Here is a 179755-nt window from a genome sequence, read left to right on the forward strand (position 1 = left end):
TTTTATACTTGTTGCAGCTCCACTTTCATTTATTTTTGGTTTAGGCCTAGGTATTGCAGCTTACAAAAGTAAACGTGTTGAAAAAGCATTGTACCCAATTCTTCTAGTAATGCAGACTATGCCACAATACGCTGTATTAGTTCCTGCACTTGTTTTATTTGGAGTAGGAGATCATGCTGCTGTAATTATTACTATGGTTGTTGCGGTTCCACCAATGATATTATTAACAATATTAGGTTTAAGAGCCATACCTCCAGAAGTTATTGAAGCAGGAAGAATGAGCGGGTGTACTAATTGGCAACTAATGTTTAAGGTATTAATTCCTACAGCAAGACGAGATATTTTAATAGGTGTTAACCAAGTAATCATGGTTTGTTTTTCAATGGCAGTTATATCTGCATTTATTGGAGCAAAAGGTTTGGGATTTAATTTGTTACTAGCATTGAACCAACTTAATATTGGTTTAGCATTAGAAGCAGGATTGTGTATTAGTTTAATTGCAATTCTTCTTGATAAAATGTCTTTAGCTTGGGCAAATAAACAAACAGATTATTTTGGCAACCTGACATTTTTTCAAAGAAATAAAAACGTAATATTTTTTGTAGCTTCATTCGTAATTGGAATAATTCTTGCATATATTGGGACTTTTATTTTCAAAGGTAGTTTTAATTACTTGTTTGAAATTCCTCATAATAAAGGAATATCAACAGCAGATTTTTGGAATAAAGGAGTTGATTGGATTTTTGATACTTTCTTCGTGTATATTAAAGCATTCAATACATGGTTAATTCAAGATGTGCTTCAACCAATGAGAGCTTTATATTTAAGAATGCCTGCAGTTGCTACATTGGTACTAGCAGTTGGTGCAGGATATTTAATTGGGGGAATTCGATCAGCATTAGTTGTTGCTGCTTTGACTTTGTTTATTGCTTTAAGTCCATGGTGGGATAGAGCGCTAGTAACATTATATATGGCAACTTTTGGTGTAGTTATTTCTTGTTTAATAGGATTTACAGTTGGAACATTATGCTTTCAAAACAAAAAATCTGCAGCATTTATGCTAGGTGTTTGTGATATATTTCAAACATTTCCATCATTTGTATATCTAATTCCTGTAATGATGCTTTTTGGGATAACAGATACATCTGTTTTAATTGCTGTAATTGTCTATGCAACAATTCCCGCAACAAGGTACACAATTGAAGGTTTAAGAAGTGTTCCTGTTGGCTTACATGAAGCCGCAACAATGTCTGGTGTAAATAAATTTCAGAGATTAACAAAAATTGAGTTTCCATTAGCATTTCCACACATGATGCTTGGTCTAAATCAAACAATCGTCTTTGCTTTATTTATGGTTATAATAGGAGCATTTATTGGAACAGAGGATCTGGGTCAGTATATCTTAAAAGCACTTTCAGATAAAAATGGAGCAGGAATCGGTTTAACTTTAGGTATCTGTGTTGCATTTATAGGTTTAATTTTTGATAACTTAATAAGAACTTGGGTTGGAAAAAGAAAAAAACATCTTGGTATAGATTAGTATTTTGAAAAAATTTATTATCTCAATAGACCAGGGGACAACTTCCTCGAGGGTAGTGCTTTTTGATACCAAAGGATTTATTCAATTTATATCTCAATATGAATTTAAACAATACTTTCCAAGAAACGGTTGGGTAGAGCACAATCCAAATGAAATTTGGTTGACAACACTTAAAGCTTTAAAACATGTAATCAAAAAAGCTAAAAGTTTAAAAGGTCATATACTTACAATTGGAATTACAAATCAAAGAGAAACTACAATTTTGTGGAATAAAAAAACTGGAAAACCCATTTATAATGCAATTGTTTGGCAAGATAGAAGAACACAAGAATTTTGTAAATCTCTAAAGAATAAAAATTACGAAAATATTTTTAGAAAAAAAACGGGATTATTTATAGATCCTTATTTTTCTGCTACTAAAATAAAATGGATTTTAGATAATGTAAAAGTTTCAAAAAAATTACTAAAAACAAATAATTTATTATTTGGTACAGTAGACACCTTTTTAATTTGGAAACTAACTAAAGGTAAACAGCATTTAACCGAAGCTACTAATGCAAGTAGAACCATGTTGTTTAATATTAATAACAACAAATGGGATAATGAAATTTTACAGAAATTAAAAATTCCAAAGAATATTTTGCCAGAGGTAAAAAATTCTGCAGATAATTTCGGAAAAACAGATAAGAGATTTACCGGAAAAGAAATACCCATTTCAGCTGTTTTAGGAGATCAACAAGCTGCAGCTGTAGGACAAACTTGTTTTGAAAAAGGATCAATTAAAAGCACTTATGGTACAGGTGCTTTTATAATAATGAATACTGGATCAAAAAAAATTAATTCAAAAAATAAGTTATTAACCACAATTTGTTATCGATTGAACAATAAAACTACGTATGCTCTTGAAGGATCTATTTTCATAGCAGGAGCAGGGGTGCAATGGTTGAGAGATAAAATTAAACTAATAAACAATGCTTACGAAACTGAAAAAATAGCCAAATCAACAAAAACTAACAATGAAGTTTATGTTGTCCCAGCTTTTAGTGGAATAGGTGCACCTTATTGGAGGCCCGATGCAAGAGGTTTAATAACAGGACTTACAAGAGATAGTGATTGGAAAACTTTAGTGAGAGCAACCGTTGAGTCAGTTGCTTATCAAAGTAATGACTTATTTTATTCAATGAATAAAGATGGTTTAAAACCTAGAATAGTTAAAATTGATGGTGGTATGGTTTCTAATAATTGGTTCTCACAATTTTTGGCAAATATAATTAATTTAAAAGTAGTTCGACCTAAAATTTTAGAAACAACTGCTCTCGGAGCCGCAATGTTAGCAGGTTACCAAATTGGAGAATTTAAATCATTAAATCATATTAAAAATACATGGAGAAAAGATAAGGAATTTATACCAAAAATTGATAAAAAATTGAGAAATCACTTATTGCAAGGTTGGCAGCAAGCAATTAAAAAAACTTTAGCATAATATTTATGAAAAAAGTTTTAATAATTGGAGCAGGAGCAATGGGTGCAGCTTTTTCTGTTCCTTTAATTGATAATAATCAAAAAGTAACTTTGACTGAACCATATAACCTAAATTTACTAAAAAAATTAAAAAATAAAAAAAAATTTCATCCAGCTCTAAAAATTAACTTATCAAATAAACTCAATCTTAAGAAATTTAGTCCTGAACTTTTGAATGATAAATGGGATTTAATAGTTGTTGCTGTAAGCTCAGTAGGTATAGACATGATAAAAAATTATCTAAAAGATCTCAAACAAAAAACTTTAATACTTGTTTTAACAAAAGGTTTAAAATTTCAAAAAAAAAGTAAAAAATTAATTAGTATGTCTGAGCAATTAAATCAAAATAAACAGAATTTAAACATTTCAATATTAAAAGGGCCTTGTTTAGCAAAAGAATTAGCAAGGAAGGTAAAAAGTTATACTGTAATAGCAAATAAAAATATAAGTATTGCTAAAAAAATTGGAAAAATCATTTCAACTCATTATTACAAAACAGAATATTCATCAGATGTAAAAGGTGTTGAGTTTTCCTCTGCTATTAAGAATATTTACTCGATGATAATTGGATCGGGTCAAGGAAATAATACTTCATCCGCTTTATTCAGAAAATCAATAGATGAAATGAAATACTTAATTAAATTTTTTAGAGGAAGAGAAGAAACTGTATATGGTTTAGCTGGTATTGGAGATCTTTATGTGAGTGCAGTAGGTGGCAGAAATAGCAAAATGGGAGAATACTTAGGTAAAGGATTTTCTTTTAAAAATGCAAAAAAGAAATTTATGAGAAATGATACCATTGAAGGAGCTGATTTAGCCAATGAAATTGCACCCTACATTTTAAGAAAAATTAATAAGAAAAAAATTCCACTAATGATTGCATTATTAAATACAATTACTAAAAATAAAAAATTAAAAATAAATTATTAAACTTTTATTTGTTTAAAAAAGTTTCCATTGAATCATCCATCGCTTTTTCCCAAGGTGTGTGATGGATCGGTGCAACAGATCCAGTTACAGGTGATGAAAACGATTTATTTCTATAAGTTAGAATGTCTTCTACTTTATGGTGTTCCCATTCTTTAAAATGTTTTCTAATTAATTCAAAATCTATTTTAGGATAATCAGACATATCATGAAGCTCCTTGGTATATTCTGTTTGAAAATCAATCATTTGATCAGGATTTTCCAGTTTTTCTTCCATTGAAACCCATTTATTAATGTCTTTATCTATTTCTTCATTACTAGGCATTTTTATTTTGCCCATGATCACATCCCTTGCATACCAAGCTTGACAATCAAACATATTAAAGGTGTGAAACTGATCCTGCATTCCTAAGTATAAAAGTTTATGATTATCTTGCCACACAACTCCTTTATAAAGCTTTGGTGGATACAATCTGTTATGAGTTTTTAATTTTAAATTTTCATCTAAAAACGGGAAATGATGAAGATATCCAGTGCACAAGATCACTACATCAGCATTTTGTTCTGTTCCGTCTTTAAATACAGCTTTTTTTCCTTCTAGCCTATCCAAATAATGAACTTCTTTCATACCTTTTGGCCATTTAAACCCCATTGGGTTATGCCTATAACCAATGGTTACACTTTTAGCTCCATACTTATTGCATTGTAGAGCAACGTCCTCAGCAGAATAACTGCTTCCTAAAACAATCACATCTTTTCCTCTAAACTCTTCTGCATCTCTAAAATCATGAGAGTGCATAATTCTTCCTGGAAAAGAACTCATTCCGTCATATTCAGGAATAAATGGTACAGAAAAATGACCTGTAGATACTACCAAATAATCAAACGTATCATTTAAAATTTTATTATTAACTTTGTCTTGGTAGCTAATTTCGAACTTATCATTTTTATAAACAGTATTTGTAACTCTTGTATTAAATTTAATCTTACTTTTTATATTTCCTTTGCTCACTCTTCCTAAAATATAATCTTGCAACACTTCTCTTGGTGGGAAAGAGGGAATTGGTTTTCCAAAATGTTCATCAAAAGAATAATCAGCAAATTCTAAACACTCTTTAGGTCCATTAGACCATAAGTATCTGTACATACTGTTAGGCACAGGATCTCCATATTGATCTGAACCAGTTCTCCAGTTGTAGTTCCATAAACCACCCCAACTTTCTTGTTTTTCAAAGCAAACTATTTCAGGAATTTTTTCTCCTTTTTTTTCTAAATGCTCAAATGCTCTTAAAATTGAAAGTCCACATGGACCAGCGCCTATGATTGCAACTTTTGACATAGAATTTTTCCTATCATTAATAAATTTATAAATATATCTTAATACCAATTTAAAAAAAAATAAAATTATATTTTGCTATGGGTTTTATTTGGAATTATCCAACCACTATGTGGATAGGAGAAAATAGAATTGAAGATTTATCCTCAGCTTGTAAAGAGTTAAATATTTCAAATCCATTATTTGTAACAGACAAGGATTTAGTTAACTTAGATTTAATAAAAAATATAATATTAAGATTAAAAAAAAGTTTTGAAAATTTAGCTATCTTTTCTAATTTTACGGGAAATCCAATTGGAGAAAATGTGGAGGAAGGTGTTAAAGTTTATAATAACTCGGACTGTGATGGTGTAATAGCCTTAGGAGGCGGAAGTGGTTTAGATGTTGGAAAAGCCATAGCATTTATGTGTAATCAATCTCGACCTTTATGGGATTTCGAAGATATTAGTGATTACTGGACAAGAGCAGATAGTTCTAAAATTTCAAAAATTATTGCAGTTCCAACCACTGCTGGAACAGGATCTGAAACAGGTAGAGCATCTGCAATTATAAATAAAAAAACAGATGCAAAAAAAATTATTTTTCACCCAAAAATGTTACCTTCGATTGTTATTTTAGATCCTTTACTTACATTAGACTTATCTCCAAGATTAACAGCAGCAACAGGAATGGATGCACTTGCACATAATTTAGAAGCGTTTTGTGCACCAGGATATCATCCTATGGCCGATGGTATTGCAATAGAAGGAATGAAACTAATTAAAAATTCATTAATTAAAGCATTCATAAATGGAAAAGATGTTAAGGCTAGAATGGATTTACTCTCTGCAGCTTCAATGGGCTCGACTGCATTTCAGAAGGGACTGGGAGCAATTCACTCATTGAGTCACCCTATAAATGGAAAATTTAATGTTCACCATGGTTTATCTAACGCGATATTTATGCCTTATGTTTTAACATTTAATAAACCTTCAATCGAAAATAAAATAATATCGATTTGTGATTATCTTAATTTAAATAAAAATTTTGATAGTTTTTTAAATTGGATTTTAGAATTAAGAAAAAATTTAAATATTCCACATAAATTGTCAGATGTAATGGATTGTAATAATATTGATTTAGATGAACTTTCTTTAATGGCATTTAAAGACCCATCAACAGGAGGAAATCCCAAAAAATTAAGTCAAAGTGATCTAAAAGAAATATATATAAAAAGCATTTCTGGAGAATTATTTTAATGAAAAAAATATTGATAGTAGAAGGAAACTTACGAGAAGAAAATCAAAGTTTTTCTGCAGCTGGTATTCAAACGCATACGGAAAGCCTTAAAGATAGTTTGGCGTATTTTACAGACAAAATAGAAATTCACGTAGTTAATCCTTCTTCAGATGAAAATATCGATAAAAATATTGATGCACTTGAAAACTACGATGGCCTTATTTGGGGCGGAAGTAGTTTAAATATTTATAACAACACCCCAGAAATAAAAAGACAAATTGATTTCATGAAAGCGTGTCAGAAAAAAATTAAAAAAATTCTAGCAATTTGTTGGGGTATGCAAGTAGCTGTGACTGCAGCAGGAGGTGAGGTAAAAAAAGCGACAAAAGGATCTCATAGAGGGATTGCCTCAAATATAGAAATTAATGAAATTGGTTTAAATCATCCACTCTATAAAAATAAAAATCAAAAATTTAATACACCTGCATTTAATTTTGATGAAGTAGTTACAATGCCAGAAAATTCAATTTTATTAGCCTCAAACTCAATAAACAACGTTCAAGGAATAAATTTCAAAGTTGGAAACTGCAATATATGGGGACTTCAATATCATCCTGAAATTACTTTTAATAAAATGATCAATTTGATTATTTTCAGAAAAAAGAGACTTTTAGAAAAAGGTGCATTTAAAGATGAGAATGAGATAGATAAACACATTAAACATATAGAAACTGAGAATAATAAATTAGATAAAGTTTCTAGAATGAGAGAATTAGAGAACTGGTTAAACTACTTAAATTTAGAATAAACCTTCTATTTCACCCTTGTCATTTAATTTTATCGAGTCAGCTGCAGGAACTCTTGGAAGTCCTGGCATTGTCATAATTTCTCCACACACAACAACTATAAATTCAGCACCAGAAGAAAGTCTTACCTCTCTTACAGGCAAAACATGACCTGTGGGAGCACCTTTTAAATTTGGATCTGTTGAAAAACTATATTGAGTTTTTGCAATACAAACAGGTAATTTACCGTAACCTTTTTCTTCAAAATCTTTTAATTGTTGTCTAACTTTTGTATCAGCCACCACTTCAGAGGCGCTATAAATTTCTTGTGCAATTTTTTCTATTTTTTTGAATAACGGAAGATCATCCTCATATAAAAATTTAAATGTATCTTTTTTATCTTCACAAATTTCTGTAACATTTGTAGCCAGTTCAATAGTTCCTTCACTTCCATTTGACCAATGAGTACATTTAGAAGCTTTTACTCCTTGCGTTTCACAAAAATCTAACAAAGTTCTCATTTCATCTTCTGTATCAGTTATAAAATGATTAACTGCTACAGTAACAGGTAATCCAAATTTTCTAATATTATTAATATGTCTACGTAAATTTACCATTCCCTCTTTAAGTGCTGATACATTTTCTTTTTTTAAATCTTCTTTAGCAACTCCCCCATGCATTTTCAGTGCTCTTATAGTTGCAACAATTACAACGCAATCTGGTTTTAGACCAGATTTTCTACACTTAATATCCAAAAATTTTTCAGCTCCCAAATCAGCTCCGAACCCTGCCTCTGTTACAACGTAGTCAGCTAATTTGAGTCCAGCTTTAGTTGCAATAACCGAATTACATCCGTGTGCAATATTTGCAAAAGGTCCACCATGAATTATTGCAGGATTGTTTTCTAGAGTTTGAGTTACATTGGGTCTTATTGCTTCCTTAAGCAAAACAGTCATCGGGCCTTGTGCATTTAAATCTTTTGCATAAATTGCTTGCCTATCTCTAGTATAACCAATTGTAATATTTCCAATTCTGTTTTCTAAATCTTTCAAGTCTGTTGCTAAACAAAAAATAGCCATAAGCTCAGATGCAACTGTAATATCGAAACTATCTTGCCTTGGGTAACCATTAGCTACCCCTCCTAGATCAACAATAATAGATCTTAACGATCTATCATTCATATCCATTACTCTTCTCCAAACAATTCTTCTAACATCAATGTTAAGTTTGTTGCCCCAATAAATATGATTATCAATTAATGCAGATAGTAAATTATGTGCAGATGTAATTGCATGAAAGTCACCTGTAAAATGAAGATTAATTTGTTCCATTGGTACTACTTGGGCATAGCCACCACCAGCAGCTCCACCCTTCATTCCAAATGATGGACCAAGACTTGGTTCTCTTAAACAAACAATAGATTTTTTTCCAATTTTATTTAAACCGTCATTTAAACCAACCGAAGTTGTTGTTTTACCCTCCCCAGCAGGAGTGGGAGTGATTGCTGTAACTAAAATTAATTTACCATTTTCTTTTTTAAGAGTATTTAAATATTCCAGATTTATTTTGGCTATGTGTCTTCCCATAGGACTAAAAGCAAAATTTTCATCGGGGACACCCACCTTAGAAAGAATATCTTTTATTGGTTGCATCTGAGCTTCTCGAGCTATTTCAATGTCAGATTTTACTTCAGCCATAAATAATCCAAATAAATTAAAAGTTTTTTATCTGTGACTTCTTATCCTTTTTTGAGATATTTGGAAACTTCTAAAAAATATATATAAAAAAAATAAGCACTATTTAAATTGATTGTTATAAAATTATCTGATGCAAAAGTATTCTATATTTAATCTTGTTAAAAACGCTTTTTCAAACCATGAAAATTGGGATTTGGCTTGGAAAGATCCAACACCAAAGGAAGAATATGATGTTGTAATTATAGGTGGTGGAGGCCATGGTTTAGCTACAGCGTATTATCTTGCTAAAGAACATAACATTACAAAAGTTGCAATCATCGAAAAAGGATGGATTGGAGGAGGAAATGTAGGACGTAATACTACAATTATTAGATCTAATTATATGCATGACGAAAATGGTTTATTCAGTGAGTTTGGAATGGATTTATGGAGAAAGATGAGTCAAGACCTAAACTACAATGTGATGTTTTCTCCAAGGGGAATTATTAATCTTGCTCATTCGGATGCTCAAATGAATGCTTATGCAAGAAGAGGAAATTCTATGAGATTAAACGGAATAGATGCAGTTCTTTTAAATAGAGAGCAAGTTAAAGAAATTATTCCAATGGCAGATTTTTCTGACAACGTAAGATTTCCAATTTTTGGTGGTTTGATGCAACCAAGTGCAGGCACAGCAAGACATGATGCTGTTGCATGGGGTTATGCTCGTCAGGCAGACTCAATGGGGGTAGATATTATTCAGAATTGTGAAGTAATTGGATTTGATGTCTCAGCTGGAAAAATAAATGGCATTAGAACTTCACGTGGAAATATCAAAGCAAAAAAAGTTGGTTTATGTGTTGCAGGAAGCACAAATATATTAGCTGAAAAATTAAATATGACTTTACCAATTGAAACTCATTTGCTTCAAGCATGTGTTTCTGAACCAATTAAACCAGTTCTGGATAATGTAGTTACATTTGGTGCTGGTCATTTTTATGTGAGTCAGTCAGATAAAGGTGAAATGGTAATGGGTGGAGATTTAGATGGATACAATAGTTATGCACAAAGAGGAAACTTACCAACTCTACAACATGTATTGACAGAAGGGATTGCAATGATGCCATTTTTAAGCAAATTAAAAATGTTGAGAACCTGGGGTGGTATAATGGATATGTCAATGGACGGTTCTCCAATTATTGACAAAACTCATATTGAAGGATTGTATTTAAATTGTGGATGGTGTTATGGAGGATTTAAAGCTACACCTGCATCAGGTTGGACGTTTGCACACACAATTGCACAAGATAGAGTTCACGAATTAAACGCTGGTTATAGTTTAAATCGATTTAATACAGGCCATCTAATTGATGAAAAGGGACTAGGAACAAAAACCTGGATATCTTAAATGCTCTACATAAATTGCCCACACTGTGGAATGAGATCTCAAAATGAATTTTCATATGGTGGTGATGCAAGTGTTAAAAGACCAGAACTTAATAAAGAAGTTTCTGATCAAGAATGGGATAATTTTGTTTATAATAGAAAAAGTTTAAGAGGTAAGCATTTAGAGCTATGGCAACATATTTCTGGATGTAGGCAATGGATTAAAGTTGAGAGAGATACAGCAACCCATGAAATTTTCAGAACTTTTAAAGCTGATGAGGAAGTTGCTTAATGATTCAAGCTTTTAGAATTGAAAATAGCGGGTTAATAAATAGAGATAAAAAATTATCTTTTAAGTTTAATGGTAAAACTTACTTTGGTTATGAGGGTGACACATTAGCTTCAGCTTTATTAGCAAATGGAGTTCATTTAGTAGGAAGAAGTTTTAAATATCACAGACCCAGAGGTTTCTTTGGAGTTGGGGTAGATGAACCCTATGCAGTTGTACAACTTTATAGAAATGGTGAAACAGAACCTAATATTAAAGCTACTGAGCAGGAGCTATTTGATGGTTTAGAGGCAAAAAGTGTTAATTGTTGGCCAAGTGTTAATTTTGATATAGGTGCAATCAATAATTTTTTGAGAATTTTTTTACCAGCAGGTTTTTATTACAAAACTTTTATGTGGCCTAAAAGTTTTTGGTATCGAATTTATGAGCCATTTATTAGAAAAGCAGCTGGTTTAGGTGTAGCTTCAATTAAACATGATAAAGAACGATATGAACATAAATATGAATATTGTGATTTATTAATTGCAGGCTCAGGACCTTCAGGATTAGCTAGTGCATATGCTGCAGCAAAAAATGGAGCCAAAGTTATTCTGGCTGAAGATAAACCAAGATTTGGCGGATCTTTACTAACCAGTGATGTCAATATTGGCAATCAATCAGGAAAAGATTGGGCTGAGGGGATAATTGCAGAACTAAAAACAATGCCAAATGTTGTTGTTAAAAATAGATCTCAAATTTTTGGATATTATGATCACAACATGCTTGTTATGTCGGAAAAAGTTAGCGATCATTTACCTACAACTAAAAATTATCACCCTAATAAAAGACTATGGTACATTCGTGCAAAAGAAGTTTTGATTTCTTCAGGATCAATTGAAAGACCAATAGTTTTTGGAAATAATGATACACCAGGAGTTATGCTCTCCTCAGCCGCTAAAGAATATTTAAAAGTATATGGTGTTTTAGTTGGAAGAAAACCACTAGTGTTTACAAATAATGACAGTGGATACGAAACAGCAATTGAATTTAAAAAGCATGGAGTAGATCCAGTTGTTTTAGACTCAAGAAAAAATCCTGAGTCAGAAATAATTGACGAAGCAAAAAATTTAGGAATTAATATTAAAAATTCATATGTTGTTGTTGCAGCACAAGGATATAAAAAAGTAAAATCCGCAGATATTGCATCTATTTCTGAAGACAAAAAAAAACTTGGTAAAATAGAAAATATAGAGTGTGATTGTATTTGTGTTTCAGGTTTTTGGACACCAACCATTCATTTGGCCTCACAATCAGGAAATAAAACGAAGTTTAAAGAGGAAATTGATGCATTTGTCCCAGGGCAATCAAAACAAAATGAAATTACTCTAGGTGCAGCCAATGGAGTATTTACACTGGAGGAAACTTTAAAAACTTCATTTAAAGCAGGAAGTGAATTATCAAAAAAAATTACTGAAAATGATAATGAGATAGCTATTCCAAATGTTGTTGAAAAGAAATCTTCTCAACATGATAAGTTCTGGTGCGTTCCATTGCCGAAAGGTAAAAATTATAAAAGGTTTTTAGATTTCCAAAATGATGTAGCAGTATCTGATATAGAAATAGCTTTAAGAGAAGGGTATCGATCAATTGAACACGTTAAAAGATATACCACTTTAGGAATGGCAACAGATCAAGGAAAAACAAGTAATTTAAATGGATTGCAATTGGTATCCGAAATTGAAAATAAAGTTGTTCCTGCAGTAGGTCATACAACTTTTAGACCCCCATATACTCCAGTTTCTATTGGAGCAATAGTAGGAAGGGAAGTTGGAAAACACTCAAAACCAACAAGAAAATCTCCAATGCATTCATGGCATGAAAAAAATAATGCAGTTTTTGTTGATGCGGGTGTTTGGTTAAGACCAAGGTATTATAAAAGAGGGAATGAAAATTTATTTGAGGGATCAAAAAGAGAAGCAAAAAATGTAAGAACAAACGTGGGTGTTTGTGATGTAACTACATTAGGTAAAATAGATATTAAGGGACCAGATGCAGCGGAGTTATTAAATAGGGTCTATACAAATGCATGGTTGAAGCTACCAGTCGGTAAAGCTAGATATGGCGTAATGTTGAGAGAAGATGGAATTGTAATGGATGACGGAACAACTACAAGAATTTCTGAAAATCATTATCATATGACGACAACAACAGCTCAAGCAGCAAACGTTCTTTCGCATTTAGAATATTATTTGCAACTAGTTTGGCCTGAATTAAATGTGAATGTAGTTTCAACTACAGAACAGTGGGCAGGAGCAGCTATCGCTGGACCTAAATCTAGACATTTATTACAAAAATTATTTCCAAATTCAGATGTATCAAATGAAGGTTTGCCTTTCATGGGATACATGGAAGGAGATTTATCTGGTGTTAAAGCAAGAATTTTTAGAATTTCGTTCTCAGGCGAGCTTGCTTATGAAGTAAATGTTGAGTCTGATTATGGAAATTTCATGTGGGAAAAAATAATGGAAGTTGGTGAGGAATTTAACATTCAACCGTATGGAACAGAAGCATTATCAACTCTTAGAATTGAAATGGGACATGTTGCTGGATCAGAACTTGATGGTAGAACAATTCCATTCGACAACGCCTTAGAAGGTCTTGTTAGCAAAAAGAAAGATTTTATTGGAAAAAGATCATTACAAAGATCTGCATTTATAGCTGAAGATAGACAAAGAATAGTGGGCGTAGTTCCATTAGATAAACAAACAAGTATACCAGAAGGATCTCACTTAGTTAAAGATGATAAAGCACCGTTACCAAATCCAAAATTAGGTCATATCTCTGCATCTTGCTGGAGTGTTGAATATGATAATCCTTTTTCTTTGGCAATTTTGAAAGATGGAAAAAATATGATCGGTCAAAAGCTTTTTGCGATGTCGCCACTTAAAAACAAAGTAATACCAGTTGAAATAGTTTCATCACATTATGTAGACCCAAAAGGTGAAAGAGTTAGATCATGATATTAATTTCAGCTTTATCAAATGTTCATACAAAAGGTCAATTCGGAGATTATGAAGGTAAAAATAAAAATGAAATACTTAAAATATCTGAAATCAAAAATTTATTAATTGTTCAAATAGTTCAGTACAAAAATTCTTCAGTTTCATTTGAGGGTATTGATATTGATGGTTTAAAATTAAAAAACGAACCTTTAACTGTAGCATTTAATGACACTACAAGGATTATGTGGAATGGACCAAAAAACTGGTTTTTAGTTTCAACTAAAAAAGATTTAATAAAAGATATAGCAGATAAATTTAAATATACAGACTTTGCTGTAACAGATTTATCACATTCAAGAGCTATTATTGAAATTGAGGGTAATGATACGTTAGAAGTTTTAAAAAAAGGATGCCCTTTTAATTTTGATACATTAGATAAAAATAATTCAATTAACTCAACTTATAATGGAATAGCTTTTACTGTTGATAGGTTGGGTGAAAATCCAAATAAAGTGAGGTTATTTACTCTAAGAAGTTATGGAGAATCTTTATATCATTCTATTACAGATGCATCTCTAGAGTTTGGTTTTGAATCTTTATAAGGTTAATTTTCAATCTCTTGTTGTAATATAAACACCTATAGAAGTTATTAGAAATCCAATTAAGTCTAAGCTAGATAAACTTTCATTTAAGAAAAGCCATGCCATAAAAGCAGATGTAGCAGGGATTAAAAAAAATATGGAAACAGTTTTGCTAGCTGAATTGTGTTTTATTAAATACATTAAGATAGTAAATGCACCGAATGATACTAAAAATATTTGATGACTCATTGCAATAATAAATGTTTGTGAGAAATCAATATATGGATCAACAAAAAAGATTATTATTAACAAATGAAATAAACAGCCACCAAGAGCTTGATTCATATTACTAGTAGACAAAGGCAAGTTGTTACTCAATTTTTTTTGCCATAAAGTTGAAAATGTAATTGCTAATAACGCTATTATTGTTGCGATCAATCCTGCTGTAGGTATTTTAGAACCAATATCAAAACCTAATACAAGCCCTGCACCAGTAAATCCTAATAAGACACCTATCCACTGTTTGGTAGATACTTTTTCATTCAAGATTGGACCACTTAATGCATTTGTAAGAACTGGTTGGAGAGTTACTATTAATGCCGCAATCCCTGTAGGCATACCTATTGAAATGGAATAAAAGACACCTCCTAGATAAAAACCATGAAAAAGAACTCCACTAAAAAAAGATTCAAAAAAGTTTTTTTTACTAATTAATATTTTTTGTTTTGAATAAATAGAAAATAAAAAAAAACCAAAAGCAACTAAAGCAAATCTAAAAGTTAGCGCAGCAAATGGATCACTATTATCTATAATAGGTTTTGTTGTTATAAATGCAGAAGACCACAGAAGTACAAATATAAAAGGAAATATTCTAAGCATAATATTTAATAAGCAAATAAATTTAATAAAATCAAATAAATCAACGCCTAAAATGAACTAATTAACTATAGATATATTTTACCAAATCACTTAGGTTTTGTTTATGAATTTTAGATTGTTTAAGATTTTTACTATTTTAGTATCATTTCTGTTTTTAACTGGTTTTACACCTTTTATATCAATTCTTGGTCCAGGTGTTACAGTTCTTACTTCTGGTAATATTTATAAAGCAACCGCCCAATTAATAATTGATCAAAGCATTAAAAAGAAAACTGGTAAAAATTCTTTAACTTTAGTTAAAGAAGAATTAGATAAGAAAAAAAATAAAAATGAATTTAATGAAGAATTAAGAAATCTTGTTGAAGAAAGAATAAACATGACTCGAAAAAAACTTGAGGAACAAGAATTGAGAAAGTTAATAAAAAAGAGAATAAATATTACTAGATCAATTATTAATTTAAATAATACTACTCAATAATATTAAGGTATATCAGATTTTCCTGTTTAGTTTCTTTGCACCACATTTCATAGCTTTCACAAACCCTCCACAAATGGTCAAAAGCTCTTTGTGAAATTTCTAGTGGAAAATGACTTTTGGTATAATAAAGTTTAGGTATTTTCATTAAAAATTTAACCATAGAATCTTTTTGAAGTTCTAAAAGTCTTAAAGTTTCCTTATTAATTTTTTTCTTAGTTATCTTATCAATGAATTTATTATTCTTAATTTCTGAAAACCATTTATTATGAAATTCTCCAGAACTTAAAATGTCATATTCTTTAGTAGTCATAAAAATTTCAAATGCTTGTATATTGTTAATTTCTGGATTTTGTTTTTTAATTTCAATTATATTCGAATAAACAAATTCTGCAGCTCTCAAGACATATGGCTTTTCAGTCTTATTAGTCATTAGTTAATTTTTATTTTTAACCATAGCTGAATGAGCCAAAATTAAGTTAGGATCAAAAAAAAGTTTTGAGGATTTAACATTTTTAAATGATTTGAATGCAAAAATTGCAATAGGTAGCTCTGTACAACCTAAAATAATTTTTTTGCATTTCATTTTAATTAAGGAATTTATTGCAGGTTTAATTGCTTTTGCTGCTAACTTTACATTACCCATTTTAACTAATTTAATTGCTTTATTAACTGACAATTTTTGTATTTTTTGAGATGGCTCTATTAATTGATAATCTTTTTCAAAAAATTTTTTATAAACTCCAGTTTTAAGAGTACCTTCAGTTGCTAAGAGACCGACTTTGGAGTTTTTTTTACATTTTTTTTTTGTAAATTTGAAAACTTCTTTTGGCATATTGATTATTGGAATATTGATTTTTTTTTGTAAGTCATCAAACCAATAATGAGCAGTGTTACAAGGGATAACTATAAATTTACATTTATTTTTTTCTAGTAGCTTACAACCTTTTAGCAAGCTCTTTAAAACTTTATCATATTTTGCTCTACTTATTTTATTTGTAGATTTGTTAGAAAGATTTTTAGTTTGAGAGCCAATAGATTCAGGTCTGCCAGGAATATTTGATTTATTATAAAGTATAAATAATGGATACTCTTGATCAATCTTTCCTCTATTCAGAACAGCAAGCTTATTACAAAAATCAAGACCTGCTTGAGTTCCCATTCCACCTAAAATTCCAATCATAATTTTGATTAATTTATTAATTTTTTAATTTAAATCTATAATTAAAAATTGTGTTTAAAGATTGTTATTGAATAAGGTATTGGCTGAATAATAAATTTTTAAATTTAGATATATTTTTCAGCCAATAGGAAGTGTGAAATTATGCAGTTTTTAAGTTAACTGCTGAAGGACCTTTAGGACCATCTTCAACATCGAAAGTCAAAGCTTGACCCTCATCTAAACCGTTCATACCAGCATCTCTTACCGCTGAAACATGTACAAACACATCTTTTTCTTTATCTTCTCTTTCAATAAAACCAAAACCTTTGGTTGGATTGAACCACTTTACTTTACCTTGTAGACTCATATTTATCTTCTTACTTTTTGTTATGTTTAATTATTACTTATAATTAAGTAATATTGGCTTTGTTTAGATTTTATTGGGTTTTGTCAACAAAATAGATCAACTTATAAAATAATCTTTTAAATATCATCTATAAGCATAGTTAAATAAACAGAATTAATGTCCTCTTTATAGTGCGCAAAAGGTTCGCACACCGTGAAACCAGTTTTTTTGAAAAGTTTTCTTGCTGGTATAAAAAAATCACCTGCTCCTGTTTCTATACTCAATCTTTTTATTTTAAGCTTTTTAGCTTCTTTAATTAAATGATTGATTACATTAATCCCTTGGCCTTGCATTCTAAAATTATCGTGAATCCTAATCGATTTAAATTCTCCATGTTCTTTATCTAAAAATTTTAAAGCACCACAACCGATTAATTTTCTATCATCCCACAAACTCCAAAATTTTATTGATGGTACTTTTAAACCAGGAATATCTAGGACGTGAGCACTTCCTTCTGGGGAGGCGGCTCTTAGCTCAACAAAATGTTTAGTTAGAAGTTCATTAACTTCTGGATTATCAAAATTACCTTCAATTGATTTTAACATTTATACTAAAGTTGTGATATGACCCATTTTTCTTTTTTCTTTTATATCTTTTTTTAAATAATCAAAGAAAAATTCATTATCATTAAACTTTTGCATGTTTCTGTAATGAGTAATTTGATTACCAAGTAAATTCATCATTTTAGCATTAGATATTTTTTTTAAAGGGATTTGTTCTAAACCACACACAGCTCTTACATGATTTTCAAATTGACTCACATTAAAAGCATTTATTGTTAGATGTCCTGAATTGTGTACTCTTGGAGCAATTTCATTAACATAAAGATTATCATTTCTATCAATAAAAAATTCTACACACAAAGTTCCGACATATTTAAGTTCTTCAGCTATTAACATTGCCCAATCTTTAGATTGATTAAAAATTTTTTCATTAATTTCAGCAGGTATTTTTGAATATTTTAAAATTTGATCCTCATGTGTATTTTCAATTGGTTCATAAATTTCGTATTTATTATTACTAAACCTTGTGATTATAATTGAAATCTCTTTTTTTAATTTCACAAGTTTTTCAAGTATATATCCTTTTGAAAAATCAATATTCAATGAATTAAGGTCTTCACCTGATTTAATTGGATACTGACCTTTGCCATCATAACCAAGTGTTGTGGTTTTTAATATTCCTGGTAAAAAATCTTCTAAAGCATCTATGTCAGATTTTTTTTCAATCGAAACATATCTTGTTGTTCTAATATTTAATTTATTAACAAAATCTTTTTCAGCTAATCGATGTTGAATTAATCTGTTAACAGAAGGCTTTGGCAAAACAGGTTTAAATTTGTTTATTTCATTTAATGTTTCAAATGGAATATTTTCAAATTCATAAGTTACTAAATCAACTTGATTTATAAATTCTGATATTTTTTCTTTATTATTATAACTTCCTGTAACAAATTTATTACAAAAATTTTGTGCTGGCGCATCTATATCATCACAAAAAACAACAGTTTTAACATTTAATTTTTTAGCTGCTATTGCAAGCATACTTCCAAGTTGACCACCCCCAATGATACCAAGAGTAATTTCTGACATTTTATTTTGGAGATTTTTTTACAGATTTAGTTTGTGATGTTCTAAAATTTTTAAGTTTTTTTCGAACATCTGAATTATTATTAGCAATTATTGCTGCAGCTAATAAAGCAGCATTAATGGCGCCATCCTCTCCTATAGCAAGCGTTCCCACAGGTATTCCTTTAGGCATTTGAGCGATTGATAACAAACTATCCAACCCTTTAAGTTTTTTACTTTCAACAGGAACACCAAGTACTGGCACATGTGTAAGCGCTGATATCATACCTGGAAGATGAGCAGATCCTCCAGCACCTGCAATTATTACTGCTATATTATTTTGCTCAACTTTTGCGGCATATTCATACATTCTTTGTGGTGTTCTGTGAGCAGATATAATTTTTGTTTCAAATGAAACTCCAATTTTTTTTAGGGTTTTTTCGGCTAGTTTCATTACTTTATAGTCAGATTGACTCCCCATTATGATTGAAACTTTTAATTTACTATTTTTTTTCATGAAAATTGATCAATCTGTTTATTTCAAAATTAACTTAAAATTTCAATAAAATTAATAGTATTTAAAATACATATTGATTAGACTTAAGCTTACTATGAATTATAAAATCGATAATCTTCAATACTGTAATTGGTCTAGAAAAATCTTTGAGATCAACAGATCTGCCGGATTAGATGCTGTTCATGTTACCATTGTCTACCATGAAGATTTTGATGAATTGCAACTCGAAATAAAAAAATGGGAAAAATTATTTCATGAAAACCCTGATTTAATTTTTCCTGGTAAGAATTATCAAGACATTGATAAAGCTAATAAAGAAAACAAAACCGCAATATTCTTTGGTTTTCAAAATTGTTCGCCAATTGAAGATGATATAAAGTTAGTTGAAAAGGTTCATGAATTAGGATGTAGATTTATGCAACTTACTTATAATAACCAATCTTTGCTAGCAACAGGATGTTATGAAAAAATAGACAGCGGAGTTACAAATTTTGGACGCGAGGTTATAAGAGAAATGAATAGAATTGGCCTTGTAGTCGACATGTCACATTCTGCAGAAAAAAGCACTATAGATGCAATTGAATTCAGTGAAAAACCAATCGCAATTACTCATGCTAATCCTTCTTTTTGGCACCCGGCTAAAAGAAACAAATCCTCAGATTTATTAAAAATTTTAAGTGATAGCGGTGGTATGTTGGGTTTATCATTATACCCTCATCATTTAAAAGATAATACAAATTGTACTTTGGATAGTTTTTGTGAAATGGTCGCTAAAACAGCTGAAATAATGGATGTAAAAAAAATAGGAATAGGATCAGATCTTTGTTTAGATCATCCAGATACTGTTGTTGAATGGATGAGAAATGGCTCTTGGTCTAAAAGTAAAAATTATGGTGAAGGTTCAAAAAATAAACCAGGTTTTCCAAAACAACCTGATTGGTTTCATGATGCAAGAGGGTTCTCAAATATTGAAAAAGGTTTAAAAAAAGTAGGTTTTTCAGATACCGAGACACATGGAATACTTGGAAATAACTGGTACAATTTTTATAAATCAATTTAATTATGAAAGTTGAATTAAGAGACCCAAACAAGATAATGAAATTATCAAGGCTTGGATCTTTTCATCAATCAAAATTATCTTTTTTAAGAAGTTTTCTTAATGAATTTAAAGAGTGGGAATATAAAAGAGATTTATTTAATTTAAATGAAAATGGTTTTGGAGAAGCTGTTTATTCATTTAAAAAAAATAAAAGAGTTTATTCTTTAGTTTGTTTTGCAAATGAAATCAAAGATGAAGAAAGATCAGACAGAGTTATTGCAACAAAATGGGATGCAGCTTTTACATTACATGATGGAGTTCCTACAAAAAAAGACATCGAAAGGTTAAAAAATGAAGTTCCAAAACAAGAAGTTGGTAGACTTTCATATAAAGAGTTAACTTTATCGAGAGCAAATAAATCAGTAAGAATATATAATCATGTAGTTGAAAGTTTGAGCAAAGGCCAGCAACCAGATTTAAACTTATTATCAAAAGTAGGTTATTTATATAGAACTACGGCAGTATATGGCTCGGGTAAATTTGGTCTTGCAGATCGATTTAGAATTAAAAATCGTGAAGAAATTAATGGTCCATTCAGATTAGAAATGATGTTGGTTTATTTGGTAAGACAATTTACTTTTGATCAAGTTAATCATGTTGCTTATTATAAAAATCCAAAAACAGCAGTTAAGCTAGATGATAATATTTGTAAAAACTTGGGAATAGGTAATTCCACAGGTTTGGGCATGGCTCCTTTCATAGTTAATCACCCAACTCTACTAAATAATTGGATTTTAAGTAGAGAAAAGGCACTTAAAAAAATTAGAGAAATCAAAGACGCAAAAAGTCAAGATAGTGATTTATTTATAGATTGTGTAAAAAAATCATTAAGAAATATTACAAGCTGGAATTCAGATAGCGAATATCAACAAAAAAAAATTTCTTCATTATTAAAGGATGTTGAAAAATTCTTAAATTTTATAGATAAAGATTTTAATTTTGAGAGCGAATATCCTTTTAACAAGATCTATGAATGGTTAGAAGAAAATACTTGTGAGGAATGTATTGAATACGTAGTTTCAATAATGATGGAACCTTATAACAATATTGTAAATCCTTTGGTAAAAGAAATGAGTTCAGACGAAGAAAAATATTTTAATATTCCAACGTATAGAAAAGTTGATGAATTGAGGAATATAATTGAAGCAAAGTATCCAAACATTTTAGATATTAATTTTGAAGAAAAAGAAAATAATAAAAACTTTTGGTTTATTTCAAAAAATAAAGAAGAACCTAGATTGGCAGATCGTTTTGAAGAACATGGATCAGAATTAGAACAACCTTTAGCAATAGCAAGAGATATAAAAAAACTTTATGACAAATTATTAGTCTCAAAAAGTAGTTTAACTATTGCTGAATTTTTAACATCAAATTCTGAATTAAGACATGTCGTGAGGAGAGCATTCATAGTAGAAAAATTTCCTTATTCAGAAATACAAGATAATACAATTGGTAAAGATTTAATGCCAATTGATATGCTAAGATTAAAATTATCTTTTTTTGGGGCATTAAAGTTTGATCCACGATCTGACAAATGGTTAAGAATTTGTATGTTCCAAGGTGCTCCACTTCCAAATGAGCTAAAAAGTTATGATGAGCAGTGGGTATATAAAACCAATATTTAATAATGAAATCTCTGAGTGAAATTGAAACTACTGTTAAAAGAGCTTCAAAGGCGGCAGGATATTCTTGGGGAGTTTCCGAGGAAACAGGAAAAAGTATAAGATTGTTAGAGCTATTTAGTTTACCGGGTATTAAGCACCTTAATGAATATTTAAATCAAAAAAATAAAAGTAAATTTGAAAGTTTAAATTTAATTAGTAAAAATAATTCTTCATCGAATAATCCTTACTGTCCAATTACTTTAGGTGTTAGTTTTTTAGATCAAATAAATGTTTTAGAAAATTTAAAAAAAATTGAGTTTAAAAATGTTGCTTATCCACTAATTTTTATTTCCTTTATAAGTCGTTCATCAGAAATTATTGGAAAAAAAATTAATGTAAAAATAGATGAAAAAAAAATGTTACTAAATCTAAATGTAAATATTTTTTCAAATTTTATTGATCAAGAATTTCCAAAGATAGCGAATATGATTGAGGTCAATCTACTTGAAAATGAAGATAACTTTACAGACGATGAATGGAATAATTTATACAAGTTATCCGAAGAAACTTTTGTTGAAGAGAGTGACAGTTTAAAAGAGGGTGCGGCAGGTGCTGGTTTGACAGATAATGATTGATAAAATTGATGAAAAAAATCTAAAGGTAGATACTGAAGAATTAAACAATATTTGTGATGAATGCAAAGAGGAAGATGAGAGTGTCACTCAAAATTTAATTCTTACTGGGTTTAAATTATGTAAATCTTGTAGAGTCTCTAAGACTATATTTCCACTTTAACTGATTTGACTTACTGGAAGCATATTCATTCTACTCATCACAAATGAGATAGATAAAAATGCAATAATTAAAAAGGATAAAAGTACAATCCCAAAAGATTTAAAATTAGATTTTAAACTCAATATTTGTTTAGTTGAAATTATTAAACCTGCAAAAATCCAAAACTGTGTAAGAAAAATTATTGGTATCATTAAATCTGGTGTGACCGCAAAAAATCTTAATAAACCAGGGGCATGTGCAAATCCAACAGCTGTTAAAACTTTTTTGAATGAAACTTTGGTTTGCTTATCAGGAAATAATTTAACTCCAATTACAAAAATAAAAATCGCCCATATTAGCCAAGTAACTATTGCAGTTAGACCCGACATTGCAATAGCTGTTTTAATAATGGTATTAGCTGCTACTGCTCCAGCGATACCATCTAGGATCATTATAATACCAGCAAAGTATATTGATGCTTCTCCAAAATTTTTATTATCCGAATAAAGAGTTTTGTCTAATTTAATTGACTTAAAAATTATATTTAAAAATTCAGCAAACATTAATTTTTTTTATTTTTATTTTTTTGAGCTTTATAAGAAACAATTAATGGAAATATTATTAAAGCAATAGCAATGATAATGCAAACTGCTATTAAAAAACTTTTGGTCATTAGAATTGAAAAGGGGAGCTGAAATTAGCTCCCCCATAGTAAATTTTAGCCTTTTACAACTTCTCTTGTATTTGCATTGAAAGACTCTTTGAATGGAATATCCACAACTACAGCATCTACAGGTGTTCCTGGAGTGTCCGAGTATTTTTCTGGAAGATGAACTTTAAACTTAGTTCCAACTTTACCTTTTGGAAATCCATTAGGGTTTAAAGTTCCATCAAATGGAACGTAACCCATAGCAATATTAGTTTTCTTTTCCGGATGCCACCATGGAGAAGTAATAAATCCGACTGGATCTCCACCACTTTCTGGTGATACTAACCAAAAGTCTGGCGCATAATCGTCAATAGGCTTACCACCTAATTCCATCCCAACTAATTGAAGTTTGTATGGTTTTTGACCAGCTTTTATGTCTGCTTTCATTTTTTCTAAAGCAGCTTTACCAACATAGTCAGCTTTTTTATTCCATTCACCTTTACCAGATAATGAAACTTGATAACCTAAATTGCATTGAAACGGATTATGTTGTTGATCCATGTCTTGCCCCCAAGAAAGAATACCAGCTTGTATTCTTCTGTGGTGCGCAGGCGCAATAACCATTAAGTTATGTTTTTTTCCTGCATCCAATACTGCATTCCACATATCTTCAGCATATAAAGTTGCATTTCTTAAATATATTTCATAACCAGCTTCTCCTGAAAAACCAGATTGAGAAATTACACAACTTCTTCCACCAATTTTTGCTTCTGCTAATCCATAGAAAGGCATATTATCAAAATCAACTTGATCTCCACAAAGATCTTTCATTAAAGCTTTTGATTTAGGACCTTGAATTTGTACTGGACATGCATCAATTTCTTCAATTGTACAGTTAAATCTTCCATCTGCATTTACACCTTGTAAATACATTCCTATATCAGAGTCTGATAATGAAAACCAAAATTCATCTTTTGAAATTCTTAAAAGAATAGGATCATTTAAAACTCCTCCATAAGCATTACACAAGATTACATATCTAGCTCTCATAGGTGAAATTTTTGTTGCATCTCTAGTTATAACGTAGTCAGTAAACTTTTCTGCATCAGGACCTTTAACTCTTATTTGTCTTTCAACAGCAACGTTCCACATTGTTACATGGTTTACGATAGCATCGTATTCAACCATTGCTCCACCATCTTCAGGTTTTACATAGCCTCTTGGGTGATAAATTCGATTGTATACAGTTGCTCTCCAACAACCTGCCTGCATTGATAAATGCCAATAAGGTGACTTTCTTACCCTTGTTGAAATTAATAATTCAACTTTAGTTGGCCCACTTTGTCTTAAATTGTATGGTACTTCTCTATCAGATTGATCAACAGAAGTAACATGTTGTACTTTAGTATAGTCAAATTCTTTAGACATAACTATTCTCCTTCAACCACTTGTTAGTTTCCTTCAAGCCGCCGAATGTATAAATGTGGAAGTTATCAGTGTGCGATTTAACTTTCCCAATTAAATCATTAGGGTCTTTAGGTTTCAATAAATCCAATGCCTTACTAAAATTAGATTTAAGAAAGTTTAAGGAATTTTTTGCCCCAACAATATTAGCAAATTTAATTAGGCTAGATATTTTTAATGGCCCAGTAATTCCCACATGCACTGGTACGCTTTGCTTAGAAATAAAATCTATAATAGGCTGAGGATCAAGTAACCACTGTGTAACAATATAATCAGCGTAAGGCTTTTTATCTATCATAGCTTTTTCTAAATCTGAGTCGGATATATCAGGACTCCCCTCGGGATGTCCAGCAATTCCTATTTTCATTTTTTCAAAATAACCTGTCTCTAAAAGTTGAAAGGAACTATCAAACTTACCTGTCGGTTCTCTTCCACCTCCAATAATTAAGGCTTGCTTTACTCCTCCATCTTTGCATCTAGAAACATAATCTTTAAGTTCTTTTTCATCATGCATTGATCTAGCAGGAAAATGAGGCACAGGGTTAAATCCTTTCTTTACAAGCTCTACTGCTTTATCAGCAGTTTCTCTGTAATCACCTCCAGGTAGCATTGTAATGTAAACATCAGACAATGCTGGAACTGTATCAACCTCTGTTTTAGGTCCTATTTCCAATGAAAAATTCATAAGGGAGATCTTTATTTATTTTGAAATATGAGTCTAGAAAATTCGATGCAACAAATAATCAATTATTTTATCTGGCCTCTATGCTTTTGGATCCTTCTTCCATATTCTTGAGTGACTCTATCAAAGACAATTGCGAGAGCAACTATTGCTAATCCATTCATCATACCAAGAGCCAAATATTGGTTAGAAACAGCTCTTAATATTGGCACACCTAGACCTTTTACACCTATCATAGAAGCAATAACCACCATAGCTAAAGCCATCATTATGGTTTGGTTTACACCAGCAAAAACAGTGGGTAAAGCTAGAGGAATTTGAACAGATTTTAATTTTTGAGTTGTAGTTGCTCCAAAAGCTTCACTAGCCTCTAAAGTCTCTTTATCTACTTCTCTAATACCTAAATTAGTTAATCTAATAATTGGAGGAACTGCATAAACACAAACAGCAATTAATCCTGGGACTTTTCCAATTCCTAACAACATCAAGATTGGGATCAAATAAACAAAACTAGGAATTGTTTGCATCATATCCAATACAGGAAGTATTGCCTTTTCAGCTCTAGATGATCTAGCCATTACAATTCCTATTGGGATACCAATAACAATACAAATTATTGTGCATACAGTAATAATAGCCACTGTTGCCATGCAATCTTCCCACATTCCAAAATAACCAATTAATAAAAAAGCAATTGCACTTCCTGTAACTAATTTCCAACTTTTTGAACCTAACCAGGCTAATCCACAAATTATTCCAATAATAATTATCCATGGAGTGGATAATAATAATTTTTCTAATGATACTAAAAAAAATAATAATGGATCAAAAAATGCCTCTATGCTGTCTCCATATTCTTTTGAAAAATTTCTAAAAGCTAAGTCGATACCTTTTCTTAGCTCCATTTGGGATCTTCTTCCCATTTCTGGAAATTCAGTAAAAAATTCCATAAATATTAAATTTTACGAGCCTATATTAAATAGGCTCGTAATTAAAAGTTAATTATAAACTTTTTTTGATTTTTTTTGCAGCATCTGAAGATACCCACTTAGTCCAAATATCTTCATGCTTTATTAAAAACTCAACAGCAGCATCAGAACCTTTTGCTTGGTTGTCAGCCATGTAAACTAACATTCCATTCATCACTGTGCCTGGAAAAGTTCTGCTTTCAACATATTTAAGTACATCTTTTCCACCAGTTTTTGCAAAGTTAGCACTTACAATTGAGTTTACTTCAGATTTTGTCCAAGCTGTTGGCTTTGGATTTGCACAATCTTGTTCTGCAAGAGTGATACAATTGTCCCAATTATCTCTGCCTGCAAAAGGAACACCAAAATCAACTGGCTGTAAATTATATTTTCCAACCATTGATGTAGGGTTCCAATAATATCCAAACCACGGTTCACCAGAATCTGACGCTTTAGCAATTGAACCATCTAAACCTGCAGCTGACCCCGGATCAATAAGTTTCCAACCTTTTTTTTCCATTTCAAATGCTCTGTACAAATTTGCATTAGCTAATTGACATCCCCAACCTGCTGGACATCCCATAAATGCACCTTTTGATGGGTCTTCTTTATCAGGAAATAAATCTGGACGTTCTAAAATTTGAACAGCTGTCATTCCTTTAAGTTCTGGATGTTTTTCTAAAGCTGCTGGATTTAACCACCAACCTTCTCCTAGACCTGTAATTGGAGCTTTATTAGCAATAATTAATCTTTTTTCGCTTACCGCTTTTTTTAGAGGAGTGTAAACTGCATTCGCCCATTGTTCAGGGTTCATGTCAGGTGTTCCTTTATCATTCATAGATGTAAATGTTGGCATAGTAGCACCAGGTACTAATTCTACGTCACATCCATATCCTTCTTCGAGAATGATTTTATCAACGTTTGCCATTAACTCGGCAGATGCCCAGTTTTGTTCGGCTATAACTAATTTTCCACAAGCATTTGCAAAAGAAGTCATGCCGAATGCTAAAAGCGCGGAAAATAGAATTGTTTTTAATTTTTTCATTATATCTCCGTTAGTTAATTTTTGATTTAATACTACAACATATCAATGAAAAGATTGCAAATATCTTTCAACCTTTAGTTGAAGTCAAATTGTCTTTAAATACCATTTATTACCAGATAAAGTTTGAGAATGAAATTTTCTGCAAATTTTTTTTTCAAAGAATTTGTTTATATTTTAAATTGTAAAACTGTATTTCAACAAATCATAATAAGAGAATCGTAAAAATTTAGCTTTAATTAATTCCAACTTAAACAAGGAGGTTTAATAAAAGTTGAAATGAAAAAATTATCTCAAATACTCGATTTAAAAAAATTAAAAGTAGTAAATAAAAATATAGATAAAGCTCATGGCTTACCAAATGAGTGTTACACTGATCAAGATTACTTATCTATTGAGAGAAAAAAAATTTTTGAAAATAAATGGGTGGTAATTGGCGTTGGTAGTTCCTTACCAAATATTGGAGACGCGAAACCATTTGATCTGCTAGGAATTCCATTAATTATTTTACGAGATAAAAATAATAAAATTAAAGTTTTCCATAATGTTTGTAGTCATCGAGGTTTTAAGATCCTTCAAGAAAAATGTAAAATTAAGAATGTAATAAGATGCCCGTATCACTCTTGGTCCTATGATTTGAGTGGCAAGTTAATTGCCACACCGCATATTGGTGGAATGAATAAACATAATTGTAATAAATTTAGCAAATCAAAAAGTGGACTTAAGGAAGTTAGATCTCATGTTTGGTTAGATTTAATTTTTGTTAATTTAAATAATAATGAAATTGATTTTGAAAAATTTATTAAACCTTTAAGTGATAGATGGAAAAAATTCTGGCCAATTAAAGATAGAGATTTAATCGTTTATTCAAAAGATTATGGTTATTTTAATTTAAATGCTAAGTGTAACTGGAAATTTGCAATAGAAAATTATTGCGAAAGTTATCATCTACCCTGGGTTCATCCTGGATTAAACTCTTACTCAAAAATTGATGATCATTATCATATTCAAGGATTACCTAATCGTTTTGCTGGGCAAGGCACTATGGTTTATAATCCAAGGTTTAAAAGTAACTTAAAATTTACAACATTTCCAAACTGGCCTAAAGATCAAGAGCATATCGCTGAATACGTTGCTCTTTTCCCAAATGTAATGCTTGGGATTCATAAAGACCATTTTTACGCCTACTGGTTAGAACCAGTAAATAATGAATATACAAAAGAACATATGGAAATTTTTTATGTTGGTAACGAAGCGGCGAATTCGAAAAAATTTAAATCACTTAGAAAACAAAACTTTGAACTTTGGAAAGGAGTTCAAAGTGAAGATTTAAATATAATTGAGGGAATGCAGGATGGCAGAAAGTCACCATCTTATAACGGGGGAAATTTTTCACCTGTGATGGATAATCCTACCCATCATTTCCACAAATGGGTTGCAAACAATATAATGAAATGAAAGGATAAATTATGAAAAAAGATCTTATTACTAGATTAAATGAAGGCCCAATAATGTGTGCTGAAGGATATCTTTTTGCAATGGAAAGAAGAGGATATTTATCAGCAGGTCCATTTGTTCCAGAAGTAGTTTTAGAACATCCCGAGGTAGTAACTCAGTTACATAGAGAATTTATTAGAGCGGGATCTGATGTTGTTCAAGCATTTACTTATTACGGTCACAGAGAAAAGCTCAGAATAATTGGTAAAGAACATTTGTTAGAACCAATGCAAAAAGGTGCTCTTAAAATTGCAAAAGATGCTGCTGCTGAGTTTAAAGATTTAGATCTTATGGTTTGCGGAGACGTGGCTAATACAAATGTATTTGATCCAGGGGATCCTAATACTCACAAACAATGCCAACAAATGTATGAAGAACAAGTAGCTTGGGCAAAAGAGGCTGGTGTTGATTTTGTAATAGCAGAAACAATAAATTGGACAGAAGAAATGAAAATAGCATTAAAAGCAATTAAGTATGCAGGACTTATTGCAGTTTGTAATTTTGCAATTCCTAGAGGGGATAAAACTAGAGAAGGTCATACTGCTGAAGATGCTTGCAAAATGATGGAAGATTTAGGTGCAGATGTAGTTGGTTTAAATTGTTATCGAGGACCTGAAATGACAATGAAATTATTAAAAAAGGTTAGAGAAAAAGTTTCATGTCATGTTGCTGGACTTCCAGTACCTTATAGAACAACAGAGGAAGAACCTGGTTTCTTAAATATCACTGATCATGGTTGCGACTGTATTCCAGGTGGAAATGCATTCCCAGTAGCTTTAGATAATTTGTTTTGTAACAGATTTGAAATGGCAGAGTTCGCAAAAGATTGTGTAAAAAATAAAATAAATTTTATTGGTATATGTTGTGGAGCAGAAGCACATCACGTAAGAGAAATGTCAGTTGCAATTGGAAAGAAACCAATTTCAATGAAATATATGCCAGACATGAGCAAACATTTCCATCATGGCACAGATAAATCTCTAAAAAAAGTGAATAAGGAAATTAAATACTAATGGAAAAGCATGCGAAGGTAGTAATCATAGGAGGTGGTGTAGTAGGGTGCTCTATTCTTTATCATTTATCTAAATTTGGATTAAAGGATTGTATCTTGCTTGAAAGAAATGAGCTTACTTCCGGTTCATCTTGGCATGCAGCAGGAAATGTTCATGTAATTTCATCTGATCCAAATATTTCTAGGATGATGGCTTACACGATTGGCCTCTATAAAGAGATAGAAAAAGAGTCTGGTCATTCTGTTGGGTTTAAACCCAGTGGAGGATTTTATTTAGCATCAAATGAAGTGTGGGCTGATTACTTAAAAAGAGAAAGATCAAAAGCAAGATATATGGGGCTTGATCAAGAATTTATTTCTCCAGAGGAAGTAAAAAAGAAACATCCTTTAATTGACCCATCTAGATATTTGTTAGCTCTGTGGGATCCTATTGATGGAGAGGTTGATCCGTCAGGTGTAACCTATGCTTTTGCAAAAGCTGCAAAAGTTCATGGAGGTAAGTATTATACTCACACAGTAGTTAAAGATACTAAACAAAAAAAAGATGGGTCATGGGAAGTATTTACAGATAAAGGAAATATAAATGCTGAAATAGTAATTAATGCAGGTGGTTTGTGGGCTAGAGAAGTCGGTCAATTAGCGGGATTAAATCTTCCAGTTCAACCAATGGAGCATCATTATCTAATTACTGAACCTATTCCAGAAATTGAAGCAATGGGTGATCAAAGATTACCTATTGGTACAGATTTTGAGGGAAATATTTACTTTAGACAAGAAGGAAAAGGAATGTTGCTTGGAACCTATGAACCAAAATCAACTCCTTGGAAGGTAGAGGGAACTCCAATGAATTTTGGACATGAGTTACTTGAGCCAAAATTAGATAATATCGAAGACAGATTAGCAATTGGGTTTGAAAGAATGCCAGCCTTAGAGCGTGCAGGAATAAAAAATATAGTTAATGGACCTTTTACTTTTGGTCCAGACGGAAGTCCTCTTATAGGTCCAGTACCTAGAATGAAAAATTATTGGGTTGCAGTTGGTGTTATGGCTGGATTTTGTCAAGGCGGTGGTGTTGGAAAATGTATTGCTGAATGGATTATTGACGGAGAACCTTCCATTGATGTTTGGGCAATGGATGTTGCTCGTTTTGGGGATTATGCATCCCCTCAATATGGAACGATAAAATCTTCAGAAAACTATGAACGAAGATTTATTATGACATTTCCTAATGAAACTTTACCAAAAGGAAGAAAACAAAAAACAACAGCACTTTATGATCGTTTTGTAAATCAAGGTGCTGTTATGGGAGATAGCTTTGGATTGGAAAATGTTTTGTGGTTTGCAAATAATAAAGAAGATGCTCATGAGGAACCAACAATAAAAAGATCAAGATCTCATGATTATGTGTCAAAAGAAGTTATTAATGTAAGAGAAAATGTTGGTTTAATCGAGGTTGCGAATTTTTCAAAGCATGAGTTCAAAGGACCAGATGCTAGAAAATTTTTAGATCACATAATGGCTGGAAGACTTCCAAAACCAGGAAGAATATCTTTATCTCCAATGTTGTCGTATAGAGGAAAATTATGTGGAGATCTAACTGTGGCATGTTTAGATGAAAATGAATTCATGGTATTTGGTTCTGGAGCTGCTCAAGAAATGCACAGACGTTGGTTTGAAAGTCATATAGATAAATTTAATTTAAGTTATAAAAATAGATCTGATGAGTTTCATGGATTATCAATTGCGGGACCTAACTCAAGAAAGGTTTTAGAAAAAATAGTAAGAGATGATGTTTCAAATGAAAAATTTAAATTTAGAGATTCTAGAAGAATGTTTGTTGGTGGAGTTCCTGCATTAGTAAATAGAATTTCATTTACAGGAGAGCTTGGTTACGAAATTTATGTAGCACCTCATTATCAATTAAAATTATACGAAGAACTTATTGAAGCTGGAAAAGAATTTAATATCAAACCTTTTGGTGGAAGAGCATTAATGTCGATGAGGCTTGAGAAAAATTGGGGAGCCTGGACATTAGATTATAGACCAGATTTTACTGCTAAAGAAACAGGATTAGATGCTTTTATCAATTGGGATAAAGAATTTATAGGTAAAGAGACTGCACAAAAGGAAAATTCTTCAAACAAACTTATACCTCTAATTGTTGAAACCAATGATATTGATGTAACAAATAACGAGGCTGTTATGAATGGAGATCAAAGTATAGGTTACGTTACTTCAGGTGGTTTTGCGCATTTTGTAAACAAGAGTGTTGCTTTTACTTTTGTTGATCAGGAAAAAATTAAATCTGAAAATAAAGTTCAAGTAGAGATAAATGGAGATTTATTTAATTGCTCAATAATTAAAGAACCACTTTATGATCCAAGTGGCCAAAAAATGAGAAGCTAATGGCACAAAAAGACGTAGGAAACAAAATTCCAATTTATAAACTTAAAACCACTGATGAAGTCATGAAGTACTACGACGAGTGGGGAGATAAAGATAAGTATAATAAAGATATGGTTGATTGGAACTATACAGGCCCAAAGGAAACCGTAGCAACTTTCAATAAGCACGAAAATAATAAAGATACGCTAATCTTTGATGCAGGCTGTGGAACAGGTCTAGTTGGAGTTGAGTTAAAAAAATATGGTTTTAAAGATTTTCATGGAGCTGATTTATCTCAAACTTTATTAGATACAGTTCCAAAAAATCTTTATCAAAAATTAGTTAAAGTTGATTTAAACCAACCAATAGGAGCTGAGGATAATTTTTATGGTGGAGTGATGTGTGTTGGTACGTTTACATTTGGGCATGTAAAACCAAATGCTTTAGATGAGTTTATAAGAATAACAAAACCAGGTGGATTAATTTGTTTTACTATAAATGAAGGTATTCACGAAGAGTATGGTTTTGATAAAAAAATTGATATACTAATAGATAATAAGAAATGGGAAGAAGTAGAATTTTTTAAATCTGATTATATTGCAAGCAAAGATGTTAATGCATGGTTAGGATTATATAGGGTAATATGAGGTTTAGTAGAAAAATAGCTCCAGAATTTAAACCTAGACAAAGTTTTATAACCAAAAAAAGATTAAGAGAAGATGAAATTGATTTTGATAAATTAAGATCATACCGATTAGATAGAGTAAGAAAAGAATTAGAAAAAAATAATTTAGAAGCTTGTATTTTATTTGATCCAGTAAATGTTCGATATGCTTTAGATACTTTAAACATGAGTGTTTATAATATGCATAATCTTACCAGATATTGTTTTGTACCAGTTAATGGCCCAATAATTCTTTACGAATATTTTAATTGTGAAAAATTATCTGAAGGATTAAATCTTATAGATGAAATAAGGCCAGCAATAACCTGGGATTATTTTAGTAACGGTGATCAATCAGAAGCACAATTACAAAATTGGGTTAATGAGGTTAAAGATTTATCTAAATCATATTTTAAATCAAGAAAAATTGCTATTGATGTTTTAAATGGTCCTTCAGTTGCAGCTTTAAACAAAGAAGGTATTGAAGTAGCAGATGCAAAATTAATTTTAGAACAAGCAAGAGTCATAAAATCATCTGATGAAATTAAATGTATGAGATCAGCGATAGATGTTGCTGAAATGGGCATTGTTAAAATGAGAGAACAACTAAAACCAGGAATGACTGAAAACGAATTATGGTCAATTCTTCATCAAACAAACATAGAAAATTATGGTGAATGGATTGAGTGTAGATTGTTAGCATCAGGAGAAAGAACAAATCCTTGGATGCAAGAATGTGGAAACAAAGTTATTCAAGATGGTGAATTAGTTGCTTTTGACACAGACATGGTAGGACCCTATGGATACTGTGCTGATATTTCTAGAGCATTTGTTGTTGGAAACAAATTTAATGATGAACAAAAGAAACTTTATTCAATGGCTGTTGAACAAATAGATTACAATTCAAGACTAATTAAAGATGGTTTATCTTTTAAAGAATTCACAGAAAAATCTTGGGTTTTGCCAGAGGATTATTATCCAAATAGATATTCTGTAATGGTGCATGGAATAGGTCTTTGTGATGAGTGGCCAGCGATTAGATATCCAACAGATGGCGGGGAACGTAGTGGAACGTTTCAAAAAAATATGACAATAACAGTTGAGAGCTATATAGGTAAAGTAGGCGGCAAAGAAGGTGTTAAGCTTGAGCAACAATACCTGATTGGTGAAAATGGACTTGAATTAATGTCCCATCATCCGTTAGAAGATATTTAATGAAAATTATTTTAGTAATGGGTTTGCCTGGAGCTGGTAAAACAACTCTAGCAAATGAAATGGCTCCACTATTAAATGCTAAAAGACTGAATGCAGACGAGGTAAGAAAAGCTGCAAACGATTGGGATTTTTCTGAAGAAGGAAGGGTAAGACAAGCAAAAAGAATGGCTGAAGCAGCTCTAAAATTAAAAGCAGAAGGTCATTATGTAATTGCTGATTTTATTGCACCAACCCCTGAAGCAAGAAAGTTATTTCCAGCAGATTTTAGAGTATGGGTCGATACAATTAAAAAAGGAAGATTTGAAGATACTAATCAGATGTTTGTTAATCCTAAGAATTTTGATTTTCATGTAACAACTCAGGATGCAAAAAATTGGGCACCAAAAATAATAGAGGAGATAAAAAAATGACACACCAATGGGATAACAAGAAACCAACAGCTCAAATGCTAGGAAGATGGCAACCTTTTCACGATGGACATTATACTTTGTTTAAAGAAATTATTAAAAAAACTGGACAAGTTTGTATTCAAATTAGAGATGTACAAGGTGTTGATGATAATCCTTTTGAATTTGAAACAGTAAAAAAAAACATTGAAGACAAATTAAATCCTGAATTTGAAGGACAATTTAAAATTATGTTAGTACCTAATATTACAAATATTTGTTATGGTAGGGGAGTTGGATATAAGATTGAGGAAATAGTTTTGGATGAAGAAACTCAAAAAATATCAGCAACCAAGATAAGAGCAAAAATGAGAGAAGAGGGAAAGTTAAAATAAAATTAAATGAACGATAGACTCAAAACTATTGTAGATTTAGAAAAATATCCAATACACGATTTAAATTCACCTATAATTAAAAATCTAGTTAAAAAATACAAGGAAGAACTTGATCAATATAGTTGCTCAACAATTCCAAATTTTATTTTGCCTAACTCACTTAAAGTAATGAACTCTGAGTTAGAAAAACAATTAGACGAAGTTTATATGTCTAAAGAGAGTATAAATGCCTACTTATATGCAAAGGATGACCCTTCATTACCAAAAGATCATCCAAAAAGAACTTTTATGAATAGATACAATGGATATTTGAATTCAGATTGTTTTTCAAAAGATTCTGAAATGAAATATCTATACGAAACTGAGGAACTTTTAAAATTTGTATCTGCTTGTTTAGGTATTTCTCCTATTTACAGATGGGCAGACCCTTTAGCATGTCATGCGTATAATGTTATGAAACCAGATGGAGTGCTCCCGTGGCATTTTGATAGCTGTGAATTTACACTTAGTTTAATGATACAAAAACCCGAGAAGGGCGGTGTGTTTGAGTACTGTCCAAATATAAGAGAACCTGGAAAAGAAAATTTTGAAGAAGTTCAAAAAGTTATATCAGGAGATAGAACTAGAGTAAGACAATTGAAATTAGAGCCAGGAGATTTACAAATATTTAAAGGTAGATTTACTTTGCACAGAGTAACAAAAGTTGAAGGCCAAAAATCAAGATATATGTGTATTCCTGCTTATGTTTTAGATCCATGGAGAGTAAACACTCCAGAACATTCTAAAGCTATTTATGGCAAAGTTTTACCAATTCATATAGAAAGAAATCAGGCCAGATCCGATGGATTAACTGATTAAATGACTATTAATATTAAGATTAAAAAAATAAACAACGAAGTTTCATCAATTATCATTGATGAACCTAAAACTTATAATTCTTTATCATTCAAGAATCTTTCAGATTTATTAAAGGCATTAAAAAAATTAGATACTGATAAAAAAGTTAAAGTAATAATATTAGAGGGAGCTGGTAAAGGGTTTAGTGCAGGACACAATTTAAAAGAAGTGAGAGGTTTAAAAAAGAGAGATAAATATTTAAAATTATTTAATCTTTGTTCAAAAGTAATGCTCCAAATTGTTGAAGGTAGAAAACCTGTAATAGCTAAAGTTCATGGAGCAGCATTTGCAGCTGGTTGCCAACTAGTTGCAAGTTGCGATTTAGCTTATAGTACTAAGGATGCGTTGTTTGCTACTCCTGGTGTAAATATTGGTTTGTTTTGTAGTACACCTATGGTTGCTGTTAGTAGAAAGATAAATCGAAAACCTATGATGAAAATGTTGCTAACTGGAGAACCTATTAAGGCAAATTATGCAAAAGAAATAGGATTGATAAATGATAATTTTTCAAAAGCCAAATTAAACAACGAAGTGTTAAAAGTAGCAAATAAAATTGCTTCTAAATCTAATTTAACAATAAAAATTGGGAAGCAAGCTTTTTACAAACAATTAGAAATGCCATTAAGTAAAGCTTACGCTTATACAAGTAAAATGATGACCCTTAATATGATGGCAATGGATGCAAAAGAAGGAATTTCTGCTTTCCTCGAAAAACGAAAACCTAAATGGAAAAATAAATAATGATAAAGAATATTTTAACAGTTGTTTTTCTTATTGTTGCAATGTTTGTAATTTATAATTTTAAAGATCATAATCAAAAAAGAGCAATAGATGCATGTATTGCTGGTAGCCAAAAACTAGAAAAACCAATGACAGTTCCTGAAGCTAAAATATTTTGTGAAGAACAAATTAAAAATAATAAATGAGTGATATTAAAGAAGTTCTTTCTAAATATAAATCAATTGCAATGGTAGGAGTTAGTAACGATCCAACAAAAGCATCAACTATAGTTATGAAATATATGCAAAAATATGGATTTAAAGTTTATCCTGTCAATCCTAGAGCTGAGGGTCAAAAAATTTTAGGAGAAGAAGTTTTTGCTAAAATATCTGATATTAATGATCAGGTTGATATTGTAGATGTTTTTAGACCATCAAAAGAAGTTTATGCTATTGCAGAAGATACAGTTAAAATTGGAGCTAAAGTTTTATGGTTACAGCTCGGTATACGAGACGAAAAGGCAAAAGAATTGATGGAAAAAAATGATATTAAGTATATTGAAAACAAATGTACTAAAATGGAATATCAAAAATACTTTTTAAAAGTTAGACAAGCTTTTCCAGTTTTAAGTGACTAATGAGCAAAATAATTAAATTTTTGGACAGCACATTTTTAGATTTGGGTCGTCAATTTAAATGGACTTATCTACCCCCATTAATGGTTTATATGGCTGCAGGTATATCTGGTTTAACGGGTATAGTTGGCACGTTTTTTGTAAAAGATTATTTAAATTTGTCTGCTGCATTTCTTGCAGGCCTAGGTTTTTGGGCAGGAATTCCTTGGGCATTAAAAATGCCATTAGGACATTTAGTAGATCTAATCTGGGAGAGAAAAAATTACATGGTCTATTTCGGAGCTTCATTGATAGCTCTTAGTTTACTAATTATGTATGGATTGATTATTCATACTGAAGATATGTCCCAGGTATTTTCGGTAGAAACATGGTTTGTGATAAGTGTGATTTTAGCTCCAGTTGGTTATGTGGTTCAGGACGTTGTAGCCGATGCTATGACAGTTGAGGCAGTTCCTTTGGTTGATGAAACAGGAAATGATTATTCTAAAGATCAAATAAAAATAATGCATACAACAATGCAGACACTTGGAAGGTTTGCTATTATTGGTGGTACAGTACTTGTTGCATTAGTTAATGTAATTTTGTTTAGAGATGTGGAAGGCCTTGAGCAGGCTGATAAAATAAATTTATACGGAACTATTTATATTTATGCTCTTGTAATACCTTTGGTTTCTATACTTGGTGTTATTTTAGCCAATTATTTAAGACACAAAAAAATACAAACTTTAAAATTTAAAGGTCTAGAATTTAAAGAGGAAAGAGGTAACGAGAAAACAAAAATTAATTGGTGGATATTAGGAGGGAGTCTAGTTTTTGTTATTTTCACACTATCTATTGGTTCATTTAAAGTACCGTTTGCACAAGAAATTGTTTTTATAGGTTCTGTAATAATTATTTTGTTTTTAATGTTTAAGCTTATTAAGGAATTACCTCAGGAATTAAGATTAACTATTGTAGGTACAGCAGTTATTATTTTTATATTTAGAGCTATGCCTGGACCTGGACCAGGATTGACATGGTTTGAAATTGATGAGCTTGGATTTAATGAACAGTTTTTTTCTGTTCTATCATTATTGGCATCAATTTTAACATTAGCTGGTATTGTTTTATTAAGACCTTTTATGGCAAATAATTCAATTGCTAAAATAATTGTTGTTTTAAGTATTGCAGGAGCAATTTTGTTTTTACCAAGTGTTGGAATGTATTATGGTTTTCATAACTGGACAGCTTCGTTAACAGGTGGAGTTGTTGATGCTAAGTTTATTGCATTAATTAATACTGCGTTGGAGTCTCCGCTTGGCCAAGTATCAATGATACCTCTATTAGCTTGGATAGCAAAAAATGCTCCAGCACATTTAAAGGCAACCTTTTTTGCAGTTTTTGCATCGTTTACAAATTTAGCATTATCAGCAAGTGCGTTAGGAACAAAATATTTAAATGAAATATTTACTGTAACAAGAGAAGTTAAGGATAAGGTTTCTGGTGAAATACAAACTACAGCAGATTATTCTGAACTTGGAATTTTATTAATTGTTGTGACACTTTTGACATTAATTCTTCCAATTTTATTTGTAATTATTATCAATAACAGTAAATACAAAACATCTGAGTAATTATTTTTAAATGAAAACTATTTTTAAAGTATTAATTTTATTATTGATAACTTCGACTTTTTCAAACGCTGAATTATTAAATCCAAATAGCAATATTAAACCGAAAGAAGTTATAAAGATCCAACTTAATGGGCTTCAACAAAATGACTCTAAATTTAAAGATAGTGGAATTGAGCAAACATGGAAATTTGCTCACCCAAATAACAAGAGAGTTACAGGACCATTAAGCAACTTTAAGATGATGATTAAAAGCGATTCTTATGGGATGATGATTAATCACTTAAGTCATACAATTACTGAGCTTGGAAGTAGTGACAAATGGGCACAATTTGAGGTAATCATTCTTGATAAAAATAAGATTTATCATAAGTTTAATTGGCAAGTTGAAAAGTATACTTTGGATGGAAATTTAAAAGACTGTTGGTTAACTACAATGGTATCTAGCCCGATCCCTCTAGGAAGCTCAATTTGATTTTAAACATACATTTTTGTTTCGTAACAATTAAAAATTTAGTAGGAATCCTTGAATGAAAACAAAAACTAAAGTTGTAGTAGTTGGTGGAGGTGTCGTAGGTGTTAGTGCTCTTTATCACTTAGCAAAAAAAGGTTGGTCCGACGTTGTTCTCGTTGAGAGAAAAGAGTTAACTTCAGGATCAACTTGGCACGCCGCTGGTTTATTGCCTTTGTTTAATATGAGTTATTCTGTAGGACAACTACACAAATATGCAGTTAATCTTTATAAAACCTTAGAGGAAGAAACTGGAAAAAATGTTGGCTTTAGCGTTGTTTCAAATATTCGTTTAGCTAGTACAAAAGATAGAATGGATGAGTATCATCAATATGCAGGTGTTGCTCGAACTATTGGAGTAGATGTAAAATTCTTGAAACCGGAACAAGTAAAAGAAATCTGGCCTTTATGTCATACAGATGATTTAGTTGGTGCAATACAACACCCTGAAGATGGATATATTCAACCAGCAGATTTAACGCAAGCATTAGCGACAGGTGCAAGAAATAGAGGAGCAGAAATTTATAGAAACACAACTGTACTATCAATGAGGCAAACTAAAGATGGATGGATTGTGGAAACAGATAAGGGATCAATTGAGTGCGAACATGTTATTTCTTGTTCTGGAAATTTTGCAAGACAAACAGGTGAAATGGTTGGATTAGATATTCCAGTAATACCTGTTGAACATCAATACATTGTTACAGAACCACATCCTGCAATTCAAAAAAGAAAAAAAGATGGATTACCAGAAATGGGAGTCTTAAGAGATAGTGATAGCAGATGGTATATGAGAGAAGAAGCTGGAGGATTAATTTTAGGCCCTTATGAAGATGGTGCACCAGCTTGTTATGTAGAGGGGCCATCAAAAAATTCTGAATATGAATTATTTCAAGAAGACTTAGACAGATTAGCTCCACATATAGAAGGAGCAATTCATAGAGTTCCTGCATTTGGAGAAGTTGGAGTAAAGAAAGTTTATAATGGAGCAATCTGTTATACTCCAGATGGAAATCCAATAGTTGGTCCTGCATGGGGACTTAAGAATTTTTGGATTAATGAAGGACATAGTTTTGGAATAACAGCAGCAGGTGGCGCAGGTTGGCAACTAGCAGAGTGGATTGTTGATGGCGAACCTACAATTGACATGTTAGGAGTTGAACCAAGACGTTACGGTAACTATGCAACTAAATCTTATTTGAAAGCAAAAAATGAAGAAGCATATAGTCATGTATTTATTGTCCATTATCCAGATGAAGAAAGACCAGCAGCAAGACCTTTAAGAACGGCTCCTTGTTATGAACGAATGAAAAATTTAGGCGCTGTGTTTGGTCAGAAGTTCGGATGGGAAAGACCTAATTTTTTTGCAACAGACGGAATGGAACAAAAAGATGATTGGTCATTTAGAAGATCGAAATGGTTTGATGCTATTAAAAAAGAATGTCAAAATGTAAAAGAAAACGTGGGTCTTTTAGATATGACTGCGTTTGCAAAATGTAGAATTAGGGGACCTAAAGCTGAGGAATTTTTAGATTATTTGGTAGCTAATAAACTTCCAAAAAAAATTGGAAGGATAAATTTATGTCATGCATTGAACACTAAAGGTGGAGTGCATTCTGAATTTACGATAATGAAAGAAGCAGAAAATAGTTATTATCTAGTTTCTGCTGGAGCAAATTTAAGATTAGATCATGATTGGATACAAAAATGGATGCCAGATGATGGATCTGTAATTTTTGAGGATCTAACTAACAGTACGGGAGTTTTAGTTGTAGCTGGTCCAAAAGCTAGACAATTAATGCAAAAGGTTTCAACAGATGATTTTTCTAATGAGAATTTCAAATGGCTTACTGCAAAAAATGTTAATGTTGGATACGCTCCAGTAAATGCAATGAGAGTAAATTTTGTTGGTGAGCTTGGTTGGGAACTGCATCATCCAATTGAATATCAAAACCATATTTTTGATAAATTAATGGAAGCAGGAAAAGATTTAGGAATTAAACCCTTTGGAATTAGAGCAATGAATAGTTTAAGAGTTGAAAAATCTTATAAACTAGTTGGCACAGAATTATCAATTGAATATTCACCATACGAGTCTGGTCTTGATAGATTTGTTCATCCAAATAAAGGAAACTTTATTGGTTTAGAGGCACTTAATAAATGGAGAGAAAAAGGTTTTGATAATAAATTAGTTACTTTAGAGGTTCATAATACTAAAGACGCAGATGTGCTTGGAAATAACCCAATTTTTAAAGATGGAAAAGTTGTTGGAAGAGCAACTGGAGGTGAATTTGGTTTTAGATTAGATAAATCAATAGCACTCGCGATGGTTAAACCAGATTGTTCAAGTGTGGGCGACAAATTACAAGTTGATATATTAGGTGAAATGTACGACGCTACTGTCTTAGATGAGAGTCCTTACGATTCAGAAAATAATTTATTGAGAGCTTAATGAAAATTTTAGTAGCTGTAAAAAGGGTTATTGATTACAACGTTCAAATAAGAGTTAAAGAAGACGGAACGGGTGTAGTTACTGACAACGTTAAAATGTCAACCAATCCCCCTGATGACAATGCAATAGAAGAGGCTGTAAAAATTAAAGAGGCAGGCAAAGCTACAGAAGTAGTTGCAGTAACTGTAGGTGAAGAAAAAGCTCAAGAAACTGTTAGGAAAGCTTTAGCAGTTGGTGCGGACAGAGGTATTCATGTGAAAGTCGATGGAATTTTAGAACCACTCGCTGTTTCAAAAATTTTACAAAAAATAGTAGATAAAGAAAAACCAGATTTAGTATTTATGGGTAAACAAGCAATTGATGATGATTGTAATCAAACAGGCCAAATGTTGAGTGCTTTATTAAATTGGCCACAAGCAACATTTGCCTCTAAGATTGATGTTAAAGATAATAAATTAGAAGTAACTAGAGAAATAGATGAAGGTCTTGAAACGATTGAAATAAATGTTCCAGCTATTGTAACTTGTGATCTTAGGCTGAATGAACCAAGATATGCATCACTACCAAATATAATGAAGGCTAAGAAAAAACCTATAGAGGAAATTGCTGCTTCTGATTTAGGCGTAGATGTATCACCAAGATTAGAGCAATTAAAAGTAGAGGAACCTCCAAAAAGAAAAGCAGGTATAAAAGTAGCAAATGTTGCTGAATTAGTTCAAAAGTTAAAAAATGAGGCGAAGGTAATTTAATGGCAGTTTTACTTATAGCAGAACACAATAATAAAGAATTAAGACCATTTACTCTTAATGCAGCTACAGCAGCATCTCAAATCGATTCAGATGTTCATGCTGTAATTATTGGTCAAAATTCTGCAGATGCTGCAAAACAATTATCTGAACTTCCAGTAGTAAAAAAAGTATTGAGTGCAGAAGGAGCTCACTATGAAAACTTCACAGCAGAAAATTTTGCTCCAGTGATTGTTAAACTAGCAGAAAATTATTCTCATATCGTTTGTTCAGCAAATACATTTGGAAAAAATTTGATGCCACGAATTGCAGCTCATCTTGACACATCGCAAGTAAGTGACATCATTAAAGTAATATCATCAGATACTTTTTTAAGACCAATTTATGCCGGTAACGCTTTTGCAACAATTAAGAGTAATGATGCTAAAAAGTGCGTTACAATCAGACCCACTTCTTTCGATCCATGTGAGAGTACAGGTGGATCAGCCCCAATTGAAAAAGTAGATGCTAGTGAAGAGTTTTCAAATACAAAATTTATCAAAAGAGAAGAAATTAAATCTGATCGACCTGAACTTGGAACAGCAAGAATTGTTGTATCAGGTGGCAGAGGAATGCAAAGTGGAGATAATTTTAAATTAATTACAGAAATTGCTGACAAACTAGGTGCAGCAATTGGAGCATCAAGAGCGGCAGTAGATGCTGGATATATAAGTAATGATCATCAAGTGGGTCAAACAGGAAAAGTGGTAGTACCAGATCTATATATCGCTGTTGGAATTTCAGGCGCTATTCAGCATTTAGCAGGAATGAAAGAAAGTAAAGTTATAGTTGCAATTAATAAAGATGGTGAAGCTCCAATCTTTAGTGTTGCAGATTATGGACTTGAAGCTGATTTATTTGAGGCACTGCCTCAGTTCATGGAAGAGCTGAACAAATTAAACACTATACAAAAATAATCCTTACAGTTAAAAACTAGAGTATGTCTAGAGAATCAATGGAATATGATGTTGTAATCATTGGTGGAGGACCATCAGGATTATCAGCTGCAATAAAGTTAAAACAATTAGATCCAAATCTAAATGTTTGTTTATTAGAAAAAGCATCAGAGATTGGAGCTCATATTTTAAGTGGAAATGTATTTGAAACGCGTGCTCTAGATGAATTACTACCAAATTGGAGAGAATTAAATTCTCCAATCAAAACAAAAGTAACTAAAGAAAAATTTTTATTTTTAGGAAAAACTAAATCTTTAAGTTGGCCAACTTGGCTCCTACCTGCGGTGCAACAAAATCATAAAAATTATATTATTAGTCTTGCAAATTTATGTAGATGGCTTGCAGAACAAGCAGAAAATTTAGGTGTAGAAATCTTTCCAGGATTTCCAGCAAGTGAAATTTTATATAACGAAGATGGATCTGTTAAAGGTGTTGCAACTCAAGATATGGGTATAGATAAAGATGGTAATAAAAAAGATAGTTTTGAACCAGGTATTGAGCTTTTAGGTAAAGTAACTGTTTTTGCCGAAGGGTGCAGAGGTCATTTAGGAAAACAATTGATTGAAAAATTTGAATTAAATAAAGGTAAAGATCCTCAACAATATGGAATTGGTTTTAAAGAAATATGGGAAATAGAGGATAAAAATCACGAAGAAGGCTTAGTTATGCATACAGCTGGATGGCCATTAGATAACAATACATATGGTGGTAGTTTTATGTATCATGCAGAAAATAAACAAGTTTTTCTGGGCTATGTAATTGGTCTAGATTACAAAAATCCACACTTATCACCTTATGATGAATTTCAGAGGTTTAAAACACATCCAGCAATAAAAAAAATTATAGAAGGTGGAAAAAGAATTTCTTACGGTGCAAGGGCTTTAATTGAAGGTGGATTTCAAAGTTTGCCAAAAATGTTTATGCCCGGAGCTTTGTTAGTTGGTTGTGATGCTGGAACTTTAAATATGCCAAAAATTAAAGGTTCTCATACAGCGATGAAAAGTGGGATTATTGCAGCCGAAACTATTAATGAGCACTTAAAAAAAAACAAAGATTTATCTATTTATGAAGATAAATTTAAAAATAGCTGGTTACATAAAGAGCTTTATGAAGCTCGGAATGTGAAACCTAGTTTTAGCTGGGGATTAATTTTAGGAATAATTTTCACAGGTATCGATCAAATTTTATTTAGAGGAAAACTTCCTTTTACTCTTAAACACAAACATGCTGATCATGAAACATTAAAACCTGCAAACCAAATGCCTAAAATAGATTATCCAAAATATGACAATGTAATTACTTTTGACAAAACAAGTTCTGTATATTTAACAGGAACTAATCATTCAGATAATCAGCCGGTTCATTTAAAACTTAAAGATCCTGATTTACCAATCAAGTATACTTTAGAAAAATTTGATGAACCTGCTCAAAGATATTGTCCTGCAGGTGTGTATGAAGTTCAAAAAGAAAATGATGTAAATAAATTTGTTATCAATTCTCAAAATTGTATTCATTGTAAAACTTGTGATATTAAAGAACCTTCTCAAAATATAACTTGGGTTACACCAGAAGGAAGTGGTGGTCCAAGATATGGAAATATGTAATTAAGATAAGTCTATTGCAAACTTTTTTAAAGTTTCAATAGGTAAATATTTAAGAGTGTTTTCATGGGTTCTTTTCAAAAATATTGGACATCCTTTACCGGCTTCAACTGCTTTTGCATACCAACTAGCACACAAACACCATCCATCTCCATCTTTTAAACCTGGAAACCCAAATTCAGGATGTGGAGTAATTAAATCGTTACCTGCTTCTTTCATCCACTCTAGGCATTCGGTAGTAACTTTGGCACAAACTGTATGAAGTCCATGATCATTCTCGTCAGTGTTACAACAACCATCACGAAACCAACCTGTTAAAGGATCATTTGAACATTCCTCTAAGTCTTCACCTAAGACATTTTTTTGTTTTTCATTCATTTAAATTTTTGTTGGGTTTGGTTGTCCTTTATAAACTTCTTCTGGATCAAATTTTTTTTCTTTTTCAAGAAATTTCATTACAACTTTTCTTCCGTTATCAATTGGTCCCATTGGAATTGATCTATAAAAACATGATCTATATCCTACATGACAGCTAGCCCCATCACCTATATCAACTGTTAACCATAAAGAGTCTTGATCATCATCAATTCTAATTTCTGTTACTTTTTGAGTAAAGCCACTTGTTTTACCTTTGTGCCAAATAGCTTTTCTTGATCTGCTAAAATAGTGTGCTTCTTTTGTTTCAATTGTCTTTTTTAGAGCCTCTACATTCATATATCCATGCATTAAAATATCCTTTGTTTTTGAACACATAGTTATGACAGGAATCAATCCATCATTATCAAATTTGGGTGATAGAAGATTTCCTTCTTCAATATCATAGATATTTTCTCTTTTTTTGAACATACGGGGTGATTATTTAGCACATATCTAAATATATTAAATATTTTTAAATTGAGGTATTTACTGTATAAAAAGGCGCTATGAAATTAGTAAAAGACACAGACAATAATAATTTAGAAAAAAAAAAGGTTTCAGATAAAGAGGCGGAAGAGGCTATTAGAACAATTTTGTCCTGGATGGGAGAAGATCCCAAAAGAGAAGGATTGCTGGAAACCCCTAAAAGAGTTGTAAAAGCATTTAAAGAATATTTTCAAGGCTATAACGAGGACGCAAATAAAGTGTTAGATAAAACTTTTGGTGATGTAGAAGGTTATAGCGATATGGTGGTTCAAAAAAATATTTCGGTGCAAAGTCACTGCGAACATCATATGGCTCCAATTATTGGGAAAGCACATGTTGCCTATATACCAAATGAGAGAGTTGTGGGATTAAGTAAAATTGCAAGAGTAGTTGAAATATTTTCAAAAAGATTACAAACGCAAGAAAGATTAACTGTTCAGATTGCAAATTCTCTTATGGAAGCGTTAGATGCAAAAGGTGTAGCTGTTACAATAGATTCAACTCATCAGTGTATGACTATGAGGGGTATTAAAAAAGAACAAGCAACAACTGTAACTAATTTTTACTTAGGTCAATTTAAAGAAGATCTGAGTTATCAAAATAGATATTTACGATTTATCAGCACTGAGTTAAAAGACTAGTGTGTCTGACCAATTTAAAGCACTAATTCTTAATCAAGAGGGTGAAAACTTCTTACGTGAAGTTAAATCTATTGATAAAAGTTTTCTAAAGCATGGAGATGTAACTGTAAAAGTAGATTATTCTGACCTTAATTTTAAAGATGGAATGATTTTAAAAAACGGTGGACGATTAGTAAAAGAATTTCCACATATTCCAGGAATAGATTTATCAGGAAAAGTAATTGAAAGTGAAAATTCAAAATTTAAAGAAGGAGATGAGGTAATTTTAACCGGATTTAGAGTTGGAGAAATATTCTTTGGCGGATATTCACAAATTGCAAAAGTAAATGCAGAATTTTTAGTAAAAAAACCAGATAGCTTAACAACTAAACAAGCCATGATTTTAGGTACTGCAGGTTTTACCTCCTTAATGAGCGCTTTTGCAATTCAAGCAAGAGAAAGTATTTTATTAGGTGAAAAAGTTAATGATGTTTTAGTTACAGGTGCAACAGGAGGAGTTGGTAGTGTAGCAATCATGGCATTAACTAAATTAGGTTACAACGTTACTGCAGTAACTGGAAAAGATTCTAAGTCAGATTATTTAAAATCATTAGGTGCTAAAAACATTATAAATAGGGCAGAATTTGATAAAGATCCAAGACCAATAGATAAAGGTTTATGGGATGGAGTAGTTGATACTGTAGGTGGAAAAATTTTAGCTAACGCAATAGCTCAAACAAAATCAAATGGAATTATAGCAGTTTGTGGAAATGCAAACAGTAATGAGCTTAACACAAATTTACTTCCTTTTATGTTAAGAGGTATTAAAGTTTGGGGAATGGACTCTGCTAATTGCAGTATCAAAAGAAGAGAATTTATTTGGGGTGAGGCATCAAAATTAATTGATTTTGATTTAATTGAAAAATCAGTTTTAACTGTTAGTTTGGAGGAATTAGTTGAAACTTATCCAAAAATTTTAAAAGGTGAAATTGCTGGAAGAGTGTTAGTTGATTTAAATAAATAATGGATTGGGATAAATTAAAAATTTTTCATGCTGTAGCAGAAGCAGGTAGTTTTACGAATGCTACTGTTAATTTAAATCTTAGCCAATCAGCAATTAGCAGACAAATACAATCATTAGAGCAAGATTTAAAAGTGCAGTTGTTTGAAAGACATGCAAGAGGCTTAACCCTCACGCAAAATGGTGAATATGTTTTTAAAACTGCTCATGAGGTGATTAGCAAACTTAAAGAAGTTGAAACATCATTAGGTGATCAAAAGAGCAAACCAACAGGAAAATTAACAATCACAACTGTAAGAAGTTTTGGAACACACTGGTTAACACCAAGAATTCAAGAATTTATGACACTTAATCCAGAAATTGAGATTGAACTAGTTTTTGATGATAAAGAATTAGATTTGAGTACTCGTCAAGCTGATATTGGGATTTTTATGAGAAGACCAAAACAGCTTAACTATATTCAGAAAAAATTAGTTGATATTAAGTATTATATTTATGGATCAAATAAATACTTAGAAAAAAATGGGATGCCAAAAACAGTTAATGATTTAAACAAACATAAATTTATTTCATTTGGAAAAGGTGCTCCTTCGCCAGTTTATAATCCTGATTGGGCACTTAAAATAGGAATGCACGATGGGAAAAAAAGAAAATCTATTATGAAGGTTAATAGTGTAAGTGGTTTATTATATGGTGTTGAATCTGGAGTAGGGTTGGCAGCATTGCCAGAATATTTAGTTTCAAATACTAGTAATATAATTAAAGTACTTCCAAAAGTAGAAGGACCAATAACAGAAGCACACTTTGTATACCCACAATCCTTGAAAAACACAGCTAGAGTTCAAGCTTTCAGAAATTTCTTATTCAGTAAAATTGGCGACTGGAAATAGAAAATAGGCAAAAACCCCTTAAATTATTAATAAATCTAAATCTGCGACACTATTGCGATTGATAATCATTCTCATTGAGAATAGTTCTCATTCTCAATAATAACGTAATAATTTAAGGAGTTTAATGAGAAAATTATCAACTTTGGCGTTAATTACATCTTTATTCTTATCAACTTTTGCGATTGCGAATGAAGTAAATGTATTTAATGCAAGACATTATAAGGCTGATGCTGAAATGTATGGAAAATTTACAGCAGCTACAGGAATTAAAGTAAATTTAATTAATGGTAAATCAGGAGCTTTAGAAAAAAGAATAGCCGAAGAAGGAGCAGATTCTTCAGCTGATTTATATATTACTGCCGATGCTGGAAGATGTGGTGCTATGGATGCAAAAGGTTTGCTTCAAGGTGGTTTATCATCTGAAACAATTAAAGCGTCTGTTCCAAAAAACTTTAGAACTAACAAATGGGTTGGAGTAGCAAAAAGAGCAAGAATTATTTATTACTCACCTGAAAGAGTTAGTGGTGCTGAGTTGTCAGGTTTAACTTATGAAGGTTTAGCTGATCCAAAATGGAAAGGTAGATTGGTAATAAGAAAATCAAGTAACATTTATAATAAATCACTTGTAGCTTCATTAATTGCAAATAATGGAAAAAAAGCTACAGCCGAATGGGCAAAAGGTGTTGTTTCTAATATGGCAAGAGAGCCAAAAGGAAACGATAGAGCTCAAATCATGGCTGTTGCAGCAGGAGAAGCTGATATTGCTGTAGCTAATACTTATTATTTAGCACTTATGCTTTCAGGTAAAAAAGGTGCTGAACAACAAGAAGCTGCGAAAAAAGTAAAAGCGTTTTTCCCCAATCAAAATGATAGAGGAACACATATGAATATTAGCTGTGCTGCTTTAGTTAAAGGTGCGCCTAACAAAGCAAATGCGATTGCACTTGTTGACTTTTTGTTATCACCAGAATCTCAGGAACACTTTACGAACAATACGTTTGAGTTTCCTATGATTGGTGGTGTCTCTCCAAGTCCATTAGTAGTAAATAATTTAGGGCTAGATTTTAAACAAGATTTAGTAACTAAAGTTTCAACTTATGGAAAAAATCAAGCTGCTGCGTTAGAAGTTATGACAGCTGCTGGTTGGAAGTAACATATGGTGAAAAAGAATTTATTTAATTTTGATTTAAGTAATTCTTCTGTCATGAGCGGTTCACTTGAGGGTCAGATAACATGTGAACCATGCTCATCAGAATGTGAAAAGATTAAAAGAAAAATAAATAATAGAAAATTATCAGAGATTGAAAAAGACGAGGCTCTAGACATCCTCACTCCTTTTAAATGATGATATATTTCTTTTTAGACGTTGCCCACGTCACTCCTTTAGGATCTTTACCCTTTCCTAAAAATAATTGTCGTGGGCATTAAAAAAATATGATTGAAGGATTTAAAATACCCCAAGTAACTTTTAGAATCAGAGAAGGTGATACTTCGGATAATGAAATTGCATGTGCAATTGGTGGGAAGTGGACAAATAAATCTACTGATGATTTTTTTAAAAATAAAAGAGTAATTTTATTTAGTTTACCTGGTGCATTTACACCAACATGCTCCTCTCAACAATTACCTGGATTTGAAAAAAATGCTGATGAATTAAAAAAACTTGGCATTGACGAAATTTATTGTTGTTCAGTAAATGATTCATACGTCATGAATGCTTGGGCAAAAAAAATGGGTATTTCTAATGTTAAAGTAATACCAGATGGATCAGGACTTTTTACAAAATATATGGGAATGTTAATCTCCAAAGACCATGATGGATTTGGCCAAAGAAGTTGGAGATATATGGCAGTTATTAATGACGGTATTGTTGAAAAATGGTGGCAAGAGCCTGGAATTAATAATTCAGGCTCAGATGATGACCCGTATATAGAAACAACACCAGAAAATACAATAAAATACCTTTCTGCATCAAAGTAAAATCATATTAAAAAAATTTTTTTATATTATAAGACCCTTAATGTTAAAGAATTTAAACATCTGGTTTCTATCCTCTTTATTGGTGTCTATAGGCGTATTAATTCCAATAGTTACAGTTTTTTTTAGTTTTTTTGAAGAGACTTCAAATTATTATCAAGTATTAAAAGATACGTTTTTATTTGAATATATTTTTAATTCTTTCACACTACTATTCTGTGTCTTAATCTTAACATTTATAATAGGTACTACATCTGCATACTTGGTTTCATTTTATAAATTTCCTTTTAGTGATTTCTTTAAATGGGTCCTTATACTTTCTTTCGCTGTTCCACCTTACATTTATGCATATTCTTTGACGGCCTTTTTTGAAAATTATGGTACAGCTTTTACAATATTGACAAATTTATTTGGAGAAGGGGAATACAACAAACATATCCCAAAGTTCGATGGTCTTCTTGGAGCAGTACTTTCCCTTTCATTTTCATTATACGCTTATGTATATATTCTTTCTAGAGCCTCATTTTTATATCAATCTCAAAACTTAATTGATTTAGGAAGAAGTTTAGGTTTTTCAAAATTTAAATCTTTATATTCATTAATACTTCCAGCTGCTAGACCAGCTATAGTCGCTGGATTATCTCTTGTTGCAATGGAAACATTAGCAGAATTTGGTGCAGTTGATTTTTTTTCAATAAACACCTTAACCACTGGAATTTATAATTCATGGATTGCATTTGATGACTTGGCTTTTTCAAATAGATTGTCCTTTTTCTTACTAATATTTATATTTGCATGTTTTATAATTGAGAATTTTTCTAGAAAAAAAGCTAAATACCATTTTAATTCAAGAGGTGGATTTAAACAAAAAGAAAAAATTACATTGTCTGGAAAAAAATCTTTATTTGCATTTTTGTTTTGTTTTATTATTTTCTTTTTAAGTTTTTTATTTCCTTTAAGCCAAATGTTATATTGGACAATTAAATTTCCAGAAAATCTTTTTGATATCGATGTAATTTCACTTACTTTAAATACAATTTATTTGGTGATTTTATCTAGCATAGTTTTGATTTTGTTTTCTTTAATTTCAAATTATGGAAACAGAGTATCTAGAAATAAGGTTTTAAATTTTTTATCAACTATATCCATATCGGGTTATGCTATTCCAGGTGTTATTTTAGCTGTAGCATTTATTACTTTTATTGCTTGGTTTGATGAAAACATTGTTAAAACTCTAGGATTTTTGTCTATTAAAAAAATCTTTATTGGTTCTGTGCTTGGTCTTGTTTTAGTTTATTTTATAAGATTTTATTCATTAGCATTTAATGGAATTAAGTCAGGCTATGAAAAAATAAATATTTCAGTTGATGAAAGTTCATATCTGCTTGGTTATTCCAAAAAGAAAACCTTCATGAATATTCACGTTCCTTTCTTAAGAAATTCTCTTTTATTTGTAGCTATTTTGATTTCTTTAGAAATAATAAGAGAGTTACCAATAACCCTTATTTTAAGACCATTTAATTTTGAAACTTTTGCTACAACAGCTTATATATCTGCATCTGAGGATCTGTTAGAAGCTGCAGCAGTTCCATCATTATTTTTAATTTTAATTGCATCTATATTTATTATGTTTACATCTAAATATATTCTAAGAGAAAAATGAAAAATAATTTTTTAGAGATTAAAGGTGTTGATTTTATAATTGGTGGAAAAACCAAAGTTAAAAACGCTTCATTTGCAATTGAAAATGAAGGAGAAACTTTGTGTATTTTAGGTCCCTCAGGAATTGGAAAAACAACAATCCTTAGAACAATAGCTGGTTTGGAGAATATTGAGAAAGGCTCAATTAAATTAAATGGAAAATTGATGTCTTCTAAAGATAAACATGTTGAGCCTGAAGATAGAAATGTATCTTTAGCTTTTCAAGATAATAGCTTATTTCCACATTACACTGTTGAAAAGAATATATTGTTAGGTACTGAGAGAAATAAAATAAAAAAGAAAAAAAAACTAACTTTTAAAGAGATTATTGATTTACTAGATATTTCAAAAATACTTAAAAAATATCCTCATGAAATAAGTGCTGGGGAGGCCCAAAGAGCTTCTCTTGCAAGATCTTTACTAACACAACCTGATCTTTTGTTATTAGATGAACCGTTATCAAATGTTGATCAAAGTTTTAAAGAAGAAATTCAAGTAAGATTAAAAAAAATTTTAAGTAAATTAAAAATTACAACAATAATCGTTACTCATGATTCTTATGAAGCTTTTTATTTAGGTCATAAATGCGCAATTATATTAGATAGTCAAATAAAACAGTTTGACGATCCTTATAATGTCTATCATTTTCCAAACTCAGTCGAAGTTGTAAATTTTTTAAATCGTGGAATTTTAATTCCAGCAAAAGTAACAGGAGAAAATTCATTAGAAAATAAAGATCTTGGAACAATTAATGGGAATTTCATTAAGCATTATCCAAAAGGTTCAAATGTGCAATTATTATTACAGCCAGAGGATCTTGAGCACGACGATAAAAGCAATCTAAAATTAGAGGTAGTTGATAGAAAATTTAGAGGAACAAACTTTATCTACACTTTAAAAACCAATAGCAATTTATTGATACCTGTTTTTGTTCATTCTCATCACGAACATCAACATGAAGCTGACGAAAAGTTTGGAATTAAAAGACCGATTAATATTGATCACATAGTTTGTTTTTAATAAAACAATCAAATGCTAACCAAAAAACAATTATTTACTCGTGGGATGTTGGATATTTCTCCACACATGCTTTCAGTAATTCCATTTGGAATAATTTGTGGAGCAATTGGAGTTGAGCTTGGATTTAATCCATATTTGGTCTACGCAATGTCTTTCATTATTTTTGGAGGTGTTTCACAAATAGTATTTTTGCAGTTGTTATCAGGAGGTGCATCTAGTTTAGTTGCGGTTGCTTCTGTTGGTATTATAAATTCTCGTCATTTATTATATGGTGCAGTTTTATCTGAATATTTAGAAAAATTATCTTTTATAAAAAAATTATTTATTTCTTATGTTGTTGTAGATCAAGGCTTTGCAGAATCTAATAAGTTTTTCAAAAAAAATAGAAGTGAGGAGTTTTTACATTATCATTTGATCGGAACAGGTTGTACAATGTGGGTTTGTTGGCAGATTGCAACTTTATCTGGTATTATTTTAGGTTCATTTGTTCCAGAAGAACTTGGATTAAAATTTGCAATCCCTTTGACATTTATAGCAGTTGTTGTTCAGGATTTAAAAAAAATAGATCATTTAATTGTTATGATTACTTGTGGTTTGAGTTCACTTTTATTCTTTGATGCTCCATTTAGATCTTACATAATTATTTCACCAATAATCGCTTTATTTGTTGCAGCGCTGCTATTGAGGTTAAAAAAATGACACTTACTGCAATAATTTTTGCCGGAATATTAACTTACCTTACCAGAATGACTATGATTGCTTTAATAAGTAGAGATATGCTGGGAGAAAAAATTAAAGCAGTTTTGGAATACGTTCCTTCTGCAGTATTCCCAGCAATAATATTTCCAGGAATATTTATAAATGATTTTGGAACTTTTATAGAAATGAATGATCCTAAAATTTTTGGAGCATTAGTTGCTATAATTGTAGGTTATTTTTCAAAAAATATAATTGCAACAATATCAGCTGGATTAGTTTCTTATTGGTTTTTAATATTTGTTGTCTTTAGTTAGCACCTAACTTAATATTTCTACTTACATTGATATCAATTAATTGTGGTTTTGCTAAGTTAAGATTTGACATAAGCTCTACATATTCATCAACATTTCTAACCTGCAATCTTGGATTAAATTTTTTTTCATTACCAATTGTGCTAGATACTTTGCCGTTATAATCATGACCAGGATACAAAGTGGTATCCTCAGGTAATTTTAACAACCTATTAAAGATTGAATTATAAGCATCTTTTGAACTTCCATTTTGAAAATCAGTTCGACCAGTGCCATTAATTAAAAGAGTATCCCCTGAAAATAAATAGTTATCCATTAAGAAACTATAACTGTCAGAAGTATGACCAGGTGTATACATCGCTTTGATTTCTATTTGATCAATTTTTATTATTTCATCATCTTTTACCTTAATTTCTACAGCATCAGCAGGGGTGTGTTCCCCCATTAGCGTATAACAATTTGTTGCTTGCTTAAGTTTACTTGCACCAGTTACATGGTCAGCATGAATATGGGTATCTATTACCTTAACTAGTTTTAAATCTAATTCTTGAAGTAGCTTGATGTAGCTTTCAACATTCTCAATTACTGGATCAATAATGACTGCCTCGCGACCTTTTGCCGAGGCAATTAAATAAGTATAAGTTGATGATTTATTATCGAAAACTTGTCTAAAAATCATTTATCATTAATATCAAATTATAATGAGTTCCTCTACATTTCATTGGTCTTGTAGACATACCTGGAAAAGAAGCGCAAAAAATACTGCTTGGTGTGTACTTGGTTGTGCAATTGGAGATTTTGGAACAATATTGTTTTTTCAATTAACTCAAATTCCTTTTCCAATTTTAGGAATAATGATTTTAGCAATCATCAACGGATTGATTACAAGTATTATTTTAGAAACAATAATTTTAATGACACAAAATTTTAATTTTGTTAACGCATTCAAAACTGCTTGTGGAATGAGTTTAATTTCAATGATTAGCATGGAAATTATGATGAATTTAACTGACTATGTTTTAACTGGCGGTGCAATTTTAACATGGTGGGTGGTGCCAATAATGCTGATTGTAGGTTTTTTAACTCCTTGGCCTTATAATTATTGGAGATTAAAAAAATTTGGAATTGCTTGTCATTAAGATTAAAGAATTCTTTTTAATAAATTGTCTCCAAAAAATAGTTTGTGAATAATAACAGCAGTTATATGAAGTACTATTAAACCGATAAGGGTATAATTTGAAAGAATATGAATTTCATAAAACTGATCTGCTAAATCAAAATTTTCATTTATTTGAATTTCTCTAAACAATATTGTTAATGTTTCCCCATTAAATAATTTTTTTAATATTCCTGAAATTGTTATTAATAAAATAGCAACATATAAAAGAACATGGTTCATCTTTGCAAGAAATCTTTGTCCTTTAAAAATACTTGGATCTAATTTTGGAGTTGGATTAAGTATATTATTTATTAATCTAATTATTATAATATAAAACACAGTTAAACCTAACGTAACGTGTATATCTTCAATAGTTATTCTTTGATCACCAAAATCTAAATCAACTAGATAAAAACCCAAAGGTATTTGTATGACTAGAATAGCTGCGCTGAGCCAATGTAACACCTTTGAGACAATTCCATACTCTGCTAAGGTATTTGTTACATGCATAATTTATTTAATCATATAAAAAAATATATTAAAATAATTTTATTCTCAATTTTAAGCGTATTTTTCGTCTCATCTTCTAATGCTGAGTTAACAGTTGAAGATATTATTAAAAGTAGACAAGCATTGTTTAGTAAAAACTATAGTACAGCTAAAAGGGTTCAGGCTTTCTCTTCAAAAGGAGACTTTGAAAAAGCAAAAAAACTTATGATTGAAATGAGTGAAAATTATAAAGTTTTAATAGATCTCTTTCCTGAAAATACTCAAGAGGGTTTTGATACTGAAGCTTTACTGACAATTTGGGATGAAAAAGATGATTTTAATGCATTAATGCAAAAAGCCTCTGATGATATGATAAAACTTACATCTGTAATTGAAGATGCTGAAGATATAAGAGGTACTCTGAAACAATTTATGTGGAGTAACTGTAAGGCTTGTCACAGCAGGTACAGAGAAGAACATTAGTTATTAAGTAAGAATAATGATACCTCAAAAGGTTAAAGATCATATTGAAGAATATATTAGTCAGGAAGTTTACGTTCAAATTGCTATAATTAAAGGTAAAGAAAAGGTTTCAACAGAAACAGCTATTGATAAATATTTTAACACAAATCACTTTAAAGATTTTTCAGAAGGTAAACCTTATTTTCATTTCATTGATGGATTAAGAGATAAATGCCTTGGAAAACTTAAGAATTCACCCATGAGAGACAAGAAAACTGAGGATGAGACTATAAAATTATTACAAAAAAAATTAAACGATTTAAATGATGATGAGCTTGATGACACTTATTGGGAAATAGAAACAGGAGAATTTTTTTCAGGAGAACAAATAAAAGAATTGGAAATAAATTGCAGTGAATTAATTAAAGAGCTTAATTTTTCTAATAAAAATAAAAAAGAAATTCAAAAAACCATCATGAGTTTTTGTGAAAACTATGAAAAACTGTGTAAAAAAAAATACCCAGAAGCTCCACTTCCACTAGAAATATTAGATTCTGTAAATTAGGTTTTAAAGGGTTCGCTCTTTAAGTGTATACCTAAAGAGCTCCCTTGTATCGCCTCTTTGGCATTATAATTCCGAGAGGAATTTATTTTTTGTTATATTTTTGAAATATGAGCTGTTCAGCTAAGTATCAGGTGGTGAAAGTATTAACATAAACCTCCTTCTATAAAAAAGGTAATTATAATTTATACAATTTCAATTAATTTATTTTAATTTTGAGCAAATATATTTATTGAATACAACTTAGTGCTTTAGTAGATTCCCGGTAACTTAAGTTGCTTATTAAATTATTTTTTATTTATTAATTCACTAATAAAATTTTCACCGTAACCATCATCAATAGCTTTTTGAAAATAATTTTTATTTACTTCTGCAACTTTTTCAGCTTCTGGAAAATCTTTTAATAAATCTTGAATATAAGTTAAATCTTTTACTGAATTACTTGCGGTAAACTTAAAGCCAGTAAAGTCTCCTTTTAATAAATTGTCAAAAACTCTATTCAAAGCCGCAGAGTTTCCTGAACCAAGTTTTGCAACATCAAATACTTTTTTTAAGTCTAAACCCATCTCTGTAGCACTTTTAGCTAAATGATTTACTAAAGCGGCATTTCCAAGGGATAAAAAATTATTTAAAAGCTTTGATTTTGCACCCATGCCAACAGGTCCAAAATGAAAATATTCTTTACAGAAAAAATTAAAGTATGGCTCAGCAATTTTAAAGTTGTTATCTGATGCTCCAACAATTCCTCCCAAAATACCTTCCTCAGCTTGAACAGGACCTCCCATTACTGGACACTCAACATAATTTATTTTTTTTGCATTGAAAATTGCCTCTGTTTCTATTGAGCCAGTCTTATTGTGAGTAGTGATATCAATAATTAGAGTTTTACTATTTAAAATATTAGAAATTTTTTCTGATATTGATTTTGCTATAGGAGTGTTGGTAACGCACATAAACATCGCATCTAAATTTTTACTAGAAAAATCTTCAAAAGATTTTACTTCTTCAGCTCCATCACTAACAATTTTCTCAATTGGTTTTCTATTTTTATTAGCAATAACAAAGAGTTTATTTTTATGTTTTAAAATATTTTTAGCTATTCCATATCCCATATATCCAACACCAATAAAGCCTATATTTTTCATTCAAACCTCACTATTTAACTTTTCTTTTTACCTTCTGTTCTTATGAACATAATACCAAAAACAATAATTCCTATCACCCCAACAATTTTATTATAATCAAACGGCACACCGAAAATTAAGAAATTAATTATTGTAGACCAAACTAATTGAGAATATTGAAAATTAGTTACAAATGACAAGTTAGAAAGCTGTATTGCGTATATAATCAAAGAATGACTTACAAAACCTGCCACACCAAGAATTACTAAATAAAGCCAAAAGATATTTTTCTCTAATGGCACCCAATTAAAAAATATAAAAATACTAAAAATTATTGCACCTAAAATTGAAGTATAAAATATAGCAGCAAATGGATCGTTATCGCCTGATACAACTTTGGTAAAAAATTGATAAAGAGCCCAGCAAATTGGAGGAACAATAGGGAATATTAAATCTAAACTAAATATTCTCATACTTGGACCTAGTGAATAAACAATCGAGCCAAAGCTCAATAACATTAAAAATATACCTTTTTTGCTTAAGATATCTTTTAGGAAGTATGCTGAAAGAAGTGAAACGATTAGAGGAGCTGTAAAGAAAACAACATAAATATCTACCAAGTCAAATTTCTGCAAAGAATAAAACATAAACGAGGTGGCAGTTACCATTAATATTGATCTAATTATTTGAACTTTAAAATTTTTTTTCAAATTAACTTTTGGCTTAAAAATTAAAAAAAATATAATTAAAGATACCAAGTGAAAAAAAAATCTCCCCCAAATTGCTTGAGTAACTGGCATTACTGTTCCAAGATATTTTGCTGTCGAGTCCATACAAACAAACATAAAAAATCCACCAGCAGCTAATAAAATTACGTTAATTAAGGATGTTTTTTGAGGCACAGGAAAAATAAATTACATTACAACGCCAACTTGCCAAGGATTAAACTCCTCGTCACCGTAGCCGTTGATTTCACTTTTTGATTTATTCCCTGAGGCAGTATTTACAACTAATTCAAATATTTTTTGACCAACTTCTTCAACTTTTTCTTTTCCTTCAGCAATTGTACCACAATTAATATCCATATCTTCTGACATTCTTTCAAACATCGCAGAGTTTGTTGAAAGTTTTAAACTTGGAACTGGTTTACAGCCAAAGCAAGATCCACGTCCTGTTGTAAAACAAATAACATTAGCACCTGATGCAACTTGACCAGTTACAGATACAGGATCATAACCAGGAGAATCCATAAAATTAAAACCTTTATTTTTTAAAGGTTCAGCATAATGTAATACATCTTGAAGGATTGAGTTTCCTCCTTTTGCTACAGCGCCTAAGGATTTTTCTAATATGGTTGTTAGACCGCCTTTTTTATTTCCTGGCGCAGGATTGTTGTCCATAGAACTATTATTAATTGAAGTATAATGTTTCCACCATTCAATTCTTTTAATAAGTTTATCAGCAGTTTCTTGTGAGCTCGCTCTATTAATTAATAAATGTTCGGCTCCATAAATCTCTGGAGTTTCGGATAAAATTGAACTTCCACCTTTTTTAACCAAGAGATCTGCTGCAACTCCTAGTGCAGGATTTGCGGTTATTCCTGAATATCCATCTGAACCACCACATTGAAGAGCTAAAGTTAGATGACTTACTGGTTGTGAAGTTCTTTGAATATTATTAGCTTCTGAAAGCAAATTTTTAATTTGAGATAACACTTTTTCGACAACTTTTTTAGTTCCACCTTCATCTTGGATTGTTAGAAAATGAATTCGGTTATGTTTTTTTAATGATTCATCAAACAAACTGACTTGAGCACATTCGCATCCTAAACCTATAACAAAAACATGAGAAAAATTGGGATGATTTTTAAATCCATCTATAGTTCTTTGAAAAATTTGCATTCCTTCACTTTCAGTATTCATTCCACATCCTGTTGAGTGAGTAATTGGAACTATGCCATCAATATTTGGGTAATCTTTTAAAATGTCAGAATATTTAATCTTCTCAACTATCATTTTAGTGACTGTAGCTGAGCAATTTACAGTACTTACAATTCCAATGTAATTTCTGGTAGCAACCTGTCCATTATCTCTTAAAATTCCATTAAAGAAGGTGTCTGCTTTTTCATCAATAACATGTTTTTTATCTATAACTTTAAAATCTCTTTTAAATTCTCTAAATTCTAAATTATGAGAATGAACATGTTGTCCTGGTTTAATATCATCTAAAGCAAATCCAATAATTTGATCATATTTTATGATTGGATCACCTTTTTTAATAGTTTTTAAACAAACTTTGTGTCCAAAAGGGATTGGATCAATAGTGCTGATCTCATGACCTTCAATTTTAGTTTTTTCAGGAATAATAAATTGGCTAACGCCCACATTGTCATTCTTGTTTAAAACTATTAGATTATTCATAAATTTATTATATAACCAATAACTTAAACAAACCATTATTTAAATTATGCCTAAAAAAAGAAAAAAGAGTTTCCGAAGTCAACAGTGGTTCAATAATCCAAAAAACCCTGACATGACGGCCTTATATTTAGAAAGGTATTTAAATTATGGTCTTACAAGAAAAGAATTACAATCTGGTAATCCAATTATCGGAATAGCACAATCTGGCAGTGATCTATCTCCATGCAATAGACATTTCATGTCTTTGAGTAAAAGAATCAAAGATGGAATTAGAAGAGCAGGTGGTATACCAATGGAATTTCCTACTCACCCAATCCAAGAAACTGGAAAAAGACCGACAGCAATGTTGGATAGAAATCTTTCTTACTTGTCACTAGTTGAAGTTTTGTATGGATACCCAATTGATGGAGTTATCTTAACAACAGGATGTGATAAAACTACTCCAGCAGCTTTAATGGCAGCTGCTACAGTTAACATTCCTGCAATAGTTTTATCAGGTGGTCCAATGTTAGATGGAGTTTATAAAGGAAAATTAGCTGGTTCAGGAATGGTAGTTTGGGAAGCGAGAAAAATGTTAGCTAAAGGAGAAATTAAATACGAAGAATTTATGGATATGGTTGCATCTTCTGCACCGAGTGCTGGACATTGTAATACAATGGGAACAGCTTCTTCAATGAACTCTGTTGCTGAAGCATTAGGTATGTCTTTACCAGGGGGCGCTGTTATTCCAGCTCCCTATAGAGAAAGAGAACAAATTTCTTACGAAACAGGAAAAAGAATTGTTGGAATGGTTTATGAAGATTTAACACCATCAAAAATTATGACACGAAAAGCTTTTGAAAACGCAGTAGTAGTTGCAAGTGCTATTGGTGGATCTAGCAATTGTACAGCTCATCTAAGTGCTATTGCAAAACACATGGGAATTAAATTTGATCTTTCAGATTGGCAAAAACTTGGACATAACATTCCTCTATTGGTTAATTGCCAACCTGCTGGAGAATACTTAATGGAAAGTTTTCACAGAGCTGGAGCAATACCTGCAGTAATGAAAGAATTAATTAAAAACAAAAAAATTCATACAAAAATAAAGACAGTTACAGGAAAAACTGTAGGAGAAAATTTAAGAAAGAAAGTAGATGTAGACAATAAAGTAATTAAAACATTTAAGAATGCATTGACTGAAAAAGCTGGTTTTTTAGTTATGAAAAGCAACTTTTTCTCATCTGCTATTATGAAAACATCTGTAATCAGTAAAGAATTTAGAGATCAATATTTATCAAATTCTCAACACCCAAATGTTTTTGAATGTAAAGCTATAGTTTTTGAAGGTCCTGAGGATTATCACAAAAGACTTAATGATAAGAAATTAAAAATAGATGAAAACTCTCTATTAATTATTAGAGGCTGTGGACCTGTTGGTTATCCTGGATCAGCCGAAGTAGTTAACATGCAACCACCAGACAGATTATTAAAAAAAGGAATAAAACATCTACCAACTTTGGGTGATGGAAGACAAAGCGGAACATCAGAAAGTCCATCAATTTTACATGTTTCACCAGAGTCTGCAGTAGGTGGAGATCTTGGAATTGTTAAAACTTACGATAAAATAAAAATAGACTTAAATAAAAGAAGAGTTGATTTATTGATTTCTCAAGCTGAGTTTAAAAAACGAAGAAAAAATAAAAAAGTATTTAAACCAAATAATCAAACTCCTTGGCAGGAAATATTTAGAAATACTGTTGGTCAATTGGATGATGGTGCATGTATTAACTCTCGAGGTAAATATTTAGACGTATCACATACCAAAGGTTTACCAAGAGATTCTCACTAATATGAGGCCAAAAATATTAGTTTCTAGAAAAATCTCAGATTTAGCAGAAGTAAAACTTCAAAAAGAATTTGAAGTAACGCTTAATCCAAATGACGAACCTATTCCAGAAAGCGAATTAATTAAAATTGTTAATAATTATGATGGTATGATATCAACAGGTTTTGATAAAATTAGTGATAATTTTTTTAAAAATTTAAATGGCAAATTAAAAATTATAGCTCAAGTTGGAGTTGGTTATGATAATATTTCAATCAAATCTGCTGAAGAAAAAAAAATTAAAGTAACAAATACTCCTAATGTATTAAATGAAGCAGTAGCAGAAACTACAATACTTTTAATATTAGCTGCATCCAGAAGAATTGGTGAAGCTTATAATTTAGTTAGAGCAGATGATTGGAAAAACCAAAAACCAGATTTAACTAAATTTATGATTGGAAATTCTGTTACAGGCAAAACTTTAGGTATCATTGGTATGGGTCGTATTGGAAGAATGGCTGCAAAATCTGCTAAGGCATTTGGTATGAAGATTATTTATTATAATAGAAACAAACTTTCTGATGATCTAGAAGATGGTGCAAAGTATTATTCTGATATAAATACAATGCTACCAGAGTGTGATTTTTTAAGTATTCACACACCTGCAACAGCTGAGACCAAACATATTCTCAATTCATCAACAATTAGCTTGTTACCAAAGCATGCCGTAGTTATTAATACCTCAAGAGGATCCACTATTGATGATGATGCATTGATAGATGCATTAGAAAATAAAAAAATATATGCAGCAGGTTTAGATGTTTTCAATAATGAACCAAATTTAGATAAAAGGTACTTAAAATTAGATAACTGTTTCGTTTTACCACATATTGGAAGTGCAACACATGAAACTAGATTGGCAATGAGTATGATGGCAGTGGATAATATTTATTGTTATTTCAATAAAAAACCTCTTATTTCAGAAGTAGTTTAGAACAACTATAAGTTGTCTGTTCAATTAATATATATAATTTCTATATATAAAAGCTAAACGAAATTATTGATCTCAAAAATCATTTATGGTTAACTTTCATAAAAAACATAAACGAGAGGAAGATAATGTTTAAACTTATATCTAAAACTATAGCAGCTGTAGCTATTGTTTCAGTTGCTTTATTTGGCTCTGCAAATGCAAAGACTTTAAAGATTGAAACTCACTTTACAGCTAGTTCACCTAATGGTGAAGTTGCTGCTCAATTCGCTAAAAACGTAGAGAAGTTTTCTGGCGGAAGCTTAAAAGTAGAAATGTTCTACTCATCATCAGTAACAGGTAAATCTGCTGAGGTGTTTAACTCTGCACAAACTGGAATTATCGATTGTGATATGACTGGTGCTGGTTACCAAACTGGTAAAAATGCAGCGTTTCAATTCGCAGGTGATGTAATGGGTGGATACGATAATCCATATCAACAATATGAATTCTTGAATTTCCCAGGAGCTCAAGAAGCTGTTGATGCACTTTATAACAAATATGGAATGACATTAATTGGTTGGTGGATACCAGGACATGAGTCTTTAATATCTAGCAGACCAATCCCAGATGTTGCTTCATTGAAAGACTTCAAATTTAGATCACCTCCAGGAATGGAAAGTATGATCTTTACAGCATTAGGTGCTAAGCCAATCGTAATGGACTTTGGTGAAGTTCCAACTGCTTTACAAACTGGTCTAATCGATGGTGCTGACTACTCATCTTTAGCTACTAACTATGCTGGTGGACACTATGAGCAAAATAAATATGCTACATACCCAGGTTTCCACTCTATGCCAGCTGACCACTTAGCTTGTAATACGAAAGTATGGAAGAAGTTAAAGAAACATGAGCAAGGTGCTATGTTAGCAGCAATAGAAATTGCTGGAAGAACTATCACTAGCTTAGTTGAAAGAAAAAACGCTGAAGCTGTTAAAGCTTTAAATGAAATGGGTGTTACTCTTCACGACTGGTCTAGAGAAGATAGACTTAAATTCAGACAAGCTGCTCTAGCTGCTTGGGAAGAATGGAAGACTAAATCTCCAGAAGCTGCGGCACTTATCGAGATACACAAAGCTTATATGAAAGCTAACGGTATCATGTAATAAAAAAAATTTTGAAGGGCCTTAAAAGGCCCTTCGAATTACTTAAATTTTTACGCAATGATCGATAAAGAATTACAAGAACAAAATGAAAAAGTTGCGAGTAAAGATGATTTTCCAATAAATTGGATAGATAGAGTTTCCTTATTTTTAAGTCACACAATTAAATATTTAATTCCTGTAATTGTAATTGTGATGATGTACGAAATTTTTATGAGATATATATTGTTTAAACCAACTTTGTGGGCAAATGAACTATGTCTATGGCTTGCTGGTGTTTGTTATTTAGTTGGTGGAATATATGCAACAAGATTAAGAAGCCATATTAGAATAGTGTTATTGTATGATTGGGTTAGTAGACCAACACAGAGAATTTTTGATCTAATCAGTACTATAATTATCGTTCTTTTCGCAGCAGCTGTAATTTATGGGGGTATGGAAGATGCATACAGATCATTTATAAATTGGGAAAGATTTGCAACTTATTGGGATCCACCAATTCCTGCTACTATGAAGCCACTAACACTTTTATGTGTTTTTCTTATTGCTGTTCAATCTGTAAATAATTTAATTATTGATTGGAGAAATCCTAAGGAAAAACAATACGACCCTTCTAAAGAATTAAAATAATATGGATATAGGATCACTTTCGATAATACTTATAGTAGGATTGTTATTGCTTATATCTATAGGTGTTCCAATGGGATTTGCATCTGGTTTTATGGGTGCAGTACTAGTTTTTTTATACATAGGTGAGCATGCATTAGGCATATTACTTTCAAGATACTATTCTCTTGTTGTCACTTATTCCTTTTTATCTGTTCCATTATTTATATTTATGGCCTCCTTGCTCGAACGTTCGAACATCGCAAGAGATTTATATGATGCCTTGAATGCGTGGCTAAGAAAAACTAGAGGAGGAGTAGGTGTCGTTACAGCCATCATGGCAACCATTATGGCGGCGATGAGTGGAATTATTGGTGGAGAAATAGTCTTATTAGGTTTGATTGCACTGCCTCAAATGTTGAGATTAAAATACGATCAGGATATGTCGATCGGTATTATTTGTGCATCAGGATCTTTGGGAACAATGATACCACCTTCAATTGTTTTAATTATTTATGGATTAACGACAGAGACTTCTATTACGATGTTATTCCAAGAAGCTATTGTTCCTGGTTTAATGATTTCAGGTTTGATTATTACATACATTTTAATTCGAACAAGATTACAACCACATTTGGCACCTTTAAGTGATGAGCCTGCTTTAACTTTAAAAGAAAAAATGTCATACCTACCAGGTCTTTTACCTCCAATCGGTATAGTAATCATTGTATTAGGTTCAATTTATTCTGGAATAACTGGAATTACTGAAGCAGCTGGTATGGGAGTGGTTGCTACATTAATTATTATTTTTGCAAGAAAAGAACTTACATGGTTTTTATTTAAAGATGCATTAACCAGAACTTTCAAAGCATCAGGAACTATTTTAACTATTACTTTTGGTGCTACGGTTTTAGCAGGAGCTTATTCTCTTGCTGGAGGTCCTAAATATGTAGCAGAAACTATTTTGGCTTATGATTTAAAACCAATGTACTTAATTTTCATGATGCAGATAATGTTTTTGATAATGGGAGCCTTTATGGATTGGGTTGGAATTGTATTATTAGCAATGCCAGTATTTTTACCAATAGTTATTGCTCTTGGTTTTGATCCAATCTGGTTCGGAATATTATTTTGTGTAAACATGCAAGTTTCATTTTTAAGTCCACCATTTGGACCCGCCGCGTTTTATTTAAAATCCGTTGCACCTCCACACATTTCATTAACAGATATATTTAGAGGTTTTGCTCCATTTATAGTAATTCAGTTAATTGTTTTAGCATGTGTTATGTTCTTCCCTGAAGCAATGACGCAAAACTTCCACGAGTTTAAACCGAAACCATGATGAAAATAGGCTTTATTGGAACAGGTCTTATGGGCCTGCCAATGGCTAAAAATTTATTAAAATCAGATTTTAAATTAAAAGTGTTCAATCGTTCAATTAATAAAGCAGAACCTTTGAAAGAGTTTGGCGCTGAAATATCAAAAACATTAGGTGAAGTTGTTAAAGATAATGACTTTATTATTACAATGTTAACAGATGATAGTGCTGTTGATGCAATAATGAGTAATTCAGATTTATTAGAGAATTTAAAATCTGGATCAACTGTTATTGATATGAGTTCGGTTAAACCAACGACAGCAACAAAATATGGAAATAGTCTAAAATCAAAAAATATAAATTATTTAGATGCACCAGTTTCAGGAGGAACAATTGGAGCTGAGGAAGCCTCTTTAGCTATAATGGCTGGAGGAGAGCAAAGTGTCTTTGATAATTCTATAAATATTTTAAAAGCTATGGGAAATCCAACTTTAGTTGGACCTATTGGAAGTGGACAAGTTTCAAAGTTAGCAAATCAAATTGTGGTAGGAGTTACAATAGGAGCGGTTGCGGAGGCAATAACTTTATGTGAAAAAGCTGGAGCTGACCCAGTAAAATTAATTAAAGCTCTTTCTGGAGGTTGGGCAGACAGTAAAATTTTACAAACTCATGGAAAAAGAATGATTGATAAAGATTTTAGTCCAAAAGGTAAAACTTCTACTCATTTAAAAGATATGAATAACATTTTAGAGTGTGCAAATTCATATAATACACATTTACCTATTTCAAATTTGGTGAAAGAAATGTATAAAACCTTAGTCGATAATGGTCATGGAAACACTGATCATAGTTCACTTTATAATGAAATCGAAAGGATAAATAAAAAATGAGTGGAAGATTAGAAGGTAAAAAAATTCTCGTGACAGCAGCAGGCCAAGGGATTGGAAAAGCAACAGCAATTGCATTCCATAAAGAAGGGGCTCATGTCACTGCGACGGATTTAAATGATAAAACTTTAGCTGATTTAAATAAAGAATATCCTGAGATAAAAGTTCAAAAACTTGACTCAACTGATAACACTGCAATTTTAGAATTTACTAAAACATTAGATAAAGTTGATGTTTTATTTAATGCAGTTGGTTTTGTTCATCACGGTACAATTTTAGAGTGTGAGGAAAAAGATTGGGATTTTTCTTCAACTGTGAATGTAAAGTCAATGTACTTTATGTGTAAAGCTATTTTACCTTTAATGGTTAAACAAAATGGTGGAAGCATAATTAATGTATCATCATGTGCATCAAGTTTAAAAGGTTTTCCAAATAGGTTTGTTTATGGAGCAACAAAAGGTGCAGTAATTGGTTTAACCAAAGCAATAGCTGCTGACTTTGTTAAAAAAAATATCAGATGTAATTCAATTGCACCTGGAACAGTTTTTTCTCCATCTTGGCAAGATAGAGTAAATCAAAGTCCAGATCCTGTTCAGGCAAAAAAAGATTTCATCGCTAGACAACCCATGGGAAGATTAGGAACTGCTGAAGAAATAGCAGCTGTGGCTGTATACTTAGCAAGCGAAGATGCAACATTTACAACAGGTACAACAATTTCAGTGGATGGTGGAATTTCAATATAATTAAATAACAAAAGGACAAATATGAAATTATTAAGAGTAGGACAAAAAGGAAGTGAAAAACCAGCTATTATGGATAAGGATGGTAAAATTAGGGATATAAGTTCTCATATTAAAGATTTAAATCCTGATTTTTTAAACTTCGAGACTTTCGCAAAGTTACAAAATGCTGATTTATCGAATTTACCTGAATTATCCTCAAATGAAAGAATAGGCTCTTGTATAACAAGCCCACGTAAGTTTATAGCTATAGGCCTTAATTATTCAGATCATGCTGCGGAAGTTGGGGCTGATATTCCAAAAGAACCTATAGTTTTTATGAAGGCAACTAGCTGTATAGTTGGACCCAACGATGATGTTGAAATAGTTTCAGGATCAAAAAAATTAGACTGGGAAGTAGAGCTTGGTATTGTAATCGGCAAAGAAGCCAAACATATTTCAGAAAATCAATCACAAGATCACATTTTAGGTTATTGTTTAGTAAATGATGTAAGTGAACGTGAATGGCAACTTGAAAAAATGGGCCAATGGGTTAAAGGAAAATCTCATGACACTTACGGTCCTGTTGGTCCACATTTAGTTACAAAAGATGAAATTGCAGACGTTAATAATTTAAAAATGAGCTTAGATGTAAATGGAAAAAGAATGCAAACAGGCAATACAAGCACAATGATATTTAATGTTGATGTGATAGTATCTTATTTGAGTAAGTATATGACTCTATTACCAGGAGATATTATTACTACTGGGACACCTCCAGGAGTAGGCATGGGAATGAAGCCACAGCAGTTCTTAAACGCTGGTGATATGATGAAATTATCAGTTGAAAACTTAGGAGAGCAAAACTCAAAGGTAGTTGCTTTATAATTTTGTTGTGAAAATAACTTCTATTAAAAGTCATGTACTTAAATATGAGTTAGAAAAAGAACTTGGTTACTCACAACAATATTACAAACATCGTACAGCCCACCTAGTTGAAGTCCAAACAGATGAAGGAATAACGGGTTGGGGAGAATGTTTTGGCCCTGGAAACATAGCTTTAGCAAACAAGTATATTGTTGAAAAGGTAATACAGCCTTTAGTAATCGGTGAAGACCCTTTAAACAAAGAGTACATTTGGCAAAAGATATATAATCTTTTAAGAGATAGTGGTCAAAAGGGTATGCCAATTCAAGCATTATCAGGAGTAGATATTGCCTTGTGGGACATACTAGGAAAAAAAACGAAAGCTCCACTTTATCAACTCGTTGGAGGAAAATGTAACAACAAAGTTCCAGTGTATGGTTATGGAATGATGTTACAAAAAAAATCAGTTGATGAATTAATCTCCTTATTCAAAGAGGAGTCCAAGCAAATAAAATCAAAAAATTTTAAAGCCATGAAAATGAAAGTTGGATTAGGTCCAAAAGATGATTTAAAGTTAGTTCAAGCTGTAAGAGATTCAATTGGAAAAGATTTTAAGTTAATGGTTGATGCAAATCATGCATATAATTTAAAAGATGCTCTTTATGTTGGAAAAGGATTAGATGAATTAGATGTTTATTGGTTTGAAGAACCTATTGCTCCTGAAGATTATGAGGGTTACAGAGAATTAAAGCAAAAAATCTCTACCAGCATTGCAGGAGGAGAGGCTGAATTTACCAAATATGGTTGGAATAAATTAATATCAAATGAATGTATTGATATAGCTCAACCAGAGGTTTGTGGACTTGGGGGTATTACAGAATATTTAAAAATTGCAGCATTGGCACAAGCAAACTTTATACCAGTAATTAATCATGTATGGGGCTCAGCAATAAGTATTGCAGTTAACCTTCATTTATTGACAGCTCAACCAGATATGCCTGGTGGTTTGTTTCCATCTAAATCTATGCTTGAGTTTGATACAACGGAAAAAAATATTTTTATTACTGATTTACCTAAAGAAAAATTTTCAATTTTAGACCAAGTTAAAAACAAAAACGGTTTTGCATCAGTAAATGATAATATAGGTATTGGTATTAATCCAGATGTGGATTTTATAAAGGAGTTTGAAGTAAATGAATAAAATAAAAACCTCAGATCCAAAACCTATTTGGAAATTAAAATGTACTTTAGGAGAGGGCACTCTATGGGTTAAAGAGCATAATTCAATTTACTTTGTCGATATTAAAAAAAAGAGAATTTGTTCTTTGAATACTAAAAATAATAAAAAAAAAATACTTAAGGTAAATAAAGAAATTGGTTTCATTGCTCATATAAAAAAAAATGTTTTTATATTAGGGCTCCAAGGTGAATTAAGAATTCAAAATCTTAAATCAAAAAAAATTCTAAAATCAATTTTTATAGAACCAGAAATTAGATTAAACAGAATTAACGATGGTAAAACTGACTCAGAAGGAAATCTATGGTTTGGAACAATGGATAATTTAGAGAGAAAAATTGAAAAAGGATCTTTATATAAATTAGACAAGAATTTGAAATTATCAAAGATAGATAAAAATTATAGAATTACTAATGGACCAGCTTTTATTGATAGATTTAATTTTTATCACACCGACAGTGCTAAAAAAATCATTTATAAAATAAAGATTAATAAAGATAATAAAATAATAAATAAAAAAATATTCAAAAAATTTTCTTTAAATGAAGGGGTTCCAGATGGAATGACTTTAGACAAAAATAAAAATTTATGGGTAGCTCATTTTCATGGAGCCTGTGTTTCTGTGTTTAACAACAAAGCAAAATTAATTCATAGAATACGATTTCCTGCAAAAAATATTACTAATTGTGCTTTTGGTGGCAAAAATACTAATGAGCTTTATGTTTCAACAGCAACTAAAGGCATGAACAAAGCAGATTTGCAAAAATTTAGATATTCTGGGTTCTTTTTTAGTGTAAAAACAAACGTAAAAGGAATTTTACAAAAAAAATTTATTTTAAATAATGAAGAAAAGAGATCTTTACTATGAGAGAATACCCACTAAGCTTTTAAGAGAGGATTTTAGATTATTAGGTACTTTTCTAGGTAGAGTTATTAAAGATCAAGAAGGTCTAGCATTTTTTAAAATTGTCGAAAAATTTAGAGTGCTATCAAAAAATACTCTCTCTGATAAAAATAAAAGAAAAGTATTATCAAGAATTTCAAAAGAAGTTAAAAAACTAACTCCTGAGAACACATTTAAATTAAGTAGAGCATTTTCACACATTTTAAATTTACTGAATCTAGTAGAGTCCCTTGATGCATCAAGAAAGTTAAATGAGTACGAAAATCCTTATTTTAAAAGTAAAAATCAAAATTTATTTATAGAAGATATAATTGAAGGCTTATTTAAAAACAAAAAAATTTCTGACAAAAATATTTATGAGCAGGCAAAAAAACTTGATATTGGGATTGTTCTTACTGCTCATCCAACAGAAGTAAAAAGAAGAACCTTAATACAAAAATATGCAAATTTGATTTATATTATGGAGCAGAGACATCTATATAAAAAATATCCATCAAAGATAATCGAACTAGATAGACAATTATATTCAGAAATAGCAATTATATGGAAAACAGATGAGTTAAAACGAACAAAGCCCTCTCCATTAGATGAGGCTAGATGGGGTTTAGCCGTTATTGAGGATAGTTTGTGGGACACCATTCCTAAAGTTTACAAAAGACTAAACGATATATTTAGAAAAAATTTAAAAATGGATTTACCAAGAGATTTTAACCCTATTCAGTTTGGATCATGGATGGGCGGTGATAGAGATGGAAACCCTAATGTGACAGCTGAAGTAACTAAGAAAGTAATATTATTTTCAAGGTGGCAAGCTGCAAAATTATATGAAAAAGAACTTACTAAGTTAATTCAAGATTTATCCATGGAAGAATGTTCTGCAAAAATTAAAAAAGCAACTGGAAATAGTTTTGAACCATATAGAGTGTATTTAAGGCCAATAAGAGATAAAGTAAGACTAACCCATCAATTAATTGAAAATCATTTGAATAATAATTCAAACTTAAATGAAAAAAAGTTAATTCAAAACAAACATGAAATTACTATTCCATTAAGAGAAGTAAGAAACTCCTTAAAACTAAATAAAGGAGATCATATTGCCAATGCAGATCTATTAGATTTAATGAGGAGAGTTAGGTGTTTTGGCATTAATCTTGCAAGATTAGATATCAGACAAGAAGCTAATAGACATGAAAAACTCTTAAATGAAATTTTCAAAAAGAAAAGTAAAATTACATATTCTAATTTAAGTGAGATAGATAAAATTAAATTATTGAATAAATCAATTAGAGAGAAGAAATTTTTTGTAGATAAAATAAAAATACAAAATAAAGAAAATAGAGAAGTGTGGAATACTTTTAAGCTGATTTCATCTACACCAAATGAGTGTTTAGGTGCATATGTAATATCAATGACATCTAATGCTTCTGACATTTTGTCTGTATATTTTTTACAAAAACAAGCAAAAATTAAAAATTTATTAAGAGTTGTTCCACTGTTTGAAACTTTGGATGATTTAATAAACGCCAAAGATGTTATGAAAAATTTATTCAAACTTTCTTGGTATAGAAAATTGATTAATTCTAAACAGGAAGTAATGATTGGATACTCAGACTCAAGTAAAGATGCAGGAAAATTGTCAGCAAGTTGGCATCAATACAAACTTCAAGAAGAGTTAAGGGCTATATCAAAAAAATACAAAATTGACTTAGTATTTTTTCATGGAAGAGGAGGATCTCCAGGAAGAGGAGGCGGACCAATTCAAGCAACATTAAAATCTCAACCAGCTGGAACTGTAAATGGGAAAATCAGAATTACTGATCAGGGTGAGGTAATTCAACAGAAATATGGATATAAACCTTTAGCTGAATACAATCTTTGTAGTTATATCGGAGCGGTTATGGATGCTTCTTTAAATCCACCACCAAAATCAAAAACTAATTGGAGAGATTTAATTCAGAATATGTCTGAAATTTCTACATCTGCTTATAGGAAATATTTAAATCAAAGCGAAGACTTTATCAGATACTTTAAAACTGTTACACCTCACAAGTCTCTAGGAAAGCTAGCTATAGGTTCTAGACCAACAAAAAGAAAAAATGTTGATAACATTCAAAGTCTAAGAGCTATACCTTGGGTATTTGCTTGGACACAAATTAGATTAATGTTACCAGCTTGGTTAGGAACAACTGAGGCTTTGAGATATGGATCAATTAAAAAGTTTAAAAAAACTATGATGGATATGGAAAAGAACTGGCCATATTTTATTTCGACTATGGATATTTTAGATATGGTAATTTCAAAGGTTGATCCAGAAATCTCAGTTATATACGAAAATAATTTGGCTGATGCTTCATTAAGGAGAATTGGTAGAAAATTAAGATATCAATTTGATGCACTGGTCAAATTGCATAATAAAATAACTCCAAGGGAAGTGGTACAAGAAAGAAAAAAATTTAGAAAAGCACTGTTTATTAGAAGCAATTATACAGAGATGTTGAATATTTTACAGGCAAATATAATGAATAAATTAACAAATAAAAAATACAAAAAATTAGATAAAAAATTTCTTGATGACGCTTTGATGACATCTATCGCAGGCATATCTGCTGCAATGAAAAATACTGGATAAATGTTTGAATATTTAATTGCTTTTGGAGCAGGACTTATAAGTTTTTTATCTCCATGTGTTCTACCTTTAATACCTGGATATGTTTCTTATATTTCTGGTCAATCCTTACAAGAGATATTAAATAAAAAAGAAATAAACTTTTTTTCGTTAATTTTATTTTGTTTTGGGTTCTCAACTGTATTTGTTATTTTAGGAGCATCCGCATCATTTTTAGGTCAGACACTTTTACAAAATTCAGAAATTTTAAGAATTGCAGCCGGAATAATTATTATAATTTTTTCTCTTCAATTAATTGGAATAATTAATATCCCCTACCTAAATTTTGAAAAAAGATTTGATGCTAAAGAATCAAGAAATATTCTTTTTCCATATGTAATTGGTGTTGCTTTTGGTTTTGGATGGACACCCTGTATTGGTCCAATTTTAGGTTCAATTTTAGCTTTAGCATCTATTGAAGAAACCTTATCAAGAGCAGTAATATTATTAATTTTATATTCATTAGGTCTTGCAATTCCTTTTGTTTTATCAGGATATTTAATTCAAAAATTTTTATTATTTTCAAAGAACTTTAGAAAAAATATTGATTTAATTTCAAAAATTGGTGGAATTATTCTTTTAATAACAGGTATTTTAATATTAACCAATCAATTACAAGCAATTGGATTTTATATAATTGAAACCTTTCCTTTTATGCAAAAATTCGGATAAAAGGTATTAATGAAGATTTATCAAATAGACTCAAGCGCTAGAAAAAAAGGATCAACTTCGCGCGCACTTGCTAAAAAACTTTTAGAGAAAATTAAAAAACCTGGAGATGAGGTGATTTATCGTGATTTAGACGATGAGATGTTTTTTATTAGTGGGCTTACAGAGTCGGGAATGAAAATTGATGAAAAAGATCAGACAGAGCATCACAAAAAAATGTTCGAACTTTCTGATAAATTAGTAAAGGAGTTAAAAGAAAGTGATGTGATCATAATTTCAGCTCCTATTTACAATTATGGTCCTCCCGCAACACTTAAAGCCTGGTCAGATTTAGCAGCTAGAATAGGGGAAACATTTAGATTTAAACCTAATGGGAGACGGGAAGGGTTATTAAAAAATAAACATGCCTATTTAGTAATAACCTCTGGAGGAACAAAATTAAATAGCGCTGAGGATTTTCTAACTCCTTGGTTAAAATTTATTCTTAATTTTTTTGGGATTGAAAAAGTAGATATTATTAGTGCAGATCAAATGGCATTAGATTATGAGAAATCAATAAGTAATGCAGAAACACAAATTGAAAAATTATTTAAAGATTAAACTTTCTTTTTAAATGTCTTAGTTTTCCTTCTGTACTATCAAAATCTATATAGCAACCTTGTAAAAATCTTTCGCCTTCTTTAGTTTCATAAGATGTTCTTCCATGGAGCAATCTATGATTATCCATCATTATTAAGTCTTTTGGTTCAAGTTTAAATTCAATTCTATATTTATCTGAATTATACATTTCAGATATTTTTTTCCTTGCTTTATAGTAAAGATCTAATTTTTCTTTTTCTAATATCGGAACATAGTCTAATCTTGGACTAAATCTTACCTGTTTAAAACTTTTATCCTCATTTAATTCAATCAAAGGTGAAATAGTCTCTAAAATAACTTCTTTATCAATAAATCTAAATCTTACTTTTACCTCTGTTAATATTTTGTAAAATTCAGGGTAGTCATTTTTCAAATCTTCGGTAACTGTATAACCATCCACTAATGTTGATAATCCACCTGAAACGTTACTTTCAATACAGTGTAAAAGTTGAATACATGGCACAGGATTTCTATAAGGATTATCCGTATGAGGCGCCAAAGCTAATGATGTATAAGCTAGATCGTTTGGATCAGGTTTAGATTTTACGTCAAAATATTCACCAAAATTTGTTCTTCGAACACTGCCTATAGAATTTGCAAATTCAACAATATAATTTTTAGATGTTGGAATATTTTTTACTATTACAAAACCATATTTGTAGAACGAAACAAGCAGATCATGCATCTCTTTACTTTCATAAAAATTTTCTTGGTATTCAAAATTTTTTATATTTTTTAAAGTTGAGTCCCATTTATTTTTTTCAATAGATCTAATTACAATATCTTCTTTAGAAAATTCAGAAGCAATTTTATCAATTTCAAGTTTTGAATTTACGCCATCATTAAAATTAACCTCTAGATATTTTTCATCAAGGTTTACTTTATTTATTGAGACATCATTACTTAAGAAAGTAGGATCAAAAAGTCTTTGCTGAGTTCCTTTATCTAAATATTCTTCACCATTTACTCTTTCTCTTAGCCAGAATGGGTGAATTTCTTTTTTCTCAGACCCATTATTAAAATAAACCTTATTTTCAATTAGCTCGATTTTCATATTAGTAAGCTAAGGATTATTTAAAATTTAACTTTAATCAACATAAATTAAATAGTAAGAGTTCAATGTGAAAAAATTTGATACAAAAAAATATCCTATATATGCAAGCTTTTTAAATCAATTGGCTAAAGATTTAACAAAGTTTTATTACAGCAAATTAGATAAACCATTTAAAATAACTAACAAGCTCAAAGGGAAAGGTTATGACCCAGTAACCACGTCTGACAAAGCATTTGAAAAATTTATAAGATCTAAAATTTCAAAAAAATTTCCAAATCATCAAATTATAGGTGAGGAATATGGTCATAAAAATACGAGAAGCGAATATTCGTGGATAATTGATCCAATTGATGGAACTAGATCATACGTTGTAGGTAATCCTAGTTGGAGCAATCTCATTTCATTAAATTATAATGGAGAACCAATTTTAGGATTAGCAAATTTTCCTAAAATGAGAAAATATTATTTAAATGTAAATAAAAATTCTGCATTTGTATTTGAAAAAAATAAAAAAAGAAAATTAAAAGTTAATTCAAAATTAAATTTTAAAAATGCAAAATTAGCAGCTGCATTTCACAATCAATTATCTTTAAAACAGCAATATAAAATTAAAAAATTTATAAAAAGAATGCAGTTTCCTTGTTTTGATGCATTGACTTATTGTCAATTAGCAGAAGGTAGACTTGAAATCGTTGCACAATGTGCAAATAAGATTTGGGATATTCATCCTATAATGCCAATTGTGAGAGCAGCAGGAGCAATAGTAACGACATGGGGCAACAAAAACCCTGTCGTTGGAGGAAATATTATTGTTTCAAATAATAAAGCCAATCATAAAAAGATTTTAAAATTATTAAAACCATTAGCTGAATGATACCAGAAAGAGCACAAGCAATTATTGATTTCTGGTTTAAAGAAACCCCTTCTGAGATGCGTTTCAAAAAAGATGAAAATTTAGATAAAAAAATTAAAGATAATTTTTTAAAAGATTATGAACTTGCTTGTCAAAATGAATATGATGATTGGCAAGATAATCCTATGAGTTGTCTGGCGTTAGTAATTTTATTTGATCAGTTTTCAAGAAATATGTTTAGAAATGACAAAAAAGCTTTTGTTCAAGATCATAAAACTAGATTGATTGTAAACGACGCAGTTTATTCAGGTTATTTAGAAGTTATGAATGTAAATCAAAGATTATTTATGTTGTTACCTTTAATTCATAGTGAGGAAATTAGTGATCATGAAATGGCTTATTACTTACTAAACAAATATTTAAGAGAACACGAAGGATACAATGAAATAAAGAAATTTTGGCAGGATCATACAAAAGTAATTAGACAATTTCATAGATATCCTCATAGAAATGAAATATTAGGAAGAGAACCTACTGAAGAGGAAATAGAATTCTTAAAAGGTCCAAATTCTTCTTGGTGAAATGAATTTAGAATTTATTTTCAAAGTTATAGACAAAGATGAGTGGCAAAAGGCCAAACAATCTGGAACCTATGGTGGGTCAGAAAAAGATCTTAAAGATGGATATATTCACTTTTCAGAAGAGGATCAGGTAGAGGAAACTTTAAATAAACATTACCCCAAAAAAGAAAATCTAGTCTTATTAAGAGTAAATGCTTTTAAGCTTGAACATTTGTTATGGGAACAAGCATCGAATGGTGATATGTATCCTCATTTATATTCACCTTTAGACACTAGCACAGTTGTTAATGAATATGAGTTACCGTTAAATGAAGATGGAAGTCATGTACTTCCAGAGATTTTAAAAAAATATCAGTTTAGCCGTCCAAGATAATTAACCATTATTACACCAATAATAATTAAGACAATGCCAACTATTCCATATAGATTGGGTACTTGATTTAATTTTAATATAGCAAAAAGCACAACTCCAGTTACTGTAAGTCCGCTATATGTTGCGTACGCAAAACCTACAGGGAGAGCATGCATTGCTTTTGCAATTGAAAACATAGTAATACACATGAATAAAATACATAAAACAGAGGGGGTTAGTTTTGTAAATCCCTCAGAAATTTTGGCTAAGCTATTAGAAGCAATTCCAAAAGAAATACCTAAAGCTAAAAATAAATATCCAAAAAGTGGTTTCATAATTAATCTTTAGATGCAATTTTGTCCGCAAAAGGTCTTAAAATGGGAGCCATTGTAAAAGCTGCTATCAAAGCGACAGGAAATGCAAAAATCCATGAATAAAACCATCTACCCAGAAACCCTTCACCAACGCCTGTATTAACAGCAACCACAACTCCACACATAATTACACTCATACTAAAAGACATTAAAATAACAAACAGAGGTTGAGCATATTTTTTTTTAAGCATATTTAGTTATTCCCAAGTAAGTTAACCATTAGTACACCAATTATAATGAACGCTAAACCAATTAATGAATATAAGTTAGGTACTTGATTAAATCTTATTACTCCAACAACCACTGTTGCAACTATTGTTAGTCCTGCAAATGAAGCATAAGTAATTCCCATAGGAATATTTTTCATTACTAATGAAAGTGCATACATACACAATACAATTGTAATTGCTGTAATTATACTTGGAACAAGAAGTGTAAAACCATCAGCACTTTTTGCAAAACTGTTTGAAGTTACACCAAAAAAAACTGCAACGCCTAAAAATAAATATGAACTAACAAGACTCATAAAATGATTTTAAATGAATTTTAAGAAAATATATAGAATTATTTAAGAGACCATTTAATAGCATCTTCCATTCGGTCATCTCCCCAGAAGACTTCATTTTTCACTATAAAAGATGGACTACCAAAAATTTTATTTTCACGAGCTGAATTTGTGTTCTCCTTATATTTTGTCTCTATATTTTCAGAATTTGCTTCGTATATGATTTCATTTTTATTCAAATTTAATTCAGCACAAACCTCAGAAATGCTAGGTTCAATGGCAGGTTCTTTGCCTTCTTGGAACCATTTTTTATAAGTTAGCATCACAAATTTTTCTCCCCAACCTTTGTCAAAACCTAAGATTGCTATTTGATTTGCTAAATCGAATTCAGATAAAGGGTAGGGAACTGGTGTTTTAGCGAAAAAACCATATCCCTCTGCACGTCTTTCAATATCCCTCCACATGTAATTGACTTTATTAATTTTATCTTTTGGAAATGGAATATTATTCATTTCCTTCATAATTGCTCTAACTGAAAAGGGTTTCCAATTAAATTTTACTTGATGTTGTTTTTCAACATCAAGTATTCTAGTTACAGACAGATAGGTGTAAGTACTCCCTATCGAAAAATAAAAATCAATACCACTCACTTACTTTGGCATAGGTGTAGCACCAGTTTCCAAACTAACAATTTTTCCATTATCATATTTATAAACTGCCATTACCGCCTCAACGTTGCCATCATTAAATGTTACAAACGCATGATGAATACCGACTTCGTCATTTTCATAAACAATTCTAACCTTATCTTGATTAATATCACCACTCATCGCCCATTTGATAACATCACTTTTGGTTAAAACATTTCCTGACTTGTGCATTGTGAATTTAAAATCGTCATGCAAAAGTTCATTCATGGCAGCTTCATCTTTATTTTTTAATGCAGCACTATATTTCTCTAATATAGACATGTTATTCCTTTCTATTTAACCTTAGTTAAATCATATATTGAGTAACTGTCTAACACTTCATCCATTATTGGTTTTGATACCTCTGTACCTTCTATAAACTTATGAAGTGCAGCTTCATCAGTACAAAATATTTTAAACATTACAGTACTTTTGTCTGGAGTTACAGTTCCAATTGTTTTTTCAACCACTGCAACTTTAGCTCTTTCAGCAAGTCCTTCAGGAGATTGCATAAATCCCATGAATTTTTCAAAAGTACCTTCTTTTAACTTTGCTACTACTAACATTTCTTTTTCCATTTTTTCCTCCTATTTTATTATCCCGAAAAATTTTCCATAAAGTCTCCATCCATGGGAGTAATTTTTGCAGAATTTAAATCAACTCCAGCTGCAGCTCTTGCAGTGTGAAGTTCTTTATCATTTTTAAATGCTTCAAACCCCTCCATAGTTGCATATTTTACAATTACTGTAAATTTTGAAGCATCTTCTTTTGATACACCAGCAAAAATAATGGTTGCACCAAATCCTTTAATTTTTTCAGCATTTTCTTTAACCATATCCCTCCATGCTGAAAACGATTTTATATTCTCCTCTATTTTTATAATCATATGTTTCCTTTAATAAGTATATTCACCACTCATTTGATTCATAGAGTGAGCCATACCAGCTTTACCTCTTATATTTTGTCGACTAGAATTACCACTTCCTGAAATATTTTCATATTTTCCTGTTCCACCAACAATAACAAAAGTACCTGTTCCACCTTGGCCACCAGTTCCTTTACCTTTGTAATTAATGTAAACCTTTTCACCATCCATTAGATAAAAAGTACACATACCTGTTTCATCGTCAAATTTTCCAGCTACCAGTGTTAATCCACCAATACAATGCATAGTAGATTTATCAAAAATACTTCCAGGCTCTTTATCCATCAGTCCAGCATTACCATCGTAAGTAATACTCATGTTTCCATTTCCAGCATCCATCGCATTTAATGACCATGATCCTGCTCCAGCAGCATTAAATTTTCCTGATTCTGCTAATGAGTAATTTGAGATCGTTAAAAAAATTATTAAAAATAAAATTTTCTTCATTTTTACCTCCTTAAAGTTATTTAATTTTACAGAACACTGTTACATAATTGTAAAGGAGTCACTTGTGTTTATAGCGCGCGACAGTTATGCAATTTCAGAGCATAAAAAATGTTGATTATGCTGTTTTATTTAATTGAAATATTTGATAATAATCATTTATGATCGAAAAATTTAATGGAATTGTTTATCTAATAATTTTTATTGTTCATTTCCTTGTTTACGCTGTTTATGCTTTTAGAGCCATAGTTGGAACAAAGAGTTTTATGGATCAATATAACATCGATCATTCGGCAGCAGTGATTACAAGATTTTTTGGAGCTCCTTTTGTTGGGTCTTTCCTAATGGCTCTTTATATTATGTTCGTTAGAGACGGTGGAGTAAATGGAACTTGGGCGTTCTTTAATTTAGTATTTGTTCAAAATTTAATGTACTTAATATTTGGTATTTATACCATTTACATAAATAAACTTGGACACACTGAAAAGACTAACAGTGAAGGTGTAATAGCTGCTGGAGTACTTACAATTTTAAGTGCTATTCTTACTTACGGATTAGCTGATAAAATTTATATTTAAAACCAATTAGGTATTGGCAGACCTTTTTCTTCTAAAAATTTTTTATTAAACATTTTAGTTGCGTATTTGTCACTTCTATCACAAAGAATGGTAACAATAGTTTTTCCTGGCCCTAACTCTTTTCCCATTCTAATTGCTCCTGCAATATTTATTCCACAGCTTGTACCTAAACTTAATCCTTCGTTTTGAATTAAATCATAAAGAATAGGTAGTGCCTCATGATCATCTATTGAATAAGCATCATCAATCTTAGCTTCACTAAAGTTAGCTGTTACTCTACTTGAACCTATTCCCTCTGTAATTGATCCACCTTCTGACTTAAGTTCACCATTTTTTATGTAATTATAAAGAGCTGAACCTTTTGGATCTGATAAATAAATTTTTATATCTTTATTCTTTTCTTTAAGAGCATTGCTGACACCTGAAATTGTACCTCCAGTCCCTGAAGAACAAACAAAACCATCTACTTTACCATCAGTTTGTTCCCAGATTTCTTGACCTGTGCCTTCATAATGTCCTTTGGCATTTGCAGTATTATCGAATTGGTTAGCCCAAATCACTCCACTATTATTTGTAGGTCTTAGTTCATCTGCAAGTCTAGCTGCTACTTTTACAAAGTTGTTGTCATCTTTATAAGGCTTAGGTGGAACTAATCTTAATTCAGCTCCAAGGTTTCTAAGTAAATCTTTTTTCTCTTGTGTTTGATTATCATTCATTACAATAATTGTTTTATAACCAAGAGAGTTTCCTAATAAACCTAAACCAATTCCAGTGTTACCAGCTGTTCCTTCAACGACAGTTCCACCTCTGGCAATTAATTTTTTTTCTTGAGCATCTTTAATTAAAGCAAGTGCAGCTCTATCTTTAACTGATCCACCTGGATTTAAAAATTCTGCTTTTCCATAAATATTGCATCCAGTGATTTCTGATGCTGCTCTCAATTTAATTAATGGAGTGTTTCCTATTCCTGAGATAAAATCGTTTTGAGTATTATTCATTATCTGATTTTTTATCACTGTCAGGTGTAATACCATAAGGTTTAAATTCACTATCAGCTGTTCCAACGTTTCTTGCCGGTATTCCAACCATTACAGAATTTTCTGCAACATCTTTAGTTATAACTGCATTAGCTCCAATTCTTGCACCTTTCCCGACTACTACCGGACCTAATACTTGTGCACCCGAACCAATTACAACATCCTCTTTTATTGTAGGATGTCTTTTCATATTACGTTGATCAATTGAATTTATACTAGGCGCAATTCCACCTAATGTAACCATATGGTAAATAGTTACATTATCACCAATCTCAGACGTTTCTCCAATCACAACACCCATCCCATGATCTATAAATAAATTTTTTCCAATTTTTGCATTTGGATGAATTTCAATTCCTGTCATGAATCTTGAAAACTGAGAAATGATTCTTGCAATCAAATGGAATTTTGCAGTATTAAAAAAATTTGCTAATCGATGAAAAAAAACTGCTTTAACACCAGGATAAGTTAATATTAAACTTAACTTAGACTTTGCAGCTGGGTCTCTATCAATTATGGATTGTAAAAAATCACTCATATTTCTTAAGTTTAGTTGCTGTTGATTAAAAAATTATATGCCTTATATAGTACTTAATAGCTCAATTTAAAGAAGTTTATATGTATAAAAACACAAATTGTTTTCATCTAGCCATCCCTTGTGGAGACTTAGAGATTGCAAAAAAATTTTATAGTGAAACTTTAGGATGTAGATTAGATAACTCAGCACAAGAGTGGGCAGATGTTGATTTTTGGGGCAATGAATTAACTTTGCATAAGAGCGAACATAAATTAGACAGTGAAAGACATGATGTAGACATGGGAAATGTTTCAGTTCCACATTTCGGTGTACATTTATCCAGAAAAGATTTTGATGCACTTAAACAAAGATTGAAAGATAGTGGAACCAAGTATTACGATGAACCTTATTTGAGATTTAAAGGAACAAAATATGAGCAAGAAACTTTCTTCGTTAAAGACCCAAACGAAAATATTCTAGAAATCAAAACATTAACAGCAAATCCAGAGTAAACTTAAAGCCTAATGGAATACCTGGTATTAGGCTTCTTTACTGGGATTAGCTTAATCTTAGCTATAGGTGCCCAGAATATTTTTGTTATTGAGCAAGGTTTAAAAAAACAACACATATTTATTGTTTGCTTAATATGCTCAATATCAGATTTGATATTAATTTTTTTGGGTATTTTTCTTTTCCATTATTTTAATCAATATTTTAACTCTTTAATTGAATTAATTTTAAATTTATTTTTAATTTTATTTTTACTTCACTTTATTTTTAAAAAAATAAAATCTCATTATTCTGATATTAATTTTAGCACTGAGCCAAATAATATTTCAAAATTAAATATTGTAGTTAAAACTTTAGGATTTACATATTTAAATCCACATGTTTATTCTGATACAGTTTTTTTTCTTGGAAATTTTTCAAAAAATTATTTACTTAACCAAAAAATTTTATTTGGGGTAGGTGCGTCTATAGCATCATTTTTATTTTTTTTTATATTAGGATATTTATCTAATTATTTATCGAAGTATGCTAATAGTAAAAAAATTTGGAAAGTAATTAATATTTTTATTATATGTTTTATGTCTATTTTAACTTTATTCATTATTAAGGAAATATTATGAGTGATATTTACGTAGATGATTTAGGCCAAGGGTATCCTTTTGTTTTAGTTCATGGTTATCTAGGTTCATCTGAAATGTGGACTTTTCAAAAAGAATTTTTTTCAAAAGATTATCGTGTGATTACCCCAGCTCTCCCAGGATTTGGAGAAAGTCATAATGTAAAATCTTTAGATTCTATTAATAAAATGGCTAAAGAAATTATAAATGTGTTAGATCAAAAAAAGATAGATAAATTGAATTTAATTGGTCATTCAATGGGAGGAATGATTGTTCAAGAAATTACAAAATTGATCGGGGATAGAGTTAATAAATTAATTTGTTTTGCAACAGGATCTATTGGAGATATCCCAGGAAGATTTGAGACCATGGATGAAACAAGAAAAAAGCTTAAGAAAGAAGGTGCACAACACTCTTTTTCTAGAGTACCTCCTAAGTGGTTTGTAAAAGGTGATAAGGACAAAAATTATTTTCTTTGTGAAAATGCTGTTAAAAACGTTTCATTAGAAACTGCTGATAACGCATTACTAGCAATGAAAAATTGGAGAGGTAAAGAAAATTTAAAAAATATAAATTGTGACACTCTTATAATATGGGGTGATAAAGATACTTCATATAATTTTGATCAAGTTGATACTCTAAATAAAAATATTAAAAATAGTCGTTTAGAAATATTTAAAGATTGTGCTCATAATGTTCACTTAGAACAGCCTGATCAATTTAATAATTTAGTTAAAGAATTTATTTCAAAATAATATTTTTATTAAGCCGATAAACTTTTTTATAAGCTCCAATAAATTTTTTTGAAGAATGAAATTTTCCAGGAAAAATTATACATTTTATTCTAGCTTGCCTAGCTGAATTTAAACTTTCTTGAGAATCTTCAATGGCTACACAATCATTAGCTTTAAGCTTAAGTTTTTTAAGTGCTAATAAGTATATATCTGGGTTGGGTTTGAATTTTTTTACTAATTTTGCATTCCCTATAAAGTTAAAATCTCTTTTTTTAATTGAATTTCTTAAACAATATATGATTGCATTTATATTATTTGAAGATGTAGATGAAACCAATGCAATTTTTATATTTTCTTTTTTGCATAAAGAAATTAAATTTTTAACACCTGGCCTTAATTTAAGCTGATGTTTTTTAAGATAATTATTAAAAATTTTAGTCTTTAAATTTCTTAAATATACTGAATTAACTTCAATTTTTTTCTTTTTGGCATATCTTGATATTCTATCTTTACCACCAGATTTACCTAATAAACTTAGATACTCTCGTTTGGTCCAATACCAATCTAGTCCATATTTTTTAAATGCTTTATTGAATGATTTTCTCTGAATTTCTGAAGTTTCAACAATAGATCCAATCGAACCAAAAAGTAATGCTTTATAATATTTCAACCTTTTACAGCTCCAGCAGTTAAACCACTAATGACCTGTCTTTGGAAAAACATAACAAGCATAAATAAAGGTGCAGTAGCAGATACAACTGCAGAAACTGCCCACATTAAATTTCCTTCATGTTGATTGGTACCTAAATAACTTTGTATTTTTGGAACCATAGTGTGATTTTCTTGATTAAGAAGTAATGCTGTTACTGTAAAATCATTATAAGCTAACATTAAACTAAATAACCCTGCTGTAATTACTCCAGGCCACATCACAGGCATAATTATATGTCTAAAAGCTTGAAAATAAGAACAACCATCTATTAAAGCACTTTCGTCAAGCTCTTTAGGAACTGTTTTAAAAAAGGAGTAGAGTAACCATAGTGTAAAAGGTTGATTTATAGCAACCAAAACAACAATTGTAGTTGGAAGAATTCCCCAAATCTGTAATTCAAAGAAAGGAAAAAGATATCCTGATACTAAAGTTATATGTGGCATAGCTCTAAAAATTAAAGCTGCCATTAAAATCCAAAAAGCATATTTCTCAGTTGATCTTGAAAGAGCGTACGCTCCTAAAGTTCCTAAAAACAAAGAAATACTAACAACAAATACTGTAACTATAATTGTATTTTTTGATGCTTTCCAAAATTCACCTTCAGTCCAAGCCTGAGTATAAGCATTAGTTGTAAATTGTCCGCCTGTTTCAATTAAGGTATTAAATGCTGATATAGCATACCACCAATCAGATCTTGAAAAGAAATCAGCTCTTACTTTAAATGATCCCCAAAAAGTCCAAACAAAAGGGAAACATGCAATTAACAACCAAGTGATAATAAAAATAGTATTAAAAGTTTTTAAACGAGTTGATTTTGTATCTAGTCCATAATCCATAATTATCTCGCTGTTTTAAATTCTTTCCAAGTTCTAATTAATACTGGTGCTAGCAGAATAGCTATACCAATAATAGTCATCATTGAAGTAGCTGCAGCAGAACCAAACAATATCACTTCCTCATTAACTAAATTGTCATAGATTAACCAAGATAAAGACTGTGCACTTCCTTCAGCACTAAACCCTATAATAGGTTCAAATACTCTAAAGTTATCCATTAAAGAAATCAAAGCTACAAATGTAACTACAGGATAAATATGTGGTAAGACTATATGTTTAATTCTTTGAAATCTTGAGGCTCCATCTATAATTGCAGCTTCAATTGGTTCTTGAGGGACTGTTTGAAGTGCTGCATAAAAAACTACAAAGGCAAAAGGGGAGTGATGCCATATTCCGTAAATAATTATTGTTATCCATGTTAATGTTTTTGATGATTTAAGTGATAAATAAGGATCATTCATTAAATTTTGAATATTTGCTCCAATTATTCCCTGAGAATCTATCATCCAAAATAATACTAATGATCCAACTAGTGGTGTGACAATCATTGGTAAAATCGTGCCAAAGATTAAAGGTCCTCTAATTTTTCTAGCAACAGCATTTAAACTTAATGCAATAATAAATCCTAAGAGGAGTACATTTGGTGTAACAAACAAACAATAAGTTAAAGTAAATATCAGAGCTTTATAAAAGGGCAGATTGGTTACCTGGTCTACAAAAGCACCAAAACTCTCAGTTTCATTCCAAAATTTTTTTATTTCATCAACTGCTAAATGATTTCGATCAGTATAAGTTCCAAATCCATTAAATTTACCAAGTGGCTTTGCTTCCCTTATTTTAGAAGTTTCCTCGTTATCAACTACAATTGAAACAGTACATCCAAAAGGATCACATTTTTTAACTTCTTTTACTACTTGATCATGCTGAGCATAGAATGATTGAATTCCAGTAGATATAATTGGTAGCCCAATAAACAGGATCATTGCTAAACCTGTAGGTAAGAAAAACCAGAAAAAAGTTTTATTAGGCATTTAAATATTGATTAAGTGGGGAGAAAATCCCCACTTATAAGTTTTAGATTTTATAGAAAGCCTTGTTCTTTAGCTTTACTAATGTAAGCAGCTTCAACATCTTTCAATGCTTGTTCAGCTGACTCTTTACCTTGTAAAAACTCAACAATCTCACTTCCTAATGCACCATGCATTAAACCCATTTGCGGTAACATTGGATATGGTTTTGCTCCCATTTTTACAGCTTCGATAACACCAATAGATTTTGGTCCTGGTACAAACCCTTCTACTAACCAAACGGCTTGATCAGCAGCATCAGCAACCATCTTCTTATTTGATGCTGCATGCGCTAAAGATCTAAATGTTGCCTCAGCATCTGCATCAGATCTGTTTTTTGCAAGTGTGAAACCATCCCACCATAATGTAGCAGCTGGAATATTTCCTCCACCTACAGTAGCAGGTCCAGTTAATTTAGTTGCCTTAGTAATGTTAGGATCACCTTCATCATCTAATAGGGTTCCTGATCTAGATGCCCATAATGTCATCAATGCAACATTACCAGATTCCCATTCCACTTTAATTGCTTCACTATCATGAGTTAAGTAATCAGGGTTACTCAATTCAGACAATTTTTTTAACATATTTAAAGTAGCAACGCCTTTAGCATTATTAATATTAGGCTCTGCGCTTCCAGATTTAAAGAATTCACCACCGTGACCAATAAACATGTTCACAAATTCTTCTGCTAAATTCCAACCAGCTTTGTATGCAGCTGCGTAAGGATATTGCATTTTACCTGAAGCTCTAATTTTTTCAGATGCTGCAACTACTTCCTCATAAGTTTTTGGAATAGCTATACCAAGGTCTTTCAAAACATCTTCTCTGTAATACAAATGTTGAGTATTAGCCATAAACGCTACAGCCATTACTTTTCCATCGATTGTAATTAATTGAGAATCTTGAATTCCTTTTCCATATTTTTTAACAAGATCATCTAATGGTCTAATTAAATCTTGGTTCATCAAAGGAACAATTGAACTATTAGCTGCAATTCTTGCTGAAAACTCAGATGGATTTGCAGTCAAAGCTGGCACAGCGATTTTATTATGCTCAGATGAGTGAGTCACTTTAAAATCAGCACTTCCTTTACATTGTTTAGAAGTTTCAACGAAAGTTCTTAATGCAGGAAAATCATTAGCCAAAATATTTATCGAACCACTTTTTATGTTACAATCTGCAAATGCAGAAGTTCCAAAAAATAGAAACAATAAAGTAACTAGTATTTTTCTCATATGTTTTCTCTCTATATTTATTTGTTAAACTATTACTTAAGTATAAAAATTATATCTATTCTAGAAGATGAATAAAAGTGATAATTTAAATCACTTTTGACGCAAGTTCCGCTCCACTCACTAACGACTCCAGCTTTTTATAAACAATATTTTCATCTACATTGCCAAAGCCAGCAAAGGTGCTAAATCCACAGTCAGTCCCAGCTAATAATTGTTCAGCATCAATGACCTTAGAAAAGGTTAAAATTCTATTCTTTACAACTTCGGGATGTTCTACAAAATTTGTTGTAGAATCTATTACACCTGGGGCAATTATTTTGTCTTTTGGAATTTTTAAATTTTGAAAAATTTGCCACTCATGAGAATGTCTTGGATTAGATGACTCAATTAGATAAGTCTGTACATTAGCTTTAAACGCAATTGGCATTATCTTTTCTAACGGAATATCATGTAGATGAGGTCCTTCATAATTTCCCCAACAGATATGCAGTCTTATACTAGAGCTGTTGATATTTTTAATAGCATTATTTAGACATTCTATTTGTTTTTCAGCTCTGATTAGAAATTCAGATTCTGATAAATCTTTAAAAGTCATATGTCTAGCAAGAGCTAAATCTGGACAATCTAACTGAAGTTTTAATCCATTTGAGGTAATTTCTTCATATTCATCTTTCATAAGGTTAGATAAGTTTTCTAAATACTCATCATCATTTTTATAAAATTTATTTGGTAAAAAAGCTGAAATAACTCCTGGCGAAGCTGAGTTCATAAATCCATCTTTATGATTATTTTTTTCTAATGCTTGCTTAAAATTATTAATATCTTTTGTTAGGGAAGTTTTATCTTTAATTTTTAATTCACTAGTACAACATGGTCTTGTGTAAGTTGGAGTGCCACCTGTTCTTGCAATTCTTTCTTTAAAAGAAGGAAAGTCATCTAAATCTTTTGGTGCTTTTCTCTCACTCTCTCCAGAAAATCCATCAATTCTATCCTTAACATAAGTAGCATAACTAATTTTAGACATCTCACCATCGCTAATATAATCAATTCCAACCTCGATTTGTTTTTTAACAATTTTGTTAACATCTTTTTGAACGACCTTATCAAATCGATTAAAATCTATTTGTTCTTTTTGATCTTTCTTAAACAAGAGTTCAGATAATTCATTTGATCTAGGCAAACTACCCACATGTGTTGTTTTAATTTTTGTCATAATTTATTTAATTAAAATTTGTTTCCAAATTGCAACTTCATCAAACAAAACCCACTCTCTTATAACATTTCCATCAACAATTTCTGCATGGTTTATCCCCATTATAAAAATATTTTTATTTGATTTTTCTCCAAAATCTAAACTGTCTTCAGAATGATTACCTTCTAAAAACCATCTTATTGACGCTTTGGGATTTTTATCTGGTTCTTCCAAATAACCAACATGCTCTATTGAAAACTTTATATTACTCAAAGTATTTTTTAAATTATTCCAAAATTTTTCAATATCTTCTCTTCCATGTCCAACTTTATTTCCAGGCCAATAAATATTCGCAGCTCTTGCATAATCAGAAAAATCATAGTTATTTTTAAAGATATTTTTCAATATTTTTGAGTATTTACCCCCAGCTGAGTCATCAGGCACAACGCTTTGTTTATAATCTGATTTCATCTCAGAGTTTGAATTGAATAATTGTTGTGCTTTGTCGGCACCTCCTTCTTTATCAATAATCATTTGGGCAAATTCTTTTGGTTTAAATCCTAGTTGTCTTACCATTGCACCTTGATCACGGACAATCCATTCATCATAGACTTGATTATTTTTACAAGCACAATCAGCAATTACTCTATAGTAAATATCTTTACCGGTTGGTTTACCATATGAACCATCACCAAGATGTGTTCCTTTACTTAGAATTCTGTGAGATGAATGATAACCCACATCATCATTTCCATTCCAGATCACATCTTCACCAAGCAACTGTCTGTTAGGAAATTCTTTTAAGGTTGCATAAGTTGCATCAATTACAGGTTTGTTTCCATAAGTAACTCCAAATGGAGATCTAACAGGAATATTATCAGTGTAAAATTGAGCAATAGACTCAACATCTTTGTTTTCCCAAATTTGTTTAGTTATTTTAAGTATGTAATCAGGAAAATTTTTATACTTTGGATCAAACCCTTTCATTAGATTTGTGTTACACAATTTAAGTAACAATCCTCTTGTTCATTTATCTTTATATTAACATTTGAATTGATTGGGATTGAAATTGTATCTTTGGGATTTAAAATACATTGAAAATCATCAATCATAATTTCCCACTTACCAGTTCTGGAAAACAATATTGTAGGTTTTTCAAACTTTAAATTAGTTATTTGTCCCTTGTTACATTTTAAAATTGAAAGGTTAAATCCAGTATCTTGATTTATTAATGGAGCATATTCTTTATTTTCAAATTTATTTCCAAGAATTTGAATTAAATCAAAATTATCGTTTATTTTATTAACTTGTTTAGAATTTTCATTATTTTTACATATGAATTTTTCTAGCTGATCTAGTTTGTAATTATCAAATTTTTTTATTTCTTCTTCAGAAATAGGTTCAAGAATACTTTTCCCTTTTGGAATTTCATTTAAAGATAAATCAATTAATGAATTATCATTTAAAAGTGCCATACCTGTTTTTTTTGCTTTTTCTAAGACGCTTGGAACCCAAGTTATTATTCCAGGATCGTCTCCACCTAAAACTACAAAAATTAAACCTTCTTCATCACCCGCATTTTCAAATGCTCTAAACATATTTGTAGGCATAGAGATAATGTCCCCAGCACTTAATATTGTTTCATCCTTGCCTTCAGCTCCCCAATAAAATTTCCATTTACCAGAATAAATAATGAAAACTTCTGCAGTTGTATGGCTATGTAAACCAGAACCATTTTTAGGCATGGCAGATACAGCACCTAGATTAAAACTATGAGGCATTGCTATTTTAACAAATTGTTTACTATCCTCTGCGACACCTGGGCCTACAATAGAATAATTTTTTCTTTCTTTGTGTCCATCCATCTTGCCCTCAACAAATGGCAAAGTACTTGGAACAAGATCTTTAAATTTAGCTAATCGATTATTCATATTTTTTTAAACTATATTTTGTGATAGTAAAATTATCTAACAAAAAATATATGCAAATAGAACAATTTGATACAGGTCTTAAGGGTCAAGAGAAAGTAGAAAAAATAGTCATATCACCCGAGGAAAATTATAAATACAAACAAGTTGTCAGAAAATATTTAAATTCAATAGTAAATGACGGCATCTCTAAACTAGATCAAAATCTTAAAAATGCTTTCTCACACAATATTAATGTTAATTGTTTTTACCCATTAAATGAATTTGTAGGAGTTGATGATTTTAAAGAAAAATTTTGGAAACCTCTTTTTAAATCATTTCCTGATCTTGAAAGAAGAGAGCAAATAGTAATTAGTGGCGCTTTTAGAGACAAAATTCAAGTAGGTTCAATTTCTTCATTATCAGGAATATTTAAAAATTCATGGTTAGGCATTCAACCTAATAACAAAATGGTAAATTTAAAGTGTTGTGAAATTCATCAGCTTAAAGATGATAAAATTATTGAGAGTTATATTTTAATCGATTTAATAGATCTATTAATACAAACTGGATCAAATCCAATTAATCTTTCAAAAGGATCTGAAGGAAATTGGTTAAATCCAATTAACACAGATGGTGTAAATTTTTTTGAAAAAGATATGGAAATTTCTAAAGCAAGTTTAGAGCAATCACTTACCATGCAGAGAAGTTTAAATATAAAACCTGAATTAGAGGTTTCTTCTGATAAAGATCTTAAGGAAAGATTAATAAACCATCCACAAAAAGATTATTGGCATGAAAAGATGATTTGGTATGGACCAAGTGGTATTGGAACCGCAAGATCTTTAGAGGGATTTGTAGACAATCACCAATTACCTTTTAGAAAAACTTTTAAGGAAAGAAATTATTGGAAACTTGGCCATTATTGTGAGTTAGGGGATGGAAAATTTTCTTTAACAGCAGGATGGAATAGTATTCAGGCAATATATGGAACTGAGGATTGGTTAGGATATAAATCTGAAAACCAAAAAGTAACTATGAGAGTTATGGATTTTTATCACCATGATGAAGGAAAAATTCGTGAAAACTGGGTTCCAATTGATATAATCCACATATTAAAACAAATTGGAGTTGATGTTTTAGAAAGTATAAAAAAATAAAATGGCTAACATAAAATTTACTGGAGTACACAAATCATTTGGATCTAATAAAATAATCACAGATTTTAATCTTTTAGGTAAAGAAGATGAGTTTCTTGTATTAGTTGGACCATCTGGATGTGGAAAATCAACTCTTCTAAGAATGATTGCTGGATTAGAAAAAATAGATGAAGGTGAAATATTTATTAATGATCAAAAAATTAATGAACTTCATCCTTCGAAACGTCAAACTGCAATGGTTTTTCAATCTTACGCTCTTTATCCTCATATGAATGTTTATGAAAACATGTCTTTTGGTCTAAAAATTGAAAAAAGGCCAAAGGAAGAAATCAACACAAAAGTAATGCAAGCTGCAAAAATTTTAAAAATTGAAGAACTATTAGAGCGAAAACCAAAACAATTATCTGGAGGTCAAAGACAAAGAGTGGCGATAGGAAGAGCTATTACAAGAAATCCAAAGATATTTTTATTTGATGAACCTTTATCTAACTTAGATGCAGCATTAAGAGCTGAAATGAGGGTTGAAATATCTAAATTACACAATCAAATTAAAACAAATATGATTTATGTAACCCATGACCAAGTTGAAGCTATGACCTTAGCAGACCGAATTGTTATTTTAAATCAAGGAAACATCGAGCAGGTTGGCACTCCTGAGGAAATTTACAATGATCCAGCAAATATTTTTGTTGCACAATTTATAGGGACTCCAAAAATGAATATTTTAGAAGTAAAAGAGGAAAATGTTGTTTCAGAAAATACAATTAAATTGTTAGGTAACGACATTCAATTTAACGAATTAAAAATTAAAAAATCAAAACATTTTGTGGGTATTAGGCCTGAACATTTAAAAGCAAATCAAAATACAAAATTTACATTTAATCCTGAAATAGAATTAATTGAAAACCTTGGTAATGAAAAAATTGTATATATGAAAAAAGATGAATACCAATTAAGTGCAAAAATTCCAAGCAATGTTAAAATAGGAAGCTCCATAGGTTTTGATTTAAATGACATTTTTATTTTTGATGAAAATGGAAAAAGAGTAAAATCATAACACAACCTATAATTGACTAATTTCAAATTTTTACCATTTTTTTGAATAAATAACATGTATGAATCACATACCTGATATGTGTCAGTCTTATCTTTGCTAAATAGAATCATTTTAATATAGTTTTAAATATTAATAGGAGGGGAAATGAAAAATATAATAAAGATGTTTTGCGTAATTTCGTTTTTTATCTCGAATATTGTTTACGCAGACATAAAGTTTTGGACTACAGAAGTTCAGCCTGCCCGAATGGCTAAGCAAGAGGAAATGGCAAAAGCTTTTGAAGCTAAAACAGGTATTAAAGTAGATGTGATCCCGGTAGAAGAAAAAGATTTGGGAACTAGAGCTACAGCTGCAGCGGCAGCAGGTGACTTACCAGATGTAATCTATCATACTTTACAATATGTATTGCCATGGGCTGAAGCAGGAATATTAGATGTAGATGCTAACAACGCTGTTGTTAAAGAACTTGGAAAAGATACATTTGCGCCAGGTGCACTTAACATGGCAAAAAAAGGTTCAAAAATTGCAGCCGTTCCAGTTGATGGATGGACACAAATGGTTGTTTATAGAAAAGACCTTTTTGAAAATGCAGATTTAGCACCACCAACAAGCTACGCAAACATTGTAGCTGCTGTTGAGAAGTTATCAAAAATTAACGGAATGTTTGGTTTTGTTGCTGCAACTAAAACTGATGAAAATTTCATGAGTCAGGTTTTAGAACATGTTCTATTAGCAAATGGGGTTAATATTGTTAAAAAGGGTGGTATCAAAAAACAAGGTAAGAAACTTAAAGAAGCATTAGAGTTTTACAAAGTAATTGCTAAAGCAAGTCCTCCAGGAGAATTATACTGGAAACAATCTAGAGCACTTTACTTTGCAGGAAAAACTCCAATGATTATTTGGTCTCCATTCATTATGGATGAGCTTGCAGGTTTAAGAGACTCAGCTCCACCAACAATTAACAGTGATCCAACATCACCTGAACTAGCTTCTAAAACTGGTTTCATTACTAATTTTAGTGGACCTAGTAATAAGAAAGGTGCTGCATGGGCAGATGTTAGATATTTTGGTATAACAGCTGATGCTGATACAGATGAAGCTAAACAATTTATTATGTACTCAATGGATGAAGGTTACACAAGTACATTATCGATAGCTCCAGAAGGTAAATTTCCAGTAAGAAGAGGAAATTCTAGTGACCCTGAGGCTTTCACAAAAGCTTGGAGTAAACTACCTGTTGGAGTTGATAGAAAAGCACCTTTGTCAGATCTTTATGACCCAGATGTTATTAATAACATTGTAGCTGGTTTAGATACTGCAAACAGATGGGGTGTTAAAGAAGGAGAACTATCAAGAGCGTCAAAAGTCATAAATTCTCAATTTATAAATAGAATTACTAGACTTTATATTGATGATCAAATTGATGTTGATGAAGCTGTTGATATGATTAACAAATCATTAGCTAAATTCAAATAATTTTAATTTTATTAAAAAAGCGGATAATATAAATTATCCGCTTTTTTTATGAATGACACTCTAGCAAATACAGAAAAAAAAACTGCATACATACTAACTTTACCTGCAGTTCTTTTAGTTTTTTCAATAATTTTATTTCCAATTTTTGCAAATATTTGGATTAGTTTTAAAGAAGTTGAATTAAAAGATATTCGAATTCCAGAACCAAGAGCAAAAAAAATTGTTAAATCTATTTTTGATGAACCTACTAAAATAAAAATATTATATAAGTTAAGAAATAGTTCATTAATTCAGGAAATTAGAGATGTTTCGTTTCAAGATAATTTTCCAAAAAATTTTGAAATAGAAAAGCTAGATCCAAGATGCTCTTATAAAAAGCAAAAACTAAAATGTGAATTTGGAAATTGGCCAGCTAAATATAGGGAAAATTTCCAAGTAATATTTGCAACAAATGATGGATCAAAAATAGACAAAAAAAATCTTAAATCAATTAAACCAAAATTAGAGGGAAAATCTGATAATATATTACTTAATACTAACTTTACTCTCAAAAACTTTAAAAAGGTTTTATTCGAAAATGAATTTGTAGACTTATTACTTACAACTTTTTATTACACTTTTTTTGGAACTGTTGGCTCAATAATATTTGGTATTTTAACTGCTCAAATGGTTAATCAAAAATTTTATGGAAGAACATTTATGAGAAGTGTTCTACTTTTCCCATATGTTGCTCCAGTTGTTGCATTAGCTTATACCTGGGAACTTTTACTAGATCCGAATAGTGGTACATTAAATAGTTTACTATTAAATTATCAAATTATTGAAACTCCAATAAATCTGCTTGGACAAAAGTATATTGAAATTAGTATTTTGGGATTTGATTTTAAATTAAGGTTAGCGCTTACAACGGTTATAATGTTTGAAATTTGGAGGTATTTTCCTTTAGCCTTTTTATTTATTCTTGCGAGACTTCAAGCAATTCCTAAAGAATTATATGAGGCAGCTGATGTTGATGGGGCTAGTCCCTTTCAAAAATTTTTTAATATTACACTTCCCCAAATTACTGCAGTAATTTCGATTTTATTCATGATTAGATTTATTTGGAATTTTAATAAATTTGAGGACGTCTTTTTATTAACTGGAGGTGCATCAGGAACAAGAACTTTACCAATAAATGTTTATCAACAAGGTTTTGCAATATCAGACATTGGAATGGGCTCAGCTGTTTCAATAGTAATCGTAGTATTACTTTTAATGTTTATGTTTTTTTATTTTAAACTTTTAGGAAAAAGAGTAGATGAGAACTAAAAATACAATACTATTTTCGTTGATATCTACTTTTTTCTTAATTTTTTTAATTTCGATTTGGAAGATATTAGCAACATTGCAAGGTTTAAGTATTAATAGTTTTAATATAGAAATAATTTTTATATTTGGTCTTTTAATATCATTAGCTAACTTAGGAATAGGTGACAGAATTAAATCAATTTATAAATCAATAATTTTTTCTGCCATATTCGTCTTTTGTGATGGTTACTTAATACAAAAATTACCAATTTGGTATAATGTGGGCGTATTTTTAATATTATATTTTTTCACCAATAAAATTAGCAAATATACTTTTATAAGTTTAAAAGAAGAACACTCTACTCAAGTAATTTTATTTGATTTTTTAACTTTATTTGGAATTTTATTTTTTTCATTTGTAATACTTTTTCCATTTTACATGATGTTGGTCACAAGTTTTAAAACACAAATAGCATTATTAGTAAATCCTTTAGATTTTAGTATAAATTTTGGCCAAGATATAAAAGATTTATTTAAATCTTATTTTGTAATTTTTAAATCTTATAAATTTGGAAAATATATTGTGATTAGTACAATTGTTTCTGTTGGTACTGTTATTATCACTCTTCTTTTTGCAATACCTGCTGCTTATGCAGTTGCAAGATTAAATTTCTTTGGAAAAACATTTTTATCTACATCTATACTTATAATATATATGTTTCCTGCAATCGTTCTTGTTATTCCGTTGTATACAATATTTAGTCAATTAGGTTTACGTAATTCAATAGAGGGTTTATTAATTGTTTATACGGCAACAACACTCCCAGTAGCTATTTATATGTTACAAGGATACTTCAAAAGCATACCAAAAGAGTTGGAGGAAGCAGCAATTTTAGACAAATTAAGTTGGTTTGGAATTATAACAAAAATTATAATTCCTTTAAGCATTCCTGCCATTTCGTCTGTTGCTTTGTATGTTTTTATGATTGCTTGGAATGAGTTTTTATTTTCTTTAATGTTTTTGGATAACCCTAATTCCTTTACATTATCAAGAGCTATTCAATATCTAAGTGGTGATGCTGAAACACCAAGGCAATACCTAATGGCAGGGTCAGTTGTTGTTACATTGCCTGTCTTATTTATATTTGTTTATTTTGAAAAATATTTAGTAAGTGGACTAACAGCTGGAAGTGTGAAAGGTTGATGAAAATTTCAATTAATAAAGCAAAAAAAACCTTATTAGGTAACAGAAGAAGAGGGTATACTTTACCAACTAATAATAAACTTTATCCGGCCCAGTGGAATTGGGATTCTGGCTTTATAGCTTTGGGCTATTCGTATTTTAATTTAAACTTTGCATTAAAAGAAATAAACACATTGCTAGATGGACAATGGAGGGATGGAATGGTTCCACATATTTTATTTCATAACACAAAAACAAATTATTATCCAAATTATACAGCATGGAATTGTGGTAATAAAATCCACTCATCTGGAATAACTCAACCACCAATATTAGCAACAATTTTAAAAGAAATTTTAAATAAAAATAAAATCAATAAAAAACAATTGTTAAATATAAAAAAAATAATTAAAAAAATTAAAAAATTTCATGAATGGTTTATTAAATTTAGAGATCCAAAAAAAACAGGTTTAGTATCTATTTTACATCCTTGGGAAAGTGGATATGATAATTCTCCTATATGGGATGAACCTATGAATAAAGTAAAAATTGAAAAAAATATAAAATATAAAAGAGCTGATAATAAAGTTGTAAATCCAGAATTTAGACCACTAGATATTGATTATGATAGGTATGTAACAATCAAAAACAATTTAAGAAAATTGAAATATAATCCAAAAAAAGTTTATAAATCCTCATTTTTTAATGTTATAGATGTTGGTTTTAATTCAATTTTTTTAAAGGCAAACAAAGATCTCGTTGAGTTATTGGATACATTTGGATTAAACAAAAAAAAAATTGATAATTATATCAGAGTGACAGAAAAAAATTTTCTTAAATTATATGATAAAAAAAGAAAAACTTTTTTTTCAAAAGATATAAAAAATAATAAAAAGATCTATATTCCATCAATAACAAATTATTTTTTATTATTTGCTGATTTAAATAATGAAAAAATTAATAAAAGACTAATTCAAAATCTTAAAAAACATAACTTAAAAGAAAAATATTTTTTTTCGTCAATCAAATCAAACCATAAAAGTTTTGAGGAGAAAAGATATTGGCGTGGCCCTATTTGGGTTAATTGCAATTGGTTTATTTATAAAGGATTAAAAAATAAAGATAGATTATTTTCTGACAAAATAAAAAACAAAACTATCCAAATGCTTGAAAAAAAAGGATTTTTTGAATATTTTAGCTGTAAGAGTGGTCAACCAATGGGGGCAAAAAATTTTTCTTGGTCAGCAGCTCTTTACTTAGACTTAAAACTTAATAAAAATTAGTTTGAAAAACCGTACTTTCTTAATCTAACATCACCTGTTCGAGCATGCGCTTCCATGCCTTCGTATCTAGAAATTCTAGCACAAGCTGCTCCCACTTCTTTAGTTGCCTCTTTACTCATTCTTTGGAAGCTAAGTGTTTTGATAAATTTTCCTACAAACAAACCACCCGTATATTTTCCAGCACCTTTAGTTGGCAAAATATGATTTGTACCTGAACATTTATCCCCGTAAGCTACAGTTGTTTCTTCTCCAATAAATAAAGAACCATAATTTTTAAGTCTATCATGATACCACTGTAAATTTTTTGTCTGCACTTCTAAATGCTCTGGTGCATAATCGTCACTTACTTTTGCGATTTCTTCATCAGTATCACATAATATTACCTCACCATAATCTCTCCATGCTGCCCCAGAATTTTCTCTAGGCAAGTCTGGTAGATCCTCAATTAATTCTGGAACCCTTTGCAATACATAATCAGCAATTTTTTTACTTTTTGTAAATAACCATGCTGGAGAATTGTAACCATGCTCAGCTTGTCCAACTAAATCGTAGGCAACCATTTCAGGATCAGCTGTTTCATCTGCAATTACTGCAATTTCTGTAGGTCCAGCAAATAAATCAATACCAACTTTTCCAAATAAAAGTCTTTTTGCTTCTGCAACAAATTGATTTCCAGGACCGACTAAAATATCAGCTGGTGCATTTCCAAATAATCCATTAGTCATTGCTGCAATAGCTTGAACACCACCTAAATTCATAATTACATCTGCACCACATAAATCAGCTGTATAAACAATTGATGGATGTACACCAACACCAGGTTTAGGAGAACTGCAGACTATTATATTTTTAACCCCTGCTACTTTTGCTGTTGTCACACTCATAACGGCTGAAGCTATATGGGCATACCTTCCTGCAGGAACATAACAACCTGCTGTATTTACTGGAATTAGTTTTTGACCTGCGAACAAACCATCAGATAACTCAACCTCAAAATCTTGCCCATAATTTTTTAGTTGTGCTTCTGCAAATTTTCTCACTCTTTCATGGGAAAATTGAATATCATCTTTTGTTTTTTGATCTAAATTTTTTTTAATTTCCTCTATTTTTTCTTTAGAGACAATTACATCACCTTCATATTTATCAAATTTCTTAGAAAGCTCTTTACATCCTTCTTCTTTAGTTTTCTCAATGTCTTTTAAAATATTTTCAACTATTTCTCTTGTTTTAGTATCATCTGTAGATGAGGTTTTAGGTGATCTTTTAAGATATGTTATTGCCATTTCTCTCCTTTAAAATTTCATTTATTTAAATGAATTTTTTTTGAAATTCAATGAATCATTTAGTCCAAAGCGACTACTGCTGCAGCAATAGAGGCCAATCGTGCCTGAGCCTCGTCAGATCTACTGGTAATTACCACAGGTACTTTTCCACCTACAACAACCCCTGCGGCACATGCACCACTAAAATATATAAGCATTTTTACCAAAGCATTTCCAGCTTCTACATTGGGAACTAATAATACATCTGCCTCACCAGCAACTAAGTTTTTAATACCTTTTATTCCAGCTGACTTTTTTGAAATACTATTGTCAAATGCTAATGGACCGAAAACATCAGCATTTAAATTTTCTTCTTTCGCTAATTTAGTAATTTCTGCAGCTTCAATAGAACTTGGTACACTTTCTAAAACTTCTTCTGTTGCAGATAATACGGAAACTTTTGGTCTTTCTATTCCTATTCTATTTGAAAAATTTACTACATTCTTTAGAATATGCATTTTTGTTTTAACATTTGGTAAAACATTTAATGCTCCATCAGTAATTATTAGTGGATTATCATCTTTATCAATAGTCATATGCCAGATATGACTTAATCTTGTTTTTCCCAACAAATTATATTCACGTTTAAGCACTTCTTTCATAAGTACATCAGTATGAATATGGCCTTTCACTATTATTTGTACCTTGCCTTCACTTGCTAATTTAGCTGCAATTTTAGCAGTATCATTTTCCACAGGCTCATGAATAAGTTCAAATTTGGAAATATCCCATTTTATATCTTCGGCACATTTTTGTATTTCTACTTCATGACCTATAAATATTGGTTCAATTAAATTTTCGTTAACCGCGTCTTGAACTGATAACATTGGTAGTGGTTTACCAGCATTGACAACTGCAACTTTAACTCCCTTTTTTTTATGAGCTAAATCTAATAAGTTGTTTGGACAGACAATTTCTTTGTTTGAAAGCATTTTCTTTAAATAAGTCAAAAAACTCAACATGTATATAGAAAAAAATCATCTAAACAAATTATGTAAAAAGTTATAATCTAGATATTAAGAGGGGGAACACTTTGGAGATTGTAACAAAAATAGCGCCAATAATTTTGGCTTTGATAATGTTAGGCTTAGGCCTAGGATTAAAGCTAGAAGATTTTGGAAGAGTATTCAAATCACCAAAAGATTTTATTGTTGGTTTTATTTCCCAATTAATAATTCTTCCAATTGTAGCATACATATTAATTTTAATTTTAAAAACACCACCTGAAATAGCAATAGGGGTTATGATCATAGCTGCAGCACCAGGAGGTGTAACATCTAATGTAATGACAAAGTTTGCTGATGGTGATGTTGCATTATCAATATCTTTAACTGCTGTAATTAGTCTATTAAGTATAATTACAGTTCCTTTAATAATCTTTACATCTGCAGACATGTTAGGGATAACAGAAGTTTCTCAAAACATTTCAATGACGGGAATAGCACTAAAAATGTTTTTAGTTGTAACAGTACCTGTAATATTAGGAATGATTATCAGAAAATTTGCTGAAAATTTCATATCTTCTAAAGTTGAAATATTTAATAAACTCAACATAATTTTGTTTATTGTTTTTTTTGTAGCAGCGTTTTATGAAGAAAGAGAAAATATTCTTAGCTTTATCAAACAAGCAGGTTTAATTGCTTTAATTTTAAATATTTCAATGATGGTTATCGCATATTACATTGCAAAAGCTCTTGCTTCAGGTGTTAAACAAATGAAGTGTATTGCTCTAGAATGTGGATTACAAAATGGTACGTTAGCCTTATTTGTCTCTACGCAAATATTTGGTACAGATATATTGTATGCATTACCAACAGGTGCTTATGCACTAATCATGTATATAACAGGATTTATTTTTATTTATTTTTTAAGAAAGTCTAATTAATTATTGATTATTCTTATTTGATTAAAAACTTTATAAATAAAATGGCTTAAGCTAAGAACATTTTTATTCACCATTCCCTTTGTTGTTACAAAAGCACTATCTTTAGCATTGAAAGAGATTAATTTTTTTTCATTTATTTGAAGATATTTTTTATCAATTAAATATTTTAGTTTTCTAACAACTGTAGGTCTTGGAATACCGGTTATCTCAGAAATTGACATAGCATTTACACCTCTTACATCAGAACCCATAACTGATTCATGGTATGAACGCATATTTTTTTTTGGAACAAAATCTTTATTCTTGACTGCATTTATTATTACTACCATGCCAATAGCTAAAACTTCTAAATCTTTAATTTCAGCTCTCCATCTATTTATATAAATAAACCAGAATTTATTAAACTGATACCAGCAATAAGAGAAATTTTCTTTCATTGCTGAAATTATTTCATTAACTGAATAAACTTCAGTTACTAGTTTTTCTTTTTTTAAAATTTTATTAAATTCATGTAATATAGTTGCAAGCTCTGTTAAAGTGTTAGTTGCTCTAGCTGAGTAGAGTGTACTTCTTACAATAAATATCTTTTTACCAGACCTTTTAATTGTTCCTTCATTTTCTAATTCTAAAACTTTTCTTCTGATACTTTCTTTTGGTACTCCTAGATCTTTTGAGATATCTGAAATATTAATTTTGTTAATTTCGATTGATTTATCCTTATAAAAAGTGTCGTAATCTATTTTTACACCATTTTGCCTGAAATATATAAGATTGAGATTTATCAGATATATAATGATAACGAATTTATCTATATCTTTGTAATGATCATATGCTCTGACAAACCAATTACTAGTTAAAGTAAAATAAGAGGGTGCCAGTGCGGCAAAATTATCTTGAATTACTTTATTTATTACTTTCTCATCAATATGATCAGAAATACTTGGTATAGCGTTCATATTTTAAAAAAAACCCAATATGAACAAAATTGAAAATAGAGTCAACCCATTTTGGACAACCCTAGTATGTAAAAATTAAACTAATAATGATTAAAATTAACCTTATAAAACAAATATGAGTACAGAAAGCTTAAATAGAACATCCGAGATTGTAGAGACCCCCTCTCAATATGTCGAAACTCCGAAAAGGGTTAACGTGGATGTTCTAAAGCAAAGACTTCTGGAAGAAAAGAAGAAGGAAAAAGTTAAACGAACAATAATTTTATCATCTGTTATCGTTTCTTTGGGTGCTCTAACGATGTTAACTTATTAAGGTTTCCAAATCTTTCTTTATTATATCCGGTATAGAAATTTCTTTTTTTGAGTTATTTTTATACCGGGCATATTTATTTTGTCCTGGATACATTATTTCCTTAACACCTTTTATCTTTGGAAGTTTTTTTATTGTTTTAATATTATCTTTAATTCGTTGGTTATAATTTTTTTGAAATAAATTTGCTTTAAAAGTAATAAATAAATGTCCAATATTTTGTGGACCTGAAAAATCATCAAATGGATCTTTAACTCTTCCCCCATGATTTCCTCCAGTTAAAACTCCACTTAATATATCTACCATCCAAGCAAGTCCTGAGCCTCTGAAACTTGCAATTGGTAATTGAACTCCCGCTAAAGCTTTTTTAGCATCTGTGGTTGGTTTACCAAACTTATCTAAAGCAACTCCCGCGGGAATTGATTTATTGTTTCTTGCTGCAACTCTTATTTTTCCTCTATTAATCATTGAGATAGATGTATCTAAAATAAATGGAATTTTAGAACCAGTAGGGGATCCAAAACAAATTGGATTTGTTCCAAATAAAGTTTTTAACGCACCATGTGGAGCAACTGCTGGAGGAGCATTTGTATATATCATTGTGATTAAATTTTTTTTTACTGCTTGTTCAGCGTAATAACCAGATAAACCATAGTGACCACTATTTTTAACTGCTACCATTCCTATCCCAGCTTTTTGCGCATGTTTAATTGCAGTTTTAATTCCCAAATCAGCTGCAACAAAACCAATACTATTATTAGCATCTATATGAGAAATAGAAGGAGAAATTTTTTTAATTTTAATTTTTGGTTTTGGATTAATTGCTTTTTTAGAAATTCGATCACAATACATTTTCAGTCTTGATAAACCATGACCATAAGCACCAACTAATTCAGCATTTATTAAAGCATTAGTTGATATTTTAGAATGTTCAGCACTTAAATTATATTTTTTAAAAATTCTATATACAAGATTATAAATTTTTTTATTTTTGATGTTCAATTAATTCCTCTATAATTTTTTTAGTATTGTATTTTTGCCTCCAATTAGGATAGTGTTTTTTAAATTTTGAAGTGTCTGAAATATACCATATATGATCTCCAACTCTTGGTATTTTAATATACTTCTTCTTTATCTTTAAATTGCATGATTTTTCAACTATATCTAGGGCTTCGATAACTGAACAATTTGAAAACCTTCCACCTCCAATATTGTAGACTTCTCCACATTTAGGTTTTTTATAAAATTCCCAAAAACAATTAACTAAATCATTGCTATGTAAATTGTCTCTTACTTGTTTTCCTTTATATCCAATAAGATTGTATTCTTTTTTTAAAATACTAGCTTTAACTAAATAAGATAAAAATCCGTGTAATTTAGCACCACTATGATTTGGTCCAGTTATACATCCACCTCTAAAACAAACAGTTTTTAAACCAACATTTTTTCCATATTCTTGTACAATTAAATCAGCATAAGTTTTTGATACTCCAAAAAAACTATGTGTAGAATTATCTATAGAAAAATTTTCTTTTATACCCTTATAATTTTTGTCTTTGATTTTTAATTCCCACCTGGTTTTTTTTTCCATGATATTTAATTTATTTGGGCTGTCACCATAAACTTTATTAGTAGACATAAAAATAAATGGCGCATTAGAGCAGTATTTTTTTGTCAACTCTAAAAGATTTAATGTTCCAGTTGCATTTACATGAAAATCTAAAAATGGAAATTTTTTACCATAATCATGAGAGGGTTGAGCTGCACAATGTATTATAACTGATATTCTTTTTGAGTATTTTTTAAATATTTTATTTAGTTTATCAAAATTTCTAATATCGATGTTTAAGTGTTTAAAATTCTTATTTTTTTTTAATAATTGTCCTTTAATCCAGTCTGTAGAACCATTTTTACCAAAAAAAAACTCTCTAAGATTATTGTCTATTCCGATAACATCAAATCCTTTTTCACAAAAAAAATTTACAGTTTCTGAACCAACTAATCCTGATGAACCGGTTATTATAGCTATTGACATTAGAAGTATTTTTTTAAAGTTTTTTTATTTTTTGTTAACCAAATAAAAACATCTTTTACTATTTTATTAATATTTTTTTTAGGTCTCCAGTTATATGTCTTTGTCGCCAGATTATTGTTTGTTACATAATAAGGAATATCATATATTGAAGTTTTTGAAATCTTTGAAAATTTTATTTTGTTTTTGGTGATTTTCTCACAAATTTTAGTCAATTCCACAAGAGATGTATAACTACTTTTGGATCCACCGACAGTAAATAATTTATTATATATTTTGTTAAATTTTTTAATTTGCATAAATATTAATTCACATAAATCATCTATATGAAGAACATCTCTTAGCTGGTGCCCGTTACCACCGTATCCAATATATTTCATTTTATCTTTAATTATATGTTTCCAAACCCATAGGCTTAAAAAACCTTGATCTTGTTTACCAAATTGTAAAGGACCAGATATTACTCCACATCTATTTATTATATATTTCAAATTAAACGCATAAGAAAATTCCTCAATCAACATTTCTGAGGAAAGTTTTGTTAGTCCATATATTGTTTTTGGTCCTTCAATTATATCTTTTTCACTGAATAATTTTTTTATTTGCAGTTTGGATATTATTTTTTTTGATTTCAAAACTTTGTTTGTTTCAGAAATTGGAAACACTCTGCTTGTGGAAAGAAAAATTATTTTTGAATTATCTTTTTGTATTTTTTTTAAAATATTTAATGTTCCAATAAAATTAGTATTTATGACTTTATCTATATCTTTCCTAGATACTTCTACCGCAGCTTCTGCACAACAATCAATTATTAAATCATATTTTGGAAGTTTTTTAATTTTTTTATAATCATAAATATCTATTTTGTAATTTTTAATATTATTTTTTTTTAATAATTCTAGATTGTATTTTGATCCTATTCTTGAAAGATTGTCTATAGATTGAATTTCAAAACCTCTTGAATTTAAGTATAGAGATATATTAGTACCTACAAAACCACAACCACCTGTAACTAGTATTTTCATTTTTTATAATTTTTATAATACTTATGTTCTAATAATATAAATTTTATAAAAACTAAAAAATTTATATACATAAACTTAAAGTCGAGTTTTATTAAATCTTTTATAGATCTATTTAAAAAGAATTTAAATTGTTTAATTGATATTTTAATTGTCTTATATACTGATGGTTCTTTAATTTTGTATCCAAAAGAATGGTATCTCCAAATTCGTTTTGACAATGTGTTCAAATCATCATCTTGCAAATGTTCTGATAGAGCTTTTGAGCAATATTTTATTTTAAATTTTTGACTTTTCTGAATTCTTTTTGAATAATCTATATCTTCACCATTAGTCAGCAATTTTTCGTTATAACCATTAAGGTATTTCCATATAGATTTATGTTGTATAGTATTACATCCATACAAAAATGGCGGGTTATCGACATCTTTATCACCCCAATTTTGACTATAGTATTTTGCTCTCCATTTGTTAAATCTATTAAATAAAAGTTTTTCTGTCATTTTACCGCCAAACATAGTTTCATTATTCTTTTCAAAATTTTTCATCATAATTTCTAACCATTTAGAATCTAACACTACATCTGCATCTATAGATGCAACTATATCGTTTTGGCTAAGTTTAATTCCTAGATTTCTATTATAACCCAATCCTTTATTAGTTTCATTTTTTATAATTTTTATATCTTTGAATTCTTTTAATATTTTATTAGTTGTATCATTCGAATTATCATCAATTATAATTATTTCATCAAATTGGTAAGATTGGTTCTGTACAGAAATTATAGTTTTCTTAATTGTTTTTTCTGCATTAAATACTGGAATATATATTGATACTTTGACTGAACTCACTTTAAACTTAATTATTTTGCAAATCTTTTACTAAGCTTTGCCATTTCTTTCCACCATCCTTCTGTCTATCATATGTAGAATTAATATTGGCTCCAGGGTAGTTTTTTAATTCCTTTTTAGTTAGAGTGTGAAGAGGTGTGCCTTCAATTTCAGCCGTTCCAGACTCTTGAACAGTATTAAAATTTGTATTACTTATAAAATTTTTTGTCTCTATCATTTGATCTTTGGTTTCCCCTGGTAGACCATATGTAAATGTACCATGGACTGACATGTTAAGCTTTCTTAAATGGTTAACAATTTCTTTTGTGTAATTTAAATCTAGATGTTTGTTTACAATTTGATCTACAACATACTGGCTTCCAGACTCAATACCTATTTTTACACCTTTGCAGCCATTGTCTCTCATAATTTTCCACGTATCTTTTTTACAAGTGTCAGCTCTACACATAGCAAACCATGGAATATTATATTTACCAGCCAGTTTACTTATTTCTACAGTATGTCTGTTTCCTATATTGAAAGTATCATCATCAAAATATATTGCTTCAAATTTATAATCTGTTGTTAACTTATCTAAAAATCCCCTCATATAATCTGGAGTGTATTGTCTTACTGATCTTTTATTTTCTCCATCAGGATCATTTCCTGTCATTGCTGCAGGCCAAACACAAAAAATACATTTAAAAGGACATCCTCTACTTGTTAAAATATGAGCTTGTGGAGATAATTGGTTCATTGGAATAGGGTTGCCATCAAAATATTTATCATAAATAAATTTATCATAATATGGAAAAGGTGCTTTATTCATTTCTTCTAGAGTAAGCAAGTCATGTTCCAATAACCCATCTTTTCCATTTATAACTTTCATAACATTTTTTTCATATTCACCTTTTAAGACTGCATAAACTATTTCACTATCCCAATTTTGATCAGATGTAGATATTGGACCGGCTACAATTACTTTTAATTTAGGATATTTATTTTTAATTTCCTTAATAAGTTTGTAGTCATGTTCCCAAGAAGGTGTGGCACTTTCAATTAAATAATATTCAATCTTGTCATGAATAGAGTCTAAATATTTAAAAAAACTTTTATAAGATTCAGACAACGCTATGCTATCTCTAAAATAAACTTTTTTTTCACCAATTAATTTTGAGGTATAAGTAGTTGCATAACCTAAAAAATAAGGATACGGAATGTAATCTTTGGCACGTGAATTATCTGGATAGCATCTCCCCAAGTAGGTAAATGGCCACCTTGAGCCTGCTCTAACTCCACGTCTCCATCTTTTTTTCCTTAAAAATCCTCTACTTTCCTTTTTTTCCCACCAAGGAGGGTTGCTAAATAAAATTGACATATTATTTCTTAATTATAGTTTGTTTTTAACTTAATCAACACAAGAATCCAAAGATATGAAAATAATTGACTGCTTTATGTACTTTAATGAGGATATTATTTTAGAAATTAGACTAAATGAATTAGATAAGTATGTTGATAACTTTGTTATTATAGAAAATAATTTTACTCATAGTGGCGAGGAAAAAGGTTTTAATTTTGATATAAATAAATTTCAAAATTTCAAAGATAAAATAATTTATTTAAAAATTTTTGAAAAACCGTCTGGATTAATTGATTTTTATAAATCAGATAATCAGGATCAGATTAAAAATAAACAAATTTTAAATGCATTAGTTATAGAAAATTATCAAAGAAATTTTATTAAAAAAGGAATTGAAAAATTTTCAGATGATGATTTGATTTTAATATCAGATCTTGATGAAATACCTGATTTAAGTAAAATTAATCCAGAAGATACAAAAAACTCAATTTTGCTTTTTAAACAATATTTTTTTCATTATAAATTAAATTTGTATTTAAAAGATTTTTACTTTTTTGGAACTAAAGGGTGTTTAAAAAAAAATTTAATTTCTCCTCAATGGATAAGAAACATTAAAAATAAAAAGTATTCAATTTTTAGAATAGATACAATTTTTTCAGAAAAAAAATATAATAACATCTCAATTATAGAAAAAGGTGGATGGCATTTCACCAATGTAATGGATGAGGAAAAAATTTTATATAAGTTAAAATCTTATTTACATCATGCTGATTTTCCAGAAGAATTATTGAAAAAAGAAATTTTTTTAAAATTAATTAATGAAAAAAAAATCATGTATGACCATAATGCTGACAAAAAGTCTAACAGATTTGAAAATAGCAAACAACTACATGAGTTTGATAAAAATTTGTTGCCTGAGTATTTAAAAAATAATTTAATTAAATATAGTGATTGGTTAATTTAACCTTTTCCTCGCCAAGGAATAGTTTTATCGATTATTTTTCTTAATGTAATATCAAATAAAAGACCTAGTAGACCCATAATAATTATTGTAATCCAAATAACCTCCCACTGGAAGTATTTTTTCGCAACATTTTCAACAAAACCTATACCTGTTGTACCTGCTAAAAACTCTGCAGCAACAAGTGTTCCCCAACACATACCAACAGCCACTCTAATTCCCGTAAGAATTTCAGGAAGTGAATTTGGGAAAATTACATGTCTTAAAATTTGTTTTTTTGTTGCCCCTAATGAGTGAGCCGCATGTATTTTTGAGAGCTGTGTTCCCGAAGCACCAGCTCTTGCAGAAATAATCATAATAGATAACGAGACCATAAATAATAAAAATACTTTTCCAGAGTTATCAATTCCAAGTACAGAAATAATTAAAGGTGCCCATGCAAGAGGGGGGACTGGTCTATAAAGTTCAATTAACGGATCAAAAAAACCTTTGGCAAATCTGTTTAGACCCATAAATAATCCCAATGGAACACCAATAATAATTCCAAAAACTAATCCTAAAAACACCCTCATAAAGGAGTCCCAGATATGTCCGTACGGAACGGGAACTTTCAGTAACTTAAAGTCTCCTGTTGCAACTTTTAAAACATTACTTTTAAAGTTTTCTTTTACAATTCCATCTTTTGTATGAACCGGATAATCACCAGGCAATATATCAGCTATCCAATCTGGTAAAATGAAGCCTATCATTTTACTGACATCAACCATTTCAATCCATAAAAGAGGAACATTTTTGTATCCAACACTTGGTTTTGATAATTCCACAAATTTATTTAATGTATCAGACGGTTTAGGTAGCCATCTACCTGAACCTTGTTCAGAACAAGTTGCTCCACTTGCTACAATTGTCCCTGAAGGAAACAAAAGGATATCAATTAATCTTAATCCACCTTGTTCTTTGTTTTGCAAGTCATCAAACTCTAAGATGGCTTCTTGCATTTCATTTAAAGCATTAGGAGGATAAATGCTTGCAAATTCTATTCTTCTTGCAATTTTAATGATATTTTTTGAATAGTCAGATGCTATCTCACCACTATTATCTAAACTTTTTCTGTAAGCTTTAATATCATCTTTTAATTGTTTTATTGCGCTTTTGAATAATGGATTATGATTTCTTAATTTAAAAAAATTGTCATTTATTAGACTTAGTTCTTTTGCCGCTGCATGAAATTTTAAGCCTTTTTTAGTCTGAGGAGCAGTTGGTATCTCGATAGTATTTTCTATTGACCCACTACCAGAATCTATAGTGACAATTCCCCAATCACCCTGTTCATCAATAAGTTTTTGTCTTTCAATTTTTTGAGCACCTGTCTCAAAAGGATAATCTTCCTTTTGAAAATCAATACTCAGTTGTTTTATTTGCTCAGTCATTTCTTGAATTTTTATTTTGGTATCAATTTCTATTAATTCTTCACTTGTTAACAATGGAATTAATTTAGAGGTTCTATCAATGTAACTTACAAGGATTGTTTTTTGTTGATCGTTTAGATCTGTGGATCCTTTTATTTCATTTGCAATCTTTATAAGATTTTTATTTTCAATTTTTATAATTGAAGTACTTTTGAACTCTCTCTCTTCAATAGGAAATTGATATTTTAAACCTAGTAAAGATTCATTTATTTTAGCAACTTGACACAATTCGTTTGCAGATTTTGGATAAAAACCTCTAGCTATATCCCACGAATAATAAAGCCACAGCATTAATATTACACTACTACCAACAATTACCCAGTGCGTTCCACCTTTAGATCTTTCTGGATTACCAAATACAGCATCAACTTTTTCAGTTTTAATTAATCTTCTTCCATAAAGAATGCATCCAATAATTGATACGATAATTAATATTGTCACAATTTGGGTTAGCATTAATTATCTTTTCCCATTATTTCTTCTTCCATGTTCCAGATCATGGATAAAATTTCTTCTCTAGTAGATGAAAATTCTTTATTTTTTTTAATTTCTCTTAGATCTTGTGTAAGACCCATTTCTGCAAATGGAAGATTGTATTCTTTATGTATTCTTCCTGGTCTCGGTGCCATAACATATAATCTTTCACCAAGTAAGAGAGCTTCCTCGACGGAGTGAGTAATTAAAATAATAGTTTTTCCGGTTTCTTTCCAAATTTTTAAAACTAATGACTGCATCTTTTCTCTTGTTAATGCATCTAAAGCCCCTAATGGCTCGTCCATTAAAATTAGATCAGGATCATTTATTAAACATCTTGCAAGAGCAACTCTTTGCTGCATACCACCTGACAATTGATAAGTAGGAGTGTTACCAAATCCTTTCAAACCAACTATATCTAACCATTCCTCAACTTTATTAGCTGTAACTTCAGGATCTTCTTTTTTCATCCTAAGTCCAAAATTTACATTTTCAGCTACTGTTAACCATTCAAACAAAGCACCTTGTTGAAATACCATTCCTCTTTCAACACCAGGCCCATCAATTTCATTATTATTTAATGTAATTTTTCCTGAAGTAGGTCTTAAAAATCCAGCAGTAATGTTTAGTAAAGTTGTTTTTCCGCAACCAGAAGGACCAAGAACCGTAAGCAATTCTCCTTTTTTTAAAGTAAAACTTACATCCTTAAGCGCATGAACTGTTTCTCCTTTTGGAGTTTTAAAAATCATATTTAGATTTTGAGAAACAAGATCACTCATAGTGCCCTTATATTTGAAATTTTTTAAAAAAAATAGGCACTAATTATTAAATCAGTGCCTATTTAAAAAGTTTTAAACCTTTAAGATTATAAAGGTAAGAAACTTGTATCTACGTTTCCTTTTGGAGTTCCCATTCCATCCAAGAAACCAGCTAGATTACCACTCTCCATAGATTTTTTAGTTTCTTCAGGAGTTAAGAATTTAAATCCATCTAAAGTACCTTTCATTTTTGATACTTCCATCGCAGATGCTTTAGACATAGAATTCATGTCGCTTTTACCTGAATTATATCTTGCATTAGCTTCATGAGTAACTTCAACAAAAGTCCTTACCATACCTGGATTTTCATTCATAAACTTATTAGTTACAGAAGTAATATCTATACCTAGAATACCTCCAGCTCTAGCTTCCTCAACTGAAATTAATCTAGAACCAACTTCTGTAGCTGCTGCAATTGAATTACCACCAAATAAACATGCCATTGCAACATCACCACTTACTAAAGCTGCAGCTCCATCTTCTGGAACCATATCAATAACAGTCATTTTGCTTGGATCGGCACCAACAATTTCCATACTTGCAGTAAAAACATAATCAGCCATAGTACCTAAAGGCACTGCAACTTTTTTACCCTCTAATTCACTAGCGTTTGCTTTTGTAATTCCAGAAGCATTAGATGTAACACATGTAGTTCCGCCCATTCCGTATTCCATTGCAATATCAATCAGTTTGATAGGTGCATTAGATTTTACAGCATTGATAAAAGGCACTAAACCTTGTGAGTAAGAAATATCAATATCTCCTGCTAGCATGGCTTCTGTCATTTCCACACCAGTATTGAAGCTTGTCCACTTGACTGGAACTCCTAAAGCTTTTGAGTAATTTTTCTTCATCATGTCCTCTAGGTTTGGACTTGGCCATTCTAGAAAGTATGCAACTCTAACTTCATTTGCAGCTGAATTAGCAACTGAAATTGATAGGTTAAGTGCAAAAATAGATCCTAGAATAAAACTTAGTATTTTTTTCATTTATTCCCCTATGTTTAATTAATTAAATTCTGGATATTTAAATTCAAATTGTCTCCGAAGTAAAACAAAAAAGAAACGTATACAATTCCTGGTTGTGTCAATAATGTGGTAGTTAATCCATTTATTTTAGTCTAAAGAGGCCTTAAGATTAATTTAAAATATTTTATAGAAAGAAATTTTTATGAGCACACAAAACAAAACAGCTATTCCAAATTCTTTAAATGAGCATTGGATGCCATTTACATCCAACAAAGATTTTAAAGAGAACCCAAGATTAATTGTTGAAGCTAAAGGTGTGTATTTAAAAAATCATCAGGGACAAACCCAAATTGATGCAAGCTCTGGATTATTTTGTAATCCTTTAGGTCATGGAAGAGAAGAAATTATTGAGGCAATAACAAACCAATTAAAAACATTAGATTATTGTCAACCTTTCCAACAAGGATTCGGTGGATCATTTGAATTAGCGACTAGAATTTCAAAACATACTCCAGGAAATCTTAATAGAATGTTTTATACTATTTGTGGTTCAACAGCCGTTGAAACAGCAATTAAAATTGCAATCGCTTATCACAGAGCTAGAGGAGATAGCCAAAGATTTAGATTTGTTGGTAGAGAAAGAGGTTATCATGGAATGAATATTGGTGCGACTTCTGTTGGAGGTATGGTTAACAACGTAAAAACTTTTGCAAGTGTTTTAATGCCAGGTGTTGTTCATATGAGACATACACATTTGCCTGAACATAAGTTTGTAAGTGGTCAACCAGAAACAGGTGTTGAGTTAGCAGAAGATTTAGAGAGAATTTGTATGAACTTTGGAGCTGAAAATATTGCAGCTTGTATTGTTGAACCTATTGCAGGATCAACAGGTACATTAGTTCCACCAAAGGGATACCTGCAAAGATTAAGAGAAATTTGTGATAAGCATGGAATACTTTTAATTTTTGATGAAGTGATTACAGGATGGGGAAGAACTGGATCACCATTTGCATCTCAAGAATATGGAGTAACTCCAGACATGATGACAATGGCAAAAGCAACTACAAATGGTATTAGCCCAATGGGAGTTGTTGCTTGTAAAGAAGATATCTATCATGCCATTGCGGAAAATGCTCCAAAAGGAACTATAGAATTATTCCATGGTTACACGTATTCAGGAATTCCAATTTCTGTAGCTGCTGGTTTAGCTGTGCAAGATATAATCGAAAAAGATGATATTTTTAATAGAGCTAAAAATTTAGCTCCTTATTTCCAAGAGGGTTTAATGTCTTTAAAAGATATTGATGTTGTCGATAACATCAGGGGTTACGGAATGATGGGTGGCATTGATATGGTGATGGACAAAAAACCAGGTGCTGCTGGATTTACTTGTTTCAAACACTGCTATGAAGCAGGAGTAAATTTTAAAGCTACTGGTGACTGTTTAATCATTGCTCCAATGTTTATTTGTGAAAAAAAACATATTGACGAAATTATTGAAAAACTTCGAACTGGAATAACAAATTACGCAAAAAGTAAAAAGAATTAATTTTCGTTTATGAAAATTGGAGTTCCCAAAGAAATAAAACCACAAGAAAATAGAATTGGTTTAACACCTGATAGTGTTAAAACTTTAGTTTCAGAAGGTCACGAAGTTTTGGTTGAAAACAATGGTGGATTTGAAGCTGGATTTGAAAATGATCAATATTTAAAAGCTGGAGCTAAAATTGCTGATAGTGCAGCTGATATTTTTAATGATGCAGAAATAATAGTTAAAGTTAAAGAACCTCAAAAAGAGGAAGTGGATATGATTAGAGAAAATCAAATCGTATATACATATCTCCATTTGGCTGCTGCAAAAGAATTAACTGAAGGTTTAATAAAATCTAAAAGTATTAATATTGCCTATGAAACAGTAACAGATGATAATGGAAGACTGCCTTTACTTGCACCAATGAGCGCAGTAGCAGGGAGGATGTCAGTACAAGCAGGAGCTCATTGTTTGGAGAAAAACCAAAGCGGGAGAGGTTTACTTTTAGGAGGCGCACCAGGTGTAACAGGTGGAACAGTAGTAATTTTGGGTGGAGGAGTTGTTGGAGAAAACGCTGCTGTGATCGCAACTGGTATGCAGGCAAAAGTTCATATTGTAGATAAATCTGAGACTAGATTAAAACAACTTGTTGAAATGTTTGGAGATAAAATTATTCCAGAACAAAGTGATAAAACAGACTTAGATAAATTAGTTGCTGAAGCAGATTTATTAGTTGGAGGAGTATTAATTCCAGGTGCAGAAGCTCCAAAATTAATTACTAAAGAAATGATTAAGACTATGAAAAGAGGATCTGTAATTGTTGATGTTGCTATAGATCAAGGCGGATGTGTTGAAACTAGCAAGCCAACAACACACGGTGATCCAACTTATATAGTTGATGGTGTAGTTCATTATTGTGTAGCGAATATGCCTGGTGGTGTTCCCAGAACATCTACATTGGCATTAAATAATGCAACTTTACCTTTTTTAGTTAAACTAGCTAACAAAGGTTATCAAAAAGCATTAAGTGAAGATAAACACTTTTTAGCAGGACTAAATGTTAGTAAAGGCCAAGTAACTTACAAAGCTGTCGCAGATGCTTTTGGACATAAATATGTGGATCCATCAAACGCCCTTTAATTATAATAATTTTTATACCAGTTTAAAAACTTTTTAATACCGATTTTATAATTTGTTTTTGGATTATACCCAGTTAGTCTTCTCAATAGAGAACTATTTGATAAAGTAGAATAAACATCTCCTTTTTGCATCGGTAAATAATTACGTTTAATTTTTTTATCTAAAATTTTTTCTAGCGTATTTATAAAATCTAGGAGATATATTTTTTTAGTATTTCCAATATTTAATATTCTGAACGGTGCAACTGGTGAAAGGCTATCATTTTTAATTTTTCTTTTTGAGTTAATTTTAGGAATTTTATTTAATATTTTAAATATACCATCCACAATATCATCAATGTAGGTATAATCTCTGTACATTTTACCTTTATTATAAATATCAATTTTTTGTCCTTTAAGAATTTTTTTTGTGAATTTAAAGTACGCCATATCAGGCCTTCCGAAAGGTCCATATACAGTAAAAAACCTCAGCATGGTAATAGGTAATTTCCATAAGCTTGAATAAGCATGAGCTAAAGCTTCAGTAGATTTCTTTGTTGCAGCATAAAAACTTACCTGATGATCTGTTTTATCAATTTCTTTGAATGGAATTTTTTTATTAGCACCATATACTGAAGAACTTGAACCAATAATAAGATGCTTTACTTTAATATTATGAGCAATTTTTAAAATATTAAAAGTACCATATATATTTGAATTTAAATAACTATCTGGATTTTTTATACTAAATCGCACTCCCGCTTGCGCTGCTAAGTGAATTATAATTTTAGGTCTAAATTTTGTTATGCTTCTTAAAAGTATTTTGTAATTTTCAAGATTTCCTCTTGTAAAAGAAAAGTTTTTATATTTTTTTAAAATTTTTAATCTAGATTTTTTTAAACTCACATCATAATAATTATTCATTGAGTCAAAACCATGAACCTTCATTCCCTTTTCTAAAAATTTTTTTGCAACATGGAAGCCTATGAAGCCAGATGATCCTGATATGAATATTTTAGGTTTCATTTTAAATATTTCTTTATTATAACATCTATGTGTATAAAGAAATTCCTAAAAATACAAAAGTTGTTGTAATAGGTGGAGGTGTAGCCGGTACCTCTTGTGCATATCATTTAGCAAAATTTGGTTGGAAAGATGTTATTTTGCTAGAAAGGGATCAATTAACTTCTGGGACGACTTGGCACGCAGCTGGACTTTTGGGTCAATTAGGAGCCAGTTCAACAATTACAAAATTAAGAAAATACTCTTTAGAACTCTATAAAGAATTAGAGAAAACAACAGGTTTATCAACTGGTCTTAAACAAAATGGAGCAATAACAGTAGCTTCCACTAAAGAAAGGATGCAGGAGCTGTTAAGACAAGCAACAACTGCACAATTATCCAATGTTGAAGTAGAGGTTTTAAGTAAAGAAAGAATAAAAGAATTGTACCCAGTCGTAAAAAACGAAGATTTAATTGGTGGTGTTTACATGCCAAAAGATGGTCAGGCAGATCCCGTTGGAGTTACTAATGTATTGGCTAAAGCCGCTAAATTGCTGGGTGTTCAAATATTTGAAAAGTCACCAGTAAAAAAAATTTTAGTTAAAAATAAAAGAATATGTGGTGTTGAAACAACTCATGGGAATATTGAATGTGAATATGTTGTTTTAGCTACTGGAATGTGGTCTCGACAAATTGGAGAAGACATTGGTGTAAGTGTTCCGCTATATCCTAATGAGCACTTCTATGTGATTACAGAACCTATGAAAGATCTTCCTAAAGATTTGCCTGTTTTGAGGGATTACAATGCTTGTCTTTATTTAAAGGAAGATGCTGGAAAAATGTTAGTTGGAATTTTTGAACCTAATGCAAAACCTGCTTTTAAAGATAGTGGAAGAGTTCCTGATAATTTTTCATTTGGAGAATTTCCAGATGACTTTGACCACTTCGAGCCCTACCTTGAAAAATCTTTTCATAGACTTCCGATGTTAGAAAACGCAGGTATTAGAAAATTTTTTTCTGGTCCCGAATCGTTTACACCTGATACACAGTGTTTACTTGGAGAAACAACTGAAGTAAAAAATCTTTATACTTGTTGTGGTTTTAATAGCATTGGAATAGCAAGTTCTGGAGGTGCAGGTAGAGTTACAGCTGAATGGATTATTAATGGACATATAAATGAAGATTTATTTTCATTAGATATAAAAAGATTTCAAAAGTTTCATTCATCTAGTAAATTCATTATGGAAAGAGTTACAGAAACTTTAGGAGATTTATATGGTATGCATTGGCCATATAAACAACACGCAACCTCAAGAAATCAAAAATTATTGCCTTATCATGACGAATTAAAAAAAGCTGGTGCATGTTTTGGAGTTGCTGGAGGTTTTGAAAGACCTATGTGGTATTCTTTAAACGGCCAAGAACCTAAATATAATTACAGTTTTAATTTTCAAAATTGGTATCCCTCAGCAAAACATGAAACAATAAATGCTAGAAAAAATGTTGGGCTTTTTGATTTTTCAACTTTTTCAAAATTTGATTTAAAAGGTGAGAAAACTCATGGTGATTTACAAAAAATTTGTACAGCAAATATAAAAAATGAAATTGGTAAATCAACTTATACACATATGTTGAATGATGATGGTGGTATTGAAACAGATCTAACAGTTGTTTGTATTGATAAAAACCATTTTAGGATCGTTAGTTCAGCAGCAACGAGAGAAAGAGACAAATATCATATCCTTAAATATTTGTCTGATGAAGTTGAATTAATTGATGTTACGGAAAATATTTGTTGTTTTGGTTTGTTTGGTCCTAAAAGCAGAGATATGATTCAAAATATAAGTAAAGATGATTTTACCTCTCAAAATTTTAAATTTGGTACATGCAAATATATAAATATTCAAGAAATAAAAGTTTGGGCGCAAAGAATATCTTATGTAGGTGAACTTGGTTTTGAGCTATATGTTAACAAAGAAAATTCATTAAAATTATATAAAATCTTAATCGATGAAGGAAAAAATTTTGGTTTATCTCATTGTGGAATGCATGCGATGGATATAATGAGAATGGAAAGTGGTTTTTTACATTGGGGCCATGATATTTCACCAGAAGAAAATCAGTACGATGCAGGTTTAAATTTTACTATTAGTTATAAAAAAAATGTTAATTTTATAGGTAAAGATGCTTTATTAAAAATTAAAGATAAATCTTTAGAAAAAACAATGATGATGTTTACACTAAAAGATAGTAAGCCAGGTGAACCTTTGTTGTTACATGAAGAGCCCATTTATTTAGATGATAAAATTATTGGGAGAACAACTTCTGGAAATTATTCATTTTGCTTTGATAAAAATTTATCTTTTGGTTATGTTAATTCAGAAAACACAATAGAAACGCTTAAAGGTAAAAATTTGTTCATAGAAGTTGAGAAGGTCAAATATCCAATCGAAATTCTTTCAAAACCATTAAATACAAAAGATTTTAGAAAAATTTAGTTAATTTTAATTTTATTGTATTTAAGCCAATTAGCTGGTTAAATAAATCGTGAAAAAAAACTATCAAGATCAATCATTACTTAATACTGATATTGCCTCAAATAAAGATTTAGAAATAGACAAGTTTAAAACTACGAATGTAAATGTTTTACTAAATAGAGTTCGATTAGATCAAAAAAAAACTTTTAGAAAAAGAATTGTTTTTTCAATTATTTTAGCTGGTTTAGTTAGTTCGTTAGCCATCTATTTTATGGTTTAGTTTATAATTTGATTTAAAAAAGTTTATTGAAACAATAAAGATTTGTATTATAAACCATTCATCAATTAAGGCGGGGTAGCTCAGTTGGTTAGAGCGCGGGACTCATAAGCCCGAGGTCAGTGGTTCGATCCCACTTCCCGCTACCAAAAACTATGAATGATATTTATATAACTTGGGAAGATTATCATAAAAAGATAGAGCAATTAGCTAAAAAAATCAATGATGATAATTTAAAGTTTAACCAAATAATTTGTATTGCAAAAGGTGGATTAAGGGTTGGAGATATTTTTAGTAGACTTTTTAATGTTCCTTTAGCCATTCTATCTGTTGAGTCTTACCATGGTGATAGTGACGACATAAAAAATCAACAAGGACAGTTTACTTTTTCGAGAGATTTAGCAAAAACTACTCCAAACTTAGGTTCACATGTTTTGTTAGTTGATGATTTAGCTGATTCTGGAAAAACTTTAATAAAAAGTATTAAATGGTTAGAACATTTTTATGGCTTTTATTTTGATGAAAAAATTAAAACTGCAGTTTTATGGCACAAATCAACTTCAAAATTTAAACCTGATTATTCTGTAGATTATCTAAAAGACTCTCCTTGGATACATATGCCTTTTGAGAAATACGAAACTACAAATATAAAAGATTTTAAGTTTTAAAAATAAATTATTTAATTAAACTATCATTAAATTGACTGGATACTCTAACGAACGTTGTACATTTACTTAATTGTTTAAGTGACGGTGCCCCAACGTAAGTGCAGCTACTTCTTACACCACCAAGAATGTTTAAAATTGTATCGTTAATTTTACCTCTATATTTTACTCTTACTTTTCTTCCTTCACTACTTCGGTAATCTGATAGTCCACCATAGTGTTTTTTATTAGCAACTTCGGAGCTAGATCCATAGAATTCAATATATTTTTCTCCATTAACTTTAACAATTTTACCATTTCCTTCATCATGTCCAGCAAGCATACCACCAAGCATTACAAAATCTGCACCACCTCCAAAACCTTTAGCAACATCTCCTGGACATGTGCATCCACCATCTGCTATCACATGTGCACCAAGTCCATGTGCCGCATCAGCACATTCTATTACCGCACTTAATTGAGGATAACCAACACCTGTTTGAATTCTTGTTGTGCATACACTCCCAGGTCCAATTCCAACTTTAACAATGTCTGCACCACTTAAAACTAATTCTTGAGTCATATCTGCTGTTACTACGTTACCAGCAATAATTGTTTTTGTAGGATATTTATCTCTTACTGATTTAATGAAGTTAGTGAAATGTTCTGTGTATCCATTAGCAACATCAATACAAATAAATTTAAAAAAACTAAATTCTTTTAATACTTTATCTAAATTTAAAAAATCTTCTTTCTTTATACCAACACTAAGAGCGATATTAGAATATATTTTTTTAATATTTTTACTTTGTTTAATTTTTTTAACATCATGTTGTTTTGTTAAAGATGTTATCATTCCGTATTCATTTAATTTTTCAGCAACACTTAGTTCACCAACTCCATCCATATTTGCTGCCATTATTGGTATACCCGACCATTCGTTTTTACTATATTTAAAGCGATAAGTTCTTAATAAATTAACATCTTTACGACTTTTAAGAGTACTTCTTTTAGGTCTAAACAATACATCTGAATAATCGAGCTTTAATTCTTCTTCAATTCTCATAATAAATAAAGTTATTATTATTAAAACTTATTTCAAATTAATTTATACCCTGTGGATAAGTTAAATAATGATTATTTTGATAACAATTTCTTTAGTTTTGAAATGTTCATAGTCTGTTTTGGAGGTAATTTTGATTTTTTTTTCATTTTAATTTTTTTTACTTTTTTATTGTTAGATTTAGCAAATGAATAAACGGATTGAGATTTACCACCTATGTTTATGATACCTTTTTGTTTAATTATTTTGGGTAGAATTTTAACGACATCCTCGTGAAACATGAAATTTGTTTCTAAATTAGAATACGCCTTTTCATATGCGAATGGTTTTTCTGTCATAGTTAGTCTTAAAATAAGAGAGTTTTTATACATTCTAACAGCACACTCTCCCCCTAATTTAGATAATCCATAGTTATTAAAAGGTTTTACTGGATCAAGTTCAGAATAATTTCCTTTAATTCCTTCATAAACATAACCAGTAGAAAAATAAATCAATTTTATATTATTTTTTTTACAAACTTTAGTGATGTTTGATGTGCCAATTATATTTATATCAATACTTCTTATTATATCTTTTTCATGAATATTCATTGGCCTAGAAAGAGCAGCGCAATGCATGATTATTCTAGGTTTTGTTTTTTTTATTATCTTTTCAATTGAATTTATATTTAAAATATTACATTCTTTTTTTGTTGCAAAATAAAAGTTTAAAATTTTATTTTGCGATTTTAATATTCTTGCAAATTTACCTTCACCTCCTGTAACTAGAATAAGATTTTTCATTATAAGTATACTTCTTTATATTTTTGAAAAGTAATTCCTTTTTTATCTTTTTTTGAAATAATCTTTTTTTTAATAGGCCATTTTATATTTAAATCTTTATCGTAAATATCAATAGTAACTTCACTGTTTTTTTCTCTATATTTTGTACAACTATAAATAACATAATTTTCTTTTTCCAAAGCTTGAAATCCATGAGCAAAACCTTCAGGTATAAAAATAGATTTCGTGTTTTTTTCACTTAAAATACAACAATATACTTTCCCAAAAGTCTTAGAATTTTTTCTTAAATCAATCGCAACATCAAAAATTTTTCCTTTAATGACGGTTACAAACTTACCTTGAGAATTTTTAGTTTGGATATGAAGTCCTCTAACAACATTTTGTTTTGAATAAGACATTACTAAAAAAGGAAATTTTTTTTTTAATTTATTTTCTCTTATTATTTCTTTAAAATAACCTCGTTGATCTTTAAAATTTTTATTTTTTATTAAAAATAGATTTTTAAACTTTGTTTTTATCACTATGATATTATTTTTTTTAGATATTTAGAATATTCACAATTTCCATAAAATTTTATAGCATTAGTAACATCTCTTTTTTTAATCCATTTATTATTTAAAGCTATTTCCTCAAGACAAGCTATTTTAAATCCTTGTTGATTTTCTATAGCTGAAACAAAATTTGTCGTTTTATAAAAATCTTCAATAGATCCTGTATCAAGCCAAGCACCACCTCTCCCAAGAAATTCTGCAGATAGTTTATTTTGTTTTTTGTATTTATTTAGTAGATCTACTATTTCTAACTCATTTCTTTTTGATGGTCTAAGTTGTTTTGCAAATTTCACAACTTTATTGTCTAAAAAATATAATCCTGTAATTGCTAGATTTGATATAAATTTTTTTGGCTTCTCTTTTATAGAAATAATTTTTTTACCATTAACAACAGCTACACCAAAATTTTCAGGATTGATTACTCTATGAAGCACTACTTTTGCTCCATTTTTAATTTTTGTACAGTGGTTAAGCATTTTACTTAAGGATTGACCATAAAAAAAATTATCACCCAAAATCATTGCAACATTATCTTTTTTAATAAAATTTTCACCCAATATAAAAGCATCTGGTAATCCTCTTGGTTTATCTTGCTCTAAAAATGAAATCTTGATTCCAAATCTTTTTCCATCTGGAATTATTTTTTTATATTGTCCAAGTTGTCCTTTGTTAACAATAATCAATACATTTTTTATTTTAGCCAACATTAGAATTGACAAAGGATAAAAAATTAATGGTTTATCATAAATAGGTAATAATTGTTTATTTACTGCTTTTGTGATTGGGCTCATTCTTGTACCCATACCTCCCGCTAATATTATTCCTTTTTTAATCATTTGTTTCCTAATCTTTTATGAATATCTTTTTTTTTTAAAGATTTGTAATACATTTTATTATTATTATACCAATCAAAAGTTAGTTTTATACCTTCGTTAAAATTTATGTTTGGCTTCCAATTTAATTCTTTTTTGATCTTATTACTATTAAGGGCATATCTAACATCATGTCCTGGTCGATCTTTGACAAAATTAATTTTTACATTTTTTCCAATAAAAATTTTTTTTTTGGCTATTTTTAAAAGTTTTTTTGTTACCTCTAAATTACTAAGATTTTTATTTGATCCTATATTGTAAAAATTTCCAGGCTTACCTTTTTGATATACTTTGATCAGAGCTTCACAATGATCTTTTACATAAATCCACTCTCTTGAATTCAAACCTTTTCCATAAATTGGCAGAGTTTTGTTATTTAAAATATTATAGATTAATTTAGGAATTAATTTTTCTGGATGTTGATTTGGACCGTAATTATTTGAACAATTAGTAACAACTGCATTAATCTTATAGGTTCTTACATATGAGCTTACAAGATGGTCGGAAGCTGCTTTGCTTGCAGCGTATGGTGAACTGGGATTGTATTGATAAATTTCAGAAGACCTTCCATTTAGAACATCTCCATAAACTTCATCTGTCGAAATATGAACAAGTTTTGATTTATTTCTTTTTGAAAAAATTTTGAAACATTCTAATAAATTATATACTCCAACAATATTACTTTTTATAAAAGTATCAGGATTATCTATAGATCTATCTACATGTGTTTCAGCAGCTAGGTTGAAAATACAACTAGGTTTATACTTATTTAGAATATTTAAAATTTTTTTATCTGATATATCACATTTTATAAACTTGTAGTTTTTGAGATTTTTAAAATGTTTTGTATTATAAAAATTAGAGGAGTAAGTAATTTTGTCTAAATTTATAACAAAAAATTTTTTCTTAATTAAAATATCAATCAAATTACTACCTATAAATCCAAGACCACCTGTTACAATTATTTTTTTCATCAGAAATTATTTTTTACATTACTAAAAAGTATTAGTATAGTTGAATAAACATATCTTATGTCAATATCTAGGCAAAATTTAACTGTGGTGATAGTAAGTTTTATGAGTGAAAATGTAATACATGATTGCATACAATCAATTCCCGATGATATAAAAATTATTGTCGTTGATAATTCAAACAATTATCAATTTAAAGAAACAATAGAAAAAAAATATTCCAACACAACCTGTATTTTATCAGAAAATGTAGGTATGGGATCTGGAAATAATTTGGGTTTGAGGGAGGTATTAACCGATTTTGCATTTATCTTAAATCCAGATGTAATTCTTGAAGAAAAAACTATAGATGAGATTGTTAATGCATCAGGTATTTTGACTTCTTTTAGTATTATAGCTCCTATCCTAGACGAAGAAAATTTTCCAAACTTTAAACCTTTTAATCAAAACAATTTGTCAGATATTAACTCTGAACCATTTAAAGTAAAAAGTGTAGATGGATTTGCGATGATTTTAAATTTAAAAAGAATAAATAATTTGAATAATTTTGAAAAATTTAAATATTTTGATGAAAATATTTTTCTTTATTTAGAAAACGACGACCTATGTAAAAGAATTACAGATAATAATGAGAATATTTATATCGTTCCCAAATCTAAAATTAAACACCTTGGCGCAAGTGCAGTTGATAAAAAGTATGCTTATCAAATTGAGTTGTCTAGGAATTGGCACTGGGTATGGTCTAAATTTTATTTTAATAAAAAGCATTATGGTTTTCTGAACTCTTTATTGACAACTTTGCCGACTTTTTTTTCTGCTGTGATAAAATATTTTTTTTATTTTTTATTAAATAAAAGAAAAAAAGAAATTTATCTTCATCGAGCCAAAGGATTTTTAAGTGCAATTTTAGGAAAAAAATCTTTTTTTAGACCAATAATTAAAATTAGTGACCAGGAAAATCTATAAGGTTTTCAACCTTATAATTTTTTTTAATTAAATTATCTGATCCACCAAGATCAAACAAATTGATCACAAATATAAAAGCAGAAACTTTTCCTTTTGAAATTTCTATGAGTTTTGCTGCAGCTTCGGCAGTACCTCCGGTTGCTATTAAATCATCAATAATTAAGACTGTATCGTTTTCGTTAATAGAATCCTTATGAACCTCTATTGTCGCTGTTCCATATTCTAATTCAAAATCAATTGAATGAACATCAGCAGGAAGTTTATTTTTTTTTCTTAACATTATAAATGGTTTTTTCAAAATATAGGAAACTGCTGAAGCAAAAACAAAACCTCTTGACTCAATAGCTGCAATTTTAGTAAAATTAAATTTTTCTGATCTTTCAACTATTTGATTAATTGTTGCAGCAAAAGCTCTCTCATTTTTTATCAAAGTTGTAATATCCCTAAATAAAATGCCTTTTTTTGGGTAATCAGGAATGGATCTAATGTAATTTTTAATATCTAGCATTTTATAACTATTCTAGTCTAATATCACAATTTATATATTTTAAAATATTAATTTATAATTTAATCAGAGTGTGATTGATCAGAAAAGTTATATTGATGCAAATAAAGAAATTTCTCTTATTTCACTTAACTTAAATGAGTCAGATAAAATTGAAGATCAATCAGTTTTTAACTTTATTTTACAGTCACGAAAAATTTTAAGAAAATATTTCAAAAAAAAAATTTCACTTAATATAACTCAAATACCTAGAGGTGGTATAAATGATTATAATTGCGATAGACATATGAAAATATTTGAGACACACAATGTGATACCAGAATTTTGTTTTGGTTGTTATAAAATTTTAATTGAACCTAAAACAGTAATACATCTTATAAAATTACATATACTATTTGACAAAATAACATTTTCTAATAAAAATTTTAGAAAATGTATGATTGAAGGAAGAAAAAATATAGATGGAAATTACAAAGGTTTTATCTATTGTAAATCTTTAGAAGAGGCAGAAAATTTATTAAAATTTGTATGTCAAAAAGTAAAATATAAAATAGATGAAAATATACTCTGTCAGATAAAAAGAGGTTGTAGTGAATATGCTCAAAGTTATCCTAATTATAAAAATTTAGACAAAAATGAAATGAAATATAAGACAAGCTGGAAAAAATTTGAAAATGACTTTGATAAAATAAATAGTGAAAATTATAAATTAAAAAAACTAAATGTTTCGTCAGGTTTGACTATTAAAGATGTACTTATTTTTGAGAATTGGATTATGTATGCAAAACTAATTGGGGATGATAGTTATAAGTTAATTTCTTAAAAAAATGAGTAAATTAGCAATAATAGGTGGTAGTGGTCTTTATGATATTCAAGAGTTTAAAAATAGAGAACTGCTAGATTTAAACACTCCGTGGGGCAAACCATCAGATCAAATTTTAAAGACAAACTATAATGATAAGGAAGTCTATTTTTTACCAAGACATGGTCGTGGGCACTTTATTGCTCCATCTAACATTAATTTTAGAGCTAATATAGATGCTCTTAAACAATTGGGAGTAAGCGATATAGTTTCAGTATCTGCAGTTGGCTCACTTAAAGAAAATTTACCTCCAGGAAAATTTGTAATTGTTGATCAATTTATAGATAGAACATTTGCAAGAACTAAAACTTTTTTTGATGATGAAATTGTAGCACATGTTTCAATGGCACATCCAACTTCAAACGGACTCATGAACGCCTGTGAAGATGCAATAAAAAAATCTAATATAGATTATCAAAGAAATGGGACTTATGTTGTTATGGAAGGGCCTCAATTTTCCACATTAGCAGAGTCAAATTTATATAGATCTTGGAAAGCGGATGTAATTGGAATGACAAATATGCCTGAAGCAAAGTTAGCAAGAGAAGCTGAAATTAGATATGCGTCAGTTTCGATGGTAACTGATTTTGATTGTTGGCATCCAGATCATGAAAATGTTGATGTTCAGCAAGTTATTAAGGTTTTATTAGGCAATGCTGAAAAAGCCAAGGTTATGATTAAAAACTTAATTGATAATTTTGAAAATCATATTGATCCAAATGATCCAACAAATAATTGTTTGGATGTAGCAATTATTACAGCTCCTGAAAAAAGAACTAAAAAAACAATTGATAAACTTAAAACAATAGCTGGAAGAGTTTTATCTAAATGAAGATTGAAGGTAAAGAATACCGTACAATATGGTGTGAAGGAAATATTGTTAAAATAATTGATCAAACCAAACTTCCTCATCAATTTATAATTAAAGAACTAAAAACAGTAAAAGATGCAATTTATGCCATTAAAATAATGGAAGTAAGAGGAGCACCTTTAATAGGAGGAACAGCTGCTTATGGTATAGCTTTGGCAGTTCAAGAAAATAATAATCCAGAATTTATAAAAAAAAGTGCAGAAGAATTAATTCGATCAAGACCTACAGCTATTAATTTAAAATGGGCTGTAGACCGAATGATGAAAAAATTAGCAGGTATTAACAGTGATCAAATATTAAGTATTGCCTTAAATGAAGCACAAGAAATATGTGATGAAGATGAAAAGTTTTGTGAAAAAATTGGTATTAATGGATTAAAAATAATTGAGGAAATTTATAATAAAAAAAAAGATACGGTAAATATATTAACACATTGTAATGCGGGTTGGTTAGCAACTATTAATTGGGGAACAGCTACATCGCCAATTTATCATGCTCATAAGAAAGGGATTCCTGTTCATGTTTGGGTTGACGAAACGAGACCAAGAAACCAAGGTGCAAATTTAACTTCGTACGAATTAAATGAGGAAAAAATTCCAAACACTATTATTGCTGATAACACTGGTGGTATTTTAATGCAAAGAGGCGAGGTTGATATGTGTATTGTTGGTACTGATAGAACTTTATCTAATGGAGATGTTTGTAATAAAATTGGAACATATCTTAAAGCATTAGCTGCACACGATAATAATGTTCCGTTTTATGTTGCTCTTCCAAGCTCAACAATTGATTGGGAAATTAAAGATGCAAAAGAAATTCCTATTGAGGAAAGGAATTCAGAGGAATTATCTCATGTTGAGGGTATTGATGAGAATAATCAACTTAAGAAAGTTTTGATATATCCTAAAAAAAGCAAGGCAATAAATTTAGCTTTTGATGTTACACCTGCAAAATATGTTACAGGTTTGATTACAGAAAGAGGGGTTTCAGAAGCTTCTTCTGAAGGACTAAAAAAATTATTTAATTAAATTATCTAAGGGAAGCAGCTATATTTCCACCATCAACAGTTAGTACTGCTCCAGTTGTTTTTTTTGATACAGCTAGATGAAAAAAAGCTTTTGCAACATCTTCTGCTTTTACTTCGTTTAAAAGCAAATTTCCTCTCATATATTCATCAGTTGAAACTTCTCTGGCCTTAGCTCGAGATTTAATCATTCCATCATTTAAAAGACCACTCCTAATTCTATCAGCATTAACTCCATTTGATCTAATACCATATGATCCATAATCAACCGCATATTGCTTACATAAACTTAATAAAGCTGTTTTTGGGAGACCATAAGGACCAAAGTTTTTTCCAGGATTAACTGATTGTTTCGAAATATTAAACAATAAGCATCCTTGAATATTTTGTTTTTTCATTATTTTTATAGTTTCTGAAGCACAATTTTGATGAGAGAAAAAATTATCTTCAAAGCTTTGTCTTAAGATGCCATCATTCACTTCAGCAATTGATCCACCAACTGCTGTTCCAGCATTTGATATTAAAATATCGATACCACCATATTGTTCACAAATCTTTTTAAAAGCATTTTTTACACTATTTTTGTTTGTTACATCACAGTGCAAACATAAATCTTTAATTTTACTTTGTATTTCTTTTACTTTTTTAGAATCGTAATCAAGTAATACAATTTCTGCACCATAACTTTTAAAGAGTTTGTAAGTGGCGGAACCTATTGCACCAAATCCACCAGTTATTACAACAACATTTCCTTGGAGAATTTTTTTAGTTTTTTTTATTTTAGCTTGTTCTAGCGTCCAATATTCAACATCAAACAAATCCTTTTCAGGTATGAATTTATATTTTGTAGTTTCCTCTACTGATGAAATTACTCTCGCGTTAGTTTCTGTCAAATCTCCAGCTATTTTGGAAGCATTAAGATTATCACCTACACTAAATAAACCAACATTTTGTACTAGGATTACCCTAGGCGATGTATCTAACATGGTTTTTTTACCTTTAACTTTTTTTTTGTTTGTATTGAAATATTTTACATATTTTTTTCTATAATCTTTGAAACTTTTCTCAGCTACTTTTTTGAAATCTTCAACAGTTGAATTTTGTTTTGGTGTAATTACTAATGGAAAAGGTTTGACTCTAATAACATGATCAGGAGTAGCAGTTCCAATACCAGAATATCTTTTAACCTCTTCTCCATTTATAAAATAATCTAAAGTTTTGTTTGACCTAAAATTTAGTATGAATTTTTGATCTTTATTTTCAGTTAATAGACCTCTTAAAATTGGTGCAATTTCATGAGGTTTAAACTTAGTGCGATAATTTTTGATTTGTTTTATTTTTTTTCTTTTTAATTTTCTTACAGTTTTTTCTGCAATTGAAACATATTTAATCATTAAGTCATAAGATTTTTTAGCGTCATTATCAAAAGTAAAAATTCCATGGTTTAAAAGTATTAAGCAGTTAATATTTGGATTTTTCTTATAAACTTCATTAATTTTTTTAGCCAAACCAAATCCAGGCATTACGTAAGGTACAATACTTACCTTGGATCCAAAAATTTTTTTACAAAGATCTTTACCATTTGGCCTATTTGTTACATCCATAATTGCGTCAGCATGGGTGTGATCAACAAATTTGAATGGTAAAAAGGCATGTAAAAAAGTTTCTACAGATGGATTAGGTGACTTAATATCGATTAAGTTTCTCTTTTGATATGCAACCATATCTTCATCGCTTAAATAATTTTTATTTTTAAGGGCTAAAAGTGGATTTAATTTTACCGCAGGTAAACCGGCTGGCTCTATATCAGCCATGTCCCAACCACTTCCTTTAACACAGAGTACCTCGTAATTTTTGCCATCAATATCTTTAATTGACGTTTTTACAGAAGTATTTCCACCTCCGTGTAGAACAAGCTCACTATTTCTTCCTAATAATCTGGTTGTATAAACTCTTAAGGCCATATCTTTTGAATGACCAAGTTTTGTATACTTTTTGATGTATTTTTTTGCTTCTAAATTTGACCAATTGTTTTTCACAGTTACAACCTCAGCGAAGTATTATAATAGTTTTTTGTTTGAAAGAAGTAAAAAATTTGATTAGTAAGGTTTCATCAAGCATATTATGACGAAAGTTGGTGAACATATAACACTAGATATTATTGGAACAACTAAAGAGTATGATCCTTCTGTATTTGAAAAAGTAATTAATGATATTGCAAAAGCTGCAAAAATAACAATTTTAAATATTTCAAAATATAAATTTGAACCCCAAGGTTTTACAATTTTAGCGTTATTAGCTGAAAGTCACATGAGTTTTCATACATTTCCTGAAAAAGGCATTATAAGTTTTGATTTCTTTACTTGTGGTAAAGTAAGTCCATCAGTTGCAATTGAAATTATAAAAAAAGAATTTGAACATAAAAGAATAGTTAAAAAAGAGTTTAATAGAGACACAAAATCTCTTTATTATGATATTTATAGTTCACCAGGATTACAAAAATCTTACGTAGTGAATGATGTTTTAGAAGATTTTAAATCTAAAGTAGGTCAGCATATTGAAATTTTAGACTTAGAACAATTTGGTAAGTCCTTATTTATAGATGGCGAGATCCAAGTTGCTGCTACTGATGAACATTTATACAGCTCTACCTTCGTTGGTTCTGGTTTAAATTTAAATAAAGATAATGAAAGAGCTGCTATCATAGGTGGTGGAGATGGGGGAGTTGCAAGAGAATGTATTTCAAAAAATTTTAACTTTATCGATTGGTATGAATTAGATCCTGAAGTAGTCGATGTTTGCAATAAACATCTTGGAGATATTGGAAAAAAAGCAACTGAAAAGAATTCTGTAAAATGTGTTTGGGGTGATGCTTTTGAAAGTATTAAAACAGTAGGTGACGATACTTATGATCATATCTTTGTTGATTTAAATGATGATCAATTTTGTATAGATTTAGCTGCAAAAAATATGGATTCATTAGTTAGAATATTAAAACCAAAAGGAGTTATTACTGCTCAAGTTGGGAGTCAGGACAAAAAACCACAACAGGTTGAAAATTGGCTAAATGTTTTCAATCAAAACTTTGGAAATGCTAAATTAGCGAGAGTTTACATACCTAGCTTTGATTGCTCTTGGAATTTTTCTTCATCAATTAATCATTAATTTTTCTTTTTTATTATTTAAATTTATGAAATAATTCTTCTTAATTAAAGGAGATAATAATGAATATATTCAAAAAAACTATTTTAACAGTTCTTGCTTCTTTATTATTAATCGGAAATGTTTATGCTGATAAAATAAAAATTGGAACTGAGGGTGCTTATCCACCATGGAACTCAAAAGATGCATCTGGCAATCTTATTGGTTTTGAGGTTGAGTTAGCTCAAGAACTTTGTGCAATCATGAAACATGAATGTACTATAGTTGAACAAGATTGGGATGGAATGATCCCTGCATTATTAATGAGAAAGTTTGATGCTATAATGGCAGGTATGTCAATTACAGCTGAAAGACAAAAAACAATTACGTTTTCTCAAGGATATGCAGATGAAGTTGCGTCTCTTGCAGTAATGAAAGGTTCAAGTTTAGAGGGAATGGACACACCAGAAGGTATTAATCTTTCTTTAGGTGGATCTGATGTTAAAAAAGCCCTTAAAACTTTAACAGGTGCACTTGCTGGTAAAACTGTTTGTACACAAACAGGAACTATTCACCAAAACTTTTTAGAATCAGGTGATGTAGGAAGTGTAAATGTTAGAACTTATAAAACTCAAGACGAAGTTAATTTAGATTTAACATCAGGTAGATGTGATGTTGCGTTAGCTGCAGCAGTTGCATTTACAGACTATGCTGATAAATCAGGAAAACCAGTTGTGTTAGTTGGACCAACTTTTTCAGGTGGTGCATTTGGTAATGGTGTTGGTGTTGGAATTAGACAAGGTGGTGATGATGCAATTGGAAAAAGAGATGCAAAATTACTCAAAGATTTCAACAGAGCAATTAATATAGCTCGAAAAAAAGGTATTATCAGCAAACTTGCTATTAAACACTTTGGTTTCGACGCATCTATGTAATCATTTTCAGATTTGGCGACTATAATATATAGTCGCCAATCTATATGGAACTTCTAGCATTTGGTAAAACAGGTTGGGGTGACGAGTTATTTTATGCAACCCTAATGACGATTGCTGTATCGATTACAGCAATGTTAGTTGGTTTTTTTTTCGCTTTAATTTTTACTCCTTTAAAACTTTCAAAATATAAAACTTTAAATTTAGTTGGTAATTTTTATACAACAGTTATTCGAGGGGTTCCTGAGCTTTTAGTTATTTATCTTTTCTTCTTTGGGGGGAGTGGAGCCATAATGTATGTAGCTTCAATTTTTGGTTATTATGAATATATAGAGATTAACGCATTTATTACTGGTTCAATGGCTATTGGTATTATTTCTGGTGCTTATTCAACAGAAGTTTTTCGAGGAGCAATTCAATCAATAGACAAAGGTCAATTTGAGGCTGCAAAGGTTCTTGGAATAAATAAGTTTGGTCAATTTTATAAAATAATTTTACCTCAAATGCTAAGGTTAGCTATTCCAAATTTAAGTAATGTTTGGCAAATAACTTTAAAAGACACTTCTCTTATTTCAGTAACAGGATTAGTTGAGATAATGAGACAATCCTACATTGCGGCAGGATCTACTAGAGATCCATTATTCTTCTATTCATTTGCGGCAGTTTTATATTTATTGCTTACTTACGTGAGTATGAAATTAATTAACAAATTAGAAGTTAAGTATAGCAGGGGGTATTAATGGATTTTGATTTAATGATTACTAGTTTTCCTAAACTTCTAGGAGCAACAGTAGTTACTTTAAAATTATTATCTGCATCGTTATTTTTTGGATTATTCCTAGGTCTTTTCTTTGCAATTTTAAGATTAAACAAAAATATATTTATTAATAAATTTGCATATGGTTATTCTTATGTATTCAGAGGAACACCATTATTGGTACAGATTTTTATTATTTATTTTGGATTAGGACAAATAGAATATTTAAGAACAACATTTTTATGGGTAATTTTAAAAGAACCTTATTGGTGTGCAATAATAGCATTTACTTTAAATACTGGCGCATATACCTCTGAAATTTTAAGATCAGCATTTCAAACTATAAAACCAGGCATTATTGAAGCTGGAAAAAGCCTAGGAATATCAAACAAAATAATCTTTTATAAAATTCAAATTCCAATCGCTATTAGACAATCACTTCCTGCATATGGAAATGAAATAATATTGATGATGAAAGGAACTTCTTTAGCAAGCACAGTAACTTTGATGGATTTAACAGGTGTTGCTAAATATATAATTTCAACAACTTTTAAACCAATCGAAGTATTCATTGTTGCTGGTGGAATTTATTTGTTCATGACTTTTCTCATTCATAATGTGATTAAATATTTAGAGAAAAAGTACAGTTTTCAACAATAAAAATGTTTTTATCAGAGAAACAAATTAATGATTATCAAAATGACGGTGTAATAATAATCAAGGATGTATTTAAAGATTGGATTGAGCCACTTAGAACAGGATTTCAAAAAGTTTTAGATAATCCAAGTAAGTACGCAAGAGAAAATGTAACTGATCAAAATGGGAGATTTTTTGAAGATTATTGTAATTGGGAAAGGATAGAAGAATTTAAGAATTGTTTATATAATTCGCTTGGAGCCCAAATTGTTGCAGAAGCAACTAATTCTAAATCTACCCAAATTTTTCATGAACATATTTTTATAAAGGATCCAGGTACTCACAAAGAAACACCTTGGCATCAAGATATGCCATATTACTGTGTTGATGGTAACGATACTGGAAGTTTTTGGATTCCATTAGATGAGGTTGATCAGAAAAATAATCTTAAAATAATTTTAGGTTCTCACAAATGGTCAAAGTTAATTAGGCCTACAAAATGGTCAAATAACCAATCTTGGTATAAAGATGATAGTGCTTTTATGGATTTACCACCATCAAAAGAATTTGAAAAAAATATTTTAATTCCAGAATTAAGTTTGGGTGATGCAGTTTTATTTAACTTTAAAACTGTACATGGTTCTACAGGAAACAATTCTTCTAAATCACGAAGAGCATTTTCGATGAGATTTATAGGTGATGATATTAAGTATATTGACAGGGGAGGACCAACTTCACCCCCATTTGATGGTATCAATTTAAAAACTGGAGATTTGATGAGAGATGATTGGTTTCCTAAAGTTTTTAGTAGCTAGTATATTCTTTAATTTCTTTGATACTTGATCCGGTATGATTATTCATTTCTAATTTAATTTTTGCTCGGTCATCATTTAAAAAATGAACATCTCTGGATAATTTTATAAATTTATCACCAAAGTCTTTATTTTTTTCACAATCTCTTTTGTCGTCCTCTATAACCCAAAGTTTAGCATTAATTTCTTTTAAATTTTGAAATAGTTTATCTAGTTTATCGTCTGATTTAACATTTTTTTCAAACTGATCTTTAAGAATCGAATGTTCATTTGATATAAATTTTAGTTTTTCAGGATTTTTAATTTTTTCTTTTTTAATTTCTAATATTGAAATTTTGTCTAAAAGCTCACCAACCGATACTTCTACTATAATTTTATTCATAAAATTTTATACTATGTTAAATTGTTAAAAATATGTCTAATATTTTAATCATTAAACATGGATCTTTGGGTGATATAGCTCAAGCTTGTGGTGCAATTCAAGATATTTCTGAAAATCATAAAGGAGATGAAATTCATTTGCTCACAACTAAACCATACTTTGATTTATTTAAAAAAAATCCACATATTTCTAATGTTATTCTGGATAAGAGATTATCAAGACTGAATCTGATTTACTTATATTCATTAATGAAAAACATCAAAAAATATAATTTCTCTAAAGTTTATGATCTTCAGAACTCAAGTAGAACAGCCTTTTATAAAAAAATTTTATTTCCAAAAGCAATAAAAGATACTTGGTCATCTACTGATACAACATTACCCGAAGGAACCACAAAAGAAGATTTTGATAAAGACTCTGTTTTGTCTAGATTTGATTATCAATTAAAAAGTTCAGGCATAAATACAAATCATACTTTAAAACCTGATTTTTCATGGAGCACGTCAGACATATCTCAAATAAAAAATCACCATCAATTAGATAAATATATTCTTCTTTTTCCTTTTTGTTCGACTCATTTAACTTCAAAGAAATGGCCTTATTATAATGAGTTAATTTCTATGATTAATGGAAAGTCAGATAACAAATTTAAAGTAGTAATTGCACCTGGACCGAGTGAAATTAAAGAAGCATCAAATATTAATGCACTTTGTGTTTTAGATAACGGTAAAGCATTAAATATTTCTCAGTTAGCAACATTAATTAAAGATAGTTCATTTGTTATTGCAAACGATACTGGACCAGCTCATATGACAGCACATTTAGGTTCAAAAGGAATTGCTCTATTTGGTTCTCACACTACTCCATTTAAAGTAAGTATTGAAAGAGATAACTTTAAAGCAATACAAGCTCCTGAATTATCAAAACTATCAGCAGAAAAAGTTTTTGAAAGACTTTCTGAAATTATTTCTTAATTTTTTCTAATACTCTTAAAAATATAGGAACTGTGAAAAGTATGAAAAGTAATCTTATTATATGGTGAAAAGCAACAAAGTCTGGGTCTAAATCAAATGCAATTGCTATGACCGCTACCTCATAAATTCCACCAGGGCTAAAAGATAAAATTAAAGTTAAAATATTTGTCTCAACAAAAAATGTTGCAACATAGGCTGCAACTAAACCTAATACTACCAAAATAGTAGTAGCTACAATACTATGAAGAGAATTATTTGCTATCTCTTTAACAGTTTTTTCAGCAAATCTACAACCAACCGAAGAGCCAAGAATTAGCAGGCAAAAATTTACTGTTTCATCTGGTAATTTATAAGAAGCTATATCAGTAATTTGAAAAAAACCACTCGCAAATAATGTTCCAGAAAGTAAAGCTGCAGGTATTCTAATTTTATCAAAAACAAATATAAAAAACAAAGACGCAATAATAAGTAAAATTAAATTTAAATGATTTTGAGAAAAATAATCGAAGTCATCATTTAATAAGACATTGTTGTCAGTATTATTAACTATAATAAATGGAATGACAGTTATTATGATTATTAATCTAATTAAGTGAGAGGTTGCTACTTGAGATAAATCCGTTTTTTCATTTTCTGCTAAAATCATTAAAGGACCCAATGCCCCAGGTGCTGCTGAAAATATTGAGGCTTTTTCTCCATAATTTGCAAATTTTTGGAGGTATTTAGCGACAATTAAAATACAAATTATTATGTAGATTAACATAATTAATGAAGTCCAAATCCAACCAAGCATTTGATTAAATAGATTTTGGTCTATGTAATTTCCAATATGTAAACCTAAAATTATCAAGATAAAACTTAATACAATTTTAGGCATAATTATTTTTAGACCTGATAAAGCAGCAATTGAAGTAACAATCATAGGCCCCAAAAACCAAGCTAGAGGAATATTAAAATAGTCAGCAAAAATTGCGCTAGGAAAAGAAATTATTAAAACAGAAATAAATTTAAGTGTTAATATCTGAGATAAATTTTCTTTTAAATTTTTGATTAATAAATTCATTTTCATTTATCTATCTGATTGACTCTAGTTTATATTAACTATTTAATATAAATAAAATAATAAACAATAAGAGAGGTATTATGAGAAATATTAAAAAAATATTTTCAGTACTATTCTCAGCAATCCTATTATTCTCAGTAACAACTACAAGCTCAGTAGCAATTGACAAATTGCACTTTGTAATTGGTGGTGGTGCTGGTGGTGGTTGGGATGGAACTGCTAGAGGTACTGGAGAAGCTTTAACAAAAGCTGGTATGTTAAAAAGTGCATCATTTGAAAATATGTCAGGTGGTGGTGGTGGTAAAGCACTTGCTTACATGATTAACACTAAACCTGCTAACACAGTTTTAGTTCAATCTACACCACTAGTATTAAGATCAATTACTAGACACGAAGGTTATGTAAAAGGTAGTGGAACTTTATCTTATAAAGATGTTGTGCCGATTGCTGGGGTAATTGGTGATTATGGTGCAATAGCAGTTGCAAAAAACTCACCTTACAAAAACTTCAAAGATGTAGTTGATGCATACAAAAAAGATCCAAGCTCAATTAAAATGGCTGGTGGATCAGTAAGAGGAAGTATGGACCATTTAATTGGTGCTTTAGCATTCCAAGCTGCAGGTGCAGATCCAAATGCTGTTGCATACATTCCTTATGATGCCGGTGGAAAAGCGTTAGCTGGACTTTTATCTGGAGAAACTCAAATTATTTCAACTGGTTTAGGTGAATTGATGGGTGCAAGAGACCAAGTAACAATTATTGGTATTACTGCTCCTTCAAGAGTTTCTGATGCACCAGATGCACCAACTCTTAAAGAACAAGGTTATGATGTACAATTCGTTAACTGGAGAGGTTTCTTTGGCCCTCCAGGTATGAGTAATGCTGATAAAGCAGCAATTGCAAAAATGCTTGGCGATGTACAAAAAACTCCTGAATGGGAAACAGTAAGAGCAAGAAATGCTTGGGTTAATATTTATAACCCAGAAGGTAAGTTTGTATCTTTCTTAGAAAAGCAAACTGAAGAAATGACAGCTCTTATGAAAAAACTAGGAGTTATCTAACCTTTGGTTAGAAATTAAAATTAGAGCAGTGAATATAAATACTACAAAAATTATATCACTGCTCTTTTTTATTTTTTCAGTATTCTATTTATATTTAGCTTATCAAATTCAAGTTTTCACATTTGATGAAAATGCTCCATTTAATGCTAGAACATTTCCAATTTATTTAGGTTATGCAGGATTATTTTTTTCTGGATTAAAACTCATTTTACCAGACCCAAATACAATTAAAGTAGAGCATAAAAATTTAGAGTATAAAAAAACAGGTATACTTATATTAATTGCAATTATTTACGGAGCTACAATTTTAAAAGTTGGTTATTTTTTAACTACTTCATTATTTTTATTTGCTTCATATTATTTTTTAGGAGAACGAAGATGGATTTTAATGTTTTTATTATCCTTTCCATTTGTTGCTGCCTTTATGTATTTGCTTCATGGTATTCTTGATATTTATTTAAGAGATCCATTTCTACAATTGATAGGAGTAATGGGATGATTGAGGGAATACTAATTGGATTAACAACAGCTCTTACACTCCAAAATATACTAATGGTTATGGTTGGTTGTTTTTTTGGAACAATCATTGGAATGCTCCCTGGTCTTGGTCCAATGACTGCAATTGCTTTAATGATACCTATTACATATGGTTTTGAACCTGCAACTGGATTAATTTTAATGGCTGGAGTTTATTATGGAGCAGTATTTGGTGGTTCAACTTCTTCAATATTATTAAATGCTCCCGGTGTTCCAGGAACAGTCGCAACTTCATTTGATGGTTATCCAATGGCACAGCAAGGTAAAGCTGGAAAAGCTTTAGCCATTGCAGCTTGGAGCTCATTTGCAGGTGGAACATTATCTGCAATTTATTTGTTATTCATGGCACCAAGCTTGTCTAAAGTAAGTTTATCTTTTAGATCGCCTGATTATTTTGCCTTGATGATTTTAGGTTTAACGGCCATTGCTGCTTTTTCATCTAAAGGACAATTTTTAAAAGCAATGATGATGGTTGTTTTAGGTTTAATGCTAGCCTCAGTTGGTCAAGATAGTTTGTCTGATATTACAAGATATACATTTAATAATATGAACCTAACTGACGGAATTAGTTTCGTACTTGTTGTGATGGCAACTTTTGCAATGAGTGAAGCGTTAACAATTATTTTAAAAAGAAATGATCCAACCAGTGCTGCTAAACAAGTTTCTTTAACTGAATTAGGCTCAATTAAAATTAATAAAGAAGAAAGAACAAAAATGTACAAGACAATTCCAAGATCATCAGTAATTGGTTTTTTAATTGGTGTTCTTCCAGGAGCTGGTGCAACAATTGCATCTTTTTTAGCTTATGGAATGGAAAGAAATGTAGTCAGCGATGAGGAGAAAGAAAAATTTGGTAAAGGTAGTGTAAATGGTTTATCGGCACCAGAAACTGCAAATAACGCTGCTTGTTCAGGTTCTTTTGTTCCTATGCTTACTTTAGGAATTCCTGGGAGCGGAACAACTGCGGTTATGCTTGGGGCTCTTTTAGGTTTTGGTGTTCAGCCTGGTCCTAGACTTTATATGACTAATCCAGAGATTTTTTGGTCAATAATTATGTCTATGTATATTGGAATGGTAATTCTTCTTATATTAAACTTACCACTCATTCCCTATATAGCTAGAATTCTTGCTGTTCCAAAAAATTATTTAATTCCTCTAATTTTATTTTTCTCTGTTACTGGGATTTATGTAATGTCGTTTAATAATTTTGATATTTATTTAATGATTGGAATAGCTGTAGTAGCTACCTTTTTAAGATTATATGATTTTCCGATGCCACCTTTGATATTAGCTTTTGTACTTGGTGGATTGATGGAAGAAAACTTGAGACGATCTCTATTATTAAGCAATGGTTCTTGGGAATTTTTGTGGGATAGAACTTTAACTGCATGTATCTTAGCTACTACAATTTTAATTGTAGTTTGGCATATCTACAAAACTTTTAAGAAGAAAAATTAAGATTTAATATCTATTCGTTTTCTTATAATTTCTTTATCAAGCTTCATTTCACGATATGACATGATTAAAACACCTAAAAATATAACGCTAGCACCAATCCAAGTGAAGAGGTCAGGTGTTTCACTAAAAACATAATATCCAATTAAAGAAGCAAACACTAAACTTAGAAACGAGTATGGTTGTGTCATGCTCACATCTACTAATTTGTATGCATGATTTATGCAAAGATGCAACAATGTACCAAATAAACCAGCAAAAAATAAATAAATCAAAGTTTGAAAACCAGGTGTTTGCCAATAAAACAAAGCAATAATGAAACTAAAAATTGTCATATAAGTGTATCCATAAGATAAAATTGTAATCGAACTATCGTCTTTTGCGATAGTTTTTGTAATTATAATCACTATTGACCACATAAATGATGAGGCTAATGCCATATAAACTCCAGTAGAGATTTCAATTATTCCTGGTCTTAAAATTATTAACATTCCTATGAAGCCTAAAACCAGTGCAAAACTTCTGTATATGTAAATTTTTTCTCCTAGAAATAAAACTGCCAATATTGTTACTATGAAAGGAACCACAAAAGATATAGCTGTAGCTTTTTCAATTGGCATCATTACTAAGGCTGAGAAATATAATAACATTGAAGGCAAGTTTAAAACCGCTCTAAGAAAATGTTTTTTATGATGATTTGTTTTAAACACTGTAAAATTAGATTTTAGCATATAGGGAAAAATAATTAGGAAACCAAATAAAAATCTAAAAAAACCTGCAACATAAACATTAACTTCTTCTTGAGCTAATTTTAAAAAAGTTAACATCAATGTTCCACAAAAAACTGAGATTATAATTAAAAAAATTGCTAATTTATTATTTGAAATCAATTTAGTATCTTTTTGTATTCTTCAATTATTTTTGACCATTGAAATTTATTCACAAATTCTCTCGCATTTTTCCCAAGGTTTAAATATCTTTTATTTTCCAGCAATGAATTAATAGAAGAATAAATATCATCAAGATTATTTCCATCACATATTAAACCAGTTTTTTCATGATCAATTGCATCTGCAGCACCACCATCTTTACCACCAATGGATGGAATACCGTATTGTGCAGCTTCAACATATGCAATACCAAAACCTTCAACTGATTTTTTATGGATTATGGATGGCATTACAAAGATATTTGATTTTGAAACTAAAGCATTTTTTAAATCATTACTAATATCTTTAAAAAACATAACTTGTGCTTCAAGATCTAGCTCTTTTACTAGCTTTTTAATATTTTCTTCCTCTTCTCCATATCCAACACAAATGTAAACAATGTCAGGATATATTTGTTTCAAATTTCTCAAAGCCATAACTATTTTTTCATGATTTTTACGCTTATCAAATCTTGAAACTGTAATTAGTCTTGGATTTTTAACTTTAAGTATACTTTCAACTTTATCTAAAGTTTTTTTATTTAATTCTTCAGCAGGATCTACACCTGGATTTATTACAATTACTTTATTTGTATTAACACCAAGTTCTATCGCTAGATTTTTTGTAAACTGAGAATTTGCTATAACTTTTTCAACATTATTTAGAACACTAACTACTTTTTTATTTTGACTAGAACCTTTAGGATGGTTGATTTCTTTACTATGAATTAAACAGTATTTTTTCTTAGAAGTTTTAACAAGCTCTAAACTTTTCCAATGATCAGCAATAATACCGTCAATTTTATTTTCTTTTATATATTCATTAATTAATTGTGCTTTTCTATATTTTCTAAGCAATTTAATTCCTCCAACTCTTTCGATCGAAAAAGAGGCTCGCTCATCAAATTCTTTATGACCTTCTATATGATCTGCAAAAACTTTTATCATAAAGTTTTTAGATAGTTCTCTTGAAAGGCCCCACATTAGACTTTGCATACCGCCTAGCTCAGGTGGGAATGATCTAGTAACAATTAGATACATTAATCATACTTCCATTTAATACCACAACCCGCACTCGGTATTTGATCTTCAGGACCTTTTCCGGTTTCAGCTATTTGTCTCATAGCTGTAAGCAGATCACTTTCTCCTTCTTTAACTGGAATAAACTTTTTAAGTTCTCTTAATCGTCCTCTATATTGAAGTTCTAAATTTTTATTATAACCAAAGAAATCTGGAGTACATACAGCATTATATGCTTTAGCAATCTCTTGAGTTTCATCATGTAAATAAGGAAAATTGAAATGATTTTGATTTGAAAACTTGATCATGTTATCAAATGAGTCGTCTGGATAATTAACGAAGTCATTTGAGCAGATAGCAACTGAGTTGATACCAATTTTTTTTAATTCACTACAATCTTCAACTAATTCTTTTGTAATAGCTTTTACATATGGACAATGATTGCAAATGAACATTATCAAAGTTCCATTTTCACCTTTAATATCATTTAAGGAAAGAATTTTGTTATCAGTAGATTTTAATTCAAATGAAATAGCTTTTTGACCAAAATCACATATTGGAGTTTGTATAGGCATAATGTAAAATATATAGATTATGTTTTATGATTTAAAAGATAAAAAACCAAAAAACTCTGGCGAAAATTGGGTAGCTCCTAATGCCACAATAATTGGAGATGTTACTTTAGAAAAAAATACAAGTATTTGGTTTAATGCAGTGCTTAGAGGAGATATTGAAAATATTCATATTGGTGAAGGGTCTAATGTACAAGATGGAAGCGTATTACACACAGATCCTGGATGTCCTTTAAAAGTAGGAAAAAATGTTACGGTTGGTCATTTAGTTATGCTTCATGGGTGCACAATAGGAGATAACAGTTTAATTGGAATTGGAGCTGTAATTCTGAATAAAGCTAATATTGGCAATAATTGTATTATCGGAGCTAAGGCTTTAATTACTGAAAATAAAGTCATACCTGATAACTCTTTAGTTGTTGGATCTCCAGGTAAAGTTATCAGAGAAGTTACAGAGGATGAAAAAAAAGCAGTATTTGAAAACACAAAACATTATCAAGATAATTGGAAAAAATATTCTAAATCAATTTTTTAGTTATATTTAATTTAAATTAATGACTAGACACCCCCACCATTTTAAAATTGCATTTGCTTTGGCTATTTCAGCCGGGTCTTGGGGAATTTATTGGTTACCACAAAGAATACTTGTTGAAGGCGGTCTTACAGGTGGATGGGGGACTATTGCTCAAATGATAATTGGACTTTTAATATTATTACCAATAGCTGTTTGGAGATTAATTAAAAAAAAAGAAACAGGTTTAGAGTTACCAGTCACTGGTTTACTAGTTGGTGGTGGTTTTATTTGTTATGCTTTAAGTTTTCTTTTAACTGATGTTGTTCGAGCATTAATATTATTTTACATGACGCCAATATGGACAACAATATTTGAAATATTATTTCTAAAAAAAAGACCTGGTTTAGAAAGAGTACTCACTTTGGGCTTAGCTCTTGGTGGTTTATGGATAGTTTTTAGTAAACAAACTATTATACCTCTTCCAGAAAATGCTGGAGATTGGTTGGCTTTAGCAGGTGGTGCAATATTTGCCGGAGGAATGATAAGACTTGAAGTTGTTAAAACTGACGGCGTATTTCCAATTATATTTTCTTTTTTTTTCTATGGAGCTTTATTTAATATAGTTGCTGGATTCTTTTTAGTTGATTACCTTGGAGAAATGCCTGCTATTGAAGCTTTCATTTCAATGTCTTCTTTTTTATTTGTAATATCTGTTTTTTATTTTATTCCTACAGCAATAGTAATTCTCTGGGCTCCAAGTAAATTAGGCGCAGGTTTATGTTCAATTCTTTTTCTTGCAGAAATTGTTGTTGGAGTAATAAGCTCAGGTATGCTTACAAACGAACCATTTGGTTGGCGAGAGATAGCAGGTAGCTCGTTGATAGTTTTAGGTGGAATTTTAGCAGTAGTGCTTGCCCCCAAAGAGGAAAATTTGCTAAATTAAAGTACTAAAAAATATTTATAAATATCTAAATAAATGTTTTTATAGGAGAAATTAATGCCAGCAGGATACGTTATAGCTCAGCTAAAAATTACAAACACTGAAAATTATAAAGAATATGTCGAAAAGGTTACTCCACTTGTAAAGAAATTTGGTGGAGAATTTTTAGTAAGAGCTGGTGAATTTCAAATTTTTGATGGAGAAACAAAATTTCCTCGAATAATTGTTCTAAAATTCCCTTCTTATGAAAAAGCATTAGAATGGTATAATTCTGAAGAGTACAAACCAATAAAGCAAATAAGATTAGATAATTCCAAGGGTACAAATATAATTATAAAAGGTGTTTGAAAGAATAATTTATTCACTTAAATAATAGATCGTTGACTGAATAAACTATCAATCCAATTATTATTATAAATAATATTAAAAAGGAAAATTGCCCACTTAACTTTGATTTAATTTTGGTTTTACCCTCTTTAAATTTTTTAAAATGAATACTTCCAAATCTCATTACAGCTAAACCTAGAATTATAAGAAATGCTGTAAATATATATCCAGTAACCATCTATGGAACTAACCAAGTATCTTTATTATTCTCTAAATTAAACTTAGCTCTTCTATGACCCTTAGCAGCTAAATAAAGCCACTCTATAGATTTGATTTTACACTGTATAACAGTAAAGTTTTTATAACCTTCTTCGCTTTCTTCTTTTGTGTAATCAAAATTATCTAACTCTGGTTTTAGTCCCGATGTAGGTAGATCCGACTCGGTTCCTGGACCATTATCAACTAAATAGCATTTTCTACTAATATGTTGGGTTTTAGACCAAGATTCTTTGGTTACATCATTATTATGATTAATAGCACATTCAACTTTCAACCTAACCTGTATTTTTTCGTCTTTATCGTAAAACAACAGTGCTGCGTTTTTATTTGCTTTTAACTTTTCAATTTTATCTGATCGTATATCACTATGATATTGCACTAGATTATTTGATTGATCAGATTTTCTAAGAACTACAATTCGTCCATCAAAGTCTGATTGATTACCACAAATAAATACTGGTATTCGAAATGGAGAACTTCTATCTTTCACAGCATTGTCTAACATTGACCAAATTTTTTTTTTGATCTCTGCAAAGTCCTCGTAATAAGGAACTGTATCCGTCACAAATATTATTTTTTCTTTTTTAATCGAGCAATCAAACCTGAGCTATCCCAACGATTTCCACCCATTTCCTGAACCTCAGCATAATAACCATCAATAATTTCTGTAATAGGAACAGGCGAACCATTTTTTTTTGCTTCCTCGATTGCAATTTTTAGATCTTTTCTCATCCAATCAATAGCAAAACCATAATCAAACTTATCATCAGTCATAGTTCGGTATCTATTTTCCATTTGCCAAGATTGTGCTGCACCTTTAGATATTGTTTCCATAACTTTATCCATATCTAAACCTGCGTTTATTCCAAAATTAATTGCTTCAGATAAACCTTGGACTGTTCCAGCAATACACATTTGGTTCATCATCTTTGTTAACTGACCACTTCCACAAGGACCAATTAATTTTATTTTTTTACTGTAACAATCAATTACAGGCTCAGCCTTTTTAAACACTTCTTCATCGCCACCAACCATTACTGTTAGTATTCCACCCTCAGCACCAGCTTGTCCTCCTGAAATAGGAGCATCTAAAAAACTAAACCCTTTATCATTTGCTTTTTTATTTAATTCTCTTGATACTTCTGCAGATACAGTTGAATTATCAATAAAAATAGACCCAGCTTTTGCTGTGTTAAATAATCCATTTTCTCCAGTTGCTACTTCTCTTAAATCATCATCATTACCAACACATGTAAAAATGAAATCAGCACCATCTGCAGCCTCCGCAGGTGTATTAGCCATTTTACCTTTAAATTCACCAATCCATTTTTCAGCTTTAGATTTAGTTCTATTAAAAACAGTTACATTGTGTCCGGCTTTTGATATATATCCAGCCATTGGGTAGCCCATAACCCCAAGACCTATGAAAGCAACATTACAAGTCATAATTTTTTTCTATGTTTAAAAGTTTAAGTTTAAAAGTAATTGTATTCGGTTTTATTTTTACATTTTTTTCAAGTTTTGGACAGAGTTTTTTTCTTGGCTTATTCAATTCTAGTATTAGAGACGCCTTATCAATTACACATGGACAATTTGGCTCAATTTACGCATCAGCTACTTTACTAAGTAGTATTATTTTAGTTTGGATTGGAAAAAAAATTGATGATGTAAATATATTAAAGTTTGCGTCTTATGTAATAATTTTTTTATCAGCTTCCTGTTTTATTTTTTCAAAGATTTCATCTGTTATTTTTTTATTTATAGGAATTTTTTTAATGCGTTTAGCTGGACAAGGTTTATCAAGTCACACAGCTACAACAACCATATCTCGTTTTTTTGAAAAAAACAGAGGAAGAGCTCTAAGCACAGGTTGGTTAGGTTTGTCATTAGCTGAATTTATAATGCCAGTTTTAATTGTTTTTTTATTAACTTTTATAGAATGGAGAGATATTTGGGTTTCAATTTCTATTTTAGTTATACTTATTTTGCCTGTTGCAACTTTTCTTTTAGTTAAAGAGGTTAAGCTTGATACTAGAGAAGAATCTAAAATAGGAGAGGATAATAAAGAAATTAAACAATGGAAAAGAATAGAAGTTTTAAAAGATTATAGATTTTACATCGTCTGTATGACAATGCTGGCTATGCCATGGATTGCAACAGGATCTTTTGTTTATCAGTCTTTCATATCCTCCTCTAAAGAGTGGGGGCCTTATGTGATTGCACAATCGTTTATGGCATACTCAATTTTATCAGTAATTACTCTTTTTATATCTGGTTTTTTAATTGATAAATTTTCTAGTAGAAAATTATTAATCTATATGAATATCCCACTTCTTTTTGGTACTATAGTTCTCTTCTACTTTAATGCACCGGTGTCTTCCTTTGTGTTTTTTGGTTTAGTGGGCGTCACCAATGGTTTGGCAAATGTGCTTGGTTCCTCAACTTGGGCTGAGATTTACGGTGTTAAATATATTGGGTCTATAAAAGCCTTAACAACTGCATTGATGGTATTTTCAACAGCATTTGGTACAGCTCTATTTGGCTTTTTGATTGATATTGGCTTTTCAATTGAACAGATAGCTGTTGTTTCAGGAACCTATATCTTTTGTTCAATTATTCTTCTTTATTTGGTTAGAAATAAGCTAAATCCTCATTATTTATAAAAATAGCCCTTGATTTTTAAAGACTCACTGTGTAGATACTCCGCATGGCAAGAGTAACCGTAGAAGACTGTATAGATAAAGTAGAGAGCCCTTATGAATTAGTACTGGTCGCTAAAGAAAGAGCTACTCAATTAAATGCAGGAATAGAACCAACAATTGATAGAGATAATGATAAAAATACAGTTATTTCATTAAGAGAAATTGCAGAAGAAAAAATTAAAGTTTCAGATTTAACTGATAGTGCTGTCTACAAACTTAGAAAACATGTTGAACAAGTTGATGATAGTGCAGAGGATGATGAAGAAATAGGTGATGATTTTGAAAATCTATATAAAGGTGAAATTTCAAAAAGTGGTACCCCAATTTTACCATCTAAAAGAGCAAGAAAAACTCCAGAAAAAATTCAAGTAACAAAAGAAGATTTGGCTGAGCTATCTGAAACAGCTACAGCAGAAGTTGATAATTCAGTAGGCGAAGAAACGATGAATGAGCAAGGCGAAGTTTCTTTAGATGAAGTTTCAGAATCAGAAAATCAAGAAGCAGACGTATCTTCAGACGACACAGAAGCTTCAAACTCATAAAAAAATAATATAAAGTTATACCATGAATAGGAAAGTATCAGTTGCTCCTATGATGGATTGCACAGATCGTCATGAACGATTTTTTCTTAGACTAATATCTAAAAACACCCTTCTTTATACCGAAATGGTAGTCGATGAAGCTATAAATAGAGGAGACAAAAAAAAGTTATTAGAGTTTAACATAAATGAGAAACCTGTAGCACTTCAATTAGGAGGCTCTTCTCCAAAACTTTTAGCTGAAGCCACTAAAGTGGGCGAAGATTTTGGTTATGATGAAATTAATCTAAACTTAGGTTGTCCTAGTAAAAAAGTTGAAAAAAATAGATTTGGTGCTTGTTTAATGAAAGAGCCAAATTTAGTGGCAGATTGTTTAAGTAAAATGCAATCAGTTACAAATCTACCAGTAACTATAAAAACAAGAATTGGTTACGATGATGTAGAAGATTATGAAAATTTACATAGTTTTATTTCTACCTTAAAAGCAACTGGAGTTAAAACTTTTATCATTCATGCAAGAAAGGCAATGTTAGGTAAATTTACACCTAAGCAAAATTTAAATATTCCTCCTCTAAAATATGAATATGTTTATAAATTAAAAAAAGATTTTCCTAATGAAGAGATCATAATTAACGGAGGAATAATCACAGTGGATGAAATAAAACCTCATTTAGAAAAAACAGATGGTGTAATGATAGGAAGAGCTGCGTATCATACCCCTTATTTATTAGCAGATATTGAAAGAGAAATATTTAATAATGACGATGTTCCAAGTAGACAAGATGTAGTTGAACAACTCATTCCTTATGTTAAAGAAGAATTAAAAAAAGGAACAAGATTGAATCAAATTATGAGACATACTCTTGGTTTATTTCATGGTCAAACAGGTGCAAGTTATTGGAAAAGATATTTAAGTGAAAACATGTGTGTAAGAGATGCTGATGTGAAAAAAATTGATCACATCATGGATAAAATTAAATACAACAATGTAGATACTAAAGTAGGACAGTCTGCTTAATTCAATTCTTACAAACGAATACAGTTATATTATTTTATTAATGGCTTTAACAGCTATACCAGTAGGTTTTGTGGCTGGATTATTTGGTATAGGTGGAGGGTTGATAACTGTTCCTTTTTTATATTTTATTTTTGGTTCTTTAGAAATTGATCCTCAATATGTTATGCATCTTGCTGTTGGAACTTCTTTTGCAATCATAATACCAACATCTACAGTTTCAGTTTTAACACATCATAAATTTAAAGCAGTTGATTTTGATATTGTAAAGAATTACGGTCTTTTTGTTGTACTAGGAGTTATTGTTGGAACTGTTTTTGCAGCTTCTCTAAAAACCAAATCTTTAGTTTTATTTTTTTCTATAATGATCTTATTTTTAGGAATTTACTTACTTTTAATAAAAGAAAAAGAGCAAAACATAATTGTTGAAATGAAATTACATTTAAAAGTAATTCTTGGTTTTCTTGTTGGGTTTATATCTGCTCCTATGGGTATAGGAGGAGCTGTAATGAATGTACCTATCCTTAAGTTTTTTGGCTATTCAATAAATAAAGCTATAGGAAGTGCAGCAGCTATAGGTTTTCTAATTGCTCTATTTGGAGCAATAGGATTTCTTCTTTCAGGAAGTTTTTTAAATTCTAGTCTTCCACTAAGTATTGGTTTTATAAACATACCAGCCTTTTTAATTTTTATACCAATCACAACTTTCATGGCTCGAATAGGAGCTAAAACAGTTCACAGTATTGATAAAAATAAAATTAGTAAATTTTTTGGAATTTTTCTTTTAGTGGTTTCGATTAAATTTTTTTATGAATACTTAAAATTATAACAAGCAAAAAAAAAGAGGTGACTTCAGTCTCCCTCCATCACCTCACTATTACAAACTAGGTGATTCTTTAAATATTTATGAACACTTAATAGTTGAAAATGTAATTTATCAACTAATTTAAACCTAAACAATTTAAAGTTGTATTTAGTCTGAAAAAAAACTCAATTTAGCCACACATAATATTTAGTGTTATTATTCTAATTGATACTTTTGAAAATGGTTTCAATAAAAGACATTAATAAAAAAATTAAAAAGAATTTATTTGATCCAATAGATAAAACTAAAAATAAGTTTTCCTCAATTTTAAAAGATTTTAAAAAAAACAAAGTTAAAAAAGATCTGGCATTACAAAAACAATTAGAGAAAGAGAAGAAAAGAGAATTAATTTTAGAAAAAAAATTAGCAAAAAAAGCTAAACAAGACGAACTTAAAGAAGAAAGAAAGAAACTTCTTTTTCAAAAAAAATTGATCATTGAAAATGAAAAGCAAGAAAAAAAGAATGAAGAAAAAAGACAAAAAATAGAAGTTCAAAGAATTAAAATAGAACAGAAAAAAATTAAAGACGAAGAAACTAGAAAACTTAGAGAGGAAGCCAGAAAACTTAAAGAAGAAGATTTAAGGCTAAAAATGTTAGAGAGACAAAGAATTAGAGAAGAAAAAATTAAAAATAAAGAGGAAGAATTAAAAAACAAAGAAATTGAAGCTCAAAAGAGAAGAGATGAAAAAGAAAAAGAAAGACAAGAAAAAATAAGATTAAAAGAAATTGAAAGGAAAAATAGAATTGAGGAAGAACAAAGATTAAGAGAGGCAGCTAGGAAGCTGAAATATGAGCAAGAAAAACTTAAAGAAATGGAAGAAAGATTAAGAGACCTTGAAACAGAAAGACAGCAAGAAATTCAAAGACAAATTTTAAAAGAAGAGGCTGAGCAAAGAGCGAAGGAAGAGGAATTAAGAAATAAAGAAAAAGAACTTAAAGAAGCTGAACGTGAGAGAATAAATAAAGAAAATGAAAGACGTCAAAGAGAAAGAGAATTGAAAATAGAGGAGGAAAGACAAAAAAGAATTGATGAAGAAAACGAGAGAATTAGATTAGCTGAAATTGCCCAAAAAGAGAGAGAGGATGAGGAAAATAGACGAATGAAAGAATGGGAGAAAAAATTTGATGAAGAACAACGACTTAAAGAGGAGGAATTGGTTAGAAAGTTTTATAGCGACGAAACTCCTGAACAAGAAAATAATCAGGATGGCGATAATTTAGAGTCTAAAACTGATAACGAAAATTTAGAAAATAAAAACGATGAAGATAATTTAAAGAATTAAATTTTCTGATCATATTCACCGACCTTACCTGTTTTTTGTAACAAACCGTCAATAAAATCAAAGATTTTTTTCTTTCTTTCATCTGAAGTTGGACTTTCAGTAACAATAACTAAAGATGGTTTGTTTGAAGAAGCTCTTATAAGCCCCCAAGAACCATCTTCGAATGAAAACCTAACTCCATTTACAGTTAAAATATCACTAATAACTTGACCATCTATCTCAGTTTTGTTTTCTTTTAAATTTTCAATTTGCTTAACAAGCTCTTCAACAACAATATACTTCTCTTCATCTTTACAGAATGGTGCCATTGTTGGTGTTTGAAATGTGTTAGGTAATTCACTAATAACTTCACTCATTTTTTTATTTTGATTATCTAATAAGTGACATACTTGAATTGCTGAGTTAATTCCATCATCATAACCATATCCTAAAGGTTGATTAAAAAAGAAATGACCACTTTTTTCAAACCCTGCCAAAGCTCTTTCAGTGTTCACTTTTCTTTTAATATGAGAATGACCTGTTTTCCAATAAATTGTTTCACAATTGTTTTCTAATAAGACTTTATCTTTTGAATATAAACCTGTTGATTTTACATCTACTACAAATTTTGAATTTTTGTGTTTGTTTGATAGATTTCTAGCTATTAGAAGACCTATTTTATCTGAAAATATTTCATTACCTTTATTATCAATAACACCAACTCTATCTCCATCACCATCAAATCCAAAACCTATATCAGCATTGTTTTCTTTAACTACTTTTGCTATTTCGTGAAGCATTTCCAGATCCTCTGGATTTGGATTGTATTTAGGAAAATTCCAATCTAGGCTACAATCTAACTCTATTACCTCACATCCAATACCTCTTAGAATGTCCGGGGCAAAAACACCTGCTGTTCCATTCCCACAAGCCACAACAGCTTTTATTTTTTTCTTAATTTTATTTTTACTAATTAGATCTTCTTTATAAATTTTATCAAAATCTTTTATTTGTTTTTCACTACCTTCGCCTTTTGTAAAATTTTTATTTAAGGTAATTTCTTTTAACTCCTTCATTTCTTCAGGTGCATGAGTTAGCCCTTTTTTGATTCCCATTTTCACACCAGTCCACCCATTTTCATTATGACTTGCAGTAACCATAGCAACTGCATCTGCATCTAAATTGAATTGTGCAAAATAAACCATGGGAGACAATGAAAGACCAATATCCTCTATGCTGCATCCCGTAGACATTAATCCTTTTTTGAGAGCAGTTTTTATTTCTTCACTATAGGAACGGTAATCATGACCTACTATGATTCTTGGATTGTCTTTATTGGTATGTATTTTTATCTGTGTTCCAAGCCCTCTTCCAAGATTCTCTATTCCAGATTGGTTTATATCTTTCTCATACAACCATCGGGCGTCATATTCTCTAAAACCGTAGGGATCTATTTTTATGTTTTGATTCATTACCTATTTTCTTACTCTTTTTTTGTTAATTTCTTGCAAAAAAATTTATTTTTTTATTGATTATCATTTTGTCGCGTTCTATAAATGTTCTATTGTACAAAAGTTTATATAGTATATTTACAATAAACGCCTACAACATATAGTTGTTTTCGTACTAATAACAAAATATAATTAAAATTTATGAATAAGATTCTTTCTCAAGCCCTCAAAAAAGCTGTCTCTGAATATAGCCCGGCAGTTAAAGAGGTCTCAAAAGGCAATAGACCAGATCTTTTTTCGTTAAACAATGAAACAGAACTTTTTCAAAACGATAAAGGTATCATAATTAAAATTGATAGATCAAAAGACTCAAACTTAACTGATTTTGGAAAAGCGACTTTAAAAGATAGATATCTTGGTCCAAACGAATCTTATCAAGACTTGTTTGCAAGAGTAGCCAGCACATATTCAGATGACAATTTACATGCACAAAGAATTTATAACTACATCAGTAACCTTTGGTTTATGCCTGCTACTCCAGTTTTATCAAATGGTGGAACTAAAAGAGGTTTACCAATTTCATGTTTTTTAAATGAAGCTTCAGACAGCTTGGGTGGAATTTTAGATCTTTGGAGTGAGAATGTTTGGCTTGCTGCTAAGGGTGGTGGTATCGGAAGTTATTGGGGTAACCTAAGATCTATTGGAGAGAAAATTGGAAAAGTTGGAAAGACTTCAGGAATAATTCCGTTTATCAAAGTTATGGACTCATTGACGATGGCAATTAGTCAAGGTTCATTAAGAAGAGGATCAGCGGCTTGTTATCTTCCAATTGATCATCCGGAGATCGAAGAGTTTATAGAGATGAGAAGACCTACGGGTGGAGATCCAAATAGAAAAGCATTAAATTTACATCATGGTGTTTTAGTTTCAGATGCATTTATGAGAGCAGTTGAAACTGATGAGCAGTGGGCACTAAAAAGTCCTGCTGACGGAACTATACAACAAACTATTTCAGCAAGAAATTTATGGATAAGATTATTAACTGCAAGAATAGAAACAGGAGAGCCATATATTATTTATATTGATACTGTTAATAGGCAAATTCCACAGCACCATAAGTTAGCAAATCTAACAGTTAAAACTTCTAACTTGTGTAGCGAAATAACTTTACCAACAGGAATTGATAAAGACGGAAGAGATAGAACGGCAGTTTGTTGTTTATCTTCTTTAAATTTAGAAAAATATGACGAATGGAAAGATGATCCAGACATGATTGATGATGTTATGAGATTTTTGGATAATGTTTTATCTGACTTTATTAATAAAGCTCCTGACCAGTTTAAAGATGCTAAATATTCAGCCGAAAGAGAAAGAAGCGTTGGATTGGGTGTAATGGGCTTCCATTCGTTTTTACAAAAAAATAGAATTCCACTTGAATCGGTAATGGCAAAGTCATGGAATAAAAAAATATTTAAAAATATTCATGAAAAAGTAAATAAAGCATCTGAAGATTTAGCAGATGAAAGAGGAGCGTGTCCAGATGCAGCAGAGTATGGTTATAAAGAAAGATTTTCTAATAAGACAGCAATAGCTCCGACTGCTTCAATCTCAATTATTTGTGGAGGAGCATCTCCAGGAGTAGAGCCTATTGCTGCAAACAGCTATACCCACAAAACTTTATCGGGTTCTTTTAATGTTAGAAATAGATATTTAGAGGAAATATTGGAAGGACATGGTAAAAATGATGATGAAACATGGTCTACAATTACCACAAACCAAGGATCGGTAAACCATTTGGATTTCCTTACAGATCTAGAAAAAGATGTGTTTAAAACTGCTTTTGAACTTAATCAAAATTGGATAATCGAGCTAAGTGGAGATAGAACTCCATTTATTTCACAAGCTCAGTCAGTAAATTTGTTTTTACCAGCAGATGTCCATAAGAAAGAATTACATAAAATTCATTTTGATGCTTGGAAGAAAGGTTTAAAGAGCCTTTATTACTGTAGATCAAAATCAATTCAACGAGCTGAAAATATTAACGATGCTAAATCAACTGATATTACAGCAAATGTTTATAAATCTAAAAATCAACAATCTAACGAAGAGCCAGAGTATGAGGAGTGTCTATCATGTCAGTAGCAGAAAAAATAAATAAAGAAATTGTTCAACCAAAAAAAATGGGATTACTAGTTGAAAACCCTGTTTATAAACCTTTTAGATATCCTTGGTGCTATGATGCTTGGTTAACTCAGCAAAGAATTCACTGGTTACCAGAAGAAGTTCCTCTTGGAGATGATGTTAGAGACTGGCAAAAAAATCTTTCACAACCAGAAAAAAATCTACTCACTCAAATTTTTAGGTTTTTTACTCAAGCTGATGTAGAGGTTAACAATTGTTATTTAAGACATTACACAACTGTATTTAAACCAACAGAGGTATTAATGATGATGACGGCGTTTGCTGCAATGGAAACAGTCCATGTAGCTGCTTACTCTCATCTTTTAGATACAATTGGTATGCCTGAGTCAGAATATTCAGCTTTCATGAAATACAAAGAGATGAAAGACAAGTATGATTACATGCAGGGTTTCAACGTAAATTCTAAAGAGGATATTGCAAAGACAGTTGCAGTGTTTAGTGCTTTTACAGAAGGATTACAGTTATTTGCAAGTTTTGCTATTTTGTTAAATTTTCCAAGACACAATAAAATGAAAGGAATGGGACAGATAGTTACTTGGTCTGTAAGAGATGAAACACTTCATTGTAATTCTATGATAAGAATTTTTAAGGAGTTTATAAAAGAAAATCCTGAAATCTGGACACCTAAACTTAAAAAAGAACTTTATGAAGCTTGCAGAACAATTGTTGAGCATGAAGATGCCTTTATCGATTTAGCTTTTGAAATGGGTCCGATGGAAGGGTTAACTGCGCAAGAAGTTAAAGGTTATATTAGGTTCATTGCGAATAGACGACTTATTCAATTAGGATTAGAGCCAATTTATGATGTTCAAAAAAACCCATTAACTTGGCTTGATACAATGCTTAATGCAGTTGAGCATATGAATTTCTTCGAAGGTAGAGCAACCGAATATTCTAAAGCATCAACACAGGGTACTTGGGCAGAAGCTTTTAGCTAAAAAAATTATCTTTGATTTAACTGCATCACTTTTCGATGCTTGTTACCTTTGTAACTAGCCAAAGGTCTAATTAGTTTGTTAGCAGCATGTTGTTCCATTATGTGAGCGGACCAACCTGTTATTCTTGATATTACAAATATTGGTGTAAAAAAATCAGTTTCAAATCCCATTAAATGGTAAGTAGGTCCTGTAGGATAGTCTACATTAGGATATATATTTTTTTCTTTTATCATTACCCTTTCAACAATATCGTAAATTTTCTCGAATTTTTTATCTTTCTTAATTTTTGCAACTTTTGCAAAATACTTCCTCATGGTTGGAACTCTAGAATCACCTGATTTATAAACTCTATGTCCAAATCCCATTACCACTTCTTTATTTTTTAAGGCGTTATTTATCCATTTTAAGGCATTTTCAGGCTTTTTAATTTTATTCATCATATGCATCACTTCTTCATTAGCCCCGCCGTGAAGTGGGCCTTTTAAACTTGCAATTGCACCTGTAATTGCTCCGTGTATATCAGATAAGCTACTGGTAATTGTTCTTGCTGTAAAAGTTGAAACATTAAAACTATGTTCTGCATATAAAATTAAAGATACATCAAAAGCTTTGACTATCTCTTTTTGAGGAACTTTTCCAAAACACATATAAAAAAAGTTTTCAGCAAAGGTTAATGTTTTTTTAGGTTTAATTATTTTTTTACCTTTTCTTATTCTATAAAAAGCAGCTAAGGCAGTTGGAGTTTTTGCAAAAATTCTTAGAGCTTTTCTCATATTTGCTTCTGGTGAAGAGTCTATAGTTTCTTTATCCTCTAATCCCATAACACTCACAGCTGTTCTTGCAACATCCATTGGGTGGGATTTTTTTGGCATGTGTTTGATTATTTCATATAAATTTTTTGTTAGTTCTCTGTTGTTTCTCTCTTCTTTTTCAAACTGTCTAAGTTGGATAGTATTCGGGAGATCCTTATTAAGAATTAGATATGCAACTTCTTCAAATCTACAGTATTCACATAAATCTTGAGCTGCATACCCTCTATAAGTAAGAGAATTTATTTCCGGCATTACTTTTGAAACTTCCGTTTCATCTACAACAATACCTAGTAAGCCTTTTTTAATATCATCACTCATTATTCATGTCCTTCCGTACTAAAATTATAAATTTTTTCATCTAATGAATTATATTTTTCATAATCGACTAATTCGTAAAGTCTTTTCCTAGTTTGCATCTTATCTATAATGTTATTTTGATGTCCATTTGCATAAATGTCTCTTAATCCATCTTCGACATTTTTCATTGCTAATCTTTGTGATGTTACTGGATAAATAACTATATTATACCCAAAATTTTCTAATTCTTTGTAATTAAACAATTTTGATTTACCAAATTCAGTCATATTAGCTAACAAGTAAACAGACAATTCTTTACGAACTTTTTCAAAATCTTTTTCATCTTCAAGAGCTTCTGGGAAAATAATTTCAGCACCAGCATCAATGTAGGCTTTGCATCTTTCAATCATTTTATCTAAACCTTCAACACTTTTAGCATCTGAACGTGCAATAATTTTAAAATTTTGATCTTTTTTAGTAGCAACACATTCTTTAATTTTTTTAACCATAGCATCAGTTGAAATAAGCTCTTTATTATCAAGATGCCCACATCTTTTTCTTTCAATCTGATCCTCTAAGTGGACCCCTGTTATTCCAAAATCTTCAAATGTTTCTATGGTTTCTTTACAAGATTTAAATCCTGTATCGATATCAACTATTGTTGGAAGATTAGTTACTCTCGAAATTAGATAAGATCTTGTGCTAACATCTTGTAGAGTTGTTAAGCCAATATCGGGAAAACCAAGATCATTAGCCATTACTCCACCAGATACATAAACTGCATCATATCCAATTTCTTCTATAAGCTTTGCTGTCAAAGGATTGTATGCACCTGGAACTCTTAATATTTTATTTGATTTTAATTTTTTATCAAAATCTAATCTTTTTTGACTTGGTTCTTTATTCACAAAGTGCATTAAAAAATTCCTTTTTTATTATTTTGTTTCAATTTACTTTTTCTTACTTCAATATTCAATTTATGAAGCTCGCCAGGTTTTAAATTTTTCAAATTTTGTACTGTTTTTAAAAAACGATTACTTTCTTTTTTATCTAAAATACCCTCGGTTAAAGTTAAAAATTTATTAATATAATTTTCTCTCTTAAATGGTCTAGCTCCATAGGGGTGTGCGTCTGCTCTATCTAGTTCCTCTGTTATTTTTTTTCCATTATTAAGCGTCACAACAACTTTAGCTCCAAAAGCTTTATTTTTTGGATTTGGATCATGATATTTCTTTGTCCATTTTTTATCTTCATATGTTTTAATTGATCTCCAAATTTTAATTGTACTTTTTCTATTTGCTCTTGCTTTAGTATAAGATTTAACATGATGCCAATCTCCGTCTTCTAAAGCTACAGCAAATATATACATTATAGAATGATCTAATGTTTCTCTACTAGCCTTGGGATCCATTTTTTGTGGATCATTAGCACCTGTTCCAATCACATAATGAGTGTGATGACTTGTAAAAATATCAATTTTTTTTATATAATTTAAATTATTAATTTTTGTTTTTAGCTTTTTAGCTAGATCTATTAATGCTTGCGATTGATATTCTGCAGAATATTCTTTTGTATATGTCTCTAAGATAGCTTTTTTACTTTCACCTTTTTTTGGTAATGGTACTTTGTATTTAGCTTTTTTACCATCTAATATTCTTGCTATTACACTATCCTCACCTTCATATATTGGGCTTGGAGCGCCTTCACCTCTCATGGCTCTATCTACAGCTTCGATAGCGAGCTTACTTGCATGAGCAGGAGCATAAGCTTTCCAACTTGAAATTTCTCCTTTTCTAGATTGTCTTGTAGATATTGATGTATGTAATGCCTGTTGAACAGCTTGATATATAGTTTCAGTATTTAATTTTAACATTGTCCCTAATCCAGCAGCAACACTAGGACCTAAATGTGCAATGTGGTCCACCTTATGCTTATGCAAACAAATACCTTTGACTAAATTTACCTGAACTTCATATGCAGTAATTATTCCTCTTAATAAATCCAATCCACTTTTTTTGTTTTGTTCTGCTACACTTATAATAGGAGGAATGTTGTCACCTGGATGACTATAATCTGCAGCTAAGAAAGTATCATGAAAATCTAATTCTCTTACAGCTGTACCATTTGACCATGCTGCCCATTCACAATCAAATTTTAATTTTGAGTTTACACCAAATAAAGTTGCACCATTTTTTCTAGGGTGTCTTAAAGCCATTTCTCTAGATGAAATTACTGGCTTTCTATTTAATGAAGCAATTGCAACAGAAGCATTATCAATAATTCTATTTATAACCATTTCAATAGCATCTTTATTTAATTTAGCATTATCGCTTGCTATCTCTGCAATTTTCCACGCAAGCTGTTTCTTCTTTGGAAGATTAATTTTTGATGGATATACTTTAACTGTGTGTAATAACAAAATTACTCCTTATTTGTGATTTTGTTTTAATAGTTAAAATAAATTAATCAATATTAAAGATATTCTGATACTATTTTCTCAATGCCTACGAAGTCTTTTATGATGTGATTATGATAAATTTCCTCAGATCTTTTTTCTGTATATCCATATTTTAGTAATATTATTGGAATTTCAGCAGCCTTAGCAGCATTAGCATCTGTCTCGCTGTCACCGATCATAATCGATTTATTTTTATCTCCATCTAAAATCTCAATTGTAGTTGTTAAATGTCGAGGGTCTGGTTTGCAATATTCAAAAGTATTATAACCTGCAACATATTCAAAATAATCATAAATCCCAATTTTTTTTAAAAGATCAACTGCTAAGTGTTCAGTTTTATTTGTACATACTGCCATAGAAATATTTTCATTTTTACACCAATTTAAAAATTCCTTAACACCATTAATTAATTTACTTTCATGTAAAATATTTTTTCCATAATAGGATAAAAATTCATCAGTCATTTCGTTTTGAATTTTTTCATCAAACCACTTCCATTGACCATTAGCTTTTGCCATCATAGCTTTTGCTCCTTTGCCAACAGCATTTTTTAATTCTCCTAAAGTTTTTGTAGGATAACCAAATTTTTTCATTACATGGTTATGTGCGCGTATTAAATCTGGAGCGGTATCCACTAATGTGCCGTCTAAATCAAATAAAATTGTAAATTTTTGTTTCATTATTAAAGTATTTTAAAGAAATAAATTGTGAATTAATCAAACAATATACTTAATATAAATAAGGTCAAAATGAAAGACTCAAGTCAAAAAAAACTTAGAAACAAATTTATAAAATCAGGAGTTAAAATGATTGGTCCTGAAACTATCTTTTTTTCGAAAGATACAAAGATCGGAAAGAAAGTAACTATAGAACCTTATGTCGTTATTGGTTCTAAGGTTAAAATCGGAAACAATGTAATTATAAAATCTTTTTCACATTTAGAGTCATGTAAAATTGAGAATAAAGTTGAGATAGGTCCATATGCCAGAATAAGACCCAATACAATTTTAAAAGAAGGATCCAAAGTAGGTAATTTTGTAGAGATTAAAAAAAGTACTTTAGGAAATAAATCTAAAGTTAATCATTTATCCTATGTGGGAGATGCTCAAATAGGAAAATCAGTAAATATTGGAGCAGGTACAATTACTTGTAATTATGACGGAGTAAATAAGAATAAAACAAATATTAAAGATAAAGTATTTATAGGTTCAAACTCATCCTTAGTCGCCCCAGTCACTATAAATAAAGATAGTATTGTTGGAGCTGGATCAGTAATAACAAAGAATGTTAAACAAAAATCTTTGGCACTGACAAGGTCACCACAATTAGAGGTTAAGAATTACAAAAGAAAGAAAAAATAATTTATGTGTGGAATTATTGGAATATCTAGCAACAAACCTGTTTCTGCAAATATAATTAATTCATTAAAAAAATTAGAATACAGAGGATATGATTCAGCAGGTATAGCTACACTTTCAGATGGTGAAATTAATGAAATAAAATCCGAAGGAAGAGTAGATAAATTAGAAACTAATTTTGATTTAAAAAACTTAAGAGGAAACATTGGTATAGGGCATGTAAGATGGGCTACTCATGGAATTCCTAACAGTTTAAATGCACATCCTCATTCCTCTCATAATGTATCAGTAGTTCACAATGGAATTATTGAAAACTCTACAATATTAAAAAAACATTTAGTTAATAAAGGTCATAAATTTAAATCACAGACAGATACCGAAGTAATCGTTCATTTAATAACAGAAAATTTAAAAACTTCAGAACTCGAGGAAGCTATAACAAATACATTAAAACAACTCCATGGTAGTTTTGCACTTGGAATTGTATTTAAGGATATGCCAGATTTAATAGTTGGTGCAAGAAGAGGGTCACCTTTGGCAGTTGGTTATGGTCCAAATGAAAATTATTTAGGTTCAGACTCTTATGCTCTAAAATCAATGACAAATAAAATTACTTATTTAGATGATGGTGAATTTTGTATTATTAAAAAAGATCAAGTTCTTTTTTTTAATGAAGAAGGCAAAAAAGTTAACAAAAAAATATTAGAATTGTCATCAGATGAAGCAAGTTATGACAAAGGAGATTTCAAACATTTCATGGCTAAAGAAATTGAAGAACAACCAACAACAATCAAAACCGGAATCAAAGAATATATAGATAATATAAATAATGAGATAAATATCTTTAATTTTCCATGGAAAATAGATGAAATTAAATCAATAACCTTGGTTGGATGTGGAACGGCATACCATTCTTGTTTGATGGCAAAATATTGGTTTGAAGAACTTACTTCTTTAGATGTTAATATAGATATAGCTTCAGAGTTCAGATATAGAAAAAATAGATTTAAAAGTGAAACTTTGTATATTTTTGTTTCACAATCTGGAGAAACAGCAGATACATATGCCGCATTAGATCTTTGTAATAAAAATAACATGAAAACTTGTGCTATTGTAAATGTAATTGAAAGTTCAATAGCTAGAGACTCTAATTTTGTGTTACCAATTCATTGTGGTCCTGAAATAGGAGTAGCATCAACGAAAGCATTTTTAGGTCAATTACTTGTTTTATATATTTTAGCTTTAAAACTTGGATCACTAAGAAATGAAATTGAGAAAAAAGAATATCAAGAAAAACTTAAAGACTTAAAAGCTTTGCCTGGCTTAATAGAAAAAACATTACTTCATGATAATGACATCCAGGCAATATCCTCAACATTTAACGAGGCAAAGGGATCAATGTTTTTAGGAAGAGGTTATTCATATCCGATAGCTTTAGAAGGTGCACTAAAACTTAAAGAACTTTCTTATGTTCATGCTGAAGGATATCCAGCGGGGGAAATGAAGCATGGACCTTTAGCTTTAATAGAAGAGGGAATGCCGGTTGTAGTTTTAGCTCCTAGAGACAATTATTACAAAAAAACAATATCTAATATGCAGGAAGTTATTGCTAGAGGAGCGAAAGTATTATTAGTAACCAACAAAAGCAAAGATCAAATTATCTCAGAAAATATTTGGGAGACTATAGAGGTTGAAAATACAAATTATGATTTGCTTCCATTTCTTTTAACTATTCCACTACAAAAACTTGCTTATTACTCTGCCCTTAAAAAAGGTTATGACATTGATAAGCCAAGAAATTTGGCTAAATCTGTCACTGTTGAATAAACTTTAAACTCTGCTAAAACACCTCCAGGTTGAACATGAAAAATTGGAAAAAAAACAGTTGGAGAAAATATCCTGTTAAACACATACCAGATTATCCAGATAAAAAAGAACTGGACAAGGTTTTAGATAAGATAGGAACATTTCCTCCTTTAGTCTTTGCAGGTGAAACAAGACACCTTAAAAGTCAGTTAGCTGAAGTTGTAGATGGTAAAGCATTTTTACTTCAAGGCGGAGACTGTGCAGAAAGTTTTGCAGAATTTAACCCAGATAATATTAGAGATACATTTAAACTTATGTTGCAAATGTCATTAGTTTTAACTTATTCAGCATCTTTACCAGTTGTCAAAGTTGGAAGAATAGCAGGACAGTTTTCTAAACCTAGAAGTGCTCCAACAGAAATTAAAGATGGCGTAGAACTACCAAGCTACTTAGGTGACAATATAAATGCAATGGAATTTACAGAAAAAGCAAGAGTTCCAGATCCTAAAAGATTATTTAAAGCTTATTCACAATCAGCCGCAACCCTTAATCTTATTAGAGCTTTCTCAAAAGGAGGTTTTGCAGATTTAAACAAAGTCCACTTATGGAACTTAGATTATATTAAAAAAAGCCCACAAGCTAAAAAATTCAAGGATCTTGAAGATAAAATTGCTGATGCTATTGCTTTTATGAGAGCATGTGGAATTACTTCAGATTTTAATAATAGATTGTACACAGTAAATTTTTGGACATCACATGAAGCTTTACTACTTCCTTTTGAGGAATCTATGACCAGAACAGATTCTACAACTGGTGAAAATCATGATACCTCAGCTCATTTTGTTTGGATTGGAGATAGAACTAGACAATTAGATGGCGGTCATGTTGAATTTTGCAGAGGTATAGAAAATCCTATTGGGATTAAATGTGGACCAACTTTAAAAGCTGATGATTTAATTAATCTTTGTAATAGAATTAATCCAAAAAATGAAAAGGGTAAAATTACTTTAATATCAAGATTTGGAGCTGATAATGTATCAAAATTTTTACCAAAATTAATTAGAGCAATAAAAAAAGAGGGATTAAATGTGATTTGGTCGTGTGATCCTTGTCATGGTAACACAATCAAAGCAGCAACAGGGTTCAAAACAAGACCATTCAACAGTGTTTTAAAAGAAGTAAAAGAGGTTTTTGCATGCCATCAAAGTGAGGGAAGTTATGCAGGCGGTCTACATATCGAATTAACTGGTCAAGATGTAACTGAATGTATAGGAGGTGCTCAAAAAATATCTGAAAAAGATTTATCTTCTAGATACCACACTCACTGTGATCCAAGACTTAATGGAAATCAAGCTTTAGAATTAGCATTTTTAATATCAGATGAGATCAAAAAGAATAGCTCGTATTCAAAAAATGCAGACAGAGCGGCATCTTAATACATTGTAAAATTATTAATAATAAATAGTTTCTAATTATGACACCCTCAGAAAAAGTTAAATTTATTTCTAATTGGATCAAAAATTATGTAGATAATATGCCAACAAAGGCGGGGTCGTTAGTAATAGGTATTTCTGGAGGAATTGACTCATCAGTATCGAGCACACTTAGTGCCATGACTGGAATAAAAACTATTGTTTTATCTATGCCAATCAAACAGAAATCACATCAACATGATTTAAGTATAAAACATCAAGAATGGTTAGTGAAAAATTTCAAAAATGTTGAAGCGCATACAATTAATTTAGACGAGTTATTTTTAGCATTTAATGCAAGCTTATCAAAATTTGATAATGAACATGGTATGGCTAATTCAAGAGCTAGACTAAGAATGACCACTCTTTATCAGGTAGCAGCAGCGAATAAAGGAATTGTTGTAGGAACAGGAAATAAAGTTGAGGATTTTGGTGTTGGATTTTATACGAAGTATGGTGATGGTGGAGTAGATATTTCACCAATAGCTGATTGTAACAAAACACAGGTCTGGGAATTAGGAAAAGAGCTAGGAATTCTGCAAGAGATTATTGATGCACCTCCAACTGATGGTTTATGGGATGACGGTAGAACTGATGAAGGTCAACTTGGTTTAAAATATAATGAATTAGAGGAAGCAATGGAGAATCCAAATTCTCCGAATCGTGCAAAATACGAAATTATCAGAAAACAAAATATGCATAAAATGGAGCCAATTCCTGTATGCATAATTCCAAATTAATCAAATAGATTCACAAATCTATAATTTAAGTATATTTCTTCAACTATGAGTTTAGATATTTTTTTAACAAATAATCTTACTAACAAAAAAGAAAAATTTATTCCCAAAGATAAAAATAATGTGAGAATGTATGTTTGCGGTCCAACTGTTTATGATGATCCTCATATTGGTAATGCTAGACCAGTAGTTGTATTTGACATTCTTTTTAAAATTTTAAAAAATAAATATCCTAATGTAACTTATGTAAGAAATATTACAGATGTAGATGATAAAATAATAAAATCCTCAAAGGAAAATAATATTTCAATTTTAGAGCTTACTAAAAAAATTACTAAAATTTTTAACGAAGACTGTATCTATCTAAATTGTGAACAACCAAATCATGAGCCAAAAGCAACTGAGCATATTTCTGAAATGATAGAAATGATCTCTGAATTAATTAAAAAAGGATTTGCTTACGAAAATAATAAGCATGTTTATTTTGAAGTAAAAAAATTTAAAGATTATGGGCAGTTATCAAACAAAAAGTTAGATCAATTAGTTGCAGGATCAAGAATTGAAGTAAGTGATAATAAAAAAAATCCTGAAGATTTTGTTTTATGGAAACCATCAGAAACAGATGAGCCTTCATGGGACTCACCTTGGGGAAAAGGTAGACCTGGTTGGCATTTAGAATGTTCAGCAATGTCTAAAAAATATTTAGGAAATGAATTTGATATTCATGGAGGAGGTGTTGATTTGTTGTTTCCGCATCATGAAAATGAAATAGCACAATCAAGATGTGCAAATGATAGCAAGGCGTTTGCTAATTATTGGTTACATAATGCATTTATCACAATGTCCAATGAAAAAATGGCAAAATCACAGGGCAATATTTTAAAAATTAAAGATTTTAGAAATAATAAAAGTGGTCAAGTTTTAAGAATGGCTTTGATGAGTGCACATTATCGACAACCACTTGATTGGAATGATAAGCTTTTAGAAGATTGTGAAAATACAATTAGTAAGTGGTATAATGTTTATTTAAACATAAAAACAAAATTAAAAATTTCGGATGAAATTCTTAAACCTCTTCTCGATGATTTAAATACACCAGGTTATATTGCTAATTTACATAAACTATATGAGAAAGCAGCGAAGGGTTCTGATGAAGATAAAATATTATTTATTTCTGCCTGCAATTTTATTGGCTTATTAAATGAAACTAAAGAGGATTGGCTTAAATTTAAGAAAAACAAGGTATCAATTTCTGAAAAAGAAATTTTACAAAAAATTCAGGAAAGAAATAAGGCCAGAGAGAACAAAAATTACGAAGAAGCTGATAAAATTAGAAATGAGCTTTTAGACAAAGGTGTTTTAATAGAAGATAAAGATGGTAAAACGACATGGAAATTTAAATGAGCAAAGAACAACTTTATATATTTGACACAACACTTCGTGATGGCGCACAAACCCAAGGTATAGATTTTTCAATTGATGATAAGGAAAAAATCTCATCAGCATTAGATAAATTAGGTGTAGATTATGTTGAGGGAGGATGGCCAGGAGCAAATCCAACCGATACTGAGTTTTTCAATAAGGATCATAATTTTAAAACAACGAAATTAACTGCATTTGGAATGACTAAAAAATCTGAACACAGTGCAGAAAATGACCCTATGCTCTCATCATTAATTAATTCAAAAAGTACTTCTGTTTGCTTGTTTGGAAAATCATGGGATTTTCAAGTGGATGTCGCATTAGGAATAAGCAATGAACAGAATTTAATGAATATAAGTGAAAGTACAAAACATATTGTTAAATCTGGCAAAGAGTTCATGTTTGATGCTGAACATTTTTTCGATGGATATAAAGCTAATCCAGAATATGCAATGTCATGTTTAAAAGCTGCTTTTGATAATGGTGCTAGATGGATTGTGTTATGTGATACTAACGGCGGTACTCTTCCTCACGAGGTGACAGAAATTGTATCTCAAGTAAGTAAGCAAATTCCTGGAAAAAATTTAGGAATACATGCTCATAATGATACTGAAAATGCTGTAGCTAACAGTCTTGCAGCAGTTCAAGCAGGTGTTAGACAAGTCCAGGGAACAATTAATGGTTTGGGGGAAAGATGTGGAAATGCAAATTTAATGTCATTAATTCCCTCATTTTTTTTAAAGAAAGATTTTTCTGATAAGTTTGAATTAAGCATTAAAAGAGAAAATTTAAAAAATTTAACTCAATGTTCAAGATTATTAGATGAGATATTAAATAGAAAGCCCAATAAACATCTACCTTATGTTGGTGCTTCTGCTTTTTCCCATAAGGGTGGAATGCATGTTTCAGCTGTTCAAAAGGATCCCAAAACTTATGAGCATATTAATCCTGAAGAGGTTGGAAATTCTAGAAACATTGTAGTATCAGATCAATCAGGTCAATCTAATATAATGTCAAGATTGAATTCAATAGGAATTAATGTTGAGAAAAGTGATCCAAAAATTAAAAAACTTTTAGATGAAGTGAAAGATAGAGAATTTATTGGTTATAGTTATGATGGTGCTGATGCATCTTTTGAGTTGTTAGCTCGAAGATTAATGGGAGAGATACCAAGATATATTTCTATTAATGAATATGATGTATCAGTAAAAAAAGATAATGCAGGAGAAATAGTTTCATATGCAAAAGCTCAATTAGAAGTAGATGGAGACAAAATTTTGTGTGAAGGACAAGGTAATGGACCAGTAAATGCTTTGGATAATGCAATTAGAACGAATGTTAATAAGCTTGCTAAATATTCAGAATATTTAAAAGATTTGAGACTAGTTGATTATAAAGTTAGAATTTTAAATACTGGAACAGAAGCTGTAACAAGGGTTAGTATTGAAAGTACAGACTCGAAGGGAGTTAATTGGTTCACTATTGGAGTATCACCAAATATCATTGATGCATCCTTTAAAGCTCTTGTAGATAGTTTAGATTATAAGTTATTTAAGGATAAAGCTCCTGGAAGTTCGTAAGAATGAAAATTAAAAAATTTTCAGAAAAACCATCTGATTTAAAAGATAGATTAGGAGCAAAACCAATAGTTTGTTACCCAAATACCAACATTGAAGAAAAAAATCTAAGTATTTTACATTCCGCTCGAGAACACTTGGTTAAAAAAGAGGAGGTTATAATACCTCCGAGAGATGCAAAAACGTTTGAAGTTAAATTTGGTGAGTTTTTTAGAATTGAAAGTGTAGAGGGACCTCAAGTAGGTGATTTAAATTTATTTAATTTAAATAATTTAGAGGAAAAATTCTACTCAGGAAAAACAAGAGCACTCTATGGAACTCATCTTTCCGTTGGAGATAAAATGTTTAGTAGCTTTCCCTATCTTAGATCTTTAGCAACAATAACTTGGGATACTTTAGATTGGTATGATTATGATAAAGATGGAGGATCAGTTCACGATGTAATTGGTACTAGATGTGATCCATATACATCAAAACTTTTGAGCAATAACGATTATCATTATTGTTGTCATTCAAATTTAACTAGAGCTTTGGTCAAAGAAAAAAATGTTCAATTGGACCACGCAGAAAAAATAGTTCATGATGTATTAAATGTATTTATGTTAACTGGATTTACAAATGATACTAAACAATACTTTATGAAAGCAAGTCCAGTTAGACCTGGTGATTATTTAGAATTTTTTGCTGAAACAGATTTGTTAGGTGCTCTTTCTGCTTGTCCAGGTGGTGATTGTGGATCTGAACATTCATCTGATGTTGCAAAATGTTATCCATTAAAAGTTTCTATTTGGACAATAGATCCAAAATATTTAAATGATATTAAACCATCAGCTATTTCCAATTATAACAGAAATCATGGCATAGATTAATGTCAGTTAATAATATTTCTTTCATTTTACACAAACCTCAACTCTCAGAAAATATAGGAGCATGTGCAAGAGGAATGAAAAATTTTAATTTTAATAAACTTATTGTTATTGATCCTAAGCCAATATTTCCAAATGATAAAATTTTAGCAACTTCAGTAGGAGCAAAAAATATAATTAATAAGGCAAAGAATTTTGAAAATTTAGAAAAATCATTAAAAAATATTGACATTGTAATTGCAACATCAGCACGGTTTAGAAATAAAAATATTAAACACATCCAATTAGAAGATTTAAAAAAAATTAATTATAAAAAGAAAATAGCCTTTTTATTTGGTTCAGAAGCATCTGGTTTATCAAACAATGAAATAAGCTATGCAAATTATGCTCTTCAAATTCCAACTAATCATGATTTTAAATCATTAAACTTATCTCATAGTTTGATAATAATTGCTCAATATCTATCAAGTATTATCAATTCAAAAGCATCTTCTTTTAAGAAATCAAATAAAGTTAAATCAGCATCTAAAAAAGAGATACTTGCTATGGCAAATCTTTGTATACAGAATCTTGAAGAGATTAATTTTTTCAAATCAAAAGAGAAGAAACCTATAATGCTTGAAAACTTGAGGAATATTTTTTATAGAATGGAATTATCAACTAAAGAAACACGTATTTTATCAGGGGTATTTGCAAGTTTAGGTAAAAAACGTTGATTGACAAAATGATGAGTAAGTTTATAAAGCCCACTATCAAATGACAAAAAGATTAAACTCTAAACATAAAGTAGACAGAAGATTAAAAGTTAATCTTTGGGGAAGACCCAAAAGTCCTTTTAATACTAGAGCTTATGGACCAGGACAACATGGTCAAACAAAAACATCTAAGCCATCTGATTATGGAATACAGCTTCAAGCAAAGCAAAAATTAAAAGCATATTATGGTAACATTAACGAGAGACAATTTAGAAATATTTACAAAAAAGCAGTAATGCTTAAAGGTGATACTGGAGAAAATTTGATTGGTCTTCTTGAAAGAAGATTAGATGCTGTGATTTACAGAGCAAAATTTGCAACAACAATTTTTTCAGCTAGGCAATTAATTAACCATGGCCATGTAAAAGTAAATGGTAAAAAAGTTAATATTGCAAGCTATTTAGTTAGAGAAGAAGATTCAATTGAAATAAGAGATAAATCTAAGCAACTTGCAATAATTGATATTGCTCTAGCTAATAAAGAAAGAGAAACTCCAGAATATATTCAAATGGATGAAAAAAACAAAAAACTAAAGTTTGTTAGAGTTCCTAAGTTTGAAGAAGTCCCATATCCAATTGTTATGGAGCCTAATTTAGTAATTGAATATTATTCTAGATAATTAGCTTTTAGCCTTAAAATTTATATTTTTGCTTTCAAAAAGTTTTGTGAGCTCACCATTTTCGTACATTTCTTTAATAATATCACATCCGCCTATAAATTCATTTTTAACATAAAGTTGTGGTATTGTTGGCCAATCACTAAAAACTTTAATACCTTCTCTTAAATTTTGATTTTCTAAAACATTTATACCTTTAAAATTTACTTCAAGGATTTTTAAAATATTCGAAGTAGCCATCGAAAATCCACATTGCGGAGCGTCAGGCGTACCTTTCATAAACAAACATACTTCGTTGTTTTCAATTTCATTTTTTATTAAATCATTTGTTTGCTGATCCATTTTAACTCTCCTTTGTTTTAATTGCTAATGCATGCAGTTCATTACCCATTCTACCTTTTAATGAGTTGTAAACCATTTTATGTTGCTCGATTTTACTTTTTCCAGAAAATTGAGACGAGGTAACGGTAGCTGAATAATGATTTCCATCACCTGCCAAATCTTGTATTTCAACAATTGCATCTGGCATTGCCTCTTTTATAAAATTCTCAATTTCTTTTAAATCCATTGCCATTATTTACTCATATAGTTTATTAGCCAACTTTTATTAGAAGTTGATAATTCGTCAATTGTAACTTTTGTCTTATCATTAATATATAGTTCATTTTCAGTAATTGTGCCAAGTTCATCGAAATGGACTGCATTTTTATGCAATATATCAGCTACTTTTTTAAAAACTTTTTTGTTTATTTCTATAATATATCTGCCTTGATCTTCAGCAAACAAGTATTCTGTTTCATTAATTAAATATTTAGGTTTTTTGATATTTATTCCCTTTTTTCCTTTAATACACATTTTTGCTACTGCAGTAATTATGCCACCTAACGAAACATCGTGTGCACTTTTTATTAAATAATTATCAATCAATTTCAGTAATGTTTCTCCATTATTTTTCTCATTAAATAAATTTACTTCAGGTGGAGGTCCATTTTTTTCATCTAAAATAGTCCTCGCAAACAAACTTTGATCAATATGTCCCTCTGTTTTTCCAATTACTAAAACTAAATTATCAACTTCTTTGAAGTCCATAGTTATCATATTCTTGTAATCTTTGATTAACCCAACTCCACCAATTGCAGGTGTAGGCTTTATACCTTGGTCTTTTGTTTGGTTATAAAAAGATACATTTCCAGAAACTACGGGAAACTTTAAATAATCACTTGCCTCACCAATTCCTTGAACACATTCAACAAACTCTCCCATGTTTGCATCATTTTCAGGACTACCAAAATTTAAACAATTAGTAATAGCAATTGGTTTAGCACCAACAGATATTAGATTTCTGAAACTTTCACAAACCACTTGTTTTCCACCCGTTTGAGGATGGGCCCAGCAATAAACTGCAGATGAATCAACAGAAGCAGCTACAGCTTTATCCGTTCCATGAACTCTCACAACACCAGCATCCCCACCAGGTTTTTGTATTGTATCTCCCATGACTGTATGATCATACTGTTGCCAAATCCATTCTTTGCTACATATATTTGGATTGGCTAAAATTTTCTTTAACACATCAATAATTTTTAAATGTTTAATGTCTTCTTTCTTGATTTTATTCTTTTTAGGAAGTTTTGTTTTTTTCCATTTACGATCATACATTGGAGAGTTTTCAACTAAAGTATTAACTGGAATATCTGCAACTTTTTCTTCATCAAAATAAAGTTCTATTTTTTTTGACTTAGTAGTTTTCCCAATTACTGCAAAATCTAAGTTCCATTTATCAAATATTTTTTTTGCTTGTTCTTCTTTGCCATTTTCTAAAACAATCAACATTCTTTCTTGACTCTCTGAGAGCATAATCTCATAAGGTGTCATTTTAGTTTCTCTGCATGGTACTTTGTTTAAATTGATTTCAATTCCAAGGTTCCCTTTAGATGCCATTTCAATACTTGAGGATGTTAAACCAGCTGCACCCATATCTTGAATGGCTATAATGGAGTCTCCAGCCATTAGCTCTAAACAAGCTTCTAGTAAAAGTTTTTCAGTAAACGGATCTCCAACTTGAACTGTTGGTTTCTTTTCCTCAATTTTTTCATCAAAGCTAGCTGAAGCCATACTTGCACCATGTATTCCATCTCTCCCAGTTTTAGATCCAACATAAATAACAGGCTTATTTAATCCAGCTGCTTTAGAGTAAAAAATCTTATCTTTTTTAACCAATCCTAATGTCATAGCGTTAACCAAAATATTTCCATTATACGAGCTATCAAAACTTGTTTGGCCAGCAATTGTAGGAACACCCATACAATTTCCATAACCACCTATTCCATGAACAACACCTCTTAATAAATTTTTCGTTTTTTTATGTTGCGGCGATCCAAAATGTATAGAGTTTAAGTTAGCTATTGGTCTTGCGCCCATTGTAAATACATCTCTCATTATTCCTCCAACACCGGTAGCAGCACCTTGGTACGGTTCAATAAATGAAGGGTGATTGTGACTTTCTATTTTAAAAACTATCGCATCATTATCTTCAATATCTATAACCCCGGCATTTTCTCCAGGTCCTTGAATAACTTTCTTTCCTTTAGTGGGCAGTTTTTTTAAATGTAATCTTGATGATTTATACGAACAATGCTCATTCCACATTGCAGAAAAAATCCCTAGTTCTGTAATATTGGGAGTTCTTTTTAATAATTCACAAATTTTGGCGTATTCATCCTTTTTTAAACCGTGATCAATTGCTACCTGTTCGTTTACAATCATTTTAAGTTGTTTATTAGGTTTTTAAAAAATAATGATCCATCCTCACCAGATAAGGATTTATCAATCATTCTTTCTGGGTGGGGCATCATTCCTAGAACATTTTTTTCTTTATTAAATATACCAGCGATATTTTTTATGGATCCATTAGGATTGAATTGGTCTTCTATTTTTCCATTTTGATCACAATAGTTAATAGCTATTTGATTATTATCTTCAATTTCTTTTAATTGATCATTTGTACAAAAATAATTTCCCTCATTATGAGCTATATGTAATTCTAAAACCTCGTTATTAACATTTTTAAAATATTTATTTTGTTTGTCGTTAATTTTTACAAAAACATTTTTACATATAAATTCTAAATATTTATTTCTAAGTAAAACACCAGGCACCAAACCAGTTTCAACCAATATTTGAAATCCATTACAGATACCCATAACCATACCTCCTGTATTTGCAAAATTAATTACAGACTGCATTATTTTTGATTTAGATGCCATACTTCCACATCTTAAGTAGTCGCCATATGAAAAACCACCTGGCAATACAACCAAATCACTTTTTGGTAATTCAGCATCAGCATGCCAAACCATTTTGTTTTTAAAACCAAACTTTTTCAAAGCGACATCCATGTCTCTATCGCAATTTGAACCAGGAAAAGTAATAACTGATGATTTCATTAATTACTTTGGATCAATAATTTTATAATTTTCAATTACAAGATTTGCCAAAAGTTTTTTACACATTTCTTCAACTTTTGCTTTTGCTTTGTCGTTATCAGTTTCTTTAGTGTTAATTTCAAAATATTTACCTTGTCTAACTTCATTAACATCATCAAAACCCATACCATCTAATGTTTGATGAATAACTTTTCCTTGTGGATCAAGCACATCTTTTTTTAAGGTTATGATTACTGAAATTTTCATTTTTTCTTTCTTTTTACTGAAGATAATTTAGTTATATTTACTGCTGAAACATTAGATTGTTCGTGAAGTATACCTAATCTTTTAGCAACTTCAGTATATGCTGGAATTAAATCACCCAGATCTTTCCTAAATCGATCTTTATCTAATTTTTTTTCTGTAATACTGTCCCATAATCTGCACGTATCAGGACTAATTTCATCTGCTAAAATAACTTCGTTTTCTCCATCAATTTTAATTCTTCCAAATTCTAATTTAAAATCGATAAGTTTAATTCCTACACCCCTAAACATCCCAATCATAAAATCATTAATTCTTAAAATCATTTTTTTAACTTTATCTATTTCAGTTTTTGATGCCCAATCAAATGCTAGAATATGCTCCTCTGATATTAACGGATCTCCAAGTTTGTCATCTTTTAAACAGTATTCAATTAGAGGCTCTTTCAAAACAGTACCATCCTCAATACCTAATCTTTTAGTAATTGAACCTGTTGCAACATTTCTTACTATGAATTCGATCGGAATTATTTCTACAAGCTTTATAATTTGCTCACGCATATTTAATCTTTTAATCAAATGATTTTTAATTCCTATTTGAGAGAGGTTAGAGAGTATATGTTCTGATATTCTATTATTTAGAACACCTTTACCTTCAATGGTAGTTTTTTTTTGATTATTGAATGCAGTTGCATCATCTTTAAAATATTGAATAACTAAATTTTTATCACTTGTTGCATAAATGATTTTTGCTTTGCCTTCGTATAATTTTTTACCTTTTTTCATTATTTAAAAACTCTTCTAAAGATAAAGTTTACATTTTTAAAGTGTTTAGAATAATTAAACATAGATTTTAGTTTTTTTGGCGAAATTTTGCTCATTATAAATTTATCAGAAGAAATGACGTCAATTAAGTTTAAATTTTCTGCAAAACATTTCTTTGCATAAGACTGTACCATCTTGTATGATTTTTCTCTGCTTAATCCTGTTTTAGTTAACTCTAACATAACTTCTTGAGAAAAAATTAAGCCTTTTGTTAAATTTAGGTTTTCAAGCATTTTTTTAGGATAAACAATCATGTTATCTAAAATATTTGTAAGCCTTACCAATGCAAAGTCAGTTGTTATATTGGCATCTGGACCAATATTTCTTTCAACACTTGAGTGAGAGATATCTCTTTCATGCCAAAGAGCTATATTTTCAAGAGCAGGTATGACAGCGCTTCTAACCATTCTGGCTAAACCAGTAAGATTTTCACTTAAAATAGGATTTTTTTTATGAGGCATTGCTGAAGAGCCTTTTTGATTTTTAGAAAAATATTCTTGTAATTCATAAACTTCGGTCCTTTGAAGATGTCTTATTTCAACAGCTACTCTTTCTATGGATCCAGCAATAATTCCCAAAACAGAGAAATAAAATGCATGTCTATCTCTTGGAATTACTTGTGTGGAAATTGGCTCAACTTTTAGACCTAATTTCTTAGCGACGTGTTTTTCAACATTTGGATTAATGTTAGCAAACGTACCAACAGCACCTGAAATTGCGCATGTAGAAACTTCATCAATAGCATCTTTTAGTCTTTTTCTATTTCTTTTAAATTCCTCATAAAAAGAAGCCAATTTTAAACCAAACGTAATTGGTTCTGCATGGATACCGTGGCTTCTTCCCATACAAGGAGTAAATTTATATTTTTTTGCCTGCTTTTTTAAAACTTTTAAAATCTGATCAATATCTTTTAATATAATTTTACCTGATTGGACTAATTGAATATTAAAACTAGTATCTAAAACATCCGATGAAGTCATTCCTTGATGTAGGTAGCGTGCTTTAATTCCAGCTTTTTCAGTTACAGAGGTAAGAAAAGCTATTACGTCATGTTTTACCTCAGATTCTATTTTGTGAATTCTACTTACATTAATTCTAGCTTTTTTTCTTACAACTCGAGCAACACCCCTTGGAATTTGACCAAGTTTTTCCATTGCTTCTGCTGCTGCAACCTCAACATTTAACCAGATTTTATATTTATTTTCTTCTGACCAAATATAAGTTAATTCATTTCGCGAGTATCTTTTAATCATTAATTATAAATATGGAGGCTTTGAATAACCTTTAACAGATTCTGTAAAGATTTCATAACCATTTTCAGTAATTCCCAACGTATGTTCAAATTGTGCAGATAAAGATTTATCTTTTGTTACAGCTGTCCAACCATCATTTAACATTTTAACATCATATTTACCTGCATTTATCATTGGTTCAATCGTAAATGTCATACCAGGTCTTAATTCCATGCCTGTATTTTTTTTACCATAGTGTAAAATATTTGGTGACTCATGAAATGTTGTACTTATTCCGTGACCACAAAAATCTCTAACAACTGAAAAACCTTTATTTTCTACAAATGATTGAATTTCATAACCTATATCTCCTAATTTAATCCCAGGTTTTAAAATTTTAATAGCTCTCATCATAGACTCGTAAGTAGCATCTATAAGATTATTTAACTTAACCGGAGTTTTTCCAACACAAAACATTCTACTTGTATCCCCGTAGTGCTCATCTACAATTGCAGTTACATCCACATTAATTGCATCACCTTCTTGTAAAATTCTATCAGATGGTATCCCATGACACACAACATGATTTAAAGATGTACATAAAGATTTTGTAAACCCCCTGTAATATAGCGGAGCAGAATATCCACCATTATCTCTAATAAACTCATATCCTAACTTGTCGATATAATCTGTAGAAACACCTTCTTTGATATTTTCAGTTAACATATCTAGAGTTTTTGCAGCCAGTTTTCCAGCGACTCTCATTTTTTCAAATTTTTCTTTATACTCAGTCATCTATAATTTTTAATTTTTTATCTATAAAAATTTTCTTAGAACTTATATCACATCTATAAGCCAAAAAATTAACGCCAGCTTTTTTAGCTTTTAGGTAAGCGTTGTAATATTCTACGTCTATATCTTTAGCTATTTTAAAATATTTCATATTTTGAATTTGAACTAAAAATATTAAATATGTTTTATAACCTTTATTTATGGCATCAATAAGGGTTAATAAATGCTTAATTCCTCTAGTTGTTGGCGCATCTGGAAATTCAGCAGTATCTTTATTTCTAAATAATGTAACATTTTTAACCTCAACAAAGATTTTTTGATCCTTTTTTTTTAATAAAAAATCAAATCTAGTTTCCTTATTAAAAAAAACCTCTGCTTTTATAGAGCCATTATTTTTAAGTTCATTTATAAGATTGTTGTTAAGACCATGCTCAACTATTCTATTTGCCATGTGAGTGTTCACCCCAACTAAATTCTTTCTAGATTTTATAATCTCAAGTCCATACTTAAGCTTTCGTTTTGGATCATTATTAGGAAGTAAATAAACTTCATTGCCTTCATCTAATAAACCTTTCATAGATCCTGTGTTAGGACAGTGAGCTGTGACAATTTCTTTACCTAGATTAACGTCAGTAAAAAACCTTTTATAACGTTTGATTAGTTTGCCTTTTATTAAAGACTTGGTAAATTCCATTACTAAATTATATATTTCATATGGATAAAAAAGCAAAAGTTAATGCATCGATTTTAATTATTGGTAATGAAATTTTATCTGGCCGAACCCAAGATACAAATACCTCAACTTTAGCTATTTGGCTTAATTCAATTGGTGTTAATGTTGCAGAAGTGAGAGTAATTCCTGATGTTGAGGGGACTATTGTTGAAACTTTAAATTTACTTAGATCAACATACGATTATGTTTTTACAACTGGTGGTATTGGGCCTACTCATGACGATATTACTGCTCAATCTGTTTCAAAAGCATTTGGAATAAAATATGAAGTCCACAAAGAAGCTTTTAAAATTTTAGAAAAATATTATCAACCAGGTGAATTTAATGAAGGCAGACAAAAAATGGCATGGATGCCAGAGAATGCAAAATTAATTATAAATCCGACAAGCGGTGCACCAGGATTTAATGTTGAAAACGTTTTTTCTTTGCCAGGTGTTCCATCTATCTTAAAATCAATGTTAGGTGGCTTAACTAATAGTATAGTAGGGGGTGTACCTATTAAAAGTCTTACCATAAGTTTAAAAACTGTTGAAAGTGAAATAGCCAATTCTCTAACAAAAGTTCAAAATGATAATAAAGATGTTGAGATAGGAAGTTATCCATTTTTTCATGCAGGTAAATTAGGTGTCTCAATAGTAATAAGATCAGAAGATCAAAATAAAATAGATAATTGTAATTCCCAAATTTTAAAATTTGTTAATGAAAAAAAAATTGAGGTAGTGGATAGATAATGCTGTATTTTGCTTATGGTAGTAATCTTCATCATTTTCAAATGAAGCGTAGATGTAAAGACAGTATTTTTTTAAAAAAAATAAATTTAAAAGATTTCAGATTAACATTTAGAAGCAAGTATAGAGCTGCAGATATAGAGCCTAAAAAAAATTCTATTGTCCCAGGTGGTTTATTTGAAATTTCCAAAAGTGATGAAAAAAAATTAGATGTATACGAAGATTTTCCTGTACTTTATAAAAAATATTATTTCTATCATTATGGAAAAAAAGTAATGACTTATACAATGGTTAAAAAAAGTCCTTTCAGATTTCCCACTGAAAGGTACTTAAATATTGTTAAAAGGGGCTATCTTGATTGTAATCTAAATACTAAATTTCTTAACAAAGCGTTATCATCTAAATTTTAATAAATATTTTTTAAAAAATTTTAAATAATAATTAAAGTAATATTTCAAAAATATTAATAAGATTGAAATTAGAATACTGATGAATACATAATCTATAGTCGACTTAATTCCAATAAGCATTTGAGCGTATATATTGAAATTTAAATCTGCGCTGTAGTAGTAAGGAAAAAATATTAACAAATAAACATATTTGAAAATAAAAATATATAATACTAGTCTAAAAAAGGTAATTTTGTAATTGTTCATAATATAAGGAATAACTCCTATTAAAAAAATTTCTCGATAAAAATTATTTCCAAAAAGTAAATAAATTGAAATTGATAGTGAAGAGGACAATATAAACATATATGTATCCAGATTAAAATTAATCTTAACTTTTATTAGAGATTTTTTTAAATAATAAATATAAATAAAAAATGCTGTCATTATATTTATTAAAATCAAAATTATTTTGACAATGTATTGATTTTCAAAATTTGTTAGATGTATTAAAATTTTTGTCAATGTATTTAGAGAAAAAGAATACCTTAAACTCTGAGACACATAATCTAACGTACCAATCACATTGTTAAGATTTTCTCTAAAAATAAAAATAAAACTTAAAAATAAAATAATAAACAAAATAAAGTTTACAATATTTTTAATAGATATTTTTTCCGTTATCAAAAAAAGTAAACTTAAAATTGCCGGATAAAACTTTGTTAGAGATAAGATAAATAT

The 179755-nt window shown here is 30.2% G+C and carries 191 protein-coding genes and 1 tRNA gene (1 of these 192 only partly in view); 112 read left to right on the forward strand and 80 right to left on the reverse strand.

Features of this window, described 5'->3' with window-relative positions; all coding sequences use genetic code 11:
- The 3 genes in view from ACTT9R_RS00575 to ACTT9R_RS00585 are tightly spaced (at most 5 nt apart) and all read left to right on the forward strand, a layout consistent with a single transcriptional unit that may run on beyond the window.
- Window positions 1-1540, forward strand: the 3' portion of a protein-coding gene (locus ACTT9R_RS00575) for an ABC transporter permease (protein WP_440926138.1). Its footprint begins 614 nt before the window's first position; only the last 1540 of its 2154 coding nucleotides appear in the window; its start codon lies off the left edge, out of view; the stop codon is at window positions 1538-1540.
- 4 nt (window positions 1541-1544) lie between these two features.
- The gene (gene glpK, locus ACTT9R_RS00580) at window positions 1545-3023 is read left to right on the forward strand and encodes a glycerol kinase GlpK (RefSeq protein ID WP_440926139.1); all 1479 of its coding nucleotides are present in this window, start codon (window positions 1545-1547) and stop codon (window positions 3021-3023) included.
- A gap of 5 nt (window positions 3024-3028) precedes the next feature.
- Window positions 3029-3991, forward strand: coding sequence for a 2-dehydropantoate 2-reductase N-terminal domain-containing protein (locus ACTT9R_RS00585; RefSeq protein ID WP_440926140.1), 963 nt, complete (start codon window positions 3029-3031; stop codon window positions 3989-3991).
- A gap of 4 nt (window positions 3992-3995) precedes the next feature.
- On the opposite strand, the gene ACTT9R_RS00590 is transcribed toward ACTT9R_RS00585, so the two are convergent.
- Window positions 3996-5327 carry an NAD(P)-binding domain-containing protein gene (locus tag ACTT9R_RS00590; protein WP_440926141.1) on the reverse strand — a complete coding sequence of 444 codons (1332 nt, stop codon included), beginning with the start codon at window positions 5325-5327 and terminating at the stop codon, window positions 3996-3998.
- Window positions 5328-5404: 77 nt separating this feature from the next.
- On the opposite strand from ACTT9R_RS00590, the gene ACTT9R_RS00595 reads away from it, so the two are divergent.
- Window positions 5405-6562 (forward strand): iron-containing alcohol dehydrogenase, encoded by a 1158-nt coding sequence (locus tag ACTT9R_RS00595; protein WP_440926142.1) that lies wholly within the window; start codon window positions 5405-5407, stop codon window positions 6560-6562.
- Window positions 6562-7350, forward strand: coding sequence for a type 1 glutamine amidotransferase (locus tag ACTT9R_RS00600; RefSeq protein WP_440926143.1), 789 nt, complete (start codon window positions 6562-6564; stop codon window positions 7348-7350). The genes ACTT9R_RS00595 and ACTT9R_RS00600 overlap by 1 nt, the downstream gene beginning before the upstream one ends.
- Here ACTT9R_RS00600 and ACTT9R_RS00605 read toward each other — a convergent pair.
- On the reverse strand, window positions 7342-9024 hold the full coding sequence (locus tag ACTT9R_RS00605; protein ID WP_440926144.1) for a formate--tetrahydrofolate ligase: 1683 nt from the start codon (window positions 9022-9024) through the stop codon (window positions 7342-7344). The two genes, ACTT9R_RS00600 and ACTT9R_RS00605, sit on opposite strands and share 9 nt — an antisense overlap.
- Before the next feature lie 130 nt (window positions 9025-9154).
- Here ACTT9R_RS00605 and ACTT9R_RS00610 point away from each other — a divergent pair, with 130 nt between their 5' ends.
- The 4 genes from ACTT9R_RS00610 to ACTT9R_RS00625 are packed head-to-tail and all read left to right on the forward strand — an operon-like array spanning window position 9155 to window position 14261.
- Window positions 9155-10411, forward strand: coding sequence for a sarcosine oxidase subunit beta family protein (locus ACTT9R_RS00610; protein WP_440926145.1), 1257 nt, complete (start codon window positions 9155-9157; stop codon window positions 10409-10411).
- A complete protein-coding gene (locus ACTT9R_RS00615) occupies window positions 10412-10681 on the forward strand; it encodes a sarcosine oxidase subunit delta (protein ID WP_023854156.1) in 270 nt (89 codons plus the stop codon).
- Window positions 10681-13677, forward strand: a complete 2997-nt coding sequence (locus ACTT9R_RS00620; RefSeq protein ID WP_440926146.1) for a sarcosine oxidase subunit alpha family protein — start codon at window positions 10681-10683, stop codon at window positions 13675-13677. Before ACTT9R_RS00615 ends, ACTT9R_RS00620 begins: the two co-directional genes overlap by 1 nt.
- On the forward strand, window positions 13674-14261 hold the full coding sequence (locus tag ACTT9R_RS00625; RefSeq protein ID WP_440926147.1) for a sarcosine oxidase: 588 nt from the start codon (window positions 13674-13676) through the stop codon (window positions 14259-14261). The genes ACTT9R_RS00620 and ACTT9R_RS00625 overlap by 4 nt, the downstream gene beginning before the upstream one ends.
- Window positions 14262-14270: 9 nt before the next feature.
- Here ACTT9R_RS00625 and ACTT9R_RS00630 read toward each other — a convergent pair whose 3' ends face one another.
- The gene (locus tag ACTT9R_RS00630; protein ID WP_440926148.1) at window positions 14271-15119 is read right to left on the reverse strand and encodes a DMT family transporter; all 849 of its coding nucleotides are present in this window, start codon (window positions 15117-15119) and stop codon (window positions 14271-14273) included.
- Window positions 15120-15222: 103 nt separating this feature from the next.
- Here ACTT9R_RS00630 and ACTT9R_RS00635 point away from each other — a divergent pair, with 103 nt between their 5' ends.
- A complete protein-coding gene (locus ACTT9R_RS00635; RefSeq protein ID WP_440926149.1) occupies window positions 15223-15597 on the forward strand; it encodes a hypothetical protein in 375 nt (124 codons plus the stop codon).
- On the opposite strand, the gene ACTT9R_RS00640 is transcribed toward ACTT9R_RS00635, so the two are convergent.
- The 6 genes from ACTT9R_RS00640 to purE form a co-directional block, all read right to left on the reverse strand.
- On the reverse strand, window positions 15587-16027 hold the full coding sequence (locus ACTT9R_RS00640) for a hypothetical protein (protein WP_440926150.1): 441 nt from the start codon (window positions 16025-16027) through the stop codon (window positions 15587-15589). The genes ACTT9R_RS00635 and ACTT9R_RS00640 overlap by 11 nt on opposite strands.
- Window positions 16028-16030: 3 nt before the next feature.
- Window positions 16031-16777, reverse strand: coding sequence for an aspartate/glutamate racemase family protein (locus ACTT9R_RS00645; RefSeq protein ID WP_440926151.1), 747 nt, complete (start codon window positions 16775-16777; stop codon window positions 16031-16033).
- A 139-nt stretch (window positions 16778-16916) separates the two neighbouring features.
- Window positions 16917-17123, reverse strand: coding sequence for a cold-shock protein (locus ACTT9R_RS00650; RefSeq protein ID WP_008545539.1), 207 nt, complete (start codon window positions 17121-17123; stop codon window positions 16917-16919).
- A gap of 116 nt (window positions 17124-17239) precedes the next feature.
- Window positions 17240-17707 (reverse strand): GNAT family N-acetyltransferase, encoded by a 468-nt coding sequence (locus ACTT9R_RS00655; RefSeq protein WP_440926152.1) that lies wholly within the window; start codon window positions 17705-17707, stop codon window positions 17240-17242.
- On the reverse strand, window positions 17708-18754 hold the full coding sequence (locus ACTT9R_RS00660; RefSeq protein ID WP_440926153.1) for a 5-(carboxyamino)imidazole ribonucleotide synthase: 1047 nt from the start codon (window positions 18752-18754) through the stop codon (window positions 17708-17710).
- A 1-nt stretch (window position 18755) separates the two neighbouring features.
- Entirely contained in the window at window positions 18756-19247 is a 492-nt protein-coding gene (gene purE / locus ACTT9R_RS00665) for a 5-(carboxyamino)imidazole ribonucleotide mutase (RefSeq protein WP_440926154.1), read from the reverse strand.
- Window positions 19248-19341: 94 nt separating this feature from the next.
- Here purE and ACTT9R_RS00670 point away from each other — a divergent pair, with 94 nt between their 5' ends.
- From ACTT9R_RS00670 to ACTT9R_RS00685, 4 genes are read left to right on the forward strand one after another with little or no spacing between them, the layout of a single operon-like run.
- Window positions 19342-20307, forward strand: a complete 966-nt coding sequence (locus ACTT9R_RS00670; protein WP_440926155.1) for a membrane dipeptidase — start codon at window positions 19342-19344, stop codon at window positions 20305-20307.
- Between the two features lie 2 nt (window positions 20308-20309).
- Window positions 20310-21971, forward strand: coding sequence for a hypothetical protein (locus tag ACTT9R_RS00675; RefSeq protein ID WP_440926156.1), 1662 nt, complete (start codon window positions 20310-20312; stop codon window positions 21969-21971).
- A 2-nt stretch (window positions 21972-21973) separates the two neighbouring features.
- Window positions 21974-22585 carry a DUF3726 domain-containing protein gene (locus tag ACTT9R_RS00680; protein ID WP_440926157.1) on the forward strand — a complete coding sequence of 204 codons (612 nt, stop codon included), beginning with the start codon at window positions 21974-21976 and terminating at the stop codon, window positions 22583-22585.
- Window positions 22578-22745: a hypothetical protein gene (locus ACTT9R_RS00685; RefSeq protein ID WP_168189248.1), complete on the forward strand. Its 168-nt coding sequence runs from the start codon at window positions 22578-22580 to the stop codon at window positions 22743-22745. The genes ACTT9R_RS00680 and ACTT9R_RS00685 overlap by 8 nt, the downstream gene beginning before the upstream one ends.
- On the opposite strand, the gene ACTT9R_RS00690 is transcribed toward ACTT9R_RS00685, so the two are convergent.
- The 5 genes from ACTT9R_RS00690 to ACTT9R_RS00710 form a co-directional block, all read right to left on the reverse strand.
- Window positions 22742-23287, reverse strand: coding sequence for a hypothetical protein (locus ACTT9R_RS00690; RefSeq protein WP_075503920.1), 546 nt, complete (start codon window positions 23285-23287; stop codon window positions 22742-22744). The two genes, ACTT9R_RS00685 and ACTT9R_RS00690, sit on opposite strands and share 4 nt — an antisense overlap.
- 155 nt (window positions 23288-23442) lie before the next feature.
- Entirely contained in the window at window positions 23443-24801 is a 1359-nt protein-coding gene (locus ACTT9R_RS00695; RefSeq protein ID WP_440926158.1) for an aminomethyl transferase family protein, read from the reverse strand.
- The gene (locus ACTT9R_RS00700; RefSeq protein ID WP_440926159.1) at window positions 24794-25522 is read right to left on the reverse strand and encodes a methylenetetrahydrofolate reductase; all 729 of its coding nucleotides are present in this window, start codon (window positions 25520-25522) and stop codon (window positions 24794-24796) included. The genes ACTT9R_RS00695 and ACTT9R_RS00700 overlap by 8 nt, the downstream gene beginning before the upstream one ends.
- A 62-nt stretch (window positions 25523-25584) precedes the next feature.
- The gene (locus ACTT9R_RS00705) at window positions 25585-26469 is read right to left on the reverse strand and encodes an ABC transporter permease (RefSeq protein WP_440926160.1); all 885 of its coding nucleotides are present in this window, start codon (window positions 26467-26469) and stop codon (window positions 25585-25587) included.
- Between the two features lie 52 nt (window positions 26470-26521).
- Window positions 26522-27532, reverse strand: coding sequence for a glycine betaine ABC transporter substrate-binding protein (locus ACTT9R_RS00710; protein ID WP_072090413.1), 1011 nt, complete (start codon window positions 27530-27532; stop codon window positions 26522-26524).
- Between the two features lie 276 nt (window positions 27533-27808).
- Here ACTT9R_RS00710 and ACTT9R_RS00715 point away from each other — a divergent pair, with 276 nt between their 5' ends.
- The 17 genes from ACTT9R_RS00715 to ACTT9R_RS00795 are packed head-to-tail and all read left to right on the forward strand — an operon-like array spanning window position 27809 to window position 45252.
- Window positions 27809-28987: an aromatic ring-hydroxylating oxygenase subunit alpha gene (locus ACTT9R_RS00715; protein ID WP_440926161.1), complete on the forward strand. Its 1179-nt coding sequence runs from the start codon at window positions 27809-27811 to the stop codon at window positions 28985-28987.
- 11 nt (window positions 28988-28998) lie between these two features.
- Complete coding sequence (locus ACTT9R_RS00720; protein ID WP_440926162.1) at window positions 28999-30039, forward strand: homocysteine S-methyltransferase family protein; 1041 nt, start codon at window positions 28999-29001, stop codon at window positions 30037-30039.
- Window positions 30039-32444 (forward strand): GcvT family protein, encoded by a 2406-nt coding sequence (locus tag ACTT9R_RS00725; RefSeq protein ID WP_440926163.1) that lies wholly within the window; start codon window positions 30039-30041, stop codon window positions 32442-32444. Before ACTT9R_RS00720 ends, ACTT9R_RS00725 begins: the two co-directional genes overlap by 1 nt.
- The gene (locus ACTT9R_RS00730) at window positions 32444-33070 is read left to right on the forward strand and encodes a class I SAM-dependent DNA methyltransferase (protein WP_440926164.1); all 627 of its coding nucleotides are present in this window, start codon (window positions 32444-32446) and stop codon (window positions 33068-33070) included. Before ACTT9R_RS00725 ends, ACTT9R_RS00730 begins: the two co-directional genes overlap by 1 nt.
- Window positions 33067-34302, forward strand: coding sequence for a M24 family metallopeptidase (locus tag ACTT9R_RS00735; RefSeq protein ID WP_440926165.1), 1236 nt, complete (start codon window positions 33067-33069; stop codon window positions 34300-34302). Before ACTT9R_RS00730 ends, ACTT9R_RS00735 begins: the two co-directional genes overlap by 4 nt.
- Window positions 34302-34712 carry an adenylyl-sulfate kinase gene (locus ACTT9R_RS00740; protein WP_440926166.1) on the forward strand — a complete coding sequence of 137 codons (411 nt, stop codon included), beginning with the start codon at window positions 34302-34304 and terminating at the stop codon, window positions 34710-34712. The genes ACTT9R_RS00735 and ACTT9R_RS00740 overlap by 1 nt, the downstream gene beginning before the upstream one ends.
- On the forward strand, window positions 34709-35083 hold the full coding sequence (locus tag ACTT9R_RS00745) for a cytidyltransferase (RefSeq protein WP_440926167.1): 375 nt from the start codon (window positions 34709-34711) through the stop codon (window positions 35081-35083). Before ACTT9R_RS00740 ends, ACTT9R_RS00745 begins: the two co-directional genes overlap by 4 nt.
- Window positions 35084-35089: 6 nt before the next feature.
- A complete protein-coding gene (locus tag ACTT9R_RS00750) occupies window positions 35090-35941 on the forward strand; it encodes a HalD/BesD family halogenase (RefSeq protein WP_440926168.1) in 852 nt (283 codons plus the stop codon).
- Window positions 35942-36721 (forward strand): enoyl-CoA hydratase, encoded by a 780-nt coding sequence (locus ACTT9R_RS00755; protein ID WP_440926169.1) that lies wholly within the window; start codon window positions 35942-35944, stop codon window positions 36719-36721.
- Window positions 36721-36906, forward strand: coding sequence for a hypothetical protein (locus tag ACTT9R_RS00760; RefSeq protein ID WP_440926170.1), 186 nt, complete (start codon window positions 36721-36723; stop codon window positions 36904-36906). Before ACTT9R_RS00755 ends, ACTT9R_RS00760 begins: the two co-directional genes overlap by 1 nt.
- Window positions 36903-37337: a CoA-binding protein gene (locus ACTT9R_RS00765; protein WP_072090403.1), complete on the forward strand. Its 435-nt coding sequence runs from the start codon at window positions 36903-36905 to the stop codon at window positions 37335-37337. Before ACTT9R_RS00760 ends, ACTT9R_RS00765 begins: the two co-directional genes overlap by 4 nt.
- Entirely contained in the window at window positions 37337-38947 is a 1611-nt protein-coding gene (locus ACTT9R_RS00770; RefSeq protein ID WP_440926171.1) for a hypothetical protein, read from the forward strand. Before ACTT9R_RS00765 ends, ACTT9R_RS00770 begins: the two co-directional genes overlap by 1 nt.
- Window positions 38948-38957: 10 nt before the next feature.
- Window positions 38958-39419, forward strand: a complete 462-nt coding sequence (locus tag ACTT9R_RS00775) for a hypothetical protein (RefSeq protein WP_440926172.1) — start codon at window positions 38958-38960, stop codon at window positions 39417-39419.
- Window positions 39420-39474: 55 nt separating this feature from the next.
- Window positions 39475-41907, forward strand: a complete 2433-nt coding sequence (locus ACTT9R_RS00780) for a GcvT family protein (protein ID WP_440926173.1) — start codon at window positions 39475-39477, stop codon at window positions 41905-41907.
- Window positions 41907-42656, forward strand: coding sequence for an electron transfer flavoprotein subunit beta/FixA family protein (locus ACTT9R_RS00785; RefSeq protein WP_023854121.1), 750 nt, complete (start codon window positions 41907-41909; stop codon window positions 42654-42656). The genes ACTT9R_RS00780 and ACTT9R_RS00785 overlap by 1 nt, the downstream gene beginning before the upstream one ends.
- Window positions 42656-43609 (forward strand): electron transfer flavoprotein subunit alpha/FixB family protein, encoded by a 954-nt coding sequence (locus ACTT9R_RS00790; protein ID WP_440926174.1) that lies wholly within the window; start codon window positions 42656-42658, stop codon window positions 43607-43609. The genes ACTT9R_RS00785 and ACTT9R_RS00790 overlap by 1 nt, the downstream gene beginning before the upstream one ends.
- Window positions 43610-43632: 23 nt before the next feature.
- Window positions 43633-45252 (forward strand): electron transfer flavoprotein-ubiquinone oxidoreductase, encoded by a 1620-nt coding sequence (locus ACTT9R_RS00795; protein ID WP_440926175.1) that lies wholly within the window; start codon window positions 43633-43635, stop codon window positions 45250-45252.
- On the opposite strand, the gene ACTT9R_RS00800 is transcribed toward ACTT9R_RS00795, so the two are convergent.
- Window positions 45253-45627, reverse strand: a complete 375-nt coding sequence (locus tag ACTT9R_RS00800; RefSeq protein ID WP_440926176.1) for a DUF2237 family protein — start codon at window positions 45625-45627, stop codon at window positions 45253-45255.
- On the reverse strand, window positions 45628-46095 hold the full coding sequence (hisI, locus tag ACTT9R_RS00805; RefSeq protein ID WP_440926177.1) for a phosphoribosyl-AMP cyclohydrolase: 468 nt from the start codon (window positions 46093-46095) through the stop codon (window positions 45628-45630).
- Window positions 46096-46172: 77 nt separating this feature from the next.
- Between hisI and folE the strand changes: the two genes are divergently transcribed.
- From folE to ACTT9R_RS00855, 10 genes are all read left to right on the forward strand, one after another.
- The gene (gene folE, locus ACTT9R_RS00810; RefSeq protein ID WP_440926178.1) at window positions 46173-46793 is read left to right on the forward strand and encodes a GTP cyclohydrolase I FolE; all 621 of its coding nucleotides are present in this window, start codon (window positions 46173-46175) and stop codon (window positions 46791-46793) included.
- Between the two features lies 1 nt (window position 46794).
- The gene (locus ACTT9R_RS00815; protein WP_440926179.1) at window positions 46795-47796 is read left to right on the forward strand and encodes an MDR family oxidoreductase; all 1002 of its coding nucleotides are present in this window, start codon (window positions 46795-46797) and stop codon (window positions 47794-47796) included.
- Entirely contained in the window at window positions 47796-48683 is an 888-nt protein-coding gene (locus tag ACTT9R_RS00820; protein ID WP_271560068.1) for a LysR family transcriptional regulator, read from the forward strand. The genes ACTT9R_RS00815 and ACTT9R_RS00820 overlap by 1 nt, the downstream gene beginning before the upstream one ends.
- 124 nt (window positions 48684-48807) lie before the next feature.
- Window positions 48808-49836: an extracellular solute-binding protein gene (locus tag ACTT9R_RS00825; RefSeq protein WP_440926180.1), complete on the forward strand. Its 1029-nt coding sequence runs from the start codon at window positions 48808-48810 to the stop codon at window positions 49834-49836.
- A gap of 3 nt (window positions 49837-49839) precedes the next feature.
- A complete protein-coding gene (locus ACTT9R_RS00830) occupies window positions 49840-50028 on the forward strand; it encodes a hypothetical protein (protein WP_440926181.1) in 189 nt (62 codons plus the stop codon).
- 89 nt (window positions 50029-50117) lie between these two features.
- Window positions 50118-50663 (forward strand): peroxiredoxin, encoded by a 546-nt coding sequence (locus ACTT9R_RS00835; protein WP_440926182.1) that lies wholly within the window; start codon window positions 50118-50120, stop codon window positions 50661-50663.
- 82 nt (window positions 50664-50745) lie between these two features.
- A complete protein-coding gene (locus tag ACTT9R_RS00840; protein ID WP_440926183.1) occupies window positions 50746-52323 on the forward strand; it encodes an ABC transporter permease in 1578 nt (525 codons plus the stop codon).
- Window positions 52320-53381: an ABC transporter ATP-binding protein gene (locus tag ACTT9R_RS00845; protein WP_440926184.1), complete on the forward strand. Its 1062-nt coding sequence runs from the start codon at window positions 52320-52322 to the stop codon at window positions 53379-53381. Before ACTT9R_RS00840 ends, ACTT9R_RS00845 begins: the two co-directional genes overlap by 4 nt.
- A 12-nt stretch (window positions 53382-53393) precedes the next feature.
- Window positions 53394-54080, forward strand: a complete 687-nt coding sequence (locus tag ACTT9R_RS00850; RefSeq protein ID WP_440926185.1) for an AzlC family ABC transporter permease — start codon at window positions 53394-53396, stop codon at window positions 54078-54080.
- Window positions 54077-54394 (forward strand): AzlD domain-containing protein, encoded by a 318-nt coding sequence (locus ACTT9R_RS00855; RefSeq protein ID WP_440926186.1) that lies wholly within the window; start codon window positions 54077-54079, stop codon window positions 54392-54394. Before ACTT9R_RS00850 ends, ACTT9R_RS00855 begins: the two co-directional genes overlap by 4 nt.
- On the opposite strand, the gene ACTT9R_RS00860 is transcribed toward ACTT9R_RS00855, so the two are convergent.
- Window positions 54387-55070, reverse strand: coding sequence for an MBL fold metallo-hydrolase (locus ACTT9R_RS00860; RefSeq protein ID WP_440926187.1), 684 nt, complete (start codon window positions 55068-55070; stop codon window positions 54387-54389). The two genes, ACTT9R_RS00855 and ACTT9R_RS00860, sit on opposite strands and share 8 nt — an antisense overlap.
- Before the next feature lie 22 nt (window positions 55071-55092).
- Between ACTT9R_RS00860 and ACTT9R_RS00865 the strand changes: the two genes are divergently transcribed.
- Window positions 55093-55530, forward strand: a complete 438-nt coding sequence (locus tag ACTT9R_RS00865) for a DUF4396 domain-containing protein (protein WP_440926188.1) — start codon at window positions 55093-55095, stop codon at window positions 55528-55530.
- Window positions 55531-55532: 2 nt separating this feature from the next.
- Here ACTT9R_RS00865 and ACTT9R_RS00870 read toward each other — a convergent pair whose 3' ends face one another.
- The gene (locus ACTT9R_RS00870; RefSeq protein ID WP_440926189.1) at window positions 55533-56060 is read right to left on the reverse strand and encodes a cytochrome b; all 528 of its coding nucleotides are present in this window, start codon (window positions 56058-56060) and stop codon (window positions 55533-55535) included.
- On the opposite strand from ACTT9R_RS00870, the gene ACTT9R_RS00875 reads away from it, so the two are divergent.
- Together ACTT9R_RS00875 and ACTT9R_RS00880 are read left to right on the forward strand one after the other, a co-directional pair.
- Window positions 56055-56522: a cytochrome c gene (locus ACTT9R_RS00875; protein ID WP_440926190.1), complete on the forward strand. Its 468-nt coding sequence runs from the start codon at window positions 56055-56057 to the stop codon at window positions 56520-56522. The two genes, ACTT9R_RS00870 and ACTT9R_RS00875, sit on opposite strands and share 6 nt — an antisense overlap.
- 16 nt (window positions 56523-56538) lie before the next feature.
- Entirely contained in the window at window positions 56539-57066 is a 528-nt protein-coding gene (locus ACTT9R_RS00880) for a hypothetical protein (RefSeq protein WP_440926191.1), read from the forward strand.
- A gap of 284 nt (window positions 57067-57350) precedes the next feature.
- Here ACTT9R_RS00880 and ACTT9R_RS00885 read toward each other — a convergent pair whose 3' ends face one another.
- The 3 genes from ACTT9R_RS00885 to ACTT9R_RS00895 are packed head-to-tail and all read right to left on the reverse strand — an operon-like array spanning window position 57351 to window position 60607.
- Window positions 57351-58208: an NAD(P)-dependent oxidoreductase gene (locus tag ACTT9R_RS00885; protein WP_440926192.1), complete on the reverse strand. Its 858-nt coding sequence runs from the start codon at window positions 58206-58208 to the stop codon at window positions 57351-57353.
- Between the two features lie 14 nt (window positions 58209-58222).
- Window positions 58223-59089 (reverse strand): DMT family transporter, encoded by an 867-nt coding sequence (locus tag ACTT9R_RS00890; protein ID WP_440926193.1) that lies wholly within the window; start codon window positions 59087-59089, stop codon window positions 58223-58225.
- Between the two features lie 12 nt (window positions 59090-59101).
- Window positions 59102-60607: a UxaA family hydrolase gene (locus tag ACTT9R_RS00895; protein ID WP_440926194.1), complete on the reverse strand. Its 1506-nt coding sequence runs from the start codon at window positions 60605-60607 to the stop codon at window positions 59102-59104.
- 46 nt (window positions 60608-60653) lie between these two features.
- Between ACTT9R_RS00895 and ACTT9R_RS00900 the strand changes: the two genes are divergently transcribed.
- The 13 genes from ACTT9R_RS00900 (at window position 60654) to ACTT9R_RS00960 (ending at window position 75019) form a co-directional block, all read left to right on the forward strand.
- Window positions 60654-62438, forward strand: a complete 1785-nt coding sequence (locus tag ACTT9R_RS00900) for an IlvD/Edd family dehydratase (RefSeq protein WP_440926195.1) — start codon at window positions 60654-60656, stop codon at window positions 62436-62438.
- A gap of 1 nt (window position 62439) precedes the next feature.
- Window positions 62440-63408, forward strand: a complete 969-nt coding sequence (locus ACTT9R_RS00905; RefSeq protein ID WP_440926196.1) for a 2-hydroxyacid dehydrogenase — start codon at window positions 62440-62442, stop codon at window positions 63406-63408.
- Window positions 63409-63533: 125 nt separating this feature from the next.
- Window positions 63534-64550: a TRAP transporter substrate-binding protein DctP gene (dctP, locus tag ACTT9R_RS00910; protein WP_440644003.1), complete on the forward strand. Its 1017-nt coding sequence runs from the start codon at window positions 63534-63536 to the stop codon at window positions 64548-64550.
- A gap of 57 nt (window positions 64551-64607) precedes the next feature.
- Complete coding sequence (locus tag ACTT9R_RS00915; protein ID WP_440926197.1) at window positions 64608-65177, forward strand: TRAP transporter small permease subunit; 570 nt, start codon at window positions 64608-64610, stop codon at window positions 65175-65177.
- 1 nt (window position 65178) lies between these two features.
- Window positions 65179-66495: a TRAP transporter large permease gene (locus ACTT9R_RS00920; protein WP_440926198.1), complete on the forward strand. Its 1317-nt coding sequence runs from the start codon at window positions 65179-65181 to the stop codon at window positions 66493-66495.
- Window positions 66492-67361: an NAD(P)-dependent oxidoreductase gene (locus tag ACTT9R_RS00925; RefSeq protein WP_440926199.1), complete on the forward strand. Its 870-nt coding sequence runs from the start codon at window positions 66492-66494 to the stop codon at window positions 67359-67361. Before ACTT9R_RS00920 ends, ACTT9R_RS00925 begins: the two co-directional genes overlap by 4 nt.
- Window positions 67358-68101, forward strand: coding sequence for an SDR family oxidoreductase (locus tag ACTT9R_RS00930; RefSeq protein WP_440926200.1), 744 nt, complete (start codon window positions 67358-67360; stop codon window positions 68099-68101). The genes ACTT9R_RS00925 and ACTT9R_RS00930 overlap by 4 nt, the downstream gene beginning before the upstream one ends.
- A 21-nt stretch (window positions 68102-68122) precedes the next feature.
- Entirely contained in the window at window positions 68123-68965 is an 843-nt protein-coding gene (locus ACTT9R_RS00935) for a fumarylacetoacetate hydrolase family protein (protein WP_440926201.1), read from the forward strand.
- 7 nt (window positions 68966-68972) lie between these two features.
- Complete coding sequence (locus tag ACTT9R_RS00940) at window positions 68973-70145, forward strand: mandelate racemase/muconate lactonizing enzyme family protein (protein ID WP_440926202.1); 1173 nt, start codon at window positions 68973-68975, stop codon at window positions 70143-70145.
- The gene (locus ACTT9R_RS00945; RefSeq protein WP_440926203.1) at window positions 70138-71049 is read left to right on the forward strand and encodes an SMP-30/gluconolactonase/LRE family protein; all 912 of its coding nucleotides are present in this window, start codon (window positions 70138-70140) and stop codon (window positions 71047-71049) included. The genes ACTT9R_RS00940 and ACTT9R_RS00945 overlap by 8 nt, the downstream gene beginning before the upstream one ends.
- Window positions 71024-73714: a phosphoenolpyruvate carboxylase gene (gene ppc / locus ACTT9R_RS00950; protein WP_440926204.1), complete on the forward strand. Its 2691-nt coding sequence runs from the start codon at window positions 71024-71026 to the stop codon at window positions 73712-73714. The genes ACTT9R_RS00945 and ppc overlap by 26 nt, the downstream gene beginning before the upstream one ends.
- A complete protein-coding gene (locus ACTT9R_RS00955) occupies window positions 73715-74422 on the forward strand; it encodes a cytochrome c biogenesis CcdA family protein (RefSeq protein ID WP_440926205.1) in 708 nt (235 codons plus the stop codon). It begins immediately after the preceding gene.
- 9 nt (window positions 74423-74431) lie between these two features.
- Window positions 74432-75019 (forward strand): FMN-dependent NADH-azoreductase, encoded by a 588-nt coding sequence (locus ACTT9R_RS00960; RefSeq protein ID WP_440926206.1) that lies wholly within the window; start codon window positions 74432-74434, stop codon window positions 75017-75019.
- Here the strand turns inward: ACTT9R_RS00960 and ACTT9R_RS00965 are convergent.
- On the reverse strand, window positions 75009-76112 hold the full coding sequence (locus ACTT9R_RS00965; RefSeq protein WP_440926207.1) for a TauD/TfdA family dioxygenase: 1104 nt from the start codon (window positions 76110-76112) through the stop codon (window positions 75009-75011). The two genes, ACTT9R_RS00960 and ACTT9R_RS00965, sit on opposite strands and share 11 nt — an antisense overlap.
- A gap of 67 nt (window positions 76113-76179) precedes the next feature.
- On the opposite strand from ACTT9R_RS00965, the gene ACTT9R_RS00970 reads away from it, so the two are divergent.
- From ACTT9R_RS00970 to ACTT9R_RS00980, 3 genes are read left to right on the forward strand one after another with little or no spacing between them, the layout of a single operon-like run.
- Entirely contained in the window at window positions 76180-76986 is an 807-nt protein-coding gene (locus ACTT9R_RS00970; protein ID WP_440926208.1) for an inositol monophosphatase family protein, read from the forward strand.
- Window positions 76983-77546: a DUF924 family protein gene (locus ACTT9R_RS00975; RefSeq protein WP_440926209.1), complete on the forward strand. Its 564-nt coding sequence runs from the start codon at window positions 76983-76985 to the stop codon at window positions 77544-77546. The genes ACTT9R_RS00970 and ACTT9R_RS00975 overlap by 4 nt, the downstream gene beginning before the upstream one ends.
- Before the next feature lies 1 nt (window position 77547).
- Window positions 77548-77919 carry a DUF952 domain-containing protein gene (locus ACTT9R_RS00980; protein WP_440926210.1) on the forward strand — a complete coding sequence of 124 codons (372 nt, stop codon included), beginning with the start codon at window positions 77548-77550 and terminating at the stop codon, window positions 77917-77919.
- Here ACTT9R_RS00980 and ACTT9R_RS00985 read toward each other — a convergent pair.
- The 8 genes from ACTT9R_RS00985 to ACTT9R_RS01020 are packed head-to-tail and all read right to left on the reverse strand — an operon-like array spanning window position 77898 to window position 80838.
- Window positions 77898-78233 (reverse strand): SMR family transporter, encoded by a 336-nt coding sequence (locus ACTT9R_RS00985; protein WP_440926211.1) that lies wholly within the window; start codon window positions 78231-78233, stop codon window positions 77898-77900. The genes ACTT9R_RS00980 and ACTT9R_RS00985 overlap by 22 nt on opposite strands.
- A gap of 2 nt (window positions 78234-78235) precedes the next feature.
- Window positions 78236-78463 (reverse strand): DUF2798 domain-containing protein, encoded by a 228-nt coding sequence (locus ACTT9R_RS00990; protein WP_440926212.1) that lies wholly within the window; start codon window positions 78461-78463, stop codon window positions 78236-78238.
- A gap of 2 nt (window positions 78464-78465) precedes the next feature.
- Entirely contained in the window at window positions 78466-78798 is a 333-nt protein-coding gene (locus tag ACTT9R_RS00995) for a DMT family transporter (RefSeq protein ID WP_440926213.1), read from the reverse strand.
- Window positions 78799-78836: 38 nt separating this feature from the next.
- Entirely contained in the window at window positions 78837-79427 is a 591-nt protein-coding gene (locus ACTT9R_RS01000) for a 2-hydroxychromene-2-carboxylate isomerase (RefSeq protein WP_440926214.1), read from the reverse strand.
- Entirely contained in the window at window positions 79428-79748 is a 321-nt protein-coding gene (locus ACTT9R_RS01005) for a nuclear transport factor 2 family protein (RefSeq protein WP_023854077.1), read from the reverse strand.
- An 11-nt stretch (window positions 79749-79759) separates the two neighbouring features.
- On the reverse strand, window positions 79760-80044 hold the full coding sequence (locus tag ACTT9R_RS01010) for a hypothetical protein (RefSeq protein ID WP_023854076.1): 285 nt from the start codon (window positions 80042-80044) through the stop codon (window positions 79760-79762).
- Window positions 80045-80061: 17 nt separating this feature from the next.
- Window positions 80062-80352 (reverse strand): hypothetical protein, encoded by a 291-nt coding sequence (locus tag ACTT9R_RS01015; RefSeq protein ID WP_440926215.1) that lies wholly within the window; start codon window positions 80350-80352, stop codon window positions 80062-80064.
- 9 nt (window positions 80353-80361) lie between these two features.
- Complete coding sequence (locus ACTT9R_RS01020; RefSeq protein WP_440926216.1) at window positions 80362-80838, reverse strand: hypothetical protein; 477 nt, start codon at window positions 80836-80838, stop codon at window positions 80362-80364.
- Between the two features lie 158 nt (window positions 80839-80996).
- Here ACTT9R_RS01020 and ACTT9R_RS01025 point away from each other — a divergent pair, with 158 nt between their 5' ends.
- Complete coding sequence (locus ACTT9R_RS01025; RefSeq protein WP_271560130.1) at window positions 80997-81413, forward strand: hypothetical protein; 417 nt, start codon at window positions 80997-80999, stop codon at window positions 81411-81413.
- Here the strand turns inward: ACTT9R_RS01025 and ACTT9R_RS01030 are convergent.
- Entirely contained in the window at window positions 81410-82411 is a 1002-nt protein-coding gene (locus ACTT9R_RS01030) for a cysteine synthase A (RefSeq protein WP_440926217.1), read from the reverse strand. The two genes, ACTT9R_RS01025 and ACTT9R_RS01030, sit on opposite strands and share 4 nt — an antisense overlap.
- On the reverse strand, window positions 82404-82988 hold the full coding sequence (gene epsC, locus ACTT9R_RS01035; protein ID WP_440926218.1) for a serine O-acetyltransferase EpsC: 585 nt from the start codon (window positions 82986-82988) through the stop codon (window positions 82404-82406). The genes ACTT9R_RS01030 and epsC overlap by 8 nt, the downstream gene beginning before the upstream one ends.
- Before the next feature lie 80 nt (window positions 82989-83068).
- Between epsC and ACTT9R_RS01040 the strand changes: the two genes are divergently transcribed.
- The 3 genes from ACTT9R_RS01040 to ACTT9R_RS01050 are packed head-to-tail and all read left to right on the forward strand — an operon-like array spanning window position 83069 to window position 84849.
- Window positions 83069-83479 carry a VOC family protein gene (locus ACTT9R_RS01040; protein WP_440926219.1) on the forward strand — a complete coding sequence of 137 codons (411 nt, stop codon included), beginning with the start codon at window positions 83069-83071 and terminating at the stop codon, window positions 83477-83479.
- A gap of 12 nt (window positions 83480-83491) precedes the next feature.
- Complete coding sequence (locus tag ACTT9R_RS01045; RefSeq protein ID WP_440926220.1) at window positions 83492-84097, forward strand: LysE/ArgO family amino acid transporter; 606 nt, start codon at window positions 83492-83494, stop codon at window positions 84095-84097.
- Window positions 84094-84849 (forward strand): alpha/beta fold hydrolase, encoded by a 756-nt coding sequence (locus ACTT9R_RS01050; protein ID WP_440926221.1) that lies wholly within the window; start codon window positions 84094-84096, stop codon window positions 84847-84849. Before ACTT9R_RS01045 ends, ACTT9R_RS01050 begins: the two co-directional genes overlap by 4 nt.
- On the opposite strand, the gene ACTT9R_RS01055 is transcribed toward ACTT9R_RS01050, so the two are convergent.
- From ACTT9R_RS01055 to ACTT9R_RS01085, 7 genes are all read right to left on the reverse strand, one after another.
- A complete protein-coding gene (locus ACTT9R_RS01055) occupies window positions 84836-85498 on the reverse strand; it encodes an HAD-IA family hydrolase (protein ID WP_440926222.1) in 663 nt (220 codons plus the stop codon). The genes ACTT9R_RS01050 and ACTT9R_RS01055 overlap by 14 nt on opposite strands.
- Window positions 85495-86376 (reverse strand): carbohydrate ABC transporter permease, encoded by an 882-nt coding sequence (locus ACTT9R_RS01060; RefSeq protein ID WP_440926223.1) that lies wholly within the window; start codon window positions 86374-86376, stop codon window positions 85495-85497. Before ACTT9R_RS01060 ends, ACTT9R_RS01055 begins: the two co-directional genes overlap by 4 nt.
- 2 nt (window positions 86377-86378) lie before the next feature.
- Window positions 86379-87407 (reverse strand): carbohydrate ABC transporter permease, encoded by a 1029-nt coding sequence (locus ACTT9R_RS01065; RefSeq protein ID WP_075505095.1) that lies wholly within the window; start codon window positions 87405-87407, stop codon window positions 86379-86381.
- Window positions 87408-87457: 50 nt separating this feature from the next.
- Window positions 87458-88678: an ABC transporter substrate-binding protein gene (locus ACTT9R_RS01070; RefSeq protein ID WP_440926224.1), complete on the reverse strand. Its 1221-nt coding sequence runs from the start codon at window positions 88676-88678 to the stop codon at window positions 87458-87460.
- A gap of 85 nt (window positions 88679-88763) precedes the next feature.
- The gene (locus ACTT9R_RS01075) at window positions 88764-89891 is read right to left on the reverse strand and encodes a cobalamin-independent methionine synthase II family protein (RefSeq protein WP_440926225.1); all 1128 of its coding nucleotides are present in this window, start codon (window positions 89889-89891) and stop codon (window positions 88764-88766) included.
- A 3-nt stretch (window positions 89892-89894) separates the two neighbouring features.
- Window positions 89895-90857: an ester cyclase gene (locus tag ACTT9R_RS01080; protein WP_440926226.1), complete on the reverse strand. Its 963-nt coding sequence runs from the start codon at window positions 90855-90857 to the stop codon at window positions 89895-89897.
- Complete coding sequence (locus tag ACTT9R_RS01085) at window positions 90857-91801, reverse strand: cupin domain-containing protein (RefSeq protein ID WP_440926227.1); 945 nt, start codon at window positions 91799-91801, stop codon at window positions 90857-90859. Before ACTT9R_RS01085 ends, ACTT9R_RS01080 begins: the two co-directional genes overlap by 1 nt.
- A 50-nt stretch (window positions 91802-91851) precedes the next feature.
- Here ACTT9R_RS01085 and ACTT9R_RS01090 point away from each other — a divergent pair, with 50 nt between their 5' ends.
- From ACTT9R_RS01090 to ACTT9R_RS01115, 6 genes are all read left to right on the forward strand, one after another.
- The gene (locus tag ACTT9R_RS01090; RefSeq protein ID WP_440926228.1) at window positions 91852-92937 is read left to right on the forward strand and encodes an ester cyclase; all 1086 of its coding nucleotides are present in this window, start codon (window positions 91852-91854) and stop codon (window positions 92935-92937) included.
- A gap of 1 nt (window position 92938) precedes the next feature.
- Window positions 92939-93994, forward strand: a complete 1056-nt coding sequence (locus ACTT9R_RS01095; RefSeq protein WP_440926229.1) for an ABC transporter ATP-binding protein — start codon at window positions 92939-92941, stop codon at window positions 93992-93994.
- A 144-nt stretch (window positions 93995-94138) separates the two neighbouring features.
- Window positions 94139-95470: an ABC transporter substrate-binding protein gene (locus tag ACTT9R_RS01100; RefSeq protein ID WP_440926230.1), complete on the forward strand. Its 1332-nt coding sequence runs from the start codon at window positions 94139-94141 to the stop codon at window positions 95468-95470.
- A 48-nt stretch (window positions 95471-95518) separates the two neighbouring features.
- Window positions 95519-96778: a carbohydrate ABC transporter permease gene (locus ACTT9R_RS01105; protein WP_440926231.1), complete on the forward strand. Its 1260-nt coding sequence runs from the start codon at window positions 95519-95521 to the stop codon at window positions 96776-96778.
- Window positions 96768-97961 carry a carbohydrate ABC transporter permease gene (locus tag ACTT9R_RS01110; protein WP_440926232.1) on the forward strand — a complete coding sequence of 398 codons (1194 nt, stop codon included), beginning with the start codon at window positions 96768-96770 and terminating at the stop codon, window positions 97959-97961. Before ACTT9R_RS01105 ends, ACTT9R_RS01110 begins: the two co-directional genes overlap by 11 nt.
- Entirely contained in the window at window positions 97961-99223 is a 1263-nt protein-coding gene (locus ACTT9R_RS01115) for an MGH1-like glycoside hydrolase domain-containing protein (RefSeq protein WP_440926233.1), read from the forward strand. The genes ACTT9R_RS01110 and ACTT9R_RS01115 overlap by 1 nt, the downstream gene beginning before the upstream one ends.
- On the opposite strand, the gene hisD is transcribed toward ACTT9R_RS01115, so the two are convergent.
- Window positions 99220-100506, reverse strand: coding sequence for a histidinol dehydrogenase (gene hisD / locus ACTT9R_RS01120; RefSeq protein WP_440926234.1), 1287 nt, complete (start codon window positions 100504-100506; stop codon window positions 99220-99222). The two genes, ACTT9R_RS01115 and hisD, sit on opposite strands and share 4 nt — an antisense overlap.
- A gap of 59 nt (window positions 100507-100565) precedes the next feature.
- Complete coding sequence (locus tag ACTT9R_RS01125) at window positions 100566-101477, reverse strand: bifunctional enoyl-CoA hydratase/phosphate acetyltransferase (RefSeq protein ID WP_440926235.1); 912 nt, start codon at window positions 101475-101477, stop codon at window positions 100566-100568.
- Window positions 101478-101578: 101 nt separating this feature from the next.
- Here ACTT9R_RS01125 and ACTT9R_RS01130 point away from each other — a divergent pair, with 101 nt between their 5' ends.
- Window positions 101579-102430, forward strand: coding sequence for a bile acid:sodium symporter family protein (locus ACTT9R_RS01130; protein WP_440926236.1), 852 nt, complete (start codon window positions 101579-101581; stop codon window positions 102428-102430).
- On the opposite strand, the gene ACTT9R_RS01135 is transcribed toward ACTT9R_RS01130, so the two are convergent.
- From ACTT9R_RS01135 to ACTT9R_RS01160, 6 genes are all read right to left on the reverse strand, one after another.
- Window positions 102427-103386 carry a MarR family transcriptional regulator gene (locus ACTT9R_RS01135; RefSeq protein ID WP_440926237.1) on the reverse strand — a complete coding sequence of 320 codons (960 nt, stop codon included), beginning with the start codon at window positions 103384-103386 and terminating at the stop codon, window positions 102427-102429. The genes ACTT9R_RS01130 and ACTT9R_RS01135 overlap by 4 nt on opposite strands.
- A 301-nt stretch (window positions 103387-103687) precedes the next feature.
- The gene (locus ACTT9R_RS01140) at window positions 103688-104698 is read right to left on the reverse strand and encodes an Ldh family oxidoreductase (RefSeq protein WP_440926238.1); all 1011 of its coding nucleotides are present in this window, start codon (window positions 104696-104698) and stop codon (window positions 103688-103690) included.
- On the reverse strand, window positions 104682-105731 hold the full coding sequence (locus tag ACTT9R_RS01145) for an NAD-dependent epimerase/dehydratase family protein (protein WP_440926239.1): 1050 nt from the start codon (window positions 105729-105731) through the stop codon (window positions 104682-104684). Before ACTT9R_RS01145 ends, ACTT9R_RS01140 begins: the two co-directional genes overlap by 17 nt.
- Window positions 105731-106753 carry an NAD-dependent epimerase/dehydratase family protein gene (locus ACTT9R_RS01150; protein ID WP_440926240.1) on the reverse strand — a complete coding sequence of 341 codons (1023 nt, stop codon included), beginning with the start codon at window positions 106751-106753 and terminating at the stop codon, window positions 105731-105733. Before ACTT9R_RS01150 ends, ACTT9R_RS01145 begins: the two co-directional genes overlap by 1 nt.
- Window positions 106750-107601 carry a glycosyltransferase gene (locus ACTT9R_RS01155; protein ID WP_440926241.1) on the reverse strand — a complete coding sequence of 284 codons (852 nt, stop codon included), beginning with the start codon at window positions 107599-107601 and terminating at the stop codon, window positions 106750-106752. Before ACTT9R_RS01155 ends, ACTT9R_RS01150 begins: the two co-directional genes overlap by 4 nt.
- A gap of 7 nt (window positions 107602-107608) precedes the next feature.
- The gene (locus ACTT9R_RS01160; RefSeq protein WP_440926242.1) at window positions 107609-108958 is read right to left on the reverse strand and encodes a B12-binding domain-containing radical SAM protein; all 1350 of its coding nucleotides are present in this window, start codon (window positions 108956-108958) and stop codon (window positions 107609-107611) included.
- 55 nt (window positions 108959-109013) lie between these two features.
- Between ACTT9R_RS01160 and ACTT9R_RS01165 the strand changes: the two genes are divergently transcribed.
- Window positions 109014-109904: a hypothetical protein gene (locus ACTT9R_RS01165; protein ID WP_440926243.1), complete on the forward strand. Its 891-nt coding sequence runs from the start codon at window positions 109014-109016 to the stop codon at window positions 109902-109904.
- Here ACTT9R_RS01165 and ACTT9R_RS01170 read toward each other — a convergent pair.
- The 3 genes from ACTT9R_RS01170 to ACTT9R_RS01180 form a co-directional block, all read right to left on the reverse strand.
- A complete protein-coding gene (locus ACTT9R_RS01170) occupies window positions 109901-111826 on the reverse strand; it encodes an ABC transporter permease (RefSeq protein WP_440926244.1) in 1926 nt (641 codons plus the stop codon). The two genes, ACTT9R_RS01165 and ACTT9R_RS01170, sit on opposite strands and share 4 nt — an antisense overlap.
- On the reverse strand, window positions 111826-112623 hold the full coding sequence (locus tag ACTT9R_RS01175; RefSeq protein ID WP_440926245.1) for an ATP-binding cassette domain-containing protein: 798 nt from the start codon (window positions 112621-112623) through the stop codon (window positions 111826-111828). The genes ACTT9R_RS01170 and ACTT9R_RS01175 overlap by 1 nt, the downstream gene beginning before the upstream one ends.
- An 86-nt stretch (window positions 112624-112709) precedes the next feature.
- Window positions 112710-113651 (reverse strand): ABC transporter substrate-binding protein, encoded by a 942-nt coding sequence (locus tag ACTT9R_RS01180; protein WP_440907728.1) that lies wholly within the window; start codon window positions 113649-113651, stop codon window positions 112710-112712.
- Window positions 113652-113832: 181 nt separating this feature from the next.
- On the opposite strand from ACTT9R_RS01180, the gene ACTT9R_RS01185 reads away from it, so the two are divergent.
- Together ACTT9R_RS01185 and ald are read left to right on the forward strand one after the other, a co-directional pair.
- Window positions 113833-115179: an aminotransferase class III-fold pyridoxal phosphate-dependent enzyme gene (locus ACTT9R_RS01185; protein WP_440926246.1), complete on the forward strand. Its 1347-nt coding sequence runs from the start codon at window positions 113833-113835 to the stop codon at window positions 115177-115179.
- Between the two features lie 9 nt (window positions 115180-115188).
- Entirely contained in the window at window positions 115189-116301 is a 1113-nt protein-coding gene (gene ald, locus ACTT9R_RS01190) for an alanine dehydrogenase (RefSeq protein WP_440926247.1), read from the forward strand.
- On the opposite strand, the gene ACTT9R_RS01195 is transcribed toward ald, so the two are convergent.
- Window positions 116298-117305, reverse strand: coding sequence for an NAD-dependent epimerase/dehydratase family protein (locus ACTT9R_RS01195; protein WP_440926248.1), 1008 nt, complete (start codon window positions 117303-117305; stop codon window positions 116298-116300). The two genes, ald and ACTT9R_RS01195, sit on opposite strands and share 4 nt — an antisense overlap.
- 29 nt (window positions 117306-117334) lie before the next feature.
- On the opposite strand from ACTT9R_RS01195, the gene ACTT9R_RS01200 reads away from it, so the two are divergent.
- From ACTT9R_RS01200 to ACTT9R_RS01215, 4 genes are all read left to right on the forward strand, one after another.
- The gene (locus ACTT9R_RS01200; RefSeq protein ID WP_440926249.1) at window positions 117335-119779 is read left to right on the forward strand and encodes a GcvT family protein; all 2445 of its coding nucleotides are present in this window, start codon (window positions 117335-117337) and stop codon (window positions 119777-119779) included.
- Between the two features lie 49 nt (window positions 119780-119828).
- A complete protein-coding gene (locus tag ACTT9R_RS01205; RefSeq protein WP_440926250.1) occupies window positions 119829-120038 on the forward strand; it encodes a hypothetical protein in 210 nt (69 codons plus the stop codon).
- A 69-nt stretch (window positions 120039-120107) separates the two neighbouring features.
- Window positions 120108-120184, forward strand: a tRNA-Met gene (locus tag ACTT9R_RS01210).
- A 6-nt stretch (window positions 120185-120190) separates the two neighbouring features.
- Complete coding sequence (locus ACTT9R_RS01215) at window positions 120191-120703, forward strand: phosphoribosyltransferase (RefSeq protein WP_440926251.1); 513 nt, start codon at window positions 120191-120193, stop codon at window positions 120701-120703.
- Between the two features lie 7 nt (window positions 120704-120710).
- Here the strand turns inward: ACTT9R_RS01215 and ACTT9R_RS01220 are convergent, their stop codons facing one another.
- From ACTT9R_RS01220 to rfbB, 5 genes are all read right to left on the reverse strand, one after another.
- Entirely contained in the window at window positions 120711-121745 is a 1035-nt protein-coding gene (locus tag ACTT9R_RS01220) for a GMP reductase (RefSeq protein WP_440926252.1), read from the reverse strand.
- Window positions 121746-121816: 71 nt separating this feature from the next.
- A complete protein-coding gene (locus ACTT9R_RS01225; protein WP_440926253.1) occupies window positions 121817-122524 on the reverse strand; it encodes a sugar nucleotide-binding protein in 708 nt (235 codons plus the stop codon).
- Window positions 122524-123045: a dTDP-4-dehydrorhamnose 3,5-epimerase gene (gene rfbC, locus ACTT9R_RS01230; RefSeq protein WP_440926254.1), complete on the reverse strand. Its 522-nt coding sequence runs from the start codon at window positions 123043-123045 to the stop codon at window positions 122524-122526. Before rfbC ends, ACTT9R_RS01225 begins: the two co-directional genes overlap by 1 nt.
- The gene (locus ACTT9R_RS01235; RefSeq protein ID WP_440926255.1) at window positions 123045-123911 is read right to left on the reverse strand and encodes a sugar nucleotidyltransferase; all 867 of its coding nucleotides are present in this window, start codon (window positions 123909-123911) and stop codon (window positions 123045-123047) included. Before ACTT9R_RS01235 ends, rfbC begins: the two co-directional genes overlap by 1 nt.
- Window positions 123908-124921, reverse strand: coding sequence for a dTDP-glucose 4,6-dehydratase (gene rfbB, locus ACTT9R_RS01240; RefSeq protein ID WP_440926256.1), 1014 nt, complete (start codon window positions 124919-124921; stop codon window positions 123908-123910). Before rfbB ends, ACTT9R_RS01235 begins: the two co-directional genes overlap by 4 nt.
- Before the next feature lie 57 nt (window positions 124922-124978).
- Between rfbB and ACTT9R_RS01245 the strand changes: the two genes are divergently transcribed.
- Window positions 124979-125884 (forward strand): glycosyltransferase family 2 protein, encoded by a 906-nt coding sequence (locus ACTT9R_RS01245; protein WP_440926257.1) that lies wholly within the window; start codon window positions 124979-124981, stop codon window positions 125882-125884.
- On the opposite strand, the gene ACTT9R_RS01250 is transcribed toward ACTT9R_RS01245, so the two are convergent.
- Window positions 125862-126392, reverse strand: a complete 531-nt coding sequence (locus tag ACTT9R_RS01250; RefSeq protein WP_440926258.1) for an adenine phosphoribosyltransferase — start codon at window positions 126390-126392, stop codon at window positions 125862-125864. The two genes, ACTT9R_RS01245 and ACTT9R_RS01250, sit on opposite strands and share 23 nt — an antisense overlap.
- Window positions 126393-126462: 70 nt before the next feature.
- Here ACTT9R_RS01250 and ACTT9R_RS01255 point away from each other — a divergent pair, with 70 nt between their 5' ends.
- From ACTT9R_RS01255 to mtnA, 3 genes are read left to right on the forward strand one after another with little or no spacing between them, the layout of a single operon-like run.
- Complete coding sequence (locus tag ACTT9R_RS01255) at window positions 126463-127212, forward strand: hypothetical protein (RefSeq protein WP_440926259.1); 750 nt, start codon at window positions 126463-126465, stop codon at window positions 127210-127212.
- Window positions 127213-127216: 4 nt separating this feature from the next.
- Complete coding sequence (locus tag ACTT9R_RS01260; RefSeq protein WP_440926260.1) at window positions 127217-128083, forward strand: S-methyl-5'-thioadenosine phosphorylase; 867 nt, start codon at window positions 127217-127219, stop codon at window positions 128081-128083.
- On the forward strand, window positions 128080-129150 hold the full coding sequence (gene mtnA / locus ACTT9R_RS01265; RefSeq protein WP_440926261.1) for an S-methyl-5-thioribose-1-phosphate isomerase: 1071 nt from the start codon (window positions 128080-128082) through the stop codon (window positions 129148-129150). The genes ACTT9R_RS01260 and mtnA overlap by 4 nt, the downstream gene beginning before the upstream one ends.
- A gap of 1 nt (window position 129151) precedes the next feature.
- On the opposite strand, the gene ACTT9R_RS01270 is transcribed toward mtnA, so the two are convergent.
- Window positions 129152-131185, reverse strand: coding sequence for a bifunctional aldolase/short-chain dehydrogenase (locus ACTT9R_RS01270; protein ID WP_440926262.1), 2034 nt, complete (start codon window positions 131183-131185; stop codon window positions 129152-129154).
- Between the two features lie 85 nt (window positions 131186-131270).
- On the opposite strand from ACTT9R_RS01270, the gene speD reads away from it, so the two are divergent.
- From speD to ACTT9R_RS01295, 5 genes are read left to right on the forward strand one after another with little or no spacing between them, the layout of a single operon-like run.
- Complete coding sequence (gene speD, locus ACTT9R_RS01275; protein WP_440926263.1) at window positions 131271-132311, forward strand: adenosylmethionine decarboxylase; 1041 nt, start codon at window positions 131271-131273, stop codon at window positions 132309-132311.
- 59 nt (window positions 132312-132370) lie between these two features.
- A complete protein-coding gene (locus ACTT9R_RS01280) occupies window positions 132371-133222 on the forward strand; it encodes a transporter substrate-binding domain-containing protein (RefSeq protein ID WP_440926264.1) in 852 nt (283 codons plus the stop codon).
- Between the two features lie 44 nt (window positions 133223-133266).
- Window positions 133267-133959, forward strand: a complete 693-nt coding sequence (locus ACTT9R_RS01285; RefSeq protein WP_145595731.1) for an ABC transporter permease — start codon at window positions 133267-133269, stop codon at window positions 133957-133959.
- Window positions 133959-134636, forward strand: a complete 678-nt coding sequence (locus tag ACTT9R_RS01290; protein ID WP_440926265.1) for an ABC transporter permease — start codon at window positions 133959-133961, stop codon at window positions 134634-134636. The genes ACTT9R_RS01285 and ACTT9R_RS01290 overlap by 1 nt, the downstream gene beginning before the upstream one ends.
- Before the next feature lie 2 nt (window positions 134637-134638).
- Entirely contained in the window at window positions 134639-135427 is a 789-nt protein-coding gene (locus tag ACTT9R_RS01295; protein WP_440926266.1) for a phytanoyl-CoA dioxygenase family protein, read from the forward strand.
- Here ACTT9R_RS01295 and ACTT9R_RS01300 read toward each other — a convergent pair.
- A complete protein-coding gene (locus ACTT9R_RS01300; RefSeq protein ID WP_440926267.1) occupies window positions 135417-135806 on the reverse strand; it encodes a DUF6165 family protein in 390 nt (129 codons plus the stop codon). The genes ACTT9R_RS01295 and ACTT9R_RS01300 overlap by 11 nt on opposite strands.
- Before the next feature lie 32 nt (window positions 135807-135838).
- On the opposite strand from ACTT9R_RS01300, the gene ACTT9R_RS01305 reads away from it, so the two are divergent.
- Window positions 135839-136780 carry a glycosyltransferase family 9 protein gene (locus tag ACTT9R_RS01305; protein ID WP_440926268.1) on the forward strand — a complete coding sequence of 314 codons (942 nt, stop codon included), beginning with the start codon at window positions 135839-135841 and terminating at the stop codon, window positions 136778-136780.
- Here the strand turns inward: ACTT9R_RS01305 and ACTT9R_RS01310 are convergent.
- Entirely contained in the window at window positions 136770-137849 is a 1080-nt protein-coding gene (locus ACTT9R_RS01310; RefSeq protein ID WP_440926269.1) for an AbrB family transcriptional regulator, read from the reverse strand. The genes ACTT9R_RS01305 and ACTT9R_RS01310 overlap by 11 nt on opposite strands.
- Window positions 137850-137923: 74 nt before the next feature.
- On the opposite strand from ACTT9R_RS01310, the gene ACTT9R_RS01315 reads away from it, so the two are divergent.
- From ACTT9R_RS01315 to ACTT9R_RS01325, 3 genes are read left to right on the forward strand one after another with little or no spacing between them, the layout of a single operon-like run.
- Window positions 137924-138904: a tripartite tricarboxylate transporter substrate binding protein gene (locus ACTT9R_RS01315; protein ID WP_440926270.1), complete on the forward strand. Its 981-nt coding sequence runs from the start codon at window positions 137924-137926 to the stop codon at window positions 138902-138904.
- A 28-nt stretch (window positions 138905-138932) separates the two neighbouring features.
- Entirely contained in the window at window positions 138933-139403 is a 471-nt protein-coding gene (locus tag ACTT9R_RS01320) for a tripartite tricarboxylate transporter TctB family protein (RefSeq protein WP_440926271.1), read from the forward strand.
- Window positions 139400-140899 carry a tripartite tricarboxylate transporter permease gene (locus tag ACTT9R_RS01325; protein ID WP_072090232.1) on the forward strand — a complete coding sequence of 500 codons (1500 nt, stop codon included), beginning with the start codon at window positions 139400-139402 and terminating at the stop codon, window positions 140897-140899. Before ACTT9R_RS01320 ends, ACTT9R_RS01325 begins: the two co-directional genes overlap by 4 nt.
- Here ACTT9R_RS01325 and ACTT9R_RS01330 read toward each other — a convergent pair.
- From ACTT9R_RS01330 to ACTT9R_RS01340, 3 genes are read right to left on the reverse strand one after another with little or no spacing between them, the layout of a single operon-like run.
- Complete coding sequence (locus ACTT9R_RS01330; protein ID WP_440926272.1) at window positions 140896-141786, reverse strand: DMT family transporter; 891 nt, start codon at window positions 141784-141786, stop codon at window positions 140896-140898. The two genes, ACTT9R_RS01325 and ACTT9R_RS01330, sit on opposite strands and share 4 nt — an antisense overlap.
- A complete protein-coding gene (locus ACTT9R_RS01335; RefSeq protein ID WP_440926273.1) occupies window positions 141783-142865 on the reverse strand; it encodes a glycosyltransferase family 4 protein in 1083 nt (360 codons plus the stop codon). The genes ACTT9R_RS01330 and ACTT9R_RS01335 overlap by 4 nt, the downstream gene beginning before the upstream one ends.
- Complete coding sequence (locus ACTT9R_RS01340; RefSeq protein ID WP_440926274.1) at window positions 142865-143419, reverse strand: thioredoxin family protein; 555 nt, start codon at window positions 143417-143419, stop codon at window positions 142865-142867. The genes ACTT9R_RS01335 and ACTT9R_RS01340 overlap by 1 nt, the downstream gene beginning before the upstream one ends.
- Window positions 143420-143438: 19 nt before the next feature.
- Here ACTT9R_RS01340 and ACTT9R_RS01345 point away from each other — a divergent pair, with 19 nt between their 5' ends.
- Genes ACTT9R_RS01345 through ACTT9R_RS01355 form a run of 3 tightly spaced genes read left to right on the forward strand, consistent with a single transcriptional unit; the run spans window position 143439 to window position 145218 of the window.
- On the forward strand, window positions 143439-143951 hold the full coding sequence (locus ACTT9R_RS01345; protein ID WP_440926275.1) for a gamma carbonic anhydrase family protein: 513 nt from the start codon (window positions 143439-143441) through the stop codon (window positions 143949-143951).
- A gap of 19 nt (window positions 143952-143970) precedes the next feature.
- Window positions 143971-144873, forward strand: a complete 903-nt coding sequence (locus tag ACTT9R_RS01350; RefSeq protein WP_440926276.1) for a DMT family transporter — start codon at window positions 143971-143973, stop codon at window positions 144871-144873.
- Between the two features lie 54 nt (window positions 144874-144927).
- Entirely contained in the window at window positions 144928-145218 is a 291-nt protein-coding gene (locus tag ACTT9R_RS01355; protein WP_440926277.1) for a DUF1330 domain-containing protein, read from the forward strand.
- A gap of 13 nt (window positions 145219-145231) precedes the next feature.
- Here the strand turns inward: ACTT9R_RS01355 and ACTT9R_RS01360 are convergent, their stop codons facing one another.
- The 3 genes from ACTT9R_RS01360 to ACTT9R_RS01370 are packed head-to-tail and all read right to left on the reverse strand — an operon-like array spanning window position 145232 to window position 146922.
- Window positions 145232-145435, reverse strand: coding sequence for a hypothetical protein (locus ACTT9R_RS01360; RefSeq protein ID WP_440926278.1), 204 nt, complete (start codon window positions 145433-145435; stop codon window positions 145232-145234).
- Window positions 145436-146041: a flavin-binding protein gene (locus tag ACTT9R_RS01365; RefSeq protein WP_440926279.1), complete on the reverse strand. Its 606-nt coding sequence runs from the start codon at window positions 146039-146041 to the stop codon at window positions 145436-145438.
- Between the two features lie 5 nt (window positions 146042-146046).
- The gene (locus ACTT9R_RS01370; RefSeq protein WP_440926280.1) at window positions 146047-146922 is read right to left on the reverse strand and encodes an NAD(P)-dependent oxidoreductase; all 876 of its coding nucleotides are present in this window, start codon (window positions 146920-146922) and stop codon (window positions 146047-146049) included.
- A gap of 11 nt (window positions 146923-146933) precedes the next feature.
- Here ACTT9R_RS01370 and ACTT9R_RS01375 point away from each other — a divergent pair, with 11 nt between their 5' ends.
- The 5 genes from ACTT9R_RS01375 to ACTT9R_RS01395 all read left to right on the forward strand — a co-directional run bounded on the left by ACTT9R_RS01375 (window position 146934) and on the right by ACTT9R_RS01395 (window position 151881).
- Window positions 146934-148139, forward strand: a complete 1206-nt coding sequence (locus tag ACTT9R_RS01375; RefSeq protein WP_440926281.1) for an MFS transporter — start codon at window positions 146934-146936, stop codon at window positions 148137-148139.
- Window positions 148140-148183: 44 nt separating this feature from the next.
- The gene (gene rpoZ / locus ACTT9R_RS01380) at window positions 148184-148720 is read left to right on the forward strand and encodes a DNA-directed RNA polymerase subunit omega (RefSeq protein WP_440926282.1); all 537 of its coding nucleotides are present in this window, start codon (window positions 148184-148186) and stop codon (window positions 148718-148720) included.
- A gap of 22 nt (window positions 148721-148742) precedes the next feature.
- Window positions 148743-149735, forward strand: a complete 993-nt coding sequence (gene dusA, locus ACTT9R_RS01385) for a tRNA dihydrouridine(20/20a) synthase DusA (protein ID WP_440926283.1) — start codon at window positions 148743-148745, stop codon at window positions 149733-149735.
- A gap of 40 nt (window positions 149736-149775) precedes the next feature.
- Entirely contained in the window at window positions 149776-150561 is a 786-nt protein-coding gene (locus ACTT9R_RS01390) for a sulfite exporter TauE/SafE family protein (RefSeq protein ID WP_440926284.1), read from the forward strand.
- Between the two features lie 216 nt (window positions 150562-150777).
- Window positions 150778-151881 (forward strand): hypothetical protein, encoded by a 1104-nt coding sequence (locus ACTT9R_RS01395; protein WP_440926285.1) that lies wholly within the window; start codon window positions 150778-150780, stop codon window positions 151879-151881.
- Here the strand turns inward: ACTT9R_RS01395 and ACTT9R_RS01400 are convergent.
- Window positions 151878-153332: a phosphomannomutase/phosphoglucomutase gene (locus ACTT9R_RS01400; protein ID WP_440926286.1), complete on the reverse strand. Its 1455-nt coding sequence runs from the start codon at window positions 153330-153332 to the stop codon at window positions 151878-151880. The two genes, ACTT9R_RS01395 and ACTT9R_RS01400, sit on opposite strands and share 4 nt — an antisense overlap.
- A 180-nt stretch (window positions 153333-153512) precedes the next feature.
- On the opposite strand from ACTT9R_RS01400, the gene ACTT9R_RS01405 reads away from it, so the two are divergent.
- Together ACTT9R_RS01405 and ACTT9R_RS01410 are read left to right on the forward strand one after the other, a co-directional pair.
- Window positions 153513-155453, forward strand: a complete 1941-nt coding sequence (locus ACTT9R_RS01405; RefSeq protein WP_440926287.1) for a ribonucleoside-diphosphate reductase subunit alpha — start codon at window positions 153513-153515, stop codon at window positions 155451-155453.
- Window positions 155444-156451 (forward strand): ribonucleotide-diphosphate reductase subunit beta, encoded by a 1008-nt coding sequence (locus tag ACTT9R_RS01410; protein ID WP_440926288.1) that lies wholly within the window; start codon window positions 155444-155446, stop codon window positions 156449-156451. Before ACTT9R_RS01405 ends, ACTT9R_RS01410 begins: the two co-directional genes overlap by 10 nt.
- Window positions 156452-156456: 5 nt before the next feature.
- Here the strand turns inward: ACTT9R_RS01410 and ACTT9R_RS01415 are convergent, their stop codons facing one another.
- Genes ACTT9R_RS01415 through ACTT9R_RS01430 form a run of 4 tightly spaced genes read right to left on the reverse strand, consistent with a single transcriptional unit; the run spans window position 156457 to window position 160698 of the window.
- On the reverse strand, window positions 156457-157581 hold the full coding sequence (locus tag ACTT9R_RS01415) for a bifunctional 2-methylcitrate synthase/citrate synthase (protein WP_440926289.1): 1125 nt from the start codon (window positions 157579-157581) through the stop codon (window positions 156457-156459).
- Window positions 157581-158477: a methylisocitrate lyase gene (prpB, locus tag ACTT9R_RS01420; RefSeq protein ID WP_440926290.1), complete on the reverse strand. Its 897-nt coding sequence runs from the start codon at window positions 158475-158477 to the stop codon at window positions 157581-157583. Before prpB ends, ACTT9R_RS01415 begins: the two co-directional genes overlap by 1 nt.
- Window positions 158477-159979: an MmgE/PrpD family protein gene (locus ACTT9R_RS01425; protein ID WP_440926291.1), complete on the reverse strand. Its 1503-nt coding sequence runs from the start codon at window positions 159977-159979 to the stop codon at window positions 158477-158479. The genes prpB and ACTT9R_RS01425 overlap by 1 nt, the downstream gene beginning before the upstream one ends.
- A 53-nt stretch (window positions 159980-160032) precedes the next feature.
- The gene (locus ACTT9R_RS01430; protein WP_440926292.1) at window positions 160033-160698 is read right to left on the reverse strand and encodes an HAD family hydrolase; all 666 of its coding nucleotides are present in this window, start codon (window positions 160696-160698) and stop codon (window positions 160033-160035) included.
- Between the two features lie 69 nt (window positions 160699-160767).
- Here ACTT9R_RS01430 and ACTT9R_RS01435 point away from each other — a divergent pair, with 69 nt between their 5' ends.
- From ACTT9R_RS01435 to rpsD, 9 genes are read left to right on the forward strand one after another with little or no spacing between them, the layout of a single operon-like run.
- Window positions 160768-161379, forward strand: a complete 612-nt coding sequence (locus ACTT9R_RS01435; protein WP_440926293.1) for a DapH/DapD/GlmU-related protein — start codon at window positions 160768-160770, stop codon at window positions 161377-161379.
- A 3-nt stretch (window positions 161380-161382) separates the two neighbouring features.
- The gene (gene glmS / locus ACTT9R_RS01440) at window positions 161383-163203 is read left to right on the forward strand and encodes a glutamine--fructose-6-phosphate transaminase (isomerizing) (RefSeq protein ID WP_440926294.1); all 1821 of its coding nucleotides are present in this window, start codon (window positions 161383-161385) and stop codon (window positions 163201-163203) included.
- Window positions 163204-163238: 35 nt separating this feature from the next.
- On the forward strand, window positions 163239-164618 hold the full coding sequence (locus tag ACTT9R_RS01445; protein ID WP_440926295.1) for a class II 3-deoxy-7-phosphoheptulonate synthase: 1380 nt from the start codon (window positions 163239-163241) through the stop codon (window positions 164616-164618).
- Window positions 164619-164656: 38 nt separating this feature from the next.
- The gene (nadE, locus tag ACTT9R_RS01450) at window positions 164657-165394 is read left to right on the forward strand and encodes an NAD(+) synthase (protein WP_440926296.1); all 738 of its coding nucleotides are present in this window, start codon (window positions 164657-164659) and stop codon (window positions 165392-165394) included.
- A gap of 45 nt (window positions 165395-165439) precedes the next feature.
- On the forward strand, window positions 165440-166795 hold the full coding sequence (gene cysS, locus ACTT9R_RS01455) for a cysteine--tRNA ligase (protein WP_440926297.1): 1356 nt from the start codon (window positions 165440-165442) through the stop codon (window positions 166793-166795).
- Complete coding sequence (gene cimA, locus ACTT9R_RS01460) at window positions 166792-168393, forward strand: citramalate synthase (protein WP_440926298.1); 1602 nt, start codon at window positions 166792-166794, stop codon at window positions 168391-168393. The genes cysS and cimA overlap by 4 nt, the downstream gene beginning before the upstream one ends.
- A 2-nt stretch (window positions 168394-168395) precedes the next feature.
- Window positions 168396-169259, forward strand: a complete 864-nt coding sequence (locus ACTT9R_RS01465) for an urea carboxylase-associated family protein (protein ID WP_440926299.1) — start codon at window positions 168396-168398, stop codon at window positions 169257-169259.
- Window positions 169259-169972 (forward strand): RNA methyltransferase, encoded by a 714-nt coding sequence (locus ACTT9R_RS01470; RefSeq protein ID WP_440926300.1) that lies wholly within the window; start codon window positions 169259-169261, stop codon window positions 169970-169972. The genes ACTT9R_RS01465 and ACTT9R_RS01470 overlap by 1 nt, the downstream gene beginning before the upstream one ends.
- 40 nt (window positions 169973-170012) lie before the next feature.
- A complete protein-coding gene (rpsD, locus tag ACTT9R_RS01475; RefSeq protein WP_440926301.1) occupies window positions 170013-170630 on the forward strand; it encodes a 30S ribosomal protein S4 in 618 nt (205 codons plus the stop codon).
- Here rpsD and grxD read toward each other — a convergent pair whose 3' ends face one another.
- From grxD to sfsA, 9 genes are read right to left on the reverse strand one after another with little or no spacing between them, the layout of a single operon-like run.
- On the reverse strand, window positions 170631-170969 hold the full coding sequence (gene grxD / locus ACTT9R_RS01480; protein ID WP_440926302.1) for a Grx4 family monothiol glutaredoxin: 339 nt from the start codon (window positions 170967-170969) through the stop codon (window positions 170631-170633).
- 1 nt (window position 170970) lies between these two features.
- Window positions 170971-171201 carry a BolA/IbaG family iron-sulfur metabolism protein gene (locus ACTT9R_RS01485; RefSeq protein ID WP_075503726.1) on the reverse strand — a complete coding sequence of 77 codons (231 nt, stop codon included), beginning with the start codon at window positions 171199-171201 and terminating at the stop codon, window positions 170971-170973.
- A complete protein-coding gene (gene purL / locus ACTT9R_RS01490; RefSeq protein ID WP_440926303.1) occupies window positions 171201-173393 on the reverse strand; it encodes a phosphoribosylformylglycinamidine synthase subunit PurL in 2193 nt (730 codons plus the stop codon). The genes ACTT9R_RS01485 and purL overlap by 1 nt, the downstream gene beginning before the upstream one ends.
- Complete coding sequence (purQ, locus tag ACTT9R_RS01495) at window positions 173390-174073, reverse strand: phosphoribosylformylglycinamidine synthase subunit PurQ (protein ID WP_440926304.1); 684 nt, start codon at window positions 174071-174073, stop codon at window positions 173390-173392. The genes purL and purQ overlap by 4 nt, the downstream gene beginning before the upstream one ends.
- 3 nt (window positions 174074-174076) lie before the next feature.
- On the reverse strand, window positions 174077-174319 hold the full coding sequence (gene purS, locus ACTT9R_RS01500; protein ID WP_440926305.1) for a phosphoribosylformylglycinamidine synthase subunit PurS: 243 nt from the start codon (window positions 174317-174319) through the stop codon (window positions 174077-174079).
- Window positions 174316-175101 carry a phosphoribosylaminoimidazolesuccinocarboxamide synthase gene (gene purC, locus ACTT9R_RS01505; protein ID WP_440926306.1) on the reverse strand — a complete coding sequence of 262 codons (786 nt, stop codon included), beginning with the start codon at window positions 175099-175101 and terminating at the stop codon, window positions 174316-174318. The genes purS and purC overlap by 4 nt, the downstream gene beginning before the upstream one ends.
- Window positions 175101-176393, reverse strand: a complete 1293-nt coding sequence (purB, locus tag ACTT9R_RS01510; RefSeq protein WP_440926307.1) for an adenylosuccinate lyase — start codon at window positions 176391-176393, stop codon at window positions 175101-175103. The genes purC and purB overlap by 1 nt, the downstream gene beginning before the upstream one ends.
- Window positions 176394-176396: 3 nt before the next feature.
- Window positions 176397-177167, reverse strand: coding sequence for a type I methionyl aminopeptidase (gene map / locus ACTT9R_RS01515; RefSeq protein WP_440926308.1), 771 nt, complete (start codon window positions 177165-177167; stop codon window positions 176397-176399).
- Window positions 177160-177858, reverse strand: coding sequence for a DNA/RNA nuclease SfsA (sfsA, locus tag ACTT9R_RS01520; RefSeq protein WP_440926309.1), 699 nt, complete (start codon window positions 177856-177858; stop codon window positions 177160-177162). Before sfsA ends, map begins: the two co-directional genes overlap by 8 nt.
- 20 nt (window positions 177859-177878) lie before the next feature.
- On the opposite strand from sfsA, the gene ACTT9R_RS01525 reads away from it, so the two are divergent.
- Window positions 177879-178628: a competence/damage-inducible protein A gene (locus ACTT9R_RS01525; RefSeq protein ID WP_440926310.1), complete on the forward strand. Its 750-nt coding sequence runs from the start codon at window positions 177879-177881 to the stop codon at window positions 178626-178628.
- On the forward strand, window positions 178628-179035 hold the full coding sequence (locus ACTT9R_RS01530; RefSeq protein WP_440926311.1) for a gamma-glutamylcyclotransferase family protein: 408 nt from the start codon (window positions 178628-178630) through the stop codon (window positions 179033-179035). Before ACTT9R_RS01525 ends, ACTT9R_RS01530 begins: the two co-directional genes overlap by 1 nt.
- Window positions 179036-179755 lie beyond the last annotated feature (720 nt).

It is taken from the genome of Candidatus Pelagibacter sp., from assembly GCF_052049835.1.
Classification (GTDB): domain Bacteria; phylum Pseudomonadota; class Alphaproteobacteria; order Pelagibacterales; family Pelagibacteraceae; genus Pelagibacter.

What these genes read in the sequence shown, in the direction of transcription:
- ACTT9R_RS00585 (WP_440926140.1), top strand. Translation starts at nt 3,029, where the DNA reads ATGAAAAAAGTTTTAATAATTGGAGCAGGAGCAATGGGTGCAGCTTTT.
- ACTT9R_RS00590 (WP_440926141.1), bottom strand. Translation starts at nt 5,327, where the DNA reads ATGTCAAAAGTTGCAATCATAGGCGCTGGTCCATGTGGACTTTCAATT.
- ACTT9R_RS00595 (WP_440926142.1), top strand. Translation starts at nt 5,405, where the DNA reads ATGGGTTTTATTTGGAATTATCCAACCACTATGTGGATAGGAGAAAAT.
- ACTT9R_RS00600 (WP_440926143.1), top strand. Translation starts at nt 6,562, where the DNA reads ATGAAAAAAATATTGATAGTAGAAGGAAACTTACGAGAAGAAAATCAA.
- ACTT9R_RS00605 (WP_440926144.1), bottom strand. Translation starts at nt 9,024, where the DNA reads ATGGCTGAAGTAAAATCTGACATTGAAATAGCTCGAGAAGCTCAGATG.
- ACTT9R_RS00610 (WP_440926145.1), top strand. Translation starts at nt 9,155, where the DNA reads ATGCAAAAGTATTCTATATTTAATCTTGTTAAAAACGCTTTTTCAAAC.
- ACTT9R_RS00615 (WP_023854156.1), top strand. Translation starts at nt 10,412, where the DNA reads ATGCTCTACATAAATTGCCCACACTGTGGAATGAGATCTCAAAATGAA.
- ACTT9R_RS00620 (WP_440926146.1), top strand. Translation starts at nt 10,681, where the DNA reads ATGATTCAAGCTTTTAGAATTGAAAATAGCGGGTTAATAAATAGAGAT.
- ACTT9R_RS00625 (WP_440926147.1), top strand. Translation starts at nt 13,674, where the DNA reads ATGATATTAATTTCAGCTTTATCAAATGTTCATACAAAAGGTCAATTC.
- ACTT9R_RS00630 (WP_440926148.1), bottom strand. Translation starts at nt 15,119, where the DNA reads ATGCTTAGAATATTTCCTTTTATATTTGTACTTCTGTGGTCTTCTGCA.
- ACTT9R_RS00635 (WP_440926149.1), top strand. Translation starts at nt 15,223, where the DNA reads ATGAATTTTAGATTGTTTAAGATTTTTACTATTTTAGTATCATTTCTG.
- ACTT9R_RS00640 (WP_440926150.1), bottom strand. Translation starts at nt 16,027, where the DNA reads ATGACTAATAAGACTGAAAAGCCATATGTCTTGAGAGCTGCAGAATTT.
- ACTT9R_RS00645 (WP_440926151.1), bottom strand. Translation starts at nt 16,777, where the DNA reads ATGATTGGAATTTTAGGTGGAATGGGAACTCAAGCAGGTCTTGATTTT.
- ACTT9R_RS00650 (WP_008545539.1), bottom strand. Translation starts at nt 17,123, where the DNA reads ATGAGTCTACAAGGTAAAGTAAAGTGGTTCAATCCAACCAAAGGTTTT.
- ACTT9R_RS00655 (WP_440926152.1), bottom strand. Translation starts at nt 17,707, where the DNA reads ATGTTAAAATCAATTGAAGGTAATTTTGATAATCCAGAAGTTAATGAA.
- ACTT9R_RS00660 (WP_440926153.1), bottom strand. Translation starts at nt 18,754, where the DNA reads ATGTCAGAAATTACTCTTGGTATCATTGGGGGTGGTCAACTTGGAAGT.
- purE (WP_440926154.1), bottom strand. Translation starts at nt 19,247, where the DNA reads ATGAAAAAAAATAGTAAATTAAAAGTTTCAATCATAATGGGGAGTCAA.
- ACTT9R_RS00670 (WP_440926155.1), top strand. Translation starts at nt 19,342, where the DNA reads ATGAATTATAAAATCGATAATCTTCAATACTGTAATTGGTCTAGAAAA.
- ACTT9R_RS00675 (WP_440926156.1), top strand. Translation starts at nt 20,310, where the DNA reads ATGAAAGTTGAATTAAGAGACCCAAACAAGATAATGAAATTATCAAGG.
- ACTT9R_RS00680 (WP_440926157.1), top strand. Translation starts at nt 21,974, where the DNA reads ATGAAATCTCTGAGTGAAATTGAAACTACTGTTAAAAGAGCTTCAAAG.
- ACTT9R_RS00685 (WP_168189248.1), top strand. Translation starts at nt 22,578, where the DNA reads ATGATTGATAAAATTGATGAAAAAAATCTAAAGGTAGATACTGAAGAA.
- ACTT9R_RS00690 (WP_075503920.1), bottom strand. Translation starts at nt 23,287, where the DNA reads ATGTTTGCTGAATTTTTAAATATAATTTTTAAGTCAATTAAATTAGAC.
- ACTT9R_RS00695 (WP_440926158.1), bottom strand. Translation starts at nt 24,801, where the DNA reads ATGTCTAAAGAATTTGACTATACTAAAGTACAACATGTTACTTCTGTT.
- ACTT9R_RS00700 (WP_440926159.1), bottom strand. Translation starts at nt 25,522, where the DNA reads ATGAATTTTTCATTGGAAATAGGACCTAAAACAGAGGTTGATACAGTT.
- ACTT9R_RS00705 (WP_440926160.1), bottom strand. Translation starts at nt 26,469, where the DNA reads ATGGAATTTTTTACTGAATTTCCAGAAATGGGAAGAAGATCCCAAATG.
- ACTT9R_RS00710 (WP_072090413.1), bottom strand. Translation starts at nt 27,532, where the DNA reads ATGAAAAAATTAAAAACAATTCTATTTTCCGCGCTTTTAGCATTCGGC.
- ACTT9R_RS00715 (WP_440926161.1), top strand. Translation starts at nt 27,809, where the DNA reads ATGAAAAAATTATCTCAAATACTCGATTTAAAAAAATTAAAAGTAGTA.
- ACTT9R_RS00720 (WP_440926162.1), top strand. Translation starts at nt 28,999, where the DNA reads ATGAAAAAAGATCTTATTACTAGATTAAATGAAGGCCCAATAATGTGT.
- ACTT9R_RS00725 (WP_440926163.1), top strand. Translation starts at nt 30,039, where the DNA reads ATGGAAAAGCATGCGAAGGTAGTAATCATAGGAGGTGGTGTAGTAGGG.
- ACTT9R_RS00730 (WP_440926164.1), top strand. Translation starts at nt 32,444, where the DNA reads ATGGCACAAAAAGACGTAGGAAACAAAATTCCAATTTATAAACTTAAA.
- ACTT9R_RS00735 (WP_440926165.1), top strand. Translation starts at nt 33,067, where the DNA reads ATGAGGTTTAGTAGAAAAATAGCTCCAGAATTTAAACCTAGACAAAGT.
- ACTT9R_RS00740 (WP_440926166.1), top strand. Translation starts at nt 34,302, where the DNA reads ATGAAAATTATTTTAGTAATGGGTTTGCCTGGAGCTGGTAAAACAACT.
- ACTT9R_RS00745 (WP_440926167.1), top strand. Translation starts at nt 34,709, where the DNA reads ATGACACACCAATGGGATAACAAGAAACCAACAGCTCAAATGCTAGGA.
- ACTT9R_RS00750 (WP_440926168.1), top strand. Translation starts at nt 35,090, where the DNA reads ATGAACGATAGACTCAAAACTATTGTAGATTTAGAAAAATATCCAATA.
- ACTT9R_RS00755 (WP_440926169.1), top strand. Translation starts at nt 35,942, where the DNA reads ATGACTATTAATATTAAGATTAAAAAAATAAACAACGAAGTTTCATCA.
- ACTT9R_RS00760 (WP_440926170.1), top strand. Translation starts at nt 36,721, where the DNA reads ATGATAAAGAATATTTTAACAGTTGTTTTTCTTATTGTTGCAATGTTT.
- ACTT9R_RS00765 (WP_072090403.1), top strand. Translation starts at nt 36,903, where the DNA reads ATGAGTGATATTAAAGAAGTTCTTTCTAAATATAAATCAATTGCAATG.
- ACTT9R_RS00770 (WP_440926171.1), top strand. Translation starts at nt 37,337, where the DNA reads ATGAGCAAAATAATTAAATTTTTGGACAGCACATTTTTAGATTTGGGT.
- ACTT9R_RS00775 (WP_440926172.1), top strand. Translation starts at nt 38,958, where the DNA reads ATGAAAACTATTTTTAAAGTATTAATTTTATTATTGATAACTTCGACT.
- ACTT9R_RS00780 (WP_440926173.1), top strand. Translation starts at nt 39,475, where the DNA reads ATGAAAACAAAAACTAAAGTTGTAGTAGTTGGTGGAGGTGTCGTAGGT.
- ACTT9R_RS00785 (WP_023854121.1), top strand. Translation starts at nt 41,907, where the DNA reads ATGAAAATTTTAGTAGCTGTAAAAAGGGTTATTGATTACAACGTTCAA.
- ACTT9R_RS00790 (WP_440926174.1), top strand. Translation starts at nt 42,656, where the DNA reads ATGGCAGTTTTACTTATAGCAGAACACAATAATAAAGAATTAAGACCA.
- ACTT9R_RS00795 (WP_440926175.1), top strand. Translation starts at nt 43,633, where the DNA reads ATGTCTAGAGAATCAATGGAATATGATGTTGTAATCATTGGTGGAGGA.
- ACTT9R_RS00800 (WP_440926176.1), bottom strand. Translation starts at nt 45,627, where the DNA reads ATGAATGAAAAACAAAAAAATGTCTTAGGTGAAGACTTAGAGGAATGT.
- hisI (WP_440926177.1), bottom strand. Translation starts at nt 46,095, where the DNA reads ATGTTCAAAAAAAGAGAAAATATCTATGATATTGAAGAAGGAAATCTT.
- folE (WP_440926178.1), top strand. Translation starts at nt 46,173, where the DNA reads ATGAAATTAGTAAAAGACACAGACAATAATAATTTAGAAAAAAAAAAG.
- ACTT9R_RS00820 (WP_271560068.1), top strand. Translation starts at nt 47,796, where the DNA reads ATGGATTGGGATAAATTAAAAATTTTTCATGCTGTAGCAGAAGCAGGT.
- ACTT9R_RS00825 (WP_440926180.1), top strand. Translation starts at nt 48,808, where the DNA reads ATGAGAAAATTATCAACTTTGGCGTTAATTACATCTTTATTCTTATCA.
- ACTT9R_RS00830 (WP_440926181.1), top strand. Translation starts at nt 49,840, where the DNA reads ATGGTGAAAAAGAATTTATTTAATTTTGATTTAAGTAATTCTTCTGTC.
- ACTT9R_RS00835 (WP_440926182.1), top strand. Translation starts at nt 50,118, where the DNA reads ATGATTGAAGGATTTAAAATACCCCAAGTAACTTTTAGAATCAGAGAA.
- ACTT9R_RS00845 (WP_440926184.1), top strand. Translation starts at nt 52,320, where the DNA reads ATGAAAAATAATTTTTTAGAGATTAAAGGTGTTGATTTTATAATTGGT.
- ACTT9R_RS00850 (WP_440926185.1), top strand. Translation starts at nt 53,394, where the DNA reads ATGCTAACCAAAAAACAATTATTTACTCGTGGGATGTTGGATATTTCT.
- ACTT9R_RS00855 (WP_440926186.1), top strand. Translation starts at nt 54,077, where the DNA reads ATGACACTTACTGCAATAATTTTTGCCGGAATATTAACTTACCTTACC.
- ACTT9R_RS00860 (WP_440926187.1), bottom strand. Translation starts at nt 55,070, where the DNA reads ATGATTTTTAGACAAGTTTTCGATAATAAATCATCAACTTATACTTAT.
- ACTT9R_RS00865 (WP_440926188.1), top strand. Translation starts at nt 55,093, where the DNA reads ATGAGTTCCTCTACATTTCATTGGTCTTGTAGACATACCTGGAAAAGA.
- ACTT9R_RS00875 (WP_440926190.1), top strand. Translation starts at nt 56,055, where the DNA reads ATGCATAATTTATTTAATCATATAAAAAAATATATTAAAATAATTTTA.
- ACTT9R_RS00870 (WP_440926189.1), bottom strand. Translation starts at nt 56,060, where the DNA reads ATGCATGTAACAAATACCTTAGCAGAGTATGGAATTGTCTCAAAGGTG.
- ACTT9R_RS00880 (WP_440926191.1), top strand. Translation starts at nt 56,539, where the DNA reads ATGATACCTCAAAAGGTTAAAGATCATATTGAAGAATATATTAGTCAG.
- ACTT9R_RS00885 (WP_440926192.1), bottom strand. Translation starts at nt 58,208, where the DNA reads ATGAAAAATATAGGCTTTATTGGTGTTGGATATATGGGATATGGAATA.
- ACTT9R_RS00895 (WP_440926194.1), bottom strand. Translation starts at nt 60,607, where the DNA reads ATGAATAATCTAATAGTTTTAAACAAGAATGACAATGTGGGCGTTAGC.
- ACTT9R_RS00900 (WP_440926195.1), top strand. Translation starts at nt 60,654, where the DNA reads ATGCCTAAAAAAAGAAAAAAGAGTTTCCGAAGTCAACAGTGGTTCAAT.
- ACTT9R_RS00905 (WP_440926196.1), top strand. Translation starts at nt 62,440, where the DNA reads ATGAGGCCAAAAATATTAGTTTCTAGAAAAATCTCAGATTTAGCAGAA.
- dctP (WP_440644003.1), top strand. Translation starts at nt 63,534, where the DNA reads ATGTTTAAACTTATATCTAAAACTATAGCAGCTGTAGCTATTGTTTCA.
- ACTT9R_RS00915 (WP_440926197.1), top strand. Translation starts at nt 64,608, where the DNA reads ATGATCGATAAAGAATTACAAGAACAAAATGAAAAAGTTGCGAGTAAA.
- ACTT9R_RS00920 (WP_440926198.1), top strand. Translation starts at nt 65,179, where the DNA reads ATGGATATAGGATCACTTTCGATAATACTTATAGTAGGATTGTTATTG.
- ACTT9R_RS00925 (WP_440926199.1), top strand. Translation starts at nt 66,492, where the DNA reads ATGATGAAAATAGGCTTTATTGGAACAGGTCTTATGGGCCTGCCAATG.
- ACTT9R_RS00930 (WP_440926200.1), top strand. Translation starts at nt 67,358, where the DNA reads ATGAGTGGAAGATTAGAAGGTAAAAAAATTCTCGTGACAGCAGCAGGC.
- ACTT9R_RS00935 (WP_440926201.1), top strand. Translation starts at nt 68,123, where the DNA reads ATGAAATTATTAAGAGTAGGACAAAAAGGAAGTGAAAAACCAGCTATT.
- ACTT9R_RS00945 (WP_440926203.1), top strand. Translation starts at nt 70,138, where the DNA reads ATGAATAAAATAAAAACCTCAGATCCAAAACCTATTTGGAAATTAAAA.
- ppc (WP_440926204.1), top strand. Translation starts at nt 71,024, where the DNA reads ATGAAGAAAAGAGATCTTTACTATGAGAGAATACCCACTAAGCTTTTA.
- ACTT9R_RS00955 (WP_440926205.1), top strand. Translation starts at nt 73,715, where the DNA reads ATGTTTGAATATTTAATTGCTTTTGGAGCAGGACTTATAAGTTTTTTA.
- ACTT9R_RS00960 (WP_440926206.1), top strand. Translation starts at nt 74,432, where the DNA reads ATGAAGATTTATCAAATAGACTCAAGCGCTAGAAAAAAAGGATCAACT.
- ACTT9R_RS00965 (WP_440926207.1), bottom strand. Translation starts at nt 76,112, where the DNA reads ATGAAAATCGAGCTAATTGAAAATAAGGTTTATTTTAATAATGGGTCT.
- ACTT9R_RS00975 (WP_440926209.1), top strand. Translation starts at nt 76,983, where the DNA reads ATGATACCAGAAAGAGCACAAGCAATTATTGATTTCTGGTTTAAAGAA.
- ACTT9R_RS00980 (WP_440926210.1), top strand. Translation starts at nt 77,548, where the DNA reads ATGAATTTAGAATTTATTTTCAAAGTTATAGACAAAGATGAGTGGCAA.
- ACTT9R_RS00985 (WP_440926211.1), bottom strand. Translation starts at nt 78,233, where the DNA reads ATGAAACCACTTTTTGGATATTTATTTTTAGCTTTAGGTATTTCTTTT.
- ACTT9R_RS00990 (WP_440926212.1), bottom strand. Translation starts at nt 78,463, where the DNA reads ATGCTTAAAAAAAAATATGCTCAACCTCTGTTTGTTATTTTAATGTCT.
- ACTT9R_RS00995 (WP_440926213.1), bottom strand. Translation starts at nt 78,798, where the DNA reads ATGAGTCTTGTTAGTTCATATTTATTTTTAGGCGTTGCAGTTTTTTTT.
- ACTT9R_RS01005 (WP_023854077.1), bottom strand. Translation starts at nt 79,748, where the DNA reads ATGTCTATATTAGAGAAATATAGTGCTGCATTAAAAAATAAAGATGAA.
- ACTT9R_RS01010 (WP_023854076.1), bottom strand. Translation starts at nt 80,044, where the DNA reads ATGGAAAAAGAAATGTTAGTAGTAGCAAAGTTAAAAGAAGGTACTTTT.
- ACTT9R_RS01015 (WP_440926215.1), bottom strand. Translation starts at nt 80,352, where the DNA reads ATGATTATAAAAATAGAGGAGAATATAAAATCGTTTTCAGCATGGAGG.
- ACTT9R_RS01020 (WP_440926216.1), bottom strand. Translation starts at nt 80,838, where the DNA reads ATGAAGAAAATTTTATTTTTAATAATTTTTTTAACGATCTCAAATTAC.
- ACTT9R_RS01025 (WP_271560130.1), top strand. Translation starts at nt 80,997, where the DNA reads ATGATCGAAAAATTTAATGGAATTGTTTATCTAATAATTTTTATTGTT.
- ACTT9R_RS01030 (WP_440926217.1), bottom strand. Translation starts at nt 82,411, where the DNA reads ATGAATAATACTCAAAACGATTTTATCTCAGGAATAGGAAACACTCCA.
- epsC (WP_440926218.1), bottom strand. Translation starts at nt 82,988, where the DNA reads ATGAGTGATTTTTTACAATCCATAATTGATAGAGACCCAGCTGCAAAG.
- ACTT9R_RS01040 (WP_440926219.1), top strand. Translation starts at nt 83,069, where the DNA reads ATGTATAAAAACACAAATTGTTTTCATCTAGCCATCCCTTGTGGAGAC.
- ACTT9R_RS01045 (WP_440926220.1), top strand. Translation starts at nt 83,492, where the DNA reads ATGGAATACCTGGTATTAGGCTTCTTTACTGGGATTAGCTTAATCTTA.
- ACTT9R_RS01050 (WP_440926221.1), top strand. Translation starts at nt 84,094, where the DNA reads ATGAGTGATATTTACGTAGATGATTTAGGCCAAGGGTATCCTTTTGTT.
- ACTT9R_RS01060 (WP_440926223.1), bottom strand. Translation starts at nt 86,376, where the DNA reads ATGGATTATGGACTAGATACAAAATCAACTCGTTTAAAAACTTTTAAT.
- ACTT9R_RS01065 (WP_075505095.1), bottom strand. Translation starts at nt 87,407, where the DNA reads ATGCCTAATAAAACTTTTTTCTGGTTTTTCTTACCTACAGGTTTAGCA.
- ACTT9R_RS01070 (WP_440926224.1), bottom strand. Translation starts at nt 88,678, where the DNA reads ATGAGAAAAATACTAGTTACTTTATTGTTTCTATTTTTTGGAACTTCT.
- ACTT9R_RS01075 (WP_440926225.1), bottom strand. Translation starts at nt 89,891, where the DNA reads ATGACAAAAATTAAAACAACACATGTGGGTAGTTTGCCTAGATCAAAT.
- ACTT9R_RS01080 (WP_440926226.1), bottom strand. Translation starts at nt 90,857, where the DNA reads ATGAAAGGGTTTGATCCAAAGTATAAAAATTTTCCTGATTACATACTT.
- ACTT9R_RS01085 (WP_440926227.1), bottom strand. Translation starts at nt 91,801, where the DNA reads ATGAATAATCGATTAGCTAAATTTAAAGATCTTGTTCCAAGTACTTTG.
- ACTT9R_RS01090 (WP_440926228.1), top strand. Translation starts at nt 91,852, where the DNA reads ATGCAAATAGAACAATTTGATACAGGTCTTAAGGGTCAAGAGAAAGTA.
- ACTT9R_RS01095 (WP_440926229.1), top strand. Translation starts at nt 92,939, where the DNA reads ATGGCTAACATAAAATTTACTGGAGTACACAAATCATTTGGATCTAAT.
- ACTT9R_RS01100 (WP_440926230.1), top strand. Translation starts at nt 94,139, where the DNA reads ATGAAAAATATAATAAAGATGTTTTGCGTAATTTCGTTTTTTATCTCG.
- ACTT9R_RS01105 (WP_440926231.1), top strand. Translation starts at nt 95,519, where the DNA reads ATGAATGACACTCTAGCAAATACAGAAAAAAAAACTGCATACATACTA.
- ACTT9R_RS01110 (WP_440926232.1), top strand. Translation starts at nt 96,768, where the DNA reads ATGAGAACTAAAAATACAATACTATTTTCGTTGATATCTACTTTTTTC.
- ACTT9R_RS01115 (WP_440926233.1), top strand. Translation starts at nt 97,961, where the DNA reads ATGAAAATTTCAATTAATAAAGCAAAAAAAACCTTATTAGGTAACAGA.
- hisD (WP_440926234.1), bottom strand. Translation starts at nt 100,506, where the DNA reads ATGGCAATAACATATCTTAAAAGATCACCTAAAACCTCATCTACAGAT.
- ACTT9R_RS01125 (WP_440926235.1), bottom strand. Translation starts at nt 101,477, where the DNA reads ATGCTTTCAAACAAAGAAATTGTCTGTCCAAACAACTTATTAGATTTA.
- ACTT9R_RS01135 (WP_440926237.1), bottom strand. Translation starts at nt 103,386, where the DNA reads ATGAACGCTATACCAAGTATTTCTGATCATATTGATGAGAAAGTAATA.
- ACTT9R_RS01145 (WP_440926239.1), bottom strand. Translation starts at nt 105,731, where the DNA reads ATGTCAATAGCTATAATAACCGGTTCATCAGGATTAGTTGGTTCAGAA.
- ACTT9R_RS01150 (WP_440926240.1), bottom strand. Translation starts at nt 106,753, where the DNA reads ATGAAAATACTAGTTACAGGTGGTTGTGGTTTTGTAGGTACTAATATA.
- ACTT9R_RS01160 (WP_440926242.1), bottom strand. Translation starts at nt 108,958, where the DNA reads ATGTCAATTTTATTTAGCAACCCTCCTTGGTGGGAAAAAAAGGAAAGT.
- ACTT9R_RS01165 (WP_440926243.1), top strand. Translation starts at nt 109,014, where the DNA reads ATGAAAATAATTGACTGCTTTATGTACTTTAATGAGGATATTATTTTA.
- ACTT9R_RS01170 (WP_440926244.1), bottom strand. Translation starts at nt 111,826, where the DNA reads ATGCTAACCCAAATTGTGACAATATTAATTATCGTATCAATTATTGGA.
- ACTT9R_RS01175 (WP_440926245.1), bottom strand. Translation starts at nt 112,623, where the DNA reads ATGAGTGATCTTGTTTCTCAAAATCTAAATATGATTTTTAAAACTCCA.
- ACTT9R_RS01180 (WP_440907728.1), bottom strand. Translation starts at nt 113,651, where the DNA reads ATGAAAAAAATACTAAGTTTTATTCTAGGATCTATTTTTGCACTTAAC.
- ACTT9R_RS01185 (WP_440926246.1), top strand. Translation starts at nt 113,833, where the DNA reads ATGAGCACACAAAACAAAACAGCTATTCCAAATTCTTTAAATGAGCAT.
- ald (WP_440926247.1), top strand. Translation starts at nt 115,189, where the DNA reads ATGAAAATTGGAGTTCCCAAAGAAATAAAACCACAAGAAAATAGAATT.
- ACTT9R_RS01195 (WP_440926248.1), bottom strand. Translation starts at nt 117,305, where the DNA reads ATGAAACCTAAAATATTCATATCAGGATCATCTGGCTTCATAGGCTTC.
- ACTT9R_RS01215 (WP_440926251.1), top strand. Translation starts at nt 120,191, where the DNA reads ATGAATGATATTTATATAACTTGGGAAGATTATCATAAAAAGATAGAG.
- ACTT9R_RS01220 (WP_440926252.1), bottom strand. Translation starts at nt 121,745, where the DNA reads ATGAGAATTGAAGAAGAATTAAAGCTCGATTATTCAGATGTATTGTTT.
- ACTT9R_RS01225 (WP_440926253.1), bottom strand. Translation starts at nt 122,524, where the DNA reads ATGAAAAATCTTATTCTAGTTACAGGAGGTGAAGGTAAATTTGCAAGA.
- ACTT9R_RS01235 (WP_440926255.1), bottom strand. Translation starts at nt 123,911, where the DNA reads ATGATTAAAAAAGGAATAATATTAGCGGGAGGTATGGGTACAAGAATG.
- rfbB (WP_440926256.1), bottom strand. Translation starts at nt 124,921, where the DNA reads ATGAAAAAAATAATTGTAACAGGTGGTCTTGGATTTATAGGTAGTAAT.
- ACTT9R_RS01245 (WP_440926257.1), top strand. Translation starts at nt 124,979, where the DNA reads ATGTCAATATCTAGGCAAAATTTAACTGTGGTGATAGTAAGTTTTATG.
- ACTT9R_RS01250 (WP_440926258.1), bottom strand. Translation starts at nt 126,392, where the DNA reads ATGCTAGATATTAAAAATTACATTAGATCCATTCCTGATTACCCAAAA.
- ACTT9R_RS01260 (WP_440926260.1), top strand. Translation starts at nt 127,217, where the DNA reads ATGAGTAAATTAGCAATAATAGGTGGTAGTGGTCTTTATGATATTCAA.
- mtnA (WP_440926261.1), top strand. Translation starts at nt 128,080, where the DNA reads ATGAAGATTGAAGGTAAAGAATACCGTACAATATGGTGTGAAGGAAAT.
- speD (WP_440926263.1), top strand. Translation starts at nt 131,271, where the DNA reads ATGACGAAAGTTGGTGAACATATAACACTAGATATTATTGGAACAACT.
- ACTT9R_RS01280 (WP_440926264.1), top strand. Translation starts at nt 132,371, where the DNA reads ATGAATATATTCAAAAAAACTATTTTAACAGTTCTTGCTTCTTTATTA.
- ACTT9R_RS01285 (WP_145595731.1), top strand. Translation starts at nt 133,267, where the DNA reads ATGGAACTTCTAGCATTTGGTAAAACAGGTTGGGGTGACGAGTTATTT.
- ACTT9R_RS01290 (WP_440926265.1), top strand. Translation starts at nt 133,959, where the DNA reads ATGGATTTTGATTTAATGATTACTAGTTTTCCTAAACTTCTAGGAGCA.
- ACTT9R_RS01295 (WP_440926266.1), top strand. Translation starts at nt 134,639, where the DNA reads ATGTTTTTATCAGAGAAACAAATTAATGATTATCAAAATGACGGTGTA.
- ACTT9R_RS01300 (WP_440926267.1), bottom strand. Translation starts at nt 135,806, where the DNA reads ATGAATAAAATTATAGTAGAAGTATCGGTTGGTGAGCTTTTAGACAAA.
- ACTT9R_RS01305 (WP_440926268.1), top strand. Translation starts at nt 135,839, where the DNA reads ATGTCTAATATTTTAATCATTAAACATGGATCTTTGGGTGATATAGCT.
- ACTT9R_RS01310 (WP_440926269.1), bottom strand. Translation starts at nt 137,849, where the DNA reads ATGAAAATGAATTTATTAATCAAAAATTTAAAAGAAAATTTATCTCAG.
- ACTT9R_RS01315 (WP_440926270.1), top strand. Translation starts at nt 137,924, where the DNA reads ATGAGAAATATTAAAAAAATATTTTCAGTACTATTCTCAGCAATCCTA.
- ACTT9R_RS01325 (WP_072090232.1), top strand. Translation starts at nt 139,400, where the DNA reads ATGATTGAGGGAATACTAATTGGATTAACAACAGCTCTTACACTCCAA.
- ACTT9R_RS01335 (WP_440926273.1), bottom strand. Translation starts at nt 142,865, where the DNA reads ATGTATCTAATTGTTACTAGATCATTCCCACCTGAGCTAGGCGGTATG.
- ACTT9R_RS01340 (WP_440926274.1), bottom strand. Translation starts at nt 143,419, where the DNA reads ATGCCTATACAAACTCCAATATGTGATTTTGGTCAAAAAGCTATTTCA.
- ACTT9R_RS01345 (WP_440926275.1), top strand. Translation starts at nt 143,439, where the DNA reads ATGTTTTATGATTTAAAAGATAAAAAACCAAAAAACTCTGGCGAAAAT.
- ACTT9R_RS01350 (WP_440926276.1), top strand. Translation starts at nt 143,971, where the DNA reads ATGACTAGACACCCCCACCATTTTAAAATTGCATTTGCTTTGGCTATT.
- ACTT9R_RS01355 (WP_440926277.1), top strand. Translation starts at nt 144,928, where the DNA reads ATGCCAGCAGGATACGTTATAGCTCAGCTAAAAATTACAAACACTGAA.
- ACTT9R_RS01360 (WP_440926278.1), bottom strand. Translation starts at nt 145,435, where the DNA reads ATGGTTACTGGATATATATTTACAGCATTTCTTATAATTCTAGGTTTA.
- ACTT9R_RS01370 (WP_440926280.1), bottom strand. Translation starts at nt 146,922, where the DNA reads ATGACTTGTAATGTTGCTTTCATAGGTCTTGGGGTTATGGGCTACCCA.
- ACTT9R_RS01375 (WP_440926281.1), top strand. Translation starts at nt 146,934, where the DNA reads ATGTTTAAAAGTTTAAGTTTAAAAGTAATTGTATTCGGTTTTATTTTT.
- rpoZ (WP_440926282.1), top strand. Translation starts at nt 148,184, where the DNA reads ATGGCAAGAGTAACCGTAGAAGACTGTATAGATAAAGTAGAGAGCCCT.
- dusA (WP_440926283.1), top strand. Translation starts at nt 148,743, where the DNA reads ATGAATAGGAAAGTATCAGTTGCTCCTATGATGGATTGCACAGATCGT.
- ACTT9R_RS01390 (WP_440926284.1), top strand. Translation starts at nt 149,776, where the DNA reads ATGGCTTTAACAGCTATACCAGTAGGTTTTGTGGCTGGATTATTTGGT.
- ACTT9R_RS01395 (WP_440926285.1), top strand. Translation starts at nt 150,778, where the DNA reads ATGGTTTCAATAAAAGACATTAATAAAAAAATTAAAAAGAATTTATTT.
- ACTT9R_RS01400 (WP_440926286.1), bottom strand. Translation starts at nt 153,332, where the DNA reads ATGAATCAAAACATAAAAATAGATCCCTACGGTTTTAGAGAATATGAC.
- ACTT9R_RS01405 (WP_440926287.1), top strand. Translation starts at nt 153,513, where the DNA reads ATGAATAAGATTCTTTCTCAAGCCCTCAAAAAAGCTGTCTCTGAATAT.
- ACTT9R_RS01410 (WP_440926288.1), top strand. Translation starts at nt 155,444, where the DNA reads ATGTCAGTAGCAGAAAAAATAAATAAAGAAATTGTTCAACCAAAAAAA.
- ACTT9R_RS01415 (WP_440926289.1), bottom strand. Translation starts at nt 157,581, where the DNA reads ATGAGTGATGATATTAAAAAAGGCTTACTAGGTATTGTTGTAGATGAA.
- prpB (WP_440926290.1), bottom strand. Translation starts at nt 158,477, where the DNA reads ATGCACTTTGTGAATAAAGAACCAAGTCAAAAAAGATTAGATTTTGAT.
- ACTT9R_RS01430 (WP_440926292.1), bottom strand. Translation starts at nt 160,698, where the DNA reads ATGAAACAAAAATTTACAATTTTATTTGATTTAGACGGCACATTAGTG.
- ACTT9R_RS01435 (WP_440926293.1), top strand. Translation starts at nt 160,768, where the DNA reads ATGAAAGACTCAAGTCAAAAAAAACTTAGAAACAAATTTATAAAATCA.
- glmS (WP_440926294.1), top strand. Translation starts at nt 161,383, where the DNA reads ATGTGTGGAATTATTGGAATATCTAGCAACAAACCTGTTTCTGCAAAT.
- ACTT9R_RS01445 (WP_440926295.1), top strand. Translation starts at nt 163,239, where the DNA reads ATGAAAAATTGGAAAAAAAACAGTTGGAGAAAATATCCTGTTAAACAC.
- nadE (WP_440926296.1), top strand. Translation starts at nt 164,657, where the DNA reads ATGACACCCTCAGAAAAAGTTAAATTTATTTCTAATTGGATCAAAAAT.
- cysS (WP_440926297.1), top strand. Translation starts at nt 165,440, where the DNA reads ATGAGTTTAGATATTTTTTTAACAAATAATCTTACTAACAAAAAAGAA.
- cimA (WP_440926298.1), top strand. Translation starts at nt 166,792, where the DNA reads ATGAGCAAAGAACAACTTTATATATTTGACACAACACTTCGTGATGGC.
- ACTT9R_RS01465 (WP_440926299.1), top strand. Translation starts at nt 168,396, where the DNA reads ATGAAAATTAAAAAATTTTCAGAAAAACCATCTGATTTAAAAGATAGA.
- ACTT9R_RS01470 (WP_440926300.1), top strand. Translation starts at nt 169,259, where the DNA reads ATGTCAGTTAATAATATTTCTTTCATTTTACACAAACCTCAACTCTCA.
- rpsD (WP_440926301.1), top strand. Translation starts at nt 170,013, where the DNA reads ATGACAAAAAGATTAAACTCTAAACATAAAGTAGACAGAAGATTAAAA.
- grxD (WP_440926302.1), bottom strand. Translation starts at nt 170,969, where the DNA reads ATGGATCAGCAAACAAATGATTTAATAAAAAATGAAATTGAAAACAAC.
- ACTT9R_RS01485 (WP_075503726.1), bottom strand. Translation starts at nt 171,201, where the DNA reads ATGGCAATGGATTTAAAAGAAATTGAGAATTTTATAAAAGAGGCAATG.
- purL (WP_440926303.1), bottom strand. Translation starts at nt 173,393, where the DNA reads ATGATTGTAAACGAACAGGTAGCAATTGATCACGGTTTAAAAAAGGAT.
- purQ (WP_440926304.1), bottom strand. Translation starts at nt 174,073, where the DNA reads ATGAAATCATCAGTTATTACTTTTCCTGGTTCAAATTGCGATAGAGAC.
- purS (WP_440926305.1), bottom strand. Translation starts at nt 174,319, where the DNA reads ATGAAAATTTCAGTAATCATAACCTTAAAAAAAGATGTGCTTGATCCA.
- purC (WP_440926306.1), bottom strand. Translation starts at nt 175,101, where the DNA reads ATGAAAAAAGGTAAAAAATTATACGAAGGCAAAGCAAAAATCATTTAT.
- purB (WP_440926307.1), bottom strand. Translation starts at nt 176,393, where the DNA reads ATGATTAAAAGATACTCGCGAAATGAATTAACTTATATTTGGTCAGAA.
- map (WP_440926308.1), bottom strand. Translation starts at nt 177,167, where the DNA reads ATGACTGAGTATAAAGAAAAATTTGAAAAAATGAGAGTCGCTGGAAAA.
- sfsA (WP_440926309.1), bottom strand. Translation starts at nt 177,858, where the DNA reads ATGGAATTTACCAAGTCTTTAATAAAAGGCAAACTAATCAAACGTTAT.
- ACTT9R_RS01525 (WP_440926310.1), top strand. Translation starts at nt 177,879, where the DNA reads ATGGATAAAAAAGCAAAAGTTAATGCATCGATTTTAATTATTGGTAAT.
- ACTT9R_RS01530 (WP_440926311.1), top strand. Translation starts at nt 178,628, where the DNA reads ATGCTGTATTTTGCTTATGGTAGTAATCTTCATCATTTTCAAATGAAG.